The organism is Sporosarcina sp. FSL K6-3508 (assembly GCF_038615825.1).
GTDB classification, from domain to species: domain Bacteria; phylum Bacillota; class Bacilli; order Bacillales_A; family Planococcaceae; genus Sporosarcina; species Sporosarcina newyorkensis.
The window spans coordinates 346029-576714 of sequence record NZ_CP152016.1 but is presented as its reverse complement, the minus strand read 5'-3'; the positions used below and the strand labels follow the sequence as shown (position 1 = coordinate 576714).

204 protein-coding genes, 1 tRNA gene, 1 pseudogene and 2 riboswitches (2 of these 208 only partly in view) are annotated in these 230686 nt (G+C 43.3%); of the genes and pseudogenes, 45 read left to right on the top strand and 161 right to left on the bottom strand.

Translation table 11 applies throughout. The annotated features are described in order from the left end of the window. From MKX97_RS02695 to MKX97_RS02640, 12 genes are all read right to left on the bottom strand, one after another. Positions 1-777 carry the 5' portion of an L-threonylcarbamoyladenylate synthase gene (locus tag MKX97_RS02695; protein WP_342536889.1) on the bottom strand. The gene continues 255 nt to the left of window position 1, outside the view, so only the first 777 of its 1032 coding nucleotides appear in the window; its start codon is at positions 775-777; the stop codon falls past the left edge of the window. 60 nt (positions 778-837) lie between these two features. Continuing rightward, complete coding sequence (locus MKX97_RS02690; protein ID WP_342536888.1) at positions 838-1404, bottom strand: stage II sporulation protein R; 567 nt, start codon at positions 1402-1404, stop codon at positions 838-840. Positions 1405-1450: 46 nt separating this feature from the next. After that, a complete protein-coding gene (prmC, locus tag MKX97_RS02685; protein ID WP_078817023.1) occupies positions 1451-2302 on the bottom strand; it encodes a peptide chain release factor N(5)-glutamine methyltransferase in 852 nt (283 codons plus the stop codon). After that, positions 2295-3371, bottom strand: coding sequence for a peptide chain release factor 1 (gene prfA / locus MKX97_RS02680; RefSeq protein ID WP_221835147.1), 1077 nt, complete (start codon positions 3369-3371; stop codon positions 2295-2297). Before prfA ends, prmC begins: the two co-directional genes overlap by 8 nt. A gap of 89 nt (positions 3372-3460) precedes the next feature. Beyond that, complete coding sequence (locus MKX97_RS02675) at positions 3461-4057, bottom strand: thymidine kinase (protein WP_342536887.1); 597 nt, start codon at positions 4055-4057, stop codon at positions 3461-3463. A 210-nt stretch (positions 4058-4267) separates the two neighbouring features. Next, positions 4268-4483 (bottom strand): 50S ribosomal protein L31, encoded by a 216-nt coding sequence (rpmE, locus tag MKX97_RS02670; RefSeq protein ID WP_009766224.1) that lies wholly within the window; start codon positions 4481-4483, stop codon positions 4268-4270. Positions 4484-5322: 839 nt separating this feature from the next. Further along, positions 5323-6606, bottom strand: coding sequence for a transcription termination factor Rho (rho, locus tag MKX97_RS02665; RefSeq protein WP_009766225.1), 1284 nt, complete (start codon positions 6604-6606; stop codon positions 5323-5325). 263 nt (positions 6607-6869) lie between these two features. Further along, positions 6870-7835: a class II fructose-bisphosphatase gene (gene glpX / locus MKX97_RS02660; protein ID WP_009766226.1), complete on the bottom strand. Its 966-nt coding sequence runs from the start codon at positions 7833-7835 to the stop codon at positions 6870-6872. 141 nt (positions 7836-7976) lie between these two features. After that, positions 7977-9254: a UDP-N-acetylglucosamine 1-carboxyvinyltransferase gene (locus MKX97_RS02655; protein ID WP_009766227.1), complete on the bottom strand. Its 1278-nt coding sequence runs from the start codon at positions 9252-9254 to the stop codon at positions 7977-7979. A 267-nt stretch (positions 9255-9521) separates the two neighbouring features. Next, complete coding sequence (gene fsa, locus MKX97_RS02650) at positions 9522-10169, bottom strand: fructose-6-phosphate aldolase (RefSeq protein ID WP_009766228.1); 648 nt, start codon at positions 10167-10169, stop codon at positions 9522-9524. 99 nt (positions 10170-10268) lie between these two features. Further along, a complete protein-coding gene (locus MKX97_RS02645) occupies positions 10269-11126 on the bottom strand; it encodes a class II fructose-bisphosphate aldolase (RefSeq protein WP_078817380.1) in 858 nt (285 codons plus the stop codon). Between the two features lie 95 nt (positions 11127-11221). Beyond that, on the bottom strand, positions 11222-11590 hold the full coding sequence (locus MKX97_RS02640) for a response regulator (protein ID WP_040758514.1): 369 nt from the start codon (positions 11588-11590) through the stop codon (positions 11222-11224). Positions 11591-11860: 270 nt separating this feature from the next. On the opposite strand from MKX97_RS02640, the gene MKX97_RS02635 reads away from it, so the two are divergent. After that, positions 11861-12376 carry a DUF2529 family protein gene (locus MKX97_RS02635; RefSeq protein ID WP_009766231.1) on the top strand — a complete coding sequence of 172 codons (516 nt, stop codon included), beginning with the start codon at positions 11861-11863 and terminating at the stop codon, positions 12374-12376. Between the two features lie 59 nt (positions 12377-12435). On the opposite strand, the gene MKX97_RS02630 is transcribed toward MKX97_RS02635, so the two are convergent. The 9 genes from MKX97_RS02630 to MKX97_RS02590 all read right to left on the bottom strand — a co-directional run bounded on the left by MKX97_RS02630 (position 12436) and on the right by MKX97_RS02590 (position 26568). Further along, positions 12436-14034: a CTP synthase gene (locus MKX97_RS02630; protein WP_040758515.1), complete on the bottom strand. Its 1599-nt coding sequence runs from the start codon at positions 14032-14034 to the stop codon at positions 12436-12438. A gap of 172 nt (positions 14035-14206) precedes the next feature. Next, a complete protein-coding gene (gene rpoE, locus MKX97_RS02625; RefSeq protein WP_009766233.1) occupies positions 14207-14776 on the bottom strand; it encodes a DNA-directed RNA polymerase subunit delta in 570 nt (189 codons plus the stop codon). 508 nt (positions 14777-15284) lie between these two features. After that, positions 15285-18542, bottom strand: coding sequence for a fused isobutyryl-CoA mutase/GTPase IcmF (icmF, locus tag MKX97_RS02620; protein WP_342536884.1), 3258 nt, complete (start codon positions 18540-18542; stop codon positions 15285-15287). Positions 18543-18607: 65 nt separating this feature from the next. Next, positions 18608-19225 carry a TetR/AcrR family transcriptional regulator gene (locus MKX97_RS02615; RefSeq protein ID WP_009766236.1) on the bottom strand — a complete coding sequence of 206 codons (618 nt, stop codon included), beginning with the start codon at positions 19223-19225 and terminating at the stop codon, positions 18608-18610. A 23-nt stretch (positions 19226-19248) separates the two neighbouring features. Next, positions 19249-20388 carry an acyl-CoA dehydrogenase gene (locus MKX97_RS02610; RefSeq protein WP_342536883.1) on the bottom strand — a complete coding sequence of 380 codons (1140 nt, stop codon included), beginning with the start codon at positions 20386-20388 and terminating at the stop codon, positions 19249-19251. A 465-nt stretch (positions 20389-20853) separates the two neighbouring features. Beyond that, positions 20854-21990 carry an acyl-CoA dehydrogenase gene (locus MKX97_RS02605; protein ID WP_078817383.1) on the bottom strand — a complete coding sequence of 379 codons (1137 nt, stop codon included), beginning with the start codon at positions 21988-21990 and terminating at the stop codon, positions 20854-20856. Between the two features lie 138 nt (positions 21991-22128). Further along, entirely contained in the window at positions 22129-22977 is an 849-nt protein-coding gene (locus tag MKX97_RS02600) for a 3-hydroxybutyryl-CoA dehydrogenase (RefSeq protein WP_342536882.1), read from the bottom strand. Positions 22978-22996: 19 nt separating this feature from the next. Further along, entirely contained in the window at positions 22997-24190 is a 1194-nt protein-coding gene (locus MKX97_RS02595; RefSeq protein WP_078817384.1) for an acetyl-CoA C-acetyltransferase, read from the bottom strand. Positions 24191-24366: 176 nt separating this feature from the next. Next, positions 24367-26568 carry a (Fe-S)-binding protein gene (locus tag MKX97_RS02590; protein WP_342536881.1) on the bottom strand — a complete coding sequence of 734 codons (2202 nt, stop codon included), beginning with the start codon at positions 26566-26568 and terminating at the stop codon, positions 24367-24369. Between the two features lie 274 nt (positions 26569-26842). On the opposite strand from MKX97_RS02590, the gene MKX97_RS02585 reads away from it, so the two are divergent. After that, positions 26843-28042: an iron-containing alcohol dehydrogenase gene (locus MKX97_RS02585; RefSeq protein ID WP_342536880.1), complete on the top strand. Its 1200-nt coding sequence runs from the start codon at positions 26843-26845 to the stop codon at positions 28040-28042. 156 nt (positions 28043-28198) lie between these two features. On the opposite strand, the gene MKX97_RS02580 is transcribed toward MKX97_RS02585, so the two are convergent. The 12 genes from MKX97_RS02580 to MKX97_RS02525 all read right to left on the bottom strand — a co-directional run bounded on the left by MKX97_RS02580 (position 28199) and on the right by MKX97_RS02525 (position 39551). Continuing rightward, positions 28199-28780, bottom strand: a complete 582-nt coding sequence (locus tag MKX97_RS02580; RefSeq protein WP_009766244.1) for a cob(I)yrinic acid a,c-diamide adenosyltransferase — start codon at positions 28778-28780, stop codon at positions 28199-28201. Continuing rightward, positions 28777-29166, bottom strand: a complete 390-nt coding sequence (locus tag MKX97_RS02575; RefSeq protein ID WP_340758191.1) for a bifunctional adenosylcobinamide kinase/adenosylcobinamide-phosphate guanylyltransferase — start codon at positions 29164-29166, stop codon at positions 28777-28779. Before MKX97_RS02575 ends, MKX97_RS02580 begins: the two co-directional genes overlap by 4 nt. After that, positions 29118-29711 carry a histidine phosphatase family protein gene (locus tag MKX97_RS02570; RefSeq protein WP_340758190.1) on the bottom strand — a complete coding sequence of 198 codons (594 nt, stop codon included), beginning with the start codon at positions 29709-29711 and terminating at the stop codon, positions 29118-29120. The genes MKX97_RS02575 and MKX97_RS02570 overlap by 49 nt, the downstream gene beginning before the upstream one ends. Further along, positions 29672-30436, bottom strand: coding sequence for an adenosylcobinamide-GDP ribazoletransferase (gene cobS / locus MKX97_RS02565; RefSeq protein ID WP_078817387.1), 765 nt, complete (start codon positions 30434-30436; stop codon positions 29672-29674). Before cobS ends, MKX97_RS02570 begins: the two co-directional genes overlap by 40 nt. Beyond that, the gene (locus MKX97_RS02560) at positions 30433-31005 is read right to left on the bottom strand and encodes a bifunctional adenosylcobinamide kinase/adenosylcobinamide-phosphate guanylyltransferase (protein ID WP_340758189.1); all 573 of its coding nucleotides are present in this window, start codon (positions 31003-31005) and stop codon (positions 30433-30435) included. The genes cobS and MKX97_RS02560 overlap by 4 nt, the downstream gene beginning before the upstream one ends. Beyond that, complete coding sequence (cobD, locus tag MKX97_RS02555; protein ID WP_340758188.1) at positions 30987-32060, bottom strand: threonine-phosphate decarboxylase CobD; 1074 nt, start codon at positions 32058-32060, stop codon at positions 30987-30989. Before cobD ends, MKX97_RS02560 begins: the two co-directional genes overlap by 19 nt. Next, a complete protein-coding gene (gene cbiB, locus MKX97_RS02550) occupies positions 32047-33009 on the bottom strand; it encodes an adenosylcobinamide-phosphate synthase CbiB (RefSeq protein ID WP_340760893.1) in 963 nt (320 codons plus the stop codon). The genes cobD and cbiB overlap by 14 nt, the downstream gene beginning before the upstream one ends. Then, a complete protein-coding gene (locus MKX97_RS02545) occupies positions 33009-34481 on the bottom strand; it encodes an adenosylcobinamide amidohydrolase (protein ID WP_342536878.1) in 1473 nt (490 codons plus the stop codon). Before MKX97_RS02545 ends, cbiB begins: the two co-directional genes overlap by 1 nt. A 1-nt stretch (position 34482) precedes the next feature. Next, positions 34483-35475 carry an iron ABC transporter permease gene (locus MKX97_RS02540; protein WP_342536877.1) on the bottom strand — a complete coding sequence of 331 codons (993 nt, stop codon included), beginning with the start codon at positions 35473-35475 and terminating at the stop codon, positions 34483-34485. Then, positions 35468-36454 carry a helical backbone metal receptor gene (locus MKX97_RS02535; RefSeq protein ID WP_342536876.1) on the bottom strand — a complete coding sequence of 329 codons (987 nt, stop codon included), beginning with the start codon at positions 36452-36454 and terminating at the stop codon, positions 35468-35470. The genes MKX97_RS02540 and MKX97_RS02535 overlap by 8 nt, the downstream gene beginning before the upstream one ends. A 142-nt stretch (positions 36455-36596) precedes the next feature. Then, positions 36597-36728: riboswitch (cobalamin riboswitch) on the bottom strand. A 730-nt stretch (positions 36729-37458) separates the two neighbouring features. Beyond that, the gene (gene argS, locus MKX97_RS02530) at positions 37459-39126 is read right to left on the bottom strand and encodes an arginine--tRNA ligase (RefSeq protein WP_342536875.1); all 1668 of its coding nucleotides are present in this window, start codon (positions 39124-39126) and stop codon (positions 37459-37461) included. Then, positions 39123-39551: a DUF1934 domain-containing protein gene (locus tag MKX97_RS02525; RefSeq protein WP_342536874.1), complete on the bottom strand. Its 429-nt coding sequence runs from the start codon at positions 39549-39551 to the stop codon at positions 39123-39125. Before MKX97_RS02525 ends, argS begins: the two co-directional genes overlap by 4 nt. Before the next feature lie 160 nt (positions 39552-39711). Between MKX97_RS02525 and MKX97_RS02520 the strand changes: the two genes are divergently transcribed. Beyond that, a complete protein-coding gene (locus MKX97_RS02520) occupies positions 39712-41766 on the top strand; it encodes a PBP1A family penicillin-binding protein (RefSeq protein ID WP_342536873.1) in 2055 nt (684 codons plus the stop codon). A gap of 321 nt (positions 41767-42087) precedes the next feature. On the opposite strand, the gene MKX97_RS02515 is transcribed toward MKX97_RS02520, so the two are convergent. Then, on the bottom strand, positions 42088-42606 hold the full coding sequence (locus MKX97_RS02515) for a YwhD family protein (protein ID WP_342536872.1): 519 nt from the start codon (positions 42604-42606) through the stop codon (positions 42088-42090). Between the two features lie 67 nt (positions 42607-42673). Here MKX97_RS02515 and MKX97_RS02510 point away from each other — a divergent pair, with 67 nt between their 5' ends. After that, on the top strand, positions 42674-42859 hold the full coding sequence (locus MKX97_RS02510) for a 2-hydroxymuconate tautomerase (protein WP_078817393.1): 186 nt from the start codon (positions 42674-42676) through the stop codon (positions 42857-42859). Positions 42860-42911: 52 nt separating this feature from the next. Here the strand turns inward: MKX97_RS02510 and MKX97_RS02505 are convergent, their stop codons facing one another. Next, entirely contained in the window at positions 42912-43418 is a 507-nt protein-coding gene (locus MKX97_RS02505; protein ID WP_342536871.1) for a YwgA family protein, read from the bottom strand. Between the two features lie 17 nt (positions 43419-43435). Next, on the bottom strand, positions 43436-44728 hold the full coding sequence (locus MKX97_RS02500) for an HD domain-containing protein (RefSeq protein ID WP_342536870.1): 1293 nt from the start codon (positions 44726-44728) through the stop codon (positions 43436-43438). Between the two features lie 1081 nt (positions 44729-45809). On the opposite strand from MKX97_RS02500, the gene MKX97_RS02495 reads away from it, so the two are divergent. Beyond that, entirely contained in the window at positions 45810-46448 is a 639-nt protein-coding gene (locus MKX97_RS02495; RefSeq protein WP_221835175.1) for an RsfA family transcriptional regulator, read from the top strand. A 21-nt stretch (positions 46449-46469) separates the two neighbouring features. Here the strand turns inward: MKX97_RS02495 and MKX97_RS02490 are convergent, their stop codons facing one another. Together MKX97_RS02490 and pta are read right to left on the bottom strand one after the other, a co-directional pair. Continuing rightward, a complete protein-coding gene (locus tag MKX97_RS02490) occupies positions 46470-47306 on the bottom strand; it encodes a lipoate--protein ligase family protein (RefSeq protein WP_342536869.1) in 837 nt (278 codons plus the stop codon). A gap of 67 nt (positions 47307-47373) precedes the next feature. Next, positions 47374-48345: a phosphate acetyltransferase gene (gene pta / locus MKX97_RS02485; RefSeq protein WP_342536868.1), complete on the bottom strand. Its 972-nt coding sequence runs from the start codon at positions 48343-48345 to the stop codon at positions 47374-47376. Between the two features lie 216 nt (positions 48346-48561). Between pta and hemQ the strand changes: the two genes are divergently transcribed. From hemQ to gerQ, 3 genes are all read left to right on the top strand, one after another. Further along, positions 48562-49314 carry a hydrogen peroxide-dependent heme synthase gene (hemQ, locus tag MKX97_RS02480; protein WP_078817399.1) on the top strand — a complete coding sequence of 251 codons (753 nt, stop codon included), beginning with the start codon at positions 48562-48564 and terminating at the stop codon, positions 49312-49314. Between the two features lie 262 nt (positions 49315-49576). Beyond that, positions 49577-49996, top strand: coding sequence for a cell wall hydrolase (locus MKX97_RS02475; protein WP_340758179.1), 420 nt, complete (start codon positions 49577-49579; stop codon positions 49994-49996). Positions 49997-50011: 15 nt separating this feature from the next. Continuing rightward, a complete protein-coding gene (gene gerQ, locus MKX97_RS02470; protein ID WP_078817401.1) occupies positions 50012-50359 on the top strand; it encodes a spore coat protein GerQ in 348 nt (115 codons plus the stop codon). Between the two features lie 66 nt (positions 50360-50425). Here the strand turns inward: gerQ and MKX97_RS02465 are convergent, their stop codons facing one another. The 5 genes from MKX97_RS02465 to MKX97_RS02445 all read right to left on the bottom strand — a co-directional run bounded on the left by MKX97_RS02465 (position 50426) and on the right by MKX97_RS02445 (position 52783). Then, positions 50426-50806 (bottom strand): DUF423 domain-containing protein, encoded by a 381-nt coding sequence (locus tag MKX97_RS02465; RefSeq protein WP_340758178.1) that lies wholly within the window; start codon positions 50804-50806, stop codon positions 50426-50428. Positions 50807-50868: 62 nt separating this feature from the next. Further along, positions 50869-51141, bottom strand: a complete 273-nt coding sequence (locus MKX97_RS02460) for a YwdI family protein (RefSeq protein WP_342536867.1) — start codon at positions 51139-51141, stop codon at positions 50869-50871. Beyond that, entirely contained in the window at positions 51138-51314 is a 177-nt protein-coding gene (locus tag MKX97_RS02455; RefSeq protein ID WP_078817404.1) for a uracil-DNA glycosylase, read from the bottom strand. The genes MKX97_RS02460 and MKX97_RS02455 overlap by 4 nt, the downstream gene beginning before the upstream one ends. Positions 51315-51329: 15 nt before the next feature. Beyond that, positions 51330-52028, bottom strand: a complete 699-nt coding sequence (locus MKX97_RS02450; RefSeq protein ID WP_078817405.1) for a uracil-DNA glycosylase — start codon at positions 52026-52028, stop codon at positions 51330-51332. Then, complete coding sequence (locus tag MKX97_RS02445) at positions 52028-52783, bottom strand: DUF4230 domain-containing protein (protein ID WP_078817406.1); 756 nt, start codon at positions 52781-52783, stop codon at positions 52028-52030. Before MKX97_RS02445 ends, MKX97_RS02450 begins: the two co-directional genes overlap by 1 nt. 342 nt (positions 52784-53125) lie before the next feature. Here MKX97_RS02445 and MKX97_RS02440 point away from each other — a divergent pair, with 342 nt between their 5' ends. Further along, positions 53126-53476: a YojF family protein gene (locus tag MKX97_RS02440; protein WP_040758534.1), complete on the top strand. Its 351-nt coding sequence runs from the start codon at positions 53126-53128 to the stop codon at positions 53474-53476. Positions 53477-53489: 13 nt separating this feature from the next. Then, complete coding sequence (bshB2, locus tag MKX97_RS02435) at positions 53490-54164, top strand: bacillithiol biosynthesis deacetylase BshB2 (RefSeq protein ID WP_078817407.1); 675 nt, start codon at positions 53490-53492, stop codon at positions 54162-54164. 208 nt (positions 54165-54372) lie between these two features. On the opposite strand, the gene MKX97_RS02430 is transcribed toward bshB2, so the two are convergent. From MKX97_RS02430 to MKX97_RS02410, 5 genes are all read right to left on the bottom strand, one after another. Then, the gene (locus MKX97_RS02430) at positions 54373-55467 is read right to left on the bottom strand and encodes a hypothetical protein (protein WP_009766275.1); all 1095 of its coding nucleotides are present in this window, start codon (positions 55465-55467) and stop codon (positions 54373-54375) included. A gap of 59 nt (positions 55468-55526) precedes the next feature. Next, on the bottom strand, positions 55527-56174 hold the full coding sequence (locus tag MKX97_RS02425; protein WP_040758537.1) for a YitT family protein: 648 nt from the start codon (positions 56172-56174) through the stop codon (positions 55527-55529). Between the two features lie 72 nt (positions 56175-56246). Beyond that, positions 56247-56738, bottom strand: coding sequence for a Cys-tRNA(Pro) deacylase (gene ybaK / locus MKX97_RS02420; protein WP_078817408.1), 492 nt, complete (start codon positions 56736-56738; stop codon positions 56247-56249). A gap of 226 nt (positions 56739-56964) precedes the next feature. Next, complete coding sequence (locus tag MKX97_RS02415) at positions 56965-57552, bottom strand: hypothetical protein (RefSeq protein WP_342536866.1); 588 nt, start codon at positions 57550-57552, stop codon at positions 56965-56967. A gap of 533 nt (positions 57553-58085) precedes the next feature. Further along, entirely contained in the window at positions 58086-60023 is a 1938-nt protein-coding gene (locus MKX97_RS02410) for a sodium:proton antiporter (protein ID WP_078817409.1), read from the bottom strand. A 109-nt stretch (positions 60024-60132) separates the two neighbouring features. Here MKX97_RS02410 and MKX97_RS02405 point away from each other — a divergent pair, with 109 nt between their 5' ends. Continuing rightward, complete coding sequence (locus MKX97_RS02405) at positions 60133-61191, top strand: CMP-N-acetylneuraminic acid synthetase (protein ID WP_009766280.1); 1059 nt, start codon at positions 60133-60135, stop codon at positions 61189-61191. An 11-nt stretch (positions 61192-61202) separates the two neighbouring features. After that, entirely contained in the window at positions 61203-61391 is a 189-nt protein-coding gene (locus tag MKX97_RS02400; protein ID WP_009766281.1) for an SE1832 family protein, read from the top strand. Between the two features lie 174 nt (positions 61392-61565). On the opposite strand, the gene MKX97_RS02395 is transcribed toward MKX97_RS02400, so the two are convergent. Both MKX97_RS02395 and MKX97_RS02390 read right to left on the bottom strand, forming a co-directional pair. Beyond that, positions 61566-62111: an RNA polymerase sigma factor gene (locus tag MKX97_RS02395; RefSeq protein ID WP_040758544.1), complete on the bottom strand. Its 546-nt coding sequence runs from the start codon at positions 62109-62111 to the stop codon at positions 61566-61568. Positions 62112-62222: 111 nt separating this feature from the next. Then, entirely contained in the window at positions 62223-63482 is a 1260-nt protein-coding gene (locus MKX97_RS02390; protein ID WP_342536865.1) for a CNNM domain-containing protein, read from the bottom strand. A 241-nt stretch (positions 63483-63723) separates the two neighbouring features. Here MKX97_RS02390 and MKX97_RS02385 point away from each other — a divergent pair, with 241 nt between their 5' ends. Further along, positions 63724-65106: a dipeptidase gene (locus MKX97_RS02385; protein ID WP_340758171.1), complete on the top strand. Its 1383-nt coding sequence runs from the start codon at positions 63724-63726 to the stop codon at positions 65104-65106. 501 nt (positions 65107-65607) lie between these two features. Here the strand turns inward: MKX97_RS02385 and MKX97_RS02380 are convergent. The 6 genes from MKX97_RS02380 to MKX97_RS02355 form a co-directional block, all read right to left on the bottom strand. Beyond that, positions 65608-66201, bottom strand: a complete 594-nt coding sequence (locus tag MKX97_RS02380) for a nitroreductase (RefSeq protein WP_340758170.1) — start codon at positions 66199-66201, stop codon at positions 65608-65610. Positions 66202-66308: 107 nt separating this feature from the next. Beyond that, positions 66309-66794 carry an amidase domain-containing protein gene (locus MKX97_RS02375; protein WP_078817412.1) on the bottom strand — a complete coding sequence of 162 codons (486 nt, stop codon included), beginning with the start codon at positions 66792-66794 and terminating at the stop codon, positions 66309-66311. Positions 66795-66839: 45 nt separating this feature from the next. Next, on the bottom strand, positions 66840-67568 hold the full coding sequence (locus MKX97_RS02370; protein WP_342536864.1) for an amino acid ABC transporter ATP-binding protein: 729 nt from the start codon (positions 67566-67568) through the stop codon (positions 66840-66842). Between the two features lie 28 nt (positions 67569-67596). Further along, on the bottom strand, positions 67597-68262 hold the full coding sequence (locus MKX97_RS02365; RefSeq protein ID WP_342536863.1) for an amino acid ABC transporter permease: 666 nt from the start codon (positions 68260-68262) through the stop codon (positions 67597-67599). A gap of 1 nt (position 68263) precedes the next feature. Further along, a complete protein-coding gene (locus tag MKX97_RS02360) occupies positions 68264-69088 on the bottom strand; it encodes a transporter substrate-binding domain-containing protein (protein WP_078817415.1) in 825 nt (274 codons plus the stop codon). A gap of 329 nt (positions 69089-69417) precedes the next feature. Beyond that, positions 69418-69490: transfer RNA gene (locus MKX97_RS02355), tRNA-Ala, on the bottom strand. Between the two features lie 73 nt (positions 69491-69563). Here MKX97_RS02355 and MKX97_RS02350 point away from each other — a divergent pair. Next, positions 69564-70580, top strand: a complete 1017-nt coding sequence (locus MKX97_RS02350) for a DUF2804 domain-containing protein (RefSeq protein ID WP_078817416.1) — start codon at positions 69564-69566, stop codon at positions 70578-70580. Positions 70581-70689: 109 nt separating this feature from the next. Further along, a complete protein-coding gene (locus MKX97_RS02345; RefSeq protein WP_342536861.1) occupies positions 70690-71148 on the top strand; it encodes a YusW family protein in 459 nt (152 codons plus the stop codon). Positions 71149-71793: 645 nt separating this feature from the next. Here the strand turns inward: MKX97_RS02345 and MKX97_RS02340 are convergent. From MKX97_RS02340 to MKX97_RS02330, 3 genes are all read right to left on the bottom strand, one after another. Then, positions 71794-73611: an ABC transporter ATP-binding protein gene (locus MKX97_RS02340; RefSeq protein WP_342536860.1), complete on the bottom strand. Its 1818-nt coding sequence runs from the start codon at positions 73609-73611 to the stop codon at positions 71794-71796. Then, positions 73608-75326, bottom strand: a complete 1719-nt coding sequence (locus MKX97_RS02335; RefSeq protein ID WP_342536859.1) for an ABC transporter ATP-binding protein — start codon at positions 75324-75326, stop codon at positions 73608-73610. The genes MKX97_RS02340 and MKX97_RS02335 overlap by 4 nt, the downstream gene beginning before the upstream one ends. Positions 75327-75407: 81 nt before the next feature. Further along, a complete protein-coding gene (locus tag MKX97_RS02330) occupies positions 75408-76355 on the bottom strand; it encodes an EamA family transporter (RefSeq protein ID WP_342536858.1) in 948 nt (315 codons plus the stop codon). A gap of 134 nt (positions 76356-76489) precedes the next feature. Here MKX97_RS02330 and MKX97_RS02325 point away from each other — a divergent pair, with 134 nt between their 5' ends. After that, complete coding sequence (locus tag MKX97_RS02325; RefSeq protein ID WP_078817420.1) at positions 76490-78142, top strand: GGDEF domain-containing phosphodiesterase; 1653 nt, start codon at positions 76490-76492, stop codon at positions 78140-78142. Positions 78143-78264: 122 nt separating this feature from the next. Here MKX97_RS02325 and MKX97_RS02320 read toward each other — a convergent pair whose 3' ends face one another. The 10 genes from MKX97_RS02320 to MKX97_RS02275 form a co-directional block, all read right to left on the bottom strand. Then, positions 78265-80358, bottom strand: coding sequence for a beta-propeller domain-containing protein (locus tag MKX97_RS02320; protein WP_342536857.1), 2094 nt, complete (start codon positions 80356-80358; stop codon positions 78265-78267). A 668-nt stretch (positions 80359-81026) separates the two neighbouring features. After that, on the bottom strand, positions 81027-84029 hold the full coding sequence (locus tag MKX97_RS02315; RefSeq protein WP_342536856.1) for a DPP IV N-terminal domain-containing protein: 3003 nt from the start codon (positions 84027-84029) through the stop codon (positions 81027-81029). Positions 84030-84507: 478 nt separating this feature from the next. Next, positions 84508-84801, bottom strand: coding sequence for a hypothetical protein (locus MKX97_RS02310; RefSeq protein ID WP_221835193.1), 294 nt, complete (start codon positions 84799-84801; stop codon positions 84508-84510). Positions 84802-85261: 460 nt separating this feature from the next. Continuing rightward, positions 85262-87472 (bottom strand): YhgE/Pip domain-containing protein, encoded by a 2211-nt coding sequence (locus MKX97_RS02305; RefSeq protein WP_340758141.1) that lies wholly within the window; start codon positions 87470-87472, stop codon positions 85262-85264. A gap of 76 nt (positions 87473-87548) precedes the next feature. Continuing rightward, complete coding sequence (locus tag MKX97_RS02300; RefSeq protein WP_078817424.1) at positions 87549-88118, bottom strand: TetR/AcrR family transcriptional regulator; 570 nt, start codon at positions 88116-88118, stop codon at positions 87549-87551. A gap of 271 nt (positions 88119-88389) precedes the next feature. Then, positions 88390-89025 (bottom strand): hypothetical protein, encoded by a 636-nt coding sequence (locus MKX97_RS02295; protein ID WP_078817425.1) that lies wholly within the window; start codon positions 89023-89025, stop codon positions 88390-88392. After that, a complete protein-coding gene (locus MKX97_RS02290) occupies positions 89018-89548 on the bottom strand; it encodes a sigma-70 family RNA polymerase sigma factor (protein ID WP_342536855.1) in 531 nt (176 codons plus the stop codon). Before MKX97_RS02290 ends, MKX97_RS02295 begins: the two co-directional genes overlap by 8 nt. Positions 89549-90449: 901 nt before the next feature. After that, on the bottom strand, positions 90450-91136 hold the full coding sequence (locus MKX97_RS02285) for a hypothetical protein (protein WP_221835195.1): 687 nt from the start codon (positions 91134-91136) through the stop codon (positions 90450-90452). Between the two features lie 2 nt (positions 91137-91138). After that, a complete protein-coding gene (locus MKX97_RS02280) occupies positions 91139-91684 on the bottom strand; it encodes a zf-HC2 domain-containing protein (protein WP_342536853.1) in 546 nt (181 codons plus the stop codon). Continuing rightward, positions 91681-92175 carry an RNA polymerase sigma factor gene (locus MKX97_RS02275; protein WP_342536852.1) on the bottom strand — a complete coding sequence of 165 codons (495 nt, stop codon included), beginning with the start codon at positions 92173-92175 and terminating at the stop codon, positions 91681-91683. The genes MKX97_RS02280 and MKX97_RS02275 overlap by 4 nt, the downstream gene beginning before the upstream one ends. 384 nt (positions 92176-92559) lie before the next feature. Between MKX97_RS02275 and MKX97_RS02270 the strand changes: the two genes are divergently transcribed. The 3 genes from MKX97_RS02270 (at position 92560) to MKX97_RS02260 (ending at position 94957) form a co-directional block, all read left to right on the top strand. After that, on the top strand, positions 92560-92754 hold the full coding sequence (locus MKX97_RS02270) for a helix-turn-helix transcriptional regulator (RefSeq protein WP_078817430.1): 195 nt from the start codon (positions 92560-92562) through the stop codon (positions 92752-92754). Then, positions 92755-93234: a hypothetical protein gene (locus MKX97_RS02265; protein ID WP_078817431.1), complete on the top strand. Its 480-nt coding sequence runs from the start codon at positions 92755-92757 to the stop codon at positions 93232-93234. A 997-nt stretch (positions 93235-94231) separates the two neighbouring features. After that, the gene (locus MKX97_RS02260) at positions 94232-94957 is read left to right on the top strand and encodes a dihydropteridine reductase (protein WP_342536851.1); all 726 of its coding nucleotides are present in this window, start codon (positions 94232-94234) and stop codon (positions 94955-94957) included. A gap of 275 nt (positions 94958-95232) precedes the next feature. Here the strand turns inward: MKX97_RS02260 and MKX97_RS02255 are convergent, their stop codons facing one another. Then, positions 95233-96417, bottom strand: coding sequence for an aminotransferase class I/II-fold pyridoxal phosphate-dependent enzyme (locus MKX97_RS02255; RefSeq protein ID WP_342536850.1), 1185 nt, complete (start codon positions 96415-96417; stop codon positions 95233-95235). A gap of 156 nt (positions 96418-96573) precedes the next feature. Between MKX97_RS02255 and MKX97_RS02250 the strand changes: the two genes are divergently transcribed. Beyond that, on the top strand, positions 96574-97455 hold the full coding sequence (locus MKX97_RS02250) for an SDR family oxidoreductase (RefSeq protein ID WP_221835200.1): 882 nt from the start codon (positions 96574-96576) through the stop codon (positions 97453-97455). A gap of 247 nt (positions 97456-97702) precedes the next feature. Here the strand turns inward: MKX97_RS02250 and MKX97_RS02245 are convergent, their stop codons facing one another. From MKX97_RS02245 to MKX97_RS02220, 6 genes are all read right to left on the bottom strand, one after another. Further along, positions 97703-98896: an acyl-CoA dehydrogenase family protein gene (locus MKX97_RS02245; protein ID WP_342536848.1), complete on the bottom strand. Its 1194-nt coding sequence runs from the start codon at positions 98894-98896 to the stop codon at positions 97703-97705. Between the two features lie 25 nt (positions 98897-98921). Next, complete coding sequence (locus MKX97_RS02240) at positions 98922-100064, bottom strand: saccharopine dehydrogenase C-terminal domain-containing protein (RefSeq protein WP_342536847.1); 1143 nt, start codon at positions 100062-100064, stop codon at positions 98922-98924. Positions 100065-100088: 24 nt separating this feature from the next. Then, on the bottom strand, positions 100089-101564 hold the full coding sequence (locus MKX97_RS02235; protein ID WP_078817436.1) for an aldehyde dehydrogenase family protein: 1476 nt from the start codon (positions 101562-101564) through the stop codon (positions 100089-100091). 233 nt (positions 101565-101797) lie between these two features. After that, positions 101798-102133: a hypothetical protein gene (locus MKX97_RS02230; RefSeq protein WP_342536846.1), complete on the bottom strand. Its 336-nt coding sequence runs from the start codon at positions 102131-102133 to the stop codon at positions 101798-101800. Positions 102134-102306: 173 nt separating this feature from the next. Next, a complete protein-coding gene (locus MKX97_RS02225; protein WP_342536845.1) occupies positions 102307-104157 on the bottom strand; it encodes a hypothetical protein in 1851 nt (616 codons plus the stop codon). 79 nt (positions 104158-104236) lie between these two features. Continuing rightward, the gene (locus MKX97_RS02220; protein ID WP_078817440.1) at positions 104237-105739 is read right to left on the bottom strand and encodes an MDR family MFS transporter; all 1503 of its coding nucleotides are present in this window, start codon (positions 105737-105739) and stop codon (positions 104237-104239) included. A 175-nt stretch (positions 105740-105914) separates the two neighbouring features. Here MKX97_RS02220 and MKX97_RS02215 point away from each other — a divergent pair, with 175 nt between their 5' ends. Then, positions 105915-106799: a TetR/AcrR family transcriptional regulator gene (locus MKX97_RS02215; protein ID WP_342536844.1), complete on the top strand. Its 885-nt coding sequence runs from the start codon at positions 105915-105917 to the stop codon at positions 106797-106799. Between the two features lie 50 nt (positions 106800-106849). Here MKX97_RS02215 and MKX97_RS02210 read toward each other — a convergent pair whose 3' ends face one another. Genes MKX97_RS02210 through glp form a run of 7 tightly spaced genes read right to left on the bottom strand, consistent with a single transcriptional unit; the run spans position 106850 to position 111812 of the window. Then, positions 106850-107812 (bottom strand): D-glycerate dehydrogenase, encoded by a 963-nt coding sequence (locus tag MKX97_RS02210; RefSeq protein ID WP_342536843.1) that lies wholly within the window; start codon positions 107810-107812, stop codon positions 106850-106852. Positions 107813-107825: 13 nt separating this feature from the next. After that, positions 107826-108845 (bottom strand): GTP 3',8-cyclase MoaA, encoded by a 1020-nt coding sequence (gene moaA / locus MKX97_RS02205; RefSeq protein WP_342536842.1) that lies wholly within the window; start codon positions 108843-108845, stop codon positions 107826-107828. Beyond that, positions 108842-109444 (bottom strand): molybdenum cofactor guanylyltransferase, encoded by a 603-nt coding sequence (locus tag MKX97_RS02200; protein ID WP_342536841.1) that lies wholly within the window; start codon positions 109442-109444, stop codon positions 108842-108844. Before MKX97_RS02200 ends, moaA begins: the two co-directional genes overlap by 4 nt. Beyond that, the gene (gene moaD / locus MKX97_RS02195; protein ID WP_078817445.1) at positions 109411-109644 is read right to left on the bottom strand and encodes a molybdopterin converting factor subunit 1; all 234 of its coding nucleotides are present in this window, start codon (positions 109642-109644) and stop codon (positions 109411-109413) included. The genes MKX97_RS02200 and moaD overlap by 34 nt, the downstream gene beginning before the upstream one ends. Positions 109645-109646: 2 nt before the next feature. Continuing rightward, positions 109647-110087: a molybdenum cofactor biosynthesis protein MoaE gene (locus tag MKX97_RS02190; RefSeq protein WP_340758128.1), complete on the bottom strand. Its 441-nt coding sequence runs from the start codon at positions 110085-110087 to the stop codon at positions 109647-109649. Then, positions 110074-110568, bottom strand: a complete 495-nt coding sequence (gene mobB / locus MKX97_RS02185) for a molybdopterin-guanine dinucleotide biosynthesis protein B (protein ID WP_342536840.1) — start codon at positions 110566-110568, stop codon at positions 110074-110076. The genes MKX97_RS02190 and mobB overlap by 14 nt, the downstream gene beginning before the upstream one ends. After that, on the bottom strand, positions 110556-111812 hold the full coding sequence (glp, locus tag MKX97_RS02180) for a gephyrin-like molybdotransferase Glp (protein WP_342536838.1): 1257 nt from the start codon (positions 111810-111812) through the stop codon (positions 110556-110558). The genes mobB and glp overlap by 13 nt, the downstream gene beginning before the upstream one ends. Positions 111813-111872: 60 nt before the next feature. On the opposite strand from glp, the gene moaC reads away from it, so the two are divergent. After that, positions 111873-112364: a cyclic pyranopterin monophosphate synthase MoaC gene (moaC, locus tag MKX97_RS02175; RefSeq protein WP_221837857.1), complete on the top strand. Its 492-nt coding sequence runs from the start codon at positions 111873-111875 to the stop codon at positions 112362-112364. A 183-nt stretch (positions 112365-112547) separates the two neighbouring features. On the opposite strand, the gene MKX97_RS02170 is transcribed toward moaC, so the two are convergent. From MKX97_RS02170 to MKX97_RS02105, 14 genes are all read right to left on the bottom strand, one after another. Continuing rightward, on the bottom strand, positions 112548-113069 hold the full coding sequence (locus MKX97_RS02170) for a MogA/MoaB family molybdenum cofactor biosynthesis protein (protein ID WP_342536837.1): 522 nt from the start codon (positions 113067-113069) through the stop codon (positions 112548-112550). A gap of 13 nt (positions 113070-113082) precedes the next feature. Then, positions 113083-114102 (bottom strand): ThiF family adenylyltransferase, encoded by a 1020-nt coding sequence (locus MKX97_RS02165; protein WP_342536836.1) that lies wholly within the window; start codon positions 114100-114102, stop codon positions 113083-113085. A 42-nt stretch (positions 114103-114144) separates the two neighbouring features. Continuing rightward, positions 114145-115659 (bottom strand): MFS transporter, encoded by a 1515-nt coding sequence (locus tag MKX97_RS02160; RefSeq protein ID WP_342536835.1) that lies wholly within the window; start codon positions 115657-115659, stop codon positions 114145-114147. 70 nt (positions 115660-115729) lie between these two features. Beyond that, positions 115730-116263, bottom strand: a complete 534-nt coding sequence (locus tag MKX97_RS02155) for a hemerythrin domain-containing protein (RefSeq protein ID WP_221837859.1) — start codon at positions 116261-116263, stop codon at positions 115730-115732. Positions 116264-116279: 16 nt separating this feature from the next. Next, positions 116280-116930, bottom strand: coding sequence for a response regulator transcription factor (locus MKX97_RS02150; protein WP_009766330.1), 651 nt, complete (start codon positions 116928-116930; stop codon positions 116280-116282). Further along, entirely contained in the window at positions 116911-117993 is a 1083-nt protein-coding gene (locus MKX97_RS02145; protein WP_078817453.1) for a sensor histidine kinase, read from the bottom strand. The genes MKX97_RS02150 and MKX97_RS02145 overlap by 20 nt, the downstream gene beginning before the upstream one ends. Continuing rightward, positions 117974-118453 (bottom strand): GAF domain-containing protein, encoded by a 480-nt coding sequence (locus MKX97_RS02140; RefSeq protein ID WP_078817454.1) that lies wholly within the window; start codon positions 118451-118453, stop codon positions 117974-117976. Before MKX97_RS02140 ends, MKX97_RS02145 begins: the two co-directional genes overlap by 20 nt. Before the next feature lie 30 nt (positions 118454-118483). After that, complete coding sequence (gene narI, locus MKX97_RS02135; protein WP_009766333.1) at positions 118484-119179, bottom strand: respiratory nitrate reductase subunit gamma; 696 nt, start codon at positions 119177-119179, stop codon at positions 118484-118486. After that, positions 119172-119741, bottom strand: coding sequence for a nitrate reductase molybdenum cofactor assembly chaperone (gene narJ / locus MKX97_RS02130; RefSeq protein WP_342536832.1), 570 nt, complete (start codon positions 119739-119741; stop codon positions 119172-119174). The genes narI and narJ overlap by 8 nt, the downstream gene beginning before the upstream one ends. After that, the gene (narH, locus tag MKX97_RS02125) at positions 119734-121344 is read right to left on the bottom strand and encodes a nitrate reductase subunit beta (protein ID WP_342536831.1); all 1611 of its coding nucleotides are present in this window, start codon (positions 121342-121344) and stop codon (positions 119734-119736) included. The genes narJ and narH overlap by 8 nt, the downstream gene beginning before the upstream one ends. Next, positions 121334-125008, bottom strand: a complete 3675-nt coding sequence (locus MKX97_RS02120; protein ID WP_342536830.1) for a nitrate reductase subunit alpha — start codon at positions 125006-125008, stop codon at positions 121334-121336. Before MKX97_RS02120 ends, narH begins: the two co-directional genes overlap by 11 nt. 401 nt (positions 125009-125409) lie before the next feature. Beyond that, on the bottom strand, positions 125410-126561 hold the full coding sequence (locus MKX97_RS02115; protein WP_221837870.1) for a Ger(x)C family spore germination protein: 1152 nt from the start codon (positions 126559-126561) through the stop codon (positions 125410-125412). Beyond that, positions 126554-128002 (bottom strand): spore germination protein, encoded by a 1449-nt coding sequence (locus MKX97_RS02110; RefSeq protein WP_342536829.1) that lies wholly within the window; start codon positions 128000-128002, stop codon positions 126554-126556. The genes MKX97_RS02115 and MKX97_RS02110 overlap by 8 nt, the downstream gene beginning before the upstream one ends. A gap of 20 nt (positions 128003-128022) precedes the next feature. Next, positions 128023-129123, bottom strand: coding sequence for an endospore germination permease (locus MKX97_RS02105; protein ID WP_342536828.1), 1101 nt, complete (start codon positions 129121-129123; stop codon positions 128023-128025). A 396-nt stretch (positions 129124-129519) separates the two neighbouring features. Between MKX97_RS02105 and MKX97_RS02100 the strand changes: the two genes are divergently transcribed. Together MKX97_RS02100 and MKX97_RS02095 are read left to right on the top strand one after the other, a co-directional pair. After that, positions 129520-131040, top strand: coding sequence for a succinate CoA transferase (locus MKX97_RS02100; protein ID WP_342536827.1), 1521 nt, complete (start codon positions 129520-129522; stop codon positions 131038-131040). Between the two features lie 61 nt (positions 131041-131101). Beyond that, positions 131102-131350: a hypothetical protein gene (locus MKX97_RS02095; RefSeq protein WP_342536826.1), complete on the top strand. Its 249-nt coding sequence runs from the start codon at positions 131102-131104 to the stop codon at positions 131348-131350. On the opposite strand, the gene MKX97_RS02090 is transcribed toward MKX97_RS02095, so the two are convergent. From MKX97_RS02090 to MKX97_RS02070, 5 genes are all read right to left on the bottom strand, one after another. Next, positions 131305-132342: a ribonucleotide-diphosphate reductase subunit beta gene (locus tag MKX97_RS02090; RefSeq protein ID WP_009766342.1), complete on the bottom strand. Its 1038-nt coding sequence runs from the start codon at positions 132340-132342 to the stop codon at positions 131305-131307. The genes MKX97_RS02095 and MKX97_RS02090 overlap by 46 nt on opposite strands. Then, positions 132321-132758 carry a flavodoxin gene (locus MKX97_RS02085; RefSeq protein WP_221837881.1) on the bottom strand — a complete coding sequence of 146 codons (438 nt, stop codon included), beginning with the start codon at positions 132756-132758 and terminating at the stop codon, positions 132321-132323. The genes MKX97_RS02090 and MKX97_RS02085 overlap by 22 nt, the downstream gene beginning before the upstream one ends. After that, complete coding sequence (locus tag MKX97_RS02080; protein WP_342536823.1) at positions 132746-134968, bottom strand: ribonucleoside-diphosphate reductase subunit alpha; 2223 nt, start codon at positions 134966-134968, stop codon at positions 132746-132748. Before MKX97_RS02080 ends, MKX97_RS02085 begins: the two co-directional genes overlap by 13 nt. A gap of 144 nt (positions 134969-135112) precedes the next feature. Further along, a riboswitch (cobalamin riboswitch) is annotated at positions 135113-135291 on the bottom strand. Positions 135292-135410: 119 nt separating this feature from the next. After that, positions 135411-136838, bottom strand: a complete 1428-nt coding sequence (locus tag MKX97_RS02075) for an alanine/glycine:cation symporter family protein (protein WP_139365973.1) — start codon at positions 136836-136838, stop codon at positions 135411-135413. 103 nt (positions 136839-136941) lie between these two features. After that, a complete protein-coding gene (locus MKX97_RS02070; protein ID WP_342536822.1) occupies positions 136942-138084 on the bottom strand; it encodes a glycerate kinase in 1143 nt (380 codons plus the stop codon). Positions 138085-138539: 455 nt separating this feature from the next. Here MKX97_RS02070 and MKX97_RS02065 point away from each other — a divergent pair, with 455 nt between their 5' ends. The 4 genes from MKX97_RS02065 (at position 138540) to MKX97_RS02050 (ending at position 140708) form a co-directional block, all read left to right on the top strand. Further along, the gene (locus tag MKX97_RS02065) at positions 138540-138716 is read left to right on the top strand and encodes a hypothetical protein (RefSeq protein ID WP_342536821.1); all 177 of its coding nucleotides are present in this window, start codon (positions 138540-138542) and stop codon (positions 138714-138716) included. A gap of 130 nt (positions 138717-138846) precedes the next feature. Further along, positions 138847-139284: a DUF4181 domain-containing protein gene (locus MKX97_RS02060; protein ID WP_342536820.1), complete on the top strand. Its 438-nt coding sequence runs from the start codon at positions 138847-138849 to the stop codon at positions 139282-139284. 103 nt (positions 139285-139387) lie between these two features. Further along, positions 139388-140143, top strand: coding sequence for an arylamine N-acetyltransferase (locus MKX97_RS02055; protein WP_342536819.1), 756 nt, complete (start codon positions 139388-139390; stop codon positions 140141-140143). 169 nt (positions 140144-140312) lie between these two features. Further along, on the top strand, positions 140313-140708 hold the full coding sequence (locus tag MKX97_RS02050) for a VOC family protein (protein WP_078817467.1): 396 nt from the start codon (positions 140313-140315) through the stop codon (positions 140706-140708). 41 nt (positions 140709-140749) lie between these two features. On the opposite strand, the gene MKX97_RS02045 is transcribed toward MKX97_RS02050, so the two are convergent. The 9 genes from MKX97_RS02045 to MKX97_RS02005 all read right to left on the bottom strand — a co-directional run bounded on the left by MKX97_RS02045 (position 140750) and on the right by MKX97_RS02005 (position 151113). Beyond that, on the bottom strand, positions 140750-141655 hold the full coding sequence (locus MKX97_RS02045; protein ID WP_078817468.1) for a chemotaxis protein: 906 nt from the start codon (positions 141653-141655) through the stop codon (positions 140750-140752). A gap of 142 nt (positions 141656-141797) precedes the next feature. After that, entirely contained in the window at positions 141798-143852 is a 2055-nt protein-coding gene (locus MKX97_RS02040) for an EAL domain-containing protein (protein ID WP_342536818.1), read from the bottom strand. Between the two features lie 591 nt (positions 143853-144443). Further along, the gene (locus MKX97_RS02035) at positions 144444-145244 is read right to left on the bottom strand and encodes a carbon-nitrogen hydrolase family protein (protein WP_342536817.1); all 801 of its coding nucleotides are present in this window, start codon (positions 145242-145244) and stop codon (positions 144444-144446) included. An 11-nt stretch (positions 145245-145255) separates the two neighbouring features. Continuing rightward, entirely contained in the window at positions 145256-146260 is a 1005-nt protein-coding gene (locus MKX97_RS02030) for a TRAP transporter substrate-binding protein (protein WP_342536816.1), read from the bottom strand. 46 nt (positions 146261-146306) lie between these two features. Continuing rightward, positions 146307-147593 carry a TRAP transporter large permease gene (locus MKX97_RS02025; RefSeq protein ID WP_342536815.1) on the bottom strand — a complete coding sequence of 429 codons (1287 nt, stop codon included), beginning with the start codon at positions 147591-147593 and terminating at the stop codon, positions 146307-146309. Positions 147594-147597: 4 nt separating this feature from the next. Beyond that, positions 147598-148059 carry a TRAP transporter small permease subunit gene (locus MKX97_RS02020; protein WP_342536814.1) on the bottom strand — a complete coding sequence of 154 codons (462 nt, stop codon included), beginning with the start codon at positions 148057-148059 and terminating at the stop codon, positions 147598-147600. Next, a complete protein-coding gene (locus tag MKX97_RS02015) occupies positions 148043-148789 on the bottom strand; it encodes a creatininase family protein (protein ID WP_342536813.1) in 747 nt (248 codons plus the stop codon). The genes MKX97_RS02020 and MKX97_RS02015 overlap by 17 nt, the downstream gene beginning before the upstream one ends. A 14-nt stretch (positions 148790-148803) precedes the next feature. Further along, a complete protein-coding gene (locus tag MKX97_RS02010; protein ID WP_342536812.1) occupies positions 148804-149445 on the bottom strand; it encodes a GntR family transcriptional regulator in 642 nt (213 codons plus the stop codon). A 1305-nt stretch (positions 149446-150750) separates the two neighbouring features. Beyond that, positions 150751-151113, bottom strand: a complete 363-nt coding sequence (locus MKX97_RS02005; protein WP_342536811.1) for a conserved phage C-terminal domain-containing protein — start codon at positions 151111-151113, stop codon at positions 150751-150753. Between the two features lie 97 nt (positions 151114-151210). On the opposite strand from MKX97_RS02005, the gene MKX97_RS02000 reads away from it, so the two are divergent. Continuing rightward, entirely contained in the window at positions 151211-151435 is a 225-nt protein-coding gene (locus MKX97_RS02000) for a hypothetical protein (protein ID WP_342536810.1), read from the top strand. Positions 151436-151572: 137 nt separating this feature from the next. Here the strand turns inward: MKX97_RS02000 and MKX97_RS01995 are convergent, their stop codons facing one another. From MKX97_RS01995 to MKX97_RS01945, 11 genes are all read right to left on the bottom strand, one after another. Further along, positions 151573-152061 carry a metallophosphoesterase family protein gene (locus tag MKX97_RS01995; protein ID WP_342536809.1) on the bottom strand — a complete coding sequence of 163 codons (489 nt, stop codon included), beginning with the start codon at positions 152059-152061 and terminating at the stop codon, positions 151573-151575. 666 nt (positions 152062-152727) lie between these two features. Further along, positions 152728-153372: an L-fuculose-phosphate aldolase gene (locus MKX97_RS01990; protein ID WP_342536808.1), complete on the bottom strand. Its 645-nt coding sequence runs from the start codon at positions 153370-153372 to the stop codon at positions 152728-152730. A gap of 26 nt (positions 153373-153398) precedes the next feature. Further along, positions 153399-154190 (bottom strand): DeoR/GlpR family DNA-binding transcription regulator, encoded by a 792-nt coding sequence (locus tag MKX97_RS01985; RefSeq protein ID WP_342536807.1) that lies wholly within the window; start codon positions 154188-154190, stop codon positions 153399-153401. A 34-nt stretch (positions 154191-154224) separates the two neighbouring features. Continuing rightward, entirely contained in the window at positions 154225-155268 is a 1044-nt protein-coding gene (mtnA, locus tag MKX97_RS01980) for an S-methyl-5-thioribose-1-phosphate isomerase (protein ID WP_342536806.1), read from the bottom strand. A 9-nt stretch (positions 155269-155277) separates the two neighbouring features. Further along, positions 155278-156486 carry an S-methyl-5-thioribose kinase gene (gene mtnK, locus MKX97_RS01975; protein WP_078817491.1) on the bottom strand — a complete coding sequence of 403 codons (1209 nt, stop codon included), beginning with the start codon at positions 156484-156486 and terminating at the stop codon, positions 155278-155280. Between the two features lie 16 nt (positions 156487-156502). Then, positions 156503-157507, bottom strand: a complete 1005-nt coding sequence (locus MKX97_RS01970) for an ABC transporter permease (RefSeq protein WP_245799475.1) — start codon at positions 157505-157507, stop codon at positions 156503-156505. A gap of 4 nt (positions 157508-157511) precedes the next feature. Continuing rightward, positions 157512-158999 (bottom strand): sugar ABC transporter ATP-binding protein, encoded by a 1488-nt coding sequence (locus tag MKX97_RS01965; RefSeq protein ID WP_342536805.1) that lies wholly within the window; start codon positions 158997-158999, stop codon positions 157512-157514. A gap of 63 nt (positions 159000-159062) precedes the next feature. Then, positions 159063-160127, bottom strand: a complete 1065-nt coding sequence (locus MKX97_RS01960) for a sugar ABC transporter substrate-binding protein (protein ID WP_078817493.1) — start codon at positions 160125-160127, stop codon at positions 159063-159065. A 1126-nt stretch (positions 160128-161253) separates the two neighbouring features. Further along, positions 161254-162645, bottom strand: a complete 1392-nt coding sequence (locus MKX97_RS01955; protein WP_342536804.1) for an amidase — start codon at positions 162643-162645, stop codon at positions 161254-161256. Beyond that, positions 162646-163968 carry an MFS transporter gene (locus tag MKX97_RS01950; RefSeq protein ID WP_221837935.1) on the bottom strand — a complete coding sequence of 441 codons (1323 nt, stop codon included), beginning with the start codon at positions 163966-163968 and terminating at the stop codon, positions 162646-162648. Between the two features lie 391 nt (positions 163969-164359). Next, entirely contained in the window at positions 164360-166048 is a 1689-nt protein-coding gene (locus MKX97_RS01945; protein WP_342536803.1) for a sigma 54-interacting transcriptional regulator, read from the bottom strand. Between the two features lie 832 nt (positions 166049-166880). Between MKX97_RS01945 and MKX97_RS01940 the strand changes: the two genes are divergently transcribed. After that, positions 166881-167039 carry a hypothetical protein gene (locus tag MKX97_RS01940; protein ID WP_176132525.1) on the top strand — a complete coding sequence of 53 codons (159 nt, stop codon included), beginning with the start codon at positions 166881-166883 and terminating at the stop codon, positions 167037-167039. Positions 167040-167195: 156 nt separating this feature from the next. Here the strand turns inward: MKX97_RS01940 and MKX97_RS01935 are convergent, their stop codons facing one another. Further along, a complete protein-coding gene (locus tag MKX97_RS01935) occupies positions 167196-168125 on the bottom strand; it encodes a DMT family transporter (protein WP_342536802.1) in 930 nt (309 codons plus the stop codon). A gap of 97 nt (positions 168126-168222) precedes the next feature. Next, a complete protein-coding gene (locus MKX97_RS01930) occupies positions 168223-169008 on the bottom strand; it encodes an SDR family oxidoreductase (RefSeq protein ID WP_342536801.1) in 786 nt (261 codons plus the stop codon). Positions 169009-169281: 273 nt separating this feature from the next. Between MKX97_RS01930 and MKX97_RS01925 the strand changes: the two genes are divergently transcribed. Then, on the top strand, positions 169282-169809 hold the full coding sequence (locus MKX97_RS01925) for a sigma-70 family RNA polymerase sigma factor (protein WP_342536800.1): 528 nt from the start codon (positions 169282-169284) through the stop codon (positions 169807-169809). Further along, on the top strand, positions 169802-171130 hold the full coding sequence (locus MKX97_RS01920) for a DUF4179 domain-containing protein (RefSeq protein ID WP_342536799.1): 1329 nt from the start codon (positions 169802-169804) through the stop codon (positions 171128-171130). The genes MKX97_RS01925 and MKX97_RS01920 overlap by 8 nt, the downstream gene beginning before the upstream one ends. Before the next feature lie 184 nt (positions 171131-171314). On the opposite strand, the gene MKX97_RS01915 is transcribed toward MKX97_RS01920, so the two are convergent. The 22 genes and pseudogenes from MKX97_RS01915 to purB all read right to left on the bottom strand — a co-directional run bounded on the left by MKX97_RS01915 (position 171315) and on the right by purB (position 196104). Next, positions 171315-172913: a BCCT family transporter gene (locus tag MKX97_RS01915; RefSeq protein WP_342536798.1), complete on the bottom strand. Its 1599-nt coding sequence runs from the start codon at positions 172911-172913 to the stop codon at positions 171315-171317. Between the two features lie 328 nt (positions 172914-173241). Beyond that, positions 173242-173757, bottom strand: coding sequence for a flavin reductase family protein (locus MKX97_RS01910; protein WP_040758594.1), 516 nt, complete (start codon positions 173755-173757; stop codon positions 173242-173244). A 42-nt stretch (positions 173758-173799) separates the two neighbouring features. After that, the gene (locus MKX97_RS01905; RefSeq protein WP_009766377.1) at positions 173800-175251 is read right to left on the bottom strand and encodes a cytosine permease; all 1452 of its coding nucleotides are present in this window, start codon (positions 175249-175251) and stop codon (positions 173800-173802) included. A 164-nt stretch (positions 175252-175415) separates the two neighbouring features. Continuing rightward, positions 175416-176090, bottom strand: coding sequence for an isochorismatase family cysteine hydrolase (locus tag MKX97_RS01900; protein WP_078817520.1), 675 nt, complete (start codon positions 176088-176090; stop codon positions 175416-175418). 91 nt (positions 176091-176181) lie between these two features. Next, entirely contained in the window at positions 176182-176457 is a 276-nt protein-coding gene (locus MKX97_RS01895) for a YciI family protein (protein ID WP_009766379.1), read from the bottom strand. A 10-nt stretch (positions 176458-176467) separates the two neighbouring features. Beyond that, a complete protein-coding gene (locus tag MKX97_RS01890) occupies positions 176468-177916 on the bottom strand; it encodes an aldehyde dehydrogenase family protein (protein ID WP_342536797.1) in 1449 nt (482 codons plus the stop codon). Further along, positions 177917-178246, bottom strand: a complete 330-nt coding sequence (locus MKX97_RS01885; protein ID WP_342536796.1) for a hypothetical protein — start codon at positions 178244-178246, stop codon at positions 177917-177919. 46 nt (positions 178247-178292) lie between these two features. Next, entirely contained in the window at positions 178293-179774 is a 1482-nt protein-coding gene (locus tag MKX97_RS01880; RefSeq protein ID WP_009766382.1) for an aldehyde dehydrogenase, read from the bottom strand. A gap of 19 nt (positions 179775-179793) precedes the next feature. Then, a complete protein-coding gene (locus MKX97_RS01875; RefSeq protein ID WP_078817521.1) occupies positions 179794-180591 on the bottom strand; it encodes an alpha/beta fold hydrolase in 798 nt (265 codons plus the stop codon). Continuing rightward, positions 180591-181169, bottom strand: coding sequence for an amino acid synthesis family protein (locus MKX97_RS01870; protein ID WP_009766384.1), 579 nt, complete (start codon positions 181167-181169; stop codon positions 180591-180593). The genes MKX97_RS01875 and MKX97_RS01870 overlap by 1 nt, the downstream gene beginning before the upstream one ends. 1 nt (position 181170) lies before the next feature. Further along, positions 181171-182319, bottom strand: a complete 1149-nt coding sequence (locus MKX97_RS01865; protein ID WP_342536795.1) for an LLM class flavin-dependent oxidoreductase — start codon at positions 182317-182319, stop codon at positions 181171-181173. Positions 182320-182332: 13 nt separating this feature from the next. After that, positions 182333-183019, bottom strand: a complete 687-nt coding sequence (locus tag MKX97_RS01860; RefSeq protein WP_342536794.1) for a GntR family transcriptional regulator — start codon at positions 183017-183019, stop codon at positions 182333-182335. A 147-nt stretch (positions 183020-183166) separates the two neighbouring features. Further along, a pseudogene (locus MKX97_RS01855) lies at positions 183167-184769 on the bottom strand (BCCT family transporter). A gap of 539 nt (positions 184770-185308) precedes the next feature. After that, the gene (locus tag MKX97_RS01850) at positions 185309-187054 is read right to left on the bottom strand and encodes a methyl-accepting chemotaxis protein (protein WP_342536793.1); all 1746 of its coding nucleotides are present in this window, start codon (positions 187052-187054) and stop codon (positions 185309-185311) included. Positions 187055-187191: 137 nt separating this feature from the next. Next, on the bottom strand, positions 187192-187581 hold the full coding sequence (pcaC, locus tag MKX97_RS01845; protein WP_009766391.1) for a 4-carboxymuconolactone decarboxylase: 390 nt from the start codon (positions 187579-187581) through the stop codon (positions 187192-187194). A 946-nt stretch (positions 187582-188527) separates the two neighbouring features. After that, positions 188528-189283 carry a sulfite exporter TauE/SafE family protein gene (locus MKX97_RS01840; RefSeq protein WP_342536791.1) on the bottom strand — a complete coding sequence of 252 codons (756 nt, stop codon included), beginning with the start codon at positions 189281-189283 and terminating at the stop codon, positions 188528-188530. 22 nt (positions 189284-189305) lie between these two features. Next, positions 189306-190796 (bottom strand): tripartite tricarboxylate transporter permease, encoded by a 1491-nt coding sequence (locus MKX97_RS01835; RefSeq protein ID WP_342536790.1) that lies wholly within the window; start codon positions 190794-190796, stop codon positions 189306-189308. A gap of 14 nt (positions 190797-190810) precedes the next feature. Continuing rightward, entirely contained in the window at positions 190811-191260 is a 450-nt protein-coding gene (locus tag MKX97_RS01830; RefSeq protein ID WP_342536789.1) for a tripartite tricarboxylate transporter TctB family protein, read from the bottom strand. Positions 191261-191333: 73 nt separating this feature from the next. Next, positions 191334-192314: a tripartite tricarboxylate transporter substrate binding protein gene (locus MKX97_RS01825; protein ID WP_342536788.1), complete on the bottom strand. Its 981-nt coding sequence runs from the start codon at positions 192312-192314 to the stop codon at positions 191334-191336. A gap of 27 nt (positions 192315-192341) precedes the next feature. Further along, positions 192342-193352 carry a D-cysteine desulfhydrase family protein gene (locus MKX97_RS01820; protein WP_342536787.1) on the bottom strand — a complete coding sequence of 337 codons (1011 nt, stop codon included), beginning with the start codon at positions 193350-193352 and terminating at the stop codon, positions 192342-192344. A 22-nt stretch (positions 193353-193374) separates the two neighbouring features. After that, positions 193375-194706 carry an MmgE/PrpD family protein gene (locus MKX97_RS01815; RefSeq protein WP_342536786.1) on the bottom strand — a complete coding sequence of 444 codons (1332 nt, stop codon included), beginning with the start codon at positions 194704-194706 and terminating at the stop codon, positions 193375-193377. 36 nt (positions 194707-194742) lie between these two features. Further along, entirely contained in the window at positions 194743-196104 is a 1362-nt protein-coding gene (gene purB, locus MKX97_RS01810) for an adenylosuccinate lyase (protein ID WP_342536785.1), read from the bottom strand. 165 nt (positions 196105-196269) lie between these two features. Here purB and MKX97_RS01805 point away from each other — a divergent pair, with 165 nt between their 5' ends. Further along, entirely contained in the window at positions 196270-197166 is an 897-nt protein-coding gene (locus MKX97_RS01805) for a LysR family transcriptional regulator (RefSeq protein WP_342536784.1), read from the top strand. A 781-nt stretch (positions 197167-197947) separates the two neighbouring features. Here MKX97_RS01805 and MKX97_RS01800 read toward each other — a convergent pair. The 4 genes from MKX97_RS01800 to MKX97_RS01785 all read right to left on the bottom strand — a co-directional run bounded on the left by MKX97_RS01800 (position 197948) and on the right by MKX97_RS01785 (position 201900). Next, positions 197948-198166: a hypothetical protein gene (locus MKX97_RS01800; RefSeq protein WP_342536783.1), complete on the bottom strand. Its 219-nt coding sequence runs from the start codon at positions 198164-198166 to the stop codon at positions 197948-197950. Positions 198167-198699: 533 nt separating this feature from the next. After that, complete coding sequence (locus tag MKX97_RS01795; protein WP_342536782.1) at positions 198700-199935, bottom strand: Zn-dependent hydrolase; 1236 nt, start codon at positions 199933-199935, stop codon at positions 198700-198702. Continuing rightward, positions 199932-200687, bottom strand: coding sequence for an L-2-amino-thiazoline-4-carboxylic acid hydrolase (locus MKX97_RS01790; RefSeq protein ID WP_342536781.1), 756 nt, complete (start codon positions 200685-200687; stop codon positions 199932-199934). Before MKX97_RS01790 ends, MKX97_RS01795 begins: the two co-directional genes overlap by 4 nt. Next, a complete protein-coding gene (locus MKX97_RS01785; protein WP_342536780.1) occupies positions 200680-201900 on the bottom strand; it encodes a PLP-dependent aspartate aminotransferase family protein in 1221 nt (406 codons plus the stop codon). Before MKX97_RS01785 ends, MKX97_RS01790 begins: the two co-directional genes overlap by 8 nt. A gap of 120 nt (positions 201901-202020) precedes the next feature. On the opposite strand from MKX97_RS01785, the gene MKX97_RS01780 reads away from it, so the two are divergent. The 4 genes from MKX97_RS01780 (at position 202021) to MKX97_RS01765 (ending at position 206064) form a co-directional block, all read left to right on the top strand. Further along, complete coding sequence (locus tag MKX97_RS01780; protein WP_078817526.1) at positions 202021-202887, top strand: LysR family transcriptional regulator; 867 nt, start codon at positions 202021-202023, stop codon at positions 202885-202887. 167 nt (positions 202888-203054) lie between these two features. Next, positions 203055-204008, top strand: coding sequence for an agmatinase family protein (locus MKX97_RS01775; RefSeq protein ID WP_040758616.1), 954 nt, complete (start codon positions 203055-203057; stop codon positions 204006-204008). Between the two features lie 120 nt (positions 204009-204128). Continuing rightward, positions 204129-204764 (top strand): helix-turn-helix transcriptional regulator, encoded by a 636-nt coding sequence (locus tag MKX97_RS01770; protein WP_009766409.1) that lies wholly within the window; start codon positions 204129-204131, stop codon positions 204762-204764. A 49-nt stretch (positions 204765-204813) separates the two neighbouring features. Further along, on the top strand, positions 204814-206064 hold the full coding sequence (locus MKX97_RS01765) for an Nramp family divalent metal transporter (RefSeq protein ID WP_009766410.1): 1251 nt from the start codon (positions 204814-204816) through the stop codon (positions 206062-206064). Between the two features lie 484 nt (positions 206065-206548). On the opposite strand, the gene hutH is transcribed toward MKX97_RS01765, so the two are convergent. Genes hutH through hutU form a run of 6 tightly spaced genes read right to left on the bottom strand, consistent with a single transcriptional unit; the run spans position 206549 to position 215168 of the window. Continuing rightward, positions 206549-208054, bottom strand: a complete 1506-nt coding sequence (gene hutH, locus MKX97_RS01760) for a histidine ammonia-lyase (RefSeq protein ID WP_342537471.1) — start codon at positions 208052-208054, stop codon at positions 206549-206551. Positions 208055-208091: 37 nt separating this feature from the next. After that, positions 208092-209438: a Na+/H+ antiporter NhaC family protein gene (locus MKX97_RS01755; protein ID WP_221837252.1), complete on the bottom strand. Its 1347-nt coding sequence runs from the start codon at positions 209436-209438 to the stop codon at positions 208092-208094. A 57-nt stretch (positions 209439-209495) separates the two neighbouring features. Further along, positions 209496-210659, bottom strand: coding sequence for a M20/M25/M40 family metallo-hydrolase (locus tag MKX97_RS01750; protein ID WP_342536779.1), 1164 nt, complete (start codon positions 210657-210659; stop codon positions 209496-209498). An 18-nt stretch (positions 210660-210677) separates the two neighbouring features. Further along, entirely contained in the window at positions 210678-211943 is a 1266-nt protein-coding gene (gene hutI / locus MKX97_RS01745) for an imidazolonepropionase (protein WP_342536777.1), read from the bottom strand. A 48-nt stretch (positions 211944-211991) separates the two neighbouring features. Further along, entirely contained in the window at positions 211992-213419 is a 1428-nt protein-coding gene (locus MKX97_RS01740; RefSeq protein WP_342536776.1) for a YjiH family protein, read from the bottom strand. 24 nt (positions 213420-213443) lie between these two features. Then, positions 213444-215168 (bottom strand): urocanate hydratase, encoded by a 1725-nt coding sequence (gene hutU, locus MKX97_RS01735; protein WP_009766417.1) that lies wholly within the window; start codon positions 215166-215168, stop codon positions 213444-213446. A gap of 356 nt (positions 215169-215524) precedes the next feature. On the opposite strand from hutU, the gene MKX97_RS01730 reads away from it, so the two are divergent. Continuing rightward, positions 215525-217231 (top strand): sigma 54-interacting transcriptional regulator, encoded by a 1707-nt coding sequence (locus MKX97_RS01730; RefSeq protein ID WP_342536775.1) that lies wholly within the window; start codon positions 215525-215527, stop codon positions 217229-217231. 229 nt (positions 217232-217460) lie between these two features. Here MKX97_RS01730 and MKX97_RS01725 read toward each other — a convergent pair whose 3' ends face one another. The 3 genes from MKX97_RS01725 to MKX97_RS01715 all read right to left on the bottom strand — a co-directional run bounded on the left by MKX97_RS01725 (position 217461) and on the right by MKX97_RS01715 (position 220949). Beyond that, positions 217461-218096 (bottom strand): hypothetical protein, encoded by a 636-nt coding sequence (locus tag MKX97_RS01725; RefSeq protein WP_342536774.1) that lies wholly within the window; start codon positions 218094-218096, stop codon positions 217461-217463. A 346-nt stretch (positions 218097-218442) separates the two neighbouring features. After that, a complete protein-coding gene (locus MKX97_RS01720; RefSeq protein WP_342536773.1) occupies positions 218443-219480 on the bottom strand; it encodes a DUF418 domain-containing protein in 1038 nt (345 codons plus the stop codon). Between the two features lie 422 nt (positions 219481-219902). After that, entirely contained in the window at positions 219903-220949 is a 1047-nt protein-coding gene (locus MKX97_RS01715; RefSeq protein ID WP_342536772.1) for a helix-turn-helix transcriptional regulator, read from the bottom strand. Between the two features lie 167 nt (positions 220950-221116). On the opposite strand from MKX97_RS01715, the gene MKX97_RS01710 reads away from it, so the two are divergent. The 3 genes from MKX97_RS01710 to MKX97_RS01700 all read left to right on the top strand — a co-directional run bounded on the left by MKX97_RS01710 (position 221117) and on the right by MKX97_RS01700 (position 223697). Next, positions 221117-222250 (top strand): class II histone deacetylase, encoded by a 1134-nt coding sequence (locus MKX97_RS01710; protein ID WP_078817533.1) that lies wholly within the window; start codon positions 221117-221119, stop codon positions 222248-222250. A gap of 403 nt (positions 222251-222653) precedes the next feature. Then, a complete protein-coding gene (locus tag MKX97_RS01705; RefSeq protein WP_342536771.1) occupies positions 222654-223076 on the top strand; it encodes a DUF1284 domain-containing protein in 423 nt (140 codons plus the stop codon). Positions 223077-223136: 60 nt separating this feature from the next. Then, positions 223137-223697, top strand: a complete 561-nt coding sequence (locus MKX97_RS01700) for a TetR/AcrR family transcriptional regulator (protein WP_342536770.1) — start codon at positions 223137-223139, stop codon at positions 223695-223697. Positions 223698-223807: 110 nt separating this feature from the next. Here MKX97_RS01700 and MKX97_RS01695 read toward each other — a convergent pair whose 3' ends face one another. Together MKX97_RS01695 and MKX97_RS01690 are read right to left on the bottom strand one after the other, a co-directional pair. Then, a complete protein-coding gene (locus tag MKX97_RS01695; protein ID WP_342536769.1) occupies positions 223808-225310 on the bottom strand; it encodes a long-chain-fatty-acid--CoA ligase in 1503 nt (500 codons plus the stop codon). Between the two features lie 15 nt (positions 225311-225325). Beyond that, positions 225326-226921 carry an acyl-CoA dehydrogenase family protein gene (locus MKX97_RS01690; protein WP_340758062.1) on the bottom strand — a complete coding sequence of 532 codons (1596 nt, stop codon included), beginning with the start codon at positions 226919-226921 and terminating at the stop codon, positions 225326-225328. Between the two features lie 297 nt (positions 226922-227218). Between MKX97_RS01690 and MKX97_RS01685 the strand changes: the two genes are divergently transcribed. From MKX97_RS01685 to MKX97_RS01670, 4 genes are all read left to right on the top strand, one after another. After that, positions 227219-228349 carry a polysaccharide deacetylase family protein gene (locus MKX97_RS01685; protein ID WP_176132527.1) on the top strand — a complete coding sequence of 377 codons (1131 nt, stop codon included), beginning with the start codon at positions 227219-227221 and terminating at the stop codon, positions 228347-228349. Positions 228350-228769: 420 nt separating this feature from the next. After that, the gene (locus MKX97_RS01680) at positions 228770-229273 is read left to right on the top strand and encodes a DUF2243 domain-containing protein (RefSeq protein WP_009766428.1); all 504 of its coding nucleotides are present in this window, start codon (positions 228770-228772) and stop codon (positions 229271-229273) included. After that, entirely contained in the window at positions 229233-230048 is an 816-nt protein-coding gene (locus tag MKX97_RS01675) for a cytochrome c oxidase assembly protein (protein WP_342536768.1), read from the top strand. Before MKX97_RS01680 ends, MKX97_RS01675 begins: the two co-directional genes overlap by 41 nt. Positions 230049-230262: 214 nt before the next feature. After that, positions 230263-230686, top strand: the beginning of a protein-coding gene (locus MKX97_RS01670) for a catalase (RefSeq protein ID WP_040759037.1). The gene runs 1628 nt beyond the window's last position; 424 of the gene's 2052 nt are visible here — the first part of the coding sequence; the start codon lies at positions 230263-230265; the stop codon falls past the right edge of the window.

Below are 230686 nucleotides of genomic sequence, written 5' to 3'. Positions count from 1 at the left end.
ACTATCGAGTGCATCCTCTAATTTTGAAGCATCCGATTCGATGACGTATAAAGGCGCTTCCGGTGCATAATGGGTATATTTCATTCCAGGAGCACGCGGTGTTTCTATTTCATCTTCTGATTTTGCCGCCAAATGAACTGTTCCGATCAAAGCTTCCAGTTGTTCTTTGACAATGCCGCCCGGGCGCAAAATGACGGGTGGTGTGACGGTGATGTCCAGTACTGTGGATTCTACACCAATACCTGTCGCACCACCGTCTAAAATGAGTGGAATCCTACCGAATAAATCGTGGTATACGTGCTCCGCCTCTGTCGGACTAGGTTTACCGCTGCGGTTCGCACTCGGTGCAGCGAGTGGAAGTTCAAGTTTTTTCAATAATTGCAGTGCTACAGGATGATCCGGCATACGAATCGCCACTGTCGCCATGCCTGCCGTGACGGTTTCCGCGATGACTCCCGGCTTCTTCTCCATTACCAATGTCAACGGACCAGGCCAGAAAGCTTCTATTAATTGTTCGGCTACTTCAGGCACTTCCGCAACAAAGCGCTCCATGTCTGACTTTCTTCCGATATGTACGATGAGCGGATTATCGGCAGGTCTTCCCTTCGCCTCAAAGATTTTCCGCACAGCTTGTTCGTCCGTAGCAACAGCTCCCAATCCATATACTGTTTCAGTAGGGAATGCAACAAGACCTCCTGATTTCAGGATATCCACAGCTTGTTCATATGTTTTTTCGTTATCCACGAGGTTATCCACTGAGTTTAGTATTGTTTCCATCTGTCCAACCCCCTCTTATACACATTTCATTCAATTTATCCACAAAATCTGTGAACAGTTTTACGAAAACCATGATTTTATCCACTCCCAGACGAAGAACTTAACAGGCTCTTCTTCTGTTTCAGTTACTGTCGCTTCCTCTGGATAACAGACTTTTGGGAATAGTGCACACCACCAATTATCCCCTTTTCCTTTGCCGATTTTCAAAATATAGGCATCATAAACGTCCTGCTGCTGAATCGCAAAACCAATTCTCTTCGGCGGAATAAGTGCAGCTTTGTGTTCAAATGTTACAGCTGAACCATTTGCATATTCTCCAGCAAGTTGTTCGATCGTAGGTTCCAAATGTTGAAGCTTGTCATGCAACTGTTGTTGCGTCGTTGACTGACTGATCGCCTGATCGAGTAGTGGTGCAATCTTTTTCTGTACTTCTTGTTTTATCCGTTGATCCTCAGCGGTATTTGAGTTTGCTAGAATACGAAATTGAGCTACTTCACTTGTTGGTACCTCTTGATTGAATAATAACAGTACCCCTTGAATCGCTAACAGCACGAGTATAAATTCTATAGAAGCAATTAATTTTGAAGTTTTTGTCGGTTGTTTTTTAATCGTGTAATCTTGTAACATGTCATCCCCTCCTGAATCTATCATGACCCGAAGGAAGATGTTTTATTCACTGAATCTCACAAAATATCATTCGATCTTTTTTATTAATATCTTGCACGATGTCTACATTGGCTTCAGGGAAGGCTTTCTGTAGGAATTGCTGCACAATTTCACCTTGTTGATAACCGATTTCAAATCCGATCAGCGCCCGTTTATTCATCAAAGGAGCTAACCGTTCTGCTAGTCTTCGATAAAAGTACAGTCCATCCTCTTCGGCAAATAAAGCGGAAGACGGTTCGAAGTCAAATACCGTCGCCGACATATCGCTTTTTTCATGTTCTGCGATATAAGGAGGGTTGGAAAGAATGACATCCCATGTTTGTCCCATGAGCGGCTCCTCCATGTCACCTTGCCGAAACGTTATTTCTACGTCATTGCGCTGCGCATTACGTTTGGCTACTTGCAACGCTTCTTCACTAACATCCGTCGCGGTCACTTGTGCATTGGGTCGTTCTTTTTTGAACGCGACAGCAATCGCCCCACTTCCTGTCCCGATATCTGCAAATTGAATCACCTTGTCTCCAAACAGCCGTCTTGCACGACTCAATGCATAGAATACCAATTCTTCTGTTTCAGGCCGAGGGATCAGGACACGTTCATTCACTTCGAAGGAATAGCCATAAAATGATTCTTCTTCAAGAATATATTGAATTGGTTTGCCTGTTAAAAGCTCTTCAATATACTCCCAAAATAGCGAGCGAGATTCTTCCGGTAATTGATCACGGAGTGCGGCAAAATAACCCGCCCGACTTTTGCCTGTTACAGCTTGCATCGCCAACTCAGCTGCATTCACATCCAGCTCTTTCGCATTCAATAGTTGCTTCGCACGCTGTACAGATTCTAGAATAGTTTCAGTCATTTTGATCCAAACTTTCCAAGCGGTGTGCTTGTTCTTCAATTATTAACGCATCGATCACTTCATCCAATTTCCCTTCGATGATCTGATCAAGCTTTTGGATCGTCAAACCGATTCGGTGATCAGTTATTCGGTTTTGAGGGAAATTATATGTCCGGATACGCTCTGAGCGATCTCCTGATCCGACCGCCGATTTACGTTTCTCATCGTATTCTGCACGCGCTTCTTGCATAAATTTATCGTAGACACGTGCACGCAATACTTTCATCGCTTTTTCTTTGTTTTTAATTTGAGATTTTTCATCCTGACATGACACCGTGATGCCTGTTGGCAAATGCGTAAGCCGGACTGCAGACATTGTCGTGTTGACGGACTGTCCACCGGGTCCAGATGAAGCGAATGTATCGGTACGGACATCTTTGTCATGGATTTCGATCTCTACTTCTTCCGCTTCCGGCAAACAAGCGACCGTGGCGGTGGATGTATGAATTCGACCGCCTGATTCGGTTTCCGGTACACGTTGTACGCGGTGTGCTCCATTTTCGTACTTCAGTTTTGAATAGGCACCGTTGCCGTCAATCATGAAAATGATTTCCTTGAAGCCGCCAAGCTCTGTTGGTGACGAGTCGATCACTTCCACTTTCCAGTGATTCATCTCAGCAAAGCGAGTATACATACGGTATAGGCTGCCTGCGAATAGAGCGGCTTCATCTCCGCCTGCCGCACCTCGGATTTCCATAATGACACTTTTATTGTCATTGGGATCTTTCGGAACGAGCAAAATCTTCAACTGTTCCTCGAGCGGCTCGATTCGGTCTTCCAGTTCATCGATTTCCATTTTGACAAGTTCTTTCATTTCGTCATCGAGTGGTTCTTCGAGCATATCTTTCGCATTTTTGTATTGTGCTTGGACTTCTTTATATTCTCGGTACACTTCAACGGTTTCCTGCAAATCGGACTGTTCTTTGGAGTAGTTTCGAAGTTTTTCCAAGTCATTCACAATTTCTGGATCACTCAGAAGTTCATTGAGTCGATCATATCGGTCTTCTACTGCTTGCAGTCTGTCGAACATAATGCGTTCACCTCTTCTGTAGTATGGGTTTTCAGGATATAGCAGAACCGCCTATCCTTTCGTGCATATGGATAGACGGTGAATTATCTTTATTTTGCGCGCTCCGCTTGACCGACTGGGACTTCATGGTGTTGGCGGCATCGCGGTTCGTAGGCTTCCGACGCGCCAACGAGAATGATCGGATCATCGTATCGGGCAGGATTTCCATCGATCAATCGTTGCGTCCGACTTGACAGAGATCCACAAACGGTGCAGACCGCCTGAAGTTTTGTGACGAGTTCTGCTACTGCCATCAATCGTGGCATTGGCCCGAACGGTTCGCCCCTGAAGTCTTGGTCGAGCCCGGCGATGATGACGCGAAAACCGCGATCGGCTAAACTGATCGCGACGTCTAGAATTTCTTCATCAAAAAATTGTGCTTCGTCAATGGCGACCACATCGAAATCATCTGTGACGAGATTCGGAATTTCATTGGCTCTCGCTATCGGATTGGCGATCATTGATGTGCCGTCATGGCTGACAACAGCTTCCTCGCTGTATCGATCATCGATTGCCGGCTTGAATACCGCTATTTTCTGTTTAGCGAATTCCGCCCGGCGAATCCGGCGAATGAGCTCCTCCGATTTACCTGAAAACATACTGCCGCAGATGACTTCCATCCAGCCGCCTTGCATTGAAACGTACATGGTCAATCTCCTTTCAGTGTCGTGCTATGTATGGTGTGTTTTGGCTAGGGTTATGAGCGTGTAAGCACAAGTTACAAGCGCACCGGTCTTGCTTTTGAGCGCGTTTTCCTGGGTTATGAGCGCTTACCCACTGTTTATGATCGTTCTCTGCTTTTACTTATAAAAATACCCGTCTGGCACGACTGCACCTGACGGGTATCTGGCATTTGATTACTCTTGTCCTTCTGACTTGATGCCGTATTTTTTGTTGAAACGGTCGACACGGCCGTCCGCTGCAGCAAACTTTTGGCGTCCAGTGTAGAATGGGTGACATTCTGAGCAAACTTCTACTCGAATATCCTCTTTTACAGAACCTGTTTCGAATGTATTGCCACATGAGCAAGCAACTTTTGCAAGTTTGTAATCTGGATGAATTCCTGCTTTCATCGGTCTCTCTCCTCTCGCCCTGAACCATCTGGAACAGAGTATGAATTATAGGGTGTTTTATTGACCGATTGCCAATAAAACGGATCGATGCCGTACACGGCCCGTATATGTCAGCCGCATATGCAGTGCACGGTGAATACCGTACTTGAACAGTATAGCAAAATCGAGTGTTCGGCGCAACTGTTTGATTTGGGTTTTTATTGGGCTTTAGGGCGCCAATAAATGCTTAAAAATAAAAGATTAATCAGTGAATGTCCGGGATTTGCGCTCTGGGTGGACGCTTTCCGCGGGGCGCGCGGTGAGCCTCCTCGTCGCTTCGCTCCTGTGGGGTCTCACCTGTCGCGCTAATCCCGCCGGAGTCGCCACCCGCCGCTCCAATCCCTACTTTTTGATGGGAAGTATAATGGCTAGTTCATTGTAATTTATTAGCAATAAAGTGATGCTTCCTTACAATAATGCTCAAAGTTTAAAAGTTAATACTAAAAAATATTGCCCGCAGGCTAATTGTCCAAAAAATCACTTACGACCTTAAACTAAGTCAATGAAAGATGCCAGTTTTGTACTCTGAGTGTGTGAACTCTTCTCAGATCTAAACAACTACAAGGAGCTTGCTATGTGTCTCTACACACTAACTATGGATTGGAGCGGAAGACGGTCGACTCCGGGAGGATCAGCGTGCGCCTTGAGACCCTGGACTGAGCGAAGCGAAGGAAGCGGCTCAAGCCACGCCCTCCGGAAAGCGTACCGTCTGGAGCGTAAATCCCGGAGTACATACTACTTCGCCTCCACTGAGAGCGCAAATCCACGGACCACACCTCCTATCACCACTCTTCGCTAACTTAAATCAATCCCTTACCCTTACGATGGGCTTTCATTTCTTCATTTAATTTCTCAAAAAATTCTTCGTTGTTTTCGGATTGACGAAGTTTTTTCAGGAAACGTTCGGCAAAGTCCGGAGCGTCGGAGAAGGTTTTTCGGATAGCCCATAGTTTTTCTAACTTTTCTTTCGGAATGAGCAGCTCCTCTTTCCGTGTTCCGGAACGGCGGATGTCGAGTGCCGGGAAGATTCTGCGTTCAGCCAGGCTTCGGTCTAGATGAAGCTCCATGTTGCCCGTTCCTTTAAATTCTTCATAGATAACTTCGTCCATGCGGGAGCCCGTTTCGATGAGGGCCGTTGCCAGGATTGTTAGGCTTCCGCCTTCTTCCAAGTTACGTGCTGCACCGAAGAATCGTTTTGGACGGTGGAATGCGGCCGGATCAATCCCTCCGGACAATGTACGTCCGCTCGGCGGGATCACTAAGTTAAATGCACGAGCCAGTCGGGTTATGGAGTCCATTAAAATGATGACATCACGTTTATGTTCAACTAAGCGCATTGCACGTTCCAATACGAGTTCAGCTACTTTGACATGGTTTTCCGGTACTTCATCAAATGTAGAGCTGACAACATCTGCTTTGACAGAACGCTCAATATCGGTTACTTCCTCAGGGCGTTCATCGATCAGCAAGACGATTAGTTCAGCTTCCGGATGATTCGTCGTGATGGCGTTGGCGATTTCTTTCAACAGCATCGTCTTCCCTGCTTTCGGCGGTGCGACGATCAATCCACGTTGGCCGAATCCTACAGGTGATACGAGGTCCATGATACGTGTAGATATACGACTTTGTGTCGTTTCTAATTGAATTTGGCGTTCTGGATACAATGGGGTCAATGCTGGGAAATGAACACGTTCACGTGCCACTTCGGGATTTTGTCCATTGACTGCTTCAACCTGCAGCAAGCCATAGTATCGCTCATTCTCTTTTGGCGGACGGACTTTCCCTGTTACTTTATCGCCGTTACGCAAATCAAAGCGACGGATTTGGGAGGCAGATATGTATATATCCTCTGAGCTCGAAGAATAGTTGATCGGTCGTAAGAAACCGTATCCTTCTGATTGGATAATCTCCAATACACCTTCCATGAAAAAGAAGCCTTCTTGCTCGGCACGAGATTTCAAAATAGCGAAAATTAATTCTTTCTTTGTCAGCTTGCCATAGTTCGTGATTTTAAACTCCTTCGCTAGTGCATATAGCTCTTTCAGCGTCATATTCTCTAGGTCTGCAAGGGTAATCATTGTCATCTATGCGTACACCACTCTTCATTTATAGTATAAGAAAATTTCGACGCGAGAAATAGAAAGGAAGATACTTAGTGCGCTTCCTTTCCTTTTATCTGAATTAAGCAGAAAACTCCCATCTCAATAGATAGTGAAATGAATGCGAGTTCGTTATTGTTCAGAGAGTATTCGAACGCCATTATGCCAAGGCATAATTCATTACGTGCATTATGGTTTTATAGTTTCAGGAAAAAGTGACCCGGCTGTGACGCCGGGTAATGAGGGAGTTAGTCTTGCATAACGAGAAGTGGTTTTTTCTTCATGCTGTGGCGACCTTCGACAAAGCGGATTGTACCTGATTTAGAGCGCATGACAATCGAATGTGTTCGGCTGTATGTCCCTTTAAACTGTACACCGCCAAGCAATTCGCCGTCTGTTACTCCAGTCGCTGCGAAAATACAGTCGTCTCCTTTAACCAAGTCATCCATTTTTAGGACTTTATCTACATCGATGCCCATCTTGATGCAACGTTCTCTTTCTTCGTCATTGGAAGGAACAAGACGCCCTTGGATTTCTCCACCTAAGCATTTTAAGCCGACTGCTGCGATGACACCTTCAGGAGCCCCGCCTCTTCCGAATAAAATATCAACGCCTGTATCGTCAAAAGCCGTATTCAAAGCGCCTGCTACATCGCCGTCTTCAATCAACTTGATACGCGCGCCAGCTTGGCGAATTTCTTCGATAATATCTTTATGACGTTCACGATTTAAGACAGAAGCAACGATATCGGAAACAGATTTATTTTTCGCTTTTGCTACAGCTTTCAAGTTATCTGTAACGGACGCGTCAATATCGATTTTGCCAACTGCTTCCGGACCCACCGCAATTTTATCCATATACATATCAGGTGCATTCAAAAGGTTTCCTTTATCTGCAACAGCAAGTACCGCAAGCGCATTCCAGCCACCAGCAGCGACAATATTCGTACCTTCTACAGGATCGACCGCAACATCCACTGCCGGTCCATGGCCCGTTCCTAGTTCTTCACCGATATAGAGCATTGGCGCTTCATCCATTTCGCCTTCACCAATAACGACAACACCTTCCATCGGAATTGTGTCGAAAACCGTCCGCATGGCTTCTGTTGCTGCATCATCCGCTTCATTCTTCAAACCGCGTCCCATCCAGCGAGCTGCCGCAACGGCTGCCGCTTCTGTAACACGTACTAGTTCCATCGATAAACTACGTTCCATACTGTTTTGTTCCTCCTGTTTGCGGTAAGGCGCTCGACGCGTTTTACCTTCATTTGCCTACGTCCGCATCCATCATTACTTAAATGACTTTACTCTGGATGTGTCGTTGCAGTCTATTATACACGAAATCGATAATTGTCGTCACTCAGAAATAGAAGCTGTTTTGAGTCCTTCTACTTTGTTGATATCAGCACCGAGCATTTTTAGCTTCGGAATAATTTGGCTATAGCCGCGTTCGATATGTTCAATTCCCTGGATTTCTGTTTCTCCGCTGGCGATCAATCCCGCAATTATCAATGCTGCACCAGCCCGCAGATCCGTTGCGCGTACTGTAGCAGCCTGCATTGCTGTCGGTCCGGTAATAATTGCCGAGCGACCTTCCACTCTTCCATCTGCGTTCATTCGGCGAAGTTCATCTATTTGTTTGAACCTTGCCGGATAGATAGTGTCAGTCAGGATTGATGAACCTTCCGCTTGTGTTGATAGCACACAGAACGGCTGTTGGAGATCTGTAGGAAACCCTGGATAGACGAGTGTTTTGACGTCAACCGCCTCGAATTTCTCTGTCTTCGGAATGTAGATTTGTTCTTCTCCGACTTCTACTTTGACGCCCATTTCACGAAGCTTGGCGGTGACTGCTTCAACATGCAGCGGTATGACGTTGTCGATCGTGATGCCGTCTCCGATTGCCGCTGCCATAATCATATAAGTACCCGTTTCGATCCGATCCGGGATGATTGTGTGCTTAGTGCCATGAAGTTTTTCCACACCTTCAATCCGAATGACGTTCGTACCGGCCCCTTTGATATTCGCGCCCATATTCGATAATAATGTCGCTACATCAATGATTTCAGGCTCTTTCGCAGCATTTTCGATAACTGTTTTTCCTTTTGCCATGACAGCGGCCAACATAATATTAATGGTGGCACCGACACTGACTACGTCCAAATAAATTTTGGCACCGCGCAATTCATCTGCCCGCAAATAAATGGCACCATGTTCATTCGTGACTTTTGCTCCAAGTGCTTCAAAACCTTTGATATGCTGGTCAATCGGCCGAGGTCCTAAGTGACAACCTCCAGGCAAGCCAATCACCGCATGCTTGAACTTGCCGAGCAGCGCGCCCATCATGTAAGAAGAAGCGCGAAGCTTTTTCACGTTGCCATTCGGAAGTGGCATGGAAACGATTTCTGAAGGATCGATCGTCATCTTGCCTTCTTCTATTTCTACATTTCCACCAATCTCTTCCACTAGTTTTTGCAATGTCATAACATCTGAAATCTCCGGAAGACCTGCAATCGTTACAGGTGAGTCAGCAAGAATGGCTGCGGGAATAAGAGCAACCGCACTGTTTTTCGCACCGCTTACTCTCACCTTCCCCTGAAGCCGATTTCCGCCTTTAATTTTGTAAACGTCCATTTCGATCTCCTTTTATTTGAATTCAGCAGTCTACCACACTTCTATATGTGGCGGTAAGAATGCAAATGTTTTTTTCAGTTCAGCGGGTGTTCTAAGGCCCGCTGAATCCAAATAAAAGCCTCCGGCGGATGTCATGGATTTTGTAAGGAGTATAAAATAGGAACGCAGTCTTTGCTCCACATTGTACAGCAAAGACTGCATGACCTGCATCATGCAGGCCTCGATTCAAAATCCAGACGCAATCACACCGCGGCATGATTGATTTCGTCACTTATTCGTTCTAGTTTCCCAGTCTTTCAAAAATTGATCGATTCCTTTAGCTGTTAACGGATGTGCGAATAAACTCTTCAACACGTTGAATGGTGTCGTCGCGATATGAGCTCCTGCTAATGCGGCGGCGGTAATATGCTGAGGGTGTCTGATTGAAGCTGCAATGATTTGTGTATCTAGATCGTGGATTGTGAAAATGTCAGAGATGGTTTCGATTAATTCGACCCCGTTTTGACCAATATCATCCAAGCGCCCAATAAAAGGCGAGACGTATGTTGCGCCTGCACGCGCTGCAAGCAATGCTTGATTGGCACTGAAGACGAGCGTGACATTCGTTTGAATGCCTTCCGCTGCGAACACTGAACAAGCTTTCAATCCTTCAGGCGTCATCGGTAGTTTCACGGTAATATTTTTTGCGATGCTTGCAAGTTTACGTCCTTCTTCAATCATACCTTCCGCGTCGAGCGAAATGACTTCCGCGCTGACAGATCCTGGTACGAGAGCCGTAATTTCTTTTAAGCGATCGTGAAATGAAATATTTTCTTTTGCTACAAGTGAAGGGTTGGTCGTCACGCCGGAAACAATGCCCCAGCTGTGTGCTTCTTTAATTTCATCAAAGTTTGCGGTATCTATGAAAAATTTCAAGTGAATGATCCCCCTGCTAGTTTGTTTTTTGTCTTAATTCAAATATAAAAGAAGGAGACATAATTTGCTCCTCCTTTTTTCTATCCGGTTATTCCTGATTTACGCTTGCTGAGAACTGCCAAATTCACGCATCTTGCCGATGACAGTTTGTTTGATTGCTTCGCGCATTGGGCCAAGATATTTACGTGGATCATACACTTCAGTATCTGCTCCAAGTGTTTCACGCACTGCTTTCGTGCCTTGAATCTGATTTTCAGTGTTGACGTTAATTTTAGATGTGCCCAATGAAATCGCACGTTGGATATCCTTTAACGGAATCCCTGTGCCGCCATGCAATACGAGTGGCAGATCGCTTTGGCTTGAGATCTCTTCCATTTCTTTGAAACCTAAGTTCGGCTCCCCTTTATATGGTCCGTGTACTGAACCAAGCGCTGGAGCTAAGCAATCGATACCTGTCTTTTCCACCAATTCTTTACACTCAGCAGGATCTGCGTAGATCACGCCGTCTGCAATGATGTCGTCTTCCTGTCCACCAACGACTCCAAGTTCAGCTTCTACGGATACGTTATGCTGTTTTGCGAAGTCCACTACCTGCTTCGTGATTTCGATGTTTTCCGCGAGTGGTTTAGAAGATGCATCGATCATGACGGATGTGAACCCGGCTTCAATCGCTTCTTTACATTTTTCGAAGCTGGAACCGTGGTCTAAATGAATGGCAACAGGCACAGTTGTACCGTAATCTTCCATTAGTCCTTTAACCATCATAACAACGGTTTTGAAGCCGCCCATATAACGAGCCGCACCTTCGGAAACTCCTAAAATGACTGGCGATTTTTCCTCTTCAGCAGCCTGCAAAATCGCTTGTGTATATTCTAAATTATTTAAGTTGAATTGACCGATTGCGTATCCTTGCTTTTTTCCTTGAATCATCATTTCTTTCATCGAGACGAGTGGCATGCAAAATTCCTCCTTGAGTTGTCTACGGGTTTCTGTCTGTTTTCATTATACTTTCTGCTCTCTAGCATACCAAATCCACTTCATTATTACTACTGTCATGCGTCCTGTGTTTGCAACCTTTTTAAGACCGTGTCCCGTACTTCAAATATATCAAACGGCTTGGTGAAATGATTGTCAATGCCGAGTCTCCCAGCTTCTTCTGTCAACTCAATTTCACTGTAAGCTGTCATCATCATGACAAGAGCATTTGGAGTTCGCTTTCTAATTTCGCGCAGAACTTCAACACCGTTCATGCCAGGCATTTTCATGTCCAGCAAGATACAGTCTGGTTGCAGGTATTCTAATTTATCCAAGGCTTCTTTTCCATTTGAAGCTAATGTCGTTCCGAGACCTGCTTGTCTGAATATTTCTTCCAACAGCAACCGAATGCCTGGCTGGTCATCAATTATCAATATTTGCTTCAATCCATTCACCTTCTTTATTTATTTCATTAGCAACAAGATTTTGCAACAGTACATACAGTGTAACCGATTTGCTGAGAGGATGAAATTACCTTTTCGAGTTCCAACGCTTTAATCTATTAAAGCGTTCAAGGAAATTTCATATCTAAAGTTTGTCTATACTTCTCTATTGTATATTATTCGCAACAATCCAAAGTTTTCCTTCTTTTTTCAGCAATCTGTTTTTGCACTTCTAACTCTTGTCTAATATACTAAATCTTTGGAGGGATACAATTGAAAATATTAACGACACAGATCAGAGGACTTTTAGAGCGGATCTCAGGATCTCAGGAGGAGGCAATCGAGGAAACAGCTCGGCTGCTTGCACAGGCACTAGTAGGTGAAGGACGGATCATCCTTGCTGCTTTTGATGAGATGGAAGCTGTTACAGCTACCGCTTTACACGGTGCGGAACCATTGCGGCAGGCTGTTCGCTATACTGGCGATATTTCCCTTACTACAGCCGATCGCGTTTGGCTGATTGTTAGAAAGGCAGATCATCCTGCAGCCGTTCAATTGGCAAAACAACTGGCGGATCAATTCATTCCATTCGCTGTATTGGCAGCCGATTCAGCAGAGGACTCCAATGAACTTGCCGATCTTGCTTTAACGTACATATCCACCGGCTTGAAAAAAGGACTTCTTCCCGGACCAACAGGTGAACGCATTGTCGAGCCACACGCACTCGCTGCTCTCTTCATTTATGAAGCTGTAAAACTGTCGCTGGATGAATTATTGGATGATGAATAAGTTAAATAAATGTGAAAAAGCCAACAGAATTCTATAGGATCCTGTCGGCTTTTTCCTTTTTAACGATGATCCAATGCAGCGCGGATAAATTCGCGGAACAATGGTTGTGGGCGTGTCGGACGGGATGCAAACTCCGGATGGAATTGGCAGCCTACGAAGAATGGGTGCTCTTGCAGTTCCATAATTTCGATCAAGCGGCCGTCCGGGCTGATACCAGAAACGATAAAACCAGCTTCTTCCAACTGCGCACGATAAGCTAAATTAATTTCATAACGGTGACGGTGGCGTTCATAAACAAGTTCTTCACCATATGCAGTGTACGCTTTCGTATTTTCTGAAAGTTTACATGGGTATGCGCCAAGACGCAATGTGCTGTCTGCTTCATCCGCCGTACGGCAATCCGGATGGAATGTCGTAATTTGGTGTTCTGTATTTGCGTCAAACTCCAAGGAATGAGCATTTTTCAAGCCAAGAACGTTTCGCGCGATATCGGTTGCTGCTAGTTGCAAACCTAAACTGATTCCAAAAAACGGAACTTTATGTTCGCGTGCATATGTGATCGCTTCGATCTTCCCATCGATTCCGCGATCTCCGAAACCACCTGGAACAAGAATTCCATCGACATCTCCAAGGAATTCTTCAACATTCTCTGCAGTGACTTCTTCGGAATTAATCCACTTGATCTCCACATCTGTATCGAAGGCATAACCTGCGTGACGCATAGCTTCAACAGCAGAAATATACGCATCTTGTAGCTCTACATACTTTCCGACAAGACCGATTTTCACTTTTTCTTTCAGTGATTTAACCAACTTCACAAGTTCTTCAACTTCTGCCAACTCTGGCTGTGGTGTTTCCAATCCAAGGAAATCGACAACAATTTGGTCCATATGTTGTTCGTGCAAACGAAGCGGCACTTCATACAATGTTTCTGCGTCCAGTGCTTCGATCACTTCTTCTGGCTTGATGTTACAGAATAACGCAATTTTATCTTTCATTTCTTGCGGTACAGGGTACTCACTGCGCACCACAATCATATTCGGCTGGATCCCAAGACTTCTCAGTTCCTTAACGCTGTGCTGAGTTGGTTTTGTTTTCATTTCGCCTGCTGCATGGAGGTATGGAATTAATGTGTTATGGATGTACATGACGTCGTCTTTGCCTAAATCTGTCTTCAGCTGGCGGATTGCTTCCAGGTAAGGCAAGGATTCGATATCGCCGACACTTCCCCCGATTTCCGTGATGACTACGTCAGCGTTCAACGTTTCGCCTGCACGTTTAACGAGTTCTTTAATTTCATTTGTAATATGTGGAATTACTTGTACAGTAGCTCCTTTATATTCACCGCTGCGCTCTTTTCGTAAGACTAGGTCATAGACTTTCCCCATAGTGACGTTGGAGTAGCGATTGCATTTAATGTCGATAAAACGCTCGTAATGTCCGATATCGAGATCCGTTTCCGCGCCATCTTCCGTTACGAACACTTCACCGTGCTGGTATGGACTCATCATGCGCGGATCGATATTGATGTATGGGTCGAATTTTTGATTGGTTACTTTCAAACCGCGATTTTTCAGCAATCTCCCGAGTGATGCAGCGTTGATTCCTTTACCTAAGGACGAGACAACGCCGCCCGTAATAAAAATATATTTTGTCATGTGTGGTTCCTCCATTTGTTCTTTTTACATGCTCGAAGGCTAAGATGAAAAATCAAAAAAGCGCCCCAGTTGTAGCATAACTACAATAAGGAGCGCGTATACACGAATTCATGTGTCCTTTTCAGGAGCCCATACAAATCTTATATTTTCAGGCGCCAAAAGTCAAGTCTTGTTATTCTTCTTCCTCGAAGTCTTCCTCTTCTTCATCGTCCTCTTCATCTTCTTCATCAAGGTCGATTTCTTCATCAGGAATTACTTCCAAGTCGTCATCCGGATCAATCAGGTCTTCTTCGATTTCGATAACTTCCTCGTCTTCCTCTTCGTCGTCCACATCTTCCTCGTCTTCTTCGCCGAGTTCTACATATTCTTCATCGAAGAGTTCTTCGTCCTCGTCATCTTCTTCAATCTCTTCTTCGTCATCGTAGTCCTTTTTCTTCTTTTTCTTTTTGCGGACTTTTACGACAGGTGCTGTTTCTTCTTCGATTTGGTCGACTGGATACCATTCGCGTAAGCCCCAGCGGTTGTCTTGGATAGCCAGGAATCTGCCATCAATGTTCAGATCTGTATAGAATTGAACGAGGCGTTCTTTTAGGTCTTTGTCGGAAACACCCGTAAGTTTTTGGATTTCGTCCATCAGTTGCTGTAGGGTAAGAGATTCACGTCGTTCAGTAAGGATTTGGAAAGTAATATTAATGAACGACTCTTCTGCTAATTGTTCTTTTGTCATTTCATGGATATTCAATGTATGGCACGTCCTTTCTTCAACACATAAGCATAGTTTACATTATATACAGTTTGTGTTCCAATATGCTACATTCTTTTGCTTCTCTTTACGTTTCTGTATTCTTTGATAGTCAGACACCCTAGGTAGATGGCTGTGAAGGCGAAGGGTATTACTCCTAGACCGCTGCTATAAAAGATGAATGTGAGAAGAAATAGAAGCACAATTATGATCAAATGATAATACCATCTCACCTTCAACACATCCCTTTCTATTCGTTCTTTTCATTATACAGATAAAATTACCAGTTTATCCACTTTGATGTGAAGTGATTTTGTATGTAGGGTTGTTTATGAGCGCAGAACAAGGTCCTATGAGCGTGGCGAGTGGCTTTACGAGCGTGAAACGGGACTTTATGAGCGCTACGAGTAGTTTTATGAGCGCGGAGCAAAACCTTATGAGCGCCGTTTCACACTCCACCCTGCAATCTCAAAAAAGCTGCGTGATTCACGCAGCTTTCTCGGGGTAATTACATATTTCTTCGGTACTGGCCGCCTACTTCATATAAAGCGTTGGTGATTTGACCTAAGCTTGCGACTTGTACGGTTTTCATCAATTCCGCGAAGACATTGCCTCCTGAAACAGCTGTTTGTTGAAGATTCCGCAGTGCCTGTTCAGCTTCTTCTGCGTGCGCCGACTGGAAAGCCCGCAAGTTGCGGATTTGCGCTTCTTTCTCTTCCTTTGTTGCGCGTGCCAGTTCCATATTGTCGATATCTTCTTCAGATGGCGGATTCGGGTTCAAGTACGTATTGACGCCGATGATCGGCAGCTCACCTGAATGTTTTTTCATTTCGTAGTACATCGATTCTTCCTGGATTTTACCTCGCTGATACTGTGTTTCCATCGAGCCCAGTACGCCCCCGCGGTCATTCAGACGATCGAATTCTTGAAGTACCGCTTCTTCTACTAAGCTTGTCAGCTCCTCGATGACGAATGCTCCTTGCAGAGGATTTTCATTTTTCGACAATCCATGCTCTTTGGTGATAATCATCTGAATCGCCATCGCACGGCGTACAGACTCTTCCGTCGGTGTCGTGATCGCTTCGTCGTACGCATTCGTATGCAGCGAGTTACAGTTATCCTGCAAAGCCATCAATGCCTGCAATGTCGTGCGGATATCGTTGAAGTCGATTTCCTGCGCGTGCAAACTGCGGCCCGAAGTCTGGATATGGTACTTCAACTTTTGGCTGCGTTCATTGGCGCCGTATTTATCGCGCATCGTAACAGCCCAAATGCGACGAGCGACACGTCCAATCACCGTATATTCCGGATCTAGCCCATTCGAGAAGAAAAACGACAGATTCGGTGCAAAATCATCAATATTCATTCCGCGGCTCAAGTAATATTCGACGTACGTGAAGCCGTTCGCCAATGTGAAGGCCAGCTGGGAAATCGGATTCGAGCCTGCTTCCGCGATATGGTAGCCTGAAATCGAAACAGAATAATAGTTACGAACTTTTTTATCAATAAAATACTGCTGGATATCGCCCATCAGTCGCAATGCAAATTCCGTAGAGAAAATACAGGTGTTTTGACCTTGGTCTTCTTTCAGGATGTCCGCCTGCACTGTGCCGCGTACCGTTTGGAATGTCATTTCACGTACATCGGTGAATTCCTCGACAGTCAGCGGACGACCGAGCTCTTGTTCTTTCTTCCGTACTTGCTGATCGACAGCAGCATTCATGAACATTGCCAAGATGATCGGTGCAGGACCGTTGATCGTCATCGAGACCGAAGTGGACGGTGCACAAAGATCAAATCCGGCATAGAGTTTTTTCATATCTTCAAGTGTACAAATACTAACGCCCGATTCGCCGACTTTACCATAAATATCCGGACGTTCATCTGGATCTTCTCCGTAAAGCGTGACGGAGTCGAATGCCGTTGATAAGCGTTTCGCGTCATCGTCTTTCGATACATAATGAAATCTACGGTTCGTACGCTCCGGTGTCCCTTCACCCGCGAATTGGCGCTTCGGATCTTCACCTTCACGTTTGAATGGGAAAGCGCCGCCCGTGTAAGGGAATGAGCCCGGCACGTTTTCACTGTAGACCCAGCGTAAGATTTCTCCATAGTCTTTATACTGTGGCAAGACCACTTTCGGTATTTTCAGCCCCGATAGACTGACCGTATTGAGTGCAGTCCTAATCTCTTTATCTCGGATCTTGACGACATATTCGTCTTGTTTATACGACTCTCTCAAAGACTGCCAGTTCTTCAACGTGCGCTTTGATTCACCTGTCAGCTGCTCTTCTATACCTTCTTTTAAACTAGTCAATGAATTCAAGAGCGCTTCATTGGAATCAGCTTCCTTGACAGCTTCAATTGCACCTTCCAATTGGAACAGTCGGCGCGCAAGCTCTTCTTGCTGTTTGGATTTCGCATGGTAATTACGAACGGTCGCGGCGATTTCACGCAAATAATGACTGCGGTCAGGCGGGATGATGACTGTCTGTTTTTGATTCGTCACAGATTCCGCGTAACTTGTTGTCCAGTCGAGGCCAGCTGATTTATTCAACTGTTCGACCAATGCTGCAAACAGAATATTCGTTCCTCTATCATTGAATTGGCTGGCGATCGTACCGAATACCGGCATGTTTTCCAACTCTTCGTCAAATAACAGATGGCTGCGTTGGTACTGCTTGCGGACTTGGCTCAATGCATCTTCAGAGCCTTTACGTTCGAATTTATTGATGACAATCAAATCTGCAAAGTCGATCATATCAATCTTTTCAAGCTGTGTCGGTGCGCCAAATTCACTCGTCATGACATACATCGAGACATCGGAAATGTCCGTAATCTGTGCGTCACCTTGCCCGATACCGCTCGTTTCAACGATGATCAAGTCGTAGCCTGCCGCTTTCGTCACATCAAGCACATCATGAATCGCAGTCGTCAACTCCGAACGTGAACCCCGCGTTGCCAAACTACGCATATAGACGCGGTCAGTGAAAATGGCGTTCATACGGATTCGGTCACCGAGCAACGCACCGCCTGTTTTTTGCTTCGTCGGATCGATGGAAAGAATGGCGACACGTTTATCAGGAAACTCTTGCAAGAAACGTCGAATCAATTCATCAGTTAATGAACTTTTTCCCGCCCCCCCAGTGCCCGTGATTCCGAGTACCGGCGTCTGCTTGGAAAGACTTCGTGCATGCGCAAGCAACTGTTCAGCTGCCTTATCCTTATGCAAATGCTTTTCTTCAACGTAGGTAATCAAATTAGCCAGGATTCCCGGTGTCTCTGCTGTGAGTTTTTCCAGATTGGCTTCTTCATTTTCGGGAGTAGTGGAGAAGTCGGATAGCTCCATGATGCGGTTGATCATTCCTTGAAGACCCATTTTCCGCCCATCCTCCGGAGAGAAGATCCACTGGATGCCATATTCATGCAGCTCTTTGATTTCTTTCGGAATAATGACGCCTCCGCCACCACCGAAGATTTTGATATGAGAAGCACCGCGTTCTTTCAGCAGATCATACATATATTTGAAATACTCAACATGCCCGCCTTGATAAGAAGAAATTGCAATGCCTTGTACGTCTTCCTGAATGGCAGCGTTTACAACTTCCTCAACAGATCGGTTATGTCCAAGATGAATGACTTCCGCTCCGGTCGATTGTAAAATTCTTCGCATGATATTGATTGATGCGTCATGCCCGTCAAATAAACTGGATGCCGTCACAAAACGGATATGGTGCTTTGGTTTGTAAATTTCCTCAGTTGCCATTTGCTCTCCGCCCTTCCTAAACAATGACTTCCGCCACAGAACAAATCCGCAGCGGAGCCTTTTATTTATTTCGCAAGTCCATTAATGATTTGATCCGTCTGTATCTGAATATACCGTTCAAGTGAATAAGTGTTGCGCAGCGCCCATCTTCGGAATGACCACATTTGACCTTGCACAAGAATATGATGCGCTGCGAGCGATACTTCCTCAGGACCGATGCGCAGATTGCCTGCTTCCATACAGCGCCGCACAATCATTTCAAACAATTCCACCATTTCAAGTTCTTTCGTCAGCACATAACGCAGTGCTTCACTCGGCAAGGACTTCGATTCCTGATACATGACGACAAACTCATCGGACATGTCATCAATCAGTTCGTAGTACTTCGCTATCGCCATTCGCAACCCTTCCACCGTGTTGTCATTCGTATCCAATTCAGAAAGACGGATCTTCACTTCGTGATAAATATGGTCACAAACGAGATATAAGACATCTTCCTTCGTACGAATATACTCATACAACGTACCGATGCTGAAGCCGGCTTCCTTGGCGATTTCGCGCGTTGTCGTTCGATGGAACCCTTTCGCGATAAATAGTTTCACGGCGCCTTGGCTAATTTGTTCGCGTCGTTTCTGAATCAAATCTTCGTCTTTCACGGTAGATTTCACTTCATGTTTTGGCATTGGGTCCCTTCCCTTCCCCTCTGTTATTTTGTCAGCATACGAGAGATGACGAGACGTTGAATTTCTTGTGTTCCTTCGTAAATTTGAGTGATCTTCGCGTCACGCATATAGCGTTCCACTGGGTAGTCTTTTGTATAACCATAGCCACCGAATACTTGAACCGCTTCTGTCGTGACTTTCATCGCTGTATCCCCAGCCATTAATTTTGCCATGGCGGATGCCTTACCGTATGGCAGGTCATTGGATTCCAGCCATGCTGCCTGATACGTCAACAGACGGGATGCTTCGATGGAAGTCGCCATGTCTGCCAGCTTGAAGCTGACACCTTGGTTCGCAACAATCGGTTTTCCGAATTGTACACGTTCTTTCGAGTAATTCACCGCTGCATCGAGTGCGCCTTGCGCAATACCGACTGCTTGTGATGCAATCCCATTTCGTCCGCCATCGAGCGTTTTCATTGCGATAATGAATCCGTCGCCTTCTTCGCCGAGAAGGTTCTCTTTCGGCACACGACAGTTATCCAAAACGACTTCTGTAGTAGGTGAAGAACGAATCCCCATTTTCTTCTCTTTCTTACCTACTGAGAATCCTTCAAATGAACTTTCTACAATAAATGCACTCGTCCCTTTATGTTTTGATTCTGGGTCCGTTACAGCAAAGACGATATATGTGTCCGCGATGCCGCCATTGGTGATGAAGATTTTCGAACCATTCAGTACATAGTCATCGCCATCTAGTTTCGCTGTTGTTTTCATACCGCCTGCGTCTGAGCCGGAGTCCGCCTCCGTTAAACAGTATGCACCGACTTTCTTACCTTCCGCAAGAGGACGCAGGTATTTTTGTTTTTGTTCTTCGTTGCCGTATTTGAATAGCGGCCATCCTGCCAGTGAGGTATGTGCGGACAGGACGACGCCTGTGGATGCGCAAACGCGTGAGAGTTCTTCGACCGCGATGACGTAGGCCAGATAGTCGCTGCCGATGCCGCCATATTCTTCAGGCCACGGGATTCCCGTTAGTCCAAGTTCGGCCATTTTGTGAAATATGTTCATGTCGAAGCTTTCGTCTTCGTCGCGCTGTGCCGCGGATGGCGCGACTTCCTTTTCTGCAAAGTCGCGTACCATTTTTCTGATCATTTCATGTTCTTCTGATAGTTTAAAATCCATTTTTTCTCCCACCCTTTATGTTTGTTTAAAGTTGTTTTCTGGTTAACAATGGCTTGTGGTCCGGGGATTTGCGCTGCAGGCGGACGCTTTCCGGAGGGCGTGGCTTGAGCCGCTTCCTTCGCTTCGCTCAGTCCAGGGTCTCAAGGCTCACGCTGATCCTTCCGGAGTCGCCGCCCTCCGCTACAATCCCTAAAAATATATGTTAAGATACTTTGCAAGCTCACTGTAGCTGGTAAGTAATAAAGATAGTCAAGTTCACCCCGGAACGAGCGTATCTTTTGTAGAAACGCACTATTCTAGACTCGAAACGCACCAATCATGGTGAGGAACGAGCGTAACTGTTGTTGCACCGCACCTTTCCTGTTGAGCAACGAACCAAACCTATCTAGGAACGCGCCAATCGTTCGGTGAATCGTGCGTAACTCGTTGTGCAACGAACCAATCCACGTACGTACCGTGCTAAATCTAATTTGTTAAGTGCTTGGCTATGACTACTCTTTGAATTTCGCTGGTGCCTTCGTAGATTTGACATACTTTGGCGTCTCGGAAATAACGTTCTACCGGATAGTCTTCGGTGTAGCCGTAGCCTCCAAAGATTTGGACGGCTTCGATTGAGTTGTCTACGGCTGTTTGGGAGGCGAAGAGTTTGGCCATGGAGGCTTCTTTGCCGCATGATTTGTTTTCTGCCCGTAGCCATGCTGCTCGGTAGACTAGTAGTCGTGCTGCTTCCGTAGCTGTGGCCATGTCGGCTAGTTTGAAGCCTACGCCTTGATTTGCAGCGATTGGTTTGCCGAATTGTTCCCGTTCTTTTGCATAGGCAGTCGCAGCTTCTAGTGAGGCTTCAGCAATGCCCAGTGCTTGGGCTGCGATGCCGATTCGGCCTACATCCAGGTTCGCCATGGCGATTTTGAAGCCCTCACCTTCTGCTCCCAGTCGATTTTCTGCCGGCACTTTCATGTTATCGAAGTTGAGCGCTACGGTTCGCGAGCCATGCAAGCCCATTTTCTTTTCATCTTTGCCGATTGAAAGTCCAGGTGTATCTTGATCTACAATAAATGCCGAGATGCCGTACGTTCCTTTTTCCGGTGCTGTATTGGCGAAAACGATGTAGACATCTGCTTCTCCTCCGTTTGTGATAAACATTTTAGATCCATTCAATACATAGTGATCATCTACTCGTTTCGCTTTGGTTTTCAACGATCCAGCGTCGGACCCCGAAGAGGTTTCCGTCAGACAGAACGCACCTAAGTATTGACCTGACGCCATTTTCGGCAAGTAGCGATTTTTCTGTTCTTCATTACCGAAGTAGAGGATGGGATTCATTCCCACTGAAGTATGAACAGACAAGATGACCCCCATGACAGCGCTTGCTTTAGATAGCTCATGTATGGCGATGATATATGACAGGAAGTCCATTCCGGCCCCCCCATATTTTTCAGGTGCCGTTATCCCCATTAAACCGAGTTCACCCATCTTTTCTAGCAGCTCGCGCGGAAATTCTCCCGCTTCCATCCGTGGAATCCAAGGTTCAATTTCCTTTTTTGCGAAATCACGGACCATTTGGCGCATCATTTGTTGTTCTTCTGATAAGTTGTAATCCATCTTCTTCACCTCTTGCTTCCGGCATTAGTTAATAAATCATTTGTTTGATTACCCATCGTTGATTTCCGTAGAAGGCAGACGCTTTCCACGGAAATAATCTAAGCGAACTTTTTGCTCATGAAAAACTTTACTTCATCATTAATAAGTATAAAACCCGCGTCCGGTCTTCTTGCCGTGCCAGCCTGCCTTAACATACTTACGTAGCAGCGGACATGGACGATACTTTGAATCTCCGAAGCCTTCATAGAGGGTTTCCATAATATATAGACATGTGTCAAGTCCAATGAAATCCGCTAATTGCAGGGGTCCCATCGGATGATTCATTCCCATTTTCATGACATCGTCAATCGCTTCTTTTGTCGCTACACCTTCATACAGTGTGAAGATCGCTTCGTTGATCATCGGCATTAATATGCGATTGGCGACAAAGCCTGGGTAGTCATTTACTTCGACTGGAGTTTTCTTCAGCTTCTTCGTCATCTCTTCCACTGCTTCGTAAACCTCATCGTCTGTTGCGAGTCCGCGGATGATTTCCACTAGCTGCATAACAGGCACCGGATTCATGAAGTGCATGCCGATCACTTTTTCAGGCCGCTTCGTTGCTGCGCCGATTTCGGTAATCGGTAAGGAAGATGTGTTTGAGGCTAAAATCGTATGAGCTGGGGTGATTTTATCCAACTCCGCAAAGATAGATGTTTTCACTTCCATATTTTCGACAGCAGCTTCAATGACGATGTCTGCATTTTTAGCATTTTGTAAATCTAGTGATTTTGTGAAACGGCCGAGGACTGCTTGTTTCTCTTCCTCCGTCATGCGGTCTTTTTCTACGTTGCGCGTTAAGTTTTTCGTGATAACTTGAAAACCGCGTTCGTAGGATTCTTCATTGAGATCGTGAAGTGTTACTTGGTAGCCTGCTTGAGCACAAACTTGTGCGATGCCTCCGCCCATCTGGCCTGCCCCTATGACAAATACTTGCTGGATCGTCATTTATAATGCCTCCTGTCCATTAGTTTTTCGGTACTTCGATCATGATCGCGTCACCTTGCCCGCCGCCTGAACAAATCGCTGCAATGCCGATTCCACCGCCGCGGCGTTTTAGTTCATTGGCAAGTGTTAGGACGACTCGTGCTCCGCTCGCTCCGATCGGATGGCCAAGCGCGACTGCGCCTCCATTGACGTTCACTTTGTCTTCATCCAATCCGGCAATTTGCGAACTGACAAGTGCAACTGCGGCAAAGGCTTCATTGATTTCGAATAAATCGACTTCTTCTAATGACTTCCCTGTTTTCTCAAGTAACGCTTTGATGACGTGACCTGGAGTTTCAGGGAATCGCTCTGGCTCAATCGCAACTTCCGCATGACTTAGAATTACGGCAAGTGGTTCTTTACCTAGTTTTTTCGCTTCGTCTTCATTCATCAGCACGACTGCACATGCTCCGTCATTGACGCCAGGTGCGTTACCCGCTGTAATCGTACCGTCCTTATCGAAAGCCGGGCGCAGTTTCGCCAATGATTCTAGTGAACTACCTTTGCGCGGTGCTTCGTCTTCGAAAACGACAAGTGGCTCGCCTTTACGCTGCGGGATGCTGACCGTTACGATTTCTTCTTTGAAAAATCCATTATCCATGGCAGCAAGCGCGCGTTCATGGCTTCTTAATGACCATTCATCTTGCTTTTCGCGGCTCAATGAAAATTCATTCGCTGTGCTGTTGCCGTATGTACCCATATGAACACGGTCGGGTGAAAACGCACAGGATAGTCCGTCGTAAATCATGCCATCGACGAGCGTCGCATTGCCCATCTTCAGACCGGATCGAGCGCCCGGCAAATAATATGGAGCATTGGACATCGATTCCATTCCGCCTGCTACGATGACGTTTTCTTCCCCTAATCGAATCAACTGATCGCCAAGCGTAATACTGCGCATTCCGGAAGCGCATACTTTATTGATTGTTTCCGTCTTGACATTATAAGGAATACCACCTTTTGTCGCCGCCTGTCTTGAAGGTATCTGGCCTTGCCCTGCTTGCAATACAGTTCCCATGATCACTTCATCGACTTGGTCGGCTTGAACCCCTGACTTCTCCAATGCAGCCTTGATCGCCACTCCCCCTAGATCGCTGGCTGTCCGCGAGTGCAACGCGCCCCCTAATTTCCCAAATGGTGTTCTTGCACCTTGTAAAATAACAGTTCTCGTCATTCCATTCCCTCCCGTTTTATACTGACTGAACGCTCACTCGACTAGATCTCGATAAAAAGAGGGTACTAAGACCCTCTGATTTATCTATTATCTAATTTGTCTGCGTTTTAGATACTCTAATTGTACTGTATTATCATGTTATTCGCAATATTTTAATTTGACATTCTATCCGTGTTTTACGGTGTTTCATCCACCTTTTCGACCGTTGCAGCCATTTCAGTCTCCAACTCTAGTTCTTCAACTAGTTCCTCCGCTGTTTCAGGTTCTAACTGTTGTTCACCGAAAATCGAACGTTCCAGCAATTCCGCGATATCGTATGTGCCGACTTGCTCTTCCACTTCCACAGCTTTTGTTCCGTCAGATAGCATCGTCAAACAATATGGACAACCAGAAGAAATGATTCCCGGGCTGACTTCAAGAGCCTGCTCGGTACGCGCCACGTTGACACGCTGACCCGTATCTTCTTCCATCCACATCATCCCGCCTCCTGCTCCACAGCACATACCGTCTTGGCGATTCCGTTTCATTTCGACCAACTTAACGCCAGGGATTGCTTTGAGAATTTCTCGCGGCTGGTCATAGACATCGTTGTAGCGTCCTAGATAACAAGAGTCATGGAACGTGATCGTTTCATCGATTGCATGCTTCGGAACTAATTTGCCCGCCATCACTAAATCATACAGTAGTTCCGTATGATGTTTGACGATCGCTTGCAATCCGAAATCTGGGTACTCATTCTTGAAAATATTATATGCGTGCGGATCAATTGTGACGATTTTTGACACGTTCGCTTTCTCGAATTCCGCGATATTGGCAGTCGCCAGTTCTTGGAATAAAAATTCGTTTCCTAAGCGGCGCGGAGTATCTCCTGAATTTTTCTCTTTATTGCCGAGAATCGCAAAGCTTACGCCTGCTTCATTCAATAGATGTGCAAAAGACAACGCTATCTTCTGGGAACGGTTATCAAACGCACCCATTGAACCGACCCATAGCAAGTATTCGAAGTCCTCACCTGCTTTTTTCGCTTCTTTCACTGTCGGGATGTGCAAGTCCGGACGCGCGTCTCTCCAGTTTTCTTTCTCTTTACGGTTCAAGCCCCACGGATTTCCTTGGCGTTCGATGTTAGTCATCGCGCGCTGTGCATCCGCGTCCATCTTTCCTTCTGTCATCACTAGATAACGGCGAAGGTCGATGATTTTATCGACGTGTTCGTTCATAACCGGGCATTGGTCTTCACAGTTACGGCACGTCGTACATGCCCAAATTTCTTCCTCTGTAATGACGTCGCCAATCAATGAAGGACTGTACAATTCATCGATGGAGACACCTTCCGCTCCCGCTGCGAGTGCCAGTTGATTACCTTTTGTCTGAGTGAACATCAGTTGCGGCACCCATGGCTTTTGCTTTGTCATAACAGCGCCTGTATTCGTCAAGTGGTCACGTAATTTCGTAATCAAATCCATCGGTGACAACATTTTCCCTGTACCCGTTGCCGGACACATATTTGTACAGCGTCCACATTCTACACATGCGTAGAAGTCGATCATTTGAGCTTGTGTAAAGTCTGTGATCTTACCTACTCCAAGTGGAGGCATGTCCTCTTCATCTTCAATTTCCTCGAGCGCTGCAAAATCAATTGGCTTCAAGTGGCCGGCATTGTCGAGACGATGGAAGTAAACGTTTACAGGACCCGCGATCAAGTGCGCGTGTTTCGATTGCGGAACGTAGACCAAGAATGTCAGCAATGTCAGTAAGTGCACCCACCAGCCTATGAAGAAAACAGCTATTGCTACACCTTCAGGAACCCCGCTGAACGCCATGGCTATAAGCGAGGCCATCGGTTCTGTCCAAGTTGCACCTTCATTGTGCCAAATCATGTTCGCTCCGTTTGCTACAAGCGTAGAAACCATCAATGAACCAATGAAAATAAGGACCAATCCTGATTTCCAACCGCGTTTCAACCGGACAAGTTTCTCAACATAACGGCGATGGAATGCCCATACGACTGCAACTAAAATTAAGAATACGACGATTTCCTGGAAGAAGGTAAACGCGGGATACAATGGGCCTAACGGCAAATGTGATCCAGGTTTTAATCCTTTCCATATTAAATCGATTGCGCCGAATTGAACGAGTAAGAATCCATAGAAAAACAGGACATGGATTGCCCCACTCTTTTTATCTTTCAATAGTTTCTTTTGTCCAAATACGTACACCCAGATTTTTCTGAGACGTTCTTTGACGTTGTGGTCAAATTCTTCTTTTCTTCCTAGTCGAATAAATTCGAACCGGGTTTTCAATAGATAGAGAAATAACCCGACACCATAAACGGTTACTGCTAAAAACAATATCCAGTTTGCGATGAGTAACACATTCATTTTCTTTCTCCCCTTCCTCTGACTCTCCCAAAGACCCCTTACGAGAAATCGCTTACAAGTATTTTATATATGTACAGTGTAATTTATGAATGAGCATTCAGTCAACCATTTTCCGAAAATTTTTTTTTAGAATAGTCAATTGTATATGCGAAGAAGGCCTCCAAATTCGAAGTGAATCATTAAAAGTAATTGAACAATTTAACTACAGTAAATATTCCGACTCTATGCTACTATTTTTATTATACATGAAATAGATTTGAAAGGGGTGGGTTAAATGTACGATTTGTTTGCTCGTTTTTATCAGCGAACATGTAAGTTGGGGATGAATTTTTTACCTTGGCGGGATCCGGAGTTGTTGGAAGGACCCGGCAGTCTCGGTCAGTTGCCGCAGAAGATTAAGGATTTGGGGATCGGCAGTGTATTGGTCATCACAGATCGGGAAATCGCGAAGCTCCGGTTGATGGATGGGATGTTGTGTGCGCTGGATGCATTGGGAATCAAGTATTTGGTCTATGATCGCACCGTTCCGAATCCGACGATTGATTCTATTGAAGAGGCTCGCAGCTTGTACGTGGCGAATCAATGTGAGGCATTGATTGCGTTTGGTGGTGGTTCACCGATCGATTGCGCGAAGGCTGTCGGTGCTCGGATTGCAAGGCCGGATAAGAGTATTCCTCAATTGAAGGGAATGTTCCGCGTACAAAAAGCTATTCCTCCGTTAATTGCAGTGCCGACTACAGCGGGAACCGGAAGCGAAGCAACATTAGCTGCAGTCGTGACGAATAGTGAGACGCATGAAAAATATGCAATCATGGATACGTCACTGATCCCGCACTATGCCGTGCTTGATCCGTTGCTCACTCTTAAATTACCGCCGGCGATTACAGCGGCTACCGGAATTGATGCGTTGACCCATGCGGTAGAAGCATATATCGGAAAAAGCAATACAAAAAACACGTGGCAGTGGAGCCGAGAGGTTGTTCAGTTGGTTTTCGAGAATTTAATCGAAGCGTATTCCAATGGGAAAAATCTGGATGCACGCACAAATATGCTAAAGGCGGCTTACTTGGGAGGCAAGGCGTTTACTCGGGCCTATGTCGGCAATGCCCACGCGATAGCACATACGCTGGGCGGATTTTATAATGTCCCCCACGGAAAAGCCAACGCGATCATCTTGCCATATATTTTGGAGTATTACGGTAAGAGTGTCTATCAACCGCTATCTGAGCTTGCAGATCTTATCGGAATTACGTCACCAACCGACACGAAGCAAATGAAAGCCCAGAAGTTTATTGAGGAGATCAAAAAGTTGAATCGTGCGTTGAATATTCCGGACAAGGTGAGTGGTATTGCGGAGAAGGATATCCCTTTGATGGTCAAACGGGCCGCGGCGGAAGCCAATCCATTGTATCCAGTACCGGAAATTTTGAATAGGAAGCAATTGACGGAGCTTTATTATTTGATTAAGGAGTAGGTTATAAGCGCAGAACGCGGGAGTATGAGCGAGCTGCGGTGATTTATGAGCGCGGAACACGGGAGTATAAACTTGTGAGCGTGGGAAGTCGCACAGCACGTCAAAAACAGAGACTTGGGATGACGCGACGCAAACCAAGTCTCTGTTTTTAATTGCTCACTTTTCTTTCTTCTCACTCGTGCGGAATACTTTCGCACTGCGAACGTATTCGTTGTCGGAAATACCAAGGCGTGCGTTGACGATTCGGGCTGCTACGAATAGGTAGTCGGATAATCGATTCAAGTAGCGCTGAACTATCGGGGAAACGTCGTCTGCCGCGTTCATCAGCGTCACCGTCACACGCTCTGCGCGGCGAGTGATCGTGCGGGCTATGTGCAATGTAGCGGCCGCGGACGAGCCGCCAGGCAGGATAAAACGTTCCAGTTCCGGTGCTTCTTCCATCAACTTGTCGATGCGTTCTTCAAGCACAGCGATCGGCGCTTCATCCAACTTATAATGACGCTCTTTCATGACGTTCGCCAAGTCGCCGCCACCGTCGAACAATTCATTTTGGATGGTCTCCAAATCGGTCAGAATATCTGAGAATTTATCGCCTTCCAACTCAGTCATTGCTTTTCCGATAAACGAATTCAATTCATCAATTGTTCCGTATGCTTCTACGCGTAAATCATCCTTTGCAACGCGTCCTCCGATTAAACTTGTCGTGCCTTTATCACCTGTTTTTGTATAGATTTTCATAACAGTCCACTCCTTTTGATAGTTTGGGGAATACCATACCAAATCCGTGTGATGTCTGTTGCTTCTGCAAATAATTGCTGATACAACCGGCCGCACCGATCACGCAAGTCACGTTGTTCTGATTCGAGCGGGACAATACCGCGGCCCACTTCGGTTAAAATGAACACAGTATCAGGCGAGCTGATTTCGCGAATTGCATGAAGCGATTCCGACTCACTTAATGATGTAGATTGCAGCCAATCATGTAGATCCGAGATGACGAGCCGTTCGCCAGGCGCTGCAGAACCTGCTGTTTCCATTGTACAGAAGAACGATGGTTGATCTCCAATCCAGCGCCTTACATATTCTGTTTTGCCGTTATAGGCACCACCGATAAAGATGTGCATGGCTTCCCTTCTTTCCATTGCTGCTCATTTTCCCACTCGAATTGCCAAACCGAACCGTTCCCTACGTGCCATTCCCAGAATGAACGTGAATCCGTTGAGAATGCTTCCAACAGTAATCGAATCACCCCGCCATGTGTCACGACGACCGCTTCATTCGGCAAGTCATACAAGGCGTCGAAGACCCGTGTTTTCACTTGCAGCAAAGTTTCTCCATTACGCGGAGCCACTTGCCACGGTGCTTCCAACCAGCTGCGGTAATCGGTGTCGTCCTTTAATTGTTCATAGGTTTTACCTTCAAAATCTCCAAAGTGGCACTCTCGCCAACGTGAATCCTCATGATAGGCAGCTTCAGGAAAATAGATCGCTGCCGTTTGACGTGTTCTTTGCAGATCACTTCCATACACTTGGTCAACACTGTTCGAAAATTCAACGGGGACTCCTTCAGCACAAGCCAACTCAACATCCGTCCATCCGCAATATTGTCGTTTTTCATTGGCAGCTGTTTTCAAATGCCGAATGATAAATAAACGATAAGGACGAGCCATAAAAGCACCTCCATTCCTTCAATGAACGCGCCGCATAGATCTCCTGTCACACCGCCAAAATGTTTGACGGTCCAACTTCGATAAAACAAAACAGCTATGATTAGTGTCAGCAACGCGACGACGATGATGCCCAATGAACTGTACAGCAATCCTACCCCTACTGCAGTTAGAAGACTGACAGCAGCCGCTGCTGCCACCATACGCTTCCGCAGGAAATGCTGTTTAAAAAAGTACGCCAGGCCGCTTTGCTTCGCTGTTTCTGTCGTTACGAAATAGAAGACCATTGCCGCTCGAGACAAGATCGGCACCGCAACAAGCAAGACCCAGCCATGTTTCATTCCCAAAATTTCCATGAACAGTCCAACCTTTAATCCAAGCAAGACAAGCAGCGAAAGGGTGCCAAATGCGCCGAGTCGGGGGTCTTCCATGATCGTCAGTCGTTTTTCACGGTCTTGATAGGAAAAGAAGGCATCTCCGAGATCTGCGAAGCCGTCCACATGCAGCCCGCCTGTTGCGATGATTCCTGCAATCAGTATGAGCATCGCGGCTAGGAAACTATTGAAATCACTGAAGACCATTGCTGTTCCCGCAAGCAGCAAACCGATTCCCCCGCCAATGAGCGGCAAGGCGATATACATGCCGGACACTTCGTTCTTTCCGAGTGGCAATTCTTTCCTGACAGGCAATGAAGTAAAAAATTGGAGTGCCAATAAAATGCTACTCATCGAACGTCACCCTTCCAAACGACAGGTAATCCGTGATCCATTTCTATTACCGCGTTCGCGCACTGAACGATTTGCTGGTGCGTCGTGCCGATTGTGTTCCGATAAAATTCTGTTTCTTCATCATAATGCGGCCATTCATCGAGCACTTCATTGGAAACAATGACGAGATGGGCGGCAATCTCTCTAATTTGCTCGATGGTGTGTAACAGTTCACACCTTTTCTGATCTAGACAATCCGGACGTTTCCAACATGGCGCACCGTCTTCAATCCCCTTATACATTTCATTCGTCAACCATGTTGTCAGGCAATCCCACAACACGAAATCGCCCTGTTGTAAAAGAGGAACTACTTGGTGAAGATCCACCGGCTGTTCAATCGTTAGCCAGGCATGGTCTTTCCGGTCATGCTGATGTTTGGCGATCCGTTCTTCCATTTCATGATCAAATGCCACGCCAGACGCAATGTAGACAAGTCGCCCTGTCGCCTGTGCAACGAGCAGTCGTTCAGCATATGCGCTTTTCCCGCTGCGGGCACCGCCGCTAATGAAGGTTACTGTGCCTTGAGCCATTTTGTCATCGCCTCCCGCAGCCGTTCCATCATCGTTTCTGATTTCATGCCAACCCGCAACCATTTTCCTTCCAACCCGTGAAAGTTCTCTGTGTGACGAAGAACCATGCCTTGTTCCAATAAATTTCGATACAACTCTCTCGCATCTCGTTGCGGTTTGAACAGCAGGTAATTCGCTGCCGAATCAATCACTTTGCAATCATGTGCACGCAGGAATCTCACCATTTTCAAACGTTCCGCTTCCGCATATTGAATCGCTTGCTCACGATATGATGCTTCTTGCAAACATAGCACCCCAATTTCAGCAGCCAATCCATTCACATTCCAATGAGGAGCCTGCCGTTTCACATCCGCAATAATTTCAGGATGGGCTACCATATACCCCAGTCGAATTCCAGGTATGGCATACATTTTAGTCATAGAGCGCACAACAATCACGTGAGGATATGCTTCGAGATGCTGAATAAATGAATAGTTTTCATCAACAAAATCAATAAATGCTTCATCCAGCACCACTTCCGTTCCGCTCGACTTGGCTGTAATGATAACTGCCAGCAATTCATCAACGGACGGCAAAATACCTGTTGGATTATTCGGCGTGCATAAATATATGGCCGCTGCACCAGGCAAAGCCTTTTCAATTTCTGCAATGGGCAATGTGAAATCTTCTTCCTCACTCGCCTGAACCGATACAACTTCCGCTCCATTTGCTTCCAATGTAGCGCGGTATTCGGAAAACGCAGGGTCAATCAGCACTACTCGTTTCCCGCGGTAACGCCCGGCAAGCAAGGACAATAATTCTGCTGCACCGTTGCCCACAAGCACTTGCCGTTCGCTGACGCCGTGAAATTGAGCAGCAGCCGCCTTGAATGGTTGACCATCCGGATCGGGGTAATTCATTAATTTCGTTATTAAATACGGCCATGCTTCCACGATCAATGCAGGCGGCCCTGCTGGATTACAGTTCTCGCTAAAATCCAATACTTCATCCGGCACGGACAAACCAAACACCTCGTACAATCTTGAGCTATTCGCGCCATGTTCAGGCAATTGCATACATCAACACTCCAATCGCTGTGAATAGGAACCAGAAGATCCATGAAACGACGTGCATTTGGTTAATGGAAGAGCGGATATGGGAAGCAGATGTCGGAACGAGATCCTTGAGCGGTCCCATCTTCGCGCGTTCCGAAGTCACGCCGCGGTATGTATTTTTACCCCCTAGCTGAATATTCAGTTGCCAAGCTGTTGCGGCTTCTAAATATCCACTGTTCGGACTCGGGTGACGCTTGGCATCACTCAACCATCCTCTAAAACGTTTACCGAGCGATAAGCCGCCTTCATTCGAAGTGAATAAAACAATCAGCAAGCCCGTAATCCGCGATGGTATGACATTGAACAAATCGTCCATTCGCGCCGACACTTTACCGAATTGCAGATAGCGATCATCTTTATAACCGACCATTGAATCGAGCGTATTGACCGCCTTGTATAGCCAAAGACCCGGTGCTCCGAGCAAGAACGCCCAAAATAACGGAGCCGTAATGCCGTCTGATGTGTTTTCTGATACCGTTTCGATCGTTGCACGTGAAATTTCACCGGCATTTAACTTATCCGTATCTCGCCCGACTATCCAGCTGAGTTTTTCACGCGCTTCTTTCATTTCTCCTGACTGCAATGGTTCATAGACTAGCAGAGCTGCGTCCCGCAAACTCTTTTGCGCAAGTCCCGCTGCAACCAGAATTCCTTCCACCGCAATTCCTGCAAGTAAATGAAGGCGATACGCAAAGCTGACAAGCCAAATGACCAAAAGAAAAGTCACTCCGCAAATGATCAGCCAGAGCAATGCACCTTTCATCGTACGCAGTTTCCCTTTATTCAGCAGCTTCGTCAAATTATGTATCGACGTGCCGATCCACTTCACTGGATGCGGCCAATTAGGAGGATCACCGATGATTCGGTCAAGTACTATGCCAATGGCAATCGCAATAAAATGTGCAGGAATCATTCTGCTTCATCCTTCGCTTGTCGGTACGAATGAATCGCGTGTACAGTGCATTCATAAACACCACGGCCAATCAATTTCCCAAGCTGCGTAATCGGCCCAGCGTAAGGAAGCGAAGCCCCTTGCTGTGTCGACGCGATCAACAAACTGTCTGTTGAAGTGCCTGTTGCAATCGTCTTTGATGCGGGATCGATGACTTCTTCGTCCTGTAAAGCTTTCGTTTTGGCTTCGGTTGCTGTAATCATCGCTTGAACGAATGCTTCTTCTGACAGTAAGCCATTAATGAAAATCCATGTATTGATTGTGCCAATATACGGCAACTCTTCGCGTTGCCAAGCTTTCGAAACATCCACCGCATTGCCGATTCCTACTGTCACCGCAATCACGATCGATCCGAACTCCGCTTTGAACTCCTGCACGTTGACATACTCCGGGCTGACGGCCGTCATCATCGCGACCGTATCCGTCAGCTGATAATCATATGACAACAAGTAATCCGCCAGCTCACTTTGTACATCATCGCAGTGATAATCGTGCCGCACCCCACGGTTAATAAAGGTTCGATACCAGCCCACGCCCGCATTGTGGACAGCGGATGAAATTGTCTTAAGTGGCTGTTTCGCCTGCAAAACCACATGATCTTCACGAATTTTCACATCTTCTTTCATGATCCGGAACTGCTCTGTTTCTTCTTTCAAATCCGGCAATAGCGTCATTTGCGGTTTCGGCATTTCTGGGTGAGGCTGTGTTTTGACGCGTGCCTCATAAACCGAGCGAATTTCCTGTTCAAGTACAACTTCCTGCGGTGTTCCGATTGCTGCCACTTCACCATTCTTCAATAACAGCAATCGATCACAATAAAGCGCCGCTAAGTTAATATCGTGGAATATAGAAACAACGGTGATGCCTTTTTGATGCGCTTGATTGCGAATAGTATCAAGCAATTGTTGCTGATGCGCAATATCCAGATGATTCGTCGGTTCATCGAGCAATAAAATCGGTGCTTCCTGAGCGAGCGCTTGGGCAACAAATACACGCTGTTGCTCGCCTCCCGACAATAACTCAATCGGCGTATCTTCATAGCGCGTGATACCTGTATAGTTCATCGCTTCCTGTACTGCACGTTCGTCCTCATCGGACCAACTGGAGAACAGCCCGGTCTGATGTGGATATCTCCCGAGTCCGACGGTATCCTTCACCGTATGGGAAAACGCATGGGCATGAAGCTGCGGCAACACTGCCACTTTTCGTGCAAATTGTTTCTGTGTATAAGCGGAAGCGGATTTTCCATCAATCGTAACCTTTCCGCCTTGCTTCGGTAAAATGCCTGAAATAATTTTCAACAGCGTGGATTTCCCACTGCCATTCGGTCCTAAAATCCCAAGGACCTCTCCTTTTTCCACGTGGAATGACACATCCCGTACAACCGGTTCCTTACCGTATCCTCCTGACACTTCATCTACCTGCAGCATGTCACATCGCTCCTTTTCTGCGTTGCTTGTAAAAGATGTAGGCAAAGACTGGAGCCCCAATAAATGCCGTAATGACACCAACAGGCAGTTCAGCCGGCGAAATAATCGTCCGCGCCACTAAATCACAAATAATCAATAAGGAAGCTCCGTTAAATAAGGACAACGGCAAGACATGCCGATGATCCGACCCCCACATCAAGCGCGTCATATGCGGAACAACCAAGCCGACAAAGCCGATGGTCCCGGAAACTGCAACCGCAGAGCCTGTCAGTACAGAGCCGCCGATCAAAATCAACATTTTACGGCGTTTCACATTGACTCCTAAATGATGTGCACGCTCTTCACCAAATAGCATGGCGTTCAGTTCTCTGCGATTAAGCCAAAGAATGAATGAACCAATGATGAAAAACGGTAACACCATCGTGATATATTTCCAACCGCGCATGGAGACACTACCGAGCAGCCAGCCAATGATTTGGCGCAGCTCTTCTTGTGTTAACGCAATCATCAAGGATAAAACAGAACCTAAAAATGAACCAAAAATAATACCTGTTAAAATGATCGTTTCCATTTTCATTGACCGATCGACCAGACGGGCAAAGCCGATGACCAAGAACATCGTCGCAGCTGCCCCGACCATACTGAAGACGGGTAAGGTAAAGGCGCCTAAGAACGGCAGGGAGATACCAAAAAAGAGTGTAATCACAGCGCCTACAGAGGCACCGGATGACACTCCGAGGGTGTATGGATCTGCTAATGGATTTTTCAACAATCCTTGGAAAGCAGCGCCTGAAATCGCAAGAGATGCGCCGACAATTCCAGCCAGCAGCACACGCGGCATGCGGATTTTCCAAAGAATATTGCTCGCAGTTGCATCTGCATCGTTCCATAGCGTCTCAATCGGTATCTTCACTGTGCCGATCGATACACCGAGCCAAATTGCCACAAGTAGCGTGGCAATTGACACAGTATAGGCGATAGCCGTTTTATTCACCAAACACCTCTGGATAGATCGCTTTTGCATAAGCTTCCAATCCGTCCGCTAAACGCGGACCTGTCCGGCTTGTGATATTTTCATCCACTTGAATGACTTGATCTTCTTTCACTGCAGTAACCGTATCGAAACCGTCACGCTTCTTAATGTTTTCAACAACATCCGGCACATAGCTGTAGGACACAAGAATGACGTCCGGACTTTCATCGACGATCGTTTCAGGACTGATCATTACCCATCCTTCTTCTGTGATGATGTTTTCTGCATTGATCATGTCTAAGAACTGCTGCGGGAATGTGTTTTTACCAGGTGCATAAATTTCCGGTGCATCTGAGTTTTCCACTAACACCGTTTTCTTGTCTGTAATATCCGCTGCTTTCGCTTTGATATCCTCAACTTTTGCTTTCATATCTTCTACGATCTTATTAGCTTCCTCATTTTTATCCATGATTTCGCCGAAGATTTTAATCGTTTCATATGTTTCTTCGAATGTTTCTGCAGTCGGTATAACGACTACCTGGATGCCCGCGTCGCGAATTTGGTTCAAACCTTCTTCACCAGAGCCCAGCATCATATCATGCGCGAAAACGACATCTGGTTTCAATGAAATAACTTTTTCTACGTTGACGTTATAATCTCCGACTTTATCGAGATCTTTCACTTCTTCCGGAAAATCATCGTTTTCCGTGACAGCGATCACTTTATCACCTGCATCGATGCCAAATAAAATTTCTGTATTGCTTGGAATTAACGAGATGACAGTTTCCGGAGCTTTTTCAAATGTGATATCTTCTCCGACGGCATCATTGATTGTATATGGATAGCTGGAAGAATTCCCTCCTGCTTGTTCTTCCTGTTCCGTTTCTGCTGGTTCATCAGAATCGACTGGTGTTTCTTCTTTCTCGCTGTCGTTACCGCATGCTGCAAGCACCAGGACTGCCAGCATCGCTGTCAGCAACAACTGCCAAAACTTCTTCATGTGATTTCCTCCCTTTGCGTTCATTACGTATTACGTTGTCTGCCGCAGACATAAAAAAATCCTTCGATCATTTCGAAGGATTGGACAGGATGAAATCTATGTCAGATTACCACCACTGTGCCTATCCTCGTAGGCTGCTGCGGAACTTCTTTTCCTAAAAGGCAGGTACCTGGCTTGTGCATGGAGCACGTACAGTGGCGGGACCGCATCGGCTTTTACCGATTTCCCTTTTCATCTCTATTTGACTTAGAGAACCTTTTGGAATTATGTAATTTGTAATCGTGCTCTATTATACTATAAAACGGACTGTTGTACAGCCGGAGTGCGTGTTTGTGTCCGGGGATTCGAGCTTCAGGCGGGACGCTTTCTTACCTCCAATCAAGCGTTTTATTAAAATAAATACTGAAAAAGTAGGAATCACTATCCGAATGGGACTTAAAATAACCCACAGTACGTACACCGGGATCTACGCTCCAGACGGTACGCTTTCCGGAGGGCGTGGCTTGAGCCTCCTCGTCCGCTGCGCTACCTGCGGGGTCTCAAGGCGCACGCTGATCCTCCCGGAGTCGACCGTCTTACGCTCCAATCCCTAAATAAATAGAGGTGATATAAAGTGAAACCATTGTATGTAACGAGTAAATAAGTATCGCCCATTGAACTAACTTATAAAAAAGAATTCCTAACGCTATACATTCACCTCTAGAAGGTATCAATTCTAAGCCACTTTCATTAACCTCTTTACCTCATAAACAAACTAGAAAGACAGAGGACCGAACCAAAGTGTATGCGAACCGAGCCACCCCTCACATTAACCGTGCCAAACATGGTGCAAACCGGACATTTCCTACACTACGACAAATGTCTAAAAAGTAAAACGGACTTCCTCGGTACTTTCATTGAATGAAAGAGAGTTCCTAGAAAACGAATCAGCATCAGAGCGGAAATAAAAAACAAGCAAGAGTTGTCGATAACTCTTGCTTGGCTTGTTTAATTTGAATCCGGAATTACATCCGTTCAGGTGCTTCTACGCCGACTAGTTTCAATGCATTGGCAATCGTAATGCTTGTTGCAGTCACCAAGGCGAGTCGCGCTTCGGATAGTTCTTTGTTTTCAGGGTCAAGCACTTTATTGGCGTTGTAGAAGCTATGGAATGCAGCAGCGAGTTCTTGGATATACGTCGTTATTCGGTGCGGTGCGCGCAGGCGTGCGGCGTCGCTGACGAGTTTCGGGAAGTCGCCGATTTTTTTCAACAGTTCTAGTTCTTTTTCGTCTTGCAATTGAGTGACGTTGTCTGTTGAAGCTTGTAAGTTTTGCTCTTTTGCTTGACGCAAAATCGAACAGATCCGGGCATGCGCGTATTGTGCATAGTAAACCGGGTTTTCATTGGATTTGGAAACTGCCAGGTCAAGGTCGAAGTCCATTTGGGCATCGCCTGAACGCATAGCGAAGAAATAACGTACGGCATCAAGTCCTACTTCTTCGACTAGTTCACGCAGCGTGACGGCTTTCCCTGTCCGCTTGCTCATCTTGAACTTTTCACCGTCTTTGTATAGCTGAACCATTTGCGCTACTTCCACTTCTAGCGTGTCGCGATCGTAACCCAAAGCCTGGATTGCTGCTTTCATACGCGGGATATAGCCGTGGTGGTCCGCTCCCCAAATATTGATGAGCTTATCGAATCCGCGACGCAGTTTATCTTCGTGGTACGCGATGTCCGGCGTCAAATATGTGAATGAACCGTCCTGTTTTATCAGCACGCGGTCTTTGTCATCACCAAATGTCGTGGAACGGAACCAAATTGCTCCGTCTTCTTCATAGACATGGCCATTTTCACGCAGCTTATTCAGCGCTACTTCAATTTTACCGTTGTTATATAACGATGTTTCAGAGAACCAGTTGTCGAAATGAACTCGGAAATCAGCCAAGTCCTTCTTCAACTTATCCAATTCAATTTGAAGACCGTGCTCACGGAAAAATGCCAGGCGTTCTTCTTCCGGCATTTGTACATAACGGTCGCCGTGTTCCTCCGCCAGCCCCTTTGCAATCTCAATGATATCAGGTCCGCGATAGCCATCTTCTGGCATCTCTTTATCCAAACCGAGCGCTTCGAAGTAACGAACATCAATGGACAATGCCAGGTTATTGATTTGATTTCCTGCATCATTAATATAATATTCACGCGAAACATCATAACCCGCTGCGTCAAGAATATTACAAAGTGAATCGCCTAATGAAGCTCCACGTGCATGTCCAAGGTGCAAATCACCTGTCGGGTTCGCAGAGACGAATTCCACTTGGACTTTCTGCTGCTTACCGCTTTCGGAATGACCATATGCTTCACCTTGATCAAGCACCGATTTGACAACATCTGCGAGACTGTCAGCTTTTAGACGGATGTTAAGGAAACCAGGGCCTGCAATTTCGATCGTTTGGATCGCAGTGGCGGACGTGTCTAGATGCTCTAAAATCGCCTCTGCAATTGCGCGCGGCGGTTTCTTTGCAAGTTTCGTAAGCTGCATCGCGATATTCGCTGCGTAATCCCCGTTCTCCTTATTTTTCGGTGACTCCAGTTTAATTTCTGGCATCTCTGACTGTTCAACGAGACCTGTCTTCTCAACCGCCCGCTGCAATGCCTCTTTGATTTCGTGCTGTATTTGTTCCACTGCGTTCATTTCGTTACCTCCGAATAGGTTATTGTCAATTGATATTTCCCTAATAAATTTCCTTCTGCATGCAAATCATAGGCCACTGAAAAACTCCCTTGCGTCCACTGAAGTTTTTTCGTTTCGACCAACAAATCCATGATGGCTGGGCCGTTTCCATATGTACCAAACCTCGCATCATCCGTTCGGAACGGCAATCTCATCTGAACGCCGCCTTTTCGCATGATAAACGCGTCTTCCGCATGTAGCTTCACTGTCGTACGGACAGACGGCATACCTTCTATCTGTTCTTCAAACAATAGATAGGCCTGTCCTTTTTTTTCAATGATTTGTCCTGTCGCCTGCATTTCATGTGTTTCCGCCGGCTGTCCCGGATGCTGAATTTTAGAACGGAGCTGGACAAGCACCGCTTTTTGCTGTTTTGGCGCTTCCATTCGTTCACCGCCTTATGTAGATAGATTTACTCATTATACACTTCTTTCACTGCCACTTTCAATGTTACCGAATCCAAACTTTTTTGCAGGCGCCGTTTAATCCAAACCAATCCTTCCCATACTAGCAAAAGATACTGAATGGAACGGGATGGGATGTTCAATGAAACGTACCGACTATAAAAAAACGACGAATCGGAAAAAGTATAGAAAGCGTATTTTTTCGATTTCCATAACATTGATTACGGCTGCGGTCACAGTGATGATCGCGTTGAGACTCTACGCTCAAATACTTGGGGCTCCGTCACTGAGCGTTCCTAAGGCTTCGCTATTTTTGGATCAAAATGGTCATCAGATCGGAGATCACTTTTCACAGCAGCGCCGTTACTGGATAAAATTAGACGATGTTTCCCCTTTTTTAGCAGACGCCTTCATCGCGACGGAAGATCGGCAATTTTATGAGCATAATGGTTTTGATTACTCTCGAATTGCAGGAGCTGTTTTGAAAGATGTCAAAACGATGAGTAAAGCGCAGGGTGCCAGTTCGATTACTCAGCAATATGCGAGGAATTTATATTTAACTCATGAGAAGTCCTGGACACGAAAAATTCAGGAAGCACTCTTTGCCTATCGGTTGGAAGTATTTTACGATAAAGATACGATTTTAGAAGGGTATCTGAATACAGTTTATTTTGGTCACGGTATGTATGGTGTGGAAGCAGCAAGCCGTTTCTATTTTTCGAAATCGGCTAATGAGCTAACGTTGGAAGAAGCTGCGACGATCGCAGCAATCGCCAAAGGACCATCGATTTATTCGCCGCTTGATAATCCGGAAAGATCACGCGACCGCCAGCTTCTTGTGTTAAATCAAATGGAAAAGTACGGATACATCACATCTTCTCAAAAAGAACGTGCTTCTACAGGGGCCATCGTGTTGAAAACGGAAAGCTGGAAAGAAACGAAACAAGTCGCACCGTATTTTTTAGATGCGGCCTGGCAGCAAGCAGAGGAAATATTGGCGGAAAAAGGGCGTGTGCCTGCTGAAGGAGGTTGGACGATCCGCACGACGCTGGACCAACAACATCAGCAAACCGCAGAAAATGTCATCAAAGAATGGATGCCAGAGAACGAATTGCAAGTCGGTTTCGTATCCATGGAGGCAGACACCGGTTATATCACCTCGATGGTCGGCGGTGTGGATTTTGCGGAAAGCTCATTTAACCGGGTCACACAAGCGAAACGACAGCCTGGTTCCGCGATGAAGCCGATCTTGTATGCCGCCGCGCTGGAAAAAGGATTCAACCCGCTGACGTTTATGACTGCGGAGAAGACCATCTTCACGTATGATGACGGTCGCTCAACGTATGAACCGAGCAATATTAATGGGAAATTCGCAGGTAAGCCGATTTCATTGGCACAGGCTATAGCGATTTCGGATAATATTTATGCCGTGAAAACGTTGGAGGAAATTGGCTATAAACAGTACACCAAAATGGCACAGCGTCTCGGCATCGACGTATCGTTCCAGGAATCCCCTGCAGTTGCACTCGGAACGTCTGACGTGACACTGTTGGAAATGACGACTGCCTATAATCGGATTGCATCAGAAGGTGTTCAAGTCAAACCGCAAATGGTGTTGTCGATTACAGATTCAACCGGGAAAGTGGTTTATGAATATGAGCAAAAGAAACCTAAACAGATCCTATCGAAACAAGATGCCTTCGTGCTGACGCATTTAATGACGGGGATGTTCGATCCGGTATTCAGCGATTATTTATCCGCTACAGGTTTGTCCATGCGCCCGAAGCAATCACGGCCTTATGCAGCTAAATCCGGCACGACGATTTCCGACCAATACTTGATCGGCTTCTCCCCTTCATTGACGGCGGGGATTTGGACGGGATTTGACCGGGGAAAACAACTCGAAGACTTGAACGACAAAGCCGCTTCGAAAAAGATTTGGATTGATTTTATGGAGAAAGTACACGAAGGCAGCACACCCGAACCGTTTCTGCCTCCATCCGGAGTCCAAGGAGTGATCGTGGATATCGAAACGGGCGGCATAGCGGTCAATGAATGCACAAAGCAGCGACTTATGTACGTCCGTGATAAGGATGTACCGAAAAAACTATGCACCGATCGTTCGTTGCGCGAGCAAAATTCCGGAGAACAGGAAAATTCAAAGATGGAGCTTTTCCCATTTTCATTTTTCGAGTAAATGTATAGATTCTGTCTGCGACGTATTCTTTCAATCAGCTATATTTTTAAAAAGAAAAAAGCCTCGCTCTCCGAATCCGCGGAGAGTGAGGCTTTTTTGACTATAGCAAACCAATTGTATAAATTCGCCCGCTTGGGTTTTGTGGCTTCCTTACACAATATGAATCTGCAATAGTTGTCCTAGTTTACAGCAGCAAAGCTGTATGTTCAGTTTACTTCCTTTCCAGCAGACATTCAACCTCAAAGAGAGTCCAAAACAAATTGTCACATCTTTGACGTATTTGACTGGACATCTGCCGGTACTATTCCCTTGGTCAACGATTTACTCCGTGCGCAGACCTTCATGCAGTTCCGGTGTGCTGCGTTCCCATAGTTCCATATTATGCGTTTGCAAGAAGTCCGCTAAAATCTTCTTAGAACAGTCATCCATATCATCCACCATTATATGTCGTTTCATTGATTTATCCATACGATTCACATGATCGGCCAGAACTTTATAGCCACGTCTTCTTTCGCGATTGACGACCATTTCACAAGCTGTGACACCAGCGTAATAAGGCCCTTCCTCGCGGTAATCAATTGTTACCCAAACGAGCCAATACGGTTTTCCGCCTTCTGAATCCTCGCGATTGATCGTAAATTTGATTCCTCGTTCTGTATCACTGCGGGCATGCATTGCCCCCATTTCTACTTGCGCGGTGCCTGCTTCCACATCAATAATCACTGGTGAAATATTTTCTAATGACAAAGATCCGATGCCAAATCCTTTATGGCCATCTGTCGGGTCATTTTTAATAATCGTAAAGCCTAACTTCGGCTTGGAGTTTTGCTCACTCGCCATATAAATCTCCCTCCATCTCTGTTATTATATGTACTATACCTGAATTTTCTGCTAAGGAGGAAGCAAAATGCCATTCGTAACAGTAAAAATGTTCGAAGGTCGCACAGATGAACAAAAACGTGCACTTTGTGAAAAAGTAACCGAAGCTGTAGTCGAAACAACCGGTGCACCTTCCGAAAATGTCGTTGTCTACATCGAAGAAATGCCGAAGAACCATATGTCCAAGGGCGGCGTCAGAGCAAGCGACCAATAAATGATACGTTAAAAGGATTCTCATCTCGAGAATCCTTTTTTTCTTTGTCGATTCAGCTCGCAGAACAAGCTTGTAATTCTTCAATAAACGCGAAAGCTTGATCCATTTCTTGATCTGTAAAATTCAATTTGTTTTTCACGATACGCACTTTGGTAATTTGCTCATCTTTGTCCAGCTGATCGAAAAACAACAACGTCGAAACCAATTCGAGAAAACGAGATGACTTGCCATTCAATCGTTCGATACAGTCAGGTAACTGCATTCTCGGCTCCTCTGCCGTGACAAGGAACTTTGACCCTTCATCTGTCACTTGATAGCAATATTGCTTGTATGACCCCTTGTCTTCAAAACGCTCTGCCAGGAAACCCATTTCACATAATTCCTCTACACGCAGCGTCAACTCCTCCGAATACGGACCGTACATATGGAGCTCGTACTTTTCCGCAAACGGGAAGTCCATCTTCTTCAGGATATAAATCATCTTCTGCATTTTCTTGCGGCCATTCACTTCATTCGCCAACGACACAAACTGAACGATTTTTGCATGCTCTTGCAGCAACTCGCGCAACCCCTCTCTTAACCTCGTAACACTTCCAAAATCTTCTCATGCAATAAATTCGACCCATCCATCAAAATGTCTTCGGGATAGTAAATCTTATGGTCTGTCCTTCGTTTACCTGAAATCGCATCGACGACATCGGACATCCGTGACAGTTCCCGCAAATCTCCATTTTTCATTTGCAAATAAATCGGCACGCGCTCATTCTCTTCGCCAGGCCGGTAAAAATCGTAAGGTAAATCGGATGAAGAATCCGTCACTAAATAATACTCCGGATCAAGTCCCGCTTGTTGGAATAATTTCATAAGTTCGCCGATTTTCATATATTGGGAAGCCGGATCGAATTCGGCATATTGAAACAGACGCCGATTGACAAAGCGATCACACAAGTCCGAGAGTATCGGATCTTCCTCTTCCATCCATAGCTGGAAATACGTCAATAACACACTTTCGTCGAGTGCTATGTATTGTTTCAACTTAAATTCCTTCTCGAAGAACGAAATGAAATGTGTGGGCTCTTGAGTAAATGCATACCCTGTTTCGTGCAAGTATCTCGCACGATGCAAAATTTTCATCAAAATGACTTCGGCACTGCGGGAAACCGGATGGAAATACACTTGCCAGTACATTTGATAGCGGCTCATGATGTAATCCTCCACTGCATGCATGCCACTCTCTTTAATGACGACCTGTTCCTCTGTCGGCCGCATGACACGTAAAATGCGCTCCATATCGAAATGACCGTAGGAAACGCCTGTATAATAAGCGTCGCGCTGCAGATAGTCCATCCGATCCGCGTCGATCTGGCTGGATATCAAGCTGACGACAAGTTTATCGGGATAGGTTTTGTTGATGACGTCCGCTACTTTTTGCGGAAAGTCAGGTGATACCCGGCTCAGCACTTCGTGTACCTCTGTCTGACCCAATAAAATTTCCTGTGTGAAGTGTTCGTGGTCCAAATTGAACACTTTTTCGAATGCATGAGAAAACGGACCGTGTCCTAAATCATGCAAAAGGGCCGCACATAGGGTGACGAGTCGTTGTTCTTCATTCCATTCAGCGCGTCCGCTGAAGCCGTCGTCGATGATGCGGCGAACGATTTCATAGACCCCCAGCGAGTGCTGGAAGCGGCTGTGTTCTGCGCCATGGAACACCAAATAAGTCGTGCCGAGTTGGCGGATTCTGCGCAGCCGTTGGAATTCACGCGTGTTGATGACGTCCCAGATTACGCGGTCACGAACGTGTATGTAGCGATGCACCGGATCTTTGAAGACTTTCTCTTCCGGCAGTTTTTCATTTTCGTACGCCATGTCGTCACCTCATCCTTCATTCTTTCCAGTATAGCAAAAAACGACGAAAGGTGACATAGACTCAATGGCGGATTTTAGATCAATTTCTGTGCGTTGTGTTCCTACGACGTGTAAAAGATTGGTGTGTGGCTGGCAGGAGTGACGTTACTGAATATACTGCGGCGCTGGCGAATGGTGATTGTAAGCAGGTGATATACCTTCTAGCAAAACCATTTTGTGAGACTTACCAGATACTAAGTCGAGAATAAAGTAATGTCACTGAACACACTTCGGCGCTGGCGGATGGCTCCCGCCATAAGCCAGTCAGGAAGGTCGCCTGCCTGTCTCATCGCTCCGCCTACCGCTTGTAAGGCGCCTTCGTTTGATGAGTAGAAGGAATAGGTAATCTGTTTTTACAAAAGCTAGCTCTGACTACTAAGTAGTTACTCGCACAGGCTTCGAGACAATCAATAAAGTGTTGTCATTATACACAATTCCGTACTTACGAATGCCGATTTTTTCTATTTTAAATACCACACTCATATATCCCAACCGCGCCAGCGGAGCCGCAACTGCGGGGTCGGCCGTAGCCATAAGACAGCTAGCACGCCCTTCGCTAGCTGGCTTATGGCGGGAGGCAATCCCCCAGCGGCGAAGCGGTCAATGTGCAACCCTTTATCTGTCTTGGATATATTAAAAGTTCGAGCGACGAGACAGACTATAACTAAATGATGTTGCTAAACTTACTTCAACGCTTGCAGAAATCATTTTTTCCTTTTAAAACACCACACTCATTTTTCCCCACCACACCAGCGGAGCCGCAACTGCGGGGTCGGCCGTAGCCGTAAGACAGCTAGCACGCCTTTCGCTAGCTGGCTTATGGCGGGAGGCAATCCCCCAGCGGCGAAGCGGTGACAATGTGCAACCCTTTCTATATACGAAGTCCAAAACAAGTCGAGCAACGACCCAAAACCCTCTCAAAACGGCGCTTTCCGCTTTTGCACAATACAAATTTCATAGAATTTTGTGAGTCTCTGAATAAATGTTTCGTTGTCTGTCCATAATGGCAGTAGAAAGAGAGTACAAGACAGGAGGCATGGAGATGGTGAAAGTTAGACAAGATGCATGGTTGGAGCAAGATGACGAGCTGTTGGCAGAGACGGTGCTTAGACATGTAAGAGAAGGAAGTACGCAATTGAGCGCGTTCGAGGAAGTTGGGGACGCACTAAACAGGACGGCAGCGGCATGTGGCTTTAGATGGAATGCGGTTGTGCGAAGAGAATACGAGGGTGAGTTGGCAGAAGCGAAGAAAGAGAGAAAACAGACGCTGCGTGTGCTAGGTACAGATTTTAAAAGACGCAACCAGCAAATGTACAGCTCAGAAGCAGGAGCAGAAGGCCAAGAAAAAATTCAAGTTCCGCTTTCCGCTTTATCGCTTGATACTGTAATCGCGTATTTGATTCGCATGCATCATAACGGCGGTGCCGACACAGACGCACTTCGCTGGAAACAGACGGCAAAAACTGCGACAGAACAGTTAAAAGCAATGGAAGCAGAATTGGAAGGATTGAAAAAAGAGAATCGTACATTAAAAGACGATTACGAACAATTCGTCCAAATCATGAATCGTGCGCGCAGACTCATTGCGCTCAACGAAGAAAACGAGCATGTGGCGCCAATCTTCACGATGGAGCCTAATGGCAATCTAGTGTCATCAAAAGAGCCACCAATCAGTCATTGATTGGTAGCTCTTTTTTCTGTTTCAAGACAACATTTTTTTATTCCGATCCCAAACGCGCTGCAAATAAAAACCGTACAAATCGAGTTCTTCATCCGTTAATCCGCCATGCTGTACATCATCGGTCAAGGATCTCAACAACAATTGCAGACGAATGACTACTTCATTAACCGTCAACTGAGTACCGAGAATTTCCGATAGAGACGCCATCACATCCGGCTGGATATCAGGATAACTGAATTTTGTCGGCTGCCCTTGCAATCCGATTTCATAGAGTTCCCGGATCACCTTCGCCCGTTCTGCTCCGCTTCCTTCTATGCACAGGTACACTTGCACAGCCACACCTGAGCGCAAACGCCGCTGCGAGATACCGGCGAACTTCTTACCATCGACACTCAAGTCATAAGAGCCAGGACAATACGAACCGACGATTTCATAGGCTTTAATCTGCTCGCCTAATTCAGGGAACAGTAGTTTTACAAAAGCAAGCATTGCCTCATAGCCTACCGGAATATCGATTGCGGACTTTTCCTCAGAAAAAATCAATGAAACATTCAGTACACCTTCGTCGAGTACCACTGTCAGACCGCCAGAATTACGTACGATCGCTTGGTACCCATTCTGTTCAATTCCTTCAATTGCTTGCTGAATAAAAGGCATGCGATGATCTTGTATGCCTAACACAATCGTTCGATCATGCACCCATGTCCGAACGACTGGCACACTTTTCTGCTGGCCTACCAATTGGCACAATGCATCATCCATCGCAAAAGATTCCAGCGCAGATCTACTGCGCGCCGTGATGGATTCGTCAATGAAACGCCAAGCAGATTGATTCAATAAATTTTTATATTGTGACATGTCCAGTTCTCCCACTGTTGTTCATCTAATATGTATGTAGACGTTTCACAATCTTGGCTTTTGCGGTTTATAAGCTTTGCGCTGCTGTAATAAGTGATAATTTGTAAACATCTTCCGCAGAACAGCCGCGTGACAGATCATTTACAGGCCCATTCAAGCCTTGCAATATCGGTCCGATCGCTTCATATCCACCTAAACGTTCCGTCAACTTATATCCGATATTTCCCGCATCCAATGTCGGGAAGATAAAGACATTCGCATCGCCTTTAATAACGGATTCGGGTGCTTTCTTCGCCGCCACACTTGGAACATAAGCCGCGTCAAATTGGAATTCACCGTCAATCAGCAATTCAGGTGCCATTTCTTGTGCAATCTTCGCCGCTTCAACCACTTTTTCAGTTTCTTCCGTCACGGCAGAACCTTTTGTCGAGAAGGATAGCATCGCAACTCGTGGATCGATACCGAATGCTTTTGCGGTTTTTGTACTTTCCACTGCAATTTCAGCCAATTCATTCGCTGAAGGATTCACTGTGATTGCACAATCTGCGAAAATCAAACGCTGTTCTTCCTTCATCATAATGAACGCGCCGCTTGTCTTCGTTATACCAGGTTTCGTTTTAATGATTTGCAAAGCCGGGCGTACCGTATCCGCTGTCGAATGGGCTGCACCACTCACTAAGCCGTCTACACGTCCTGTATAGATTAACATAGTTCCAAAATAGTTTACATCCTTCACTTGCTCACGTGCTTGCTCAAGCGTTGCTTTCCCGCCGCGGCGCTCCATGAACTTTTCGACCAGCTCATCAAAATAGGAAGCGCTTGCAGGATTGATTAGCTCTATTTCGCTAATGTCGAAACCGCCTTCTTCTGCCGCTTTCCCGACCGCCTCTTCATCGCCCAGTAATAACGGTTTCACGATACCTTCTTGTTGAAGATGTACAGCTGCTTCAAGTATCCTAACGTCTTCCCCTTCCGGCAATACAATTGTCTTTCCCTTTCCTTCCAATCGCTCTCGAATTCCATCAAAAAGATCTGCCATGTGTAAGCCCCACTTTCTGTTATATTTTCCTATTCATCATACCTGAATTAATTGTAGAATTCACTACTACTTACGAAAATTTCAGACATTTTTGTGTGCAGGCACAATTTTGTCATACCTTCGGAGTTACCACCATCTTAATTCTTACTGTCTAAAGTCTGTTTATGCTACACTTGAATGAGAAAACATTTTGTAGTTAAAGGAGACTGAATTCAAGTGAATGAAGCAGCAATTACATTAGACGGTTGGTATGTACTTCATGATTTTCGAACAATGGACTGGGCTTCTTGGAAGTTAATTTCAAAAGAAGAACGTCAAGCAGCAGTCAATGAATTCTTAGCCTATTTGGAGCGTCTGCAACAGGCAGATGAAGCGAAAACAGGCAGTCACGCGTTTTATACAGTCGTTGGGCAAAAAGCCGATTTCATGCTCATGACATTACGTCCGACAATGGATGAATTACAGCAGCTTGAAGCAGAATTCAATAAACTAACGATTGCAGATTACACAATCCCGGCTTACTCTTACGTATCTGTTGTAGAGTTATCAAATTACCTAGCTGGCGAATCAGATGAAGACCCGTATCAAAATCCATATGTGCGCGGCCGTTTGTATCCTGAACTGCCACGCAGTCAATATGTATGTTTCTACCCGATGGATAAGAAACGCGAAGGCGACGATAACTGGTACATGCTCAATATGGATGATCGCAAAAGCTTAATGCGCAGCCATGGCATGATCGGTCGCGGCTACGCTGGAAAAGTGAAGCAAATCATTTCCGGTTCTGTCGGTTTTGACGATTACGAATGGGGCGTCACACTATTCTCCGATGACGTGCTGCAATTCAAGAAACTCGTCTATGAAATGCGTTTTGACGAAGTGAGCGCGCGTTACGGCGTGTTTGGTTCATTCTTTATCGGTACGATTCTAGAAGATGACAAACGAGCTGCATTTTTTGAAGTGAAATAAGAGAGCAATCAGGGCTGTCCGGAACATCATTGCAAAATGATGCCCTGGGCAGCTTTTGTTCTTTTATTACATCACTTGTCTGTCCACGATCATAAGGCCGCACCAAGCCGCTCATAAAGCTGTTTGTCCCTCTCGCGTCTGATGACTAACCCCTTTCTGTCGACTGGAATCGAGCATTACCCAATACACTAGAAATCCCCGTCCAATTTTTTGTCATGCCTTGCTTCTTCCGTACATAGGATACAAGCAAGGGGGTTTTGCTTTGGCTGTCATCGCGACAAATGCAAAAGGAATCGATTTGCTCGCTCGTTTAATGCGTGCGGAAGCGGAAGGCGAAGGTGAATTGGGGATGCTCATGGTTGGAAACGTTGGTGTCAATCGTGTGCGTGCCAATTGTCTGGATTTTAAAGGCATTCGTTCGCTCGATGATATGGTATACCAACGACCTGGAGGGTTCGAGGCCACTACGAAAAGTTATTTTTATCAGCGTGCGCGGGAACGTGATCGCAAACTAGCGAAACGCACGATCGATGGAGAACGTTTCCACCCAGCCCAACGCTCCCTGTGGTTTTTCATGCCAACCGGAGACTGCCCAGCCCAATGGTACAACCAGTGGAATACCGGTCGCTTCAAATCGCACTGTTTCTACTCCCCGACGGAACAAGACTGCCCACTCATTTAGAGAAAGGATGTTGAAATGGTTCAATATTATTGGAATCCCGGCTATGGTCAACAACAAATGATGCCGCCACAAGTGACCATCCCAAGCGGCAGACCAAACACGCCTCCATTCAGAGAGGAATCGTACATCGAAAATATTTTGAGGTTAAACAGAGGGAAACCTGGTGTCTTTCATTTTTCATTCGAGAATGCCGTAAATGCTGGCGAGAATACAATAGCCGTCAACGGATTGGTCGAGGCGGCCGGACGAGATCACGTGATCCTCAGTGAGACGAACACGGGACGCCGTTACTTATTCCCAATGATCTACTTTGATTATGCAGAATTCGATGAGGAATTGAATTACTTTGATCAAACACCGTAAGTCCATGTGAAAACAACCGCTCATTGCCTATGCAATGAGCGGTTGTTTTCATATTGAAGAAAAACTTCAGTTTCCGAACTTAATTGCAGCTAAAATCAGCATGATCCAGCCAACGATGAACGCCACGCCGCCAATTGGCGTGATTGCACCTAAAATACCGACTCCCGATAAGCTAAGCGCGTAAAGACTGCCTGAAAAAATGATAATACCTGCAAGCAGTAAATAACCAGCCCATGTTAATTGGGTTGATGGTCCAAGCAATGTGCTGCTCATCAAAATGCCCACTGCCAGCAATCCGATGGCATGAAACATTTGATACTGAACAGCAGTTTCCCAAACGGCCAAATAATGTTCAGATAGACGATCTTTCAAAGCATGGGCACCAAACGCCCCGAATGCCACTGCGATGGCGGCATTGATGGCCCCTGCTATAATAAAAAATGGCATGATAATTCCTTCTTTCTCGCAACTTGTCAATAACTTACTATACTATATTCTACCATATTCATTCAAAAATCAAACAACGACTCCCCATTTGCGTCTTCTTCACGCAGTGGTTGTTCTTGTAATGTGGAAATCATCTTGGTTGTTGAAGGCGCGCTATCAAAAGATGCTACAGGAATAGTGGGTGTGTTAATAGCTGATGCATTGTCGCTCAGCAGTACATTACATAATGCCCGCACAGCATAGACCGCTTCTCTGCGCGTTTGTTCATTTGCCGCATGTTTAGCCAAACGGACTTGCTGCTCCATTTCCTTCAGCAGTTGGTCAGATGAAATCATCGGAATCTCGCTCCCTTTTTCGGTTCAAACTTCAAGCACTCCATACCTGACGAGCGCTTGACAACGATAGATGGCAACATTTTGGTCTTAAATCCATATGCTTTACAACCTCGCGGATTCGCTGGGTCCCATGTCGTGTAGAAATATTGACACTCAAAGCAGTTGACCGCCATTATACCACTTCCTTTCTATCTGTTTAACTGTTCTGCTGATGTTTTGGACCAATCAATCGGTTGGTCCCCCCATTTCCGCAAATAGTCATTCGCCTGAGAAAACGGCCGGCTGCCGAAAAATCCGCGTGCTGCGCTGAATGGGCTTGGATGTACGGATTCAATGATCGCATGCCGCCTGCGGTTAATCAAAGCCTTTTTTTCTTGTGCATGTCGCCCCCATAAAATGAAGACAATCGGTTCCCTGCGCAGAGACAATTTACGGATCACTTCATCTGTAAACAGTTCCCACCCCTTCCCGCGATGAGAAGCAGCTGCGCCTTCACGCACCGTCAATGCTGTATTTAACAAAAGTACGCCTTGTTTAGCCCAACCTGTCAACGTGCCGCTGTCAGGGATAGGAACGCCGATATCCGTTGACAACTCCTTGAAAATGTTGCGAAGACTAGGTGGAACCTTAACGCCAGGCTGGACAGAGAAACTCAACCCTTGTGCTTGATTCGGACCATGATAAGGATCTTGCCCCAATATGACGACGCGAACGTCATGATAGGACGTTAACTCAAAAGCGGTCCACATATCTTGCATTTGCGGATAAATAACATGTGTAGCATATTCCGATTGCAAAAATTTCCGTAGCGTTTGATAATACGGCTTATTAAACTCATCCTTCAGCACCGTATCCCAATCATTGTGGAATTTAGGTTGCATCTGCATCACTCCTCAAATTCAATCTCCAACTCATAACCCGCGAATGAAAACATATCTTTCAATGTTTTCTCAGCATTGCGCTCAGCCGTCTGTAGGACGCCTTGTTCAGATGCTTCTTCCAGGATCAAGTTCTTCGCCTCGTTAGCAAGTTCGTATCCTTCTTCTATATCCGCTTTTCCGCGAAATAATCCTGCTACCGAATAAACTTCTACTTGGTCGAAGAAGATTTCTGCTCCTCCAAGAAATTCAGCTGCCGGTACAGTTAAACGAGCTGTCTTCTCGTTTTCATCTATTTTCAAATTATTTTCAGTTATGCCACTGAGGTCAATCCCTGCTTTCACAGATCCGGGGATGACGACCAGTAGATTTCTTTTTGTGCCCGGTAAGTTGACGCCGATGCTTTGGCCGAATAATTCATTGTCTGTACGTTCTACCAATACTTTCGTGTAAGCTTCGGCTGTCGTCAGTTCTTGCAGTTCTTGTACCTGTTCGACGAAAGCACCTTTTTGTTCGGTAAAAGTGGAGCCAAGTTTTATTAGATAGAAGCCGGCGATCGGCAGGATAATGATAGCGGCAACGAGCAGTAGGATGAGGGAGAGGTAGGTTTTTCTCCAAGAGGACCATAGAGTTAGTCCCAGTTTCCAGAATCCTGTTTTGCGCTTGCGTTTAGGCTTCTTTATTTCATCGACCGTGACGGCTGATTGAGCTTCCGCCAGTTCGATTTCTTTTTTCTGTCGCCCAGATGAATCATGCTTGCTCATGGTTCACGACCTTTCTTTATAATAAAGTGAGATAGGGCGTCTCACTAGCAGACAAAATACCTGATAAATCTACAACTATTTGTACGTTTCACAAGGTAATAAGTTTCATTGGCTGCTAATGTAATTCTATGGAATTTCATGTAATCGGGAGGTTTAGCAATAGGCTTCATTTAAATAAGTTTAGGAAAATTGCACTCAAATTTTTTGTGAGCCATCTAATCGCATTCAAACGAGACTTTCTATATACTGATACTAGATGGACTGCAGACAAATCATTGCACATAATTTGTGCAGTCATTTGTCTGCAGTTCGTGAATTACCGCGCTACATAGGAGGATGGGTATGCAAACTGTTGAAGTAAATCATTTGCAGGAGTTACTGGACTCCTTTGCTAATAAGGACGTATACATTCATTTGGAGACGACAAATGGATCGTATGCTTCTCATTTTCAAGAAGGTTTTTTTAATGCGGGGGCCTTTATCCGCAATATCGTGATTCGCTACGAACTTGGAAAAGTTGCGGGCGACTCCCCTCACCGCATCGGACTAAAATTGCCGAGTGGCTGGATTTACGCACAAGGTATCACACATTATACGATGGATGAGCATGATCGTTTATTGATGGCGGGTCTGGGACCTGACGGCAAACTTGCCGTTGCGCTTGAGATTAGCGAAACGCCATTTGCTTATTAAGAAGGGAGATTTTTTGATGTTGCAGAAAGAACGACATGTATTGGTCATTTTCCCTCACCCTGACGATGAAGCGTTTGGCGTGTCGGGAACGATTTCAAAATATATTGAGATGGGCGTGCCTGTTACATATGCCTGTCTGACACTCGGTGAAATGGGGCGGAATTTAGGGAACCCTCCATTTGCCAACCGCGAAACGCTGCCGCAAGTCCGCAAGCAAGAATTATTGGATGCTTGTGCGGCTATGGGACTGACGGATTTGCGGATGATGGGATTACGTGACAAAACGGTTGAATTCGAGGATCCTGAAAAACTGATCAAGATGATGACCGATTTGATTGAGGAATTAAACCCTTCTCTCGTTATCACATTCCACCCTCAATTAGCTGTGCATCCGGATCACAATGCTACAGGTCTGGCTGTCGTGGATGCTGTGAGGCGGATTCCTGAAGCGAAGCGCCCTACGTTATATGTCAAGGCGTTCGACAATGATACGGTCGAGAAAATCGGTGAACCAGACGTAATTCACCATACTGCTGATATGCGGGAAAAGAAAATCGCTACTTTGCGAGCGCATGCTTCCCAAACTATTTGGATGCTTCCCGATATGGAAAAGCGTTGGGCTGAAGATGATGAAGAAGCACTCGATTGGCTTCACAACGAAGCCTTTTATACGTATAAATTCGACTAAAAAAACCGCAGAAGTTCTGCGGTTTTTTTGCAATGAGATGGATTACAGAAGTAGCATTGGCGCGGTAGTATCGTGGATTGGTTCGGTGCCTGTCGTTTTTGGTTCGGCATGGGGCAATTTTGGTGCGTTCGGAGATTCATTTCGCTCGCTAATCTGCTCGATTGGTGCGGTGGTATAAATATTTGGTGCGTTACTTTCATGGAATATGTTAATTCCCATCCATCGCTTTAATCAGCGCATAAAGACTTTTTAATTTCCCCTCAAACTCTTCAATGTTTAACGTACGGTCCATCTGTACTCTGGCGCTGTTCTGTGCTTTCATGGCTGTTTGCATATAGCCTCCAGCGTCTGCGATCTTCTCTTGATAACGATAGCGGATATCTTCAATTTCTTTCTCAATCTTCTCATCCTCCGCGCATAACGAAACAATATCCACTAATTCGTCGCGAGGACTTTCAGCATCATAGGCATGCGGTTTTGTTGCATCGAAAAGACAAATGGACAGCTCAGGGAATAGGACCAGATCGATACTCGCCGGATCAAGACCACACCAGCCGTAGAGCACATCTATTCCCCTTTTTTCTGCCTCTTCGCCAAGCGCGCGCATCATCGTCGACTTCCCTGTACCTGGTAAACCTTTGATCAGCAATCGACGCCGCATTCGCTTCGTAATCGACGGTATGAAATCGTGCGCCTTGCCAGCGGATAATGAGCCCACGATACGATGGGATATATGCGCTTCTTTTGCCAGTTCAATCGTTCCGAAAATTTCATCCTTCAATTCTTCCGTTATTTCTGTGAGGCGTTCCCAATCCATTCGTTGAATATTGGCCACTTCCCACTCATCATGGATCGCTTTTGCTTCTCTCAGTGCAACCAAAGACTTTTCAAAGCTGCTTTTTCCCTCTTTCAGCAAATTGCCCACTTCACCGTGCTGTTGGAAAAGGTGTTCTTGATGGTAGACATCATAAAAGCAGAATACTTTATGACGCCCGCCTAAATCCACCGGTTCAAATGAAATTGGATGAGATGCTTGCAAGATTAATAAACTTAATTCTTTTACAAAGATCGCATCCGTTTTATCCACATGTCCCGGATTCATGAAACGATCTACGGCATGGCCTCTTTTAACAAAATAGATAGCTAAATCATTCAATGCTTGGGATAAGGAGTGGGTAGGCAGACATTTCAGGAAAATGGTCTTCCTGGATTCCTCCATAAGCTCCCCGTATTTATGCACGATGCCTTCTCCTGTATACGCCGTTCCCATGTATTCTGTAATATGCCCGTATATGCTAACCATCCTTTCTTTCGTCCTTTCATTCTATGTTTAAGCATAAAAAAAAAGCACAGCGTCTCCGCTTATGCTCCCTTGTAATGCCATAATACTTTTTCGTCCTCTTGATCTGTTATCTTCAATAATATCTCACGGCACTGTGGCAGGGCGATTTGTATAAGCTGTCCGCAAAACAGCACGACCAGCAACGTACCGACCCCAACCGGACCACCAAGTAAAAAGCCGACCAATGTCACTGTCGCTTCGATTCCTGAACGCACCAATCGAAGACTCCAGCCAAATTTCTCGACGAATAATAACATTAAACTGTCCCGCGGTCCCGCTCCAAGATTTGGAGAGACATAGATCCCTACGCCATATGACAGAACCAATACACCTAGCACAAAACTAATGATTTGCGCAGTCAGTGACGTCAGATCGGGCAATAGCCAATTGAAAAAGTCGATAAATAACCCAATCATCATCATATTTAACCAAGTTCCCCATCTAGGCCACTGTCTAAGAACCAATGAGGTAACCGTAACAATTATAAATCCTGTGATGATACTCCAAGAACCGATCGTCAAACCAATATTTTGGAACAGCCCAACATGCAAAACATCCCAAGGACCGATTCCGAGACGCTGTCCTTTTATTGTAAGTGATATACCAAGAGACATGATCATCATTCCACCGATGAAGAAAATCCATCTCCAAGCTAATAAATTGCGCATATACATTCTTCTTTCCTTAGTTGTTACAATCTCTCTCTATCTATTGTAACAGAAAAGCCTCGAAATGTTACTTCAATCTTTGACCACATTCACAAACTGGGCCCTTGTCACTTGCGCTAAGTCACTCGGAGTAAGTTTCATCTGCAAGCCGACTTTACCGGCGCTGACATACAGGTAGTCAAGGATTTGTGCCTGCTGGTCAATAAATGTCGGGAATTCCTTTTTCATGCCGACTGGTGAGCAGCCCCCTTTTACGTAGCCTGTTTCTTTCGTTAGCTCTTTCATCGGCAGCATGTCTATTTTTTTGAAGCCGGCTGCTTTTGCGGCTTTTTTCAAGTCAAGTTCGTCGGATACTGGAATGATGAATACGAGCAAGTCTGTTTTGCTAGCCATGGCGACAAGTGTTTTGTAGACGTGTTCCGCAGGTTCGTTGGTTTTACTCGCTACGGAAAGTCCGTCGTTGTGACCGTCTGCTATTTCATAGCTGCGAGTTTCATATTGAATCTGTTCACTTTCAATAATGCGGATTGCATTGGTTTTGATAGATTTGTTTTTCTTTGCCAAGTTCTCGTCTCCTTTTTCGCATAAATCAGCTTTAACACCGTTGATTTCTGTTCCAGATGAGCGCTTTCTGTGAGGCTTGGGATGAGCCCACTGGATTCGCCCACCTTCGACCCCAATTAACTAGAGACGCTGTAAATCCAAAAAGCCCATTTCACTAAGTTTTAGCAAAATAGGCTCCAGTTTAGACATAGCTTTTCAATAACAATGACACAACCGGTTTTTCCAATCAAACACTGATATTCATGGCTGGCGATTCAATTTGGTAGTGGTTGATTTTCGCCTGGTTTTGGAGACTGTAGGCGGAGAATGCGTTGTCGTAACGTTTTTGGATGTGATCCGCTCCTGTGTCGGTCATGACTTCTAAAGGCGTAAACAAAGCATTCGAAGCTGACATTTGGTCGCGAATAGTTTTAGCACGGTTGTGCAAGGCCAGTTGCAATTCTGCCTGGGCAATTTTTGCTGAAGCCTTACTGCCGAGTTGGTAATCTGCTGTCGTAGGTTCTGGCACAGAATATGCTTCTCTTCGAACATCACGCCATAGGTCAATTGTTTCTTCTAAATTGTTTCCAAGCGGGATGGCAATATTCTTTACTTGGCCGGCATCAAGTTTTTGGAATCTCGATTTTTCTTCCGACGCTTGTTCTACAGGTTCTTGTACTCCGCGTAACAGCACTTCTAGATCTTCTTTTGTTTTATTTGTGTGTTCGCGAAACTCGGATTGCCGTTCATAGGCATTTTCAGCATTCCTTCTGCGGACTGCATCGTATCGTTGCAGTTGTTCGGCAGCGCTTGCAAATCCCATTACAGCATTCATAGCATTCACCTCCGTTTTAAAATTTTCGTTCAGGATTTTTACTTACTATTTTACGCAAAGTCATTTAATTAACCAATCCATCTAAAGAACGCATTCTTAATTATCAATTATTTCATACTGACTTGACATAGTCTTTTTTATTCTGAATCATCCTCATCGAACAGGTTAAAATTACTAGTCTTTGCAGTTCTCATTTCGGGTAGATACCCTTATAAATGGAAAGACAAACCTGCTATATATATCGAAATAAATAACTTACGATCAAAGTAAAACGTTAAATCCGTTGATTTCCGTTGCAGGTGAACGCTTTCCACGGGGCTCGCGGTGAGCTAATCCCGCAGGAAAAGCCGTAACGTAGAACAGCTTTTACGATCAAAAGCATAGTGTTGAAAGCATATCTTTGAATGATCATTAATTTGATATCGGCTGTAAATTTAGTCATTAAAAAACTGCACCTCCAATTGTTAGATTGTGTCTAACAATTGGGGTGCAGTTCAGTTAGGCGTACTTTTTAACATTCTACCAAGGAAGCATCACTCCGCAGTCTTGCTGATTTTTGGCGGAGCTTCTCCTGGGATAGCAGGTTTTTCATTCGTCGGTTCTTCTGAAAACTTAGTTTCAACCATCTCTTTTTTTACGTTGGATTTGCCGTCTTTTCCTTCAAGACGATCAATCGTCCGTTCGATCGTTTTATTCGGTGTGGATAACGTGACGATGGTATCTCCAGTTTGTGCTTGCAACTCTTTCTCTGCAGTGTAAAACTCTAGCTCACCATCAGCCCGCATGATATACAGTAAAATGGATTGGTCATCCCTCTCCCGCAAGTACTGCGTGTAACTGTATTGATTCGTTAATAACGTTTTACGGAAAACAAAGCCTGAGGTCATGCGCTCTTCTAATTCGTTGATCGATAAATTGGGTGTGAACAGAAACTGGCCGGTCGTTAAATTGAACTGCTGTCCTGCACTGCGTTTATGCGTGGACGTTTGGAACAGTAAGTCACGCCCGAGATCTGGAGTGAAGTCTGCGCATACATGAGAATTGTAGACGTCCACTTTAGTCATCGCCAATATATACCGATACGGCGTCAAGTCCAAATGGTAGCCGGTATGCTCCGATAAAATATCTCCCATATAGGTCGGGAGACCGATTTTTCGGGCATTGGACAAGCCGCCCCAAGAATCTTCGACAACCAGCACTTGGTGTTCCGCCTCCTGAATGTTCTTGGCAAGTTCCGCTACGAAACGAGAACTTCCGATGAGCACAACGCCAGATTCTTCCGGTGTCGTCAAGTTCAACTTCTTGGCTAACCAGCCAATTGAAAAACCGTGCACGACAACAGTAGAAAATACGAGCGCGAATGTCAACGCCGTCAGTAGTTCGGCATCCTCGTAGCCGTTATCCAGCAAAATGGTCGCAAAATAACCGGACACCGTTAAGGCGACAATTCCTCTAGGAGCAATCCAACCGATCAGCGTCCGCTCCCGATTCGTTAGATCCGTACCGATCGTTGACAACCAAATCGATAGTGGTCGGACAATAAATAACATTGCCAGTACATAAAGCACGATCTTCGGATTCAAAATTTCAATTAAAATATGCGGATCAAGGGAGGCGGTCAACATGACGAAAATTCCGGAGATGAGCAATACGGAGATATTCTCTTTGAAATGCCGGATATCCTGCAAGGTCGTCAGTCGCATATTCGCCATCGTCATCCCCATTGCTGTTACAGCCAGCAAGCCCGTCTCGTGCATAATTTCATCAGAAAGCACAAAGACAAACAGCACGAGGCCGAATAAAATCGGTGCTTTTAAATATTCTGGAATCCTGCCTTTTTCAAACGCTGATCCTAACAAGCGGCTCGTTCCCCATCCAAGGAAGACCGAAAATAGTGAAGCTCCGACGAAGAGCATCATCGCTTTTGCTGTCACTTCATCATTGATAAATTTTATAGTTTCAAATGCGAAAACAGCGAGTAACGCACCAAATGGATCTACTACAATACCTTCCCATTTCAAAATCGCTGCAGGACGGGGTTTCAACCGAGCCTGCCTGAGTAAAGGCAAAATGACAGTAGGACCCGTGACGATGAACAAACCACCGATAATGAAGGCCACTTCCCACGAAAGTCCCGCGATATAATGCGCTGCCAATGAGCCTGCAATCCAGGCAATGAATGCGCCAATCGTTACGATTCGCGCAACCGGCCGCCCAAACCCTTTAATTTCCTTAAAGTCCAGATTCAAACTGCCTTCAAATAAAATAATAGCAACTGCAAATGTAATGATCGGTCCATACAAGTCACCCATCGATTGCTGGGGATTGATCCATCCGAAAATCGGTCCGACCAGCAAACCGGCAATCGCCATAACTACAATTGCAGGCATCCTTGTACGCCATGCCACCCACTGGGACCCTACACCAATCAATACGACAAACATTAAATCCATCAACAATGAATTAAACATGCAAGGGTCTCCTCCTTCCTTATCTAGCAAGTAAATTCCACCGTTCCCCATTGTAATAAACTCTTTTCCATTTTCATAGGCTAAGAGGAACGTAGCAGGTTCAGAAAGGGTGGTTCCAATCGAACAACAAGTCAAAAAAAAAATTGCGATGTATCTCTCTATAACAGACGGAAAAGGAAGTTATCCTCTCCGACGTGCAGCCTCGTTGGCAAGCATCTTGAAAACTGAAGCAGAAGTCTTCTTTCTGCATGATCGAGAAACAGCAGTTCCTGAAGGTGATTTTGCTTGTTATCCAGTGGAAGGGCCTTCTTCCCTCATTCAGCTTATAACCCATCTGCAACCCGACCTTTTAATTCGAGACAGCGGTGTTAGCCATAAAGAAGAAGTGTCCAAGCTTCAAGATTTAGTCCCTAGTCTGCTGCACTTCGATGATTTTGGCGAAGGAGGACATCTTGCAGATTTAGTCATCCAAACATTATATGCAGAAACACATGAGCCGCTCCCAGACCATTACATCGTCGGCCATGAAATGTTTGCAGCAGACGCTTCACTCAAGCCGCACCACCAGGCAGGATTGAAGGAAAAGCCTTTCGCCTCTTCACCGCATCTCGTCATTTCATTTGGAGACGAAGATCCTGGTAACCTGACCTATCGCGCGTTGAGACATATTAAGCAATTACAAATCCCTCTGCACGTCTCTGTTTTAATTGGCTCAAATTATACTCATGACGTCAGTGAAATTCAAATGATGGCTCTCAGCCGCAGAAATACGAAAGTACTTCGGTCACCTGACAATCGGGCAGAAATTTATTCGCAGGCAGATATGATTTTATGCGATGCCTGCTATACCCCTTATGAAGTCGCAACAATCGGTGTACCTTGTATTGTCCTTGCCCAAAACGAGTTCGAATCAAACCTGGGCTTCCCTACAGAGAGCCACGGCTTCATCCATCTCGGGCTCGGTCGTAAGGTGACACAGTCAAATTTGCTGAATGCCATCATGGAGCCGTTATTGCATGAGGCACGGAGAGAACGAGCTGTGAAGCGTCAACTTCAGTTGAATGTAGGCAATGGCGAGGAGAAAATCGTGGAGGCCATCCGCTATTTATTGGAGTTTCCAAAACGGACAAGATCCGGATATGTTACACTAAGGGAAAATGGCAGATAGGAGTTTTCCCATTGACTAAAAACCAAATCGAACAAGAGATTGCACAACTCAAAATGGACTACATCGGTTTGCAAGGCGATATCGAAAAACTAGAATCCACAGGTCACAGCAAGATGATCGAAAACGCTGAACGCCGACTAGCCGGCATGGAAGACCGTTTAGCTGAGTTGAACAAGCAGCTGGCTGAAGCAACAGAATAAAACACCAAGGGGCTGTTCAAACTTTCTGAACAGCCTTTTTCGTTGCCGACAATCATGAATAGTCCATTTGCGCTCATACTCCCTCTTCAAGCGATCATAACACGCTCATAAAACCACTGCGCGCGCTCATACACGTACTTTTTCAGCAAAAAAAAAGCCCACAAAAAGTGAGCTTTAAGCCATAACATATTCCGTTGCTGCTTGGTCCTGCACTAATAGTTCCTTCAAATACTTCTTCGCACGGAACAAACGTGACTTCACCGTGCCGATGGACACTTTCATGATACCGGCAATTTCGACTAATGAATATTGATTGACGTAGAAATACTCGATAGTCTTACGGTAGATACCGTCCAGCTGTCCGATCTTCTGCTGAACCAACATTTGAATATCATTTTGTTCAATCAATTCCACAGGAGTTTTTGCATCACTGGGAACCAAATCTAGAAGCGGAACGTCTAATGTATCAGGCTGGTTCATCACGTACTGGCTGTGTCGTACATTTTTTCGGTAGCGATCTCGGAATGTATTCATACAAATCGTTGTCAACCAAGCTTTCATGCGATTGACTTCGTTCATTTCACCACTGTATCGAACCACTTTCACCCAAACATCTTGCATGAGATCTTCTGCTTCTTCTTTATTTCGAGTCAATTTAAGACATAAATGATATAAGTATCGTCCATATTCTTCATATAATGCGTTTAAGTCAGTATTCATAATAAGTACCTCCGTTTGAACTGGTACCTTTATTATGTCAGACATCTACCTTACTAACTATTGCTTTCTCTTTCAGCAACCTTACATTTCTGTAAGGTTGCTTTATAACGTTTAAATTCCGATTAACTCTTCTTGTTCTTTTGGTTCCTCGCGTTTCGTGATCCGCAAACGCAGAATACGCGTCCTGTCCATCTCTTCAATCTCAAATACTAAAGAGTCGAAAGTGAACTGCTCGCCTTTTTCGGGGATATGTCCAATTTCCGAAAATACAAAACCACCAATCGTTTCATGGTCGGTCGGCAACTCCACATCAAGCAACTCGATCACATCTTCAATCCCGAGACGTCCTTGGCACACCAGACAGTTTTCATCCTTTTCAAAGACCATTGACTCTTCTTCAACGTCCGTTTCATCTTCTATATCCTGTCCAATCATCTCTTCAATAATATCTTCCTGCGTGACGATCCCCAGTGTTCCGCCGTATTCATCCAGCACGATGGCCATATGCTTTTTCTGTGTCAGCATGCGTTTGAATACCAATTCCACACTCGCTGTCTGCACGACAAATAAAGGTTCATGGTCAATCATTTCTGAGAACTTCTTCTCGGGATACATCGACCATTCAATCAACATTTTCGAATAAAAAATACCGACAACCTTGTCGATACTTTCCTCATATACCGGATAGCGTGTATAAAAATACTGCAGTACAACATCTCGAACGTCTTCATATGTGGAATCCATCGATAAAGAAATGACATCCGTCCGATGGGTTTCCATCACATCCATCACATCTTTTTCACGAAAGTCCAGAACACCTTTCAAACGAATCGATTCATCCTGACCGAACGTTCCTTCAGTAGATGCGATATCTACCATAGAACGTACGTCTTCCTTCGTAAGCGTCGCTTCTGTTACAGCCCCTTTAGAAATCAGTCGAACGAAGAAATTGGTAAACAGGGCCAGTATTGCAGTCAATGGAATGAGTAATTTAACGAGAAATGTAATGGGCGGTGCAACGACATAAGCGATTCGATCCGCGAAAGTAGCAGCGATCGTTTTCGGCAGCACTTCACCGAATATAATCAGAACCACCGTCAGTATTCCCGTCATGATCCCAACACTCAAGCCTTTATCAATTGCGATCATCGTTACGATTGTGGGCATCAAAATGTTCGCGATATTATTGCCGATTAATATGGCCGTAATCATCCGATCCGGCTTTGAAATTAATTGCCGTAATTTAATTGATTTCTTATCCCCTTGATCTGCACGCAGCTGAATCTTCATGCGATTCACAGCAGTCAAAGCGGTTTCACTTCCCGATAAAAAGAAGGACAAAAACAAACAAAGTCCTAATGCAATAAACAATTGCGTCTCCCCCAGCATCTTCTTCATTAAGCTTAGTTAATAAAATATGATATTCCCTAAATTTCACAACTTCTTATTTCAATAGTATAGCACAAAGTCAAAACGATCCGTTAATTCGAAACAGACCTGCACACCCACTTTTACACATCGTTTCCCTTCTTACTAAGCGTCTAAACCTTATCGTTCATAAAATTCTGCTATACTGTGGAATAGAAAATACGTACAGAAATGAGGGCTTCACATGAGTACATTACAAACATTGGATCACTATTTCACAGAAAACCGTGAGCGTCACATGGAAGAACTGAAAGCATTTTTGGAAATTCCAAGCATCAGTGCTTTATCGGTACATCAACCGGATATGCAAAAGGCTGCTGAATGGTTGGCAAGCGCTTTTAAAGACACAGGTCTTGAGAATGTGTCAATTGAGGAAACAACCGGGCAGCCTGTCGTCTATGCCGACTGGCTGCATGCGGAGAATCAGCCAACTATTCTAATCTATGGTCACTATGATGTACAACCTGTCGATCCCCTTCATTTATGGGAAACACCACCGTTTGAGCCATCCATCCGTGATAATAAATTGTATGCACGCGGTGCGAGTGATGACAAAGGGCAAGTGTTTATGCATGTGAAAGCGATCGAGGCCCTGATGAAATTGGACGGAAAACTTCCTGTTAACGTCAAGCTCATCATTGAAGGCGAAGAAGAAATCGGAAGCCCTAGCCTCGAAGCGTATATTCGGGAAAATCAGGAAAAGCTGGCTGCTGACTTGATCGTCATTTCTGACACAGGAATGTACGGACCCGGACAACCTGCCATCTGCTACGGACTGCGCGGCTTAGCCGGCGTACAAGTCGATGTGAAAGGTCCTAAAGGAGATCTTCATTCAGGATTGTACGGCGGAGGTGTACAAAATCCAATTCACGCCTTAGTTGAAATCTTGGCTTCGTTCCGAGACAAAGAAGGTACGATTGCGATTGATGGTTTTTATGATCAAGTTCGAGATCTGACAGACGAAGAGCGTTCTGCCTGGGCAGCTTTGGACTTCGATAAGGAAGCGATTAAAAAGGAAGTCGGCGTAAAGGAGCTTACCGGCGAACCCGGCTATTCTTATACGGAGCGTACATGGGCTCGTCCTACATTAGAAATCAATGGCGTATTCGGTGGATTTTCAGGGGAAGGAATCAAAACGGTTCTGCCGTCGGAGGCAGGGGCAAAAATCACTTGCCGATTAGTACCCGATCAAGATCCTGATGATATTGTCGATAAGTTGCGCGCGCATATCAAAAAACATGAGCCTGTCGGTTGTACGGTGACGGTGACCGATTTCGATAAAGGAAAACCTTATTTGACGCCTTATGACCACGAGGTAATTCAAGCAGCAGGAAGAGCTTATGAACAAGTGTATGGTGTACCGACTGTTTATACCCGTGGCGGCGGTTCCATTCCGATCGTAGCTGCTTTTGATGAAATTCTTAACTTGCCTGTCGTTTTGATGGGCTTCGGTCTCGATACAGAAAACTTCCACGCACCGAATGAACATTTTCATTTGGAAAACTTCGACAAGGGCTTGCGTGTGATCAGCAGCTACTATGGAGAAGTTGAAAAGCTTGGACTTTGAAGTAACACTGTACTGTAGATAAAAGAATTGGCAGGCGGTTACGGCACCGTTGATCTACATTCCAGGCGGACGCTTTCCGGGGGGCGCCGCCTTCCACTACGATCAAATTGCGTATTTTCTTAGCATTAGTATGGGGTTATTTGTAATTACAAAAAATAGTACTAGTGAAGGTGTAAACTTTTTTCTTTCTAATAAAGCGATAAGACATTATGTATAGTGAACTCACTATGTTTTACAGCTCACTCTATACGGATTGAAGCGGAAGATGGGCGACTCCAGCAGGATTAGCGTGACAGGTGAGACCCTGGACTAAGCGAGGCGAAGGAAGCGGCTCACCGCACGCCCCGCGGAAAGCGTCCCATCTGGAGCGGAAATCCCCGGACAACAAGCATATTATTTTGCTTTATTTTTCTCTCTAGCGCTATTCAGACCAACTATTTCCGTATTTTTCCTACAAGTCAAAACAGGCTGTCCTTGAATAAAAGGGCAGCCTGTTTTTGTTTATTCCACTGAATCTTCTTCACTGTCGCCGAAATACGTGATGATTTCTTCGACAGGCTTGCGCGGGTTGGCTTTGGGAGCTGCGTCGAAATAGCCGAATTGGAGCATGCTGATGATTCGTTCACCGGGGTGTATACCTAAGCGTTCACGGAATTTCGGGTTGTCCAGGAAGCCTGGTGTCTTCCAGCATGTCCCGATTCCCTTATCCCATGCCAGCAATTGAATGTTTTGAATCAACATGCTAGCTGCCGCGTAATCCTCTAGACGCTCTTTTTGACGAGCGTCTTCAGGCACGATAACAAAAACGGCTGCACTGGCAGACGTAAACTTTTTCATTTGCTTTTCTAAGTCTTCATCCGAAAGCTGCTTCCAGTTCGCCACGCCGAATTCTTTCAACACGTCCAGAATTTGCTCATATTGCTCGCCTGCTGCTACAACTAAGCGCCAAGGATTCCGGTTTCCATGGTTCGGTGCCCAAACGGCATCTTCTATAATTTCTGGTATAATTTCAGGTTCGATTGGCTGTCCGTTAAAGCTTTTGATCGAACGCCTTGAGATAATGGCTTCTCTTACCGATAATGCTTGTTCATTCAAACTCAACCTTCTCCTTTGTAAGTAAAGTATTTAGCTACAAGTATACCCCAACTATATAGGTTGTTACTAGAGGCTAAGCGAAAACACTTCGATTCAACGACCGTGACTCAAGAAAAGTTGTCGTTAATTTTGAAGAAAATATACGTGGCATTGGGCGAATAGGCATACGAATCTTTATAATCCCACGTTCGGTGATATGCATTATAAGTATGGGCATTGACAAGCGGTATCCTGCCATCTTTAGCTGTGACGATGGTCGAATGATCAAATCGCCCATCGCCCTGGAAGTCATAGGCGATGACGTCACCGAGTCCGAGCTCTTCCGCCGAACCGACTTGCGTAGCTGTCAATCCTTTTTTAGAAGTGGCTAAATACCAGCGCAATGAATGGGCGACGGTGAAACTGAAACTCCACGTCCCATTGCGCATCCACCATCCTTTTTCACGGTTCGGATAGCCATGCATCGGTGCACCGCCTGCCAATAAACACTGCGATATATAATTCGTGCAATCATCCTCCACGATCGGAAAAGCAGGATTTCTGCTATTCCACCATTTATCTGCATATCGGACAGCCGCCAATCGATCATACAAAAAAACCCCTCCTTGCCAAACTATATGACAAGAAAGGGCAGCTCATTAATGATTTAATACTTTAGACAAAAAGTTTTGGGCACGCTCTGTGTCAGGGTGTGAGAAAAACTTGGCAGGTGATGCTTGTTCCACGACTTTTCCTTCTGCCATGAAAATGATTTCATCACAGATCTCTTTCGCGAACCCCATTTCATGGGTCACCACCACCATCGTCATCCCATCTTCTGCCAGCTTACGAATTGCATCCAGCACTTCCGTAACCATTTCAGGATCCAGTGCAGATGTCGGTTCATCAAACAGCATCACCCGAGGTTCCATCGCTAACGCTCGAGCAATCGCTACCCGCTGTTGCTGCCCGCCAGACAGTCTATTTGGGTACGCATCAAATTTGTCACCCAAGCCTAATGAAGTCAGAAGTTCTTTCCCTCTCTTCTCCGCCTCTCCTTTACTCAGCCCCTTGACGTTTATTGGAGCTAACGTCACATTTTGAAGTGCAGTCAGGAATGGATAGAGATTAAAGCTTTGAAACACAAACCCAATTTCCGATCGCGCTTTATTAATATCTACTTTTTTATCATGGATGGAGATCCCATCTACAATGATTTCTCCATTATCGATTGGTTCTAACGCATTAATTGTACGAATCAACGTGGATTTGCCTGCACCACTCGGACCGATAATCGCCACTACATGGGATTTAGGCACTTCCAACGTAACATCAGTCAGCACTTGATTCGTACCAAATGTTTTATTGACATTTTTTACAGCAATCATTTACGGCACTCCTTCACATCGGCAATCATCAATTTTCCCTCGACAAAAGTCGTTTTTCAATAACACGGATAATCATGGACAGTGTAAATGTCATAGCAAAGTAGACAAAACCAACGAATGTCCATACTTCGATTGAACGGAATGTGGTAGAGACCAGGTTTTTCGCATTCAACGTCAATTCCGTTGCACCAATTACAGAAATTAGTGAAGAGTCTTTAATGAGCATGATAAATTGTGAAGCAAGCGGTGGAAGAACTCGACGGAATGCCTGTGGCAAAACGATGAGCCGCATAGCCTGCCAATAACTCATACCCGAAGAACGGGCCGCTTCCATTTGACCTTTCGGCACACCTTGAATTCCGGAACGAACGATTTCCGCAATGAAGGCTCCTGTAAAAACTGCCAAACCGATGATGGCCCCCCAATAGGAGCCTAACTTCAAAAATTGGCCTAATACAAAGAAAATCCAAATCAGTAAAACTAACAGCGGCACGCCACGCATGACTTCTACATAAGCTGAAGAAATTAGACGGATAAATTTATTTCTGGAGATCCTGCCCATTCCGAATATAATACCGATCGGAATAGCAAGGAGTAAAGCAATCGCTGAAATTTCAAGCGTCTTTAATGTCCCTTCAATAAAAATATCCTTGTTTTGAGAGATGACACTGAAGTCATAATCATAGCTTCCCATATTAATCTTCCGTAACCTTCGTCAGCCAGTCACTTTCTTCAAACCAGCGCGTTCTGGATTCCAATTCTTCCGGGCTATCGATGTAGCCATGCAAAAATGAATTCAACCATTGCAATGTTTCAAAATCATTTTTCTTCACAGCAATCCCCAGATTTTCAGCAGAAAGCAAACCTTCTACCTGATGTACTTGTCCTTCATGCTCCAAGCGCCATACCGCGATAGCCGGCTCATCGTAAACGACTGCGTCAGCTTGTCCTGAACCCATTGCTGTAGCAGCTAAAGGGAAATCTTCAAAGTCCACGACTTCAGCATTTTTGAATTGAGATTTCGCCAGTAACGCACCTGTTGTTCCTACGCCCACTGCAATTTTCTTTCCTTTTACGTCCAGCTCTTCCCAAGACTTAACATCTTTATTGGCAGCTGGAACCATGATCGCCTGACCTGTTTTGTAGTAAGGATCCGACATACCGACCGCCAGTGCACGGTCTCCTCGAATCGTCATCCCTGCGATGACCATATCTACTTCTCCGGTTTGGAGCGCTGGTACTAAGCCGTCAAATACGAATTGTTTGAACTCCACGTCAACTTTCAACCATTCACCAACTGCATTTGCCAAGTCGATGTCATACCCTACATAACCGCCCTCTGTGCTCTTCATCTCAAAAGGGAAATAACCCGGTGCGATCCCGACCACCAGTTTCTTCTTGTCCTGGATGTTCTTTAAGGTGGATTTCTCTGTTGTGCCTGCTCCACCTCCGTCATTATTACTACAGCCTGCAATAATTAATACGAGAATGAGTAAAAGTGCCGAAACTGTCTTTTTCATTCGTTTCCCCTTCTTTCTTTAAAGTGATGTCAATCTTCTAAATTAAAATAATTATAAGTTATTGGAAGAGAGCTGTCTACAGCTGTTTGAATAGTATATTCATAGTGCAATGAATATTTTTTTAACTCAATTGGCTATAGCCTGCTACCGATGTCTTTTAGTATACTTAATATACAACATGGTGAATAAATATACAATAGCTATTATAAAATAATCATAAATTCTCTAATTTTTGAGGATTTATCGGGTAAGAACAGAATTTATTTATCATTAAAAAATGGCAGTTCCCGAAGAAATTCTTCAAGAACTGCCATCTGCTATTCTATATATGGAGCATAGGGGGCTCGAACCCCTGACCTTTGCACTGCCAGCGCAACGCTCTCCCAGCTGAGCTAATGCCCCTCGTTTCTGATACAATATAGAGTATAGCAAGTGTTCGATGAAAAGACAATAGGCAAGAAAGGTGGTAGGACAGATGCAGCATGCAGAAAGAGAACTGACCGAATCCGTGGTATTATGCGATTCAAAGGGTCTTCTCAATCCTGAGTCAATTGGATTTGCCCGAAGTCCTTTAGTAATCAGTAATCTCAAAGGGCAGTTTATGAAAAAGAAAAGGTGGAATTATTGGTGTATTTATGGAGAAGATTTATTATTTTCTACGTCAATTGTTCATCTGGACCATAAAGCTATTTGTCAAATTTACATACTAGATTACGAAACCCAGCGATTCTATGAAAAGTATCTGACCTTGCCACTGGGTAGACGTGTCAAAATGCCCGAAGAACCTTTGAACAGCATCAAGTTCATTCATGACCAACTTACTGTTCAGTTCGTCCACATGCAAGGTGAAACGCATCTGTCTGTCACTATTCCTGACTTCGACAACGAAACGTTGCATGCAGATCTGCACATCATCCATCCTGAAAAAGATGAATCATTGAATGTCGTCATTCCAAAAAGTCGCGACATTTTCCATTTCACTTCCAAACACGCCATTTTACCTACCGGTGGCTTTGTAAAAATTGGCGATCGACGATACGATTTCAATCCCTATTACAGCTTCGCGGTCCATGATTATGGCCGAGGTGTTTGGAGCAGTATGACGGATTGGAGCTGGGCGATGGCATCCCAACGGACAGGCGGAAAACGAGTGGGCTTGAATCTAGGCGGAGGCTGGACAGACGGCACAGGCTTAACAGAAAATGCAGTGTTTGTGGAAGGGACAATGTATAAGATCCACGAAGATGTATTATTTGAAAGAAATATTGAAAACCCCTTAAATCCTTGGCGTATTCAATCAAAATTTTCAAATGATGTCAACTTAACATTCAAACCATTCTTCCAGCAACATACACTTGATCGTTATTGTATTCGCAAGATGTCAGTTAATCAAATGGTTGGTTATTATCACGGAAAGATTCGTCTGCCGAATGATCAAATATTGCCGATCAGACAAATGCTCGGTTCCATTTTACAGCGCACAGATCGATAATCCAGGCATTTAGGCATACTCTATTCTCTTCATACCTTGAATTTGTGGTTTAGCTCCAGCCTTTTCAGGTCATAATATAAGTACTATGAACTTTGAAAGGGTGGCGCTCATGTCATTTTTACGAATGGTATCAATTGTGGGTTTTTCATCAGTTTTAATTTTGGGAGGCTGTTCTTCGAAAAAAGAGGCACCTAATAATGACGATCCGACAATCGGTTACGAAGATGAAGATAAAGGCAGTTCCATTAACACAGGGGACGGTTACGGTTTCACAGACTTCGATTTGTCGATCAAGAAAGACGGCAAGAAGATTGAAGTCGATTATGAAGACGTCAAACCTTCCGATGCGGAATACATCAATGAGTTTCAGGAAGTGAACAAAGAAGGCAACGATGCAATTGACAGTATGCACAAGATGTTTATGGAAATCCTACTAGACAGTGATACGACGAAAGATGAAACGATCGAAGAAATCTTGAAATGGTATGGTCTCGATGATTACGATGAGTTCGAGCTTGAAGTGAAGTATACTGACGATAAGACGCTTAACATTGATGAGAAAAAGTAACACAAGAAGCCATCTATCCGCTTATTCGACAGTGGATAGATGGCTTAATTTTTGCACAAAACCAAAACGATTAAGTTACGTTGGCTTCATTGAAGAAAGTGTATGAAAGCAATTTAGGCTTGCGATCCGAGGATTAGAGCTCCAGATGGGGACGCTTTCTGGAGGGCGTGGCTTGAGCTGCTTCCCTCTGAGTACGTGTGCTTCTAATGCTTCGCTTTCGCTCAGTCCAGGATCTCAAGGCATACGCTGATCCTTCCGGAGTCGCCCCATCTTCCGCTCTAACCCCTAGATAGTGAACCGCAGCACATATAAAGTTCACTGGATAAAGTATATGTATTTGTATGTCAGGACGGAAAAGGCTCTATTCCTATTGAGACGTTACTTCATGCCCTTTTCTCTCTCCCTGATTGGAATATTAACTCACCGAATTTGGGACACTGTGCCAGTTGATCGTAGTGGAAGGCGGCGACTCCTGGGGGATATCAGCGTGAGCCTTGAGACCCCGCAGGTAGCGAAGCGGACGAGGAGACTCAAGCCACGTCCCCCGGAAAGCGTCCGCCCGGAACGTAGATTAACGGTATTTTTGCCACTATATGGTTGAAATCCACACCACCTATCTTTAACTGGATAGATGGCTTTTTGTGTTCAATCTATATTTTTCAGCATGTCGTAGAACATTCCTTTGCGTTCGAGTAACTCCGCATGGCTGCCTGATTCCATGATTTCTCCGTCCGCCAGCACATAGATCTTGTCTGCTTTACGGATCGTGTTCAAGCGATGAGCAATGATGAAGCTTGTCCGACCTGTAGTCAAGCGTTCCAGCGCCTCTTGTATCGCTAGTTCTGTCACAGTATCGATACTGCTGGTGGCTTCATCCAATAGTAATAACTTTGGATCTGCCACCAACGCGCGGGCAATGGAAAGCAGTTGTTTCTGACCTTGGGAAATTTCTTCTCCTCCTGCAGTCAACACCGTATCATAGCCTTTAGGCAAATTGCTGATGAACGCATGCGCATTCGCCTGCTTTGCGGCTTCTTCCACTTCTTCATCGGTTGCATTCAACTGTCCATAGCGAATATTCTCCCGCACAGTTGCTTCGAATAAAAATGGATCTTGTAAAACGAATGCCATCTGACTGCGCACAGATTGCCGCGGCAGCTGATCGATCGGCACGCCATCCAGCAAGATCTGTCCGCCATCCACTTCATAAAATCGAGAAAGCAACTGCATGATCGTCGTCTTGCCAGCTCCGGTTGCTCCGACAAAAGCGGCCGTTTCGCCTGGTTTGACGTGAAAGTTAATCGAATTGAGAATCACTTCCTCATCGTAGCCAAATGTTACGTCGCGGAACTCAACATCTCCTTGAAGCGTGTAAGTTTGTTCAGCGACCTCATCCTTCTCTACTGGCTCGTCCATAATTGCAAAGACACGTTCCGCTCCTGCGACTGCAGATAACACGGTATTGAATTGATTGGCTAAATCATTGAGAGGTCTTGTGAACTGTCTCGCGTATTCGCTGAAAATAACAATTGTCCCTACCGTTACACCGCCGTACCCTGTCACCGCAAGCAAGCCGCCCACACCGGCCACGATGGCAAACGACATATTATTCAGCGTGTTCATCACTTTCGGAATGAATCCCGAATACGTCTGAGCCCAAAACCCAGCCAATTTTAAACGCTCACTTTTTTCAGCGAATTCGTCAATGACATTCTGCTCTCGAGAAAATGCTTTGACTACACGTTGACCTGATACAGTTTCTTCGATCATTCCATTCAACTCACCAATCGCCCGCTGCTGCTCTTTGAATAAAATACCTGTCCTTCTTGTGATCCAGCGCATCGCAAGAAACATCAACGGCACAATAATCATCGTCAGCAACGTCAATAACGGACTTAAATAGAGCATAATGGACACCGTACCGACCAATGTCAATACACTCGAAAACACTTGGATAAGCGAAGAGTTCAAGGTCTGACTGACACTTTCAATGTCATTGGTCATACGACTCATCAATTCGCCATGCTGTCGTTTATCGAAAAAGCGAATGGGCAACTTCTGCAGCTGACCGAATAAGTGAGTCCGCATCCGATAAACCGTTTGTTGAGCAATACCGACCATCCAGTAGTTCTGCAAGTACGTCGCAACGGAAAAACTGGCATAAACAGTAAGCAACCAGCCGATTTGCATTCCCAAACCATCCACTTTCTTCGGAATGATGTAGCGATCAATAATATTCCCGATCATCAAGGGACCGACCAAAGCTAGAGCAGAACTGGCGAAAACAAGAAACAATACGGCAATGAGCAGACCGCGTTGTTGATCGATTAATCGCCAAATACGCAAGAGTACCGATTTCCAATCGCCTGCCTTCTGAACTTTTTTACGACTGGATTTACTTAAATCATCCTTACCGATAATCGGTTCATAGCCAAATGGCTTGGTAAAAGGCTTCACCATCATTCCACCCCTTCCGCCTGTTGCGACTGCACGATTTTCCGGTAGAAAGAGGAAGAATTCAGCAGTTCATCATGCGTCCCATGACCGACGATTTTTCCATCTGAAAGCAATAACACCGAATCTGCAATTTGTGCGGTCTGAATCTTTTGCGTAACAATGAACATCGTCGTATCTTCCTCCGCGAGAGCTTCCCACAACGCCGCTTCCGTTTTCACATCCAACGCACTGGTGCTATCGTCTAAAATCAAAATCGATGGTTTCCGAATCAACGCACGAGCAATTGACAGACGCTGTTTCTGACCTCCGGATAAATTGACGCCTTTCTGTCCGACTCGTGTGTGATAACCATCGGTAAACCGCATGATCGATTGGTGGATTTGTGCTTTCTTCGCAGCTTCCTCCACTTCCTCCAGACTAGCTCCTTGCTTACCCCACGCTAGATTGTCAATGATTGTCCCGGTAAACAACATAGATTGCTGAGGTACATAGCCAATCATCTTCCGCAACGTATCAAGCTGCCACTCCCCTATTTTCTTGCCGCCGACCAAAATAGTACCATTTGTCGCCTGGAACATCCGCGGTATCAACTGCAACAGTGTAGATTTACCGGAACCTGTCGCGCCCATAATCACAAGCTTTTCACCTGGTCTCACTTCAAAAGATATATCTTGCAGTACATATTCATTCGTATCGGGATAGCGGAATGAAACCTGTTCAAAACGTACTGCGGAAGCACCATCGTATGAATTATCCGTGGCTTCCAGCACCTCCAGCTGATCGTCCGTCGTCAACAATTCTTCCATTCTCTCAGAAGATGCTTTAGCGCGCGAAAAGATCACAATCAAAAAGGAGAACATGGAAAATGCACTCGTCATGCGCATCGCATAGTTGACAATCGCCACAACGTCTCCTACAGGCATTCCGGAATTTCTTACTTCATCCGCTCCGAACCAAAGCACCGCCATGAAACTGGCATTCATAATAAACAACAATACAGGCAAAATCAATTCCATTAAGCGCATTGCATGGACACTGTCTTTCTTCAAGTCTCCAGCAGCTTTTGAAAAACGACTCGTTTCGAATGCGCCACGCAAATAGGCCTTAATCAGCCGAACTGCCTGCAAGTTTTCTTGTACCAATCGATTGACCGAATCAAGACGACGTTGGACTATTCCAAAGAGCCGCACTCCTTTGCGGGCCATGATGACCAGAAAAATCGCTAAAAATGGCGCTCCTGCCAATAAAAAAATGGCTAACTTCGGATTGACAACGAACGCCATGGCAAGACTTCCGAACACCATCAGAGGAGCCCTCGCCATGATGCGCAGCCCCATGAACAATGCATTTTGCACAAGTGTCACATCGCTCGTCAGTCGGGTGATAAGGCTGGATGTCGGAAAGCGTAAAAAAGCAGTGAGCGACATTGTCTGCACTCTTTTAAATAACGCCTGACGCAAGTCAAACCCAAAGCTCTGCGCCGCATGTGAAGCGAAATAGGAGTTGACGACTCCTGAAAAGAGCGCAACGAAGGCAAGGCCCATCATGACAGCTCCCCATAGTCCGACAGCGCCGAGGTCTTCCTGCATGATGCCTTCATCTATAATTTTACCGATCAGCAAAGGTTGGATCAGTTCGACTGCCAATTCCAAAAGCATTAGGAATATAGCGATCATCATAGGCCATTTATAAGGTAACGCAAAACGAAAAACCGTCTTCATCTGTTCCACCTCTTACTCCCCAACTGTATTTCATTTATTTTATTATGTCATATTCAATCGCGGGGTGTACAGATGAAGACGCTACATATCATACGGCTCATACGGCACTACCGGCTCTGGCGGCGGCACAGTTTTTTTCTTACTGTCACCGCCTATGGATAACCAAACTACACCGAGCAACATGATTATGGCGCCGCTTATTTGCCACCCTCCCATCATTTGGCCAAGCCAAAGGACCGAGACTACCATTGCTGTGAGCGGTTCGAAACAAGACAGTACACTTGTCTCTACAGGAGTGATGAACGTCATGCTTTGTAAAAACAGGATGAAGGCGAGCGTTCCCATGATGGTGACAAGTAACAACATTCCCATCATCGGACCATCTAACAGCAAGGAAAGATTCATTAAAAAGGACGGGAGATTGATGATAAACAACACTACCCCGCCGATGAACATCCCCCAGCCCACGACCAGCAATACACCCCATTCAGCCATTAAAACGACTGGATACAACGTATAGAACGTAAAGGCAAATCCAACTACTACTCCCCAAATAATCGCTTCCGTATTCAATGTAATACTGGAAAACGAGCCATTCGTCAGCAGTAGATATAAACCAAATAAAGCTACAACCATGCCGATCACTTGGCCCGCAGGAGGAAAGGACCTCTGTGCAGCGGAGAGTAAAATGATGATGTAGACCGGCGCGACGAATTGAAAAAGCGTGGCCACGACCGCGTCACTATGCGCAATTGTCTGGACGAAGCCGAACTGAACACCCAGCATGCCAAAGACACCGAACATGACCATTTTGCGGAACCAAAGCTTTTGCCTCATTGGCCGTCCCACTTGCACCCCTTTAGCTTTCAATAAGAAGAGGAGAGCAGCGCCGGCAATCATCAAACGCAGAATCAGCAGCATGGAAACGGAAATATCACTATTATGCAAAATCCATTCCATCATGGGTCCTGTAGCCCCCCACAACATGGAACCGACAATAATCATCATTATCCCTTTCAATCGCATCATAAACCATTCCCCCTAATGAAAGAAATCAACTATCCATCATAATTTATAGTATAAAGTTCATACATACTATATAGACATAGATGATTTTTATACTATAATAGTTATATAGTAGAATCGGAAAGGAGCATTCACTAATGAATACAATTAACTTCCCGGAAACTAAAGAACAAACCTCATTAGTCAATAGTCTCGATAAATTTCAGTTAGTCACTCATACAGACAGTGAGGGACTAATAACCTATGCAAACCAAAACTATCTGACGATCAGTGGCTGGACACCTAAACGAATTATTGGGAAATCCATTTGGCAAATGTTCTCAGATGATCCGAAGAACCAACAAACCGTCAACTCGATTTGGGATTGTCTGTTATCCGGAAAGTCATGGTCCGGAAAAGTGGAAAAAATGACTCGCGGAGGCGAACCATTTTATGTTAACACGCTCGCCGTCCCTACCATGTCAGAAGACGGAGAACTGCAATCCACCCTCTTCGTAGAGCTGGATATTACAGAAGATATCCGTCTGCAAGAAAAATTAAGTGAAATCGCGTTTATTGATATAGAGACCGGTCTAATGAGCCGGCATAAACTAGAGCAAGTTGTGAATGAATCGATTAAACTAGGCCAGCATTTCTCATTCGTTTATTTGACGATCGACCATTATTTCTCTATGAAAGAGCAGCAATCCCCAGAATTTGAGACAGAGCTAATTCAAGAGTTCACCAACCGTCTGAAGCGATACTTCCAAGACAGCCCAGTGGCACGCATTGATACGAATAGTTTTGTCGTGCTGACCGCTTTCGGTGATTGGTACATACAAGGTTTGTATGACTTCTTGAAACAACAACCGATTTACTTGAGTCACAATGCACAGACGCTTTCGGTTAGCGGCGGTATCGTTCGGTATCCGGAAGATCAACAAACGTATATGCAGCTATACAAAGTGGCCATAACTGCTGCCGATGATGTCATCAGCCAAGGCGGAGGACGAATTGCTTCGTTGTCTGCTGAATCCCATAAAATTCTGAATCGTCGTTTAGAAATCGATCGAAAAATGTACACTGCATTGGACCGTAATACGTTACAAGTCGCCTATCAGCCCCAACTCGATATCAAAAGCAACAGCATTAATTGCTATGAAGCGTTAATCCGTTGGGAAGATGAAGAGCTGGGTGTCATCAGTCCGGACGAGTTAATTCCTATTGCGGAAGAGAATGGTTTGATCGAAGAAGTTGGTGCATTTGTGGCAGAAGAAGCGATGACGTTTGCGACGAAATGGCATCGCGCCGGCACAGAAATGAACATCTCGATCAACTCTTCCATTCGAGAATCCCTAAATCCACAGTGGAAAAACCGTCTACTCTCTATCTTAAATGAAACAGGCTGTCCGGCAAATAAAGTCTCTTTAGAGTTCACGGAGAAGTTCGCGCTTAAGGCAGAAGAAGAACAATCTGTGATTACCCAAATGTCGGAACTCCAAAGCCTCGGTCTGCAATTTACGCTTGATGATTTCGGCTCAGGCTATGCGTCTCTACGCTATTTACAGCACTTGCCGATCACAAGCATTAAATTTGATCGCGTGTTCATCGACACTTTACTAAGCAATTCGAAAACACAACAATTGATCGAAGGTATGATTCAATTCTCTAAGACAATGAATTTGTATACGATCGCAGAAGGCGTGCGCAATGAACAGCAATTCGAATTGCTGAAAGAAATGGGCATCGACGCGGTCCAAGGTCATTTTATAGGAAAGCCGGTACCTGCAGAGCAGATTGAAATCAAATAACTGTTTTTGACCAAATGAGATGGAGCTCCTTTCATAAAGAAAGGGCTCCATTTTTTTCGTACAAATTTTAATTGGTACTGCTACTTAAAGCTTAATGGACGAATTGCGAAAAGACAACCTTTTCATTCCTTTTCCAATTCATCTAACAACGTAAAATCATCCAATGAATAGCTTTTTATTTCATTTGCAGCAATCGTGTAAACGGTGTCTCCGCTGTAAAGCAGGCGCTGAACCTCTTTTTCCCAATCCACATAATCGTTTGAAAATTTTTCCGTCAGGTCGGCTTTTTCAATAATTCCTTTGTCTGCCGATATTTCGTAAATCATCGCCCCAGCCTTTTCAGAATTCAAGAAATTTTCACCTTTGACTTCCCGATAGATCGTAACCGGAAATCCGTACAAATTCCTTGCCGGATGTAAAAACAAAGCGTGATGATCATGTTGGACAGGTGAATACGTACCTTGACCGCCAATGATTTCAGTTGCCTTTTCTTTCGGATTCGCGAAGTCCGTGACATCTAACAATGAAATCTTCATACCTTGTGTTTGAATGATAGGCTCGCCACCTTGAGGATTTTTCTTGGCTACTGTTTCGTAACCGAACCCAAGCAAATGCCTTTCGTCCAATGGATGTAAATAGTTGCTGAATCCGGGGATCTTTAATTCACCGAGCACTTCAGGGTTCTGCGGGTCTTCAACGTCCATCACAAATAAAGGATCTGTTTCACGGAATGTCACCATATAGGCTTTATCCCCCATGAACCGTGCCGAATAAATCCTTTCATTTTTCGCAAGATTTTCAACAGATCCAACTTGCTTCATTTGGTTATCTAAGATGAATAAATGGTTTTTCGCGATGTTTTTCTCATCCCAGAGATTGCCTTCCGTTGTGACCGCTCGAAAGTATCCGTTATATTCATCCATGGAAAACTGGTTCAAGATGGTGCCTCTCATTTGCGCTGCCTGCAAGAAATTGATGGCCGTTCCATTCAGCCTAAATTTGAAGACTTCGCTGTTTCCTTGCGTAGCTTGGTTTCCATAGAGAGTGGCTATCAAATAGACATGATCCTTCGACATATAGAGTTGTTCGCCGCTGCCAAGATAGGCCTTCGTCTCGACACCACTCTTGTCACCCGAATGAATATCGAGTGCTGTGATAACAGAATACGACGGTTCCATTGCACCTGGCAAAATGGAGACTTGATCGATCTTCATTGGCTGCACCGAATGGTCGTCCGCGGAGTCAAACACCTTTGGCAACAACTCTTCACCCTCAGGCAAATCGTTCTGAATCCAATACATCGGACGATTATTCGTCACCATATACAAATGCCGGCCAATTTTTCGTGTCCCTATGATATAGCCTTCCGCTCCTGTTTCACGAATTAGCTTCGGCTGCTTTCGGTCCGTCACATCGTACACCCGAATCACGGATAACTCTTGTGTCGGCATCATCCGTTTCGCTTCATCAGCGGTAACAGGTTGATCGTGCTGCTTGCTGCCGATGACTACGAGAAGATTGTCGTCTACATATAGTTCTCTTGGATAAAATGTCCCGTCAAAGCCCGTGATGCTGGCATTCACTAGCTTCCTCGGTTTACGGATATCGGTAATGATCAACTGCTCGTAGTTCGTGATATCGTAAATGAATTTACCATCCGTTTTCACAAGATCCGCTTCATCCACACCCTCAACTTGCTGATTCGTTTGAGAATAAGCAGCACTACCTTGGCTAGACGCCTTGTCTTCCGAAGAAGACTCCACTTGGTCATCACTTTGCATAAAATTGTTAGTTTGTTGCTCTGCTTGCCTAAAGAATGTTTCAATCTCTTTAATGGATCCGACAGGCTGGACGGACTCGATCACAGCGAATGAAAACGTGGAGTCCATTGTTCTTTTCCAGCCTCTGAAACTGTTATTCGGCACGTGCAGTTCATAGTCTCCAGGCTGCAGCTCTTCCACTTTCAAAGTGGTCCTCCCGCTTCCGTAAGACAGCTCAGCGGACACTTTTTCCCCATTACGGTCGGTCACGTAAAACTCCGATGTCTCTACACTTGGTTTGACCGGTGCTGTGAAATACACCGTCATCGGCTGGTCGGCAAGTACTGATTGGGCGGATGTGATGTTCACTTTCGGCCAGAAAAAGAAACTTGCCAGTATGAGCACGCCTACTCCTCCGATAGCTATAAGCGTCACAATCCATCTGCTCTTGTTCATTTTATTCATCCTCTCTCCACTTGTTGTTATTGGAGTAGACTGAATTTTTCTGATTTGGTTACAGATCGAGTGGAAATAAGACGGAGTGAAGTACCTTGTAAATATTCTTCATCACGGATGCCGTAGCGGCACCATCGCTAGTGTGGTATAGAAAATAAGTGTGGTAAGTGGTATTCGCAAATGCCGAAGTGACTTCAATGACGTTACACTTTTGTTGTCACGTTGCTCGAATTTCAGTGTGTCCAAGAAAGGGTGCGGGGTTGTACACTATCACCGCTGCGCCGCTGTGGGATTGCCTCCCGCCATGAGCCAACTAGCAAAGGGCGCTAGCGCTTACTCATGGCTTCGGCCGACCTCGCAGTTGCGGCTTCGCTTGTACGTACAAATTAGTGAGAGTAGTGTTTAAATATAGAAGATACTACAGCAGCCAACTTATTAGTCAGAATCCAAAGTGCAAATAGATATTCATAGTGCTTTCACTTACTAAACGTAGGCGCCTTACAAGCGGTAGGCGGAGTGATGAGACAGAAAGGCGCCCTTCCTGACTGGCTTCATCGCGGGAGTCATCCGCAAGCGCCGAAGTGGGTTCGGTGTAGGATTGGGTTTTAACAAAAACGGCAATTATCCGCTGAAATCGGATAATTGCCGTCCATCATAATTAAAACATATTAATTCGTTTCATCTGTATTCTTATACGGCTCCAAAAGGTTATCCATCAAATACACTTTCCCGTTTTTCATGACCATTTGAACATTAGCAGCATCATCAATATTTTGAAGAGGGTCTCCATCTACGAAAACTAAATCTGCTAATTTCCCTGATTCAATCGTTCCGAGGTCATCTTCCGCTCCGAACCTCTTCGCAGGGAGGTATGTTACTGTCCGCAATGCCTCATAAGGAGTCATGCCATAACGAACCATGGCGCGAATGTTTAAATGAAGACTCACCGCAACATTATCTAGCGGCATATCCGTTCCGCCCAGTATCGTTCCTCCAGCATCCATGATGTCTTTCAGCAAGGATACCTCTCTCTCTAATCCGGTTCTAGTTACGGTCTGGTCAGTCGTTGTAGCATTACTGTAATGTTTGGTGATTGCTTCGTATTGATATGGTGTATACAATGTTTTAACTCTAGGATCTGAAAGTAAAGCTGGATCGAATTCAAGTAACGTTTTTGATGAGAAAAGAGTTGAAGTAACAGCCATTCCCGATTCCGCAGCCAGTTTGGTGACATCTTCATATGAAAGTTTCGTGAAGCTTTGTGAACGGGAAAAACCTAAACGTTGCGTTGCTGAAACATGAGATGTTCCGTCCTGACCGAAGCCAATGGATGGATAGAAATAATGTGAGAAAGTAGGAATTCCCAGTTCATGTCCGTAATTAATCGCGATCGTTTGATAATTAAACGGCATTCTCACATACGTTTTTAGGATATCATAATTCAATTCTTCCGCCCTCTTAAGCTCCAGATTGATTAATTGATCTTCACTGGTAGTCGGTCTCATAAAATTATAGTAAACACGTGAACCATCAATTGGTTCTCCTGATGCAAAGAACCGTGGAGCGACACGTGCTCCTGAAGCGTTTGCTTCCCTGTCTTCAAGTGCTAAATAGGCCGGTTCTCCCATTGAGACGGTGCTCGTAATACCAAAGGATAATAATTGTCTTCCTTGTCTTGATCCTAGAAAGGCCGATTCAAGTGCCTGATGGACATGGGCATCCCATAACCCTGGAATGACTGTTTGATCACTTGCATCGATGAAGTTGTTGCCGTGGTGAGGTTTTTCATGAGGTTTAATTTCTTTGATGCGGTTTCCTTGTACAATGATGTCCATATTGTGCTTGAGTTCTTTGCTTTCACCGTCCCATAACTTGCCTGCATGGATCACTGTAATGCCATTCGGCTGGTCAGCTTTCCAAGTCATTTTGAACGGTACTTTCTTTGGAGCGTCACCATTCATTTGAATGGTCCGTAATTCGCCATTCGACACGTATAACAACGTTTTCGAATCTCCGCTCCAGCTAGGTGACTCAGCTACTTCTTCGGTTATTTTTCGGGCTTGTCCCATTGGATTACCCTTTTGATCTACCGGCATGACCCAAAGCGTGCTTTCAATAATAAAGGCCATATGCTTTCCATCCGGTGACCAAACGGGACCTGAATTCGAACGGTTACTCAACGATTTAGATTTTGCAGGATCTACATATGTCTGTTCCCCTGTTTCCAGGTCTACCGTCAAAATTTGACTCAGCCCTTCTCTGAATCTATTAGAAAATTGCTTTAAAGCTGCAATCGCAATCGTTTTTCCTTCCGGTCCCCACGTTGGATGCCCCGGCTCCCACATAGGTTTAAGAATTTGTTCAATCTCGCCAGTTTCGATAGTGATAATATAGGTTGCACCCTCTTGATCTTGGAACGCGATTTTCTTTCCATTCGGTGACCATGATGCAGCCACTTCTGCCCCGGCTTCCGATGTTAGCCTTTGTTCGTTACCGGTCTTCACGTCCAAAATGTATATATCCTCCGATCCGGCTTTATCAGAAGAATAGGCTAGCTTCGTACCGTCTGGTGACCAAGCTGGATTTGCTTCGAAGTATGAATCATTAGTTAATTGCTTAGGCTTGTTCTTGCCAACTTCGAGTAACCAGAGATCATTTAATGCTACAAAGGCGATCGTCTTTCCATCTGGAGATAACTCCGGGTCAACAATCCCCGTAACAGGCATCGGCTTCTTAGAATCAAAGTCGTACTTTTTATGATTGTATTCCGGCTGATCAATTGGAATCTCTGCTTCAAAAGGGATGGATCGGCTTTCTTGTTCATTTAAATTGCGCTGTTTAATTTTTCCGTCCGCTGTATAGATCATCTCGTCGCCCGAGGTCCATTTCACCGGGAACGGGAATACATCCTCCCCTCCAGTTACATTTTCACCGTCAATGATCAGTTCACTTCTACTGTCTACTTGCAATACATAAGCTATATCTTTTCCATTTGGCGACCAAGATGGAGATAAAACTTTCCCATCTTCCACTGTTGTAATCGTGCGGCGTTCGTTATTTTCATTCACCACATCAATGCGCTTCCCGTTACTATCTCCGCCGACAACAAAGGCAATTTCTTTTCCATCCGGTGACCACGTAGGATAGAATTCTTCCTCCGGGCTATCGGTCCATTGAGTAAGTTCCTCTGTTTTTAAATCCAATACCCAAATATCGTAGCTACCGTCACGGTCTGCTGAAAAGGCTACACGCGAACCGTCCGGAGAGTAGCTTGGTTCCCGATGGTCATAAATGCCTGTCGTCAGCTGCTCTTTTTCTGAACCATCCGGATTCATTGTCCAAATGTGATAGTTGCCGCTTCTATATGATTGATAAGCGATTTTACTTCCATCCGGTGACCAGTCAGGTACAGATGGGTCGTCAAAGTTATCTGATATTCTCTTCGCTTCCCCGCCTTTCCCGGAAAGCGACCATAACCCACCCTGCAATTCGATCACTAGACTTTTGCCGTCAGGGGAGACTGCAACACTCATATTCGTCCCTTCCTTGACTCTAATTGTTTTATTCTTGGAGTTATTTGTCTCCTCTGCCGCAACTCCCATGTGAATTTGACTGAATGTTAATACAGTAATTAATACAGATAAAATAAAGTATCTTGTCCACTTCCTCATAAAAAAGAACCCCCTCCTAATTATTGGTTTTCCTATACTTTAAGCAACCTCCTTTTTCGAATTGTGTACACTTTAACAAATTTTCAAAAAGTATTGTTCCCTATTTTTTAATCTAGGCACTACTTACCACATATTGGATTAATAAAAAACTCGAGTGACATAGGATTAAGAGCCCCCCTCACTTGCCATCTTTAAGCGTTATACTACTTTAAGGGTAGGCACTAGGTCTCGAAATAAATCAGAAGTGCTTCCGAATTGCGTAAAGACTTGGTAGCCAAACTCTTTTTACAAAAAAGAAGCCTTCCGACCGATTTTTCGATCAGAAGACTGCTCTCTTTGTACATTATTAAATTGTCAGAGTCATGTCTAAATTTTGTAATGTATAGATATTCTCAGTTTAAAAAATTGTCGTCACCAAAATAACTATAAAGCGCTTTAGATATTTTTATTGACCAGTAAATTTTAGCTTTTAGACCATTTAATTAAAATCAAAATTAATTAAATGTGTGCCTGTACTTACCAGTCGTTCAGGTATTGTATAAATGTTAGTTGAAATGGCACCGGAAATTATAGCTATAACCCAGAAAAAGATTTTTTGACCCACCGTCAAATCTGAAAAACTAAGTATGATTGCCATAAGAAATAAAAATCCAGTAATAAGATTCATTAAACAGCCTGAAATTGTTGTGAGTAATATTAAACCTTGTCCCAAAATTACTAACAAAAAACCAATAATCTTAAGTATAAATTTCATTATTATTTTAATAATCATCTTTAACCTCTTTCAATGTTTAATAAGTTTCATCAAGTATTAAATTTATTATTAGCATACATCATCAACCGGAACCTCAGGCTCTTTGCTTTCCACATCATGTAAATCCCGCTTACCTCCCAGCCACCTCTTTTGTTTTCTGAACACCTCTATAAGATTAAATTTCTCGAAATCAATATCCCGATAGTTCGACTAGTTAATACTATTTTCCACCTCCTGTATAATCCGGGATACTAAAAATGCCGTTAAACAAGCTGGCCCGATTGCCGAATCTACCAATATATTACACCAATACTATCATATTCATCCAACTACTCAAGTTCTTACAAAGGAACGAACCTTTCACAGTAATTCCAATAGGACATCCTTAACTTAATTTGAAGCAAAATAAAAAAGGACTGCCCAGGAAGTCATGTTTCATGACTTCCTGGACAATCCCTTTAGGACAATGCAAACTCTCTTACGCTTCTACTGTTGTTGCTGCTTTTCCTGAATAACGCTTCTTGAAGACGAGTGCGAAATAGCCAAATGTCAATGCTAGGCACACGACCATGAAGCCGATCAGAACGCCGTTGTTTGCCCATAAATGCGCCATGTCTCCAGTGGAGATCGTCGCTTTAAATGCCTGGACAGAATATGTCATCGGCAATAATGTGTTGAAGATTTTTAGTGGCTCTGGAATTAATTCTAATGGGAATGTTCCAGCGCTCGTTGTCAATTGCAAAATCAAGATTAAGATCGCTACGAAACGTCCTGCATCCGACATGATGGAAACGAGTACTTGGACGAGAGCTATGAATGTGTAACTTGTGATGATTGCAGTCAATATGAACATCGGCGTATTGACCGCTTCCATACCGAGCCAATATTTAACGACAGCGACTGCGAGTAACGCTTGAATCAATCCGACTATCGCCAAGACGGACACTTTACTCGTAAACCAACCTAATGCACCTGTCGGCGGAGTCGCTGGTTCCACTAATGGGAAGACGATCGACACAAGCAATGCACCTACAAACAATCCTAATGAAAGGAAGTATGGTGCGAAACCTGTTCCGTAATTTGGTACTTTGTTAATGCTTTGCTGTTCCACATCAACAGGTGAAGCCGCCATATTGTATGTCTTGTCTGTCGGATTCACTTCACCCGCTGTTTCATTGGCTTCAGCTAGTTTTTCTTGTAATGTTGCTGTTCCTTCGTTTAGTTCCGTAGCACCTGAAGCGAGTTTTCCGGAACCTTCTGCCAAGTCTTTGGATTTGGAGACGAGCGTGCCTGTTCCTTGCTGCATCGTTCCTGCACCTGTTGTCAATTCATTCAAACCATTGGCTAATTCTTTAGAACCTGCTGCTGCGCTTTGCACGCCGCCAACCAACTGCTTAGATCCTGCTGCCAATTGACTGTTGCCGTTAGCCAGAGCATTTGAACCTTCCACTAACTTCGCAGAATTGCCTTGAAGCTTTTTCAATCCAGCAAGTGCTTCCGCATGTGCACCTTGTAATTGACCAGCTGCACCGTTTAATTGTGAAGCACCTTGCTGAAGGCCAGCTGCTCCTGCTGATAACTCGCCTATTCCACCCGCAACTTGAGCACTTCCTTGCTTTAACTCACCTAGTGCTGCCTGCAAAGCTGCTTTTTGTTCATCCGGCAGTTGAGCTAAAATTGGTCCTAGTTGGTCCGATAACTGATTGATTCCCGCATGAACACTTTGAGAACCTGCCGCTAACTGATCGGAAGCATTTTTCAGGCTGCCTGATTTATCGGCTAGAGTACCAATACTGCCTGCAAATTCCTTCTCTTTTGCTCCGATTTGCGAATAGCTGGCAGCCAATTTATCAACGCCCGCCGTATATTCTCCAATACCCGCTTTTAAGCTCGAAGCGCCTGCTGCCGCTTCGTTTGCGCCGGTTTGCAGATCACTCGCCCCCGCTGATAATGTGCCCAGACCTTTTGAAAGATCATTCGCACCTTTTGCGGCTGTATTTGCACCTTGCGCTAATTTAGTCGAACCATCGGACAGTGCAATACTGCTTGACGCGAGTTGCTCAAGATAGCCTTTGAGGTCGTCTGTACCGTCTGCCAATTTCTTTGCACCGTCATGTAATTCTCCTGCGCCGTCTGCTGCTTCGCCAAAACCTTCGCCCATTTCATTGATGGAATCGAAAAGCTTTTCTGCGTAAGTCGAAGCTACTTGCTCATTTACTTCCGCTTTGATGCGGTCCATCGCTGTTTCACCGATTTGGGCAGATAAGAAGTTGAAGCCTTCATTCGGTTTATAAAGTAGATTTAATTTCTGCGGTTCTTCTTCTAATAAAGTGGTTGCGTGTTCAGAGAAGTTTTCAGGGATTTCAATCGTAATGTAATAATCCTGTCCTTTTAACCCTTTCTCCGCACGTTCTTTTGTCACGCTTTGAAAGTTGAACTCCTTACTGTCCACTAACTTATCCGTTAGTTCCTTCCCTATTTCGAGCTGTTCTCCATCCATTTCAGCGCCCTCGTCCAAATTGACGACCGCAACCGGCAATTGGTCCATGTGGTCATACGGATCCCAAAATGCCCATAGGAACATCCCAGCATACAATACAGGAATAAATAAGATTGCAATCATCGGCACAATCATTTTGCGTGTGCGCAATAATTGCTTCCATTCAGCAAATGTCATACTTTTCTTCATTAGTTTTCCTCCAATTTCACTGTGGACCAATTGACTATAAAGTTCAAACGGTCATTGCGTTGTAAAAATAAAAGTCTCAAACTAAGAGACTTGAAAAAATCGTATCGCTTAATAACTGTGCGATTTCTTCTTCTGACAGCTGTCGATCATGGGTTTTCGACCAATCCACGACGAGTGCCAGATAGGATTTGAATAACAAGTAAGCGACCAGTTCGCTGTTACACGGCTTGAGCTCTCCTTTTGAAATTCCTCGCTCAATTTTCTGTCGGACGAATTCGATGATTTCTTCCTCTATAGATGCCAGTACTTCGCTGACCATCGGTGTCCGCAATTCTTTTTCTTCTTCAATCAGCTTAACGTACAGCTGATGAGTTTCTCTGAATTTTAGCAGTTGCATGAGCCGCGCATGGGCATTTACTTCAAATGAAGCGCCTGCTATTGTACTTTCTTCGGACACTCGCCGCATTTCTTCAACCATTTGCCTGACGATGGCTTGGAACAGTTCTTCTTTGTTTGAGAAGAATGTATAGATGGTTCCTTTTCCGACATTGGCAATTTTTGCGACTTGGTCCATGGTGGTGGCTTTGTAGCCGAATAGTGAGAATGATTTTTCTGCTGCAAGTAAGATTTCCTGTCTGCGATCCACTTCTTCACCTCGCCTCGCTCATTGACCGTAAAACGTTTATGGTCACTAGGTCATTATACTACACTGAATTGTGGGAAGATGCAAGGGGTTTGAGAATTTTTTTCGTAACATTGTTAAATACCTTTTGATTAGATAGTGGATTTAAAAACTAGACTTACTATTCCAACAGCCTGGCGTAGAGCAAAAATGAGAACCGGTGTCAGGGCAGCAACTTGTCCGTTGAGATTATTCCAAAAAGCTGTCATTCGCAATACATTAGTCTTGATCACTTTTATTCAACGTTTCCTTCACCATTAATAGAACTGTTTGATTGGTGCGCACTAAAGATATTTTCTGGTTTTAATTCATCCAAGTAACCCACCAAATCGAGGGTGGCGGAGCTGGTATTGACATGAACTTCTTTAAATATGCCGGCGTCCGTGATCATCGGTATCGTAATTTTTTGTCCTGCTTCTATGTCTTGCGGGATTCCCCAAGATTGCTTAAACGGATTTCCTGCTATACCGTTTTCTAATTTTATATCGAAGCTGATGGATACGACAGCCTGTCGGATATTTCGCTTCGTACCATTGTTTACCTCGATCATATATTCAGTAGTGCCGTCATCTAGTTTCTTTTCCTCTAGCACATTGAGTTCCAATTTTTCCATCCCATCATAGAAATCGTCTGGCAGTGGTGATCCAGAGTCTTGTTCTGATATTGATTGCTGCAACAACGGTATTGTCAGAAACAAAAACAATGCGGCGGCTGCAACGGCTACGGTCCAGGTGAAGTAGCTTCTTTTTCTGGTTTTGTCGGACGGACGCCTAATCTCCCTTTGCACTTGTTCTTTTCCTTGATCCGTCAATGAAATCCCTTGTACTCTTTGCTTCATTTCTCTTGAGATTTTACGGTCGAATTCATCCAATCCAATCACTCCTTTCGAGTTTGTCTTTCAAGGCTTTTTTTCCTCTTAGCAATCGTGATTTTACGGTGTTGTGGTTGATCTGCAGTACTTCACTAATTTCCTTCATCGTCAATTCTTCGTAATAAAATAGAATGAGGACTTCTTTGTATTTAGCTGGCAGTTTCGCAAGTTGCTGACTCATTTCATAGGACGATTCCTGTTCTATGTATAGGTTTTCCGTTAGGTTGTGATCATGGACTTCATCCAGTTCTTGCCGGTAGAAGATATTACGGAAGCTCCAGCGTTTGGTGAAGTCTTTGCATTGGTTGATGGTCATTCGGATGAGCCATGTTTTATAAGTACAGTCATGACGGAATTGATCGAGCTGATGATAGCTTTTGATCAAAACTTCTTGGACAACGTCTTCACTTTCCGCCAAGTCGTTCAAGTACAGGTAGGCTATGCGTTTCAGATCATCGCCGTAATCACGGATGAATGAGTCCAGCAACGCTCTTTTGTCGAGTTCTCCGTCATCATTAATCATGTATTTTGTCCCCCTTCATTCATTAGACGATTGTCGGGATTGGTTTGACCCATCTTTGTTTACAATTAAAAAAGAAGAGCAGTAAACGGTTTTATTAAAAGTAAAGAGTTAACATGTTTCTCTTGATACATCAGCATCCTTCATATAATATATAACATTATATAAGCTAGATTAATCGAACAACAGGAGATCGTCATTGACGATCTCTTTTATGTCGTATCGGACCATAACGTGTAGTAGAAACATTTAGCACGTAGCACTTTTTTGATGCCTAATAAACGGGTAAATATGGTACTATGATATTGATAGCTCTTCAACAAACGAGCCAGATTATTGATGCGAAATGTTCCTGATTCAAATGAAATATGGTCTCACAATTTCGTTAAAGGTCAAGCAGTTTTGGGTTTCTAAAACTGAAGGGTTATGTCGAGGAATCGAATGAAGAAGTAAAGATCTCCTTGAAAAAGTTTGATTATTTTCATCCTAAAATTTTCTGCAATCGTTCCTCGATTTCGGAAAGATCTCATCTTTTAGTTGAAGCAATTCCAATATAGCACATTACAAATTCACTTCTTATGCAGCTCTGTCCGCTTTATTTGAGAGACTGGACAGCCCTTCGGTTTATAATTGATATGTATAAACTATTGATGCCGGTTTATTCCCCCTACTATATTTAAATAAAGTTCCCAGCTTTTGATAATTAGCTGGGGAATCCGTCGGGTAAGTTATGGCCGAAAAAAAGCACTACAAACCAAAAGATAGTGTTAAAATTCACTTTGTGCGTTTACTCTTCTTAAGACAAATTGTAAAAGCCGATAATGGGATCAACTCTATCAGATCACTGGACATGCTTATAGTGTTTTCAAACTTTTATTGACTAAATGTTTTTATTCCTTACCGTTTAATTTACATCTTTTATGGTTAATTCCTGTTCTGGTGTAAAACTAACGTAACAATTATAAGTTTTTTCACCATTGATGACGCTAATATACCCTACCTCAGCTAAAGAATAATCGATGGATTTACTATTCAATTGCTTCTGTATTTTCTTGCTCTGTTGTAGCATTTGTTCTTTCGTCAAATCGCCTTTTTCAATTTCCAACATGATAAGAATCGGCTTGGGTGTTTTCAACTTCGGCGTCCATTCCATAACAGCTTTGTCGTATACTTCTACATCCGTGTCTACCGAATCGATTTGCGGAACTTTTTTCCGGAGGAGCGTTAGAAGATACTTCTCTGCCTCTGCGCTTAGCTTTTCGGATGCCTCTTTGTCTATGTTGGATTCATGGATCGTATCACTAAAAACTTCATACGGTTCGAAAGCAGAGACATAGAACGTATAAGTGGTTTCAACTCCTGCTGTTTCCTTTTCCACTACTTTAAAACGATAAGTACCATCAGTCCATCCATACCCTACGGACCGCTTGATTTCGTAGTCCAAGTCCGGATAAGTTTGTTCTAAAAACTTTTCCAGACTCTCCTTTGCCTTGTGTTTGTCAATTGTATTTCCGCTGAATTGCATGTAAGCGAACACTATGACCGCAATTAATGTAATTGCAATTACACTGTATATTATTTTCTTTTTCATAATTAAATTTCCTCTCTTGTTTTAAGAATGCTAAAGCCGATAATGATTCCGATAAAAGTAAATAGCAGGTGGACAATTAAGCTGGTCAGTGCTATTTGAAGAGCTTCCGAAAAACTTTCAGCATAAAATTCGCCGAACCAATCCGTCATATATAACAAGCAATTCCATATGAAATTCGGTACCCCCGCAAGCAGGACCGTAATGAGGACCGATCGGTAAAACAGAAACGATACCGCACCCAAAGTGGTATAGGTTAGGATAAAGCCACTATTATTCATAATGGCCGTGCTCATCGCCAATATAAAGGCAATTGCTACAAAGAAAATCTGTATTGTCGTCAATTTCACGGTTATATTCCGAATCATTTTTTTAGAAGCACCGACGGGATTTACTTCCGCAGGCAGGGGAATTTGTGATTGCCCTGCGATATGGCGGCATTCTTGGCAACTTTTCAAATGCTCCTCGATAAATTGTTTTGTTTCCGCTTGCAATAAGTCTTCTTCGTGTAACGGCAAAAGGTCTTGCACAATTGTACATTCTTTGTTCATAAAGTCACCTCCATTAATTTTTGGATCTTTAATTTCAACCGATGAAAAGTCACACGTGTATAGTTCTCTGATTTGCCGACCAAGACGCCAATTTCTGCAAAACTCAGTTCTCCGTAAATGCGCAGCAATATGATTTCCCTAGAGGCGTCATCCAGTTTCGAGATATGATGTAAGAGTATTTTTGTGTCTTCATTAATTTCTGCCAACTCTTCCAGTGAATGAACTTCAGTCTCCGGAAGAGTTGCAAGTTTTTGCATTAAGCTTTGCTGATACTTGTTTTTTCGGTAATACTTTTTTAATAAATTAATCGCAATCGAGAACACCCAAGTCGACAAGGTGGAATGTCCATTATAAGAGACAATATTTTTACATGATTCATAAAAGGTATCGTGGCAAAGATCTTCAGCAGTCATCCGATTTCCTGTTTTGGAATAAAAAAACGCATAGATTTTCGGATGGATCTCTTCATATTCTTCCTCTAGCTTATTCATAACTGCCCTCACTTCCTTGTTGTTCATAGTATTAATACCTCAACCAACTATTTCGTTACAAATTTTTTAAAATTTATCTTTTATCTATCATTCCATAGACTTCTCTTAACTGGCGTTTTAAAGGTTTGGGGACACAGAAAACCCATCACAAACAATCAGGCGCAATTCTTGAAGAAGGATTTGCGCCCTTTCAACAATTGGGCCATTTTGTGATCTAGGTTAAATTATTGTAGGGTGGTTATTCACAAAGGTAGGGGACGATTTCTTTTATAAGAAGTCGGCTTTTTTAATTTCACGCAATATTTATCTTGCATATCAGCAAAAATTAATGTAAGGTAAACTTAACGGAATGTTAGATATATATTTCATTATGTAGGTGAGCATATGGTAAGTAAAATGAAATTGGCAAGAGTAGAAACAGGTTTAACCCAGGCGCAACTTGCGAAACAAGTAAATGCAACAAGGCAAACAATTGGATTGATTGAAAAAGGAGAGTACAATCCCAGTTTGAACTTGTGTATCGCAATTTCCAAAGCATTAAATAAAACATTAGATGATTTATTTTGGGAAGGTGATTAAGTGATACTTTCATTTTTAAATGTATTTTTACCAGAAGATGAATACAAACGATTAAGGGTTTTATATTTTATGGCCGAAGCAGCATTCCTAATGGGTGGGCTATTGATGTTGGGATCTGCTTTAAACAATTACTGGTTAAAGTGGAATTTGGACTCAACAGAAGTAACTTTTATTCTTATGATGTTTCCAATGCTTATGGTAGGATATACGTATTTTCGTTATATATTTTCAGGAATAGAACATACAGAAGTATCGAACAAGCGAGGCTATAAGGAGGAACGTCGTGTTGCTGGCAAGCGTGCTTTGTTAGTCGGTGTTCTATTTTTCATTATTTTCGTAATCGTTAAAGGGATTCCAACTAACTACTATGAAAGAATAGACATGATTGCTCTTCCAATAGTTTTCACACTTTTATATTTCCTTTTCGATTTGGTTTCTTTAAAGCGTTCTGCTAAGAAAAATAATGAATTAGAGGATTAAGCAATCGGGCGCGATTGTAGAACAAGATAGTTAAAATAGCCTTGTTAAATGATTTAACGATGCTATTTTTCAATTCATTAATCATCTACTTGAACTGATCAAATTGATTTGTTACCCATCGCTCTTGGTTTTCTATAACAGATTTTTCAACTGCAATTAATCTATTCACCAATTCCTCTTTCTAATATGCACTTTAAATAAGATGTTGCAGAACTCTTATCAACTCGCCCTAAACAATCTTGGTCATAATCTGTCAAAGGTAGAAAGGGCTGGTCATCTTTAAATACTAATAGCGGATATTTACTTTCAACATGTTTCGGACAATACTCATACCAATACAATTATTATCCCCTACAATATAGAACATTGGTTCTAATCTAATGCTTTTCTCCATAAGTGTAAAATGTTTAACCTTTTAATAAAACTATACGCATTTTTATAATGTGTGTAACATTATAAACAAGCCATGATGAGATAAGTCACCATGTACCATTACTTATCTTTAGTATTACAGAGTACCCTTCCATTCTTCCTTCCCCCGCCGTACAAAAAATACTTCCTGAAACCATGACAACGCCTGCTTGTTTTTTTGCTTCAAAAAGAATTGTTTGTCGCTTATCGCCAATGGATAATTTACCCAGAAAAACATGCCGCCAGCAGTCGGCGTAGTTTCTTAGCCAAATTTCACGAGGCCTCCATTAAAGTAGGATTTTTTTGAAAAGCACAGCGCATAGATAATTGATGCATTCTTCTCCGTAATCGAGTGCAATGACCGGCGCTTCTTGAACCAGGCGAATATTTCGCGCCGTGCCTGCACATCAAACAAACACGAATATTAATACTTTTATGGTTGTTTAAACTATCATGAAGTTTGAACAAACATAATAGTTACCTGCAACTGATTAACTGAAATAACAATCCGTTTAATTGAGAATCATTATCACTTATGGTATATTGGATGTTAACAACATATATAATTGAATAAGGAGACTATCTAATGCAAATATACTGGACTAAAATAAACCGGATCATTGAAGAAACACCTGAGGTTAAAACGTACTTGCTCGACTGCCCGGAAGGCTTTACATGGGAAGAAGGTTCCCACACCCACTTCGCATTGGAAGGTTTTAATGCCGGAGATAAACCAAACCGCAGCCTGATTCGACACATGTCAATCTCTACTTTACCGAACGAAAATTCAATCGGTATCACCACACGCATCAGAGAAAAGTGCTCTGAGTTTAAAATGACTTTAAGAAGTCTTGGAGTCGGTGATGAAGTTGCAATATTTAAAACACATTCGAATGTACCGCTTAAAAGAGAAGAAAAAAATGTTTACCTGCTGTCATCAGGTGTTGGACTGGCAACTTTCAGACCGCTTGTACTTGAGTATTTCAATAGTGCTCAACACGTCAATCTAATGCATTCCTTGAACATCGATTCATCAAAAGATTTCTTATTCACTACTATTTTTGAATCTGCACCTGACAAGAAGTTCACATCACAGTTCGTCGATAATCGTAAAGACTACTATGAAGAAGTGAAAAATCTTGCCGCCGACAAGGAGGGACTCTTCTATGTAGTCGGCAGCGATGAATTCCTCTTGCAGAACATCGAAGTACTGCGTGAACAAGGCATCAAGCCGGAACAGATCATGCTCGACAAGCGTGAACAACAACTGCCCGATTTTTTATCATTTGATTTGCCAATTAAAGCGAGATAAACATTTTCTCGGTAAGTACTAAATAGATGTACCACTAACGGGCAACACTTTTGATAAAGGATTTTAGGAAAGGTTGCTGCTACTCTTAGGCAGAAGCATTATCGGTTGAAACTGGATTTCAGGACACGTATCTGCTGGTGAATAAATTAAAGTTTGAAAACGCCTTTCCTAGTCGGATTGGCGTTTTTCGTTTATGAATAATGTCTTCTATAAATAAATCCTCATAGTTATGCCTAGAGATAACTAAGGCTAGTTCTCCGTTTGTAACGTGGTATTTAATCTACTTTTACGCTTTCAACAGTCACCATTTTCGCAAGCTGTTCAATTGCCTGCTCAATCAATTCCACTTTCTGCACTAGCGCAATTCGTACATAGCCTTCCCCCGCCGTGCCAAAAATACTTCCTGGCACCATGACGACTCCTGCTTGTTTGATGGCTTCGAAAACGAATTGCTTATCATCCATTTCAAACGGGTATTTCGCCCAGACGAACATACCACCAGCAGATGGAGTAGTTTCCCAACCAAGTTTCGCAAGGCCTTCCATTAAGGTGTGATGGCGTTTGGAGAATTCTGCGCGCAAACGATCGGTGATTTCTTCACCGTGATCGAGTGCAATGGCTGAGGCTTCTTGGATCGGTCCAAACGTGCCATAGTCGAGATTGGATTTCAGTTCTCGGAGGACTTTGATCATCTCTGCATTCCCGACGAAATATGCAATCCGTGCACCTGCCAGACTGAAGCTTTTCGATAGAGAGTTGATTTCCATTCCTACTTCTTTTGCGCCTGGTGTAGTCAGGAAGCTTGCAGGCCGGTCACCCGTGAAATAGTATTCCGAATACGCTGCATCATGCAAGACGATAATTTCATGTTTCTTCGCGAACGCTACGACTTCTTTGAAGAACTCTTCACTCGGCATTGCGGGTACCGGATTACCTGGTAAGTTCAGGATGAGGAGTTTTGCTTTTTTCGCGACTTCTTCCGGGATTTCATTCAAATCAGGCAAGAAGTCGTTTTCTGCTAGTAACGGCATGTAATAGGGCACAGCCCCCGCTAATTTGATGCCTGCGTCATAGGCAACGTACGCAGGGTTCGTTGTCAAGACATAGTCCCCTTCATCACAAAATGCAAGCGGCAGATGAACGAGACCTTCCTGCGAGCCCATTGTCTGCAGTATTTCTGTTTCAGGATCGATAAGGACTCCCGTTCTTCGTTTATAGTAATTTGCGACAGCTTCATGGAATCTCTTTGTTCCTCCAAGTGTATAGCCGTACGACGATACCAAGGCGCTCTGCTCGGACAGCGCTCGGCGTACGCGCTCGTCCGGTGGAAGGTCAGGACTGCCTAGGCTCAGATCGATGACATTCTCTCCCGTCGCTTTCTTCGCTGCCGCCGCTGCCTTCAGTTCACCGAAAATCGTAGGCGGGAAAATCGACATTTTTTTGGAAGTTTTAAAATTCATAAAGACGCACTCCTTAGCTGTTATAGAATAGTTGATTTCCTCATTGTACCATGCAGAGTTGTTGCTTGGAAAAATTTTATTGCCAGTACGGCATGTTTGTCCGATTACAATCCGGGAATACTACTGGTAGTGAAATTCTATTGAGGAGGATGCAATATGGCGAAAGATAAATATGAAAAAATAGACGAACAAGTACCTGGACAGACCCAATCCGAGCAGCCTGGTGTAGAAGAAGAGATGCACCCTGCTCCGATTTATGATGATCCGAACTTCAAAGGTGCCGATAAATTGAAAGGAAAAACGGCCCTGGTCACTGGCGGGGATAGCGGGATCGGACGTGCCGTGGCAGTTGCATTCGCAAAAGAAGGTGCGGACGTGGCGATTGCCTACTTAGCCGATCAGGAAGATGAGGATGCGGATAAAACCGTCGAATTGATTGAGCACTACGGAGGTAAGGCGAAGAAATATCAGATTGACATAAGTAAAGAAGAGAATTGCCAGCAGCTGATTCAGCAAGTTATCAAGGACTTCGGCAAATTGAATGTCTTGGTCAACAATGCAGGAAAACAGTTTCCTCAAAACTCCATTGAAGACATTTCGAGTGATCAGCTGAAAGAGACATTCGAAACGAATTTCTTCGGTCTGTTTTATCTATCAAAAATCGCGGTCGGGCATATGGAGAAAGGCGATTGCATCATCAATACATCTTCAATCACGGCTTATAATGGATCGCCTGGTTTGATTGATTACTCCGCAACAAAAGGTGCCATTACAAGCTTTACGCGTTCATTGGCACTCAGCTTGTCAGAGCAAGGCATTCGAGTCAACGCTGTTGCACCCGGGCCGATTTGGACGCCGCTCATCCCGGCGACATTCGATGCGAAGAAAGTAGCGGAACACGGAGCGGACACGCCTATGAAACGACGCGGTCAGCCCGCTGAAAATGCGCCCGCCTATGTATTTTTGGCATCGCAGGATTCCAGCTATATGACCGGCCAGACGATTCATGTTGATGGTGGAGATTTTGTTGGTTCTTAATGGCTTTTGGTGCAGTTCATTCAAGGCATCTGGAAATGAAATAGTACTTTATGGGCTCATTTGGGGCTGTTATGAGCGAGCGGAGTATCTGTATGATCGAGATCTATGCTAGTATGATCGCACTGAAGTAGAATATGAGCGCATCTAGTGGTTTTATGAGCGCGGACTGCACAAATATAGTAATAGCATGAACAGGGACTGCCCGGAAAGTCTTTTCCCCATGACTTTCCGGGCAGCCTTTTTGCTATTATCCCTCAAATGGCCACTTTGGCAACATGCGATTTAATTTTTTATCGCTACGTTCGCCAAGGACATATTCCGCCTGCATGATTGTATGAATTTCCCGAGTGCCTTCATAAATAACCGGCGCTTTCGAATTCCGTAAATAACGAGCGACCGGATATTCATCCGAATAGCCATACGCACCGTGGATTTGGACTGCGTCATCTGCGGCTTGATTGGCAAAATCACATGCTTGCCATTTTGCGAGGGATGTTTCGCGCGTGTTTCGGATTCCTTTGTTCTTCAATTCGCCTGCACGATAGACGAGAAGACGGCTCATTTGGTAGCCGGCCTCCATCTTCGCAAGCATCTGCTGGACGAGTTGATGATCACCGATTTTCTTGCCGAATGTTACGCGGGTCTTCGAGTACTTGATGCTTGCTTCGAGACAAGCACTCAATAAGCCGACAGCCCCTGCTGCTACAGTGAATCGGCCATTATCAAGAGCGGCCATCGCAATCTTGAAACCTTCTCCTTCTTCACCTACCAAATTCATTGCAGGAATTCGAACATCTTCAAAAAATAGTTCGCCCGTATTTCCTGCACGGATTCCGTATTTCCCTTTAATTGCTTTCGATGAAAATCCCGGCATTGTCCGCTCGACAATGAAAGTGCTGATGCCGTGGTGTTTTTTAGACTTATCGGTATAGGCAAAAACGAGGAAATGGTCTGCCGAATCACAGAGCGAAATCCACGTTTTCTGCCCATTCAATATATAGTCGTCTCCATCACGAACCGCGGTTGTCTGAATCGCTGCTACATCTGATCCAGCACCCGGTTCTGTCAATCCGAACGCGCCGATTTTCTCACCTTCCGCCTGCGGAACTAAATATTTTTGTTTCTGTTCTTCCGTTCCCCATTGCATCAGTGTCATAGAATTTAAACCGATATGCACGGAAACAGCTGTACGAAAAGCCGTATCACCGCGTTCCAGTTCCTCACATAAAATCGCCAAGGAATTATAGTCCATCCCGCTGCCGCCATATTTTTCGGGAACACAAACACCCATAAATCCTAGGTCGGCAAGACGTTTCCAAATCGTCGGATCAAACCCACCCTGTGCATCCCATTTTGCGATATTCGGCATAATTTCAGCATCCACGAACTGCCTCGCTGTCTGTCTTAGCATTTTCTGTTCATCTGTAAATGTAAAGTCCATCTTCATGTCCTCCTTTACAATGAATCTAGTTTTCCTCGATGACTACTCCGCGCTTTTTCATTTCTTCAATGTATAATGCTCCCGGCACAATTTGCTCTGGCGGAAGGGCGCCCCTTTTCGTGATGATGCCGTTTCCGATCATCTGCGCCACTACGGAAATTGTGTTGGCAGTCGCACGAGCCATTGCGGTTTCATTTGTCGATGAATCTTTTTCTGTGATCATATTGAACGTAATTGTTTTTGGTTGGCCATCCTTCGTTCCGCTCACGTGCACACGCAACAGTACGGCGTCCGACTTATCTCCAAGACGCAATTGCGGGGTCAGATGCGCCATCATGACATCACGCACACGCAGCGGTCTGCCGTCCACTTGGATCGTGGATTCTCTTGATAGTAATCCAAGATCCACGAGCAACCTGGCCTTTTCCGCATGTCCCGGATAGCGGATTGTCTTGTATTCGAGCGTCTGCACGGCAGGAAATGACTCTAGTAAAGTGGATGTACCGCCAGACGTATGGAACGCTTCCATCATGCCATAGCGATCGAATTCCAACGCTTCCACTTCCGATAATGAGGGCAATTCCGTAATACTGCCTTGCCGGATCACACGGGACGGATCCGTGTAATGATCGAACAATCCTTCCAATGAAAATACGACATTGTAATCCAGCGGCGGTTTCGGATTCACAGGCACACCGCCTACATAAAGTTTAATCGTTTCCGTTTCATCAAGTTTCGAAGCGCCGTATCCTGTTAATATATTAATCATTCCCGGCGCCACGCCAAGATCTGGAATGAGCGTCACGCCTTTAGCGGCCGCTTGCTCATGAAGGGCCAGCACCTTCTCCGTCGCACCGCCGATATGTCCGCCAAGATCGACGACATGCACGTCACGTTCCACTGCACAGCGGGCCACTTTTTCATTGAATGTGTAAAATAATGCATTGACCACAATGTCTCCGAGCCCGATGACATCGCTCAGCTGAACATCATTACGTGCATCAAGCAATAAAATATCGAGTTTGTCGGACATCAGTTGCTCCGCAAAGTCCTCTGCCTGCCGAATTGCCCGGTCCGCCAAATAGACTTTCTTCACTTCGTCCTGCTTTACTAAATCTCGTACGACTTCTTTACCCATCAATCCTGCACCTAATACGACAACTTTCATCTGCTCATCCCTTCTCTCTGTAGTTCATTCCGTGTCGATTTGAGCACGCTGCAGCTTGCCGCTGTAGTCGATGTAAATACTCTTCCACTCCGTAAAGACGTCAAGCGCCGCTACGCCTGAATCACGATGGCCGTTTCCTGTCCCTTTCGTCCCGCCGAACGGCAAATGAATCTCCGCGCCTGTCGTTCCTGCGTTAATGTAAACAATTCCCGTATCTAGATCTCGTTGTGCTTGAAACACTTTATTGACGTCCTGAGAGAAAATTGAGCTTGATAATCCGTACGCAACGCTATTATTCACTTCAATTGCTTCATCCAAGCTACTGACTGCGATAAGAGAGACGACCGGACCGAAAATCTCTTCTTGTGCCAAAAGGCTATCCCACGCAACATCTGAAAATAACGTCGGTTCGAAATAATGTCCTTTGGCATATTCGCCTTCATTTAAAACTTTTCCGCCCGCCACTAATTTTGCACCTTCCTGCTTGCCGATTTCGATGTAACTCTCGATTTTCTCCAGCGCTTTCACATTGATGACTGGGCCGACCTTCACCGATTCATCCAGTCCATCTCCCATTGTCAACCCCTGCATGCTTTCAGCGAGGCGTTGCTGCAGTTCTTCTTTGACGTCTTCATGTACGATGACACGGCTGCATGCAGTACAGCGCTGGCCTGCTGTTCCGAATGCACTCCATAAAATCCCTTCGACAGCCAGATCCAGATCCGCATCATCCATGACAATGACCGCATTCTTGCCGCCCATTTCCAATGAAACCTTCTTCAGATGGCGGCCGCCGAGTTCCGCGACATGACGACCGGTTTCCGTTGAACCCGTGAAGGAAATAACCCGCACATCAGGATGTTCGATCATCGCCGTTCCGACATCAGCTCCGGATCCGAAAACGATATTCGCTACACCATGCGGCAAACCGACTTCTTGAAAAATCAATGCCATCTCATATGCCATCAAAGGCGTCTCGGTTGCAGGCTTCCAAATGAATGCATTGCCGGCGACGATTGCCGGAAAGGACTTCCATGTGGCGATGGCGATCGGGAAATTCCAAGGCGTGATTAATCCGACTACGCCGATCGGTGCGCGGACGCTCATGGCGAATTTATCCTGCAGTTCGGACGGGACTGTTTCCCCGAAGAGTCTGCGTCCCTCGCCTGCCATATAATAGGCCATGTCGATTCCTTCTTGGACTTCGCCACGCGCTTCCTCGATCACTTTGCCCATTTCTTTTGTCAGCACTTGTGCGAGATGTTCTTTTTTCTCTTTCATGATTCGGCCGATTTCATAGAGGTAGTCTGCACGTTTCGGTGCCGGGACGAGCGCCCATTTCTTTTGTGCTTCCTTAGCAGCCGCTACGGCTTTTTCCACGTCTCGCGCTGAGGATAACGGGACTTGTGCGAGTTCTTCTCCGTTTGCTGGGTTCAGTACAGCGGTGTAGTTAGCGGCTTCCTTTTGCCACACACCGTCCACATAGTTTGTCAGTTTCATTCGTCTTGCTCCTTTCTAATTTGCGTGATTTTCGTTATTGTCCTTATATAGAATTGTTCGACAATATACTATCCTATTCCTTTAATGTGTAGGGTATTCCGAGCTTTTGTCCTCTTAATAATCTGGGTTGACATGTTGTTTTCTGTTCCAAATCCTTGCTTGGGATAGCTTGGGTGTAGTCATTGAACTCACTTCGGCGCTGGCGGCTTCGTTTAATGAGCGCGGCCAATAGGCTATCTTTCTTTGCAAAAGCTAGTTCGGATTACTATATAAGATAGTAGCTTGGGCATCGAATCAAGAAATAGAGTGACGTCACTGAACTCACTTCGGCGCTGGCGGATGGCTCCCGCAATGAGCCAGTCAGGAAGATCGCCTGTCTGTCTCATCGCTCCGCCTACCGCTTGTAAGGCGACTTCGTTTAGCGAGTGGAAGCAAAGGAGCTCATTCCCTACGCAAGCTAGCTTTGACAGAAAATGCATATTAGATATTTCTACTTTAAACACCACATCGATTACGTTGATCACACCAGCGTAGCCACAACTGCGGGGTCGGCCGTTGCCATGAGACAACTAGCGCGCTCTTTGCTAGTTGGCTTATGGCGTAAGGCAATCCCCCAGCGGCGAAGCGGTGTCAATGTACAAACCCTGTACCTAGCTCGGACACTTTAAAAAGTCGAGCAACGAAACAAAAAAAGCCGCTACAGCAAGTCCGATGAATGACTTGCCGTAGCGGCTAAATTTACTTACATCAAGTACCAAATATATTGTGCTTCATCCGGAGTACCGGGTTTTAGATCGGCGCTTCTTGGATAGTTTATTTTATCAGCTGACGTATGGATCAGCGCACCTACGTATGGGTTGGCTTGTTCGGCACGCTTGAATAGTTCTGCACTCTGTTCCGAATTCCCTTGAGATTTTTCCATCTCGATCAGCCACGCCAGATATAGATAAGCTGCGTCGCCTTCGGAAATTTCCGCAGCCGCTTTCAGGACTTGTTCGGCTTGTCCAATTTCATGTTGATAAATTAAGGATGAAATTGCGAGATAGCGTACACCTTGGTGATCGTAGAGATCAAGTGTCAGTATGCGTAAAAACAGTTCGCTCGACTCCATGTAACGTTCTCTATCATAAAGCCAGACACCGTAGCTCAGTAAAGCACGCAAGTATGGACGGTTCGTCGCGAATGCCCAGGCGTCTTCGGCACGGTCATCAAATTGCTTTTCGCCAGAGAAAACGGCTTGCTTCAAGAATTTCTCCTGCTCTTCATTGGAATCGGTCATTTGAGCTTGCAGCAATAATCCATCGACGTTCGTCGGGTCAGCACCATATGCTTGCTGCGCGAAATCGTAGCGCTGTTCCGCAGTCTCTGCGGCGTATGCCATATAGCAGAGCATCTGTGCTTCCTGCTGACGATTTTCCGGTTCGAACGGGTGCTGGATCGCTTCTTGGATATGGGCTTGCGCTTCTTCCATCGTAGCGAATTCATGCTTTGTGGACAGCATATGTACATGCCAATTCGTCTGCTCAATCGGGCGTGGATCGATGCCGACATAATAAGTCGCCGAAGTATTGCCTTCCTGCATCATCGTTTCCAATTCACCGATTTTCTCCAGCAAGACATCCGTATGTTTTCTAAATGAAGAGACAGAAACACCAAACAATTTTCCTACTTCTGCCTGCGTATACGTTTTTGCCATCATGCTTACCTCTATTGCGAGCTGAAATGCCGCCGCTGCAAGCACTTCAGGCTTACGGAATTTCGGTTGTTTTTCCGTAAAGTAATAGGCCATCAATGAAAGCAGCATCTCATAGGCGCCTGGATGTAATTCCTCATTCTCGAGCTTCGCATCCAGTACCTCGATCACTTCACGCTGCAACGGTGTGAAATTCTGCTCAACTACTTCCATCATTGTCTGTGCATCCAACTGACAGACGACTTCGTAAATATCTATAAGATAGTTTTTGAAGAAATCAAAGCTGTTTTTTTCATCGCTGACCTCTGCAAGCTTCTGCACTTTCGTTATTAATTCTTCACTCATATGCTTATTGACCGCAATCGCAGAAATTGGCATGACCCAGCGTTCGTCATTGCGCCATTCTTCCAGCACGATCGCCAACACAGCCCGCACATCTTCCGGCTCTCCCGGTTCTCTTGCCAATAAATATTCACCGTCTCCAAGAATCTCTTTCATTCGGTAGACATGTTCGTCGGACGAAGTCACTTCAGCAAAAGTAATGAAGGCGTTTTGCCAACTTTTCAGTATAGTGCGCACTGCTTTGTTCTGCGTCCGATTCAGTGCCTTCACGATATGACGGCGCCAGAGGTCTTTTCGGACGATGAAGAAATAATAATCACTGACGTTCGTCACCAACTCTTTTTCTTCCATCCACTCACCAAGGTGCTGGCCCCATTTCGCTAACAGGCCTTCCAGCTCTTGAACTTCTGCAGGTGACAAGGAAGTTTCATAGTAGTTGTTCAGAACAGTCTTCAATTCTTCTTGAATTTGATTCTTGCCCGGCCCATCGGTTCTGCCGCAGCAGTCCTGTACGATCTTTTCACTTCCGCACGGGCATTTCTCTTTATTTCCTATCACATCGAACACAACCTTTTCTTTTTACTATAACATAAAAAAAAGAAGCCCCGCATGCCCACGACATGCGAAACCCCTTCTTTTACTTCTTAAATTCTTCGACAGCATCTGCAGAAGGTTCAAATTTTGGCGGAACCACTCGTTTAATGAAAAGCGCCAATATTAAGGCCCCAAGCGTAATGAGGGTAGAGATGAAGAAGGCATGATTGACGCCGTCAAGCATCGCAGTTCGTTCAATCTCCCCTTTCATTGCTGAGATGTCAACACCGGAAGCCATCAATTCTTTCGCCTGATTGGTAGCCGACTGCTCCAAGCGATTAGTCATGATAGTCAGCAACAATGCTGAACCGATAGCACCCGATACTTGCTGCAATGTATTGTTCATCGCTGTTCCGTGCGGATTGGATTTCATTGGCAATGAATTCATACCGTTCGTCATAATTGGCATCATGACCATCGACATGCCGAACATCCGGATCGTGTATAACATCATCAAATAGTAATATCCAGTATCAAGCTGCAGACGACTCAGGAAATAGGTCGTGACGACAGATATGGTTAAACCGGTATACGCAAGTGCACGCGGTCCATATTTATCAAACAGCTTTCCTGTAACCGGCGACATGAGCCCCATAACCACCGCGCCCGGCAACATGAGCAACCCCGCATGGAATGGAGAGATTTCCCGGACTTTCTGCACATAAAGAGGCGTCAGAATCATCCCGGAGAACATCGCAATTGATAGAACGATGGAAACTGCGGATGCCAAGGCAAACATCGGATGCTTATAAATACGGAAATCCAACATCGGCTCTTCCATTTTCAGTTGCTTCACAACGAAAATGATAAGGGCGATGGTTCCAATTGCGATCGTACCGTATACTTCAAGTGCTCCCCAGCCCTTATCGGCTGCAGAACTGAAGCCGTATAACAGACCCCCAAAACCGATACTTGAAAGCAAGAGTGACAAGAAGTCTAATTTGACATCACTATTCGGCGTAATGTTTTTCAATTTGAACACCGCAAGGACGATCGTCAAAATTGCGAACGGCAAGACAATTTCAAACAGTGTCCGCCATGAGTAGTTCTCCACAATCCATCCGGACAGCGTCGGCCCTATCGCTGGAGCCGTGAACATAACCAAACCAAACATGCCGAGTGCAGCTCCCCTTTTCTCGATCGGGAACGCTGTCAACATCACATTCATCAGTAAAGGCATCATCAAAGCAGATCCCGATGCCTGCACCATACGTGCCACGATCAGTAAGCCGAACGTAGGCGCGACGATTGCCAGAAAGGTCCCTAACGTAAAGAGTATCATCGCTGTGAGGAAGATTTTTTTATTCGTGAATTTCTGTATAAAAAACGCACTGGCTGGAATCATGATCCCATTGACCAGCATATAACCCGTCGTCAACCACTGTACATCGGATGGACGCACCGAAAATTCATCCATGATGACAGGCAGAGCAATATTGAGCAATGTATTGTTCAATACGGCGACAAAAGCACCAATGAACAGTATGGCAATAACCCCATATGGAGGTTTTTCATGCATTTTTTTAATATCTAATGATTCTTCCATAGTATCCTCCTAAACTTCATAAAAATTATATCAAGGATTCATTTTATACCGATAGTCCATTTATTTCAACTAAAAAAATTGAAAGTCTAAAAAAGTTGATAACAAAGGGTTTATTGTTTACTATACTAGTTGTACCCAAAGTATAATTCAAGTTAAAAGACATAGGTGATTAAGAGTGAATGATCGAAAAAAACATGTACTGCAAACTGCTAAACAACTGTTTACAGAGAAAGGTTTTCAATCTACATCCATTCAAGACATATTGGATGAAGCCTCTATTTCAAAAGGGACTTTCTATAACTATTTCTCTTCAAAAAATGAATGTTTGATGGCTATTTTGAGAGATGCGTACCACCTATCCTATTTACGGAGGAATGAACTCGCCATCGGGAAAGACTTGACCAATCCCCAGCTTTTATCCGATCAGATCCAAATTCGCCTGATGATGAATCGGGAGCAGAATTTGCTTCCTTTATTTGAAACGATTGTCCATTCGCCTGATGATGAACTGCGGCAGTTCGTCAAACAGATGCACTTCAGGGAATTGGCTTGGATTGCCAAGCGTTTGGTGAATATATATGGAGAAGAAGTGAAGCCTTATTCGTACGATTGTGCTTCTTTATTTTTTGGCTGCGTGCAACATTCGCTGCATATCTGGAAAGGTTCAACGACTGAACACCTAGATACGAAACAGCTAGTGGATTATGTCATGCAACGCATGGAAGCCATCGTTCCAGATGTCGTTAAAAAGAATGCGCATTTTTTGCCGCAAGATCTAGTGGAGAGGATTCTGGCGCATGCGGAATTTCATCCGATGACGCAAGAAGTGCTCGTCGGGGAACTGCGGGATTTCATCGGACAACTGCCCGCCGACGAAAATACCGGAAAGCTCTATGCACAGTTTCTTTTTGAAGAAATGACGAGTGAATCCCCCCGGATGTATTTGCTAGAATCGGTCGTACGCTCTTTCCGCCAGGCCTATGAAGGCACCGACCTGCAACATCGTACAATTGAGCTATCCGCTGCGATATGGTTGTTTATTGATAAAACGGATGGATAAAAAGCGCGGATAATCCTAATGGATTATCCGCGCTTCTTCATGTAGTTAACTTAAGTTACTCGATTGTTCGGTTCTTCGCCTTTGGCCCATGCCTGCAGTGCTTGTTCATTGAGTTTCATCATAGCCAAACGTGTTTGGACAGTCGCACTTCCGATATGCGGCAGCACCGTCACATTCGGAAGCGTCAGCAATGGATGATCTAGGGGAACAGGTTCCGTCTCGAAGACATCCAATCCGGCTGCATGGATTTTTTTCGTATGCAACGCTTGGAACAATGCCTCTTCATCGACGATCCCGCCACGTGCGACGTTGATCAGAATCGCTGTCTCTTTCATTTGAGCCAGTTCTTTTGCTCCAATCAACCCTTTTGTCTCCTCGCTGTACGGCACTAAGATGAGCACGAAATCAGATTGTGCAAGCAACTCGGGAAGCTCGGCGTACTGACAGCCGTACATTTCTTCCGTCTCCTGTTTCCTGCTGCGGTTATGGTACAGCACCTTCATATCAAAACCTTTCGCACGGCGCATGACTGCTTCACCGATCCGTCCCATGCCGATGATGCCAAGCGTCGAACCGTAGATATCCAAACCTGTAAAACCAAGCGGCTCCCATGATGTCCATCTGCCTTCACGCAATGCATTTTCCGCCCCGATCAGATCGCGAGCGGTTGCCATCAATAAAGCAAATGCCAAATCCGCAGTTGTTTCCGTCAGAACATCCGGTGTATTCGTCACGATAATACCTCGCGCTTTAGCCGCTTCCACGTCAATATTATTGTAGCCGACTGCCATGTTCACAATGATTTTTAGATGTGAAGCAGTCTCCAGCACTTCTTCATTAATTTGATCGGAAATAACCGTCCATAACGCATTTGCGGTCGCGATTTTTTGCAACAGCACATCGCGTGGCACCGCCTCACTCGTGGATTGCCACATCTCCACTTCGTATAACTCACGAAGCGGTGCGAGGAGTTCTTCCGGCATTTCACGACAAATATACAATGTAGGTTTCATAGAAATCGCTCCTTCAGCCACCGATATAGTTCATATCAATTTTCTTGCGGTTCTTCACGGTCTGCTCTGATCGTTCGTCCGAATATCGATCAGTTCTCTTTCTCCAAACCGCTGCAATTTCATCTAGCAACTCCTCATCCGTCTTGCCTGAGCGAATCAACTTTCGAATGTCAAAGCCTTCGGATGCGAATAAACATGTATACAACTTACCTTCTGAAGACAGGCGCGAGCGCGTACAAGTTGAACAAAATGATTCCGAAACCGACGTGATGAAGCCGACTTCCGCTCCTGTATCCGTGTAGCGATAGCGTTTTGCCACCTCGCCGTAATACTCTTCTTCCGCAGGCTCCATGTCATAAACCGCGGCAAGCATCTCATAAATTTCCTTTTTAGTGACCACCTTATCGAAACTCCAGCCATTGTCATTGCCGACATCCATGAACTCGATATAACGTAACGTGATCCCCATATTCTTGAAATACGTAGCCATCGGGAGAATTTGGCTTTCATTGACTCCCTTTTGGACGACCATATTTACTTTGATCGTAAAGCCGATATCTTGTGCCTTTTTAATATTTTTGAGAATGAGATCCGGTGAAATACCACGGCCATTGATCTGACCAAACAGTTCTGCGTCGAGGGCATCCAAGCTAATGTTCAAGCGCCGCAAGCCTACATCGTATAGGGGCTGCGCATACTGCCCGAGCAATACCGCATTCGTCGTCAACCCGATGTCTTCAATTCCTTTGATGTCATGCAGCTTTCGGATCAATTCAGGTAAATTACGGCGCATCAAAGGTTCACCGCCGGTCAGCCGGAGTTTTTTTACGCCCAGCTCAGCAAAGATCCTTGCCAGACGTTCCAACTCTTCAAATGACAGCAACTCATCCTTCGCTAAAAACAGAAAATCGTCACCGAAGATTTCTTTCGGCATGCAATACGTACAGCGGAAATTACAGCGATCCGTCACTGAAATCCGCAAATCCCTGATTGGTCTTCCGAGCTGATCTACGATGGCATCCATCTTCCTCATCTCCTTTCTATTTCACATGGCGTATTAACATTTTTAAACACGAGTTCTGGTGAATCCGTCAGCGAACTTCCTTCAATCCATCGCCCGTTAAGCTGCGCCTGTACATGCATAACGCGACGGTTATCCTCTATTAACGCCCGACGGATCATCGGTTTCGCAGAGGCTTGCCAAATCGAAACAAGCGGATGGCGTTTCCCTTCTACCGTCACTGCCGAAACGCCTCCAGAATGCTCGTCCACTAAACGCGCGATAACGCTTTGTTGTATGAACGGCATATCACACGGCAAAACAATATAATGATCGGCTTCGACTGCTTCCATGCCAGACAATATTCCCGCCAACGGTCCCATCCCAGAAAATTGTACGAGATCGGTTGTGACGCAAAGATCTTTCGGAAATTTATCGACAAACTCAGTACGCGTAGCGACAATAATTTCTTCACAAAAAGGGTTCAATGCCTGTAATGAATAGTGATAAAATGGAGCCCCTTTATATTCCGCAAATGCCTTTGGGGAACCGAATCGGCGTGACTGTCCGCCTGCCAATAAAATCCCGGCCGTCCGCTTCATCCACCACTCACTGGCGGAATGAATGCACACACATCGCCCGCTTGAATCACGTCTTCTTTCCGGGCATATTCTTCATTTACCGCCACATGAATCGTGTCTTTTCCAAAACCTGGATACGTCGTTTCCGCCCAATCCAATAATTCTTCCACTGTCAAAGGAGCACGATCCAATGATTCCTCTCCTTTACCCGTCAACTCTCGCAGCCTTGCAAAGTAATGAACTGTAATCATTGTTACCTGCTCCCTTTCTCTGGATATTTCTTTTGTGCACCGATCCACTCTTCGCCATCTTCCCAGATTTCCTTCTTCCAAATGGGCACAACTTCCTTGATTCGCTCGATCGCGTATTCATTCGCTTCATACGCAGCTTTTCTATGAGGTGATGAAACTGCGATCACGACGGCAATATCCGATATTTTCAGTTCGCCAATCCGATGCGCCATCGCCACTCGAACGCCCGGCCACTTCTCTTCCATCTCCGCACCGATTTCCGCGAGTTTCTTTTCCGCCATCGGAATATATGCTTCATACGCGAGATATAATGTACGAACGCCATGCGTCCATTCGCGCACATGCCCTGTGAAGACAGTCACTGCGCCAGCTGCCGGATGCAAGACGAACTCGCTGTATTTCTGCGGATCGATTGGTGTATCCACTAGTTCAAATTGTTTCATCTGTCATCGCCTCCTGAACCCATTCTTGCAGCCAGTTATCCAGTGCCATCTTGTCTGCGAAGATTTCCTCTGTGTTCACTACTTTGATGATTCCAGAGAGTGATTTCAACTCCGCCCAATCTTTTTCATGACGAATGAGCACCACTTTATCTCCGGCTTCCTTCTTATAGCCTTCTATCAGCAAAACATCCGGTTCCGCGGAAGCTGCCAGTGCCTTAAGCTCTTGAAATAAATGTTCTTTCTGTTGAATCAATTGTATCATACCCCCACCCGCCACTACGGTCGAGATGGCTCCTGCTTTCAGAAATTGTACCGTATCGGTATGATTGGGAGGCAGCTCAGGCGCGCCGCCGTGTCCATGATGCTTCAATATGGCGACCTTCATCCCAAGACGCTGAAGCACGGTAATCCAATGGGAGACCAACGTCGTTTTGCCGCTGTTCTTGTAGCCTACGACATGCAGTGTTTTCACAGTTCCCATCGCTCCACACCCTGCTCCGCTCCGAGTAAGAGCACGTCCACGGTCATTCCTTTTTCGAAGCCGCGTGTTCCGCTCGGCAAGACGATGATACAGTTGCCTCGTGCAATGGAAGACACCGCGCTTGATTTATTGAAACCAGCAGGTGTTGCGACAATCCCCTCAGATGTCATGCTCCAAGATGCCCGGACAAAACGAGTGAAAGGATTCGCTTTCTTGAAATCATCTCCGAGTTTCGCTTGGATCTGCGGCATAAACGGTGCAACGCAACCCATCATTGAAAGGATGGCGGGACGTGTAAACAATTCGAATCCTGTAAAGCATGCGGACGGATTACCCGAAAGCCCAAACAGCAACTTTTCACCAAGCACCGCCACTGTCGTCACACTTCCCGGGCGCATAGCCACTTTATTGAATAGCACTTCCGCTCCAAGCCGCTCGTATATCGCCGGCAAATAATCATAATCCCCGACCGATACTCCGCCTGTCGTAATAAGGAAATCCATCTCCTGAAGCGCGCGCTCAACAATCTCCGTACACGCATCCAAGTCATCTTCCATCATGCCGTATGATTTCGACTCGACACCCATTCGCGTCAATTGTGCACGGATCATCGGACCATTGGAATTCCGGATCTTCCCCGGCACCAACTCATCCGCTACGTCGAGCAACTCCGTCCCAGTCGACAACACGCCGGCAATCGGCCGCTTCGCAACACGCACTTGTGAATATCCAAACGTCGCAAGCAGTGCAATCGTTCCGGGATGAATGACTGTCCCCGCTTCGATCAATCGCTCACCTTTCTTTGCGTCTTCCCCTTGTCGTGAAATATTCTCACCCGCTTCAAACGGCTTTCGCAGCGTGAAGCCCTTTTCATTTTCCACCGTCTGCTCGAGCATAACGACCGCGTCCGCCTGTTCCGGAATCAGTGCTCCTGTCATGATGCGGTAGGATTCCCCTTCTTCAATCGACCGGTCCGCCACATGACCCGCTCCGATTTCACCAATTACTTGAAACGATTTGCGAGCATCTCCTGAAGCACCTGCTGAATCCGCCGCGCGAATAGCAAAGCCGTCATACGGTGAACGATCAAAAGGAGGGACATCATGCTTCGCGATGATCGGTTCCGCGAGCACTCTGCCGTATGTATCTTCTAAAAGAAGCATTTCTGTTCCCAACTTATGCACATGTGACATGACGCGTTCCACAGCTTCTGCCACTTGAATAGGTTTTCGAATTTCTACCACTTACATCTCCTCTTTCTTTTGATATACTAACAAGTACAATGAAATGAAAGGATGTTCAACATGTCCGAACTCACTCACTTTAATGAACAAGGTCGCGCCAAGATGGTTGACGTATCAGGCAAGGAAATCACTTTGCGCACCGCCATTGCGACTTCTTCGATCATCGTCAACGAGTCAATCCATGAACAGATCACCCACGGCACGAATAAAAAAGGTGATGTCTTCGCGGTCGCTCAAGTGGCCGCGATCATGGCCGCTAAAAATACGGCAACGATCATTCCGATGTGCCATCCATTGCCGTTAACCGGCGTCGACGTCCGATTTGATTGGGAAATTGACGAGGAAAACGCCCATTACGAAGTCCATATCCAAGCCGAAGTCAAAACGAAAGGTGTAACCGGCGTTGAAATGGAAGCTTTGACCGCCGCTTCCGCCGCCGCCCTCACCATTTACGATATGTGCAAAGCTGCCGGCAAAGAGATGGTCATCGGACCGACCATGCTGCAAAACAAAACTGGCGGCAAAAACGGAGACTACCAACGCGCAGACTGAACGTCGCGCGTTTTTTTATTGGCTGGGTTATGGAGCGGAAAATCTGTCAGCCCGCGATCATAAACAACTGCCAACCGCTCATAAATCTCTCCGTGCGATCATAACAACCGCATTACCACTCATAAACAACCCAGACTCGATCATAAACCTCGAATCCACGCTCATACACCCAAACCAAATCACTCAACCTTCCAAATGCTTCGTCAACTCATGCGCAATATGCGGCAACTCCGGCAAAATCAACTTGTCCATCGCAAGCGCTACCGCTTTCGAAGAGCCTGGAAGCAGGAACACCACTTGCAAACCAATCGCCCCCGCCGCCGCACGACTCAACAACGCCTTCGAACCGACATCTTCGGTATAGCTCAAAAAGCGAAACAATTCGCCAAATCCATCCAACGGCTTCGTAAAATAAGGAGTTACCATCTCCACCGTAATATCACGTGCTCCAATGCCCGTCCCGCCTGTGAAAATCATCGCTTGAATCGAGGAATCCGCCAACCAATCCGATAGTTGCTGCACAATATGCTCACCTTCGTCCAAACAGATGCCATATTCCCTCACTTGATGCCCTGCATCCTCCAACTTCTCCCGAATGATTTTCCCGCTCTTGTCATCCGCTTCTGTCCTCGAATCACTAATCGTCAAGACAGCGACCGCAATGGACTTCATGCGCGCTTGCTTTGGTAAATGAGATTCTTCCATATTCTGCTCCCCCTTAACCGAATAATGAATGATACAATTTCCTTCCAGTCCGCATGTCCTTCAGTCCATGTATGAGTAACCGACCATTGCCGAATAAAATGCAGCGATAATTCTCCGCATGGAACTCTACGAAAAATGGCGTTTCACGATATTTCATCCCTAGTTGCCGGGCGACACGCACTCCATCCGCTACCGTCAATTCGCGGTCGGCATCCGGGATAATCTGTACGGTGTCGCGTCCGCAAAGCACTGCGTATTGCGTGCCGGATTGCGCATGCAGCGCAGGGTATGTCGGATGACTTCCACACGTTTCACAATCGGGGTTCTTCATTCGACTAATTCCCGCTTCGACAGATGTATTGTTCCACACATCAAAATGCAGAAGTTTCGTGCGCATGGCGGACGTATTTCCTGTCAGCCATTTCAACGCTTCTGCACTTTGATGTGCCGCAGATATCTGAACGGCAGGCGCGATGACTCCTACTGTATCACATGTTTCATTAACAGCAGGGAGTACTGGAAGCAGACAGCGAAAACAAGGAGTCTCGCCCGGAATGAAAGGAAACGCGCTGCCGGAACTGCCGACAACTGCGCCATAGATCCATGGAATATTCAGTTTCCAAGCCGCATCATTGATCAGCAAGCGCGTCTCGAAATTATCCGTCGCATCGAGCAGCAGGTCAGCATCTTGGGAGATCTCTTCCAAAATGGGACCATCCACATGATCGAGCACCGTCCGGATTTCTACATCTTCGCGGATCGATCGCAATCGCCGTTCTGCCGCCACCACTTTCGGCATGCTTCCTTTCGCATCGGCTTCATTGAATAATTGTTGCCGCTGCAAATTGGAAGCTTCTACATAATCACGGTCAGCCAGCGTCACTTTGCCGATCCCCGCTCGCACAAGCGTCTCGGAAATTGCAGAACCGAGTGCACCGCAACCGATAATGACTGCATGCGCCTCCGTTAACTGGCGCTGCCCGAATTGCCCGATTGGCTGAAATAATGTTTGTCTCGAATAGCGATTTTCCACTTTATCTACTTCCTTTCATTTGACAAGAAGCAAGGGCATCGGTTAACTAAACCGATTGCCCTCGCCTGCAACAGGACTGATATCACTGAACGATCCGACATATCGGACCACGTCCCCCGTTCCATCTCTCACGGCACTGATAGAAAGGAACTCCAAATACTCTTCACCGTTTTTCTTCTTGTTCCAAATCTCACCATGCCAAACGCCCTCTTCTTCGATCTGCCGCCACATTTCATCGTAGTATGCTCTCTCGTGCCGGCCGGAACTCAAGACGTTCGGACTTTTGCCAAGCACTTCCTCTTCACTATATCCTGTCAGTTCCGTAAATGCCGGATTGACCGATACAATGACACCTGTCTGATTCGTCACGAGAATCCCTTGCTTTGTCGAATCAAATACTTCTTTTGACAGACTCACACGGTCCATGTAATAAAGCCAAACGACCAATACAAGACTGGCGAGTGAGACTTGAGAAAACGCCATGAAACCAATCGAATACGAACCTGTCATTGAGAAGATCGTCGCCAATAACAATGGAGGGAAAAAACCACCGAGACCACCCATCATCGAGACAATCCCATTGACCGTACCAGCTTGCTTACTGAAATAAAGCGGAACCAGTTTAAAGATGACACCATTGCCGATTCCTGCTGCAGCCGCGATCAGTATGCTGCCCACTGTATAGAGCGCGATGTCAGGTGAAAAAGCCAGCACAATGGAAGCCGCCGTCAGACCGGCAAAACAGCCCATCAATAAGAATAACGGCTGAAACTTGTCACCCAACCAACCACCGACCGGTCGCAGTAACGTAGCAACGACGATAAAGCCCGCTGTCCGGAGTCCTGCATCCACTTTCTCAAGTCCAAAGTAATTGACGAGAAAGTTCGGCAAAAATACGGTAAATGCCACGAATGAACCGAACGTGATGAAATAGAATAGCGAGAAAAACCAAAGCTTTTCATTTTTATAAACACTTTTAATTTGCTCAACAATTGGTGCTTTTACCTTCACCTCCTTGCGGTCACCGAAGAAAAAATTCAACGCGATGAACACAAGCAGCAAGACGAGATACATTTTGACAGTCAACGACCAGCCAAACTTCATAGCGAGCACAGGTGCAGAAAACGTAGTGATCGCCGTTCCGATATTCCCCATGCCGTATATACCGTTGACCAAACCATGTTTTTCCTTAGGATAATATTTCGGAAGCGATGTAACCCCAACGGAGAAAATCGCTCCGCCTACCCCAAGCAAAGTACCGCCAATCAATAACCCTGTCACCGTTGAGGTCTCACTTATGTAGTAGACAGGAAATAATAACACGATAAAACTGATGAAGAACATAACACGTGCTCCATACACATTGGCATAATAGCCAAGCGGTATCCGTAAAATCGAACCGAGCACTACCGGGATTGCTGTGATGATGGCCACACGTTCAGGCGGGATATTAATGTCTTCACTGATGAACGGCAACAGCGAAGAAATAAGCACCCAAACCATGAAACCGACAACTAGATTCGCCGTCTGAAGCGGCAGTTGGATCTTTTGTGTCATAGGAATCCATCCAATCTGAAGTTAATTACTAAACAACCACAACATTCTTTTACTCTCTCGTTCTATTTGCTCAAGACTTAGGCAAGATCGATGTATACATTTGCTCAAAAAGTTCATCTTGCTCTTTCGCCCGCAACACAGACTCCACCATCGGGAACACCACATTTTCTTCCTTGACGAAATGAATCATGATGACCTCAAATGCCTCGCCTGCATCTTTCACCACATCTTCCATCATCTCAAGTGTGAACTGAGACAAATCTCCTCTTGTATGGTGAAGGAAATGACCGATATATGCATCGATTTCTTCGTGCTCCTCTTGAACCGCCTGGATCGGACCTTGCTCACTTCCGACATACTTTGAAAGCATTGGAAACAGATAGCCTTCTTCTTTTTCCGTATGGTTTTTCAACGGATCAATGAATTCGATGACCAACTTGCGCAATTGCTTGAGCGCATCCAACCCCTTCTCGCGGGAGTAGATTCCCTTTTCGAAATCCAGCACAATCGCATGCCATTCGTTCATCAAATGCGATAAGAAACGATGTTCATTTTCCAGCACACGCAAAACCGGCAGCGAATACGTAAACCCTGGATTGACCATCTTCCTTCACCTCCTATCAGAAATTCAAAAACTTCTTACGCAGCGCATATTCGACCAGTTCGGGACGATTCTTCAAATGAAGTTTGTCCATCATCTTCGACTTATGCGCTTCTACTGTTTTTACTGAGATATAAAGCATTTCTGCAATTTCCTTATTGCCGTAACCTTTCGCGACGAGCGGCAGGATTTCGATTTCCCGTTTGGATAAAATCTTGAACGGATCATCTTCGTCAGCCAGTTTCCTGTCTTTTTGCACAAACTCCCGCACAAGCGAAGTTGCCATGGACGGATGCACATAGGTTCCACCATCGTATACTTCACGAAGGGCGCTGATCAATTCTTCATCAGGCGCATTTTTTAAAATATAGCCTGACGCTCCATTTTTCAGGACGTGAAACATATACTCTTCGTCATCGTACATCGTTAAGATCACAATCTTTGTTTCAGGAAAGTCCTCATGTATTTTGCCTGTTGCAATCAGACCGCTTTGTCCGGGCGGCATGCTCAAATCAAGCAAAATGATGTCCGGCCGATGTTTGGCAACCAATTCATATGCTTCCAATCCATCTGCTGCCGTCGCTACGACTTCCATATCATCTTGGTAATTCAGGATATGCATGAATCCTGTGCGGACGACTGCATGATCATCAGCGATTATGATTTTCATTCGTTGCTCTCTCCTTCTTCACCGGAATCTCCACTTGGACTTTTGTTCCAGTTTGAGCACCGGATACAATCGTCAAGTCTCCGCCAACGAGCTCTACGCGTTCTTTCATTCCATAAAGGCCAAGACCCGTGCCCTGCGGCGTAAAGTTATTGACGTCGAAACCCACACCTTCGTCAAACACTTGTAATTGTAAAATCCCTTTTGTTTCCTTCAAATTCAAGTACACATCTTCCACTTCCGCGTACTTCATTGCATTCAAAATCGCTTCTTGACCGATTCGATATACTACCGTTTCGATTTCACCTTCATAACGTTTTTTCTTCAGGTCCGAGTCTAGATGAACATACAGACCATAATTCTTTTCCAAGCCTTTAATATGCGTCCGAAACGCGGCCTCCAAGCCAAAATCATCCAGGACAGCCGGCCGCAACTCGACAGACAGATGGCGGATTTCATCTAACAACCGCATCAGTGACCCTTCCGTCTGCCGCAGCTTTTCGAGTGCCTTGTCATTCACATCCATGTATTTCAAGACGCGCAGATCCACAAGAGAACTCAACATTTCTTGGGCCACGCCGTCATGCAATTCTCTGGAAATCCGTTTGCGTTCGTTTTCTTGTGCCAGAATTACTTGCTGCATGCGTAACTTTTGGTGCAATACTTCCTGCGTCTGCGTTTGTTGAGTTAAATTCCGCAACATCAATACAGAGATCTGTTGCTCTTTGTCTATCACTTGATACGTAGCACTATAAGGCAAGACGCCCAAATCTCTCGTCTCAAGATACAGTTGAAATGATGTCAGCGTTTCTTGCGGATTGGACATGAAACAAGAGACACATGTCATTTGCTCCTCTTCACTCGTATAGCCGCGGCACGTCAGGCAGATAGAACGCGCATCTCCTTCCAGCATCTTTTTATAGATTCCGGGTTCAATAATTTCCTTGGCCGCCTCGTTCATCGACAGGATTTGACCATCAGCTGCAAAGAAGAACATCGCTTCCGTTGTACGGTCATATAGTTTTTGCAGCAAGTTTGTTAGGCTTTCACTGTTCGATAACGTCATCTTTCATTCGCTCCTTAAGGTAAAACGGTCCGAATTGCGTCCCGATTGCTTGTTTGAACTGTTCAAATGTTTCCTCCGTCATTTTGTTCGATTTGCGATACCCGATGAGCAGCACACCTTGCACATGATCGCCTTGGAATAATGGCATTGCTCCAAAGCTTTTGAGCTTTTCGAATAGAACAATCGGGTGGTTGTATAGATCTTGCGGATCCAACTGCGCCTCAACGTTCTCAATCATAATCGGTTTGCCCATCTTGAAAACGAGTCCCGCAACTCCTCTTCCCGATTGAAGGACGATCCTTCGATAACGAGTACTCAAGTTTCCACTGACATAACGCCACTTCAATTCATGACGTTTCTTACTGATATCCACAAGCGCCAACCCGACGAAGTCAAGCTGAAAGGTCTCTCTGAGTTGTTCGATGGCCGACTGGAAATTAAAGCTCTGTTGTCCTTTCATAGACATGATCTCCTATTTCTCATCATCCGCTCACCGTGGTGTGTTTTTCGTCGGCTGATGTTTTCTATATAGAATATAACTTCTGCCTACATAATTCAACGGCACACTCCAGACGTGCACCAGACGTGTGAACGGCCACATCGCAAAAATGAGGAACCCGGTTAAAATATGCAACTTGAACGCAATCGGCACAGCGGCCATATACGCAGCTTCCGGCTGGAAAATAAGCAACGAGCGAAACCATACGGAAATAGTTGCACGATAGTCAAATCCCGGTGTTATATTATTGGTGATCAATGAGCTGTATACACCGATGAACACGATGAACAGCAACAACGAGTTGACGATCAAGTCGGAAGTGGATGATAATTTCCGAACGTTCGACTTCGTAAAACGGCGAGACGTCAAGATGATCATTCCGACAAGCGTCACGACACCGAAGAAACCGCCACCCCATACCGCTCCGAGATGGTACATATGGTCACTGATACCCATCGCCCGTGTCCACTCCATCGGAATTCCTAACCCCGCGACATGTCCCAAGATTACCGGGAAAATCCCGATATGGAACAGCAAGCTGCCGATCATCAATTGCTTCTTCTCAATAAACTCACTGGATTTCGCCGTCCAGCCAAACTGGTCGTTACGGTAGCGAAAAATATGTCCTACAATGAATACTGCCATACAGATATAAGGAAAAATGACCCATAGAAATTGACTAGTCATTGGCAGAAACCTCCCGTTGAATACACGATTTACATGTTTCACGCAGCGCCCGAATCAAATAGAAATAAGGGCTTTCATACTTTTCTAGCGCCTTCATCAAGAAGTAGGTTCCGTCTTCGATGACCGCTAGCAGCATGGAAAAGCTTTGCTGCGCTCGCGGATCACCCTTCCATTCGGCTGCGTAGATAAATTCGCACATCAACGGAAGTAAATCAGACAGTTCTTCATCCGGCATACTCAAACCGAACATTTCATACAGCACTTTCAATCTCGCCAGCATTTGTCCTCGCTCTTTGGAGTCCTCAAATTTCACAAATGTCATAAAAAGCGTGGCATCCTTTTGGAAGTCGAATGTGTATGTGTACAGCTCCTCAATTTCATCCAAACTATACGTCTTCATAGCTTCCCAATACGTTTGCAAGTCTTCATAACCTGCTGCGTCGGGTGTTACAAATTCTTCCCACATATTCGGATGAAACGTTAGTTTTTCGGGATAATTCAGTTGATTGGAGAAGAAACCGAAATTTTTTTTCTTTTCATATAAGAGGTCGAGATTAATCACGCCAGATCCCCCCATAGAAATTCTCCTCGTATATTTCCTTGCCTGTCTTCACAGGAGCCCCTGGAGACGCAGGCCCGCAGCCATCACAAGCACCGTCCACGCCCATCACAGAATAGGTGTACGGGCTTTGATTCGGCACTTGTTCACCGTATGTGCCCATGCTGTCATACCCGGCGGAACCTTGCGAGCGGTAGACGTTCATCTGCCCCTCTTTATGGGAAGTCGGGATGACGAAACGATCTTCGTATTTGGCAATCGCAAGCAAACGATACATTTGCTTCGTCTGTTTCGCCGTCAAGCCGACACGCTCAAGCTTTGTCTCATCAAATTCCTTGCCGGAAGAAATCGCACGCATATAGGAACGCATCATCGCCATACGCTGTAAGCCACCTTTCACCGTTTCTACATCCCCCGCCGTCAGCATATTCGCCAAGTACTGGAGCGGTATACGCATTTCTTCGATTGCCGGGAAGATCATATCCGGATTTTTGATGGAGTCTTTTCCTTCAAAATAGTTCATGATCGGGCTAAGCGGCGGAACATACCACACCATTGGCAATGTCCGGTATTCCGGGTGCAATGGGAAAGCCAGCTTATATTCGATCGCCAATTTATAAACAGGTGAATTTTGTGCCGCTTGGATCCAGTCTTCTGTAATCCCGTCTTTGATCGCCTGCTCGATGATTTCAGGATCGTTCGGGTCTAGGAATAAATCACACTGCGCTTGATACAAATCTTTCGGATCGGGCGTAGCAGCCGCTTCCTGTACGCGGTCCGCATCATATAGCAAGACGCCGAGGTAACGGATACGCCCTGTGCAAGTTTCAGAACAAACCGTCGGCAATCCCGATTCCACACGCGGGAAACAAAATGTGCATTTTTCGGCTTTATTCGTCTTCCAGTTGAAATACACTTTTTTATACGGGCAACCTGTCATGCAGTAACGCCAGCCACGGCAAGCTTCCTGGTCAACTAGCACGATGCCGTCTTCGTCACGTTTGTACATCGCACCGGAAGGACAAGAAGCCACACAACTCGGATTCAGGCAGTGTTCGCATAGTCTAGGCAAATACATCATGAACGCTTGTTCGAAATTGAACTTGATTTCTTCTTCAATTTTCTCGATATTCGGATCAGTCGGTCCTGTAATATGCGCACCAGCCAACTGGTCTTCCCAGTTCGGGCCCCACTCGGGATCCATATATTCGCCTGTAACGACAGATTTCGCACGAGCGACCGGTGTATGCTTTTGATCCGGCGCGGCCGTCAACTCTTCGTAATCATACGTCCATGGCTCATAATAATCTTTCATCTCTGGCATATCCGGATTGTAGAAGATTTTACCGAGTGCGATCTTGGACAGCTTGGAACCCGATTTCAGTTCTAGCTTCCCCTTTCGCAATTGCCAGCCACCCTTATAAAGCTCCTGGTCCTCCCAACGTTTCGGATAACCGATACCCGGTTTCGTTTCAACGTTATTGAACCACATATACTCGGCACCTTCACGGTTCGTCCAAGTCGTCTTGCACGTCACACTGCACGTATGACACCCGATACACTTGTCTAAGTTCATTACCATTGCAACCTGCGCTTTAATTTTCAAGCCAGTTGACCTCCTTCATCTTGCGGACCGCGACATACACATCTCGCTGATTTCCGATAGGTCCGTAATAGTTGAATCCATAACTGAGCTGAGCATAGCCGCCCACCATTTGAGTCGGCTTCATGTGAATACGCGTAGGTGCATTATGGCTTCCCCCGCGCTGCTCGGTAATTTCCGAGCCCGGCATCTGAATATGCTTGTCTTGTGCGTGATACATGAACATGGTCCCTTTCGGCATTCGGTGACTGACAACCGCACGTGCGTTGACGACACCGTTCCGGTTATAAACTTCCAGCCAATCGTTATCGTCGATGCCGTGTTCTTCAGCGTCCAGATTCGATAGCCAGACTGTCGGACCCCCACGGAACAATGTCAGCATATGCTGATTGTCTTGATACGTGGAGTGAATGTTCCATTTACCGTGCGGCGTTAAGTAACGTAATACGAGTGCATCCTGACCTCCGGTAATTTCCGCGTCCCGATCCGCAAAGACGAAAGGCGGCAGTGTCGGTTTGTAGACAGGCAACGCTTCCCCAAATCCAAGGAAGAATTCATGGTCCACGTAGAAGTGCTGTCTGCCGGTCAATGTCCGGAACGGAACCAACCGTTCGATATTCGTTGTGAACGGCGAGTAGCGGCGTCCCAATTTATTCGACCCGCTAAATACCGGTGTCGGAATAACTTCGCGAGGCTGGGCGGTAATGTTGGCAAATGTGAAGCGCTCGGCCGCCCGGTCTGCTGAGATATCCTTCAGCTCGACGCCCGTATCTTGCTCGGCCGCTTCGAATGCACGCTGTGAGACCCGGCCATTCGTTGCTGAAGACAGCGTGAGCATGGCCTCTGCCGCATGTTTTGCCGTATAAAGTTTCGGCAGGCCGTCTTTGATCGTGTCGTCCTCGTATATACCATTGATGCCTTTCATCAGTTCGTATTCCTCTGCCACGGAGAAACTGACACCGTGCGCTCCGGTTTTCCCTGTTGACAATAAAGGTCCAAGCGTAACGTACTTGTCATAGATTTTTGTAAAGTCACGTTCTACGATGGTCATGCCTGGCATTGTTTTGCCCGGAATTGCTTCAATTTCACCTTTACTCCAGTCGCGCACTTCGCCAAATGGCTGTGCGATCTCTTGAACCGAATCATGTGCCAATGGTGAAGTAACGAGGTCCTTATAGACACCCGGCAAATGAATTTTCGCCATATCCGAGAACGTTTCGGCGATCGTCCGGTAAATATCCCAGTCCGAACGGGATTCCCATAGTGGATTGACCGCTGGATTAAACGGGTGGACAAATGGGTGCATATCCGTAGACGATAAATCTACTTTTTCATACCAAGTGGCTGCCGGTAAGACGAGATCGGCGTATAGCGGTGTTGCCGTCATCCGGAAATCCAATGCGACCATTAAATCCAATTTGCCTTCCACTTCATCTCGCCAAACCATCTCTTCCGGTTTCATGTCTTCATTCGGACGGGCCAGTAAACCGCTGGAAGCGCCGAGTAGATGTTTCATGAAATATTCTTGACCTTTAGCTGAACTGGAGATGAGATTGGAGCGCCAGATGAACAGTGAACGCGGGAAGTTTTCCGGTGCTCCCGGATCCTCTGCCGCAAATTGCAACTCTCCTGACTTCAGCTGATCAACGATATGACCGACGATTTCTTTTGTTTCGGTCTTACCTTGTTTCGCTGCTTCTTCAACGAGCATTAAGCTGTTTCTATTAAACTGCGGATAGGATGGCAGCCAACCAAGACGCGCAGCAAGTACATTGTAGTCCGCCGGATGTTTGTATCGTGCTTCGCCCCCGAGCGGTGACATGAGCGTATCGGCACCTGCCTCTTCGTACTTCCATTGATCGGTTGCAAAATAAAAGAATGACGTTGCATTTTGCAGACGCGGCGGCCCTTGCCAGTCTTTCGCAAACGCAATCGTGCTCCACCCTTCAATCGGACGGCATTTCTCCTGACCGACGTAATGCGCCCAGCCACCGCCGTTGACGCCTTGTGATGCCGTCAGCGTGACCAAGTTCAGGATCGCCCGGTAAATCGTGTCACTGTTGAACCAGTGATTGATTCCCGCCCCCATGATGATCATCGAACGTCCACCCGTATCAATCGCGTTTTGTGCAAATTCCATCGCGATTTGCGTGACCAGTTCAGGTTTGACGTTCGTGATTGATTCCTGCCAAGCTGGGGTATATATAGAAGTAACATCATCATAACCAGTCGCTTCGAGCTCGCTGTCAATTCGATTGACCCCGTATTGGCTTAACATGACGTCATACGTCGTCGCCACCAAGCGTTCCGTGCCATCTGCGAATTGGACTTTCATTGCAGGGATCGGTCGTTTGAATGTACCGTTACCTTTCTGGTCGAAATAAGGGAAATGGATTTTCTGCCACTCGGCTCCATGTTTTTCAACAGACAGTGCCGGTTCCACGTACGTGCCGTCTTCATTTTCAAGCTGCAAGTTCCACTTGACGTCCTTCTCCCAGCGCTGCCCCATCGTCCCGTTCGGTACAATAATTTCATCTTTCGCTTCATCGAATAGCATTGGTTTCCATTCTGCATGCTCAGATTGCTGACCCAAATCGCTGGCACGCAGGAATCTGCCGGCTTTATAGGAATCTTCATGAGGTTCTAATAGAATCAAGAACGGCATATCAGTATATTGCTTCGCATAATTTAAGAAAGTCGGTTCTTTACGTTTCTGATAGAATTCATCCAATATGACGTGTGTCATTGCCTGCGCAACTGCCGCATCGGTACCTGGATTTGCTGCGATCCAATCATCTGCGTGCGTTACACTTTCCGCATAGTCTGGTGCCACTGAAACCACTTTCGTTCCTTTATAGCGAACTTCTGTCATGAAGTGTGCGTCTGGCGTACGGGTTAACGGTACGTTCGAGCCCCACATAATGATGTAGCCCGCATTGAACCAGTCACTTGATTCAGGAACATCTGTCTGCTCGCCCCAAATCTGCGGGGAGGATGGCGGCAGATCCGCATACCAGTCATAGAAACTCAGCATTTCTCCACCTAATAATGAAATGAAGCGTGCGCCGGATGCATAGCTGACCATCGACATGGCCGGAATAGGGGTAAACCCTGCTACACGGTCCGGGCCGTACTTTTGCACAGTATAAATGAGCTGTGCCGCGATCAGCATCGTCGCATCACGCCAATGGATTCGGACATGTCCGCCTTTACCGCGTGCTTTCTTGTATTCATTCGACTTCGCCGGATCTTCAACAATAGCCGTCCAAGCCTTCACCGGATCTTTCGTTTCTTGCAGTGCTTCATTCCACATACGCCATAACTTCCCTCGTATATAGGGATACTTCACGCGAAGGGGACTGTACTCATACCAAGAGAATGATGCACCACGCGGACAACCACGGGGTTCGAATTCCGGCATGTCCGGACCGCAGGAAGGATAATCGATCTGCTGGTTTTCCCATGTGATGATTCCGTTCTTGACAAATACTTTCCAGCTGCAGGACCCTGTACAGTTCACGCCGTGCGTTGTACGGACTACTTTGTCATGCGACCAGCGCTGGCGGTACATATTTTCCCAATCACGGTTCTTTTCTTCTAATACCGACCAATTCCCAGAATAACTTTCGACAGGTTTAAAATAATTCAGTCCAAATCTCTTTTTCATCGAACATTTCCACTCCTTCTCAGAATGTCGCAACAAAGAACACAGTCATACTAAACTTGTTACCCTAAAATAAATTAATTAATCCGAATTTTGGTAAGGGTATTCCCTAATTAAATTTTCTCACAATACGACTATCAAACTATTTTCGTCAAGTTCTCTTTATAATCCTTAATTATACGCGCATTCTAGACGTTCACCATTAGGGATTCCCCTATTTCCCTATTGGAAAGTTAAACCTCACAGGTTTCGATTAGGGAAAACTCTGACTCTATCAACTTCTGAATCATTCTGATACTCATATAACTAACAGTCTTTCCATATTCAGCCCTACAAGCAGGAAAAGCTGTAACGTTGGACGGCTTTTGCGAGCATAAGCGAAGTGTTGGTAGCACATCTTTGTGCTACCTATTTTTTTCCGTAAATGTTTTTCTATCCGAATTAAGTTCGATTATTTTAACATTCAGTGTGCGTATTGAATTCTCCGACAATCCGACCTTCCCCTTTTCTTGAAGTCGTTTCCACGCCTTGACATCCTTCCGATATAAATATTCAGACAATCGATAAATATCGACATCTAATTTTAATGCTTCCTTGTAGGTTTCTTCGATTTGCTTTTTAATTTCTTGTTCTGCTTTTTTTCTGATTTCATCCTTATTTATTTTTATAGGAATGGCGCTTACTTCTCCTTGCATCCGAACGTCAATGTCGAATTTCACTGTATCGCCTTCGACTACAGGCGTTACTTTCACTTTTATTTTCTGAAATATAGCTGTCATGAAATCTTCTTCCGAATTTAAAGAAAACGTGACTTCTCCTCTTTGCGTCTTCTCATTCATCCACTTCAATCCAGATAATTTTTCCACATCCAGGAATCCCTTGAATTCCTTCGGGGTAATTAACCCACCCCCTGCAAGCTGTGCTATTTTATCCTTGCCTGTTACCGTTTCCCAGTTTTCAGAAACCTCCATATATGGAATAACCATTTCGTGACCCGGTTCATTTAATCCGATAACCATTCTGCGTATATCAACTGGTTCGACAGACGACGATTGGTCATACGTATTCTTAGGATCCCCTAATCTTGACAATGTAATGGCTGTATTGACAATAGGAACTGTTAACAATACATCTTTTACGGAATCAGCCGTGCCGTACAGCAAAACTTGATATCTTGTCTCTCTATAACGAAGAAAAGTGTCCATAGCACTTTGCATGGCGCCATTTTTCAACGCTTCTTCAGATAGGATGATGAAAGTGAGCTGCCCCCAATAAATCCTTTGATCCGCTGAATTGTATATATTGAAGATTGCTTCGTCTATTGTTTTACCAGTGGCAAAGCCTGTTTCCGATTGCTTAGGATCCGTATTAGGTTGTTCTAATTTTGCCACTTTTTTATAATCAATAATTTGGACATATACATTATACTCACCGTCTTTATAATCAATACCGAGACCATACACATACAGCATCCGTTCTGGTTCATTTCGATTCCAACAACCTGAAAGCAAAGCAACTAGTAGTAAACTAAGAACAATCCACTTATTTCTACTCATGTTTCTTCCTCGTTTTATCTTTGAGATTTAAATCTTGCGGGCGCTCTGTGTAGTATTTACCTGGGGGCCGAAATATTGTTTTAATAATCTTAGACCAACTTAAATCTCCCGCAATAGACAAATACGGAACGCCGAACACTCTCATATTGGCTACATGAAGAACAATAAAGTGAAACGAGAGTAAAAATCCGACCAGCCCAAAAAAAGATGTGAATAGGATGCAAAAATATCTTAATATACTCACGGTCGTAACCAGTGTTTGGTTCACTAAGGTGTAGGATGCAATGATAGAGCTTGCTATGACGACAATCATTGCCGGACTTGTAACCCCCGCCCGGATGGCCGCATCACCGATTATTAAGCCACCGACAACTGATATTGTTCCGCCGATTGCAGCAGGAGCCCGTGAACCGAACTCACGAAATAAATCGAATATAAAAAGCATGAGGATCATTTCAAGGCCTGATGGTAATGGAAGTCCCGTACGCGATTGCACTACTGTCGCTAACAATTGTGAGGGCAGCTGGTTTTGGTGAAACGTTGTCAAGGCCAGCCAGAATGCGGGAAGGAACGCACCTATAAAAAGACCGACCAGCCTTAGTAATCGCCCTAGTGAGGTATAAACAACTGAATTCTCATTATCCTCACCCGTTTTAAAGAGTAGAAATACATTCACCGGAATAATCACCCCATAGGCGACACCGTCGATGAGGATAACGAATCTTCCTCTTGCCAGGTGTTGAATGGCAAAATCTGGTCTTCCGGTATAGTCATGCTTCGGGAATAAATAAGACTTTTTATCCAGGTGCTCCATTAAGATATTCCCGCTAAAGAGGACATCAATATCAATCTTATTTATTTTTTCCTTTATGCCTTTAAGAATTTCTTTATCTGCAATATCGTCAAAATAAAGGACAGCAACCGCTGTTTTTGTCCTTCTTCCTACTTCGAATTTTTCAACGCACAGTGAATTCGTAGGCAGCCGTTTCCGAATCAAGGCAATATTGGTGGTAATATTTTCAATAAAACCATCCCTTGGTCCTTTCACAACTACTTCTGTGTTTGTTTCTTCCGTATTACGATTTGGCTTTTTGGAAATCGTACTTGAGTAAATGACATTATAATCTTCAAAATAAAGAAGAACATTTCCGGCATATACCTCAGTTATCATCTCATCTGTATCTTCCACTTTTTTTAATGCAGGAATGTGTAAATAACTTGACACCGCTTCTTCAAAGGACAACTCTTCAAGTTTATTGAAGAAAAGCTGAACGCGTTCAACAATTACGTCATTTAATAAGTGTTGATCAATCATTGCCTCACAGGTAATAAACAGCACATTACGCTGATTAAACGTATAGACCTGAAACTGAACATCAGCAGATTTATGAAATAATTGTTTCAATGTTTCGGAATAATCGTTCGTATCGGCAGATTGCATACTTTTTCACCCTTTCCAGCTTACGTCTCATGCTTGAATCTCTTTGATGATCTACCTGAAAAAAAGGCAACAAACGCGAGAAACAGCGAAAAAGCAAAATACACAATAAAGGTGATCGGCAACATATATTTTCCTTTGACCTCATCGAATGTACTTCCACTCATCTGCAATAATGCTAAGCTGATAAAGAAAAATGCCGGTGCAATATATGCCCAGATCATTTTCTTTTTCCCATTCAGATTAAATAAGTCGACGATGATGTATAACATGAATCCAACTCTTATAAACGCACCTGTAATCCATTGATAAATCGAGAAAAAATCAAGATGTTCGATATAACGCCCGATTTGTACGAGTCCCCATTCTTCATAAGCCGGAAACCGTTGTTCATTTGCCTCACTGGGCCCGAACTCCGTAATCGCACCGACTAACGGTCCCAGCGTTAGTCCCATCAAAATAAAGAACATGATCAGATAATGTCTAAAGCGAATCCGATCCTTTATTTTATGTTGGAGAAAGAGGAGTAACATAAGTTCGATCAGTCCTGAAGCAGGGTACACCATCGCTTTCAGTACAGGATCAAACCCGTGTTCAAAAAATGGCTGCAGCAATGCATAATCTTTTACCTGTAAATTCGTAAAAGCAGCAAAAAAACCAAAAGCAACAACACCCACCAAAACAAATACATTTATCATGACAATCGTCTGAATGGACGTTGTGATCAACATGACGCTAAGTATTGTAAAAAAAATCAACAGAGCGATGGAAGGCGTATCCGTCAAAAATGTATACTTAATCCATTGCAGCATTTCACTTGTCGTGAATGAGGCATGCACCAAAAGACTAGTGGCGAGCAAAAAAACGAAAATAGATGAACTGACTTTGCCGGTTTTCTGTCTTAGCCAAACTTTCATCGGCTCCATATTTGTTTTTTTATGAATATATAAAAGTAGGACGATCCATGGTAATAAAACCATAGTTGCTGACAGTACAGATATCCATCCATCCCTACCGGCAACATTTAATATCGCCGGAATAATTGTGACGTGATTTTTCAAACCAATAACTGTCATTGTTAGAAATATTATGTGCAGCATACTGATTGAACCGGTATGTTTCATAGTAAAAACCCTCTGTCATATGTTAATACCGTTTATCATTGACATGAATAAGAGGGATTATAAGCAAGTATGTCCTGAATTATTCGCGGAAATACCATCGGCGGTTGCGGTAAAAAGGTGATATTGATCCGTTACTATGTATCCTTCATTGTAATGCGGCAAGTAAGTGGAGATGAAAAACGGTAAATCTCTTTCAACACGGACTTCGAAATTGAGTAACGAAGGGTGCAAAACCTCTTTTAAAGCTACACACACGTATTCCACGCTTGGACTCTATTTCTGTTCAACCTGTTATTTTCGGAAGATCATTCACTATAGTTCTCTTAATATTATGTTGATTTTATTTAGATTACTGATAGAATTATAGTTAAAATGAAAGGTTAGGTGGATGATACCGTGGCAAACGAATTAAACAAAGTTCTTCGTTGTGAAGCACTAAAAGACAAAATCGTAACAGCAGAAGAAGCAGCATCTTGGATTGAGGATGGGATGTCTCTAGGTTTAAGTGGATTCACTTTGTCTGGAGATGCGAAAGCGGTTCCATTGGCATTAGCGGAAAGAGGTAAAAAAGAAAAGTTGAAAGTAAACGTTTTCACTGGAGCTTCTCTCGGACCAAACGTCGATGAGTTGATGGCAGAAGAAAACATGATCAACTTACGTATTCCTTATCAAGGCAACCCAGCAATGCGCGGAAAAATCAACTCCGGTGAGTCTTTCTACATCGACCAGCACCTTTCCCATACAGCTGAGTGGGTACGCCAAGGCGTAATCGGCCCAATCGACTACGCAATCATCGAAGCAGCTGCTATTACGGAAGATGGACAAATCATCCCGACAGGTTCAGTTGGAAACTCACCAATCTTCGTACAAGAAGCAAAGAATGTCATCATCGAACTAAACGTCAATGTGCCAGCTGAATACGAAGGTTTGCATGATATTTTCATTCCTGCAAAACAAGGTGAAAGAAAAGAAATTCCTGTATACAGTGTAACTGACAAAATCGGTACACCTGGTATCAAAGTTGATCCTGAAAAAGTACGCGGGATCGTTATTACAGAGAAAGGCGATATTCCTTCCCCTATCGTTCCTCCAGACGAAGAGACACAGGAAATCGCAAACAACTTGCTCGACTTCTTCCGTGATGAGATAAAAAAAGGACGCATGGACGAAACGTTGATGCCTCTTCAATCTGGTGTCGGCTCAGTAGCAAATGCAGTTCTTGACGGCATGAGAACTTCTGAGTTTAAAGACATCGAAGTATATTCTGAAGTCCTTCAAGATGCGATTTTCGACTTGATCGACGACGGCGTTGTAAAGTTTGCTTCTGCGACTTCATTAACGCTTTCTAAGAAGCGTTTGGACAGCTTGCAAGAAGATATCGGTAAATACCGTGACAAGCTTGTATTCCGTCCGCAAGAAGTGTCCAACCACCCGGAAGTTATCCGTCGTTTGGGCATCATTTCCTTCAACACGGCGCTTGAGCTGGACATCTACGGAAATGTTAACTCTACACACGTCAGCGGTACACGCATGATGAACGGTATCGGCGGTTCCGGAGATTTCGCGCGTAACGCACGAATCGCAATCTTCGTAACGAAGTCATACGCAAAAGGCGGCGATGTTTCATCCATCGTACCTTTCTGTTCTCACGTAGACCACACAGAGCACGATGTAGACGTAATTGTTACGGAACAAGGCTACGCAGATCTTCGCGGTCTGGCTCCAAGACAAAAAGCAGAAGCATTGATCGAGCACTGTGCGCACCCTGACTTCAAGGAAGAGTTGCGTGATTACTTCAACCGAGCAAAAGACCAAGTTGGCGGACAAACACCACACATCTTGGAAGAAGCACTGTCTTGGCACGTAAATCTTGCGAAGTACAAAACGATGCACAAAGAAGCACCTGTTCAGAAATAAATTTCTTTTTCAGCACAGCGAGCGGATTTTTAATCCGCTCGTTTTTTTGATTGTCTGGGGGTTGGATTGGTTCGGTGTGGTGTGGGTTTGGTGCGGTACGGCGCGGGGTTGGCTCGGTACAGCGCGGGATTGGTTCGGTACGGCGCGGGATTGGCTCGGTACGGCGTGGGTTTGGTGCGGTGCGGCAAAACTTTTGCTTGCTTGCCGGCAATCATGTACGGAAAAAGGGAAGCGCGATTGGCGCTTCCCTTCCCTTTTCACTTCTTACAAATCATCAAAGCCATTCAAATCACTCGTCTTCACATACTGACGGCTTGTTTGTTCGAAGAAATCTGTCTTCGTATCATCGAAGTTATCGACATATGCGCGAATCCATTTCATCGGATTGTCCGTGAACTCGGGATAGATTTCACTCAATCCAAGCATGCGCAGCATTTTATTGGCACGATATTTGATGTAGCCTTCCATTTCCTCCATGTCGAGACCTTCGATTTCGCCTAGTACATAGCGGCTCCAAATAACTTCTTGCTCGACGGAATGACGGAATTGATCATAGATCCAATCTGTGAATTCACCCGTATTGTATTCAGGGTTTTCAGCAAGCGCCGCGCGGAAAATATCACTGATCGCTTTTCCGTGTTGCAATTCATCTCTATTGATATACGAAATCATAGTAGATGTCCCGACCATTTTCTGGTGACGTGCTAAGTTATAGAAAAACGCAAACCCACTGTAGAAGAATAAACCTTCAAGCAATGTTGTATAAACCATCGCCTTCAAAACTGTTTCAATTGTCGGATTCTCAGCTAACTCATTATAGACTTCCACAATCCGTTCATTACGCTTCATCAACACTTCATCCGTACGCCCCATTTCAAATGAAGCCATTTGCTTGTCTAGATTGGTGACGGAAGACAGGACGTATGCATAACTATGGTTATGTTCACTTTCCTGGTCCGCAATTGTCGCCATAATCGACTTGACGGAAGGATCCGTCGCAAAGTCCGCGATCTTCATCGCTACAACTGTTTGCGGGCCATCCAATGTTGCGAGCAGGCCGATAATTTTCAAGAAGGCAGATTGCTCTTCTATCGAAAGGCGCGGGAATTGCTTTACGTCTTGTGTCATATCCACTTCATTCGCCGTCCAAAAAAGAGAACGGATACGCTGACGCAATGTATAGAAATGTGGATGCGCCAAGTCATTCCAGTTCAAAATGCCGCTTGCTTCCCCACCAAAAATAGCCGTCGCTTTGTTCGGATTTGCTGGATTCAATACTTTTACTCTTGTAAGTGTCGCCAATGGTCGAGCACTCCTTTCGTCCAATTCGTTACCAATTTTTCTTGCGTGCCACGCGGGCTTTGTTCGATCTTTAACGGTTCAAATGGTGAATGATAGAAGCGCGCTAACTTTTCTGCCGCTTTGCAAAACAACTCATCTCCACCAAATTGCGTATCCCCTGTGCCGAAGACGTAGACAGGCTCTGGCTTGAAGCCGATAGCCGCCACAAAGTCCTTCACTTCATCCGGCGTTGAACCTTTTTCCCATGTAAAGGAACCAATGCAGAATGCTTCATATTTATTTACATCCGGAAGGACCCCGATGCCGATCCGATGGGTGTCGACTTCGATTCCTTCACGGCTTATTTTATCCGCTATCAACTCCGCCACTTCCTCCGTATTGCCGCTCCAGGAAGTGTACGCAATCAAGAATGACACCACTCGCACTCCTCGATTTCAGAAGCTGTTGACCGCATATAATACGTTGTTTTCATACCGGATTTCCATGCTTGCATGTGCAAATCAAGCAGGACAGATGCCCGGATGGAATTCGGTACGTAAATATTGAATGAAATCGACTGATCGATATGTTGCTGGCGTGCGGCGTTTTGTTTAATTGACCAGCGCTGATCGACGATATACGCGGAACGGCGGTAGATATCATACGTGTTATGGTCCAAATCGGGTGCGATGACCGGCAATTTATAGTCTTTTTTCTCTTCATGATAGAACGGCTTGAAAACCGGGTCGATCGAAGCAGTGGAGCCCGCTATAACAGATGTCGAACTATTCGGCGCGACAGCCATCAAATAGCCATTGCGCATTCCGTTGATTGCTACGTCCATACGTAGCTCCCGCCATTTGTTCGAGTCGTATTCGCGTTGCTCGAAGTACTCCCCTGTCTGCCAATCGGAGCCTTCAAACAATGGATATGCGCCTTTTTCCTTCGACAGTTCCATCGACGCTTTGATCGTCAGATATGCAATGTTTTCGTAAAGTTCATCTGCATACTCCACAGCCTCGTCGGATTCCCACTGAATATTTTTCAATGCCAATAAATGATGCCAGCCAAATGTACCAAGTCCGATACCACGGTAACGCGCATTCGTACGTTGTGCCTGTACCACCGGAATTTTGTTTTGATCGATGACATTATCGAGCATTCGCACTTGGATCGTAATCAGGCGATCGAGCACGTTCGCCATCACCGCTTTTCCTAAGTTAATGGAAGATAGATTACAAACAACGAAATCGCCCGGCTTTGTGCGTGTAACGACCATATCGTCTTCCAATGAAACCGATTCGAATGTGGTAGCCGACATATTTTGCAAAATTTCTGTACACAAATTACTAGAATAAATAATTCCCTCATGTTTATTCGGGTTCATCCGGTTCACTTCATCGCGGTAAAACATGAATGGTGTGCCTGTTTCCAGTTGGCTGCGCAATACACGTTTCATGATTTCAATCGCAGATACCGTTTCGCGTGATAACTCCGGATTATTGACACATTCCTCATACTTCTCACGGAACGAGCCGGCTCCTTTTGTCTCATCATAAAAGTCTTCCAATGAATAACCCATCTTCGTCCGTACTTCATGCGGGTCGAATAAATGCCAGTCTTCGCGCGATTCCACTTTCTCCATGAACAGATCCGGCAAGCAAACGCCTGTGAAAATATCATGTGCACGCAAACGATCGTCACCGTTATTCAGCTTCAAATCGAGGAATGTAAAGATATCTTTATGCCACACATCCAAGTACACCGCTACCGCACCCTGTCTTTGACCGAGCTGATCGACGCTGACTGCCGTGTTATTCAACTGCTTGATCCATGGCAGCACGCCGCTTGAAGCACCTTCAAATCCTCGGATAGATGCACCGCGTGAACGGACTTTCCCCATATAGACGCCAATTCCGCCGCCGAATTTCGATAAGTTCGCAATATCCGTATTGCTGTTGTAAATGCCCTGCAAGGAGTCATCCACTGTGTCGATGAAACAGCTGGATAACTGACCGTGCATCTTCCCTGCATTCGACAGAGTCGGAGTTGCAACCGTCATGTAAAGATTGCTCATCGCCCAGTATGCTTCCCCAATTTTATGGATGCGCTCTTCCGTTTCATCCTGCATCAATGTCATCGCGATGACGAGCCAGCGTTCTTGCGGCAGCTCTACCGGCTGCTTGGAGAAGTTTACTGTGACATAGCGGTCCACCAATGTTTTCAATCCAATATAAGTAAATAAAAGGTCGCGGGTCGGCTCCAGTAAACGGCCGATTTCGTCGAGTTCTTCACGGCTGTACTTCTCCGTCAACACCGACGTATAGAGCCCTTGCTCCACCAAGCGTTCTACATTTTTCGCAAAGTCAGTATAAACATCTGCGCCACGCAGCGCTTTTTGCTTCGCATACACATCATATAGATAAATCCGCGCGGCCACGAACGTCCAGTAGGTATTCGCTTCATCGATTCTGCTCAGTGATTCCAAGACCATCGCATTCGTCCAATCCGTTGCTGAACTTTCCGGATGCCGCTCTTGATATCGCCGGCTCGCTTCGACTAATGGCTCAACTTCCTGTTTCCCGAACTCTTCCTGTAGATTTTCCATCAATAAATCAAGACCGACTGTTTCATGAATAATAGCCATTAATATCCGCTCCCTCAAAAATAATAAAAAATAAAAAAAGACTCCCGATCAATCGGGAGTCGTCATGTGACGGATGGTAGTAAGCGGAAAACGACAGGCAAACAAAAACCTCTGCGTTTCGCTTCCACTCTCCAACCCCGAAGAATGTATCGCATGATGAATGGCAGGTCTCCTGGCTGGCATGTCTCTCTTCTGTCCATCCTTCCCGCCTAAGGCAGTGGATAATTACGGACAGTCGTCAATACCATCAGTTGCGGGGGCAGCTCCGTTTTTAGCGGATTCCCTTTTAAACCGTTATCGGTACCGATTCATCAAAATACTATATATAGTGTCTTATGTACAAGTTATACCCTAACATGTTGTGTGTAAACTGTAAAGAACTAAAAAAGGTCGCAGTTCAGAATTGGACTTCTGAACTACGACTTTATTGTTTCAGCGGAACTCACCCACGCAATCGATCTTCTGGATCCGTAGGGGTTTCCTCCCAACATTCCGCGCCTTTTAGGCCAGGAATGCTTTCGGCTTTGAATACTGGATTTTTCCCTTGGCGTCTTTGAGCAGTGAAGTCGTCGAGGACTTGAAAAGCCACTTTTCCGAGAAGTAGGATGACGATCAGATTCAGGATTGCCATTACACCCATGAAGAGATCGGCCATATCCCATACGACTTGTACTTTTGCTACTGCACCGAAAAACACCATGCCTAGGACTAGAATCTGATAAAGCACTTTCCATCCTCTGCCCGCGTGAATGAACTCGATATTCGTCTCACCGTAATAATAATTACCGATGACAGAACTGAATGCGAAGAACATGATCGCGACCGCAATGAAATACGGAGCCCATGCCCCGACATGCACTGCCATCGATGCCTGCGTCAGCAAAATTCCATCCGTTTCACCAGACTGATATAGTCCGCCAAGCAAGATGATGAATGCCGTAGCCGAACAAATTATAATCGTATCGAAAAATACACCAAGACTCTGTACGAGCCCTTGTTTTGCCGGGTGTGAAACATTGGCTGTCGCAGCAGCATTCGGCACACTACCCATACCGGCTTCATTGGAGAATAGTCCTCGGCGAACCCCTTGCATGATCGCCATCCCAATTCCACCGCCCGCAATTTCCTTGATGCCAAATGCATGTTCAACAATCAACATGAACATGGCAGGAACCTGCGTAATATTCATGACAACGATAAACAACGCAACCAGAATGTAGAATACTGCCATCACGGGAACAATCGTCTGCGTCACTTTGACAATGCGCTGGACACCGCCGAAGATGATGATGGCTGTAAGTACTACCAATCCGAGACCGACACCCCAATCTGGAATACCGAAAACATTCATGAAGGATTGGCTGATCGTATTGGATTGTACTGCGTTGAAAATGAAACCGAAACATAGTGTCAACAAAATAGCAAAAGCGATTCCTAGATTCCGCTTTCCGAGCGCTTTCTGCATATAATACGCTGGTCCACCGCGGAACGTCTCACCATCTTTTACTTTATACACTTGCGCGAGCGTACTCTCGATGAATGCGGTCGCCATTCCAATGATCGCAATAATCCACATCCAAAACACCGCGCCGGGTCCACCAATTCCAATTGCAAGGGCGACCCCTGCCACGTTACCAGTCCCGACACGCGAAGCCGCACTGATGGTGAACGCCTGGAAAGGTGAAACTCCGTCATTCCCTTCCTTCTTTTCCACGATCAAACGAAACATTTCACGGAACAAACGCACTTGTACAAATTTCGTGCGAATCGTAAAATATACCCCAGCTGCGAGTAAAAGTCCTATTAAGATATACGTCCAAATAAAGTTATTCGCCGGTCCTACCAGCCAGTCCAAAGCATTTTGAAACATCTGACCACCTCCTTGTTTATCTATACCCTGCTAACTATCCGAATACGCATCGCAAAGCAAATAATCTCGCACTGACGAAACCGGATTTTATCAGTATACTATATCACAAGAATAAATCGCTGTTTTTTATTTCTGACATCAAATGGGCAGTCTCCCTGCAGAGCAGCCCGGATGCATTCGCCATCAACTCAACCAGCGTCTTACTGCCGTCATCTAGAGTACGCAGTTCAGAAAACCACTCTCTCAATTCCCCGCATGCATTATCTTCAATCGCTCCTGAAATGACGAAGACAGGAACTCCGCAAGCTTTCGCTGACTTCGCAACTCCCAGCAATGCCTTGCCATCCAGCGTCTGGCGATCCGTCTTGCCCTCGCCCGTCAAAATGAAATCAGCAGACTGTATATGCTTTGCGAATTCAATGGCCTCCAACACTACTTCAATCCCGCTTTCTAATCGCGCCCCGCAATAAGCCAGCAAAGCACCCGCACTTCCTCCCGCCGCTCCAGCACCCTTCAGTTTATGGAGACGCATACCAGTAAGTTTGGCTGTTTTATCCGCAAAATGAAGCAATCCTTCATCCAGCAACTTCACCGCTTTTGTATCTGCTCCTTTTTGCGGTCCAAAAATGTACGAAGCACCATTTTCACCGACGAAAGGGTTTTCCACATCCGATGCAATCCGAATATCCGTCGTTACCAAACGCTTATCCATCTGCGACGCATCTACTTTATCGATGAGGGAAAGCGAAGAGCCGTTCATCTGCAGCAACTTCCCCTGCGCATCAAAAAACCTGACACCTAGCGCTTCCAACAAACCGGTTCCTCCATCATTCGTCGCACTTCCTCCTAAACCGATGATCAACTTGCGATGCCCTTCATCAAGCGCATGGCGAATCAATTCTCCCGTGCCAAATGTCGAAGCCTCCATCGGATTCAATTCACCAGGCCCAAGTAACATCAGCCCAGAAGCTTGCGCAAGTTCCACCACTGCCGTCTCCCCATCACCGAGTACTCCAAGTTGCGCTTCTACTAAATGCCCGAGGGGGTTGCGTACAGTAAATGTTTTATACACGCCTCCCGTTGCAGATATAAGAGCCGACAATGTGCCTTCCCCGCCATCTGCGACAGGCAAACACATTGTCTCCGCTTGTGGAAATACCTTTTTGACACCTGTCTGCATCGCTTCTGCAGCTTCATCGGCTGTCAAACTTCCTTTGAACGCATCAGGCGCAATAATCACTTTCATCGTCTCAGCCCCTTTTATTGGTAGTGTAGCAGATTTACAAAGAACAGACATTTCGAAACTGATATTTTCAATTTTTCTGAGAGTACGATATAATCAACGGCAAGTACGAGAGGTAAGCTAGGTGAACTTTCAGAAAGGAGAATGAACAATGAATAGTAAAATGTTTGTTCTACTATTGGTTATCTTAGTGATCAATACTTTGCGATATGGGTCCTATCTTCTAGAAGCGTCAACAAGTACATATTATTTACTATCCTTTTGTTTAAACTTGTTCGCTTTGATTGGAGTCATCCTGTCAAACATAAAAGGACGTATTAAAAATACTGATGGGAACGGAAGCACGGAAAGAAAACAGAGATTAATAGCTTGATGACGCCAACATAATAATTCCTTGTGTGGAATAACACGTGTAGGAATACAAGGTATTTAGATAACTTGAAAAAGGAGTGTGCAGGATGAATACCTATCAAAAACGTTCCGTGTATATTTCAATTATAGTTCTTGCTTTCTTTTTAGCATTATCCTTAATTACACATCAATGGGGATTCTTTTTGTGGAGTCTATTGCCTGTTTTTATTGTTTTGATGACTGTGTTTTCCAGCAAGATCAACAAAGGAAGCGGTAATAATTGAGAAGTTTTATTCACCTGCCGGACTTGATAAACGGATAAGCACAATCCCTATCAGTTCCAGATTGCAATATACAATTATCTTGCGTATAGATACCTTTTTAAATAAATAACTAAGGTGTGATGAGATAAATATGATTTATTTCGGGGTGGGATCATCTTTTTGGCCAACGTTCTTCCTTTTTTTATTCGTTGTTTGGCTGCTGTTTTTTTCGTTTAATGCCATTATGAGAAAAATCCTTAAAGTTAAAAGGAAGAAGTTATTTTCATATAACCATATGAATGCATTGCATAAAAAGATTGATTGGACCATTCGAATTGTCTTTATTGTTGCTATCATAGTCGGAAGCATCGTCAATGTATCAAGACTGCCATCGGATCCAATCTTGTTTTTAGAACCTTACATTTTACTGTTTGCATTAATTTTCATAACTGAAATCGTTACAGCTATTATGGAATGGAAGTATGCAGAAAATAAAAATGCTTACATTTTAACAACTTCTCAATTAGTTCTTCTTGCAATGCTCTTACTTTCAATGTATTTGACTGATTTTTTCGGCTTGTTTGGGTAGACTTAAAAATATACACATACAGTACTATTGAAGCCAATTTTCTTAAAAGGCTTTACCATAGCAGACAGTAAATTAAATAATTTACGTAAAGGAGCATCCCGATATGAAAATTAGTCAATATTTGCAACGAATCGGTCTCAAGGACATAAAAGGGATAAGTATTGAAACACTTTCCCAACTTCAGATGCAACATATGCTGCATATTCCCTTTGAAAATTTAGATGTGATGCACAATGTTCCAATTCCCTTAGACGTAGAAACGTATTACAACAAAATTGTACTGAATCAGCGCGGCGGTTTTTGTTATGAATTAAATGGGCTATTCAACTGGTTACTGCAAGGGCTTGGCTTCAACAATCATTTGATAGCTGGAACCGTGAGAACCCCCAAAGGCACTTGGGCAAAAGAAGGAAGTCATGCCGCCCAGATTGTCCAACTAGATCAGCCTTATTTAGTCGATGTCGGATTTGGCGACTCTACTAGAATGCCACTCCCCTTAACAGGCAAACCGCAAGAAGACGTCAGCGGGGTATACCGTGCAGAAAAGATAGAAGAGAGTATTTTTGACCTGCAAAGAAAAGGTAACGACGCTGAATGGAATACGTTGCTTCGCTTTGACATAACCCCTAAAAAGTTAATGGACTTTGAAGAGGCATGCCATTTTAATCAAACCTCCCCTGATTCCCATTTTACGAACAAAGAACTCATCACGATTGCCACTTCGGATGGCCGGATTACACTTTCAGGGGATACTTTAGTCGTCACTCACAATGGGGAAAAACAAGAGAAAACCGTTCACAACAGCGAAAGGGCTACTGTTCTGGAACGATACTTCGGTATTCATCTTAAGGAATCATGATATACTCTTTCATTAGGCTGACATGTCCCCAAAATGGTTGGTCGCATTTCCCTACCAATGAAAGAACACGTTTCGGTCTCAGACCACCGCAAAAAAATTCAGCTTATTATAAAAGAAGTCCGCAGTTGCATGTGAGAAACTTAAGAAAACAGAGGAAGGATTGATTTATATGGAAAAAGTTACACCATTTTTAATGTTCCAAGACGGCAATGCAGAAGAAGCAATGAATTATTACACATCACTTATTGAGGACTCGGCAATTACAAGCATCACCCGCTACGGAGCGAATGAAGCCGGAGATGAAGGCACGGTGATGCATGCGACTTTCTCTTTGAAGGGGCAAGAGTTTATGTGCATCGACAGTAATTTGAAACATGAATTCTCCTTCACTCCTTCGTTTTCAATCTACCTCACTTGCACTTCGGAAAAGGAGCTGGACGATCTTTACGGGAAACTGATCCAGGATGGACAAGCTCTTATGCCGCTGGATGACTATGGTTTCAGCAAGAAGTTTGGCTGGCTAAATGATCGGTACGGTATTTCATGGCAATTAAATCTTCCGTAATAAATAAAGGAGGCTCCAGAATCAACTGGAGTCTCCTTTTCTTACAATATATACTTATCGATTTTCAATACAAGCTCGGCAATTTCCGGCTTGCTTACTTGATCGTCCGCCCCGACGCTCAATCCTTTATGCTTAAGATCGTCCGTGATTAGCGAAGAGAAGATGATGACCGGCAATCCAGCAAGCTTCGGATTCTCGCGAATTCGTCTCGTAAAGTGATGGCCGTCCATTTGCGGCATCTCGATATCCGTGATGACGAGCTGGACTTCTTTTTTCACGTCGATGCCTTGTTCTACAATGCTTTCCAAATAATCGAAAGCATCTTTACCGTTCTCATAAAAGTCCAAGTTGCCATAGCCTGCTTCTTGCAACGTATCATTCAATAATTTACGCAACAGAGGGGAATCTTCTGCAATCAAAAGACGCTTGTCAGATCGCTCTCGTTTGCCTAACTTCTTCACCTGGTCCACATTTATGCCCGCGTCCGGATTAATATCGAGGATAATCTTTTCGAAATCCAGCAATAACAGCATTTCGCCGTCTAACTTGATGACACCGATGACTTGGGAATTCTCGGCTGCATAGATGCCTGAAGGTTTCTCGATCTGATCCCATGAAATCCGATGAATCTGTGTCACATTGTGTACTTGGAAAACGACGGTCTGTTTATTAAACGAAGCGACGATATATTTTTCATCTGAAGGATTGCTTGAAGGAGCCATCCCTAAAATCTTTTCCATGTTGACGACTGGCAACACTTCGCCGCGTAACTGGACAATTCCCTCCACCGCAAAATGCGCGTGCGGAATCGGGGTGATCGGCAACGGCATAATAATCTCTTTCACTTTGATAACGTTGATACCGTAACGGTTGCCTCCCATTTCAAACCCGACAATCTCCAGCTCATTTGTACCACTTTCCAATAAAATCCCTGAATCGTTCGCCAACTTCTTCCACCCTCTCAGACGATTTGTTCTATCTATTTATCAAAAATTCATAGTATCGTATGCATTTTGGTTCCATAGGACTACTATACCATATGGATCGCCTATCAATCTATGGCAATGCGAAGAAATATAGTAGATCCATTTATTTTGAAGACTGCTTACCGAGTTGCATTACTCGTTGGCATTCATCCGATTCATCAATCCACTCCACCAATTGGTCTACAGCCATCGGTCTTGCGAAGTAATACCCTTGAAAAATCAAGTCCGGTTGAAGATCCAGCAAGAATTCCACTTGCTCCTCGGTTTCTACTCCCTCGATGACGATTTGCAGATCCATAGATTGCCCTATGTTCAGGATAGCATTGAGCACGGCGCATTCTTTCGGCGACGCAGGAACTACATCCGTGAACGATTTATCGATTTTCAATGTCGTGATCGGCAATTGCTGCAGATAGGAAAGCGAGGAGACACCCGTACCGAAATCATCCAGCGCTACCGCGAAACCATAGCGCTTAAACCTCTTTAATGCGGTCATAGCGAGCGTGATCGATTTCGCCGTACTCGTTTCCGTGATTTCCAGCTCAATCCGATGAGACTCTATACGGAATGCGTCCGTCTCTTTCCATAACACGTCCAATAAATGCGGCTCCGTTACGTATTCGCCCGGAATATTGATGGCGACTTGTGGAATATGCACACCTTGCGCGTCCCAGTCGTGAATCTGCCTGCAAACTTTATGGATGATCCAGTCGGTCACTTCCCCCATCCGTCCATCTGATTCTAAAAATGGTACGAATACAGCGGGCGATATCGGTCCGAGTTCAGGGTGATTCCATCGCAGCAGAGCTTCTACTCCGACAAAATCAGTAGTGCTACCCTTCACTTTCGGCTGATACACAATATGCAGATGCTCTTCCTCCATCGCTTTCGAAATATCCCGCAACACTTCTTGCTCATAGGACGTTCCATAAATAGCCGGGTCAAACGTAACCAAGCCCCACTCACGAGAAAGAGTCGCTTGATCGACGACCATCAGCGCTTCTTGGTACAATTGCTTTTTCGTTTTCCGCTGATCCGCTTTCGCTAATGCACACGTATAGCGCATCTCCTGTCGTTTGATCGGCAGCAATTGGTCAATCTCTCGTTGAAGAATGACCAGATTTTTATAGAAATCCGCCGAACGACCGGATTGATTGACGCAGAATAAATATCGATTTCCACTTACCCGATACAATTGCGCGAACTTCGGCTTCCATTTCGACAATAGCTCGCCGATTTGCTGCAAGATCTTATCGCCAGCCTCATAGCTATATAGCTGATTGACACGCTGCAAATCAGGGAAATTCCAGACCGCCACATCTCCTGCCGCTACATCATCCGTCAGTTCACGTTCCCAATTCCGTCGATTGGGCAGCTTCGTCAATACATCAAAATACTTCAGCCAATAGTCCAAATAGCCGTCAATATAGGTTGTCAATAACATGACGACCAGCAATACACCTACACCCACACCAATAATCGAATTCAATAAAAGCATATGATTGACTGCTTGATCCATGAATGGCTGCCCGATTTTTATATAATAGCGAGTCCCGAGTAGACCTAAATAATGCATGGCGGCTGGTGCCAACGTCAAACATAGCATGGCAATCCACTTTCCAGCAGTCGTATTTTTTGGATTACCGATGAGCCGAAAGGTGATGTAAGAAAACAAACCGACAATCACGTTCGCCACCAGGAGCAGTTGCCAGTCATACTGAACCACGGCTTCGACTTCCATCGATTGCATACCGATCACATGCATAGCCGTCATGCCTTCTGCAAATAGCACAGCAGCAATTGTATATTTCCAATTAGGTTTCATAGGACCTTGAATAAGTTGGAATGCCAGGAAAGAAGCAATGATGGCCGGCAACATGGATAGAAAACTGGTCATGTAATTGACATGCATATCCAGCGGGAGCGATAAGGAGTTCATCGATACAAAATGAGTTGCCCAAATCCCAAAACCCATGGCCAACGAAGCCAGAATAAGCCAGATTTCTCGCTTAAAGAAGCTCGGTTTCTGCATCCGGTCATAAAGCGACAACGTGGTGTAGGATGTGAAGCCTATGACGAGTAGAGACAATAAAAGTATACCGATTGAATAGGTGCTCGGGATTTCAATATATTGTTGGTAGTCTGGTGGAGTAAACATATTGCCTCGCCTCCTTAGCCTGTGACAAAAGGGGAAATTTTACTTCTTGGTGATTCTAAATGCTCATTCTCGTATAATGTCTATAAATCTAGTTAGTATTTATTATTTACTATATTCCTATTCTAGTCAACGACTTTTAGAGGGGTTTGTGTTGGAAAATGGGGAATTTAATAGAATTGTGTATCTTATGATTGGCGTATGCCATCTATTCATAGCAACTCCCGGCTACACTTTTGGGGTATTCAGGAAATAACAAAAAATTAGAGACCATGAAGTCTTTACCTTCAATAAATTGGTGCGTGATTTGCTACTGAAGATCGTCGAGGGGGATGGGGTGATTTCTCCCAAGTTGGAAGTGATGGTAGAGCATGGAGGATTTTGTTTACACCAATAGAAAAGTAATCATCCAGCTATCCTGAAAGTTAGCTGGATGATTACTATCTTTAGTTAAACAACTTTTATAATTGGACTGTATCTCTAAAAAATGGTATCTAAATATGAAACAAACATGAGAGTTTTAACATACACGTTTGTTCGAATTATCATAGATATTTAATCAAACGCAATAGCTTTCTGCACAGGCACCTATTATTAATACAAAGATGGCCTTCTATTTTTTAAGCATGGAAGTTGACTTCTTAATTTTGCAATATACTCTCTATCTACTTCTGCGGTGATAAGCCCTTCCCTATCGGATGCTCTAGCTATTACAACTCCCCAAGGATCGATAATCATGGAACTACCAAAGGTAGAGTTCCCCTCATAAGATCCAATTTGGCCGGGCGCTATTAAATAACATTGATTCTCGATAGCTCTGGCTTTCAAAAGTGTTTCCCAGTGATGGATTCCTGTTCCTAAGTTAAATGCTGCAGGTACAACTAGAATTTCTGAGCCTTTTAACATTAACTTTCTGAACAATTCAGGAAATCTCAGATCATAACAAATACTTAAACCTATGTTTCCTATTGAGGTTTCCGCCATAACAACATCATTTCCTGGTTCGATCAAATCAGACTCTTTATAGGTCACTACACCCTCAACATCAATGTCAAATAGATGCATCTTTCTGTACTTTGCGATAATCTCACCTTGATCATTGATTAAAACACTTGTATTATAAGCTTTCTCATTATCTAACCGTTCTAGCATACTTCCACAGTGTATGAATACACTTAACTCTTTTGCCTTTTTCGCTAATAAATCCGTTGTTGGACCTGGAATCATTTCGGCATGTTCAAGTGCTTCTTTCTTGCTACTTATATAATTCATGTATTCGGGAAACACAATAAATTTTGATCCCGATTGAGCTGCCTCTTCTATATAACGGACGGCTTTTTGTAAATTTTCTTGCTTATCTTGGTTGGAATTTAGTTGAACTGCTGATACTAGCATTTATAGACCTCCTATTTTCCTAACAATTTTATTTCCTCATATAATTCTTTACCAAAAACTTCTTCTGCAAGTTGATCGGTTGTGCTTTGCGCTACTTCCCTAAAGCTCTCAACATCTGAATCAACAAATTTCATGCCTTCTTCTTTTAACTTCTCTATATATCCTTCTTCTTGTTCTTCATAGAGTTCATCTACAAAACTCGAAATCTCTAACCAATTTTCTTCTAGAATACTTTTTTCATCCTCGGTTAAAGAGTCATATTTTTTCTTATTCATAATTAAAGTCCTTACAGGGAAGTTATGGTACGTCTTATTAATTGTATCTTGTACTTCATAGAAACTATTATTGTAAATAATTTCGTAAGGATTTTCTTGTCCATCCACAACTCCTGTTTGAAGAGATGTAAACAGTTCTGTAAATGAAAGCGGAGTAGGATTAGCCCCCATAGATTTCCACCCCTTAACCACAGCAGGAGTCTCCGGAACACGAATTTTTAATCCCTTTAAGTCTGATGGTGTCTTAACTTCAATACCATTCGTTGTAAGGTACCGCGTTGAAAATGGAACAAACCCTACTACCTTGATTCCCGTTTCTTCCTCAATTAATTCTTTAATCTTTTCTGCCGTATCTCCTTGTATTACAGACTTTAAATGATCAGCATCCTTAAATAAGTAGGGAATATAAAATGCCCCCGCAACTTCACTTCCAGGTATCGCGCCTTGTAGTGCAATATCAACACTTCCTTGTTTTACGGACTCAAATATCTCAGCATCAGAACCCAATTGTCCGGAATGAAAATGTTCAATATGGATCTTTCCATCAGTATCTTCATTGACAGTTTCCGCGAATTTTTCCATCCCAGTGGTATAAGGACTTTTTTGATCAACAACATCGGCAGATCTCAATTTAAGAGTACCATTTGCCCCTGCTGTAGAATCTGAATTTGCTTTTGATGAGCATCCTGTTAAAGTACCTATTAAAAGAATCGTTACAAGCGACTTGTAAAGCAATTTCATTTCAATCATCTCCTTTTTCAATATTCAGTCATATGAAAATGTAATATTACTTCATTAAGTTAGGTAGAAATAGTGAGATCTGTGGAACAAATGTAACCAAACCTAACACGACTAAGAGTACGACCATAAATGGTATTGACTCTCTAATTACTGATGTAATAGGAACTTTAGCGATAGAGGCAGTTATAAACAAATGTAACCCTACTGGTGGCGTTACCAGACCTATCATTAAATTCACCACAATAATCATTGATGCATGAATTGGATCAATACCTAATTCAGTTAGCAATGGAAGCAAAACAGGTACCGAAAGTAAAATGATCGGTATCGCCTCTAATACCATGCCTAAAATCAAAAGCATGATATTTACAACAATTAAAACTACAAAAGTATTATCACTTAGTAAGAATAGCAAATCTCTAACACTATTCCCCAAGTTATAATAAGTAGCGAGCCAACCAAATAGTACACCCGCCGCTGAAACTAGCATAATAACCCCTGCTGAAACAGATGAAGCAATTAAAGTTTCATAAAAGTTTTTAAAAGACATTGTACGGTATACAAATGTCGTTACAATTAAAGCATAAAGAACACCAAGTACGGCAGATTCTGTAGGGCTTGCGATGCCAAATATTATACTACCCACAATAATGACCGGTAATAGAAGTGCCAGAAATGCGTTTCTCGTTGCTGCTATCTTTTCTTTGATAGTAGATTTTTGTTTAATCGCCATTTTAGTTTTTTTAGCATGAAAGTAAATGTAGAACATTAATGCTATTCCCATTAACAAGCCAGGCACTACTCCTGCAATAAAAAGTTTTCCGACGGATAATCCGGCAATAGAACCAATAATAATCATTGGAATACTAGGTGGGAATACCGGGCCGATTGTTGATGCATTCGCTATTATTGCTGCTGCTCGAGCGGGTTTATACCCCTCCTTTTCCATGGCAGGTATCAGTATACTCCCTGTTGAGGCACAATCAGCTACAGCAGAACCAGACATTCCAGCCATTACAACATTCAATCCTACTCCTGTTTGTGCCAATCCGCCTGGAACATGTCCAAGAAACGTTTGAGAGAAAGTTACTAACCTATCTGTGATCATTCCCCTATTCATTAGCTCTCCAGCAAGAATAAATAATGGAATCGCGGTAAAACTAAACTTATCAACTCCACTAAAGATATGCTGTGAAATTGTTTGGATCATAAGAGGAAAATCACTGAACTGGCTAAAGATTACAACAAGTGCTGCACTACTTAGCATTACTAAAGATATATCCATTCCCAAAAGCAATAGTATAAATAAAGAAATAAACAGTATAGCTAACATATCATCACCTCTGTATTTCCTTAGGTTTCATTATTCCAAATAAATTTCTAGTCAATTTAATAAATATTAGCAGAAAACTTATTGGTATCGCTAGAAAAAATATACCTTTGTTCCAACGAAGCGCTACAGTGGGTGTTCCCCATATATCTGATAAAAATAAAATACCACTATATAGAACAATTAAAGATATAACAATAGAAAGTATCGAAATAATAAAGTCATTCCACTTTCTAAGTGTTTCAGGAAACACATCTATTAACATAGTAATTTTTAATTCTCCACTCTTATAGTAGGCAAGTGCCCCCCCTAAAAAAGAGAAGGCAATTAAGACCTGTCTAGCTAGTTCTTCGGACCAAGGTACAGAAATCGATAAAACTCTAGAAAATATTTGAATTGTAACAACCATTGTTAGGATGATCAATAAAACAGATGAAACGCCCTCTAGTGTCTTATCTATCTTCCGCACTGTACCCCCAACTTTCTTCTAAGAATTGCACAATGCGATTAACTGAACGTTCAACTAGTTCTTTTCCTTTCTCAGGCGTACCAGCAGTCGCATGGCCGATAGTACCAGACTTACTCAAATCTCCATACTTAGGGTATTTAATAACGTCAGGGAATTTATCAGAAGATGTGGGTGGCTCATCTGTAATCAAACTCATATCACAGTATTCTGGATATAAATACCTCAGAATCGCAGTACCTGCTTCACTAGCATGAGCATGTGGAAATTCCGTCTCAACAATTCCTTCATCTAGAGTCTGCACAAATCTCCAGTAGTCAATTTGAGCACACCTCATATTTTCATCTCTTTCAAGGTCACGACTTAGCTGATCAATGATAGGAACATTTCCAACATGATTATTTACAAACAAGAAATCAGTAAAACCCCATTTTTTCAAGCTTGTCATTATATCCCAAAGATAGTTTTTAAAACTTTCCGGTCTAATGGTAATAGTTCCTGGAAAGTCGTCTAGCATTGATGAGTCTCCTACCTCCATTAAAGGACCTACAATTGCTTTTGTTTTAATCGCAACCAATTCTGCAATTTTAACAGCGACTAACGCGTCAGAGCCGAGTGGCAAGTGTGGACCATAAACCTCGAAAGCTCCTGTAGGTATAATAACTAAGTTTGTACCTTCTTTGCTTTTCACAAAATTTTTCCAACTCATATTTTTAAGTAATGTAGTAGTCATTAAAATCTCTCCTTTTAAAATAGTGTTATTTTTCCTTTTTCTATATGCTGTTCAAGTATTTCAGCACTAGTAAGATTAGCATTAACATTTAGATTTTCTACAATCCTAGTATGATCCTCTATCAGACCATGAATTGCAGTTGATTGAGATTTTAATAAATGTTTTGCAGTCCGTATGGTCATAAGTCTTTCTCTACAGTTTTTATAGTTTTTTAAAAACTGTGTATTTCCGTTTACTTCAAGTAAATACTGATGAAAGTCCATATCTAATTCATTGAACTCCAAGTAATCTTTATTCTCTACAGCTATTTTTTGTTTTCTTACATTTTCTTTTAAGTAAGATATATTTTCTTTGGAAAACTCGATCACCTGTCTGATAGCGAATGTCTCTATCGCTATCCTTAAATCAAATAACTCGTTCTTTTCAACTGCAGTAGGATTCCAAAAATAAATTCCTTGATTTGAATAAATTTTAATAAACCCCTCAATTTCCAATCGATGCAAAGCATCTCTAATAGGTGTTCTACTCATATCAAGTAAATTGACTAAACTACTTTCTGATGTGAACTCCTCTTCGCCTTCTAATATAATACTCTTGATTTTCTTATAAGCGATGTCTTTTAAAGAAGACTTAGTTTGACTTTGAATTGAGATCACCTCCTTGATAATCCGTTGAATACAACTTGTATACAACTTGTATTTAACATACTAAACAAAATAGTCGGAATTGTCAACATCATTTTGTTGACGCTTTCATTTTTTTGAAAACTGACAGACAACTCCAGTTCCTATCACACTACTAATAAATAATTCAGATTGCGGAGGTGTTATCATTTCATAACATTAATAATCAGCACTCATTGACAGCACTCAATGAATAAATCCTACGCATATTCATACATCTCGTATTCTTATACTTCTTTATAATAAGGCTTTGAATATTTATGGAGACTATATTACTTTTCTGAAATCTTTTTAAGAACCAAGCTCTCATTGGGCTCTACACTACCATGGCCCTGTCCGAATTACCTATGTTATTATTTGTTGCAGTCAGAATAACTTAGATGTTCGCTCCTAGGATGCTTAAGTAGATTTATAACAATGAATTACATTGATAATTTGCAACTTTATTAGTTTACGTATTCACGTCTGATCGCGGAATTGAACAAGCCAAGTTTCGTTCCCATTATCTCTATCTCTAAATTGCACCTAGATACTTTAACAAATAGTGTAAATTCTTCGCGAAGATGTCGTAGCTTATTTTGTTCTTCACTTTCCACTGAAGATCCAAGTGCCGGAGTGAGGTTATGTCCATTTCAAATTCCCCCTTTTCCGAATCCATTCACTCCTCAACCGATACCGCATACCCCTAATACACATAACTAAAAAACGTCTCCTAGATTAATCTTCGCAAGACACCACTGAAATAACCCAGCAGATTGTGGATGTTTTTCTTTATCTCCATCACACTCATAGACCTTGCACGGTACCCAGATATTAGAACAACTCCTTTTAATTTTATGTAATTTAAACTTCATCCCCCCCTCCAACGCTCTGTAGATTCCAAAAATTTATTGTGAATTAAATGTTTGCGGATCTGGCACGATTTACAAAAAAACTCTATAAAAACAACTGGCTCTCAAACAACTCCGAAAGACTACAGGAGTAGATAAGGCCCATGTATTTTCACTGTAATTCCATCTATTCAATCCCCTGCATCTGAAACATCACCCTCTCCCCGCCTTCGCATGCCCGGCATAAGCGGGGAATTCAGCAATGCGTTTCTTCCGTTCGAACAGGAACTCCTCTTTTCCTGTCTCGGCGGAAGCCATCACTCTGAACAGGAGGCGGTAGGCATTCAGGACATCCTTGTTGTTTTCACCGAATTACTTTCCGTGCAGCCGGAATACGTCCAATGCGTGTTCAGCGAAGTAGAAGGCGAACCAGTCTTTGGTTTAAGTCTTAATCGCATACAGTTTGATTCGCCCAATGCCCAACATATTGGACTCGTGCAAGCGGAGGACCGCTGCTTCGTCGGGTTGCACCTTCTTCAGCTTCTCCACGGTGTCGTTCACACCGATTTTGCCGTTTGTCAGCGCCCAGTAGATTGTATACGATACGAGGCTCATGTCCCTTGATGTCTTCTACTGAATAGCCTTCATTCAGCCGGGCATTGAGGAGTTTCTTGCTGGATGCGGCGTTTACCTTGAACTGTTTAGCGGTTTTCAGGTTGTGGTGTTCGATGATCATTCTGATTTCGTCATGGTGAAGCCCGACAATCTCTTTTTTAGAGTTCTTATGTTCTTTACTTATTGGTCTGCTCAACTCAGGCAATTCCATCTGTCCGTCATGGGCAGTTGCTGTTGCCTGTTTCGGGTAGTGGTTCCGTTCTTCGACAGTGACAAAATCGTTGGCGGAATAATTGACGCGGTACCATTTCGTCTGGTCGGCTTTTATCTTGTTGTGTTTGGAAATGGAAGATGAATTGGACGTATCCAATTCCACGATTCGGCGGGCTATCCGAAAGCTGATTAAACTGGAGATGATCCGGCGGGTAGCGTTTATCGAACCGCAAACGCTGGGACCCGGGGCCAATATCTATGTGATTTTGCCGGTAGGTGGACGTACAGACGCGGTTGCAGATTAAGACACAAAATGAGCCGGAAGGACGGTTGGGTCCTTCCAGCTCAAATTTAAGCACCTTTGTGTCAAACAAGTTTGTTGAATCAATCGTGATGTTCAATCAAAAACGATCGTTATTTGCACAGGCGCCCCGGATAATGTTCAGGAGAAAAATATATGTCGTACTTCAATCCCTTCCTCCAGATTCATAACCGCGAATGAATAGTAAGGATTCGTTCGTTTATCCATCAAAGATCCCGGATTAATAAGTAGACGCTGCTTAAAATAACGGAGCGAAGGAATATGAGAATGCCCAAAGATAATGACGTCAACTGGCTCATCAATAAAAGTATCAAACGCACGCCTGTCGGTTGTTTTTCCACTTCCATGTCCATGAACGATACCAATTCTAAAGCCTTTCAGCGTAATTATCTCTCTTTCGGGCATCTTCTCTATGATTTGTTCATCATCAATATTCCCCTGCACTCCAGTGACCGGTGCATACTCCGACAGGGTTTCATAAACCTCTAGTGTCGACCAATCACCTGCATGAATAATATGGTCGGCCTGATCCAATTCATTTATGAATCTCTCAGGAAACATGCCGCCTCTTTTTGGCATATGTGTATCAGACAAAATCACTACCTTCATTTCTAAGCCTCCTGAACAGCAGGCAGGAAACTTTCCCGCTGATTATCCGAGTAATGCCTTAATGTTATTGAACACAAGGTCATTTATATTTCAGAACTCATAAGTATGATTATTTTAGCCACATCGTTCTTTATTGGGGCTAGCAATGACACTTCCAATTCCCTCATTACGCAAATGCTCTTTACGTCAGACTATCATTAGATATTGGGTGGCTTTATTATTGCCTGGTTAAATTTGTTGTTTGTCATTATTACTTGACATTTTCTCGCCAGATTCAAAGGGGTTACACCTTATAAAAGGTCTGTACACTTAAATTACACCCATCAAATACAGTGTGTTAATTAATGTGCTCAAGTCCAGTAAGCAAATAAGAATTCGTTATGAACAGGGTAGCTCTTTTATCAAAGAAAATGACACCATATTAATTGAATGTTTCATTGTTACGCTGACTGATGGAAGTATCCTATTGGCTTCTAAATTATGTTGGGGCCTCGTTCCTCAACAACAATATACAGTTTCACATATAAAATGAAGGCATGTACATTCGTCTTGATCAGATAAGTAAAAAAATAAACAGTTCGTCTATATGATTAAAAATCATCACAGACAACTGTTTATCTCGCATATGGTAAAAGCGCATAGTTATATCATGTTTTTAGTTATAAGTTATGCTTTTTGACCATATGACTTGAACTTTTCTAACATTTGATCCATTTCGCCATCAGATAACAACACCGGTTCCCCTAATTGCTTAGCACGATAGTAGATTTCAGCACAGAACTCAATTTCTTCTGCTATATTAAAAGCATTTTTCAAGTCTATTGCCCCAGCCAACATTCCATGGTTAGCCAAGAATACTGCTTTTCGATCCTGCATTGCAGCAAATGCATTTTCAGCTAATTCATCAGTACCGAAACTTGCATATTCGGCGCACCTAACATTTCTACCGGCATAAGCTACTAAATATGACACAGCAGGTAATTCCCATCGTAAGGAAGCTAAAGTTTTGGCAAAGGTAGAATGTGTATGCACAACTGCATTTATGTCTTTGCGTTCCCGATAAAAAATAGAATGCATGCTCAACTCACTGGAGGGCTTGTTTTTTCCATCTATAATATTGTGTTTTAAGTCCAATATCACAATATCTTCTGGTGTTAATTTATGATATTCAATACCACTTGGACTTATAGCCATCAAATTTTCATCGCGATTAAAGACACTAATATTACCTCCTGTGCCCTTTGTTAACCCCTGAGTAATTAATTTATTACAGAACTCAACTATTTTCTTTCTTTCTTGTTCTAATAACATCTATTTCCTCCTTTACTGTTTGTGCATTACTTAGCAACAATTACATGAACACCTGACTCTTTATACTTTTTCAAGCACTCTGATTGTTCATGTGTATGCTCTTGTGAACAGTCTGTAATTAAATAATCAATTTGTTCAGCATCACAAATCTTAAAGAAAGCAATTGTGTTTATTTTTGATTGATCTGCCAACAGAAAAATATCAGTCGATCGTTTAATAATTGCTTGTTTCGCTTCTCCTTCATCCATCAGAAAGTCCGTTACACCATCTGAATAGTTAAAAGACTTACATGAAATAAATGCTTTATCTATGTTGATCGATTCCAGATATTTAGACATTCCTGAACCAATAACGGAAAGTGAAGTACGGCGGACAAAACCACCTAATAATATGACAGGTATTTCAGGATCCTCCGCTAACTCAATAGCTATATTTAAATTGTTCGTAACAACCGTTACTTTACGTTCGAACTTAATAAACCGACTCAGTTCTAATGCTGTAGTACTGGCGTCAAATGCAATCACGTCACCGTCATTAATATATTTCATAGCCTCTTTTGAAATCAGTTTTTTAGCCAGTGAATTTGTACTTTTCCGAATTTCAATAGGGCTTTCCCATTCACGATCACTTAATACCTTTAAACGTACACCACCGTACACACGGGTAACTCGGTTCTCTTTCTCAAGCTTGTCAATATCACGTCGGATCGTCATCTCAGATACTTTAAATGTCTCGCTCAAATACTGAATTTCAGCGTAATCCTTGGTTTTTAGTATGTCAATTATTTTTTCTCTACGTTCCTCAGGTAATATAACCATAATTACTCACTTTCCATCTATTGATACTTGTATTTTATTCAAATAGTTTCTTTAAATTCTCTTCAAAGGGAGCACGGACTATGCCTTTTTCCGTAACTATAGCTGTTATATTTTCATGAGGTGTAACATCAAATGCCGGGTTAAACACCTTAACATCTTTAGGTGCCGTAAACTCACCAAACCCTTTAATTACCTCATTTGAATCTCGTTCCTCAATCGGGATTTCAGCACCTGTTTTTGTTTGCATATCAATTGTAGGTGTTGGTACCGCTATATACATTGGAATATTAAAGTTTTTTGCCAGTATTGATAAATTAAATGTACCGATCTTATTTGCCACATCTCCGTTCGCAGCGACACGATCCGCACCTACTATTATAGCATCTATTTCGCCTTTACTCATTATCACCGCGGCCATACTATCGGTAATTACGGTAACATCAATACCTGCTTGGTGCAATTCAAATGCCGTTAAATTTGAGCCTTGCAAACGTGGTCTAGTCTCGTCCGAATACACTTTGAAATCCCAATTCTTTTCTTGTGCTAAATACATCGCGGCTGTAGCAGTACCATATTTCGTGGTAGCTAATGCACCCGCATTACAATGGGTCAGCAAGCCACACCCATCTGATAATAAACTTAACATATTTTCACCAATTTTATAGTTGATTTCTTCATCTTCTTTATGAATTAACTTTGCTTCTTCAAGTAATTGCTCTTTCAATTTATCAACGGTTAATTGATCGTTTTTTTGAGAAAAGTCTATCATTCGATCAATTGCCCACGACAAATTTACCGCTGTTGGACGAGAAGTAGCAAGATACTCCCCTATTTTCTTGTATCCTTTTTGAAACTCTGACATTTCCGATGTTTCAATTGACTTCGCCCCTAAATACATTCCATAAGCAGCTGTAACTCCGATAGCAGGTGCTCCTCGAACAATCATATCTTGTATTGCATCCCATACACCTTGAATTGTATCAAAACTTCGATATGCAACCACATTTGGTAGAACTGTTTGATCCAATAAAAATAATTTATCTTCTTTCCATTCAATAGTAGTAACTTGTTTTGACATATTGTCACCTCATATTTCTTCCATTTTTTCTTGTAATAGCCCTATATATTGATCGCCCGTTTGTAAAGACGCTCTTTTCATAATGCAATCCTTTGCAAAGAGTACACAAATCTTTTCCGCCTTTTCTCTCGCTTCGGGTTCCTCTATACCCACAATATCCTTCACTTTTGCCAACCCAACAATACGACGAATAATTTCCAACCCACAAATGCCGGCCGTATCCTCCATTACTGTATGGAGATAATGGTTTTTAAACCCATCTTCTTTGGCCAATCTATCTATTGCACCGTCATTCCATTTTACAATAAATTTCTTCTGGAACTGATCAATGAAACTAGCTATTGTTCGCTTGCTCCATTCAACATACGCTTCTTCCCCCGCAACTACTGCTCTGACGTGAGCAAATACTAAGTTGGCTATCAGATTGCCGACGTCATACCCAATTGGTCCATAAAATGCAAATTCAGGATCTATTACCTTTGTTTGATCTGGTGTTACAAAAATTGAGCCTGTATGCAGGTCGCCGTGTATCAAAGCTTGAGCGTTATTCATAAATGCAAATTTCAATTTTGCTGCCTCTGTACGCAATAATTGATCCTCATAGATTTGTTGGCTTAACCAGGCTTGTATCGGGCCGAATAATTCATTGCGTTTATTATGGTCCGTAAAAGGCTCTGTATAAACCAGTTCCTCTGAGATTTCACATAGCTCAGGATTTATAAAGGTCTTTACTTGCTCTTTCTTTTCTTTATGCTCCATAAATACATCTGTAGTAGGCAATAACGTATCTACAATAAATGTAGACATATGATCTGCCAGATGTGGATAGATTTGATAATGAATTAATCCATCGCGTAAAATACGGAACTCAGATAAATCCTCCATCGCAAAACAATTCATAACTGCATCATACCCATATAGGTCAGGTCCAAATTCCGGTGCATATTTCCGATACATACTTAATACTTCAAATTCAATCTTAATTCTATTTGTCGATAAATGAATATCTTCAGAAATCCTTGCTACAGTACCAGCCTGTTTGATGATGATTGATTTATTGGTTTCGGTCTCCTTTATACGATACACATAGTTTAGATTCCCATCACCAATCTCCTTCACTTCCAAAAGAGCTTTTTTATCAAAAAAAGTAATTTTTTCTTTCACATATTCGGCAACGTCCGACTCTTGCATTAAAAAGTATTCATCAAATTTCGACATCTTGCTCTCTCCCGTCTTAAAACTTTTTCTGATTATAATAGGTAGATGCCAGTGCAAGGGCTAGTACTAATCCTTTTACTATGTTTAGCGAGTAATACGGCACAGACATCATGACTAATCCATTTTCTAAAACCCCTACAAGGACTGCTCCGAAAAATGTACCGATTGCATTTGGCTTACCTTTTCCAGCAAATGAGGACCCGATAAACGCGGCGGCAACTGCAGGCATCAAGTAACCTGATCCCGCATTTATTTGTGCTGATCCTATATACGAAGCAAGTATAATCCCGCCAAGTGCCGCAAAAGTAGTAGAGATAATATAGGCTAAAGTACGGTAACGTTTAACCGGGATCCCCGATAAACGCGCTGCCTCAGGATTACCACCTATCATGTACATATAACGACCATGCTTTGTATGATTCAAAAATATATGTACAAGTGCAACAACCAAAACCATAATGATAATGATCCAAGGCGTTTGACCTAAGTACGTAAACATCTTTGGCAATGTTCCTACTGTTGGCGATCCATCTAATCGTGGCATTCCTTGACTAATGGATCCCCCTCCCGTATAAGTCATAGCCACTCCTTCAAAAATAAACATTGTAGATAAAGTAGCAAAAAGGTCAGGAATTTTCACTTTAACAATTAAAAATGCATTTACTGCTGCTACGGATAAAGTAATTAAGATCGCTAACGGTAAAGCGATACCTAAAGGCATATTGAACCAAATAAAGAATGAGATAATTAAAGAACTTGATAACGTTGCTGAAGAACCAATCGATAAATCAAATCCATTAACAGACAGTGAAACTGTTAGTCCAATTGCAATAATAGTTACAATGGAAATACTTCGAAATATATTCACGACATTTGAGCTTGTCAAAAATAGGTCCGGCAACATAAAAGTAAAGAATATAATAATCGCGACGATCGCAACTATGGTTCCCCACTTATTTAATGCTTCTAATAAATTTAAGGAAGACTTATTTTGTTTTTGTTTGACCATTGTATTTTTCATAAGTTTATTCTCCCCCAGTTGAATAATACATAATTTCTTCCTCATTTGTTTCGCTTGTTACTACCTCTTTAACAATTCGGTTGTCATACATAATATAGACCCTGTCCGTTATCGCCAATATCTCTACTATTTCACTGGAGGCATACAAAATCGCTTTTCCTCTTTCAGCTAAGCCTTCTATTAATTGAAATATCTCTGATTTCGCGCCAACATCAACGCCCTTTGTAGGTTCATCGAACATATAGACGTGCGCATTTGATTGTAGCCATTTACCTACAGCTACCTTTTGTTGATTTCCACCAGATAATAAAGCCACTTTTTGATTCTCAGAAGGCGTTTTAATCCCCAAGTCTTTTATCATCTTCACTGCAGCAACCTTCTCTTTCTTTGTATTCAGGAATCCTAATGACGTGAAATTATGCAGACTAGGTGCAGATAAATTACTAAAAACCGGTTCTTCTACCAAGACCCCCTCTTTTCGTCTCTCCTCCGGCACTAAAGCAAATCCCTCTTTAACGGCATGATAGGGTGAGCTTGGCTTAACTAATTTACCGTTTACCATTATTTCTCCACTATCAATTGTATTATCGCCAAATATCGTTTTGCATAACTCCGTTTTTCCTGCACCAACCAATCCTGCAATTCCAACAATTTCGCCTGACTTAACGGAAAAACTTGCGTTGTCAAGAGTACCTTCTTTATCCGTCAAGTTACGGATTGATAATACTTCTTCTCCTATCACCGACTTTTTCTTTACATAATCATCTACCATATTGCCGCCTAGCATATCGTCAACTACTTCTTTGATAGACGTGCTTTTAATAGGTCGACAAGATACAAATTCTCCATCTTTCATAACTGTTATATCTTCACAAATCTCAAACAATTCAGGTAAGCGATGTGAAATAAAAATAATTCCTACCCCATGCATACTACATAAATTACGAATAACTCTGAACAGTTCTTTCGTTTCAGCCGTACTTAATGGAGCAGTCGGTTCATCTAAAATTAAAAACTTAGGTTTTTGTACAAGTGATCGCGCAATCAATACCATCTGCTTTTCTGCCAGTGTTAATCTAGAAACAAGCCGTCTTGTCGGTAGATTGATATGCAGTTCTTCCAATACCTCTTTTGCTCTTTTATGTGTTTGTTTCCAATTAACAAAGTGTTTGCCACCCATATCATTTGCTAGTGAATCAAGCATGATATTTTCGCCCACAGTCAAATACGGTATAAGCGCTGTATCAACTTCTTGGAAAACGATATCAATACCCAGCATCTTAGCCTGCTTCGGATTTCGGATTTCAACCGCTTTCCCGTCTAGTAAAATTTCACCCTCGTAATGGTCATAGGCACCCGATAACACTTTCATTAAAGTCGATTTCCCCGCACCATTCGCACCAATTAATGCGTGAATCGATCCAGATTTCATCGCAAAGTCCACGCCTTTTAATGCCTTTACACCTGGAAACTCAATGAAAATTTTTTCCATTTCCAACTTCATTTAATCACCGACTTTCTAATTTAAATAAAGAGCGCATGAGCGCCCTTTCATTTACCTATCACGTAACTTTTTCATCCACTCTTCATTGAAATCATCCGATGTACCCCAACCCTCAATAACATCGCCAAGGTTTGTCATATTAGTAGAGTCTGTTAAATCTTCCTGTTTAATTAATCTAGGTTCTAATTTGTAATCCGAAGGTGTTTCCTCGCCAGCAATCTTTTTGGATAGCAATCTCATGTTCATAATTCCGATTAGTTGTGGGTCCACTGCAGCAGTAGATAACCATGTGCTTCCGTCTTCTAGCATTAAATTAATATCTTGATTGGAAATATCAATTGAAATCAAATCTATATCAGAACGCTTATTATCCTTTAATGCGTTAAACCCGCCTTTTGCCAACTCATCCCATGATCCCCAAATAGCATCTACGGATCCCTCTTTGTACTTTCCAAGGATGGAACTTACGCTTGCCGAAACATCTCCTTGAACATTTTGCATATTTGCAGGTCCGATTGTTTCTAACGTTTCTAGTTTGCCGTCTTTTTCATATTGCTGATAGACTTCTTCACGGGAATCCAGTGGAGGAATTCCACCCAACCATAGTTTGATTACTCTTACAGGCTTACCATCTTCGGAAAGCTTTGCAATTTCATCTAGACTCAAACGAGCAAGTTCATGATCGTCCTGAACAGTTGATGTAATCCCATCGTTATCTGCCACAGTATCAAATGTAACTACCTTAATATCTGCATCTAATGCCATTTGAATTAAGTCCTTTGAATATGCCTCTTTCCCATGCGAAATTATCAAACCATCATACTTTTTTTGAATAGCTTGTTTCACTAAATCTTGGAATTTTGCATCATCACCGTCAGAGATAAAAGTATCTACTTTAAATCCAAAACTCTCACCTTCTGAGCGTGCGCCATCTAAAAATTGTTTTGTATGATCATCAGATGGAAGATTTCGTATAACAGCTATCTTCACATCATTTTGAATTTCCTCAGGCACACCCTCAATCTTTTCCTTTGGTTCACTTGTAGGCTCTGAATTACCACACCCAACCAGCGCCAACATTAAAGCTATAACAGTAAATAAAAAAAATTTCTTCATCCTCTTTCCTCCCCCTATGAAATCGCTTTCAAATTATTATTAACACTATATAACACCTTTTAACACTCGTCAACATATTTTTAAACCTTTCAAGTAATTGAGTTTATAGTTTACTATTTTAGCCGTCACAGTGCTAAAACAATAATATTTTGTTCATATTATATTCTTAAATTTTGCTATTTATGATTTCTTTCAAGTCATCTTAACTAACTTCACATTAAAACAGTTTAACGAATGATTTTATGTGTTATTTTATGTTATTTTATTAACATCTAATGACATTTTAAATCTGATGACCTTACTAACCTATCAGAACAAGATCTTTAAAGAAGAAAAACTCGGATGAAGAACTGAGTGAACCGGCTCTGCCTGTCTACCGTAATCATCAAGAAGTAGGAAAGTGTTTGCATCAATCATCAATACATCCTGAAAATGATGGTGAACAAGAAAAAAATCTGTTCGTTGTATACCAGAAATAAACAAACGATCGTTTTTTTGTTCGAGTAGGATACCGTGCGATACTTGAAGTATTCTAAAACTTCATCAATGATAACGGTTGGTTGAAACACCTTTACAAGACAAGTTTTAATCGACCTTCTTTTGTAGTGGGTGAGTGGTATGGAGTTTAAAGGGGAGATGTGGATTGGACGGATCCAAGCTGCTTGATAGATGATATTGTATAAAAAAACAGCTTATTAGGAGATCAAGATGAAAATTAGGCATGCTCTTTCAATTTAAGAATGGGTTTATGAGAATTTCTATATTATTTAAGATATTAGCCCCCTAAACACACTTTAATCCATTAAGGAACTAGTACCTTAATGGATCCTCACCCTGCTATTGATAGCACTTCTCTTGATCCCTCAGATTTCAAGAAACACGTGGATGTGAGAAATACATCCGACAAAGTGAACAATATTAAAAGTTACCATGTCCCTAAACAAAGTTTTTTTGCAAAATAGTAAATAGAAAGGATCCAAATTTGACCGTCGAGTTTTTAAGTTTAATGTAATGCCAGTGATTTCTCATTAGTCTTTAAAAATCCTCCCATTCGCTCGGCTTTCCTCATAAAATAAAAAAGAAGGAACCCTAAAGGCTCCTCCTCTCAACTATCATAATCTTTAGATCAATTGTTATATTTGTTAACGCGCTCTGTAAAGCCGATTGCCTGCTCTAGAGCATATCCCAACTGATACAGCAACCCCTCACTCCAATGCTTTCCAATCAATTGAACGCCAATTGGAAGACCGCTTTCAGATAGACCACATGGCAATGACAAAGACGGATTTCCGGTGTAATTGGTAGGTGAAGTCAACCGAAGAAGTGCACTGCGAACAGATTCAGTTTCTGTCCCAATCCGAACTTCTCTTTGTCCAATATCTGTAGGCAGGATAGGAAGTGTAGGAGTTAGCAGCGCATCCACTTCATTAAATACCAAATTATATTCCTTAATTAAAGAACTACGCTTTATTTGGGATTGAACATACTCATAACCTCTGACAGATTGACTTGCAATCAGACGATCATAGACCTCTCGATCCAACTCATCTTTATGGTTTTGCATCGTTTCTTGGTGCACTGCAGTTGCTTCTGCTTGGATCGTCACTATTTGGGCAGTGGCGATATCCCGCATAACCGGCATGTTGACACGCTTGACTTGTATACCTATTTGTTCATATAACTTTATGCAACTTTCCACTGCATCGCTTACTTCTTCTTCAATCCGCTCAAAATACCAGTCAGGAATTCCAATCTTCAATCCGCTAACGTCTTTGCTAATCCGTTCGGAATAATCTTGTACGTCTCTTTGAACAGAATGAGGATCCTTAAAATCATATCCAGCCATCACATTCAATAATAGCGCATTATCTCGTATGGTATTAGTCATCGGACCTATATGGTCAAGTGTATAGGCTAGTGGAAAGGCCCCGACTTTACTGACCAACCCAAATGTCGGTTTCATACCGACCACGCCACATGCAGAAGCCGGAATTCGAACTGATCCACCTGTATCAGTTCCGATAGCTCCTGCAACCATGCCCGCCCCGACTGCTGCTCCCGAACCACTACTCGACCCACCCGTAATTTTCTGAGGGTTGTAAGGGTTATGGCATGTACCAAAGAAGGAGCGATCTCCGGTTGGTCCATAAGCAAATTCATGTGTATTTGTTTTCCCTATGATTACTGCTCCAGCCTCTTCTAACCTATTCACAACTTCAGCATTCATTTCAGGATAATGATTTTCGTATACTTTCGATCCCATCGTCGTCCGGATTCCATGAGTGTTAATCATGTCTTTTATCGCTATGGGGATACCGTGCAATTGACCTTTAAAGTTTTTCTTCTCCGCTTCTTCATCCAACTTTACCGCAGCTTGCCGGGCCTCTTTTGCTGCGACAGTGATGAATGCATTGCATGCAGGATCTCTCTCCGCAATTTTATCCAAACTAGCTTCAACAAGTTCAACAGATGAAACTTCCCCTGCTTTGATTTGCTGAAAAAAGGACGTTAGTGTCATTTATGCCATCCCCCCTTTTAGCTTTACTTTTTGTTGTCGTTGACCAGGTTTTACAAAAATCATGCAGAACATCCCGATTGCCGCTGCAACTGCAGCTGCCGTGAACATTGCAGAATAGCCATGGCTGACAACAAGGAAACCAGTAAGTATCGGCGCAATAATTGTTGCCGTGTTTGTTATGAAGTGTGTTATCCCGCCAAATGTACCAGCACGGCTTGGCTCTGTGTCAATGATGACAGACCAGTAGACCGAGTTAGGTAGTGAGTTAAATGCATTACCGATACTCATCAAGACCATCACGCCGGTAATTGAATTTGCCGTTGGAATCAGCATAAAACAAATAGCAGTAAGCAGGAGCGATACGACTGCCAGTCCAGAACGTGCAATTCTGAGACTGCCCGTCTTCATCCGCAGGTAATCGGAAATTTTTCCTCCGAGCAGCACGGTAAAACACGCTCCAATCCAAGGAATCATGCCCAAATACCATAGCGACGATAATTGGAAACCGAACTCGTCCTGCAAATATTTCGGCGTCCAGGTTAAGAGAAGGAAGTTAATGTATTGGAACGCGAAATAACCGAATGCATTAAAGACAAGAGTGGGATTTTTGAAGAAATGATACCACCGGATTGAGTCATCTTGCGGGTTGACAACTTTTTCGTTCGGCAACAAGTCTTCAACAGAACGGATTTTCTCAAGTTCTTCTTTTGAGACTTTCGGGTTTTGTTCCGGCAAGTCCGTAAACATTCGTGACCAAAAGAAAACCCAGATAATCCCGAGTGCACCCAGCAAGATGAACATTACTTTCCAACTTGTAAAGTACAACAGTCCCACCGCGACCGGTGCTGTCAACATTGCACCAAGCGGTGTACCGAGAAGTCCTAAAGAAACTGCAAACCCGCGTTCTTTTGGAGTAGCCCAGTTGGCATTCGTCTTATTGATCGTTGAGAACGTGGGACCTTCTGCAAAACCGAACAATATCCGGACTACAGCAAATCCAGTAAGCGCAGATCCTCCAAACAGAATCAGACCAATATCACCGGCGAATGCGGTTGTAACGACAAAGACGGACCAACCTATCCCGACCAAAATCCATACAAATTTAGGTCCCTTGCGATCCGCTAGGATTCCTCCGAAAAGTGAACCAAATAAGTAACCAAATCCGAAGTAGCCAAGTACTGCCCCCCAGGAAATCGGGTCGAATCCATATTCTTTAATGATGTCTGCCTGAGCATACGAAATAGCTCCACGGTCAATGTAATTAATGATTACCATAATGACCATCATTAACATGATCTGATAGCGATAATTCTTTTTCAGCATTTTAATCCCCCATTCCTCATTCTTTAGTAAACGCTTGCATGACTTGATTGATAAGTAATAGTTTTTTTACTACTTTCTTAGTTATAACACCCTAATATTTATCGAACAATTCAATTTTAGTGATTATTCTATGCATTCCGCCATATATACAAGGCGTTTGAATGGTGTTCTCCCATCTTAAATGAGTAAGTAAAAAGAGGTAACAAGAAGGGCAACTTTGGGTATACAAGAAGTGGGATCATCGGAACACATCCTTTAGATGTACGTTTTTAATAAAAAACAACCGTTAGGGATCTTTTTCCCACAACGGTTGATTATCGCCTTTACGGCACTTATATACATATACATTCGGAACCTATGCATTGTTGCATAACCACTTTGCATTTCTGCATTACTCTTCTTTAAAGTAACGTTTCAGCTTCCGGCTCACTGTGGATTGGTCAATCTGCAAAGCTCTTGCAATTTGAGTAGTAGAAGCATATTTCTTTCCTGCCAGTTCCAAGAGTTGTTGCTCCACCAATTCTACTGCACTTTTTAATGGCATGATTTCATAAACTTGGACCGCCTGTTCGTTTCTATTGATCAGATCGAGCGAGCTTGGCAATGCTTCCGGTCCTATCTCTTGACCCTCGGATGTAACATAAAGCCTCTCGGTAATATTCCGCAGCTCTTGGACATTTCCAGGCCAATCATATTTTTCGAGTGTTTTAAGCACATTAGGGTTAATCTTTCTATCGTCCTTATAGAGCTCGTTTAATTCCTTCAAGAAGTGGATGATAAGTGGAATGATGTCCTCGCGGCGCTCCCGAAGTGACGGCACCTCAATCGGCACGACATTCAAATAGTAATAAAAGTCTTCCCTGAATTTGCCTTCCTCAAGCTTAACCTTCAAGTCCTCACTCGCCGTAGCAATGATTCTAACATCCACCTTTTTTTCTTCCAAAATTCCTCGTTGCAGTGCACGCACTAGTTTAGCCTGAATAGACATAGGCATTTTGTCGACTTGTTCCAAGAATAAAGTCCCTGAGTTTGCCATTTCTATCAACCCAAGACGGTCCTCTGCCCCAAGCAGTTCCTTTTCCAACATTTCAGCAGAGACTGTTTCACAGCTGGTGACCAGCAATGGACCACTGCTGCGGTTACTCCATTTGTGAATCAGCGTAGCAATTCCTTCTTTGCCGACTCCCGATTCGCCAAGCAGGAGAATTGGTGAGTCCGCTTTCGCAACCCGCTGCGCAAATTGAACTACCTGTCTCATTCCAGCACTCCTGGCGATGAATCGTCGTTCCAATGCTTCATTCTCACGGAGTTGCTCGATCTCTTGTCGGTACCCTTCCATCATCTGTTTCAGCAAATCAATTTCGCCTTTCAGTTCCTTTAACTCCGTTACATCTCTCGAAGCGTTCACCACACGAAGTATGTTCCCATTAGAATCCTTTATTGGCGTACCAACTACGAGGAGTCGTCGACCCATCTTAGTTGTTTGAACAAGCGAAACCTTTTCCTCGCGCTCCAAAACTTCACGAGTAACAGACGGTGTAAACACTCCTTCTGCCTCAAGCTGATATACCGTCTTCCCGACAAGTTCGCTTTCCTTATAACCCCATAGCCGCTCACTAGCTGCGCTCACCCGTAAAGTCTGACCTTGTCCATCCGATACATAAATTACGTCATACGAGTGGTCAAAGATTGCCTTGAAATCGAGCAGCAAATTTCGATACGTATCTATTCCAAGTAAAAGTTGATCCAATTCTTCTTCCGTTTGCAGAAGCAGATAATCCCCGTTTTCATACTTCTCTATTTTTCCAATCAACGTCTCTCCATCTATGTTGCACCTAATCATTTTAAATGTCTCGGATGCGGTAACAGTTTCTATGTAATCCATTATATATGACCCTTCAGATATAGCTGCACTCTTAAACTTTTCCCTAGCATAAAGATTTAGCGACTTGACACAGCCCTTGTCGTCCAAAACCACAAGGCCAATTGGAGCAGTTTCAAAAAGCAATCCCATTCCTTCTGCAATTAACCTATCATCATATTTGATCATCCCGACTTTTAACGAATCTTTGTATTCCATCTGCCTCATTCTCCCTTCATTTCTACTGAGCATTTGACACTCACTTTTATTTCTACCTCCTGTTTAAGTAAGCCCTGATGCGTATGCAAAAATATATGTTAAAGTCCAATAAAACAGCCGGGTTGTAATCAGAATTTATGTAAGTAAAAAACCGGGGAGAAAAGCGATATACTAGAAGAACCGCCCATAATTCTATTGAATAAACCACAATCTCTCCTGTACTAACATTTCTTCCATCATATCATAGCTTTAAACAGTTATTTATACATGAAATTACTAGCAGGCTTGTACGGATAGATACTTGTTGAAATGCATATAGTTCAGATTTAATTTCAATTTATATAAAGTTCTCCCCTCTATCACTCTCACAAATTCCAATTGATGGTACCGATAACATGCAAAAGAAGGTCACATGCACCGCTAAAATTTAGTGCCAGTTTGCGAACAAAAATGACAGTTTTAATAATCGTATTTGTTTTTTGCATAAGTGGCACAGATTAGTTGATAGTTATTCTTCATAATGTCATTAGTTGGACTCTAGATTATACATGTTCCATACGTATCAGCATGCTAATGTAGTGATCGATCTGCAGTCTAAGTATTGAATTTTAGTGCGGTGACGGTGGGGAAATAAGAATAAATTTATAATAAAAAAATGCTAATTCTTAAGAAAATAAAACAGGAGTGGAAGCCATAATTTTTGCCCCCCTCCTTGTATTAACATTTTACAATTCCTCTAAATTTCGTTCATTCCATGAGTATGATTTAATGAATGTATAACCACCATTAGAGTTTTTTAATCAGAGAGGCGGACTTAAGTGATATAAATTAAGTGTCAGCATATTTTTTGTTTGTTGTGCTATCGAGAGATGGGCTACTCGGAGAAATACTCGACAAATATGACGAAGATTACAACAACTTATTTGAAAAGTTTCCTGAAGAGCGTAATACAATTGCAAAGACAAAGGCATTTACATACTTGGCACTGTAATTTTAAAGCTACTCAGTCTACTATAGGTGAATTCCCGTTCTTACAAGACGTCAATGCATGAAAAAGTCCGAATATCCTCTGTCTCACTTCCGTTTTTTGTATCTCACGAATCGTTAAAATAATAGAAATACTCTTGCATCTCCTATTAACTACGACTCATTCGACGCCCTTGTCTTCAGTCCCCATTTTCCTCATGCTCCGCATATAATATTCCAACGCTCCTGAACCAAGCGAAACCCCGAGGACAATAAAAATAAGACCAATAAAATGAGCAGGCAACAGCTTTTCACCTAAAAATAAACCTGCACCAATCAATGAGAAGAACGTATTTAAGTTCAGAAAAATCGAAGCTCCCGCTGCACCAATCTTTTGAATCATTGAGTTATAGACCATATGACCGATAGCAGTTGCAAATAGGGCAGAAAAGAGAAAAATCAACCATATCGAAATAGAGCCAGTGCGCAAACTCGTGATACCATTCGGCTCTTTCCAAAGAGCAATCAGCAACAGAAACAGGGAACCAATTAACAACATATAACCGGTCAGCAGTCTAGCATCCATCTTTTCAGAGGCTTTTTTTATAATAATAAAACTGAATGCCTGTGAAAGGATTGCCAACAGTATTTCCATGTCTCCTATCGAAACTTCACCCAGCCCTCCGCTGCCGGCAAGCACGGTAAAGCCGACCCCAATACCACCCAACAAAAATCCTGATAAGCGCCAAATCGTCAGTTTTCCCTTTAATATGATGACGGATAAAACAGCTGTCAGCAGAGGTCCTAATCCCAAGATTAAACCACCATTCGCAGCACTCGTCTTTCCAAGCCCATCAGATAGAAAATAATGATGGGCTACAACACTCGTAAAAGCTCCGCCAATTACCAACCCCCACTCTTCCCTGTGTGGCAGCCGAATTTTCTTCATGGAAAACAAGATAATGAATACCATGGAGGCAGCAGTGAATATTCGAACAGCGGTAATGGTGATCGGAGCAAAGTGATCGACAAGTACTTTTAACGCTGAGACATTGACTCCCCATAACAACATAACTCCAATTAATACTATATAAATCTGACTATTTTTCACGGCAAACAGCCTTTCCTTTCCTATCCTATATTTAACTTATAAAATCAGTATATCAACTGAGTTGCTGCACTAGTTAAGGATAGGCGGCTGCAAACCGTTAGACTACGTTCACCATGCCACCATCCACTAACAATGTGCTTCCCGTTAAATAGGAATTTGCATCTGAAGCCAAGAACGTCACGACCTTCGCAAATTCTTTCGGATCTCCATAACGCCCCAACGGTATGGATTCAAGCTGCTCTTTCTCAAAATCTTCTATTGAAACACCCTTTTTCTGTGCATTTGATTCTCTAATATGCTCCAATCGATCTGTAAGAATGAGACCCGGACCCACAACATTCACCAAAATATTATAAGGAGCCAGCTCTGTAGCCAATGTTTTGGACAGGCCGACAACACCTGTCCGGAAAACATTTGATAAAATCAAACCAGGTATCGGCTGTTTGACAGAACTGGAAGCCAGGCTGATAATCCGCCCTCCGTTCTCTTTCATGTCCGGAACAACTTCTCGTATAAAACGGATATAGCTCAGCAAGGTCAGTTCGAACGCAGACTGCCACGCCTCGTCATCGAAATCAGCAAACGTTCCGGCGGGCGGTCCGCCAGCATTATTAATTAAGATATCAATCTTGCCAAATACTTTTCGGCTATATGCAACTAGCGCCTTAATCTCTTCGTAGTTGGTAATATCACATGCATGATAATCGACATTCCCTTTACCCAGCAATCTTATTTCCTCTGTAACTTTCCGCAGTTTCTCCGCATCTCTCCCGGTTATCATGACGTTTGCGCCTTCATTCAATAACTCTTCCGCAACAGCTCTGCCAAGTCCTTGACTAGAAGCAGATATGAGGGCATGTTTACCTGCCAATTGTAAATCCATATTGTCATCCCTCCTATAGTTTAGTAAATATTCAATCTTCCTCAGTGTAAACTTGAGTTTCCTAAACTGTCAATTTCTCAAAGGTCATGAACTGCCTGATGAGAAAAATGAAAGTACAATAATCGTTTTTAAAAAACTATAGAATAAATCAAACAAGGTTGTTCCTTGTACAGTTACCCTTCATCATGATTTAAAGCCCACTACCTCAATTCACTTGAAACGAAACCAGCTCGCAAACAGTCTAACCAATGTCCGGACGAAAGGAGTGCCACTATGAATTATTCAAAGTTGCTGAAAAAAGCGCAAAAAGGGAATGATCAAGCATTCTTGACATTAATTGACCAAGAGAAAGAAAAGTTGTACCGAATTGCGTTTACGTATGTGAAAAATGAGACAGATGCGCTCGATATTGTGCAGGAAACGATTTATAAGGCGTATACCTCGATCTCCAGTTTGAAAGAAGCTGCTTACTTTTCCACTTGGCTGACGAGAATTTTGATCAATAGCTCGCTAGACTTTATTCGAAAAAATAACAAAGTGATCCCCATCGAACAAGAGTCGTTGGAAAGAATTGAATCACATCAAATTGCCTTTTCAGAAGACAAATTGGACTTACTGCACGCGATCGATCAACTGGAGGAAAAATACAAAACGGCTGTACTGCTGCGTTTTTATCAAGACTTGTCTGTCAAACAAATTGCTAAGATTTTGGAATGCCCGGAAGGCACCGTAAAGACCAATTTACACCGGGCCATCAATAAATTGAGAACTACTTTTAAGGAGGTATGCATCAATGAATAAACAACTGCATGATATTAAAAAAGCGATCGATAAAATTGAAGTTCCCCATGACAAGCTGAATCAAGCCATCCACGCTGGCGTCAATCAAGCGAAAACTAACGGAAAGACCACTCGACGAAAGTTTTACCCAATGCTGGCAGCCGTTGCAGCCACAACGTTTCTGACAATCAGTTCCGCCTTCGTCTCTCCTACCATGGCTAAAGTTTTATCGTCTGTCCCTGTGTTGGATTCCGTGTTTGAAGTAGCGGGCGATATGGGATTAGTTATTGCCAGCAAGCGGGGTCTCTCGGAAGGTATCGGGCAAACCGTTACAGACCAAGGGATTGGTTTGACCATCCAAGATGTCTATTATGACGGTACTCGTCTATCGGTGGGATATGTTCAAGAATTCACCGGCGAGCGCGGAAGATTGGGAGAGCTGCAACTGAAGGTGAATGGGAAAGAAATCAATTTTGGAGATGGCAGAACTGGAAAACCTTTATCCGACACGCAATATGCAGGCGTCATCGATATAGCCCCTGTCGGCGAGCTGCCCGATTCATTTGATCTCCAAATAGGACTAAATGAAATAGGCGATGTACAGGGAGCATGGAATTTCAAAATACCTGTGTCAAAGGCAAAAGAAGACGCACGAACGATCGAATCCAATCAAACCGTAACTTATCAAGACCAAACGATTAGTATAAACAATGTGAAAATAGGCGCCGCGGGTATTAAACTATCGCTTACACTCACTTCGCCTGACGAAATGAGCCTACAAATGATTGATGATCATCTCCTTCAATTCAATCTACTGAATGACAAAGGCGATGCCTTGACCATGTTAGACAGTCGCGGTACAGGATTAGTGGAAAATGGCAAACACGTCATGAACATGGAAGTCCGATACGAGCCATTGCAAGAAGACTCCGAGACTTTGACCGTAAGCCCGTTTCTAGTGCCTGTTGACACGGGAGCACCCGAAAAAGTGGAAAATGTTCTACAGCCGGATCAATTGCCTATGTCCATTGACCAAGGTGACATGGGATCGATCATCATTAAAGATATTCAATACGAAAAAAATCAAACCCTGCTCACTTTCGAAACAGCACGTGATTTTCCTTACGATGGACATTTCCAATACAACACACTTTGGTTGGAGGATGCAAAAGGAAATAACTTAGCCAACAATACACAAGGATATCCTGAGCGTATTCAATCCAACACTTACGTCCAAGAGTTCCAGAAAGTCAAACCGAATGAGCCATTGACATTGGTTACTTTTGAAATGCCTTATTTAAAAGTGTTGAAAGATTTGGAGGTTGCCATACCCCTTGATTAATTAGCATTTTTTCACGATGCGGAACATGTTGGGTACCCGTGTCACCACGGCAATAGAAAGTAAATACCATTCTGAATTCAACTGGAACTCTATAAAGATATAAAAAACAACGCGAATCTCCTATCGATTCGCGTTGTTTCTTTTCTTGTTTCTTCTATTTAAATAGTGAGCGATTTGGTACATTTCACAACTGACTCTTTACTTCCATTTCACTATCTATTGCATCTGCCTCGACAATCTCTTTCTCTTCCTTAACAATCCCTTGTTCAATAGCCAACACTTTCGCAACTTTCGGCGCGTACCACACCACGGGAAATAAAAGGATTGATACCGGAATTGCAGCGATAACGACAAACGACTGCAATGCTCCGATGCCTCCACCCCCTATTTTGATTAGAATCGTTGCAATGGTAGCCATAACAACAGCCCAGAACACACGAATAATTTTAGGGGGATTTCCGTCACCAGTCACAGCCATTGAAATGGAATATGACATGGAATCTACGGTCGTCACAACGAATAACGTTGTCAAGATCAAGAAAACAGAAGGCATGATGGCTCCCAAAGGCATTTGCTCTGCGATGGCGATGATCGCGCTCGGCAATCCGCCTTCTTCTAACGGACCACTGACAGAACCTGCGTTATTTAATTCATAGAAAATACCTGTTCCGCCAAGTACCGTGAACCAGAAGTTTGTAATGATCGGCGCGATTACCGCAACCACTACAAATATCTCACGAATTTTTCTTCCGTTCGATATTCTTGCCACGAATAATGCCACCAACGGGCCAAAACCAATAAACCATCCGAAGAAAAAGAGCAACCAACCGCCAAGCCATGCTTCATCGCCACGGAATGTGCTTATATTTATGAATTCGCTAATATACGTACCATAGGAAGACATGAACGAGTTGATGATGAATAGACCAGGACCAAATAAAAGCAAGAAGGCGGCAATCACTACAACTAAATTCACATTCAGCTTACTTAAAAATTGGATCCCTTTTTCAATACCTGTAAGCGTGGATACAAGTACGACTCCTGTCAAAATAACGATCACAGAAAGCTGTGTACTAAACGTATCCGGTATTCCGAAAATTGAACTGAGCCCATAGCTGACTTGTAACCCAAGAAATCCAATCGGACCAATTGTGCCTGCTGCGGCGCCGATAATACAAAACACATCCGCTGCCGTACCCCATTTGCTCGTTAAAATCCTTTCTTTCAATATCGGATATAACAGAGTTCTGGGCTTCAACGGCATCCCTTTATGTTTATGCGCGTAAATCAAAATGATCGAACTGATAGCACCATAGACAGACCATGCAGTAAAGCCCCATGACATATAGCTTTGAGCCAAAGCAGGCCCGATCGCTTCATCGGTGCTACCCGCTATACCTTTATGCATCGGGGGCACGTCCAGAAAATAATACATCGGCTCTGCCGCTGCCCAGAAGACACCGCCCGCTCCAAGTCCCGTCGTTAAGATTACGGCTACCCATTTAAAATAAGTCATTTCAGGCTTCTTGGCATCGCCCAGGCGGACCTTACCATACTTGGACCCTGCTATTACCGCCCCCACCACAAAGGTGGCCATCATGAGAAACTGCCAGTACGCGCCAAAGTAATGAATCGACAAATCAAATCCTTTATTCACAAAATTACTGACCGCATCCACTTTAAAAAATGAAAACAGCACAAATGCTACCAGTACGCCTCCACTGCATAGAAACACAGGCCAATCTATCTTTTGACGAATATTCTTCCAATAGTCTTTCGTCATAATTCTCCTCCAAAATTTCGATTTGTTACAAATTTATAATGTTATGCTGAGTAAACCTTGATTCCACCTTTCCTCATACTTTTCAACACCAATCTCAAAAAAAAAAGCAACACGACTTGAATTCGTGTTGCCTGTACTATTCAAAAACTTATAGTACAGAATATATCGTACTTGTGGAACTGTCAATGCATTATCTTGTATTTCCAATTTAGCAAAGTGTTCCGATTGTCTGAATAATTGAAGACTCGGTGTGGAGGCAGGTATCCTGAGACATAAAAAGCCAAGAAACTTTTCGAAAAAAGTCTTGGCTTCTTACTCTTATCTATTATCAAGAAGGAGAGTTAATTGGCTCGTAAAATACAGGAGGAACCGAGCCGAAACATCTGCGGTGATACAGCATCGGTTCTTTCGTTGTATCAGCCTGTAAATCTATCACTTCGCCAATTAAAATAGTGTGATCGCCCGCTTCAACCGTTTGGAACGTCTTGCATTCAAACACTCCGAAAGCACCGTCAATGATTGGCAACCCATTTTCGGAAAGCTCCCATTTGCAATCAGCGAAACGATCTTCAACTTTGCTTGCGAATGTTTTGCATAGCTCTTGCTGCTCGCCAGCCAAAACGTGAACTGCAAACTTCCCGCCTTTTGTGAACGCTTCCAAAGAAGATACTTTATGATCGATTGACCACAGTACCATAAGCGGATCCAACGATACGGAAGCAAACGAGTTAACTGTCAGACCTACTGGTGTTCCATCTTCATTGGTTGTAGTCAGGATTGTAACTCCTGTCGGATAGTTCCCCATGATTTGTTTAAAAAGATCTTGTTTTTCAATATTTCCCATCATCTATCTCTCCTTTTCCATTTTGTTTTTTACTGGATTCTCTTATGTTAATTTTGGCTGCTTGCCTTTCAATGATATGAGACTATAAAGTACTGCCGTAAATAGAATTGTTGGATATACCGCCCCTACTGAATTATTAAGGAGCCCCGAGTTACTAACCGATAAGAAGAATACAACACCCAAAGCCCAAACTGCCACGGCTTTAAGATTGACGCCTTTGTAAAACCAGTAGGCGCCTCCAACTTTCTCGAATTCCCGTACATCATATGAGCGCTTCTTCACTATGAAATAGTCAGCTACCAATATTCCAAGCAATGCACTTAAAACCATACCGATATAATCCAAGAAGCCCATGAACGTATCCAAGAAACTAGCTAGATACAGTGGTACGAGCATTAAGAATCCTGCTAGGACGGTCACCATCCAAATGGAATGCAAAGGCTTTACCTTTTTCGTCACATTCGTGATGGAGATTCCTGCCGCCATCAAGTTTACAACGTTAGTCGTCACACACGCTACTACAATGAGGATCAATGCAAACGATCCAAGTCCCAAATTCGTTACGATGGAACTGGGGTCTGAATTATCCGGATTGTACACCCCGGTAGAAAGCGCTGCACCAATCGTAGCGATAATTCCGATAAAAGCAAACCACAGAAGTGAAACGTATGCCCCTACAAGTGGAGCGACAGTCGCTGTTCTCGCTGTCCGCGTATATCTTGTGAACTCAGCAATCCCGAGCACCCAAGCCAAACTAAACGCAGCCATGATATCCACAGCTTTTCCAACCGGCACAACAGATTCTGGTGGTGCTTTCCAATCCAGGATGGCTGATAGCGGATGCGTATTCAAGACGACAACTGTTATCCAGACACCCAATATGAGAACCAATACGATTCCAATTCTTTCAACAATCTTAATGGAATTCCGTCCTAATGATACGGCCAGCAAGTTCAGTAAACTCATGAATACAATCCCAAGTATCATCGGTCCCTTGCTGCCTGGTTCCCCGTATGCCGCCCATCCAAATAAATCTTTTAAAATAAAACTCATTGAAATAACGGCAATAAATGTATTAACTACTGCCCATCCCAGGAAAACAATTGTGTTTAAAACTGTAGGGAGAAGACTTCCTTTAATTCCGAATGCTGGTCTAGTTAATGCCATAGTAGAGGTTCCTACTTTAAAACCCATGTAACCTACCAGTGCCAATATTAGATAAGCGATTGGATTGGAAATCAATGTAACCCCAATTGCACCCGCAAACGCCATCCCAGCTACTGTTCCTCCTACATACCAGGATGCGTTGTTTGAGTTAGCTCCAACCCAAATCGCCACCATGTCGAAAAAACCAATATTCCTTTGACTCATAGGGACTTCTTCAGTCGCGTAATGTTCTTCAGTAGTAGCATCTAGTTGGTTGTTCAGTGGTGTTTTAGCATCTACCTCTATCGTTACGCCTACTTCCGCTTCTACTTTTTCGATAGACTTCATTTTCTTCCTCCTTTTTTAACAATTTAACTGAAAGGTTAAAGTCCTGCACTTCTATAAGTAATGGGGTGCTTTTATGGTTTTATCGAACTTAATGAAGGTTTAAACTCTGGCTGAATTTAAATGGCTCGAAAAAATACGGACACCATAATGCCAAAAGTAATTGATTATACAGTACAGCTTACTGTTAACTTGTCATACACTTCTCTCAAATTATCAGGTGTAAATTGTAATTCATCCGGCTCATTGGATTTCCAAACATGATACGATTCTCCCGATAATTTATTGCACATTTGATCGGCATCAAATATAGAAATATCATAGACCCAATTAGCCATCATACAAACCGCTGCCATATGCGCTCCATCTGTAGTAGTTCCACAAATATCTTTCACCAGGTCGATCTGATAATCACGATAGTAAGCGTCCATTACAGTCGAAAGGACACAGACATCGGTTAGAACTCCACCGACAATTAGGTTCTTTATGTTCAAGCTTCTCAACATTAAGTCTAAGCTGGATTCATGAAAACCACTGTATCGATATTTATCTACAATGATATCACCAGGTTGATTTCTCAAATCACTGATAATTTCTATCGAGTTGGAGTCAGTGTGGTAATAAAGAGGCTCTCCATTTTGGTCGACAGGTTCTCGGTTCGCAAGCCCAATCCCATCCCCTCTATTAATATGGCGCGTATAAATAATAGGAATTTTCTTTTGTCTGCATACTTTGATTAAATCTGCTGTCTTTTTGATGATTCGATCCATTCCAGGAACAGCAGACGTACCGCCCTCATTTTGGAGGTCTATCAAAAGCAATGCTGTATTCTGCCCATCCAATTTACGGCCTCCTTCCTGTTAATCGTTACCATGTACCATGCAAGTAAATAAGGAAAACCTATCTCTTTTTCTTTGTTCAACAAAGACAGTGTCACTTTAAAACCTCACTGATAATGGGTTTCCATTCTTTAAGCTCAAGCCGTCGGACTTTCTCCACTACATGAGGGTCGGCCTCCGCCAACTTCAGTGCTTCCTCATAAGAATTCGCTTGATAAATAACTAATCCGCCTGATTGATCGGCAAAAGGGCCACGGGCAAAGATCTTCCCTTGTTCATCCAGCTCATCCAAGTACTTAATATGACGCGGACGGACTTCCTCATTTTTTTCAGGCTGAATCATATGCAAAAATGCCGCGTAGTAAGCCATACATTGCCTCCTAATTACGATTCCAGACGACTAATTTCATTTCCGTCATTTCTCCAACCGCATATTTCAATCCTTCTCTTCCATTCCCGCTTTCCTTGACGCCGCCATAAGGCATGTTATCCACTCGGAAAGTTGGAATGTCATTGATCATGACGCCGCCTACATACAACTCATCCGCTGCATATAGTGCCGTGCTTATATCATTTGTATAAATTCCTGCCTGAAGTCCAAAACGCGAATCGTTTACTTTCTCGATTGCTTCATCTACTGATTTCACTTTGTCTACGACTAAGATTGGAGCAAACACTTCATTACAGGAAACCTTTTGATTCGGTTCCGCTTCAGTCAAGATTGTTGGCAGTAGGATATTCCCCTGTGCTTCTCCGCCCGTTGCCACTTTTGCGCCTTGTCTTTTTGCTTCTTCAATCCAACTCAATGTCCGTTCCACGTCTTTTGAAGAAATCAAAGCGGATACATCAGTTTCTTCATGTAACGGATCACCAATAACGAGTTTTTTTGTTTCTTTCACGATTTTCGAAACGAATTCATCATATAGGTTTTCGTGAACGTAAGCGCGTTGAAGTGAGATACAAACCTGTCCTTGGTTAGAGAATGCACCTGACACACAGCGAGAAACGACTTTATCAAGGTCTACGCCACTGTCAATAATCACAGCTGCATTTGAACCTAGCTCAAGAGTCACTCTCTTCAATCCTGCCCTGCTTTTTATTCCGATACCAACCGCCGGACTGCCTGTAAATGTGATCATCTTCACTCGATTATCTGTTACGATTTGATCTCCGACTTCTCTGCCGTCTCCTGTGATGACATTAATCGCGCCCGCTGGCAATCCTGCCTCCAATAAAAGTTCCGCTATAAAATAAGAGGATAATGGTGTTTGTGCAGCCGGTTTCAAAACAATTGTGTTTCCAGTTGCGATAGCAGGACCGACTTTATGTGCCACCAAGTTCATCGGGAAATTAAAAGGTGTGATGGCACCGATTACTCCTAGCGGCTCTCGCACGGTGTAGGCCAGGCGATTCACTCCGCCCCGAGCCGCATCCAGTGGAAGAGTTTCTCCATGAATACGTTTCGCTTCTTCTGCTGCAAATTTATACGTCTCAATTGTTCGGATTACTTCACCTCTTGCAGTTGCAATTGGTTTTGCTGCTTCCAAAGCAATGATCTCAGCCGCTTCTTCAGAACGCTCCTGCAATAAGGAAACTAAGTTTTCCAAAATTTCCGCTCGTTGATAAGCAGGCATTTTCGCCATCACTTTACGTGTTTGTAAGGCTGCTTCGATCGCTTGATCAGCTTCTGTTTTTGTTGCTTTAGCAATATGGGCAATTACCTCATCTGAATACGGAGAACGCAATTCAGTATACTCTTCTGTTTCCACCCATTCACCATTAATAAGTAAGTGTTTCGTTTGTAAGCTCGCTAGTGATTTATTAGCCATCTATTTTACCCTCTTTCTGCTGGTGGTGGCTATATTGGATTGATACTTCATGATTTGAATGATCTTATTTTCTTCTTTTAAATATTCTTCGATTTTCAAGCTTAACCCGCCACTTCCGAATTTCACACGCTGCTCTTTCGTTCCGCTTGTTCTTTTAATATATTCAAGGAAGACCAACACATTTTTACGCCTTTCTAAAATTTCTTCAAATCCTCTATCATAGAAAAACGTGTCTATTGTGTTGTAGAGACCTTTATTCACTCCAAATCGATCATTGCAGAGACGTACGAATGCTATATCCGGCAAATGAATCGCTTTTTCAATATGCATATCGGTTTCTCCTCTCTCTCTCTATATATTAATTGCCCGCTTCGGCTTAGCGCATGATGAATGGATCTGGCATAGGCTCGCTTGATGTGTTGATCCAAACCGCTTTGCTTTGTGTATATTCATAAATTGCATCGAAACCGCTTTCTCTTCCGTGCCCGCTTAATCTCGAACCTCCGATTGGCATAAGTGGCGAAATACTTCTGTATGTATTCACCCATATGATACCAGCGTGAACGGCTTTTGCTACACGGTGTGCTCTTGCGACGTCTCGAGTCCAAATTCCTGTGGCTAGGGCGTATTCCGTACCATTGGCCAAAGCAATCGCTTCTTCCTCATCTTTGAATGGGATGATGCTCAACACAGGTCCGAAAATCTCTTCTTGGGCAATACGTGCGTCGTGGTCAATCAACTCTATGATTGTTGGTTCAAAATACCAACCTGCGTCGGTATTCTCTGGGGTTTTCCCGCCGATAACGATTTTGCCGCCTTCCGCCTGGCCGATACCCACATATTCTTTCACTCGTTCTAGTTGCGCTTCCGTTGCAAGTGGTCCCATTTCAGTATCATCTAGGAGGGGGTCCCCTATTTTAATTTGTTCGACGCGTTCCACTAGCTTTTCAAGCACTTGATCGTAAATGTCCACGTGGAGCAACGCACGGGATCCCGCTACACAACTTTGTCCGGATGCTCCGAATATCCCTGCAATGATACCCATCGCAGCGCTTTCAGGATCGGCATCTTCAAAGACGATATTCGGTGATTTCCCGCCAAGTTCCAAGGATACTTGAGCGAAGTTTTCCGCTGTATTCCGAACGACATGACGTGCTGATTCGCTCCCGCCTGTAAAGGCTACTCTTCTTACGAGCGGATGAGCTGTCAACGTATTGCCGACCGGCATTCCAAAACCGGTGACTACATTGACAACGCCTTTTGGAAATCCTGCTTCTTCAACATACTTCATCAGTTCAAGAAGTGAAGCGGATGTCATTTCAGATGGCTTAATGACAATCGTGTTCCCTGCCACTAAAGCTGGGGCTAATTTAATCGTAGTTAGGTATAGCGGCGAATTCCATGGTGTGATTGCCGCAACTACGCCTAGTGGCTCTCTTGTCGTGAAGGCGAAAATATCCTTCTTGTCTATTGGCATGGTTTGGCCGTGGATTTTATCCGCCAACCCTGCGTAATAATAGAAAAATTCGGGTAAATAAGTGAGCTGACCGCGCATTTCCCGAAGTAATTTTCCATTATCCCTCGTTTCGAACTCCGCTAGCTTCTCAATATTTTGAGAAATCAGCTCTCCCAATTTATGCACGAGTTTACCGCGTTCTGTGTAGGTCATCTCAGCCCATTCCGAATTTTGAAAAGCTTCATGTGCTGCTTGCACTGCTCGATTCACATCTTCTTCCGTACCTTTGGCGACTTCACACCAAGCTTCACCCGTTGCTGGATTATAGCTAGGGAAGTATTCACCGCTTTCCGATTCTACCCACTCACCGTTAATATACATTTTATATTTTTTCAATGACATCCCGGCACACTCCTTTCATTCAATTGACATGCTTTTGGATAAATGAATGAATCGCCTGATTTACGATTTCCGGCTTCTCGACAGGTAACATATGTCTTGTATCCGGAACAACCAACAACTCAGAATTCAATAGTTTTTCATGTATTTGCTGCGACATTTCCGGTGTCGAACCCACGTCATATTCGCCTGTTATGATGAGTGAAGGAACTGTAATGTCCTTCAACTGTTGCCAAACCTCTTCATCCGCTGTCGCAAATAACGTATAGGCAGCTATATACCCATCTGCATTATTTGTTTCGAGGCGGTGTCTCACTTCATTGACAATCTCCTGATTCTTTTCCTGAAACTCTTGGTTGAACCAGCGCTGAATCGCAGGCTCAATTGTGACTTGCGGCCCTAATTTCTTCACTTCTTCAACTCTCGCAGCAATCGCTTTTCTCTGCTCGGACGTTCTGTTGGCGACCGAATTCATAATGGTCAAGGTTCTAATTTTCTCCGGAAATTTGGCGGCAAATGACTGTGCAACCATTGCTCCCATGGAGAATCCTACTATATTAACTTTCGGAAGCTTCAGCTTATTCACAAGCGTGGACAATTGCTCGACAAACTGTGAAAGTGAATAAGGACCAGGAGGATGCGATGATCCCCCGTGTCCCAACATGTCATACGTAATTACGCGGTAATTTGCAGACAAACGATTCACTTGTTGTTGCCACATTGCATGATCCAGTCCGACACCGTGAATAAAGATTAACGGTTCTCCCACTCCTTTTTCTTTATATAAAGTGGTTTCTTGATCATACGAAATGTTTGACATTAGGCAAGACCCATCTCAACCATGTCTTGGTGGCGGTCACCGGTTCTTGGGAATGGACGGCCAGCTGTCGAAACACTGATTGCAACTACAATTTCATTTGCACGTGGTGCATCTGGAATCGTCGCTTCGAAAGTCAGGAAGTGAGAACGTTTAGAGTCTTCGTTTTTGTGTACCATGGGAATAAGTACAGCAGTCCCTGCACCGCCGCGTTTGTTCGTAAACGGCAAGATGCTTTTTCCTTCGACAGCGTCGCGGAACTTATTACCGAACTTCAATGTATGGATGAAAGCAGAAGCATGTTCCATTTCACCGTCAACACCCACTACTGCAGCTTTACCGAAAGCTTCAACATCATCTGCAGAATCAATATGCTTAAATAATTCCTTCACTAGAATCTCTCCAATTTCAGGAGCATACTCATTAATTTCCGGCATTAAATCTTCTACATATCCTCTTTCAACCCAAGGATTCTTCATAACCAACATCGTTGTGATCATTTTGATCGGCTGGTCTAATTGTTTGCCACCTTCCATACGAGTTTCTTCGATAGCTGTATATACTTTACGAACTTCTAACATATTAATTTACCTCCAATTTTGTTTTTGCGAATTTTGGCATAACTTCTTCCGTAAATAGCTTCATGCTCTTCATGATTTTTTCATGCGGCAATGTGCTGTGATTTGTCCATAGCAGCAAGGTTTCCAAGTTCAACTCATCTTGGAGTTCCTGAATCTTACCTGCTACGTATTCCGGCGTTCCAACCAACATATTTCTATGGAACAAGAAGTCAAAATCAAGTTCCTGTCCTTCTTTCAGCACTTCACCCGGATCAAGCAAGTTGCTGAGGCCTCTCCAATGGCAGATCCAGCGGTACGTATTTAGTACAGCCTCTTCGAAATCCGCACGGGCTTCTTCCATTGTTTCTGCGACATAGACATCACGCACAAGTGCAATTCCTTGGCCAAGTGGTACTTCAACACCTCTTGCTTCAGAAGCTTTATCACGATATAGCTCAAAACGTTGCTTCAGCTCTTTTACAGTCGGCATCCAGAAGATCCCGTTAATTCCTGTTTGAGCAGCGATTTCAATTGAACGAGGTGAGTCAATTGTTTGCCAAATGTTCGGCATGCGATTTTCGTAAGTGTTCGGCATAAGCGAGATTTTGCTGATTTCCCCTTTTTCCATATCCATGAATTCTGGAGAAGGCGGGCTCATCGGATGTTTCCATGACAACCCGTCTGCCGGGAAATTGAAGTACTCGCCTTTATGGGAGAAGAAACGGTTAGACCATGCTTTTTTCATGACTTCCAGTGTTTCTTCGAATACCGCTCGGTTTTGATCGTTATTTTTCGGATCGGATAAAGGATTCAAGTTGGCTGCTTCCCGACCGTACAAACCACGGGCCAACCCTACTTCTACTCGGCCTTTACTCAACTGATCGAGCATTGCAATATCTTCTGCCAAACGTAAAGGATGCCAGAACGTTGCTACGTTTGCTGCTTGACCAATTCGAATATTTTTTGTACGAGCTGCAATATCTGCACCCATCATGAGCGGATTTGAGATTAACTCATTTCCCTCGTGGCCAAAATGATGTTCCGTATACCAAATAGATTCGTAACCGTTTTCATCGCAATAAATCGCTTGCTCACGAGCCTCGTCCAACACTTTATAATATTCGTCATGGCGTCCTGGGCCTGATAGGTTTGCAAATACTCCAAATTTCATAATGTTTCTCCTCCTAATTAACTGAGCTCGCACTCATCTTTTTGGCAATCCCTGCTTTCAATCCTTTAGCACTTGCTTCGACATGACGTCTCATCGTGCCTTCAGCTTCATCACGTTTGCCTTTCAAAATCACTTCTAGTATCACTTGGTGTTCTTTAAGCGATCTAACTAAACGTTCTGGATCGTTGATACTTATATAGACGTAGCGTTGGTATGGAATTTGATTCAGCATCAAGTTAAGTAAATAGCTTAATTTGGAATTGTTCGCTCCTGCCAGAATCGCCGCGTGAAACTGTTCATTCGCTTCCACGTATAGATTCGTATCATTTTTCCGGGCGGCAACTTCCATTAAATTGACGGCTTCTTCAAGTTCTTTGATCGCTACCGGGTCCTGGCTTTCCGCCAAGAGTCCTGCTGCAAATCCTTCTAACGCTTCCTTTACTGTGAAAAGCTCATCAAGCTCTTGTTCAGTCGGCTTTCTTACACAAGTGCCTACACGGGGAATGATTTCGACGAGCCCTTCTCTTTCCAATTGTTTCAGCGCTTCTCTAATCGGAGTCCTGCTCACTTCGTAATACTGAGATAACGCTGCTTCTGACAATTGCTTTCCGGGTTCGTATTCTCCTGAGGTAACTGCCTCTCGTATTGCATTGGTAACTTGTGCCGTTATACTGACCGTTTGTATTTTCTGTGTAATCACAATCACCTCTCTTTGTATGAATCATGTCCACGGTAATAACTTCTTCATATCGAATTAGTAATCTACCATGTACCATACAAGCTATGAGATGAGTATATTATCTAACTTTTCAAATGTCAACGAGTATTTAGATTATTGTAATATATCTTATTGGCTTTTTAATTCTGTTTCCCGATCAGCTGCAACTTCTTTGATCATGACCATATCTTGCTCCTCTTTGACAATCCCTTGTTCAATCGCCAGCACTCTAGCAACTTTCGGTGCATACCATACAACTGGAAGTAAAAGGATCGATACCGGAACTGCTGCTATTACAACAAAGGATTGTAATGCCCCGATTCCTCCACCGCCAATTTTAATGAGAATTGTAGCGATAGTGGACATAATAACAGCCCAAAACACGCGGACAACTTTCGGTGGGTTTCCATCTCCCGTCACAGCCATTGAGATGGAATAAGACATGGAATCTACAGTCGTCACAACGAATAACGTCGTCAAGATCAAGAAAACAGATGGCATTATGCTTCCTAACGGCATTTGTCCTGCTATAGCGATGATCGCACTTGGCAATCCACCCTCTTCTAAAGGTCCGCTGACAGAACCTAAGTTTTTCAGCTCATAGAAGATACCTGTTCCACCAAGTACAGTAAACCAAAAGTTTGTAACGACCGGTGCTATGACAGCAACTACTACAAAAATTTCACGAATTTTTCTGCCGTTCGATATTCTCGCCACGAATAATGCCACCAATGGACCAAAACCTATAAACCATCCAAAGAAAAACAGCATCCAACCGCCAAGCCACGCTTCATCGCCACGGAATGTGCTTATATTTACAAATTCACTAATATACGTCCCATAGGAAGACATGAATGAATTGATAATGAATAAACCAGGACCCAGTAACAATAAAAAGACGGCAATCACCGCAACCATATTCACATTTAGCTTACTTAAAAATTGAATCCCTTTTTCAATACCTGTGAGCGTGGATACGAGTACTACTCCTGTCAAAATAACGATCACAGAAAGCTGTGTTATAAACGTATCAGGTATGCCGAAAATCGAACTTACCCCATAGCTGACTTGTAACCCCAGAAAACCTATTGGGCCGATCGTACCTGCTGCAGCCCCTATAATACAAAACACATCGGCAGCCGCACCCCATTTACTCGTTAACACTTTTTCTTTCAATATCGGATATAACAGAGTTCTAGGCTTCAGCGGCATTCCTTTATGCTTGTGCGCATAAATCAAAATAATCGCACTTATTGCGCCGTAAACAGACCATGCAGTAAATCCCCATGACATATAACTCTGAGCTAAAGCGGGTCCTATTGCTTCCTCGGTACCTCCTACAATTCCTTTATGCATGGGAGGCACATCCAGAAAGTAATACATAGGCTCAGCTGCTGCCCAAAAGACTCCCCCCTGCACCAAGACCAGTCGTCAGGATTACAGCTACCCATTTAAAATAAGACATTTCGGGTTTTTTTGCGTCACCAAGACGGACTTTGCCGTACTTTGATACTGCTAATACCGCTCCAACAACAAAGGTAGCCATCATAAGAAATTGCCAGTAAGCCCCAAAGTAGCGAATGGATAAATCAAATCCTTTATTCACAAAATTACTGACTGCATCCACTTTAAAGAATGAAAATAATACGAATGCTAACAGTATGCCTCCACTAAATAAGAACACAGGCCAATCAACCTTTTCACGAATAAACTGCCAATAGTTTTTCGTCATAATTCCCCTCCTAATGTTCAATCTATTAACATGTACACAATATGAATGCAAAGAAACCTTAGCTCTTGAGTCTCTCTCCTCCCCTAAATGTTTGATAGCGTTTACATACAAACATAATTTCCGCTCCCTTTGCATGTACCATACAAGAACTTGTATTACAGAATATATCCTACTTTCAAAATTGTCAATATACTATCCAGATTTTCTTACCCGTCCAAACCTACTTTTTATACACTATTAAAAACATATTACCAACGGACTATTTAAATAATAGATTAAAGTCATATTTCATTGTTTATCCACATAAGATCAGTTGATCAAATTAAACGTTTTTACGGCTCAGTTCCATTTTACTTTATATTCAATAACTATCTGTATACGAAAAACAACGCGTACAAATCTTGCATCGCGTTGTTTTACCATTTCGTCTAATTAAAATATAAGCGCCCAATATCTTTCACTGATCATTCAATACTTTGAAAACTGTTACAAAGATTCGTCCAAAAATCAGGACGCCGAGCTCCTCACCTGCCCATTAATCATTTTACTTTGAACTCCCCAATTAATGTTTGGAGTTCCTCTGATATACGGGACAATGAAAAAGCTGAAGCAGCAATTTCCTCCATAGAGGCAAGTTGCTCTTCACTCGACGCTGCTACACTACGGGAATGGTTGGAGGAATCCCTAGCGATTTGATTCAACTCTTTAACTGAGACCGTGATTCGCCCGCTGTTTCCCGACATTTGTTGCGTTGTGGTTGCTACGCCTTGAATTTGGCCGGCAACTTGGTTTAACGAATTCAAAATGGACTCAAACCTTCGTTCGGTCTCATTAACGATTTTGATCCCGCTGCCCACTTCTACATTTACTCCATTCATGCCTACAACTGAGTTATCTGTTTCATTCTGAATTTCCATGACTAAGTTTGTAACATGCTGCACAGATTCTGTAGATTGATCTGCCAGGACCCGGACTTCATTGGCAACAACAGCGAATCCATTTCCATGTTCACCAGCCCTCGCTGCTTCAATCGCCGCATTCAAAGCTAGTAAATTTGTCTGCTTGGCGATATTTCCTATGACTTCTACGATCGTACCGATTTTCTCAGAGTGAACTTTTAATTTTTCAATCGATGAACTAGACTCTGCGGCCGTCGTGCGGATCATATTCATTTGGCCTATCAACTGTTGCAAAAGCTTATTTCCTTCTTCTGCCTCCGCCGATGAGGTTTGAGCCACTCCTGAAACGCCCAAGCAATCGGTCGCAATCTCTTGCAGTCCTGTATCCATCCTGGTCATCATCTGTTCGATTACATCCGCGCCTTCTGTCTGTTTTTCTGCCCCAAGATCTACTTCCTGGATTGCTGCAACAATATGTTCAGTTGCTTCTGTATTTTGCTCTGCATGCGCCGTTAATTGTTCTGCGGACGCTGCAACTTCATCCGACGTAATTGTAATTTTTGTAATCAATTGGCGAACGTTGTGTATCATTTGCTGGAAACCTTGGACGAGTATCCCTATTTCGTCCTTATTTTTCACTTCCAGAACATCTACTGCGAGATTTCCTTGCGCTACTTGTTTGACTTGACTTGATAATGCCATCAAAGGATTGGAAATGCTGCGTGAGAAAAAATAAATAATGACTGCCCCAACCGCTAGAGATAAAGCAAGTGTAATGGCAAGTGCGGTCATGATCGCCTTTGCCCTTTTATTAAAATCCTGATAGAAACTGTTCGTACTCAAAATCCAACCCCAAGTCGGTTCCAACTCCGCATAACTGACATTCAACGCCATTTGACCAGGACTGTCCGGCAGCTCCCACAATGTGTCCATATAGGTTGACCCATCGGCTTGGACATTCTTAATCATATTTTGAAAGAAGTAATCTCCATCGCTGTCTTGATAGTCCCAAGTGTTCGTACCTTCCAGGTATGGATCCGCAATTTGGTTCCCTTGCTCATCAATAATATAAAAATAACCATTCTCACCGAGGTCTATGTTTTTATTAATAGGGCGGGTACCGTCAGCTGACTTCTCTCCTAAAACAGATACTTTTACATATTCTTGTGCATCTTCCAAGCTGATATTCCCTTGCTTCACTTCTTGATCCATCATTTTTATTGTTTCAATTGCTTGCTTTACACTGTTTTTTAACATTAATTTTCCTGACTCGTTCAGGCTGTACAAAGACAATTGATAGCTTATGATCCCGATCAAAAGTGCAGGTATACATAAGAACAGAAAAGAAACCAACATTATTTTTCTTCTTAGATTCAGATGAAACATTAGAATATTCCCTCCTTTATGAACTAAATTAAATCTAAAAAAGAGCTGTTTGACAATTAATGGTCCATTGTAACAGCTCTTTTTTCTTTACATCCTATTTTACTGTGTAGAGCATCTATGGGTTTGTTTAAAAACCCTCAAACTTCTTTTCCACTCTTATACTCTTCAATAATTTCCTTTGCATTTCTAAAACTATCGATCGCAGCAGGAACTCCACAATAAATTGCTGTCTGCAACAACACTTCCTTAATCTCTTCTTCAGTAACGCCATTATTTAATGCACCTTTTATATGAAGTCTTAATTCATGAGGTCTATTAAGTGCCGTTAACATTGCAATATTAATAATGCTTCTGGTCTTTCTAGGCAAGCCTTCCCGCGTCCAAACCTCTCCCCAACAATACTCCGTTACCAGTTGTTGCAGTTCTTTATTAAAATCTGTAGCAGACTCTATTGACTTATTGACATACTCCTCCCCCAACACTTCTTTTCTTACTTTCAAGCCCTTTTCAAATAGTTCTCTCCCCATTTTCAGCACACCTTTCTAAAAATTAAATTTCACCTTAGAATTCATACTCAAAAAGCTAAAAATATTTATGATACCCCCCAATAATAACTAGCTTTTTGTATGAAGACTATACACTTTCATTGACTAATTAAAATAACGACCGGCTTGCATGTACCATACAAGAACTTGTATTACACAATATAACCTACTTTCGGAATTGTCAATATACTTCTTATCAACCTAATCCGGTCGTCTTGTCTTTTTTGTTCATTACCTGAACTAGATTAGTTATGTACTCATGCAAGAGTTAGAGTTGATTTACGCTATTGCCGGTAGGAAGTCATCCAAACTCCTTATGCGTCATAATTTGCAACTCTACTTTGTTCGCCGTATCAAGGGTCAGGTACCGAAACATTTTTGAGTTAAGAGGGGGATCTGGTTCTCTACTCTATAAAATCGCACAAATACTACCGACATAACTAACCACATATAAGTACCAAAAAATTAACTCTTTAATTAGTATCCTACTAATTGTCTTTCATCATCCTTTTCCGCCATCTGTTCAATTTACTTATGAATTTTTCATGCCGTTCCGAGGGAACCTCAGATCCTACTTTCCCTTCCTTCCCGGCACTTTTCAATAGCATATACGAAAAGGCAACACGACATGAATTCGTGTTGCCTGTGATGTACAAAAATTCACACAACAGAACATATCCTACTTTTAGTAATGGCGCCTGTATGAAAAACAAACGTAAAAATTCTTGAATCATATTTGTTTAAAAAACCGTGAGTATTCAAACAAACACAATAGTTCCTTGCACAGGCACCCTTCAATGACTGCCAAACCTGTAGCGGACTTTCACCTTCAATTTATAGCCCCTGCCGGGCGCACGAAAAAGCGTCAAATAAGCATATTTCTGCCCATTTGATGCTTTTGATTATATATTTTTCGTTCCACTGTGCATCAATTTCCAAGAAAAAGTTTTATTGAAATTATGGATACAACGACAATCAATAATATTTGTAAAACCTTTTCAGGAACTCTCGACGCAAATCGCCCGCCTAGATTACCTCCAATTGCACTGCCAAGCGCAAGCACTATGGCAAATGTCCAATTAACATTCCCGTTTTTGATAAACACGAACGTGGAAATCAGCAGATAGATCGTAATGACAAACGTTTTGATGCTGTGCATCTCCACCAGTGTCTTGTTCGGATACAGCAGCAACAGTGCGATGATAATAATAAAACCGACACCAGCCTGAATGAACCCGCCATAGAATCCGACAATCAAAAATGCGAAGGTGATCAAAATCCCCCGTAACACATTTGACTGGATCTTCACTTTTTTAAAGTATCTCTGGGGTTTCACTGTCAATAACACGATAATAATCAACATGAAAATACCAAGCGTGTTATTAAAGATTTTATCTGACAAATCGATTGCCAAGTTGGCTCCGTATACCGAACCTATGACTGCAGGAACCGATAATATCAGTCCCAATTTCCAATCAAAAAGTTTATTCTTCCTGAAGTGGAGCATCGCAAAAATATTCTGCACGATGATCCCTATACGGTTTGTACCGTTTGCCGTCGGCGAGGGAAGACCCATGAAAATCAGTATGGGCAACGTAAGCATCGAGCCACCAGCAGAAACGATATTGATAAAACCGACTAATATACCTACAAAGAATAATAACACTAGTAAGGATATTTCCATTTGTATTCAACCTTCTTCATCATTAAGTTATTGGTTCTTTCTTTCTAAACCCAGTAATGACAGGCCATGCAATAAACAAGAAGGATACAATAAGCAAAGTCAAGCTGATCGGTTTCTCAAAGAAAATTGAGTACGATCCATTTGAAAGAACCATGCTCTGATGATAACTTTTTTCCAACAGTTTACCTAATACGACAGCCAATATCAAAGCAGAGAACGGTATATTTAATCTGTTGAAGATGAATCCGATGACACCGAAAACAATGATGATCCAAAAATCAAACAGACTATTTTTAAAAGCAAAGGCACCCGTGAAACACAGCACAACAACAGTAGCCCCAAGCAAATCTTTAGGCACTTTCATTATGGTGCTCGTCAAGAACTTTGCCATAAGCAGGCCTAAAGGGAAAATAAAAATATATGCCGCCAAAAATGCGACGAGCAACAGATAGGATATTTCAGGGGCTTCTTTAAACAAAGCAGGCCCCGGCTGAAGTCCATGGATCATAAGCGCTCCTATGAACAAGGCAGAAACCGAGTTTCCGGGAATCCCAAGTGAAATCAAAGGGATCATGGAACTTGCAACAACCGCATTGTTTGCAGCCTCCGGAGCCGCCACCCCTTCCGGAGCTCCCTTGCCAAAGTTTTTCACTTTATTCTTCAGTCGTCTGACTGTCGAATCATAAGCCAGGTAGATGGCCATAATCATCCCAGCACCTGGCAGGATACCGACTGCTGTACCCATTGTGCCAGAAATCAATGTGGTGGGAAGTATGCGTTTGAACAGCTTTTTGTCTGGTAAAATACGGCCGACTTTCATATTTCCATCAGTTTTCTTCGTGACAGCTTCAAAGATCATTTCAAAAACAGCTGTCACCCCAAATAAACCAATCATTAAAGTGACAAGAGGAATTCCATCCAATAAGTTAGCATTTCCGAACGTAAAACGACCTTCTCCTGTTTGTGGACTCATACCGATTGTGGAGATGAAAAGCCCGATGATTACCGCGATCATACTTTTGACGACATTTCCGGTAGCCATTCCAATCACTGTACAAAAGCCAAGAATAATCAGCGAGAAGTACTCCGTTGGACCAAACTTCAGGGCTTGCTGAGCCAAAACCGGGGCAAACAGGAGTAATGTGAATCCGCTGATCACACCACCAATTACAGAACTAACGGTACTTATCCCGAGCGCCTGTCCAGCCAGCCCCTTTTTTGCCATGGGATAGCCGTCAAACGTTGTCACGACTGACGAAGCGGTACCGGGTATATTCAAAAGAATTGCAGGGAATGATCCTCCAAAACACGTAGCACAATAGATCCCTACAAGCAAACTCAAACCATGCTGTGGTTCCATACCAAATGTAATGGGGATGAGCACCGCAATTGTAATATTGTCATTCATGCCGGGCAGCGTACCGACCACCAGGCCAATCATTACACCCCCTACCAAGAAAAGCAAGGTAGATATATTCATTAGTTCGTTTATTCCTATAATGATTCCTTCCATCACTCAATCCCTCCTTATAGTAACTCTGGAAGCGGGACGTTCAGCATAAACTTGAACAGCGAATAAACAATCCCAACAATAACGGCAGCAGTGAAGAGCAGTACCACATAGCTCCTGACTGATCTCTTAATCGGTTCTTCCGATAAAATAAATACAGTGGAAATGAACAATAATATAGTGGTCAGATAAAAACCAAGATATTCTATTACGAGCGTGTAGAGAATCATGGTGATAATCGCAAAAACAAACTTGAATTGTTTTCTTCTTTCAACCTGCACTTTTTCCGACACTATATTTTTCTCTTTGACAGTCATGAAAAGTAGAATTATAGAAAAAACAAACAAAGGAATCGATATTATAATTAGAAATAGCGATGCATCTTTGCCAAGTGACATACTATAAGTAAATATGTAAATGCTTAAGCCGATCATAATGAGAGAAAATATAATATTTGATGCCTTCATTTAACTAGCCCCCTCAATGGATGGAAAAGAGCTACACAAAGGTAGCTCCTCCAAAGTCATCTGCATCTGTAGCTTACTTATCTAAAAGTAATGGCAAAGCCTGGTCTATGAACTCGTATTCAATATCCACTTTTTCCTGCAGCTGTTCTGCATCACCATAAACAACCTGGAATCCAGCCTTGTTCATATCATCGATAAATCCCTGGTCCTCTAAGATATTAGTGAACATGTCTTCAAGCTTTTCTTTCACGTCTTCAGAAATACCTTTTGGTGCTGCGATTCCCCGGAACGGCCCATATTCTATATCGATATCATTCTCTGTGAACGTAGGAACATCCGGCAAGTCCTGGTTTCTTTCCTTATCCATAATGGCGATTGGGCGGATCGTGCCTTCGTTAATCTGTGATTGCACTTCACCGTATGTCATCAATGCCGCTTCCACGTGGCCGCCGAGTAATTGTTGCTGTTGCTCCCCACCGCTTTCTGTATGGACAAACTTAATGTTCCATCCGAAGTTTTCCTGCAGGAGGATTCCTGCCGTATGGTGGGAAGTTGAGTGCCCCGGGGTTGCCAGGATTAGCTCACTTGTTTTCGCCTGTTTTTCCAGGTCTTCGAAATTTTTAATGGGAGAGTCAGCTGGCACAACCAGCAGTTCTGGTTCGAAAGAATACATAACAATCGGTTCGAAGTCTTCATGCGTGTAATTAGTTTCTGTTGTCAGCGGATTGCTGACTGCCGATGAAGTGAATGACAGTAATGTATAACCATCCGAATCGCTTCCTGCCACAAATGACTGGCCAATAACAGCGCCGCCGCCTTCTTTATTTTCAACGATGATTTTTTGATCATTTGTATACTCTTCGCTGTGCTTGGCAATCATACGGCTAATCGTATCCACCGCGCCTCCTGGGGCAAACGGAACGATTACTTTCATGTTTTTGTTAGGAAAGTTTGATGCACCATCAGCAGATGCTTCATTTGAATCGTTTTTACCGCAGGCAGCTACGACTAAAAGCAGGATTGTGATCAAACTGAATAATGTAATCTTCTTCATAATGGATAAATTCCTCCTCGTTCGCTTTTATGCGTAAGCAAATAGTGCCGGTGCCCCGCCTGTATGGATGAACAGAATCCTATCTTCAGGCTTGAATACACCTTTTCTAATTAAATCTACGAGCCCGCTCATCCCTTTGCCTGTGTAAACAGGGTCGATGAAAACGCTCTCTTTTTCAGCCAACAGATGAATGGCTTCATTGCCCAACTCAGACGGTATGGCATAACCTTCACCCACATACCCGTCGAACACTTTGATATCACTTTCATTGATGTCAATATCCTCTTCAAAATGCTCTGCAAAAGCATTGACCTGCTCGATGATCAGCTTCTTTAATTCGCTTTCTTTTCGTGAAACACTGATCCCGATTATCTCAGCATCCAGCCCGTACATCTTCTTTCCTGCCAGTAGACCGCCGATTGTGCTCGAACTGCCTACGGACGTAACGACGTAATCAAATTTCATCTTCATCTGTTTTTCTTGTTCCATGATTTCCTGGACCGCCGATGTATAGCCCAACGTTCCATGAATGCTTCGGCCGCCTCTCGGTACAACATAGACAGTATGACCCTGGTTTTCGTAGAGGCTGACCAGTTCTTTAATTTTATTCTCCCCCGCAATGCGGTTTGCTTCATTTTGATTCATCATTGATTCATCAAAATCATTGTTATAGGCAAAGTGAATCTCAGCACCGAGCAAATCGTTTAAAAGCAGATTCCCTTCGTAACGTTTAGGTTCTTCACCCGTTACGACCAATACAGGCTTAAGCCCGAACTTATTGGCTGCCGCCACTGTCAGTCTCCCGTGATTCGTCTGGATACCGCCTGATGTCATGACGATATCGGCTTTTTTCTCAAGAGCATCATGCATGATGAATTCAAGTTTCCGAACTTTATTTCCCCCGAAAGCCAAACCGATTTCATCATCGCGTTTGATGTAAACAGAAGGTCCATTTAGTTCCTTGGACAACATCTCCAAAATCTGTATTTTCGTCGGTATATTACCTAATTCAACTTTATCTTTGTAATTTATTTTCATTTTGACTACCTCTCTTTTCAGATCAGGAAAACAATTTCAGTAAATCCACTGATGTTTTGTACGGCAGCTCTTTATGTAAGCTGAGCAGCAGCTTCTTATGATCCTGTGTGATGTCTTTGCCGACACAATCATCAACTTTTTCAGAAAGCTGTGCTTCAGACAACGGATTATTCGGATGCCCCAATGGGAATTCAATCGTTGCTTGGTATTCATGATCTACAGTGTGGATGGTAATGGATGCATATTGCTCCTTATTCATTCCCGCCTGCGCCGCGTCATCTTGCATCTTCACCTTGCCCATCAGCTCTCTGATCTCACTTCTGTTTAAGCTTTCCTCTGTGAACGTATCTAAGTTAACTTTCTGATCAACAGCCGCCGCACTCAGACAGTATTGCATGCTGAACTTTCCTTCGGCAGGTGTTTTAGCATCAGAATAGATCAATACTGTAGGAACTTTTGGATTTACTTCAGCAATGATTTTTGTTATATCCGAAACATTGATTTGCTTTTCTTTCATCAATTGCATGACGCCGTCGATTGATCGGTGGGTATAGGCACAGCAAGGATATTTCTTTACGATGATTCCGAAGTCTGCAGATTCCCATACCTTACCCAGCTTCTTCATTGCCGGAAGGTCACTGTAAACGCCTGTCGAGATGTGTGCATAAGACATCGGCTCAGAAAACACCTCAGAGTTTGCGGTAAAACCTTTTCTCACAAGATTTGTAAACAGCATCACATTACTTGCCATAATACCGACATGCAGGGGCTTAGTCATAGTGCCGAAGTTCTTGCGCACGCCACTAGAGAAAGATACACACATGCCAATCAAATGACTGAATTGGTTAAAGTCCAGCTTCATAGCCTTTGTCAGACTTGCCGCTGCACCAAAGATACCAAGTGTGGATGTCACGTGGAGTCCTTTTTGGTATTGTAAATTGCCGAGATCTTCACCAAGTCTGGCCTGCACTTCAAAGCCTGTAATATAGGATACGATCAATTCTTTTCCGCTCAATTCCTTCTGGAACTTTGCGTAAGTCAGTAATGGAGGTATCAACGCAACTGAAGGATGGCCGTGAAACGTAAAGTTCACGTCGTCATAATCGATGACATGACTGAGTGTGGCAAACAATAATGCAAAGTCTTTTTCATTAGCTTTCTCCAGTCGCTCCAACAATGACAGATCGCTCCCTCCGATCAGTTCTTCGGACAGAATATCCATTTCCTCACTTTCAATACCAGCGAGAGAAACAGCTGCTGTGTCGAGAAACGCCAGTTTCGCTGTCTGGACGGAACCTTCAGGTAAATCATCATAAGTCGTGTTCATTATGAAGTCATATACTTCCTGTAACATATTGATAAAAAATACCTCCTTTCATTTCCTGACTTTTTATCCGATCAATTGTTTTGTTTCTTCCAACACCTGATCAGCAAAGACATTGGAATAACCTGTGTAATTTTTAATTTCGAACATATTTTTGAATTCCTCTTCAGTGAATTCCGCTTTTACAGCATCGTCCTTATATAGAAGATCTCTTACGTCTGTATTCTGTTCATATGCTGCCATACAAGCATCGTAGATCAGATCATGTGAATGTTGGCGTCCGATTGTTTCGCCAAGTTTTATCATTATTGCTTCAGACATAATAAGGCCGTTGGTCAGTTCGGAAACGTTCTTGTACATGCGGTCTTTGTTAATTGTCAGTCCCTTTAATAGCTCTTCTGTGCTGGATAGGATCGCACCGAACAGCATACATGATTCAGGAAGTAGCTCCCATTCCATTTGCCATGAAATCATGTCACGCTCGTGCTGATGAATCATCGCTTCTAGGAATAACGGAATATTTTGTTTCAATATTCTGGACATTGTAACAATATTTTGGGCTCTTGATGGATTTCGTTTATGGGGCATCGTGCTGCTTCCGACTTTCCCTTTTTTAAACGGCTCTTCAAGTTCTGTAAACTCGGTTTTTTGAAGGTGGAATACCTCATTCGCAATTTTTGCGAGTGTGCTTCCCAGAATACCCATGAAAGATGCGAACTCTGTGAAGTTATCTCTCGCTGCATGCCATGATACGCTTGGTACTCCTAAATCAAGTTCCTTCATCATCTCTTTTTGAAGTTCAATGCCGTTTTCTTTAATGGAAGCCAGTGATCCGACAGCTCCGGAGAATTGTCCCACAAGCAGTCTCGGCTTCATTTGCTGGAGTCTTTCCGAAGAACGGTTAATTTCAGCCAGCCATACAGAAGCTTTATAGGCAAATGTGATCGGAAGTCCGTGCTGGCCATGTGTACGCCCTGCAAGTACCACTTCTTTTGTATCTTCAATCATCTTGACTAATATTTTCTGAATAGCTAAGATGCCTTTCTCATATACCTCGATCGCTTCACGAATCTGCAGTACATTTGCCGTGTCCATGATATCTTGAGTCGTTGCGCCCCAATGGACAAATTCGCCATAACCGCTTTCACAGGCGTCTGTCAACTGTCTGATCAAAGGAACGATCGGGTGGCTGATCTCTTTCATTTCTCTTCCGAGTTCTTCTAAATCTATATTTTCTAATTTCGCTTTGCTAACAATTTCTTTTCCCGCCGCTTCGGGAATAATACCTAATTTCGCTTCTGCCTTCGCAAGGGCAGCTTCTACATCAAGCCATTTTTGGACCAGGCTTTCCGCTGAGAATATATCTCGCATTTTCTCTGTCCCGAAAGAATCTTTAAATAATACGGAATCGTAAACTGATGATGACATTTTATCTCCTCCAACTGGGATTAATGAATTTTTAGAATCTTTAGTACATGCCCATATTATCATTGTGAAAAGTTTAAAACTAATATAAAATAATTATAGTAACTATAACTATTTGGAATGGAAAAACAATTAATATATTCCATTTATGTATAAGGAGACATTTCATTGAATATAAAACAGTTGGAATCCTTCCTTTGTGTAGCTGAAGAAGAAAGTTTTACAAACGCCGCCAAGAAAATGTTTGTTTCTCAGCCAAATCTCAGCAAGGCGATTATTCAGCTGGAAACCGATCTCGGCGTAAAGCTATTTGACCGAAAACCCCGGACTACTACTCTTAACAAGTATGGTGAGTTTTTATATACGCAAGTGAAAGAAGCACTTCTTGTATTAGATCAAGCGGAGCGCACCGTAAAAGAAATGATTAATCCGCATGCGGGCACGATTAACCTTTCGTTTATTCACACACTGGGCAATACATTGATCCCACAATTAATCGGTGAATACCGCAAGTCATTTCCTTTGGTGAAATTTAATTTGCTGCAAAGCTCGACAGACGTTTTACTGGAAGATTTACTGTTAGGCGGAGCTGATTTCTGTTTTTTAATGGATCGGGAATTTCCAGCTGACATTAACCATTTCAAACTTTTCACAGAAGAAATGTTTGTAATTCTGCCTGAAGATCACTTTCTGGCAAATTCCAAAACGATTGATCTAAAGGATATGGAAAATGAAGAATTTATAAGTTTTAAACCCGGCATAGGACTACGCAATACAATAGACAAAATCTGCAACGAAGCAGGTTTCATACCGAATACAATTTTTGAGTGTCAGGAAGTTGCGACGGTTGCGGGTTTTGTAGAAGAAGGGCTCGGGGTGAGTCTAGTACCGAAATTAAAGGGCCTTGAAAATTTTAGTATTAAGATTATCCCTATTTCTAACAAAGCTCACTTTAGGAATATCAATTTAGCTATGCGGGATGATGCATACCGTCCTCCTGCAGTAGAAAATTTCCTTCTTTTTTTGAAAGAGAAGTTTACTATTAAAGAAAAGCTTTCAACTTGATTTTCACTGTGAATCAGTACAACCAGACTTCGTTCAATAATAAGCTTGAAATATATAATAGGGAAAATTTTTTCAAGGCTTCCTCGCCATCAAACCGTACGTGCCCTATTAAGCCATACGGCTTACCAATATGTTATTTTGAATCAATAAGTGGAAAATCTTTGGGCGTATTTCATTTTACAGACAAGGTCAGGATTGAAATATTCCTGGCCCTTTTCTTTCGCCCTTTGCAGGGCTCTCCTGTATTTCTTCTGCCCTATTTCTTTCATTTAGCGTGGATAGGCTAAACTTAGTGAGAAGGCTGATTGAGGTGCCTTCCCCTTCTTTATTTTTGTAGGCAACGAAACAGAGACGTCCCGTTTACAGGCTTTACATCCATATGCATGCTCCATACGTTGTACTTTCATCATACTAGCGGAAATAAATTTTGCTTCTTCACTTCCGGCTTCCATCATTTGATCATGACAACAGTCACAAACGATATTTTCGAGATGATAGTGGATTATCTCAACTGTACATTATCGCATAGAGACGCCTTTCTCTTTTTCCTCGATGATTTCCCAATTACAGTGTATGTAATGGTTCCTTGGCTTTGTTCTCCTGTGTGCACAGGATCTGCGAAAGATGATTCATCGTCAAAAGAGGATTCTTTCCCATCGGGCGTTTGGTACTTTGACTTCTCTGTTTTAGAACCATTCAACATCTTGGTTAAACGTCGTCCAAGTTCCAAATGCTATGTCAACTCCATAAATATTTAAATAGAGTAGGCACATGAATAAATTCATACGCCTCTCACAGATCCGTACGTACCGTTCATCGTATACGGCTCTCCATGTTTATCCCCTATGAGGGTGCAGTCTTGATAAATATCTAATAAGAAGACTAATTGTAGTTCCCGAAATTTTCTTTTGGCATCGCGACGTGTATAGGCGTAGAAAGGGAACTCCTCCATTTTGTAATGCGAAAGCGTGGAAGTTCCTCTTTTCAGTTCCTTCTTCATAATTCCTTGTGAAGGTTCTTGATTTTTCGCCAGCTGCGCAATTGAACCATCCGTACTCCTCGTCTAATCTACGAATCTAAATTCACGAATAACGTTTTACAGAATTTTATACCGAAACACCTGCTAATCACTGGGTGTAGCAGGTGTTTAATGATCACTTCGATGTTTACCGTTTGATTTTTTTCTTGAACTTTTGGACCACATTGTCAGAAGGTTTATGATAATACCCTTTTATAACGTTTATCCAAGAAATTTGAAAGGCTCAGACAGATTATCCACGATTTTGATTTTCTCCGGATGAACTACCAACCCTAACTCCTCTTCGAAGTTGTTTATAACCTTAATTTCCTTAACATAGATAAGAAGCTCCATAAAAAGTAATGCTACCAGGAAGTGTCAGAAAAAAGAGAAACCATTTTGACAGTAATAGTCAAAATGGTTTCTTTAAGCTAGATTGAGGCCTGCTCTCATTTACTAGGAAACTATAAAACTATTTGAAAACCAGCATCCTAAACCTTTGCAGACATGGCACACTATTTTTCAAGTCCACTTACAAGCGACAATACCGTCTCATACAAAACTTCCGTGCCTTTCCCGCAATCTTCCTTAGTACTCCATTCCTCTGGATTATGGCTAATGCCGTTTTGAGAACGGACAAAAACCATGCCGATCGGACAGAAGTCCTTAAATTGCATCCCATCATGTCCCGCACCACTTGGAAGCTCGAAAGATTTCAAGCCCAGTTTTAGGCAAGCTGCTTGTATCGTCTGCCGAATGACTGCAGAGCATGGAACCGGTGTGACCCTTTGCAACGTTTCAAATTCGATCTCTACTCCTCGGTCGCGGCAAACTTGTTGCGCGTGAGCAACCATCTTTTCCTCAGCCTGCTGTCTTATTTCTTCATCGATATCCCTAAGATCAAGCGTAAAAGTCGCTTCGGAAGGAATTACATTAACACCGCCTGGCTTCACGGCAATTCGTCCAATTGTCGCTACAAGATTCGGGTATTTTTTTGCTTCTCCTTCTATAAACTGCATGATTTCTGAAGCAGCCATTAAGGGATCTTTCCGCATATTCATCGGTGTTGCACCCGCGTGTCCAGCTTCTCCAGTAATCGTCCATTTCATCCAAAGCGGGCCCGCGATCCCGGAAACGGTCCCTGCCGCGAGGCCATGATTCTCAAGCACTCGCCCCTGCTCGATATGCAGTTCCACATATGCTTTTACGTCAGCTGGATCTTTCGCGGCGTCTGCCACCAGTTTAGGATCAAGACCCGACTCCTCCATCGCTTCTGCAATCGTTATCCCATTTTCATCACGTTGCTCAAGGTCCTTGTCAGTCAACGTACCAGCAATCGCCCGGCTGCCGATCATACCGAAACCAAAACGACTTCCTTCTTCATCCGTAAAAGCAATCACTTCAATCGGATGGTCAGGTTGTATATCTCTTTCGCTCATCGCATGAACTACTTCGATGCCTGCAATCACACCTAGAGCCCCGTCAAACATACCGCCGTTCAGAACTGTGTCGATATGGGAACCCATCAGAACAGCTGGCGTATTTTTTTGCCGAGCTTCTTTCTTACCGATCAAGTTTCCTACAGCATCTTCTCTAACTGTCATGCCTGCTTCTGTCATGTATGAAGAGACCAACGCTTTTGCTTCGCGTTCTTCTCTCGTAAAAGAAAAGCGAGTGACGCCTCCACTTTCTTGCTTTCCAATGCCACTTAGTTCCGTTAATCGAGCCCAGAGACGTTCTTTATTAATCATTTGGAAAACCCTTTATCACTTTTCTCTTCATCTTTCATTTGGAACTGAAAGTGACAGACACCTTCTTTTAAAACATATTGATCATGTATCACTTCAAAGTTCGGATTAAATCCCCTAGCAATCGAAGGGTCGATCATATGGCAGTATAGGATTCCGTAGTCCTCCATCCCGTCTTTTTTCCATTGCTCTGCAAACGCACATTTTGTAAACGTCTGTTCAATTTCGGTTGGATGAAAAAGGGTTTCATACTCAAACAGTTCACTGCGACCCATGTCATAATTAGATAAATAATTATCCATCGTATTTGGCTTCCCGACAGCAGCAGCACGACGGGCAATATCGCGACCGCGTTCTTCGCCGAAAGCACCGACACTATCCATCATCGCCCGTTCCCCTTCTTCTTTGCCGAATCGTTCCACTACGGACTTTGCGATATGCGCAAATAATTTTGCCATTACCGCAAACATTGTATGGGGTTCTTGCCCCGCTGACTGTTGCGCTTTATTGTAGGACTGGAATGTTTCTTTGATTTTTTCATCGTCAAATAGCTTATCAAATGAAAATAGCGCCTGCCCGGTTAACTGTCCATTTCCTTCGGCTTGTTGTTCATCCACTACATTTTGAACGCCTGCCTGCATCATACGTTTTCCTTCTTCTCCAAACCTGTCCGTGACAATATCCACTGTATGACTCATCAACTTAGCCGTGATTGTATACATTGATACTGGTTCCAAATCTTTTACTTCACGCATGTGTACCCACTCCGTTTCGTTTACTGAATTCATTTACCTTATCAAAAGCCTGCTCCAAATCTGCAACGACATCTTCAACATCTTCAAGCCCTGCTGATAGTCGGATAAGACCATCTGTAATACCAGCAGCAAGCCGTTCCGATTCAGGCAACGATGAATGCGTCATCGTCGCCGGGTGCTGAACGAGCGTTTCCGGATCACCGAGACTAAAGGATATCATCGACAATTTCAAAGCATCTATAAAAGCCGTCGCCGTCGCACTTCCGCCTTTCATTTCAAACGACACGATGCCGCCCATCCCCTTCATTTGCCGATCGGCGATTTTATGTTGAGGGTGGGATTTCAATCCTGGATAATATACCTTTTCCACTAGTGGATGATTTTCCAGGAATGTCGCGATCTTGTGGGCATTACTACAATGACGTTCCATTCTTAACCCAAGTGTTTTCAGCCCCCTTAAAATCAAAAATGCATCCCACGCACTTAATACTTGTCCAAGATCGCCCATAATTTGTTGGCGTATAAAATGAATAAATTTTGCATCTGCAACAATTACGCCGGCCATAACATCTCCGTGACCATTCAAGTATTTTGTCGCGCTATGGATAACGATGTCCGCGCCTAAATCCAACGGTTTTTGCAAACATGGCGACATAAACGTATTGTCTACGATGAGCGGAAGATCATATTGTTTAGTCACTTGCGCAATTGCTTTAATATCCAAAATCGTAAGCAATGGATTGGATGGCGTTTCAATATAGACTGCTTTTGTATTTGGCTGAATTGCCTTCACGATACAATCGATATCCGTACAATCCACTAAACTGAACGATATCCCACATCGCGGTGCCAATGTCGTTAAAAAGTGATATGTACCACCATAAACATCTTTTGTGACAATCAGATGATCCCCGTTTTGTAATACACCAAACAGCGTGGATGATATGGCCGCCATTCCCGAACCTAGACCAAGGGCTGCTTCCCCATTTTCGAGTGCCGCCATTTTTTCTTCAAATGCACGCAATGTACAATTGCCATACCTGCCATAATAAATACCATCTTCTTTTCCAGATACCGTATCAGACGCCATCTTATGATTTTCGAATGAGTAAGCAACAGCTGGTACAATCGGCTGAGCGACAGCACCTATTTTTCTTTCTGTTGTATGTTGATCGTGGATGAGCTCCGTGCTAATTCCCCATTGTCTAGTCATTATAATATCCCCAATCATTTTATTATTCTCTCTATTATAATTTTCATTTTTTACATAAGTCAAATGAATGTTTATAATGTTATATATTAATTATATTCATGTGTGAGAAAGGTGAGAGTTATGTCATTAATAAAATTCGAGATTTTCAGGACTGTCGTGGAATTAGGAAGTTTATCAAAAGCAGCAAAAACACTTAAACTTACACAGTCTGCCGTAAGTCATGCTATCGCAAGTCTAGAAGCCGACTTTGGATTTACATTGTTAATTAGAAATCGATCGGGCACAAGCCTAACAGAAAACGGCAGTGAAATGCTCGTATATATGCAAGGTATGTTAAAGCTAAATGAGCAAATGCTTCAGAAGGCATCAGAATTTAATGGCATTGAGACAGGTATTGTTCGAATCGGCACTTTTCCAAGCGTATCGATTCAATGGATTCCCCTCATTCTTAAAAAGTTCTCGGAAGATTTTCCACTGATTAAGATTAAGCTATATGAAGGAAACTATGATGACATTACAGAGTGGATTTCAGAAGGAAAAATTGACTTCGGTTTTTTATCCCTCCCCACTGCAAGCTCGTTTGATACAATCCCTATCATAACAGACCCGTTGCTTTGCATTGTCCCAGATACACATCCACTCTTTCACAATGAACTGATTCATTATGAGCAACTTCGAAACGAAGGTTTCATAATGCCTAAATCCACTATTGACAATGATGTCAGTAGAATCTTTAAAAAGTATAAAATTACTCCACCTATTCAATATGAAATCGAAGAAGATCAAGCTATCATCTCTATGGTGCAAAATGGTCTTGGCATCAGTATTTTGCCGTCAATGATATTATATCGCTTACCTGAAAACATTCGCGCAATTCCATTGGAGGGAAATTATTCACGTTCTATTGGCATTGCCGCCACTTCTTTTAAACATGTATCTCCAGGTGCTAAAAAGTTAATTCAGTGTATTCAAAATTGGATATATTGATAATACACAAAGGAGTTTCGATGAAAATCGATCTCCTTTTTATTCGCTCATTTTTTGTTCCGATTTAAAAATCTTGTTTTTATTTTTTTTAAAAGTATTTGACAATTCTTAAACATGAGTTTAATATAATTAAAAACAGTTTAAAAAAAGTAAAGGTGGTTGCAATAATGGTTGAAACAATTTACGGAAATACTCCTTGTATGTTAGGAGCAAAAAATATCTCGGCCACAAAAGACTTTTCGGATATAGATGTATTGGTGTATGGAGTTCCTTGGGAAGGCGCTGTGACGTGGGGCGACTATACGGGTTGTGAACTAGGACCAAAAGTTATGCGTTTATGTTCCGCAAGATATTCTGGTTATCTACCAGAAATCAATGATATGGACGTTTTCGAACACGTCACACTAGGTGATGTAGGAGATGTTGATGTTGTGCCTGCAGATGTCGATGAGACAATGAAACGAATTACCTCCTTCACTTCTGATCTGTGGAAGTCTGGTAAATTCGTCGTTGGCTTAGGTGGAGATCATGGCATCACGTTTCCGATTGTCCGCTCCATAACAGAGACCGGAAAAAAGGTCGGTATCATTCATTTAGATGCACATTATGACAACTTGCCTTCACACAATGGCGATCAGTATGCACGCTGCAGTCCATTCGCCCGACTTTACGAACAGGAAGGCGTACGCAATGAGAGCATCATCCACACAGGAATTCACGGTCCGCGTAACGAACCTCAAAGCGGACGCAATGCAAAAGCTGCGGGTGCGGTGACATTGACTGTCAATGATATCCGAGGGCATAAAGATTTAAAGGAACTTGCAAAAGAAATCCATGCAATGGCTTCCAAGGATGTCGACTGTGTATACCTGACCATCTGTAGTGACGTTTTGGATTTCGCGTTTAATCCAGGTGGGCCAGTAGATGGAAATGGATTGACTTCATATGAACTACTGACATTAGTGCACGAGATTTGTAAATTAGGCGTGATTGGAATGGATTTCGTGGAAATTTATCCGCAGCAAGATCCTAATCAACTATCTGCTCACTTTGCTTCCACTCTCATTTTGTATGCACTTGCAGGAAACATTCTGCACAATCAGCAGAATATCAAGCAGTAATTAAAGGAATTTTATATTCTCCTCAGGTAAATATATCTATATTTAGTAATAGTGCTCGATTTTTCACCTTATCTATAGGAAACTAGAAAGGATATTTATACTGAGGAGTGTTCATTTACCATGAGAGAAAACAATCATTTTTTTGACGCATATATACGAATGGCAGATGCAATCTATGGAGTCTTCAATGTCAATTGTGAAATTGTCATACACGACATAACAGATGTGGAGTCTTCTTTAATTTATTTAAAAGGCGATGTCACTGGAAGGAGCCTTGGTGCTCCTACTACTGAATTTATTTTAAAGGAACTGAAGAAGAAACCTGAAGACATTAAGGACTTCAATGGCATCATAACGAATACAACAAGAGGTAAGATCATCAAGACGTCTATCGTATTTATACGAAACCTGAGCGGTGAAGTCATCGGATTCTTAGGCATCAACTTGGACATTACGGAGATGAACCGATTACATCAAGTATTAGGAGAAATGATCCTCCCAGAGACGAACAATTCGGACCAACAATTTGATGAGTCCTATGCTACCCATATCGATGAAGTATTTGACCAAATTACTAAAAGCACGATTGTGGAGCTTGGAATTGACATTGATAATTTAAAACGAAAAGACCGAATTAAGTTCGTCCGCCACTTGGAAAGCAAGGGTATGTTCCTCATACAAGGATCGACTGATCGGATTGCTGAATTAATAGGGGTATCAAAACAAACGATTTACAACTCACTTGAGGAAAAATAAGTATATTTTCCTTCACTTATAGTGTGTTAAGAATTAGGGGGAAAAAGAAATGACAGCTGATATGGTATCTGCAAATCTAGTTAAGAAAAAGGGCTTGTTGGCTAAAATCAAAGCGATGGGGCCTGGAGCCATTATTACAGCTTCATTCATCGGACCCGGTACAGTCACAACCGCAACAAGGGCGGGAGCAGGATTTGGATATGCGATTTTATGGGCAGTTGTATTTTCCATCATCGCAACCATTGTTCTGCAAGAGATGTCTGCACGTCTCGGTGTGATTACCCAAAAGGGACTCGGGGAAGCAATACACGATCAATTCAAACAGCCGCTGCTGAAATTCGCATCGATTTGGCTGGTCATCATTTCAATCGGCGTAGGGTGCGCCGCATACATTTCTGGGGATTTGATGGGTACTTCGCTAGGAATCTCTACCCTGACATCTATTCCAGCTAATGTTGTAAGCCCTTTCATAGGCGTGGCTATTTTGTTCTTAGGACTATCAGGCAGTTATAAGTTGATAGAAAAATTGATGATTACCTTAGTCGTCATTATGAGTCTGACATTTATCACAACAATGATTGTTGTGAAGCCTGATCTTGGCGCAGTATTTTCAGGGGCATTTGTTCCTTCTATGCCTGCCGGTTCCATCATCATGATCATCGCACTGGTTGGAACGACAGTTGTTCCATACAATTTCTTCATCCACTCTTCGATGGTACAGGAACGCTGGACACAGGCGAGCGATTTAAAAGAGGCTAGATGGGATACGATTATTTCAATCTGTGTAGGCGGTTTGATTACTGCAGCTGTATTGATTACAGCCGGTACGACGATGTACGGAATGGAAGTCAACAGTGTAGCCGACCTTTCCTACCAATTGGAGCCATTATTCGGCTCTTGGGCTAAAGTCTTCATTGCCATCGGGATTTTTGCCGCAGGGTTTTCATCCGCAATTGCGAGTCCTCTCGGTGCGGCAGTCGCGATCAGCAGCGTTATGAAATGGGAAAACGGAATGAAAAACAAAAAGTTCAAAATGGTATTCGCGAGCGTTATCATTATCGGTATCATTACTTCCGCAATCGGTTTCAGTCCGATGGATGTCTTGCTCATGGCGCAAGCCTTGAATGGTATCTTGCTTCCTGTAGTAGCAATCTTTTTGTTCGTCATCATGAATAATAAGAAACTATTGGGAGACAAGCGAAATTCCGTCTTGCTTAATATTATAGGTGCAGTAGTTATCTTGATCGCTACTTTCTTGGGTGGGTATAGCCTACTGGATGCAATTCAAACATATCTATAAGTTGTTTAGAGAAATCAGAGTTTTAAAAAAGTAAGTCCGTGTATAGGACTACTCGAGAAGTAATTTCTTTTCATTGCAAGATAGGATAAGTACCGGAAATCTGCAATACCAAAAAACTATTGCTTTTCTATCCTAATCCAATTTAAATTCAGACTTTCTTCTAAATCATTTACCACTGACACTTTCAGGGTCTAAATATTATCTGCTTTTAAATTTTTAAATAGCATAATCGGACCGGCTAAAAAAGAGAGTGTCTACATCACCCCCTTGCAGAAATTACTTGCATGCAAACAACTATGCATATTGCATAATTGATACGAACGGAGTATGAAAATAAAAAAAGGTTGTCGCAAAAAGTCATTTAAAACGACTTTTCCGACAACCTTTTCTAATTTATTTTTATAGGGAGAGTAATCATGAGTTCTTCAGTTGAAGATTCTGCATATCGTCAAAACAAAGATTGAGTAAAGGTAATACAACGTTCTTATAACTTTTGCTGTGTTAACGTATCATCACGTAATAGGAACTGCGCTAATTCTTCGATCTGTTCAGAGATATCGCGATCTGCTAGCAACGGTGGGCAAATTTTACGAACCTTCTCCAAATAAGCACTCGTTGCAGGAGCCAGTTCATTCTCCGCTTGCTCTAAATGAATCGCTTGGGATGCACAAATTAATTCAATCGCAATGACACGTGCACTATTATGAATGATTTCACGTGCTTGTCTCGAACCAATCGTTCCCATACTGACATGATCTTCTTGATTAGCGGATGTCGGAATGGAATCCACGCTTGCCGGATGTGCAAGTACTTTGTTCTCTGAAACTAATGCTGCCGCTGCATATTGGGCGACCATCAAGCCACATTCCAATCCTGGATCCGTGGCAAGGAATGGGGACAATCCACTCAATTGTGGATTAACCAGACGCTCAATCCGACGCTCTGAAATATTAGCGAGTTCTGCAGCTCCAACCTTCATGAAATCCATTGCCAAAGCAATCGGCTGTCCATGGAAATGGCCACCAGAAATGATTTCTCCATTTTCAAGGATTATAGGGTTATCTGTCGCGGAATTCATTTCCACGCTTAATCGATCCTCTACATACTGCAATGCTTGCCAAGATGCACCATGTACTTGCGGGATACAGCGTATGGAATACGCATCTTGCATGCGAATCTGTCCTTGACTAGTTACACGTTTACTTCCTTCCAACCAGTTACGAATACGGGAGGCAACCACTTCCAATTCTTTATGCGGACGTACTGCCAATAGCTCGCTGTCAAATGCTGTTATAATTCCCTGAAGTGCCTCCATTGTCAAACTAGCTGACATGTCCGCAGCATAGCCAATGCGTTCAGCTTCATTAAATCCAATTACGCCTACTGCAGTCATAGCTTGAGTCCCATTGATCAAAGCTAGTCCCTCTTTAGCCTGTAAAGTAACAGGTTCTAATCCGGCAAGCCGCAACGCTTCTCCGCCGGTCAGAATTTCACCCTCATACTCTGCACGACCTTCTCCAATTAAAACGATAGCTACGTGCGCTAGTGGGGCCAAGTCACCACTTGCACCTACTGAACCCTTACACGGCACGACTGGATGAACGCCTTTATTGATCATCTTAACTAATAATTGAAGTGTATCTTCCTTGATTCCGGAGAATCCTTTCGCTAAAGCATTTGCTCTTAAAATCATCATGGCACGTACGATTGGCTTAGATAAGGGTTCACCCACTCCAACAGCATCCGCACGCAACAGATTCAGCTGTAATTTCGCAATATCATCTTCTTCAATTTGAATATCACTCAGTTTCCCGAAACCTGTATTGACACCATAGATAACCTTTCCATCTCTTAATTGTTTCTCAATACGTTCGCGGCTTTCCCGTACACGTTTTAAAGCATAATCCGAAATATCGACTTCTACTTCGTCAAAAACAATGCGTTCGATCAGCTGACGATCTAATGACTCCCCATCTAAATGGACTACCATTTCTTTACTCAACTAAACCACCTCTTATCCTCTTATATTATAAAATTGCTGCCGCCAATATCCCGAAAATAAATAAAGGGATATTATAATGAAGGAATGTAGGTACACAAGTGTCCCAAATGTGATGATGTTTACCATCTGCATTCAATCCTGAAGTCGGTCCAAGCGTACTATCTGAAGCCGGTGAACCAGCGTCTCCTAATGCTCCCGCTGTACCAATCAATGCAATTGTAGCAAGGGGGCTGAATCCCATTACCATACATATCGGGACGAATACAGCGGCCAGAATGGGAACTGTTCCGAAAGATGTTCCTATTCCCATTGTTACTAATAGTCCTATTAATAATAGTAATGCAGCACCAGCCACTTTTCCATAGCTGAAATACCCTTCAACAGCTGTCACCAAATTAGTTACTGAGCCTGTATCTTTTAAAACCGTTGCATAACCAGAGGCGAGAAGCATAACGAAGGCAATAGCACCCATAAGTTTTACGCCTTCCTGAACGACTACTTCTCCTTCACCCAATGTGACAACCCTTGCAGCAAACATTACAATAATTCCAACAAGCGCACCGAGTACTAATGATTGCACTTGAATTTGAACTACCAGAGCCCCAACAATTGCAACGAGCGTCAGTACGTCACGTACCTCGAACTTCTGTTTGACACGTTCCGTACCAGCCGCTAATTGAACAGAAGATGCAAATATCTCTGCATGGCTAGCACGTTCTTCCTCCGTTTCATAATCTCGCGGTTTACGATACGTGAAAAAAATTGCGATAAACAATCCTACGAACATACCAAGTGCCGGGATTGCCATTGCTAGAGGTACTTGTGATAATGTGACAGGCATGCCGTTACTGCTAACTTCCTGCACAATAATGCCATGGAATATCAGTCCATAGCCTGCCGGAATCAAAATGTAAGGCATCTTCAAACCGAATGTCAGAGCACAAGCGACAGCTCGTCTGTCTAAGCGTAAATAGTTGAAGAAAATTAGCAACGGCGGAATTAGGATAGGTATGAACGCAATGTGCACTGGAATTAGGTTTCCCGATAGACAGGTCAAACCGGCAACCATCAGCAATAACATATATTTATTCATCTTTTTAACAGACAATAATTTATCGATCAGCATTTTGGTAATGTTTGAATGCGCAATCATTGCTGCAAAAATCCCTAGGAGAATATAACTTAACGCAGTCTCAGACTGACCACCCATTCCACCAAGGAAGGTAGAAAGAGTATCCGATAATGACAAATTGGAAAGGAGTCCTGCCGTGATAGCCGCCATTAAAATGGCGAAAATCACATGTACTCTTGCCAGACTTAAAACGGTTAATACTACTACAGAAATAAATACGGGATTCGTTAACACGTTCATTCCCCCTGATTATCTAATTTGGATTAAATGAGGATATTTCCAATTTATCTATCTAATTTATTTCTGGCTTTCATACCATTGCTGAATTAATGCTGCTGTCAGACGCCCTGTGTTTGTTAAATTTTCTTCACTAATACACTCTCGGAACGAGTGAATGTTTTGGAAGCCATTTCCTAATGTTAAGCAAATTAGGCCATTTTCATTGAGCACATTAGTATCTGCGCCGCCAAGTGTTTCAGTCAAGTACGGCTTTACTTTAATATTCTCCGATGCATTCAAAACAGTTTGAGTTAATATATGATCTTCAGGAATCGAGAAGCCGCTGTACTTTTTCTCAATTGTTACTTCCACTGAACCACCTCTGGCCTCCACGGCCTTTCGCATCGCATCTTCCATATGCTTTAACTGTTTATCCAGTTTTTCTTTAGAAAAGCTGCGCACTTCACCTGCAACTGTTACCTCTCCTGGAATAATAGACGTAAGTTCTCCGCCTTCGATAACACCAATGTTTGCCAATGTTTCTTCATCAATTTCACCTAGGTTGATGTCCAATAAACCTGCTGCCGCTAAAATAAATGCGTTATTACCTTCCTCTGAATTCAGCGCAATATGCGCGGCATTGCCTTTTATTTTCATCCAGATCCTGCTGCTATAAGGTCCTTTCAAAATGGTTTGCCCTACATCGCCACTGCTGTCAAATATATAGCCAAATGTACTTTTGGGTCTGCTGTAATCTAAATAACGCGCACCCACGAGACCAGGTTGTTCATTGACCGTTAAGACAAGCTCGATCGGTCCATGCGGAATACCGCTTTCAATTACTGCACGAACCCCTTCAATATAAGCAGCTAATGCAGCGCGGTCATCTGCTCCGAGAATCGTCGTGCCGTCCGAATAGATTACACCATCTTTGATGACCGGCTTTAAATCTTTAGTGGGGAGTACTGTATCCATGTGAGTGGAGAAAAACAATGGAGGTACAGATGAATCCGTCCCTTCTTTATAAGCAATCAAGTTTCCTACCTCTCCATCAAAGTTTTTATGTGCTTCATCAAACTGAAGTGTAAATCCTAGTTCGGGTAAAGCGTTTTTTAGAAAGTCAGCCACTTTCTGTTCTTTTCCACTTGGTCCGTCAATTTTCGCCAGCTCTAAAAATAAATCCAACAACCGTTTTTCATTAACACAGTCTGCTGCATTGTTCTTCACTTGTTTATTCGTCATCCCAACATTCTCCTTTTCTCACTGTACTTTTGCGTGATCGACAACAACTTCCCCATCTTTCAGAACAGTTTCCACTATATTGGTACCGAGTTCATATGCGATATGGACATAAGAAGGAATAGACCAAATTTGAAGATCTGCTACCTTCCCTTCTGCAATTACACCACGATCATCTAAGTCCAGGGCACAAGCCCCACCATACGTGGCTGCTTTAATAGCCTCTTCGACGGTGAATTTGTAAAGTTTACATGCTAGATTGATAACGAATTGCATGGATTCTGTATAGCAGGCGGGACATAAATCCGTCGCTAGAGCGATATTCATCCCCAAGTCCAGCATCTTTCTAGCATCGAAAGGTTTCTTATGTCCCACGGCAAAATCTAGAGCAGGCATTAATACACCCGTAACCTTTGATTCCGTCAATTTCTCCATTACTTCTACTGGGGTATAATTCAGATGATCAACGGATACCATATTCATTTTTACCGCCAGGTCAGACCCGCCAATATAGGAGTATGCGTCCGCATGAAGCTTCGGCTTCATGCCATATTTCAATCCAGCGTCCAATATTTGTTCGGACTCTTCTGCCGTGAAATATCCATCATCGCACCAGGCATCACAGAATTCCGCAAGCTTGCGTTCACCGACCTCCGGAATCATTTCCTCGATAATAATACGAAGATATTCTTCTTTTGTTACCCCTTCCGGAAAGCCATGCGCACCTAAAAATGTATTGTAAACATCCACTGGGGTTTCTCTATCAAGACGGCGTCCCACTTCTAAGATTTTAATTTCACTTTCTGTCGTCAATCCATAGCCGCTCTTGCTCTCGATTGTCGTCATGCCGTAATTCAGCATGTTCATCATCCGTTTTTTGGATTGTTGAAACAACTCCTCTTCCGATGCATGCCGTGTTAATTCAATCGTACGATTCGGTCCTGTTGTAATACCTAGTCCTTCTAATTTCTTTTTATCGTCTCCAGCTAACTTTGCGGCGTACTCTTCCACTCGTGTACCGTTGAATACGAGATGCGTATGGGAATCTACAAATCCAGGTGCCACAACTTTTCCAGACGCGTCAAGTTGAAATGCATTATCCAGATCAATTGAATCGCTTCCCTCCCTTTCCGTGCCAACGCCTGCAATGCGACCGTCCTTCACCGCAATCCAAGCATCTTTAATGACGCCGAGCTCAGTCATCCCCTCACCTTTACAAGTCAATGCCTCAGCAGCATGGCGAATGACCAGGTCGACCTTGGTTTTTCCTTGCAGTTGATTCATCATAAAAACCTCCATTTAGACAATACAATAACTCTAAAATTGTAAACGTTTTCACAAAAACAGAAATGCTAACGGCGTCACAATAATTAGTGATAAGACCGTTCGAATAAACCAAAGAACCACAATCTCACGCATTTTAATTGGAATATCCGTAGATAATATGCACGGAATTAGTGCCGAGAAAAATAAAATTGTTGAAATAGAAATTGAAGCGACGATAAATCTAGTATGCAAACTAGCTTCTACAACCATCAATGAGGGTAAAAACATATCCACCAAATTGATCATGGCAGCTTTAGCAGCTAAAAACGGTTCAGGAATCTGTAAAATCCACGTTAAAGGTAAAAACAAATAAGCTAAATAATCAAACACCGGAGTATGATTGGCCAAAATTAAACCAAGAAGCCCTATAGCCATGACAGATGGCAGGATACTCATCGCCATTAACACGCCGTCCTTCAAAGTAGATAAGACATTGCTAAGTAGGCTTGGTGCATTTTGTGCTGTTACCATCGACTGATGCCACGCATGTTGAATTCTCTTTTCACTGATCACTTTCTCGGGCTGACCTTCACCCGTATAATAATCGTCTTGAATTTTGTTAATTGGCCACATCCTTACTGTAATACCCGTCACTAAAAACGTGACAAGAAATGTAAGCCAAAAATACAAGTTCCAAATTTCCATTAAGTCCAGTGTCTTTGCTACGACTACCATAAATGTAGCAGATACCGTAGAAAATCCGGTCGCAATAATTGTTGCTTCACGTCTTGAATATTTCCCTTCTTTATAAATCCGATTCGTGATTAAAAGACCGATAGAATAGCTGCCAACAAACGAAGCAACGGCATCAATCGCGGAACGTCCCGGCGTCTTCCATATCGGTCTCATAACTGGTTGCATCAGAATACCGATAAACTCCAATAATCCATACCCCACAAGAAGCGCCAAAAAGATCGAACCAATTGGAACCAATACCCCAATCGGCGTAAGAACTATCGAAAAGTAATATGGTCCCATGTCCTCTGCCAACAACCACTTTGGTCCAAATTCAAATAGAACCATAGCTGCTGAGATGGCGCCTAGTACCTTTAAGCAGGATAATGCTACTTCGATTTTTGTTTTCCTCCAGCTACCTGAGTAAAATGGAAAGGCAGCTCCTAAAAACATAATCAACAAGATGTAATACGATACAGCGGTCGGTACGGTATTCCTGATCCAAGTAACTAAATGATCTAAAGGAATGGAATTTTTCCCGTTAACTTCAATAGGAATAAAGAACATGAAAACGCCGATTAAACTAAAGAAGAAAAAGCTGAAGATATTTCGTACAGAATAAATATTCCCTTCTCTTTCAGCAGACGCATTGTCCACACTGTCGAAATCTTGTTTTACATCGTTCATCGGCTTCACCTGCCTTTGTTGTTTTCGCGACAAACAAGAAGGGAGGAAGTCAAACAGGTGCTTGACGTCCCCCACCCACTTCTCTAATAATCCTGTTACTTATGCTTTAGCGTTAGTTTTTTCCAGATCTTTTGGTCCGAATGTAGCCTTGCGCTCCCACCATAATGGAATTTGGATACTCTCATCCGTTAGATTTCCTTGCCCGTTCGCTACATCACGGGCTATCTCATATCCAGCCTGTGCGTGACGCACGACTCCAATTCCGGAATCTACAGTCATTGCAACTTCTAAACGCATATCGGATTCGGCTGTTCCATCCGCTACCATTGTTACACCTGTATGAACTGCTTCACCCATTGAGTAGTTCGCTTGGATTGCGATCAAATCACACATACCAACGGCATTTAATAAACCATTCAACATTGGCCAGTCTGAGATCAAGTCACTGCCATCTTTCATATTTTCAGATTCGAATGTCGGGTTAACGATTGAGCCTGAATCCAAATTGTCACGAGAGAACGCAACTGGTCCGGCCAACTCACCGCGGCGAATCATATCATTAACTTCTAGTGCAAACTTTTTACGTTGTCCAAAGCCCATGTAACAAATTCGTGCAGGTAATGCCTCAATCGGAATGTGCTCTTTCGCCAGCTTGATCCAACGCGTCACCAAGTAGTCATCTGCAAATTTCTCAAGAATCATGTCATCAATTTTACGAAGATCTTCCGCTTCTCCCGACATACATACCCAACGGAATGGTCCACGACCTTCACAGAACAACGGGCGAATATATTCTGCTACAAAACCCGGTAAGCGTTTCGCTTCCTTTTCATCCATTCCTGCGTCGATACATTCTTTACGATGGCTTGTTCCATATTCAAATGCGTGAACCCCTTCGTCCATGAACTGAATCAATGCTTTCAATTCACGAATCATCGTTTCGCGCCCCTTTTCCAAATACAGGGTACGATCTGTGTCGCGCAGTTGTTCAGCTTCTTCCACTGTTAACCCTGCAGGCAAGTATGAAATTGGGTCATGTCCCGGAGTCATGGATGTAGCAATATCTGGACGGAAGTCACTCTTCAGTACTTCTTCAAATACATCTGCAGCATTACCGACTACTGCGATTCCCAACGGTTTACCTGCAGCAGCATATTCTTTCGCTTTCTTGACTGCAGCATCCAATGATGGCGCTAATTCATCGATAAAGCCTTTTTCAATACGACGATTGATAATATCTACGTTGGAATCCACAAGGATACAAACGCCTCCGTGCATCGTCATTGCGCGAGTCTGGTTGCCTCCCATACCGCCTGCCCCCGCCGTCAGCAAGATTTTGCCGACAAGAGAATCATTGTAATGCAGGCGGGCAATAGCTGATAATGTTTCAAAAGTACCTTGAATAACTCCTTGTGTTCCAATATATTCCCAAGGTGCTGCTGTATAATTTGCATAAATTGTTAAGTTTTTATCTTGTAAATCATAGAATGTAGGCCAGTCAGCTTTCATAATATTTGTTGTTGCCATGACGACCGTTGGGGCATATTTATGAGTCTTGAACACCGCTACCGGCATACCTGATTGAACAACTAATGTTTCATCGTCTTCTAGATCTTTTAAAGATTGTACGATGGCATGGTAGGACTCCCAGTTACGTGCAGCTTTTCCGATCCCTCCATAGATGACTAACTCCTCCGGCTTTTCCGCATTTTCCATATTATTTTCTAACATTCGAAGGATTGTTTCTTGTCTCCATCCTTTACAGCGTAGTTCGGGCCCTCTTTGTGCTTTTACCGAATATAAGATTTCTGGTTTAGTTGTCATAATGAATTCCTCCTAGATTGATAGTTTCTGTTTCTCACATTTATATATTGCAAGTACCGTGCCAACTTCTAAAATATCAAAAATAACTTTTTAATATTTAATCAAAAGCTGATTGTATCAAGGTTTAAATCTAGTAAAACAGGATAAATCCTTCACTATGACCATCAGTCACTTTCAATTCTCACCTGCAGATATATTTTCTCTTTGCACCTGCTTTTCCCCCTAGTATTTTCTTGAGAATCCACTATTAAAGGCACTTTCTAGATATGCAGATATATTTTGCATGCAGATGCAGACTTTTCAGATATTTCTGTGATACAATAAAAATTGTTCACACAAAGGAGGGTTTGTTTTATATGTTTGCTAAAACAATAGGTTCATTGGTACGAAGTTTTGTTGATGGAGTTATTGTTCTTGATCATACGAACAATATTTTATGGTTCGATTTACAAGAGAATCTAACCTTTCCAATAGATCTCACTACCGATATTAAAAAGTTATTTAGACGGAATGATTTACGATTTATTGATAAGGAAGAATTCTATACAGAACTTCAGGGGCAGCCAATCCAAGTCTCTGTTAAGCAAATTGCGGAGCCTGAACAGTTGATTGTGTTATGTATTAAAGAATTTGCTTTCCAATTGGATAATAATGAAGCACGTCTGTATTGTTTGGAAAAAGTAATTGAAACAATCGATGAAGGAGTGATGATGAGTAATGGAGATGGTGAAATTACTCTTTATAACAAAGCGCAAGAAAAAATGGAAGATTTACAAGCACAGGAGATAATAGGAAAGCCTTTATGGGATGCCTATAACTATAATCCTCAATTCTCTGAGCACCGCCACGTATTCGATACAGGTAAACCTATATTTTCTCGTTATCGCGCACACTCGAAAGTAGGGGGTGTCCCAAAATACGTTAGCTATAGTACATATCCCATAAAAAAAGATGGGGATACCATTGGTGTTTTTTCTATCAGTACAAATGAATCGAAATTAAAGGATCAACTGTATCAAACGATTGAACTGAAGCGAAGTGTTAGCCAGCAACTGGAAGAAAAGACTTTCGCGAACAATGGAACGGTTTTCACTTTTGAAGATATTAAAGGAAAAAGTACTGTATTGAAGGAATTATTGAGAGAAGCGCAAGCTGTGTCCGTTCATAATACAGACACGCTTATCGTAGGTGAAACGGGGACCGGAAAAGAGCTGTTTGCACAAAGCATGCATAATCATAGCCCTCGCAGGGACAAACCCTTTGTCGCTGTTAACTGTGCTGCTATCCCAGAAAACTTATTGGAAAGTACATTATTCGGCACTGTCAAAGGAGCATTCACAGGCGCAACAGATCAAGTAGGATTATTTGAATACGCGGAGGATGGAACATTATTCATGGATGAAATCAACTCCATGCCAATGACATTGCAATCAAAACTTATGCGCGTGTTACAAGAACGGTTGGTACGAAGGGTAGGATCTAATGACGTAAAGCCCGTTCGTTGCACTGTTATTAGTGCGTCTAATGAAGATCCGGAAAAGATGATAGAAGAAGACCGAATGCGACTTGACTTATTTTATCGTATTGCGAATACCAGTCTCTTCATACCGCCTTTGCGTGATCGGCCAGAAGATATCTTATTTTTCATTCATTATTTCTTTGACACTTTCCAATCCAAAATGGGTATAAATGCTCCGCCAATCTCACCCATTTTACGAGAAGCATTACTTCGCTATCCATGGCCGGGCAACATTAGAGAGTTAGAGCATTTAATTCAAAATATCGTTATTCGAGTTACAGATGACTCAAAAGCTATCGAGATCCATCATCTACCGTCCTATATACGTGGCAAGATTTTAGTGGAACAAAAGGCGCTTGAAGGAGAAAACGAATCAAAAGCAAGCCGTCCAATTAAAAGTGCACTGAATCAGTCAAAAAAACAATTTATACAGTCTGCCCTCGAACAAACTGAATGGAATGTTTCAGCGGCTGCCCGTAAACTAGGTATTACTCGTCAAAGCCTGCAATATCATATTAAGAAACACCAATTAGAGAAACCATAAATAATCGTACGCAGACTAATTACCCCCCACTAAGGATTATAACAAAAAGAAACTACAGCCAAAACGTTAGCTTCAACGCTTTTTTATTAGGATAATTTCTAAATATGCCTGTTCGTGAAACAACCATGAACGTTTAAACAAACGCATTAGTTTCTTGCACAGGCACATATCATACTATTTCGACAGAAGCAGTTAAGATGAATTCTTTAGATTGGTATAAAAATTGCACTTATTTTTTTGGAAACAATGTATAGGACCACGAGTAAATAAAATCAACAATGAACGCAATACCCCAGATAACCCCAATTCCATACAGCATATCATTTGGATAAGGTGAATGTTGTGCATCCCCTACCTCCACCCAAGAGAGATCCATTAAGTACCCTTTCATTTCATCAAAACTATTCGTGCCCATAGACCAGAATATAGACTGCCCAATAATGAAGATGCCTAAATGAATGAGCGATGTAATCCGATATTTCTTCGCTAAATATTTAGGATTTTTATTTCGTTTCATGATCCTGTAGTCTTTTTCTGTCAACAGTTCAACGCCACGAAGCTTTCCGACAGTTTTCCTCATCCATCGATCCAAACGGATAAAATCCGCTATTCCAAACGTGAAGGCGTATGCAAGGAATACCATGATGACGATCAAAAATGTCGAAATTTCACCTGTATGAAAATATACATACAATCCAAGCAAAGCCTCGATAAGCAATAACGCAATGAAGGAAATAATAAAGATTATACTGAATTTGTCTTTGCTGAAAAAATAGCGAAATAGACCAAATAACAACAACGAGATTACAGATACTATCTCAATTGCAATAAACACTTGCCAATGATATGTAAGGATGAAGTCCATATGAATTTCCCCTGCCTTTCTTTAAAAATTAAATACATAGTGGTGGCTTTCCATATAACGTTACTTCTGACTATAATAGCATATTAGAGATTTTAAAAATATGTCTGTACAAAATAAACCTGAGTATTGATCAGATGCATTATCTTGCAGTGTTCTCTATCACCACCTCCTCTTAAATTCAACTGGAAGTGGATACCTCAAGCTCTTAACATATACAAAACAACGCAGAGGTATTAGCACCCGCTGCGTTGTTTCGATATTTGAATAACTCATTCATCAATTGACGAACGCGTTACTTTACATAGATTTACTCTTCACGCTATCACGATTTCTTTAAACCACATCATTATTTCCCCTTGATTGAAATCCACTTCCCGTAAGTCCCACAACGCCAAAGCCATTCCAATGGTCCATACTTAAATACTCTAAGCCATAATGATGAAAAAATGATCTGGACGCCCACTACAATTGCACAGGTAATAGTTGCTGTCAGATATGAAATCAATGCACCCGCCGGAACAAACGCTAAAATGCCAACCAATATAATCGATTGACCAATGTAATTCGTAAGCGCCATTCGTCCGAATGATTTTAAAGGGGACAACCATTTCCTTGCTAGTGGTTCAAGCACAACCAAAGAACTGATATAGAAAATAGAAAAAATCGTTGAAAATAACATGGACAAATCCGCAAATTCATAAAAAGAACGATTTCCTTCTGCTTGTGCTTCGGTTAATCCATGTCCCTCTATATAGGTTGATAATCCAGCATCCGGAGCATTCTGCCAAAGGAAAACTGTTAGTGCAATCGTTGCAATGAACGAAAGAATAAAAACTGCTAACCACTTTTTCTTATTCTTCGCGTATGATTCAAATACGTGATATTGCCCAAATGCCAAACCTAACAGAATGAGAGGTAAGGGTAATAACAACTTCACTCCGAAAAAACTCCCTATGATGACACCAGCGATCCCTAATATAAGGTTCACTTGTTTAGGTGCTTTATAAAATAAAAGGACAAGCATTCCGAAGATCGCATAAACCAAGAGGGCTTCGCCAGGGTTGATAATCTGATGAATTACGCCAAAGAAAAACAGAATCGCCATACGTCGAATAAAAAGGGGATATGGACGGTTGTTTTTCTCTTTAGCCCGTGATAAAAAAATCCAGAAGCCCACTCCAAATAAAAAGGAAAATATTGCGTAAAAACGCCCTTCTATAAATATATACAAAAAACGTTGAATCCATATATCACTCTGTTTTCCGGATAAATGAATACTCGAACTCCATAGTGCAAGCACATTTACAAAAGGAAGCCCAATTAAGGCAAATCCTCGAATTAAATCCAGGACATCGATTTGATCCATCGTCGTTGTTGGCTTCATTCTCATTCCCCTATTCTTTATCTATCTACAATCCTGTGTAAGAATAACTTATCTTTATCCATTTACACAAACGATACGAGTGAAATTCGCCAAGCCCCGAAACAGTATTAAATTCTATGACAATCAATATTTTGCAAAGAAATTCTTTTTTTGCACTACCGCCCCTATACGCTAATATGCAAGCCACCACTTACGTGCAAAGGAGCTGAATTTTTATAACGACACGATCAACATCCGAACTCATTCTAAGAGTGGCAACAACACCTTGTTAAATAAAGAACACCCCTATCATCATCGATTTCATTTCCAATGATGTTAGGAGCGCTTAATTCTTGATACAGCGACTATGTCTGTGACCTCTGAAAAGGAGAGTGGCTTCTTAAATGCAACGTAACAGGAAATCTTTCATACATCCATACATATCAATCCACTATACCCTCCAATTTATATATCAGGCTCGTTCTATTCGTAACATTGTACTTTGTATACATATTTCTCAGATGCTTTTTCACTGTGTTTATCGTAATCCATAGTTGTTTAGCAATCTGTTCATTTGTATATCCTTTTAAAACTAGATGATAAATTTCCAATTCCCTATTTGATAATTCTTTTTTGGGATGAGCAGCAGATCTCTCTTCTTCATCTCCCTGGTCATACAAATAAATCGTATATGCGCACAACAATGCACTTTCTTTTTCCTGAACCATCACTTTTATTTTCCTATTGTTAACATGGAAGTAATACGGACTTTCACTTTCATTTATATTGTCAGGAATCCTTGGCTGAATTGAATTATAAAAGAATTCTTCGACTGTCGAATTTGGGTCTATTTCCTTAATAATATATTGTGCAACTTTATTATAAAATGAAATACCCTGATCATGGCTAGCCTGAATGATACCGAGTTTATAATCTTTTTCCTTATTTATATAGAGACTTTTTGCTTCTATTTCCTTCGTCATCATTATATTCTTCACTAAATACTGTAGATGTATGGACAAGGTTTGCAGTATTTCCTTATCTTTTTGCGTGAACGGCATTTCCCCTTTGAATCTAATAAAACCGATACCACCATAGATAAATGTGCCATTGACAAAATAGACTACCATCTGATCAATGATTCTATGCGTCTTGATAAATTGATAATACATAGACTTCGCGAGGTCAGTTGGAATAGTTATCTCTTCCATCCGATACACCGTTTCTTTGTTACTTGTCAGCTTTGATACCAGTTTTTGGGGGTGCATTACATCATTCGCATTGTGGACTTCTTTATAATCTAAAATTAATTGGTCATCAAAGTTGAAAAACTCTAAATTATACATATTTCCTGCCGTATCGGCACGCCATAGCAGCGAATGATTAAACTGAAACATACTAGAAAGCAGAGCTTGAATTTTATGAGAGTCACAAAGAGAACTATTAATAAATTGTAAAATATTTTGATACTCCTTTGTTGAGAAATTCATAGCAATTCCTCCATATCTCTATGTTTTTCGTAGCCGATACTTCAATAAATATTTTGTTTCAACAGATTCAATGGCGAAGTTATCCTTTAGTGTAATTTACACTTGTCCGAAAATTTGAAATACTAGTTCCAGTACTAATATTATTCAAAATACAAGGGGGAAGTCAAATGAAAAAAACAGGATTTATCTATGATGAGAGTTATTTTTGGCATGATAACGGTTCTGGAGCTTTGCACTTAGCATCAGGAGGATGGGTTCAGAGTCACACATACGGGGAAGATCCAGAAACGAAGAGACGGTTTAAAAATCTAATGGATATTAGCGGATTGACTCCTCAACTGAAATCCATTGCCCCGCGTTCGGCCACCAGAGATGACATTGAGCTATTTCATCTGCCTAGTTATGTAGATAAAGTGAAACAGTTAAGTGCTGCAAACGGTGGGGATGCAGGACAAATCGCTATTGTGGGTAGAGGTTCATATGAAATCGCCCTATTATCGGCAGGCGGCGCAATGACTGCAGTGGATGCTGTTATGGACGGTGACGTTCAAAATGTGTACGCTTTGACAAGACCTCCAGGTCACCATGCAGAAGCACAAGAAGGTATGGGATTCTGCTTGTTCAATAATGTAGCCATCGCTGCGAAACATGCTAAGAAAAAATATAATTTGGAGCGAATATTGGTACTTGATTGGGATGTACACCATGGGAATGGCACAGAGCAAGCGTTTTATGATGATGAAAGTACGTTATTTATATCCATCCACCAAGATCGCTTGTTTCCCGCTGAAAGAGGTTATATAGAACATTGCGGGCAAGGTAAAGGCGAAGGATATAATGTGAATATTCCATTACCAGCCGGTACGGGAAATGCAGGATATATGCATGCATTTGAGAAAATTGTAGGACCTATTGTAGACCAATTTAAACCAGAATTAATTATAGTATCTGCAGGACAAGACCCTAGCTTCTTTGACCCACTAGCTAGAATGATGGTAACCGCTAACGGATTTTATAGATTTGCAGAGTTCATGAAAAAGTTAGCAGAGAAACATTGTGATGGTCGCTTAGTGCTATGTCATGAAGGTGGCTACAGTGCAGCATACGTTCCATTTTGCTCATTAGCCATCGTGGAAGCGATGAGCGAAATAAAAACTGAAGTTGATGATCCATTCATGGAAGGCTTTGGTGTTCCGGTGGAAACATTGTTTCCACACGAAGAACAGGCAGTTCAAGCAGTGATCGATCAACAATCGAAGTTTTGGAACTTTAGTGCTGAGAAGGTAGGTAACAGTTTATAAGTGATAATACCGAAAAACAAAACATTTTTGTATAACATTATATAGCGACAAAAGCCTTCTGATCATACTGATTAGGAGGCTATTTGTTATGCTTTTATATAATCTTAATCTATATATTGTACTTAATTGTTTGCGGAATACACTTCATTTTACCAACCGATATCCTCAACTTATACTTCCAATCTAAAGGAAAATTTTAATTGCGCTCAAAGAAGCTGGTGCTCTTGACGAAATTGAAAAAAACTCGTTACCAAAGTCAATAATTTATCGCTCCTCGCAAAATACTACTACCTATAAGATGAACAATACCCACCTCTGTAGATTTCATTCTTTCCTTAGATATGCTTAAATAATTATACAGTTACAAAAGGATGGACACTTTCACACAAAGAGGCGATATCAAATGATAAAATTACGCGGCCATCATATTTTTTGTTTATTGGGCTATCGCGGGATGGGCTACTCGGAAGAATACGCGGAAAATATGACGAAGATCCAGATCACCTTACGTACCCAGCCCGACACATTGATCCAAATTATCAAAGGTCCCGACGATTTATGTGCTAAGTTTCCTGAAGGACAGCCCTATCATTGCGAGGACAAAGGAATTTACGTGAGAGATTCAGAAATCTTAAAACGGCTCGGACTGACATTCAGTGATGTGCTGCCTTGGCGGGAAGTGGAGCGGCGTATTCGTGTGGAGATTCTGCCGTCCGATATCGCTACTATTTGCGAAACATGCTCTTGGCGTTCATTTGGGTATTGTGAGGAAGGTGTCGAGCGGGTTATCGAGTCAAAAGGATTAAAGAAAGTCGATAAAATGTGAGGTTAGACTCCACTCCTACTTCTCTGTATGATGGACATATTACATCTTAAGGAGAAGCCAATGACACGTGAAGAGAAGAAGAAAGCCAACCAACAACGTATGATAGATGCAGCAGTTCACTTATTTAGCAAAAAGCCCTTTACAGATGTCAGTATGCGAGACATAGCCAAGTACGCGGAAGTTTCGCCTGCACTGATTTATAAATATTTTGATGACCAACAACATCTTTACATGGAAGCGATAAAAGTGGAAGGGCAGAAATTAATTGGGAATCTAACGCCTTTCCATCAGCTCTCTGAACTAGTGGAACAGTATATCTGCTATATGTTTAAGGACGAAGTATTGTTCCAAATGATGGCGTACTTTATGTTAGAAGCGAACGAAAGAAGACCTACGATTCCGATTCACAACGAAATCGCGGGATTAATGAAGCTTTTCGAGTCAGCACTTAAGCCCCTCTTTCCAGTCGATACCAGACGAGAAGCCCAGTTGCTTTTTTCCACATTGAATGGACTGCTTATTACCTACAAGAATTATTCAACACTTACAACCGAACAAGCGTTGCACCGTATAAAATCTCTGTCCAAACTATATATAAGCCATTTGCAGCCAACTAACTAAACTATTTTAATCGCTAGACGTAAGAGCCGCTCAAAAAGTTGTTTTCATCCGACTTTTCGAGCGGCTCTTGTTTTTGTATAAAGAAAGCCCCTTCATTTTTCCTATTACACTTATTGAATAGAGACCATTTCCTTCAATCTTTGCTTTAGGATCTTCCCGACCGCGTTGCGTGGCAATTGATCTACAAACACTACCTCTTTCACAGCTTTGTAGGATGCTAACTTTTCCTTACTAAATTCTATTATATCTTCCACTGATACCTTTACGTCTTTAGCTTTCACGATGAAGGCTTTTGGTACTTCGCCCCATTGTTCATTCACCACACCTATGACCGCCACGTCCGCGACGGCTGGATGCTGGGCTAATGTTTGCTCAAGTTCTGATGAGTAAATATTTTCACCGCCGCTGATAATCAAATCTTTCAGTCGGTCCACGACATAGAGAAACCCTTGTTCATCAATATAGCCAATATCTCCTGTGTGGAATTCTCCGTCAATCACTGTACTCATATACGCTTCTTCATTTTTATAGTATCCGACAAATACTTGTGGTCCGCCGATAATAATTTCTCCTATTTCACCCTTCGGCAATGTCTCTTTGGAGTCTGTATCCGCAATTCGCAGCGTCCCATGCATAACCGGTTTACCCATGGAATCATATTTATCAGGATGTTGCGTTTCCTTCCAGAACGTTACAGCACCTGCATATTCCGTAATTCCATAGACTTGCTGAACCGGAATCCCCATCTCCCTAAACTGCAAAATGAGAGGAGCTGGAACAGCCGATGCCCCACAAGTGATGTTACGCAATGAAGAAATATCGGCGGAGACTGTTGGGTACGTTTTCAGAAGAAATGTCAACATGGCGGGCACAGTCATCATCGTTGTGATCCGTTCTGATTCAATTAGTTTCCAAGCTGCTGTCGGATTGAAATCTTCCATCAGAATCATGGCAGCACCTGTATGGACATTCGTGATTAACGGTGCCAAGCCTCCGATATGGAAAAATGGAGCTACCATCAGGAACTTATCACTCTCCCGCCAATCAATCGTATGGGACAAGCCTATGGACGTGGCTAAGAGATTATTATGCGACAATATTGCCCCTTTTGGTTTGCCTGTTGTCCCGGATGTATACATGATGAGGATTGGATCATTTCCGGTTGTTTCATATATAGGCTCTCTCGTCTTTTGTCCCCAAACGGAAGATAAGGATGGTGATGTGCTACTGGAAATATAATGGGATGCCGGGATCATTTTCTTCAGATCTTCAATAGTTGTCTGGAACACTTCATCGTAGACAATTAATTTTGCTTCACTATGCGAAAGAATATATTGCAACTCCTCTTTCCCTAGGCGCCAATTCACCATGACTGAAATAACTCCGATCTTTGCGGCACCAAAAAACGCGGCAATTGCCTGTTCATTATTTTTACATAGTATGGCCATGGTGTCTCCTTTGCTCAAACCTATTTCCCGCAGATACTCGGAAAACGAATTCGCCCGCTCATTCATCTCTTCAAAAGTAATCTTGGTATCGCCATGTATAAAGCCGACCTTCTCCCCCATCATTATTGCTCTACTGCGCAATACGCTTCCAATATTCATCTCCATCTCCCGAACACCCCTCTATAAGTTATTCAGTATTTCCTCTCTTAAAATCGGTTGCTCTTCAAAAGGTTTCGTCACAGCTTGTTGAAATGACAAAAACAGTTCCTCCCATAACGATTCCCAATTCATCGCAGCCATCTTATTGAATGGGGTCGGAGCTTCCATAATATTAATCCCCATGATCGCCTCGATGCGCGAAGTATATTGTGTCACATCTATTAGAGATAGATGCGGAAACATGGTTTCTAAAACCGTCTCAATCGGTACGGTTTTACGCAGCCGGAAAAGATCCCGATAAATTTGTGTCAGCAATACATTTCGCGGTCCTTCCCATAGTTCATTGACAAGACTATCCCGAAACAATCTCGGTATGGCTGAAAAATCTTCTATTGCACCATGCCCGCCGAAAAGGGATATTGCCAACCGTAAATGATCGACAGCTTCTTTGGCAGCATATATTTTCTGCAGTAAAATCAATTCCCGCAAAGCAAACTGCTGCAGCTCATCGTAGTCATCTTGCTCCAAAAACATCTTATACAGATGAAACGCTGTAGCCGTCATTCGCTTTGCTGCCCCTTCGAGTTCTTCCAGTTGTGCAGCTGCCATCGGAAAACCATCAATCGTCCGGTCGAACACATGGCGGAAGCGCGCATAAAGCTTCGCCTCTCTAGCTGCACGCATGACAAATGCTGCACTGGCAAAGCCGATGTCCAAGCGAGAACGCGTCAGAACGATGCCGACCGCTAAAGCAACCCCACGGTCTTCAGGTCCAATTCGGTATGCTACCGCCCCTTCATAATCAATTTCTCCGGAAGGAAGCTCACTTGTGCCCAATTTCCATTTTAATCGATTAATGCGGTAGCCATTCCGTAGTTCTTTCTCTTTGTCTCCTGGCAAATAGGAGGGCACAACAAATACGGCAATATTCTCCGTACCTTCTATTTTTGCCGTTACTACCGAATAATCAGCATGCACAGCGGAACAGAAAAATTTATTGCCATACAATAGATAATGCGTATCCATCGGTACCGCCTCTAGTAGATTGGCAGGAATGTTCGAACCTCCTTGGATCTCCGACATGAATTGCGCGCCAATAGCGAAGTTCCCATCGATCCCTTCTTTTGCATGTGTGTGAATCTCTTTGACCTCATTTGGAACTTCTTCATAAAATGCTTCAATCAATTCAATCAGACCATCCGTACATGCTACAGGACATGTAATTCCTGCTTCACCATTCCCATGTAGGAGATAGCGTTTCATAATTCCTTCGTAAGTAAGTTGTTTCATTGAAAATAGCCCTTCACCAAATACTTCTTCTGTGAGTTTAAGCGCTTCCGCCGGACGAACAATGCGATCAATTCGGCGATTGTATGCATCATATTGACGCAACTTCGGATGATTTTCGGGTCTGGCAATTTCATTGACCGTCGCTCGCCACGAAGTGGAAAGTTTGTTTGCGAATGGTTGAAGTCTGCGATGCATCTCCCCCCAATCTTCTTTAGACAAATTCGACAACACCTCCACTAAAAAAGGATTGTCCAAATCATCCAATGTATCCTTTACAGCCAAGAACGAGTCAAATGTATATTGGGGATTCTTCTTTACGCAAAACATAGTAATACCTCCTATTACAGAATATTCTACCATCTAAATTTCGAAAGTAAACAGCGTTTACCCATGTTTTTAGAATAATAGTTTTTAATGAAGATACGAAAAAGTTATCTAACCAACTACTTGTGCCGGAAGGTTTCCGGAGAGGTTGGCACCGATTTCTCCAAAGTAAATAACTTAATTGTTTTCGCTAAAAATTTAGACTATTGTATGTTGCGATGAGTATAGGAGATTTCATAGATTTGTCGAAAGATACTAAATTACGATTACGACCTACTCTATACGAAATGAGGGATGAAAATGAAAAAAAGAATCTGGGGATTGCTCGGAGTATTATTCGCCTCGCTTCTAATTCTCGAATCTATTTCTGCAGAAGCGGCTGTTACACCTGATAAACGTTATATCGGGTTGCATGACAGGATATTACCAATTGATGACGTATCTGTTATCGGCAACAATACCCGTGTCCCTTTAGGTGAAATCGCAAAGTTCCTTTATCTGCCTTTGGAAATTGAAGACGGCGTCATGCATGTACGTAAAAGAGGCGTCGACTATACGTATGACTATGCAACTAAGGAAACGAGGAAAGACGGCATTCTCCAGACCAGTTCACCGATTGTTGAGCTGAATGGAAAATTGTATATTACGGTCACATACATCGCGGACGAACTGGGCTTCAAAACACATTACTTCCCTAAATTTAAGACACTGCGGATTTATCGCGATGATTACAAACATATGCCGCATGTAAATTTCGAATCCGTCATCAAGATGCACATGCAAGCAAAGCCGGAAGCCAGTGGCAAAGCGAATGTCTATCTCACATTTGACGATGGACCGAATCGATTCACATCTGCCAATACCGCCATCTTGAAAAAGTATAACGTCAAAGGAACCTTTTTCTTCATTGGAAATCAAATGAAGGATCAACGAAAAATTGTCAAAGAGACAGCAGCAGCCGGTCATTATATCGGCTCACACAGTATGACGCATGACGCCAATAAGGTCTATCAGACTACAAAAAGTTTCATGGATGAGATGAATAAAGGGCTTAGGCTGATTGAGCAAATCACTGGAAACGATACCAAGTTGGTGCGTGTTCCTTATGGCAGCAAGCCGTATGTGACTGCAGCTATGCGAAATGAGCTCATCCGCTACGATTATAAACTATGGGACTGGAACGTTGATTCGGAGGATTGGAAATATACGAACCAACAGGCGGGACGCATCGTGAAAAACATTCAAACAAGCGTGAAGAAAGCCTATGCAACAGGTAATCGGAACATCGTGATTCTCATGCATGACCGCAGCCAAACCACAAAAGTCCTTCCCGAGATCATTGAATGGCTTCAAGCGCAAGGTTATGTCTTGAAGCCATATGATCCTGCACATCATACGGTGAACAACTTTTATGCCGATAAACGTTTGTGATAAACGCTAAGTCCTTATGTATATATGTATTACCAGGCCCCCAAACTTTACAGATTTGGGGGCCTGGTAGTTTATTCAAGAAGAGGCTTTATCATGACATGGAAGCTTAGCAGAAATTGCTGCAATCACAATAACGATTACTATAAACTTCCAATATTCTGTCGGTAGAATTTGCAGCTGCTTCCATAATATTCTGCTGAACAATAACATATAGCCCCTGATTATTACATTTCAGTAATCGGATTAAACTTCATTTTATAGATTCCTTTATCTTTCTTTGCATTTAACAGCCCTTTTGAGATAAGTGAAATCCCTTCGTGTCCTCCACCAATTTATTCCCAAAACTCTCCAAACTTGGTTTAACCGCCTATTCTTTTGGTAATAATTAAGTATAAACACCATAAAGGCGGCGACTCTTATATGACTATAAAGAAAGTAACCAACTGGACGAATCGTTCGAAGTTCGCTAGTAAGAACTTATGGGCAGGCATATTGTTTGGGCTCGGCTTTGTAGCTTTCTTGGACGAGACTCTTTTTCATCAGTTGCTGCATTGGCATAAGTTTTATGATAAATCGACGATCGCAGTCGGTTTGGTTTCAGATGGATTGTTTCACGCGTTCAGCTGGTTTGCAACAGTCGGCGGCTTATATTTGGTCGCCGATTTACGGAGGCGAGATGCATTATGGCATAAAATGTTTTGGGGAGGAAAACTGCTTGGTGGTGGGGCCTTTCAGCTATACGACGGCACGATACAACATAAAGTCATGCGAATTCACCAAATACGCTACAATGTCGATATCGTCCCGTATGACTTGGTTTGGAATATTAGCGCTGTACTCATGATTTTGGCGGGAGTTTGGCTATTAAGGTCGGCAAGACAGGATGAGCGGATGGCAGGAAGTGGGGAACTTCATGTTGCATGATTTTCCGTTCCCTTTTACCGATGTCTTATTTGGCATTCCAGCAGTGTTGGCTATCGTGCTTTATCTTGCAGGAGTTTTCAAGAACAATCGGCACGCATCTCGGCGCCAATGGCCATGGATTCGTACTATGTTCTGGTTTTTTGGTGTTTTACTCTCGGCGAGCGCCGTGATTGGACCAATTGCCGAAGCTTCCCACGGGAACTTCACTGTGCATATGATGGGCCATTTATTCCTTGGAATGCTCGGTCCCCTTCTACTGGCTCTTGCGGCTCCGATGACACTGTTGTTGCGCGTGCTCTCAGTCCATCATGCAAGGCAGCTGTGCCGCTTGCTGAAAAGCCGACTCTCAAAATTTTATACTCACCCTGTTACCGCTACCTTCCTCAACATCGGCGGACTTTGGCTGTTGTATACTACCGACTTGTATATGACTATGCACCACCAACTCTGGCTACATGTTCTCGTTCATATCCATGTATTTGTGGCGGGCTATTTATTCACCATTTCCTTACTGTACATCGACCCGGTTTTCCATCGTTTCAGCTACATTTACCGGACTCTAGTCTTTATTGTTGCTCTTGCAGGACACGGGATCTTGTCCAAATACATTTATGCTTACCCTCCAGAAGGCGTACCTCTTGATCAAGCACGCACAGGGGCCATGCTTATGTATTACGGAGGAGATGCTGTTGATCTCGTCATCATTATTCTTTTATTCAAAAAATGGTTTCAGGCTACACGTCCCCGAACACGAGCAGTTTCGGTCACCGCGTAACAAAGTTTTAGAAAACAGGCACCTGCACCTATGCAGCAGTGTCTGTTTTTTTGCGGATTCACTTATTAACTGTAAACTACTACAGTTTAATAAAGTCTCTTTCGGGGAAGATGTGTAGTCAAAGGGATATCTAGCGGGATGAATTCTTGCTAGTCTCATAACTTTTTGACGCTTGATTGCACTCAAAAAATTAAAAGAGAAGGATGATGAAGAGATGGATCAGAACCATAAGAATAAAGACAGTAAAGACGAACAACTGGAACAATTCCGCCAAACAAATACCGGACCCGATAAGCAAATGACCGAGGAAAGCGGAATGAAAGTTTCAGACGATCAAAAGTCGTTGCGTGCCGGTAAGCGGGGGCCGCTTCTAATGCAAGACTTTCATTTCTATAAAAAACAATCTCATTTCAACCGTGAACGGATTCCCGAAAAAGTTGTGCACGCACGCGGGTTCGGAGTTTACGGAGACTTTGAACTGTATGAGTCGATGAAAGACTATACAGTGGCGAAATTCTTGCAAGAACCAGGGAAGAAAACACCTCTTTTCGTCCGCTTTTCCAATTTCGTAGGGAACCGGGGATCGAAGGACACGGCAGTTGATATCCGGGGTATAGCGATCAAGTTTTATACGGAAG

Excerpts from the sequence above, each read along its gene's own strand:
- MKX97_RS01715 (WP_342536772.1), bottom strand. The coding sequence starts at position 220,949 with ATGAATTTCTCAACAAAGGAGTATCAAAATATTTTACAATTTATTAAT.
- MKX97_RS02615 (WP_009766236.1), bottom strand. The coding sequence starts at position 19,225 with ATGCCAAAACATGAAGTGAAATCTACCGTGAAAGACGAAGATTTGATT.
- MKX97_RS01965 (WP_342536805.1), bottom strand. The coding sequence starts at position 158,999 with ATGGAAAAAATTTTCATTGAGTTTCCAGGTGTAAAGGCATTAAAAGGC.
- MKX97_RS02260 (WP_342536851.1), top strand. The coding sequence starts at position 94,232 with ATGCAAATATACTGGACTAAAATAAACCGGATCATTGAAGAAACACCT.
- MKX97_RS02395 (WP_040758544.1), bottom strand. The coding sequence starts at position 62,111 with ATGAATACTGACTTAAACGCATTATATGAAGAATATGGACGATACTTA.
- MKX97_RS02275 (WP_342536852.1), bottom strand. The coding sequence starts at position 92,175 with ATGAATAAGCTAGAGGAAGAATATGAAGAGATCCATCCGAAAATCTAT.
- MKX97_RS02145 (WP_078817453.1), bottom strand. The coding sequence starts at position 117,993 with ATGACGTTATCGAACAGTGAAAGCCTAACAAACTTGCTGCAAAAACTA.
- moaA (WP_342536842.1), bottom strand. The coding sequence starts at position 108,845 with ATGAGGAAGATGGATGCCATCGTAGATCAGCTCGGAAGACCAATCAGG.
- MKX97_RS02245 (WP_342536848.1), bottom strand. The coding sequence starts at position 98,896 with ATGGACTTTACATTTACAGATGAACAGAAAATGCTAAGACAGACAGCG.
- MKX97_RS02490 (WP_342536869.1), bottom strand. The coding sequence starts at position 47,306 with ATGTCACAATATAAAAATTTATTGAATCAATCTGCTTGGCGTTTCATT.
- MKX97_RS02605 (WP_078817383.1), bottom strand. The coding sequence starts at position 21,990 with ATGGATTACAACTTATCAGAAGAACAACAAATGATGCGCCAAATGGTC.
- MKX97_RS02430 (WP_009766275.1), bottom strand. The coding sequence starts at position 55,467 with ATGGTTAGCATATACGGGCATATTACAGAATACATGGGAACGGCGTAT.
- MKX97_RS02040 (WP_342536818.1), bottom strand. The coding sequence starts at position 143,852 with ATGTTTACTCCACCAGACTACCAACAATATATTGAAATCCCGAGCACC.
- MKX97_RS02285 (WP_221835195.1), bottom strand. The coding sequence starts at position 91,136 with ATGAAAAAGAAAATAATATACAGTGTAATTGCAATTACATTAATTGCG.
- MKX97_RS02055 (WP_342536819.1), top strand. The coding sequence starts at position 139,388 with ATGAAAATTAGTCAATATTTGCAACGAATCGGTCTCAAGGACATAAAA.
- hutI (WP_342536777.1), bottom strand. The coding sequence starts at position 211,943 with ATGATGAATCAACTGCAAGGAAAAACCAAGGTCGACCTGGTCATTCGC.
- MKX97_RS01905 (WP_009766377.1), bottom strand. The coding sequence starts at position 175,251 with ATGAAGTCTATCGAAAAAGTAGAAGCGGAAGTAGGCGTAACGATAGAG.
- MKX97_RS01825 (WP_342536788.1), bottom strand. The coding sequence starts at position 192,314 with ATGAAGAAGATTACATTATTCAGTTTGATCACAATCCTGCTTTTAGTC.
- MKX97_RS02655 (WP_009766227.1), bottom strand. The coding sequence starts at position 9,254 with ATGGACGTTTACAAAATTAAAGGCGGAAATCGGCTTCAGGGGAAGGTG.
- MKX97_RS02385 (WP_340758171.1), top strand. The coding sequence starts at position 63,724 with ATGAGTACATTACAAACATTGGATCACTATTTCACAGAAAACCGTGAG.
- MKX97_RS02325 (WP_078817420.1), top strand. The coding sequence starts at position 76,490 with ATGAATACAATTAACTTCCCGGAAACTAAAGAACAAACCTCATTAGTC.
- MKX97_RS02675 (WP_342536887.1), bottom strand. The coding sequence starts at position 4,057 with ATGTACGTTTCAATGCAAGGCGGCTGGATGGAAGTCATCTGCGGCAGT.
- MKX97_RS01890 (WP_342536797.1), bottom strand. The coding sequence starts at position 177,916 with ATGGCTAATAAATCACTAGCGAGCTTACAAACGAAACACTTACTTATT.
- MKX97_RS02250 (WP_221835200.1), top strand. The coding sequence starts at position 96,574 with ATGGCGAAAGATAAATATGAAAAAATAGACGAACAAGTACCTGGACAG.
- MKX97_RS02255 (WP_342536850.1), bottom strand. The coding sequence starts at position 96,417 with ATGAATTTTAAAACTTCCAAAAAAATGTCGATTTTCCCGCCTACGATT.
- MKX97_RS02170 (WP_342536837.1), bottom strand. The coding sequence starts at position 113,069 with ATGGAAGAATCTCATTTACCAAAGCAAGCGCGCATGAAGTCCATTGCG.
- MKX97_RS01945 (WP_342536803.1), bottom strand. The coding sequence starts at position 166,048 with ATGGAATACAAAGATTCGTTAAAAGTCGGGATGATCAAATATGATGAT.
- MKX97_RS02330 (WP_342536858.1), bottom strand. The coding sequence starts at position 76,355 with ATGATGCGATTGAAAGGGATAATGATGATTATTGTCGGTTCCATGTTG.
- MKX97_RS01795 (WP_342536782.1), bottom strand. The coding sequence starts at position 199,935 with ATGATTAATAAAGAACGTCTCTGGGCTCGATTAACGGAACTAAGTGGC.
- MKX97_RS02150 (WP_009766330.1), bottom strand. The coding sequence starts at position 116,930 with ATGAAAATCATAATCGCTGATGATCATGCAGTCGTCCGCACAGGATTC.
- MKX97_RS01885 (WP_342536796.1), bottom strand. The coding sequence starts at position 178,246 with ATGCATATTGAAAAAGCGATTCATTTGCCGGATATAGCATTCGTACGT.
- MKX97_RS02345 (WP_342536861.1), top strand. The coding sequence starts at position 70,690 with ATGTCATTTTTACGAATGGTATCAATTGTGGGTTTTTCATCAGTTTTA.
- MKX97_RS01815 (WP_342536786.1), bottom strand. The coding sequence starts at position 194,706 with ATGTTACAGGAAGTATATGACTTCATAATGAACACGACTTATGATGAT.
- MKX97_RS02140 (WP_078817454.1), bottom strand. The coding sequence starts at position 118,453 with ATGAAAGGACAACAGAGCTTTAATTTCCAGTCGGCCATCGAACAACTC.
- MKX97_RS01675 (WP_342536768.1), top strand. The coding sequence starts at position 229,233 with ATGAGCGGATGGCAGGAAGTGGGGAACTTCATGTTGCATGATTTTCCG.
- MKX97_RS01850 (WP_342536793.1), bottom strand. The coding sequence starts at position 187,054 with ATGTTTCATCTGAATCTAAGAAGAAAAATAATGTTGGTTTCTTTTCTG.
- MKX97_RS01960 (WP_078817493.1), bottom strand. The coding sequence starts at position 160,127 with ATGAAGAAATTTTTTTTATTTACTGTTATAGCTTTAATGTTGGCGCTG.
- MKX97_RS02455 (WP_078817404.1), bottom strand. The coding sequence starts at position 51,314 with ATGGCGGTCAACTGCTTTGAGTGTCAATATTTCTACACGACATGGGAC.
- MKX97_RS02495 (WP_221835175.1), top strand. The coding sequence starts at position 45,810 with ATGGTGAAAGTTAGACAAGATGCATGGTTGGAGCAAGATGACGAGCTG.
- MKX97_RS02630 (WP_040758515.1), bottom strand. The coding sequence starts at position 14,034 with ATGACAAAATATATTTTTATTACGGGCGGCGTTGTCTCGTCCTTAGGT.
- MKX97_RS01835 (WP_342536790.1), bottom strand. The coding sequence starts at position 190,796 with ATGGAAGGAATCATTATAGGAATAAACGAACTAATGAATATATCTACC.
- MKX97_RS02025 (WP_342536815.1), bottom strand. The coding sequence starts at position 147,593 with ATGTTAGCTATACTGTTTATTTCTTTATTTATACTATTGCTTTTGGGA.
- MKX97_RS02310 (WP_221835193.1), bottom strand. The coding sequence starts at position 84,801 with ATGATTATTAAAATAATAATGAAATTTATACTTAAGATTATTGGTTTT.
- pta (WP_342536868.1), bottom strand. The coding sequence starts at position 48,345 with ATGGCAGATCTTTTTGATGGAATTCGAGAGCGATTGGAAGGAAAGGGA.
- MKX97_RS02510 (WP_078817393.1), top strand. The coding sequence starts at position 42,674 with ATGCCATTCGTAACAGTAAAAATGTTCGAAGGTCGCACAGATGAACAA.
- MKX97_RS02070 (WP_342536822.1), bottom strand. The coding sequence starts at position 138,084 with ATGAAAGTGATTATTGCGCCTGATGCGTTCAAAGGAAGTTTGACAGCC.
- MKX97_RS02575 (WP_340758191.1), bottom strand. The coding sequence starts at position 29,166 with ATGCACATCTTTATCGGTGGTGCCTATAACGGCAAAACAGAATATGTA.
- moaC (WP_221837857.1), top strand. The coding sequence starts at position 111,873 with ATGTCCGAACTCACTCACTTTAATGAACAAGGTCGCGCCAAGATGGTT.
- MKX97_RS02315 (WP_342536856.1), bottom strand. The coding sequence starts at position 84,029 with ATGAGGAAGTGGACAAGATACTTTATTTTATCTGTATTAATTACTGTA.
- MKX97_RS02035 (WP_342536817.1), bottom strand. The coding sequence starts at position 145,244 with ATGCTAGTATCAGCAGTTCAACTAAATTCCAACCAAGATAAGCAAGAA.
- MKX97_RS01725 (WP_342536774.1), bottom strand. The coding sequence starts at position 218,096 with ATGGACTTCATCCTTACATATCATTGGCAAGTGTTTATTGCAATTGAG.
- MKX97_RS01955 (WP_342536804.1), bottom strand. The coding sequence starts at position 162,645 with ATGACACTAACGTCCTTTTTTCAGCAAATCAAAGCAGGGGAAGTTTCA.
- MKX97_RS02580 (WP_009766244.1), bottom strand. The coding sequence starts at position 28,780 with ATGAAAATCTATACAAAAACAGGTGATAAAGGCACGACAAGTTTAATC.
- MKX97_RS02015 (WP_342536813.1), bottom strand. The coding sequence starts at position 148,789 with ATGACTACTACATTACTTAAAAATATGAGTTGGAAAAATTTTGTGAAA.
- hutU (WP_009766417.1), bottom strand. The coding sequence starts at position 215,168 with ATGACAACTAAACCAGAAATCTTATATTCGGTAAAAGCACAAAGAGGG.
- MKX97_RS02445 (WP_078817406.1), bottom strand. The coding sequence starts at position 52,783 with ATGAGCAAGCATGATTCATCTGGGCGACAGAAAAAAGAAATCGAACTG.
- MKX97_RS01680 (WP_009766428.1), top strand. The coding sequence starts at position 228,770 with ATGACTATAAAGAAAGTAACCAACTGGACGAATCGTTCGAAGTTCGCT.
- MKX97_RS02465 (WP_340758178.1), bottom strand. The coding sequence starts at position 50,806 with ATGCCATTTTTTATTATAGCAGGGGCCATCAATGCCGCCATCGCAGTG.
- MKX97_RS02210 (WP_342536843.1), bottom strand. The coding sequence starts at position 107,812 with ATGAAACCTACATTGTATATTTGTCGTGAAATGCCGGAAGAACTCCTC.
- gerQ (WP_078817401.1), top strand. The coding sequence starts at position 50,012 with ATGGTTCAATATTATTGGAATCCCGGCTATGGTCAACAACAAATGATG.
- MKX97_RS01920 (WP_342536799.1), top strand. The coding sequence starts at position 169,802 with ATGAATAAACAACTGCATGATATTAAAAAAGCGATCGATAAAATTGAA.
- MKX97_RS01770 (WP_009766409.1), top strand. The coding sequence starts at position 204,129 with ATGAGAGAAAACAATCATTTTTTTGACGCATATATACGAATGGCAGAT.
- MKX97_RS01780 (WP_078817526.1), top strand. The coding sequence starts at position 202,021 with ATGTCATTAATAAAATTCGAGATTTTCAGGACTGTCGTGGAATTAGGA.
- MKX97_RS02585 (WP_342536880.1), top strand. The coding sequence starts at position 26,843 with ATGTACGATTTGTTTGCTCGTTTTTATCAGCGAACATGTAAGTTGGGG.
- mtnA (WP_342536806.1), bottom strand. The coding sequence starts at position 155,268 with ATGTCAAAACAAGTTACTACTATTGAATGGAAAGAAGATAAATTATTT.
- MKX97_RS02450 (WP_078817405.1), bottom strand. The coding sequence starts at position 52,028 with ATGCAGATGCAACCTAAATTCCACAATGATTGGGATACGGTGCTGAAG.
- MKX97_RS02050 (WP_078817467.1), top strand. The coding sequence starts at position 140,313 with ATGGAAAAAGTTACACCATTTTTAATGTTCCAAGACGGCAATGCAGAA.
- MKX97_RS01720 (WP_342536773.1), bottom strand. The coding sequence starts at position 219,480 with ATGAAGCCAACAACGACGATGGATCAAATCGATGTCCTGGATTTAATT.
- MKX97_RS02515 (WP_342536872.1), bottom strand. The coding sequence starts at position 42,606 with ATGGCGAGTGAGCAAAACTCCAAGCCGAAGTTAGGCTTTACGATTATT.
- MKX97_RS02370 (WP_342536864.1), bottom strand. The coding sequence starts at position 67,568 with ATGATTGCTGTAAAAAATGTCAATAAAACATTTGGTACGAATCAAGTG.
- MKX97_RS01915 (WP_342536798.1), bottom strand. The coding sequence starts at position 172,913 with ATGACGAAAGACTATTGGAAGAATATTCGTCAAAAGATAGATTGGCCT.
- icmF (WP_342536884.1), bottom strand. The coding sequence starts at position 18,542 with ATGGCAACTGAGGAAATTTACAAACCAAAGCACCATATCCGTTTTGTG.
- MKX97_RS02110 (WP_342536829.1), bottom strand. The coding sequence starts at position 128,002 with ATGCAATCTGCCGATACGAACGATTATTCCGAAACATTGAAACAATTA.
- moaD (WP_078817445.1), bottom strand. The coding sequence starts at position 109,644 with ATGATTACAGTTCATTACTTTGCAAGGCTGCGAGAGTTGACGGGTAAA.
- MKX97_RS02560 (WP_340758189.1), bottom strand. The coding sequence starts at position 31,005 with ATGGCTCAAGGCACAGTAACCTTCATTAGCGGCGGTGCCCGCAGCGGG.
- MKX97_RS02440 (WP_040758534.1), top strand. The coding sequence starts at position 53,126 with ATGCAAACTGTTGAAGTAAATCATTTGCAGGAGTTACTGGACTCCTTT.
- cobD (WP_340758188.1), bottom strand. The coding sequence starts at position 32,060 with ATGCAATTGCCTGAACATGGCGCGAATAGCTCAAGATTGTACGAGGTG.
- MKX97_RS02535 (WP_342536876.1), bottom strand. The coding sequence starts at position 36,454 with ATGAAGAAGTTTTGGCAGTTGTTGCTGACAGCGATGCTGGCAGTCCTG.
- MKX97_RS02075 (WP_139365973.1), bottom strand. The coding sequence starts at position 136,838 with ATGTTTCAAAATGCTTTGGACTGGCTGGTAGGACCGGCGAATAACTTT.
- MKX97_RS02120 (WP_342536830.1), bottom strand. The coding sequence starts at position 125,008 with ATGAAAAAGAGATTTGGACTGAATTATTTTAAACCTGTCGAAAGTTAT.
- argS (WP_342536875.1), bottom strand. The coding sequence starts at position 39,126 with ATGAACGCAGTGGAACAAATACAGCACGAAATCAAAGAGGCATTGCAG.
- MKX97_RS01775 (WP_040758616.1), top strand. The coding sequence starts at position 203,055 with ATGGTTGAAACAATTTACGGAAATACTCCTTGTATGTTAGGAGCAAAA.
- rpmE (WP_009766224.1), bottom strand. The coding sequence starts at position 4,483 with ATGAAAGCAGGAATTCATCCAGATTACAAACTTGCAAAAGTTGCTTGC.
- MKX97_RS02610 (WP_342536883.1), bottom strand. The coding sequence starts at position 20,388 with ATGGATTTTAAACTATCAGAAGAACATGAAATGATCAGAAAAATGGTA.
- MKX97_RS02500 (WP_342536870.1), bottom strand. The coding sequence starts at position 44,728 with ATGGCGTACGAAAATGAAAAACTGCCGGAAGAGAAAGTCTTCAAAGAT.
- MKX97_RS02590 (WP_342536881.1), bottom strand. The coding sequence starts at position 26,568 with ATGAATGTGTTACTCATCGCAAACTGGATATTGTTTTTAGCAGTAACC.
- MKX97_RS01830 (WP_342536789.1), bottom strand. The coding sequence starts at position 191,260 with ATGAAGGCATCAAATATTATATTTTCTCTCATTATGATCGGCTTAAGC.
- MKX97_RS02525 (WP_342536874.1), bottom strand. The coding sequence starts at position 39,551 with ATGGAAGCGCCAAAACAGCAAAAAGCGGTGCTTGTCCAGCTCCGTTCT.
- rho (WP_009766225.1), bottom strand. The coding sequence starts at position 6,606 with ATGACAATGATTACCCTTGCAGACCTAGAGAATATGACGCTGAAAGAG.
- MKX97_RS01985 (WP_342536807.1), bottom strand. The coding sequence starts at position 154,190 with ATGGTTATATTACCTGAGGAACGTAGAGAAAAAATAATTGACATACTA.
- MKX97_RS02410 (WP_078817409.1), bottom strand. The coding sequence starts at position 60,023 with ATGTTTAATTCATTGTTGATGGATTTAATGTTTGTCGTATTGATTGGT.
- MKX97_RS01820 (WP_342536787.1), bottom strand. The coding sequence starts at position 193,352 with ATGAAAATAAATTACAAAGATAAAGTTGAATTAGGTAATATACCGACG.
- MKX97_RS02460 (WP_342536867.1), bottom strand. The coding sequence starts at position 51,141 with ATGATTTCATCTGACCAACTGCTGAAGGAAATGGAGCAGCAAGTCCGT.
- MKX97_RS01910 (WP_040758594.1), bottom strand. The coding sequence starts at position 173,757 with ATGGGAAATATTGAAAAACAAGATCTTTTTAAACAAATCATGGGGAAC.
- MKX97_RS02645 (WP_078817380.1), bottom strand. The coding sequence starts at position 11,126 with ATGCCACTCGTCTCGATGAAAGAAATGATGATTCAAGGAAAAAAGCAA.
- mtnK (WP_078817491.1), bottom strand. The coding sequence starts at position 156,486 with ATGTCGAAATTTGATGAATACTTTTTAATGCAAGAGTCGGACGTTGCC.
- MKX97_RS02320 (WP_342536857.1), bottom strand. The coding sequence starts at position 80,358 with ATGAACAAGAGCAGATGGATTGTGACGCTTATAGCTATCGGAGGAGTA.
- MKX97_RS01800 (WP_342536783.1), bottom strand. The coding sequence starts at position 198,166 with ATGAAGAAGGAACTGAAAAGAGGAACTTCCACGCTTTCGCATTACAAA.
- MKX97_RS01790 (WP_342536781.1), bottom strand. The coding sequence starts at position 200,687 with ATGCGTGAAGTAAAAGATTTGGAACCAGTATCAATGTATACAATCACG.
- MKX97_RS02155 (WP_221837859.1), bottom strand. The coding sequence starts at position 116,263 with ATGGTCAATCCAGGGTTTACGTATTCGCTGCCGGTTTTGCGTGTGCTG.
- MKX97_RS01990 (WP_342536808.1), bottom strand. The coding sequence starts at position 153,372 with ATGTTATTAGAACAAGAAAGAAAGAAAATAGTTGAGTTCTGTAATAAA.
- mobB (WP_342536840.1), bottom strand. The coding sequence starts at position 110,568 with ATGGGAACTGTGAAAACACTGCATGTCGTAGGCTACAAGAACAGCGGC.
- MKX97_RS01870 (WP_009766384.1), bottom strand. The coding sequence starts at position 181,169 with ATGTTAGAAGTTCGTAAAGTATATACAGCTATCGAAGAAACTCGTATG.
- MKX97_RS01765 (WP_009766410.1), top strand. The coding sequence starts at position 204,814 with ATGACAGCTGATATGGTATCTGCAAATCTAGTTAAGAAAAAGGGCTTG.
- MKX97_RS01705 (WP_342536771.1), top strand. The coding sequence starts at position 222,654 with ATGATAAAATTACGCGGCCATCATATTTTTTGTTTATTGGGCTATCGC.
- glpX (WP_009766226.1), bottom strand. The coding sequence starts at position 7,835 with ATGGAACGTAGTTTATCGATGGAACTAGTACGTGTTACAGAAGCGGCA.
- MKX97_RS02160 (WP_342536835.1), bottom strand. The coding sequence starts at position 115,659 with ATGACACAAAAGATCCAACTGCCGCTTCAGACGGCGAATCTAGTTGTC.
- pcaC (WP_009766391.1), bottom strand. The coding sequence starts at position 187,581 with ATGGGGAGAGAACTATTTGAAAAGGGCTTGAAAGTAAGAAAAGAAGTG.
- MKX97_RS02425 (WP_040758537.1), bottom strand. The coding sequence starts at position 56,174 with ATGCGCAATTTATTAGCTTGGAGATGGATTTTCTTCATCGGTGGAATG.
- hutH (WP_342537471.1), bottom strand. The coding sequence starts at position 208,054 with ATGGTAGTCCATTTAGATGGGGAGTCATTAGATCGTCAGCTGATCGAA.
- MKX97_RS01785 (WP_342536780.1), bottom strand. The coding sequence starts at position 201,900 with ATGACTAGACAATGGGGAATTAGCACGGAGCTCATCCACGATCAACAT.
- MKX97_RS01995 (WP_342536809.1), bottom strand. The coding sequence starts at position 152,061 with ATGAAGGTAGTGATTTTGTCTGATACACATATGCCAAAAAGAGGCGGC.
- MKX97_RS02595 (WP_078817384.1), bottom strand. The coding sequence starts at position 24,190 with ATGACGAGAACTGTTATTTTACAAGGTGCAAGAACACCATTTGGGAAA.
- MKX97_RS02270 (WP_078817430.1), top strand. The coding sequence starts at position 92,560 with ATGGTAAGTAAAATGAAATTGGCAAGAGTAGAAACAGGTTTAACCCAG.
- MKX97_RS02220 (WP_078817440.1), bottom strand. The coding sequence starts at position 105,739 with ATGGAAGAATCATTAGATATTAAAAAAATGCATGAAAAACCTCCATAT.
- MKX97_RS02080 (WP_342536823.1), bottom strand. The coding sequence starts at position 134,968 with ATGGCTATTATTCATGAAACAGTCGGTCTTGATTTATTGATGGAAAAT.
- purB (WP_342536785.1), bottom strand. The coding sequence starts at position 196,104 with ATGTCATCATCAGTTTACGATTCCGTATTATTTAAAGATTCTTTCGGG.
- MKX97_RS01710 (WP_078817533.1), top strand. The coding sequence starts at position 221,117 with ATGAAAAAAACAGGATTTATCTATGATGAGAGTTATTTTTGGCATGAT.
- MKX97_RS02520 (WP_342536873.1), top strand. The coding sequence starts at position 39,712 with ATGAAACGTACCGACTATAAAAAAACGACGAATCGGAAAAAGTATAGA.
- MKX97_RS01685 (WP_176132527.1), top strand. The coding sequence starts at position 227,219 with ATGAAAAAAAGAATCTGGGGATTGCTCGGAGTATTATTCGCCTCGCTT.
- MKX97_RS01730 (WP_342536775.1), top strand. The coding sequence starts at position 215,525 with ATGTTTGCTAAAACAATAGGTTCATTGGTACGAAGTTTTGTTGATGGA.
- MKX97_RS01700 (WP_342536770.1), top strand. The coding sequence starts at position 223,137 with ATGACACGTGAAGAGAAGAAGAAAGCCAACCAACAACGTATGATAGAT.
- MKX97_RS02365 (WP_342536863.1), bottom strand. The coding sequence starts at position 68,262 with ATGGGAAGCTATGATTATGACTTCAGTGTCATCTCTCAAAACAAGGAT.
- MKX97_RS01930 (WP_342536801.1), bottom strand. The coding sequence starts at position 169,008 with ATGGATTTACAATTGGCAGGTAAACATGCCCTCATATCTGCTTCTAGT.
- MKX97_RS02240 (WP_342536847.1), bottom strand. The coding sequence starts at position 100,064 with ATGAAAGTTGTCGTATTAGGTGCAGGATTGATGGGTAAAGAAGTCGTA.
- MKX97_RS02115 (WP_221837870.1), bottom strand. The coding sequence starts at position 126,561 with ATGAGTAGAAATAAGTGGATTGTTCTTAGTTTACTACTAGTTGCTTTG.
- MKX97_RS01880 (WP_009766382.1), bottom strand. The coding sequence starts at position 179,774 with ATGTCATTGAAAAAATATAAAATGTATATTAACGGTGAGTGGGTAGAA.
- MKX97_RS02690 (WP_342536888.1), bottom strand. The coding sequence starts at position 1,404 with ATGTTACAAGATTACACGATTAAAAAACAACCGACAAAAACTTCAAAA.
- MKX97_RS01695 (WP_342536769.1), bottom strand. The coding sequence starts at position 225,310 with ATGGAGATGAATATTGGAAGCGTATTGCGCAGTAGAGCAATAATGATG.
- narI (WP_009766333.1), bottom strand. The coding sequence starts at position 119,179 with ATGACTAGTCAATTTCTATGGGTCATTTTTCCTTATATCTGTATGGCA.
- MKX97_RS02065 (WP_342536821.1), top strand. The coding sequence starts at position 138,540 with ATGAATACCTATCAAAAACGTTCCGTGTATATTTCAATTATAGTTCTT.
- MKX97_RS01970 (WP_245799475.1), bottom strand. The coding sequence starts at position 157,507 with ATGAAAAATACAATGGTCAAACAAAAACAAAATAAGTCTTCCTTAAAT.
- MKX97_RS02190 (WP_340758128.1), bottom strand. The coding sequence starts at position 110,087 with ATGAAACAATTTGAACTAGTGGATACACCAATCGATCCGCAGAAATAC.
- MKX97_RS02290 (WP_342536855.1), bottom strand. The coding sequence starts at position 89,548 with ATGATTAATGATGACGGAGAACTCGACAAAAGAGCGTTGCTGGACTCA.
- MKX97_RS02030 (WP_342536816.1), bottom strand. The coding sequence starts at position 146,260 with ATGAAATTGCTTTACAAGTCGCTTGTAACGATTCTTTTAATAGGTACT.
- MKX97_RS02545 (WP_342536878.1), bottom strand. The coding sequence starts at position 34,481 with ATGCTGCAGGTAGATGAAGTGTCAGGAGGATACGGTAAGGAACCGGTT.
- MKX97_RS01950 (WP_221837935.1), bottom strand. The coding sequence starts at position 163,968 with ATGCTGAAAAAGAATTATCGCTATCAGATCATGTTAATGATGGTCATT.
- MKX97_RS01875 (WP_078817521.1), bottom strand. The coding sequence starts at position 180,591 with ATGTCAAACATTTCGTATGATCAAGAAACCACTTTATATAAAGAAAAA.
- MKX97_RS01840 (WP_342536791.1), bottom strand. The coding sequence starts at position 189,283 with ATGGAAATATCCTTACTAGTGTTATTATTCTTTGTAGGTATATTAGTC.
- MKX97_RS02340 (WP_342536860.1), bottom strand. The coding sequence starts at position 73,611 with ATGATGGTGAAGCCTTTTACCAAGCCATTTGGCTATGAACCGATTATC.
- MKX97_RS01690 (WP_340758062.1), bottom strand. The coding sequence starts at position 226,921 with ATGTTTTGCGTAAAGAAGAATCCCCAATATACATTTGACTCGTTCTTG.
- cobS (WP_078817387.1), bottom strand. The coding sequence starts at position 30,436 with ATGAGTAGCATTTTATTGGCACTCCAATTTTTTACTTCATTGCCTGTC.
- MKX97_RS01925 (WP_342536800.1), top strand. The coding sequence starts at position 169,282 with ATGAATTATTCAAAGTTGCTGAAAAAAGCGCAAAAAGGGAATGATCAA.
- MKX97_RS01755 (WP_221837252.1), bottom strand. The coding sequence starts at position 209,438 with ATGAACGTGTTAACGAATCCCGTATTTATTTCTGTAGTAGTATTAACC.
- MKX97_RS02235 (WP_078817436.1), bottom strand. The coding sequence starts at position 101,564 with ATGAAACTGACAAACTATGTGGACGGTGTGTGGCAAAAGGAAGCCGCT.
- MKX97_RS02360 (WP_078817415.1), bottom strand. The coding sequence starts at position 69,088 with ATGAAAAAGACAGTTTCGGCACTTTTACTCATTCTCGTATTAATTATT.
- prmC (WP_078817023.1), bottom strand. The coding sequence starts at position 2,302 with ATGACTGAAACTATTCTAGAATCTGTACAGCGTGCGAAGCAACTATTG.
- MKX97_RS02280 (WP_342536853.1), bottom strand. The coding sequence starts at position 91,684 with ATGAACAAAGAATGTACAATTGTGCAAGACCTTTTGCCGTTACACGAA.
- MKX97_RS02335 (WP_342536859.1), bottom strand. The coding sequence starts at position 75,326 with ATGAAGACGGTTTTTCGTTTTGCGTTACCTTATAAATGGCCTATGATG.
- MKX97_RS02570 (WP_340758190.1), bottom strand. The coding sequence starts at position 29,711 with ATGGCTCGTCCTTATCGTTTATTTATCATTCGGCATTTGAAAACAGCT.
- prfA (WP_221835147.1), bottom strand. The coding sequence starts at position 3,371 with ATGTTCGACAGACTGCAAGCAGTAGAAGACCGATATGATCGACTCAAT.
- MKX97_RS02600 (WP_342536882.1), bottom strand. The coding sequence starts at position 22,977 with ATGACGATCCAGCAAGTATTTGTCATAGGGGCAGGCCAGATGGGCGGA.
- MKX97_RS02415 (WP_342536866.1), bottom strand. The coding sequence starts at position 57,552 with ATGAATGCTGTAATGGGATTTGCAAGCGCTGCCGAACAACTGCAACGA.
- MKX97_RS02350 (WP_078817416.1), top strand. The coding sequence starts at position 69,564 with ATGCAGCATGCAGAAAGAGAACTGACCGAATCCGTGGTATTATGCGAT.
- MKX97_RS01750 (WP_342536779.1), bottom strand. The coding sequence starts at position 210,659 with ATGACGAATAAACAAGTGAAGAACAATGCAGCAGACTGTGTTAATGAA.
- MKX97_RS02060 (WP_342536820.1), top strand. The coding sequence starts at position 138,847 with ATGATTTATTTCGGGGTGGGATCATCTTTTTGGCCAACGTTCTTCCTT.
- MKX97_RS01865 (WP_342536795.1), bottom strand. The coding sequence starts at position 182,319 with ATGAAATTTGGAGTATTTGCAAACCTATCAGGCCCAGGACGCCATGAC.
- MKX97_RS01895 (WP_009766379.1), bottom strand. The coding sequence starts at position 176,457 with ATGGCTTACTACGCGGCATTTTTGCATATGATTCAGCCTGAAAAAAAT.
- MKX97_RS02305 (WP_340758141.1), bottom strand. The coding sequence starts at position 87,472 with ATGAAGAAAAGTATGACATTTGCTGAATGGAAGCAATTATTGCGCACA.
- MKX97_RS02105 (WP_342536828.1), bottom strand. The coding sequence starts at position 129,123 with ATGAAACATACCGGTTCAATCAGTATGCTGCACATAATATTTCTAACA.